This is a genomic window from Ktedonobacter sp. SOSP1-52, assembly GCF_016587395.1.
Map to the genome: position 1 here is coordinate 1,153,430 of NZ_BNJH01000003.1, position 196,571 is coordinate 1,350,000.

The 196,571-nt window shown below is 53.9% G+C and carries 158 protein-coding genes, 2 tRNA genes, 1 pseudogene and 1 riboswitch; of the genes and pseudogenes, 89 read left to right on the forward strand and 72 right to left on the reverse strand.

All coding sequences use genetic code 11. The annotated features are described in order from the left end of the window. Positions 1-419 precede the first annotated feature (419 nt). The 3 genes from JMJ16_RS30390 to JMJ16_RS30400 form a co-directional block, all read right to left on the reverse strand. The gene (locus JMJ16_RS30390) at positions 420-776 is read right to left on the reverse strand and encodes a YtxH domain-containing protein (protein WP_201387688.1); all 357 of its coding nucleotides are present in this window, start codon (positions 774-776) and stop codon (positions 420-422) included. 184 nt (positions 777-960) lie between these two features. After that, on the reverse strand, positions 961-2,109 hold the full coding sequence (locus JMJ16_RS30395; RefSeq protein ID WP_201387690.1) for a competence protein CoiA: 1,149 nt from the start codon (positions 2,107-2,109) through the stop codon (positions 961-963). 282 nt (positions 2,110-2,391) lie between these two features. Further along, complete coding sequence (locus tag JMJ16_RS30400) at positions 2,392-3,198, reverse strand: retropepsin-like aspartic protease (RefSeq protein ID WP_201387691.1); 807 nt, start codon at positions 3,196-3,198, stop codon at positions 2,392-2,394. A gap of 259 nt (positions 3,199-3,457) precedes the next feature. Here JMJ16_RS30400 and JMJ16_RS30405 point away from each other — a divergent pair, with 259 nt between their 5' ends. The 4 genes from JMJ16_RS30405 to JMJ16_RS30420 all read left to right on the forward strand — a co-directional run bounded on the left by JMJ16_RS30405 (position 3,458) and on the right by JMJ16_RS30420 (position 7,744). Then, a complete protein-coding gene (locus JMJ16_RS30405; protein WP_201387693.1) occupies positions 3,458-3,904 on the forward strand; it encodes a hypothetical protein in 447 nt (148 codons plus the stop codon). 391 nt (positions 3,905-4,295) lie between these two features. Next, positions 4,296-5,543, forward strand: a complete 1,248-nt coding sequence (locus JMJ16_RS30410) for an AAA family ATPase (protein ID WP_236601745.1) — start codon at positions 4,296-4,298, stop codon at positions 5,541-5,543. Between the two features lie 303 nt (positions 5,544-5,846). After that, positions 5,847-6,983 carry an amidohydrolase family protein gene (locus JMJ16_RS30415; RefSeq protein WP_201387695.1) on the forward strand — a complete coding sequence of 379 codons (1,137 nt, stop codon included), beginning with the start codon at positions 5,847-5,849 and terminating at the stop codon, positions 6,981-6,983. A gap of 293 nt (positions 6,984-7,276) precedes the next feature. Then, positions 7,277-7,744 (forward strand): NUDIX hydrolase, encoded by a 468-nt coding sequence (locus JMJ16_RS30420; RefSeq protein WP_201387697.1) that lies wholly within the window; start codon positions 7,277-7,279, stop codon positions 7,742-7,744. A 96-nt stretch (positions 7,745-7,840) separates the two neighbouring features. Here JMJ16_RS30420 and JMJ16_RS30425 read toward each other — a convergent pair whose 3' ends face one another. Beyond that, on the reverse strand, positions 7,841-9,853 hold the full coding sequence (locus JMJ16_RS30425) for a beta-galactosidase (RefSeq protein WP_201387699.1): 2,013 nt from the start codon (positions 9,851-9,853) through the stop codon (positions 7,841-7,843). Between the two features lie 511 nt (positions 9,854-10,364). On the opposite strand from JMJ16_RS30425, the gene JMJ16_RS30430 reads away from it, so the two are divergent. The 6 genes from JMJ16_RS30430 (at position 10,365) to ndk (ending at position 19,575) form a co-directional block, all read left to right on the forward strand. Continuing rightward, positions 10,365-12,461 carry a thiamine pyrophosphate-dependent enzyme gene (locus tag JMJ16_RS30430; protein WP_201387701.1) on the forward strand — a complete coding sequence of 699 codons (2,097 nt, stop codon included), beginning with the start codon at positions 10,365-10,367 and terminating at the stop codon, positions 12,459-12,461. Between the two features lie 170 nt (positions 12,462-12,631). Further along, the gene (locus JMJ16_RS30435; protein ID WP_201387703.1) at positions 12,632-13,459 is read left to right on the forward strand and encodes a zinc ribbon domain-containing protein; all 828 of its coding nucleotides are present in this window, start codon (positions 12,632-12,634) and stop codon (positions 13,457-13,459) included. 320 nt (positions 13,460-13,779) lie between these two features. Then, positions 13,780-15,057 carry a pitrilysin family protein gene (locus JMJ16_RS30440; RefSeq protein ID WP_201387705.1) on the forward strand — a complete coding sequence of 426 codons (1,278 nt, stop codon included), beginning with the start codon at positions 13,780-13,782 and terminating at the stop codon, positions 15,055-15,057. A 27-nt stretch (positions 15,058-15,084) separates the two neighbouring features. Continuing rightward, positions 15,085-18,348, forward strand: a complete 3,264-nt coding sequence (locus JMJ16_RS30445; RefSeq protein ID WP_201387707.1) for a tetratricopeptide repeat protein — start codon at positions 15,085-15,087, stop codon at positions 18,346-18,348. Between the two features lie 21 nt (positions 18,349-18,369). Beyond that, positions 18,370-18,720, forward strand: coding sequence for a roadblock/LC7 domain-containing protein (locus JMJ16_RS30450; protein WP_201387709.1), 351 nt, complete (start codon positions 18,370-18,372; stop codon positions 18,718-18,720). 390 nt (positions 18,721-19,110) lie between these two features. Beyond that, a complete protein-coding gene (ndk, locus tag JMJ16_RS30455) occupies positions 19,111-19,575 on the forward strand; it encodes a nucleoside-diphosphate kinase (RefSeq protein WP_201387711.1) in 465 nt (154 codons plus the stop codon). 125 nt (positions 19,576-19,700) lie between these two features. On the opposite strand, the gene JMJ16_RS30460 is transcribed toward ndk, so the two are convergent. Continuing rightward, complete coding sequence (locus JMJ16_RS30460; RefSeq protein WP_201371777.1) at positions 19,701-19,895, reverse strand: hypothetical protein; 195 nt, start codon at positions 19,893-19,895, stop codon at positions 19,701-19,703. Between the two features lie 499 nt (positions 19,896-20,394). Further along, positions 20,395-20,931 (reverse strand): cysteine hydrolase family protein, encoded by a 537-nt coding sequence (locus JMJ16_RS30465; RefSeq protein WP_201387713.1) that lies wholly within the window; start codon positions 20,929-20,931, stop codon positions 20,395-20,397. A gap of 309 nt (positions 20,932-21,240) precedes the next feature. On the opposite strand from JMJ16_RS30465, the gene JMJ16_RS30470 reads away from it, so the two are divergent. Next, positions 21,241-22,062: a type II CAAX endopeptidase family protein gene (locus JMJ16_RS30470; protein ID WP_201387715.1), complete on the forward strand. Its 822-nt coding sequence runs from the start codon at positions 21,241-21,243 to the stop codon at positions 22,060-22,062. A 384-nt stretch (positions 22,063-22,446) separates the two neighbouring features. On the opposite strand, the gene JMJ16_RS30475 is transcribed toward JMJ16_RS30470, so the two are convergent. The 3 genes from JMJ16_RS30475 to JMJ16_RS30485 all read right to left on the reverse strand — a co-directional run bounded on the left by JMJ16_RS30475 (position 22,447) and on the right by JMJ16_RS30485 (position 25,282). Next, positions 22,447-22,650, reverse strand: coding sequence for a hypothetical protein (locus tag JMJ16_RS30475; protein ID WP_201387716.1), 204 nt, complete (start codon positions 22,648-22,650; stop codon positions 22,447-22,449). Between the two features lie 173 nt (positions 22,651-22,823). Beyond that, positions 22,824-23,708 (reverse strand): hypothetical protein, encoded by an 885-nt coding sequence (locus JMJ16_RS30480; protein ID WP_201387718.1) that lies wholly within the window; start codon positions 23,706-23,708, stop codon positions 22,824-22,826. A gap of 179 nt (positions 23,709-23,887) precedes the next feature. Next, entirely contained in the window at positions 23,888-25,282 is a 1,395-nt protein-coding gene (locus JMJ16_RS30485) for a nicotinate phosphoribosyltransferase (RefSeq protein ID WP_201387721.1), read from the reverse strand. Between the two features lie 520 nt (positions 25,283-25,802). Here JMJ16_RS30485 and JMJ16_RS30490 point away from each other — a divergent pair. Then, positions 25,803-26,246, forward strand: coding sequence for a transglycosylase SLT domain-containing protein (locus JMJ16_RS30490; RefSeq protein ID WP_201387723.1), 444 nt, complete (start codon positions 25,803-25,805; stop codon positions 26,244-26,246). A 236-nt stretch (positions 26,247-26,482) separates the two neighbouring features. Here the strand turns inward: JMJ16_RS30490 and JMJ16_RS30495 are convergent, their stop codons facing one another. Next, positions 26,483-26,656: a hypothetical protein gene (locus JMJ16_RS30495; RefSeq protein WP_201387725.1), complete on the reverse strand. Its 174-nt coding sequence runs from the start codon at positions 26,654-26,656 to the stop codon at positions 26,483-26,485. 346 nt (positions 26,657-27,002) lie between these two features. Here JMJ16_RS30495 and JMJ16_RS30500 point away from each other — a divergent pair, with 346 nt between their 5' ends. The 4 genes from JMJ16_RS30500 (at position 27,003) to zwf (ending at position 32,893) form a co-directional block, all read left to right on the forward strand. Beyond that, positions 27,003-28,571, forward strand: coding sequence for a phytoene desaturase (locus JMJ16_RS30500; RefSeq protein ID WP_201387727.1), 1,569 nt, complete (start codon positions 27,003-27,005; stop codon positions 28,569-28,571). 189 nt (positions 28,572-28,760) lie between these two features. Further along, complete coding sequence (locus JMJ16_RS30505) at positions 28,761-29,840, forward strand: alpha/beta hydrolase (protein WP_201387729.1); 1,080 nt, start codon at positions 28,761-28,763, stop codon at positions 29,838-29,840. A 185-nt stretch (positions 29,841-30,025) separates the two neighbouring features. Beyond that, complete coding sequence (locus tag JMJ16_RS30510; RefSeq protein WP_201387731.1) at positions 30,026-31,003, forward strand: CidA/LrgA family protein; 978 nt, start codon at positions 30,026-30,028, stop codon at positions 31,001-31,003. 288 nt (positions 31,004-31,291) lie between these two features. Beyond that, entirely contained in the window at positions 31,292-32,893 is a 1,602-nt protein-coding gene (zwf, locus tag JMJ16_RS30515) for a glucose-6-phosphate dehydrogenase (RefSeq protein WP_201387732.1), read from the forward strand. Positions 32,894-33,108: 215 nt separating this feature from the next. Here zwf and JMJ16_RS30520 read toward each other — a convergent pair whose 3' ends face one another. The 5 genes from JMJ16_RS30520 to JMJ16_RS30540 all read right to left on the reverse strand — a co-directional run bounded on the left by JMJ16_RS30520 (position 33,109) and on the right by JMJ16_RS30540 (position 39,935). Continuing rightward, positions 33,109-33,312: a hypothetical protein gene (locus tag JMJ16_RS30520; protein WP_201387734.1), complete on the reverse strand. Its 204-nt coding sequence runs from the start codon at positions 33,310-33,312 to the stop codon at positions 33,109-33,111. Positions 33,313-33,570: 258 nt separating this feature from the next. Beyond that, positions 33,571-35,403, reverse strand: coding sequence for an oligoendopeptidase F (gene pepF / locus JMJ16_RS30525; RefSeq protein WP_374229107.1), 1,833 nt, complete (start codon positions 35,401-35,403; stop codon positions 33,571-33,573). Positions 35,404-35,903: 500 nt separating this feature from the next. Then, entirely contained in the window at positions 35,904-36,893 is a 990-nt protein-coding gene (locus JMJ16_RS30530; protein ID WP_201387738.1) for a glycosyltransferase family 2 protein, read from the reverse strand. 859 nt (positions 36,894-37,752) lie between these two features. Next, a complete protein-coding gene (locus JMJ16_RS30535; RefSeq protein ID WP_201387740.1) occupies positions 37,753-38,829 on the reverse strand; it encodes a mannose-1-phosphate guanylyltransferase in 1,077 nt (358 codons plus the stop codon). A 236-nt stretch (positions 38,830-39,065) separates the two neighbouring features. Next, a complete protein-coding gene (locus tag JMJ16_RS30540; protein ID WP_236601746.1) occupies positions 39,066-39,935 on the reverse strand; it encodes an acyl-CoA desaturase in 870 nt (289 codons plus the stop codon). 526 nt (positions 39,936-40,461) lie between these two features. On the opposite strand from JMJ16_RS30540, the gene JMJ16_RS30545 reads away from it, so the two are divergent. The 4 genes from JMJ16_RS30545 (at position 40,462) to JMJ16_RS30560 (ending at position 44,508) form a co-directional block, all read left to right on the forward strand. Then, positions 40,462-40,806 carry a hypothetical protein gene (locus JMJ16_RS30545; protein WP_201387742.1) on the forward strand — a complete coding sequence of 115 codons (345 nt, stop codon included), beginning with the start codon at positions 40,462-40,464 and terminating at the stop codon, positions 40,804-40,806. A gap of 126 nt (positions 40,807-40,932) precedes the next feature. Continuing rightward, positions 40,933-41,610, forward strand: coding sequence for a hypothetical protein (locus JMJ16_RS30550; RefSeq protein ID WP_201387744.1), 678 nt, complete (start codon positions 40,933-40,935; stop codon positions 41,608-41,610). Then, positions 41,589-43,370 carry a murein biosynthesis integral membrane protein MurJ gene (gene murJ, locus JMJ16_RS30555; protein WP_201387746.1) on the forward strand — a complete coding sequence of 594 codons (1,782 nt, stop codon included), beginning with the start codon at positions 41,589-41,591 and terminating at the stop codon, positions 43,368-43,370. Before JMJ16_RS30550 ends, murJ begins: the two co-directional genes overlap by 22 nt. 106 nt (positions 43,371-43,476) lie before the next feature. Next, positions 43,477-44,508, forward strand: a complete 1,032-nt coding sequence (locus JMJ16_RS30560) for a homoserine dehydrogenase (protein ID WP_201387748.1) — start codon at positions 43,477-43,479, stop codon at positions 44,506-44,508. Positions 44,509-44,565: 57 nt separating this feature from the next. On the opposite strand, the gene JMJ16_RS30565 is transcribed toward JMJ16_RS30560, so the two are convergent. The 3 genes from JMJ16_RS30565 to JMJ16_RS30575 all read right to left on the reverse strand — a co-directional run bounded on the left by JMJ16_RS30565 (position 44,566) and on the right by JMJ16_RS30575 (position 47,419). Beyond that, entirely contained in the window at positions 44,566-44,901 is a 336-nt protein-coding gene (locus JMJ16_RS30565; RefSeq protein WP_201371796.1) for a hypothetical protein, read from the reverse strand. Between the two features lie 73 nt (positions 44,902-44,974). Next, entirely contained in the window at positions 44,975-46,381 is a 1,407-nt protein-coding gene (locus JMJ16_RS30570; RefSeq protein WP_201387750.1) for a protein kinase, read from the reverse strand. Between the two features lie 93 nt (positions 46,382-46,474). Then, positions 46,475-47,419 (reverse strand): class I SAM-dependent methyltransferase, encoded by a 945-nt coding sequence (locus JMJ16_RS30575; protein WP_307813239.1) that lies wholly within the window; start codon positions 47,417-47,419, stop codon positions 46,475-46,477. On the opposite strand from JMJ16_RS30575, the gene JMJ16_RS30580 reads away from it, so the two are divergent. Further along, complete coding sequence (locus JMJ16_RS30580) at positions 47,327-47,836, forward strand: winged helix-turn-helix domain-containing protein (RefSeq protein ID WP_201387752.1); 510 nt, start codon at positions 47,327-47,329, stop codon at positions 47,834-47,836. The two genes, JMJ16_RS30575 and JMJ16_RS30580, sit on opposite strands and share 93 nt — an antisense overlap. On the opposite strand, the gene JMJ16_RS30585 is transcribed toward JMJ16_RS30580, so the two are convergent. After that, positions 47,814-49,324, reverse strand: a protein-coding gene (locus JMJ16_RS30585; protein ID WP_201386145.1) for an ISNCY family transposase whose coding sequence is annotated in 2 segments (ribosomal slippage) — positions 47,814-48,424 and positions 48,424-49,324 — 1,512 coding nt in all. Because the reading frame shifts where the segments join, the coding sequence is not laid out codon by codon here. The two genes, JMJ16_RS30580 and JMJ16_RS30585, sit on opposite strands and share 23 nt — an antisense overlap. Positions 49,325-49,384: 60 nt before the next feature. On the opposite strand from JMJ16_RS30585, the gene JMJ16_RS30590 reads away from it, so the two are divergent. Further along, positions 49,385-50,068 carry an IS630 family transposase gene (locus tag JMJ16_RS30590; RefSeq protein ID WP_201387753.1) on the forward strand — a complete coding sequence of 228 codons (684 nt, stop codon included), beginning with the start codon at positions 49,385-49,387 and terminating at the stop codon, positions 50,066-50,068. Positions 50,069-50,119: 51 nt separating this feature from the next. Here JMJ16_RS30590 and JMJ16_RS30595 read toward each other — a convergent pair whose 3' ends face one another. Both JMJ16_RS30595 and JMJ16_RS30600 read right to left on the reverse strand, forming a co-directional pair. Further along, the gene (locus JMJ16_RS30595; RefSeq protein ID WP_201387754.1) at positions 50,120-50,845 is read right to left on the reverse strand and encodes a bifunctional 2-polyprenyl-6-hydroxyphenol methylase/3-demethylubiquinol 3-O-methyltransferase UbiG; all 726 of its coding nucleotides are present in this window, start codon (positions 50,843-50,845) and stop codon (positions 50,120-50,122) included. Between the two features lie 35 nt (positions 50,846-50,880). Then, entirely contained in the window at positions 50,881-51,561 is a 681-nt protein-coding gene (locus JMJ16_RS30600) for an IclR family transcriptional regulator (protein WP_201387755.1), read from the reverse strand. A 335-nt stretch (positions 51,562-51,896) separates the two neighbouring features. Between JMJ16_RS30600 and JMJ16_RS30605 the strand changes: the two genes are divergently transcribed. Next, positions 51,897-52,985 carry a Glu/Leu/Phe/Val dehydrogenase gene (locus JMJ16_RS30605; protein ID WP_201387756.1) on the forward strand — a complete coding sequence of 363 codons (1,089 nt, stop codon included), beginning with the start codon at positions 51,897-51,899 and terminating at the stop codon, positions 52,983-52,985. Between the two features lie 115 nt (positions 52,986-53,100). On the opposite strand, the gene JMJ16_RS30610 is transcribed toward JMJ16_RS30605, so the two are convergent. Then, positions 53,101-53,481, reverse strand: a complete 381-nt coding sequence (locus JMJ16_RS30610; RefSeq protein ID WP_201387757.1) for a helix-turn-helix domain-containing protein — start codon at positions 53,479-53,481, stop codon at positions 53,101-53,103. Between the two features lie 242 nt (positions 53,482-53,723). Between JMJ16_RS30610 and JMJ16_RS30615 the strand changes: the two genes are divergently transcribed. The 3 genes from JMJ16_RS30615 to JMJ16_RS30625 all read left to right on the forward strand — a co-directional run bounded on the left by JMJ16_RS30615 (position 53,724) and on the right by JMJ16_RS30625 (position 55,101). Then, a complete protein-coding gene (locus JMJ16_RS30615) occupies positions 53,724-54,173 on the forward strand; it encodes a hypothetical protein (protein WP_201387759.1) in 450 nt (149 codons plus the stop codon). Positions 54,174-54,256: 83 nt separating this feature from the next. Next, the gene (locus tag JMJ16_RS30620) at positions 54,257-54,943 is read left to right on the forward strand and encodes a peroxiredoxin-like family protein (RefSeq protein WP_201387761.1); all 687 of its coding nucleotides are present in this window, start codon (positions 54,257-54,259) and stop codon (positions 54,941-54,943) included. A 14-nt stretch (positions 54,944-54,957) separates the two neighbouring features. Beyond that, positions 54,958-55,101 carry a hypothetical protein gene (locus JMJ16_RS30625; protein WP_201387763.1) on the forward strand — a complete coding sequence of 48 codons (144 nt, stop codon included), beginning with the start codon at positions 54,958-54,960 and terminating at the stop codon, positions 55,099-55,101. Positions 55,102-55,191: 90 nt separating this feature from the next. Here JMJ16_RS30625 and JMJ16_RS30630 read toward each other — a convergent pair whose 3' ends face one another. From JMJ16_RS30630 to JMJ16_RS30670, 9 genes are all read right to left on the reverse strand, one after another. Beyond that, positions 55,192-56,151 (reverse strand): LCP family protein, encoded by a 960-nt coding sequence (locus tag JMJ16_RS30630; protein ID WP_201387765.1) that lies wholly within the window; start codon positions 56,149-56,151, stop codon positions 55,192-55,194. 2 nt (positions 56,152-56,153) lie between these two features. Continuing rightward, positions 56,154-56,525 carry a hypothetical protein gene (locus tag JMJ16_RS30635; protein WP_201387767.1) on the reverse strand — a complete coding sequence of 124 codons (372 nt, stop codon included), beginning with the start codon at positions 56,523-56,525 and terminating at the stop codon, positions 56,154-56,156. A gap of 264 nt (positions 56,526-56,789) precedes the next feature. Beyond that, positions 56,790-57,551 carry an XdhC family protein gene (locus tag JMJ16_RS30640; RefSeq protein WP_201387769.1) on the reverse strand — a complete coding sequence of 254 codons (762 nt, stop codon included), beginning with the start codon at positions 57,549-57,551 and terminating at the stop codon, positions 56,790-56,792. Positions 57,552-57,594: 43 nt separating this feature from the next. Then, positions 57,595-57,912 (reverse strand): XdhC family protein, encoded by a 318-nt coding sequence (locus tag JMJ16_RS30645; RefSeq protein ID WP_201387771.1) that lies wholly within the window; start codon positions 57,910-57,912, stop codon positions 57,595-57,597. 43 nt (positions 57,913-57,955) lie between these two features. Then, complete coding sequence (locus tag JMJ16_RS30650; RefSeq protein ID WP_201387773.1) at positions 57,956-59,317, reverse strand: VWA domain-containing protein; 1,362 nt, start codon at positions 59,315-59,317, stop codon at positions 57,956-57,958. Between the two features lie 4 nt (positions 59,318-59,321). Next, on the reverse strand, positions 59,322-60,179 hold the full coding sequence (locus tag JMJ16_RS30655) for an AAA family ATPase (RefSeq protein ID WP_374226798.1): 858 nt from the start codon (positions 60,177-60,179) through the stop codon (positions 59,322-59,324). A 277-nt stretch (positions 60,180-60,456) separates the two neighbouring features. Continuing rightward, complete coding sequence (locus tag JMJ16_RS30660; protein ID WP_201387776.1) at positions 60,457-61,041, reverse strand: class I SAM-dependent methyltransferase; 585 nt, start codon at positions 61,039-61,041, stop codon at positions 60,457-60,459. Positions 61,042-61,254: 213 nt separating this feature from the next. After that, positions 61,255-62,361 (reverse strand): aminopeptidase, encoded by a 1,107-nt coding sequence (locus tag JMJ16_RS30665; protein ID WP_201387778.1) that lies wholly within the window; start codon positions 62,359-62,361, stop codon positions 61,255-61,257. Between the two features lie 132 nt (positions 62,362-62,493). After that, positions 62,494-62,985 (reverse strand): DoxX family protein, encoded by a 492-nt coding sequence (locus tag JMJ16_RS30670; RefSeq protein ID WP_201387780.1) that lies wholly within the window; start codon positions 62,983-62,985, stop codon positions 62,494-62,496. A gap of 152 nt (positions 62,986-63,137) precedes the next feature. Between JMJ16_RS30670 and JMJ16_RS30675 the strand changes: the two genes are divergently transcribed. After that, the gene (locus JMJ16_RS30675; RefSeq protein WP_201387782.1) at positions 63,138-63,557 is read left to right on the forward strand and encodes an ester cyclase; all 420 of its coding nucleotides are present in this window, start codon (positions 63,138-63,140) and stop codon (positions 63,555-63,557) included. A gap of 50 nt (positions 63,558-63,607) precedes the next feature. On the opposite strand, the gene JMJ16_RS30680 is transcribed toward JMJ16_RS30675, so the two are convergent. The 9 genes from JMJ16_RS30680 to pgmB form a co-directional block, all read right to left on the reverse strand. Then, positions 63,608-64,474: a xanthine dehydrogenase family protein subunit M gene (locus JMJ16_RS30680; RefSeq protein ID WP_201387784.1), complete on the reverse strand. Its 867-nt coding sequence runs from the start codon at positions 64,472-64,474 to the stop codon at positions 63,608-63,610. Positions 64,475-64,560: 86 nt separating this feature from the next. Next, complete coding sequence (locus JMJ16_RS30685) at positions 64,561-66,900, reverse strand: xanthine dehydrogenase family protein molybdopterin-binding subunit (protein WP_201387786.1); 2,340 nt, start codon at positions 66,898-66,900, stop codon at positions 64,561-64,563. Between the two features lie 71 nt (positions 66,901-66,971). After that, entirely contained in the window at positions 66,972-67,481 is a 510-nt protein-coding gene (locus tag JMJ16_RS30690) for a (2Fe-2S)-binding protein (protein WP_007905358.1), read from the reverse strand. Positions 67,482-68,087: 606 nt separating this feature from the next. Further along, entirely contained in the window at positions 68,088-68,795 is a 708-nt protein-coding gene (locus JMJ16_RS30695; RefSeq protein WP_201387788.1) for a hypothetical protein, read from the reverse strand. A 303-nt stretch (positions 68,796-69,098) separates the two neighbouring features. Further along, complete coding sequence (locus JMJ16_RS30700) at positions 69,099-69,479, reverse strand: plastocyanin/azurin family copper-binding protein (RefSeq protein ID WP_201379009.1); 381 nt, start codon at positions 69,477-69,479, stop codon at positions 69,099-69,101. Positions 69,480-69,645: 166 nt separating this feature from the next. Then, positions 69,646-69,722: transfer RNA gene (locus tag JMJ16_RS30705), tRNA-Glu, on the reverse strand. Between the two features lie 77 nt (positions 69,723-69,799). Further along, positions 69,800-69,876 (reverse strand) — tRNA-Glu (locus JMJ16_RS30710). Between the two features lie 284 nt (positions 69,877-70,160). After that, complete coding sequence (locus JMJ16_RS30715) at positions 70,161-72,347, reverse strand: glycoside hydrolase family 65 protein (protein WP_201387790.1); 2,187 nt, start codon at positions 72,345-72,347, stop codon at positions 70,161-70,163. A gap of 98 nt (positions 72,348-72,445) precedes the next feature. Next, positions 72,446-73,093 (reverse strand): beta-phosphoglucomutase, encoded by a 648-nt coding sequence (gene pgmB, locus JMJ16_RS30720; RefSeq protein ID WP_201387793.1) that lies wholly within the window; start codon positions 73,091-73,093, stop codon positions 72,446-72,448. Positions 73,094-73,591: 498 nt separating this feature from the next. Here pgmB and JMJ16_RS30725 point away from each other — a divergent pair, with 498 nt between their 5' ends. Continuing rightward, entirely contained in the window at positions 73,592-74,299 is a 708-nt protein-coding gene (locus JMJ16_RS30725) for a hypothetical protein (protein ID WP_201387795.1), read from the forward strand. 37 nt (positions 74,300-74,336) lie between these two features. Here JMJ16_RS30725 and JMJ16_RS30730 read toward each other — a convergent pair whose 3' ends face one another. From JMJ16_RS30730 to JMJ16_RS30755, 6 genes are all read right to left on the reverse strand, one after another. Next, positions 74,337-75,128 (reverse strand): S9 family peptidase, encoded by a 792-nt coding sequence (locus JMJ16_RS30730; RefSeq protein WP_201387797.1) that lies wholly within the window; start codon positions 75,126-75,128, stop codon positions 74,337-74,339. Positions 75,129-75,166: 38 nt separating this feature from the next. Next, the gene (locus JMJ16_RS30735) at positions 75,167-75,937 is read right to left on the reverse strand and encodes a Sir2 family NAD-dependent protein deacetylase (protein ID WP_201387799.1); all 771 of its coding nucleotides are present in this window, start codon (positions 75,935-75,937) and stop codon (positions 75,167-75,169) included. Between the two features lie 181 nt (positions 75,938-76,118). After that, positions 76,119-78,107 carry a serine/threonine-protein kinase gene (locus tag JMJ16_RS30740; protein ID WP_201387801.1) on the reverse strand — a complete coding sequence of 663 codons (1,989 nt, stop codon included), beginning with the start codon at positions 78,105-78,107 and terminating at the stop codon, positions 76,119-76,121. 81 nt (positions 78,108-78,188) lie between these two features. After that, positions 78,189-79,988 carry a zinc ribbon domain-containing protein gene (locus JMJ16_RS30745; protein ID WP_201387803.1) on the reverse strand — a complete coding sequence of 600 codons (1,800 nt, stop codon included), beginning with the start codon at positions 79,986-79,988 and terminating at the stop codon, positions 78,189-78,191. Between the two features lie 266 nt (positions 79,989-80,254). Continuing rightward, positions 80,255-82,714: an Eco57I restriction-modification methylase domain-containing protein gene (locus tag JMJ16_RS30750; RefSeq protein WP_201387805.1), complete on the reverse strand. Its 2,460-nt coding sequence runs from the start codon at positions 82,712-82,714 to the stop codon at positions 80,255-80,257. 100 nt (positions 82,715-82,814) lie between these two features. Beyond that, positions 82,815-85,232 carry an Eco57I restriction-modification methylase domain-containing protein gene (locus JMJ16_RS30755; protein ID WP_201387807.1) on the reverse strand — a complete coding sequence of 806 codons (2,418 nt, stop codon included), beginning with the start codon at positions 85,230-85,232 and terminating at the stop codon, positions 82,815-82,817. 208 nt (positions 85,233-85,440) lie between these two features. Between JMJ16_RS30755 and JMJ16_RS30760 the strand changes: the two genes are divergently transcribed. The 7 genes from JMJ16_RS30760 to JMJ16_RS30790 all read left to right on the forward strand — a co-directional run bounded on the left by JMJ16_RS30760 (position 85,441) and on the right by JMJ16_RS30790 (position 95,692). Further along, the gene (locus JMJ16_RS30760; RefSeq protein ID WP_201387809.1) at positions 85,441-86,868 is read left to right on the forward strand and encodes a 3' terminal RNA ribose 2'-O-methyltransferase Hen1; all 1,428 of its coding nucleotides are present in this window, start codon (positions 85,441-85,443) and stop codon (positions 86,866-86,868) included. A 15-nt stretch (positions 86,869-86,883) separates the two neighbouring features. Then, positions 86,884-89,445, forward strand: coding sequence for a polynucleotide kinase-phosphatase (locus tag JMJ16_RS30765; RefSeq protein WP_201387811.1), 2,562 nt, complete (start codon positions 86,884-86,886; stop codon positions 89,443-89,445). A gap of 301 nt (positions 89,446-89,746) precedes the next feature. Continuing rightward, complete coding sequence (gene pyrH, locus JMJ16_RS30770) at positions 89,747-90,451, forward strand: UMP kinase (protein WP_201371831.1); 705 nt, start codon at positions 89,747-89,749, stop codon at positions 90,449-90,451. A gap of 301 nt (positions 90,452-90,752) precedes the next feature. Then, positions 90,753-92,615, forward strand: coding sequence for a transketolase (locus JMJ16_RS30775; RefSeq protein ID WP_201387812.1), 1,863 nt, complete (start codon positions 90,753-90,755; stop codon positions 92,613-92,615). A gap of 330 nt (positions 92,616-92,945) precedes the next feature. Then, positions 92,946-93,746: a ribonuclease H gene (locus JMJ16_RS30780; RefSeq protein WP_236601841.1), complete on the forward strand. Its 801-nt coding sequence runs from the start codon at positions 92,946-92,948 to the stop codon at positions 93,744-93,746. Positions 93,747-93,947: 201 nt separating this feature from the next. Beyond that, positions 93,948-94,652, forward strand: coding sequence for a DUF169 domain-containing protein (locus JMJ16_RS30785; protein ID WP_201387816.1), 705 nt, complete (start codon positions 93,948-93,950; stop codon positions 94,650-94,652). A 32-nt stretch (positions 94,653-94,684) separates the two neighbouring features. Further along, positions 94,685-95,692, forward strand: a complete 1,008-nt coding sequence (locus JMJ16_RS30790; RefSeq protein ID WP_201387818.1) for a phosphotransferase — start codon at positions 94,685-94,687, stop codon at positions 95,690-95,692. Positions 95,693-95,794: 102 nt separating this feature from the next. On the opposite strand, the gene JMJ16_RS30795 is transcribed toward JMJ16_RS30790, so the two are convergent. Both JMJ16_RS30795 and iscB read right to left on the reverse strand, forming a co-directional pair. Further along, positions 95,795-96,904: a hypothetical protein gene (locus tag JMJ16_RS30795; RefSeq protein WP_201387820.1), complete on the reverse strand. Its 1,110-nt coding sequence runs from the start codon at positions 96,902-96,904 to the stop codon at positions 95,795-95,797. Positions 96,905-96,956: 52 nt separating this feature from the next. Continuing rightward, complete coding sequence (iscB, locus tag JMJ16_RS30800; protein WP_201387822.1) at positions 96,957-98,246, reverse strand: RNA-guided endonuclease IscB; 1,290 nt, start codon at positions 98,244-98,246, stop codon at positions 96,957-96,959. A gap of 414 nt (positions 98,247-98,660) precedes the next feature. Here iscB and deoC point away from each other — a divergent pair, with 414 nt between their 5' ends. Further along, positions 98,661-99,665, forward strand: coding sequence for a deoxyribose-phosphate aldolase (deoC, locus tag JMJ16_RS30805; protein WP_201387824.1), 1,005 nt, complete (start codon positions 98,661-98,663; stop codon positions 99,663-99,665). A gap of 19 nt (positions 99,666-99,684) precedes the next feature. Beyond that, positions 99,685-102,099: an aldehyde dehydrogenase family protein gene (locus tag JMJ16_RS30810; protein ID WP_201387826.1), complete on the forward strand. Its 2,415-nt coding sequence runs from the start codon at positions 99,685-99,687 to the stop codon at positions 102,097-102,099. An 89-nt stretch (positions 102,100-102,188) separates the two neighbouring features. Here the strand turns inward: JMJ16_RS30810 and JMJ16_RS30815 are convergent, their stop codons facing one another. The 3 genes from JMJ16_RS30815 to JMJ16_RS30825 all read right to left on the reverse strand — a co-directional run bounded on the left by JMJ16_RS30815 (position 102,189) and on the right by JMJ16_RS30825 (position 104,411). After that, entirely contained in the window at positions 102,189-103,709 is a 1,521-nt protein-coding gene (locus JMJ16_RS30815; protein WP_201387827.1) for a methyl-accepting chemotaxis protein, read from the reverse strand. Between the two features lie 85 nt (positions 103,710-103,794). Beyond that, positions 103,795-103,971, reverse strand: coding sequence for a hypothetical protein (locus JMJ16_RS30820; protein WP_201387829.1), 177 nt, complete (start codon positions 103,969-103,971; stop codon positions 103,795-103,797). Further along, the gene (locus JMJ16_RS30825) at positions 103,968-104,411 is read right to left on the reverse strand and encodes a DUF4388 domain-containing protein (protein WP_201387831.1); all 444 of its coding nucleotides are present in this window, start codon (positions 104,409-104,411) and stop codon (positions 103,968-103,970) included. Before JMJ16_RS30825 ends, JMJ16_RS30820 begins: the two co-directional genes overlap by 4 nt. A gap of 642 nt (positions 104,412-105,053) precedes the next feature. On the opposite strand from JMJ16_RS30825, the gene JMJ16_RS30830 reads away from it, so the two are divergent. From JMJ16_RS30830 to JMJ16_RS30845, 4 genes are all read left to right on the forward strand, one after another. Beyond that, a complete protein-coding gene (locus JMJ16_RS30830; protein WP_201371841.1) occupies positions 105,054-105,809 on the forward strand; it encodes an RNA polymerase sigma factor in 756 nt (251 codons plus the stop codon). 387 nt (positions 105,810-106,196) lie between these two features. Further along, positions 106,197-107,006, forward strand: coding sequence for a hypothetical protein (locus tag JMJ16_RS30835; RefSeq protein ID WP_201387833.1), 810 nt, complete (start codon positions 106,197-106,199; stop codon positions 107,004-107,006). A gap of 224 nt (positions 107,007-107,230) precedes the next feature. Then, entirely contained in the window at positions 107,231-110,236 is a 3,006-nt protein-coding gene (locus JMJ16_RS30840) for a CHAT domain-containing protein (RefSeq protein WP_201387834.1), read from the forward strand. Between the two features lie 75 nt (positions 110,237-110,311). Beyond that, on the forward strand, positions 110,312-111,616 hold the full coding sequence (locus JMJ16_RS30845; protein ID WP_201387836.1) for a formimidoylglutamate deiminase: 1,305 nt from the start codon (positions 110,312-110,314) through the stop codon (positions 111,614-111,616). Positions 111,617-111,689: 73 nt separating this feature from the next. Here JMJ16_RS30845 and JMJ16_RS30850 read toward each other — a convergent pair whose 3' ends face one another. Then, positions 111,690-115,046 carry a S41 family peptidase gene (locus JMJ16_RS30850; RefSeq protein ID WP_201387838.1) on the reverse strand — a complete coding sequence of 1,119 codons (3,357 nt, stop codon included), beginning with the start codon at positions 115,044-115,046 and terminating at the stop codon, positions 111,690-111,692. A 282-nt stretch (positions 115,047-115,328) separates the two neighbouring features. Here JMJ16_RS30850 and JMJ16_RS30855 point away from each other — a divergent pair, with 282 nt between their 5' ends. The 6 genes from JMJ16_RS30855 (at position 115,329) to pyrF (ending at position 123,816) form a co-directional block, all read left to right on the forward strand. After that, positions 115,329-116,030, forward strand: coding sequence for an FKBP-type peptidyl-prolyl cis-trans isomerase (locus JMJ16_RS30855; RefSeq protein WP_201387840.1), 702 nt, complete (start codon positions 115,329-115,331; stop codon positions 116,028-116,030). A 689-nt stretch (positions 116,031-116,719) separates the two neighbouring features. Next, positions 116,720-117,715 carry an aspartate carbamoyltransferase gene (pyrB, locus tag JMJ16_RS30860; RefSeq protein ID WP_201387842.1) on the forward strand — a complete coding sequence of 332 codons (996 nt, stop codon included), beginning with the start codon at positions 116,720-116,722 and terminating at the stop codon, positions 117,713-117,715. A 45-nt stretch (positions 117,716-117,760) separates the two neighbouring features. Then, positions 117,761-118,900 (forward strand): glutamine-hydrolyzing carbamoyl-phosphate synthase small subunit, encoded by a 1,140-nt coding sequence (carA, locus tag JMJ16_RS30865; RefSeq protein ID WP_201387844.1) that lies wholly within the window; start codon positions 117,761-117,763, stop codon positions 118,898-118,900. Continuing rightward, positions 118,901-122,116 carry a carbamoyl-phosphate synthase (glutamine-hydrolyzing) large subunit gene (gene carB / locus JMJ16_RS30870; RefSeq protein WP_201387846.1) on the forward strand — a complete coding sequence of 1,072 codons (3,216 nt, stop codon included), beginning with the start codon at positions 118,901-118,903 and terminating at the stop codon, positions 122,114-122,116. Between the two features lie 176 nt (positions 122,117-122,292). Next, entirely contained in the window at positions 122,293-122,952 is a 660-nt protein-coding gene (locus tag JMJ16_RS30875; RefSeq protein ID WP_201387848.1) for a phosphoribosyltransferase family protein, read from the forward strand. A gap of 24 nt (positions 122,953-122,976) precedes the next feature. Continuing rightward, complete coding sequence (gene pyrF / locus JMJ16_RS30880) at positions 122,977-123,816, forward strand: orotidine-5'-phosphate decarboxylase (RefSeq protein ID WP_201387851.1); 840 nt, start codon at positions 122,977-122,979, stop codon at positions 123,814-123,816. A gap of 103 nt (positions 123,817-123,919) precedes the next feature. Here pyrF and JMJ16_RS30885 read toward each other — a convergent pair whose 3' ends face one another. The 6 genes from JMJ16_RS30885 to JMJ16_RS30910 form a co-directional block, all read right to left on the reverse strand. Further along, positions 123,920-124,309 carry a MazG nucleotide pyrophosphohydrolase domain-containing protein gene (locus JMJ16_RS30885; RefSeq protein WP_201387852.1) on the reverse strand — a complete coding sequence of 130 codons (390 nt, stop codon included), beginning with the start codon at positions 124,307-124,309 and terminating at the stop codon, positions 123,920-123,922. 159 nt (positions 124,310-124,468) lie between these two features. Continuing rightward, complete coding sequence (locus JMJ16_RS30890; protein WP_201387854.1) at positions 124,469-125,038, reverse strand: putative glycolipid-binding domain-containing protein; 570 nt, start codon at positions 125,036-125,038, stop codon at positions 124,469-124,471. A 21-nt stretch (positions 125,039-125,059) separates the two neighbouring features. After that, positions 125,060-127,108, reverse strand: a complete 2,049-nt coding sequence (locus JMJ16_RS30895) for an arginine--tRNA ligase (RefSeq protein ID WP_201387856.1) — start codon at positions 127,106-127,108, stop codon at positions 125,060-125,062. A 299-nt stretch (positions 127,109-127,407) separates the two neighbouring features. Then, positions 127,408-128,640: an ISAs1 family transposase gene (locus tag JMJ16_RS30900; RefSeq protein ID WP_201381902.1), complete on the reverse strand. Its 1,233-nt coding sequence runs from the start codon at positions 128,638-128,640 to the stop codon at positions 127,408-127,410. Between the two features lie 231 nt (positions 128,641-128,871). Continuing rightward, a complete protein-coding gene (gene acs / locus JMJ16_RS30905) occupies positions 128,872-130,815 on the reverse strand; it encodes an acetate--CoA ligase (protein ID WP_201387858.1) in 1,944 nt (647 codons plus the stop codon). 341 nt (positions 130,816-131,156) lie between these two features. Beyond that, positions 131,157-132,341: an acetyl-CoA C-acetyltransferase gene (locus JMJ16_RS30910; protein ID WP_201387860.1), complete on the reverse strand. Its 1,185-nt coding sequence runs from the start codon at positions 132,339-132,341 to the stop codon at positions 131,157-131,159. Positions 132,342-132,512: 171 nt separating this feature from the next. Here JMJ16_RS30910 and JMJ16_RS30915 point away from each other — a divergent pair, with 171 nt between their 5' ends. From JMJ16_RS30915 to JMJ16_RS30950, 8 genes are all read left to right on the forward strand, one after another. After that, positions 132,513-133,112, forward strand: a complete 600-nt coding sequence (locus tag JMJ16_RS30915) for a DUF3267 domain-containing protein (protein WP_201387862.1) — start codon at positions 132,513-132,515, stop codon at positions 133,110-133,112. A 116-nt stretch (positions 133,113-133,228) separates the two neighbouring features. Further along, positions 133,229-133,849 carry a Chromate resistance protein ChrB gene (locus JMJ16_RS30920; RefSeq protein ID WP_201387864.1) on the forward strand — a complete coding sequence of 207 codons (621 nt, stop codon included), beginning with the start codon at positions 133,229-133,231 and terminating at the stop codon, positions 133,847-133,849. Positions 133,850-133,989: 140 nt separating this feature from the next. After that, the gene (locus JMJ16_RS30925) at positions 133,990-134,142 is read left to right on the forward strand and encodes a hypothetical protein (RefSeq protein ID WP_201387866.1); all 153 of its coding nucleotides are present in this window, start codon (positions 133,990-133,992) and stop codon (positions 134,140-134,142) included. A 204-nt stretch (positions 134,143-134,346) separates the two neighbouring features. Then, positions 134,347-135,246 carry a hypothetical protein gene (locus JMJ16_RS30930; protein WP_201387868.1) on the forward strand — a complete coding sequence of 300 codons (900 nt, stop codon included), beginning with the start codon at positions 134,347-134,349 and terminating at the stop codon, positions 135,244-135,246. Then, on the forward strand, positions 135,234-135,797 hold the full coding sequence (locus JMJ16_RS30935; RefSeq protein ID WP_201387870.1) for a cob(I)yrinic acid a,c-diamide adenosyltransferase: 564 nt from the start codon (positions 135,234-135,236) through the stop codon (positions 135,795-135,797). Before JMJ16_RS30930 ends, JMJ16_RS30935 begins: the two co-directional genes overlap by 13 nt. A gap of 51 nt (positions 135,798-135,848) precedes the next feature. Then, positions 135,849-139,055 carry a DEAD/DEAH box helicase gene (locus tag JMJ16_RS30940; protein WP_201387872.1) on the forward strand — a complete coding sequence of 1,069 codons (3,207 nt, stop codon included), beginning with the start codon at positions 135,849-135,851 and terminating at the stop codon, positions 139,053-139,055. Between the two features lie 423 nt (positions 139,056-139,478). Next, the gene (locus tag JMJ16_RS30945; RefSeq protein ID WP_201387874.1) at positions 139,479-141,869 is read left to right on the forward strand and encodes a PAS domain S-box protein; all 2,391 of its coding nucleotides are present in this window, start codon (positions 139,479-139,481) and stop codon (positions 141,867-141,869) included. 10 nt (positions 141,870-141,879) lie between these two features. Beyond that, the gene (locus JMJ16_RS30950; protein ID WP_201387876.1) at positions 141,880-142,254 is read left to right on the forward strand and encodes a PleD family two-component system response regulator; all 375 of its coding nucleotides are present in this window, start codon (positions 141,880-141,882) and stop codon (positions 142,252-142,254) included. 120 nt (positions 142,255-142,374) lie between these two features. Here JMJ16_RS30950 and JMJ16_RS30955 read toward each other — a convergent pair whose 3' ends face one another. The 4 genes from JMJ16_RS30955 to JMJ16_RS30970 all read right to left on the reverse strand — a co-directional run bounded on the left by JMJ16_RS30955 (position 142,375) and on the right by JMJ16_RS30970 (position 146,536). After that, positions 142,375-143,139, reverse strand: coding sequence for a DUF3995 domain-containing protein (locus JMJ16_RS30955; protein ID WP_201387878.1), 765 nt, complete (start codon positions 143,137-143,139; stop codon positions 142,375-142,377). Positions 143,140-143,372: 233 nt separating this feature from the next. After that, entirely contained in the window at positions 143,373-144,032 is a 660-nt protein-coding gene (locus JMJ16_RS30960; protein WP_305068298.1) for a response regulator transcription factor, read from the reverse strand. Positions 144,033-144,064: 32 nt separating this feature from the next. Further along, positions 144,065-145,516 (reverse strand): sensor histidine kinase, encoded by a 1,452-nt coding sequence (locus tag JMJ16_RS30965; RefSeq protein WP_236601747.1) that lies wholly within the window; start codon positions 145,514-145,516, stop codon positions 144,065-144,067. A gap of 195 nt (positions 145,517-145,711) precedes the next feature. Next, positions 145,712-146,536, reverse strand: coding sequence for a DUF3995 domain-containing protein (locus JMJ16_RS30970; protein WP_201387880.1), 825 nt, complete (start codon positions 146,534-146,536; stop codon positions 145,712-145,714). Positions 146,537-146,586: 50 nt separating this feature from the next. Here JMJ16_RS30970 and JMJ16_RS30975 point away from each other — a divergent pair, with 50 nt between their 5' ends. The 3 genes from JMJ16_RS30975 (at position 146,587) to JMJ16_RS30985 (ending at position 150,217) form a co-directional block, all read left to right on the forward strand. Then, entirely contained in the window at positions 146,587-147,909 is a 1,323-nt protein-coding gene (locus JMJ16_RS30975; protein WP_201387882.1) for an RNA-guided endonuclease TnpB family protein, read from the forward strand. 511 nt (positions 147,910-148,420) lie between these two features. Continuing rightward, positions 148,421-149,347: an SWIM zinc finger family protein gene (locus JMJ16_RS30980; protein ID WP_201387884.1), complete on the forward strand. Its 927-nt coding sequence runs from the start codon at positions 148,421-148,423 to the stop codon at positions 149,345-149,347. A 210-nt stretch (positions 149,348-149,557) separates the two neighbouring features. Then, complete coding sequence (locus JMJ16_RS30985; RefSeq protein ID WP_201387886.1) at positions 149,558-150,217, forward strand: RNA polymerase sigma factor; 660 nt, start codon at positions 149,558-149,560, stop codon at positions 150,215-150,217. Positions 150,218-151,588: 1,371 nt separating this feature from the next. Here JMJ16_RS30985 and JMJ16_RS30990 read toward each other — a convergent pair. Then, positions 151,589-151,792 (reverse strand): helix-turn-helix domain-containing protein, encoded by a 204-nt coding sequence (locus JMJ16_RS30990; RefSeq protein ID WP_201387888.1) that lies wholly within the window; start codon positions 151,790-151,792, stop codon positions 151,589-151,591. A gap of 347 nt (positions 151,793-152,139) precedes the next feature. Between JMJ16_RS30990 and JMJ16_RS30995 the strand changes: the two genes are divergently transcribed. The 5 genes from JMJ16_RS30995 (at position 152,140) to JMJ16_RS31015 (ending at position 156,915) form a co-directional block, all read left to right on the forward strand. Beyond that, on the forward strand, positions 152,140-152,577 hold the full coding sequence (locus JMJ16_RS30995) for a hypothetical protein (RefSeq protein ID WP_201387890.1): 438 nt from the start codon (positions 152,140-152,142) through the stop codon (positions 152,575-152,577). 21 nt (positions 152,578-152,598) lie between these two features. Beyond that, a complete protein-coding gene (locus JMJ16_RS31000; RefSeq protein ID WP_201387892.1) occupies positions 152,599-153,297 on the forward strand; it encodes a hypothetical protein in 699 nt (232 codons plus the stop codon). A gap of 2 nt (positions 153,298-153,299) precedes the next feature. Then, a complete protein-coding gene (locus JMJ16_RS31005) occupies positions 153,300-153,545 on the forward strand; it encodes a hypothetical protein (RefSeq protein WP_201387894.1) in 246 nt (81 codons plus the stop codon). Between the two features lie 143 nt (positions 153,546-153,688). Further along, complete coding sequence (locus JMJ16_RS31010) at positions 153,689-155,344, forward strand: recombinase family protein (protein ID WP_201387896.1); 1,656 nt, start codon at positions 153,689-153,691, stop codon at positions 155,342-155,344. After that, on the forward strand, positions 155,341-156,915 hold the full coding sequence (locus tag JMJ16_RS31015) for a hypothetical protein (protein ID WP_201387898.1): 1,575 nt from the start codon (positions 155,341-155,343) through the stop codon (positions 156,913-156,915). Before JMJ16_RS31010 ends, JMJ16_RS31015 begins: the two co-directional genes overlap by 4 nt. 16 nt (positions 156,916-156,931) lie before the next feature. Here JMJ16_RS31015 and JMJ16_RS31020 read toward each other — a convergent pair whose 3' ends face one another. Together JMJ16_RS31020 and JMJ16_RS31025 are read right to left on the reverse strand one after the other, a co-directional pair. After that, complete coding sequence (locus JMJ16_RS31020) at positions 156,932-157,708, reverse strand: PHP domain-containing protein (protein WP_201387900.1); 777 nt, start codon at positions 157,706-157,708, stop codon at positions 156,932-156,934. A gap of 12 nt (positions 157,709-157,720) precedes the next feature. Then, positions 157,721-158,413 (reverse strand): O-methyltransferase, encoded by a 693-nt coding sequence (locus JMJ16_RS31025; protein ID WP_201387901.1) that lies wholly within the window; start codon positions 158,411-158,413, stop codon positions 157,721-157,723. A gap of 433 nt (positions 158,414-158,846) precedes the next feature. On the opposite strand from JMJ16_RS31025, the gene JMJ16_RS31030 reads away from it, so the two are divergent. From JMJ16_RS31030 to JMJ16_RS31040, 3 genes are all read left to right on the forward strand, one after another. Beyond that, entirely contained in the window at positions 158,847-159,197 is a 351-nt protein-coding gene (locus JMJ16_RS31030) for a hypothetical protein (RefSeq protein ID WP_236601748.1), read from the forward strand. 388 nt (positions 159,198-159,585) lie between these two features. Next, positions 159,586-160,278 (forward strand): hypothetical protein, encoded by a 693-nt coding sequence (locus tag JMJ16_RS31035; protein WP_201387903.1) that lies wholly within the window; start codon positions 159,586-159,588, stop codon positions 160,276-160,278. A 20-nt stretch (positions 160,279-160,298) separates the two neighbouring features. Next, positions 160,299-160,754 carry a ClbS/DfsB family four-helix bundle protein gene (locus tag JMJ16_RS31040; RefSeq protein ID WP_201387905.1) on the forward strand — a complete coding sequence of 152 codons (456 nt, stop codon included), beginning with the start codon at positions 160,299-160,301 and terminating at the stop codon, positions 160,752-160,754. 245 nt (positions 160,755-160,999) lie between these two features. On the opposite strand, the gene JMJ16_RS31045 is transcribed toward JMJ16_RS31040, so the two are convergent. Continuing rightward, positions 161,000-161,218: a helix-turn-helix domain-containing protein gene (locus JMJ16_RS31045; RefSeq protein WP_201387907.1), complete on the reverse strand. Its 219-nt coding sequence runs from the start codon at positions 161,216-161,218 to the stop codon at positions 161,000-161,002. 337 nt (positions 161,219-161,555) lie between these two features. Between JMJ16_RS31045 and JMJ16_RS31050 the strand changes: the two genes are divergently transcribed. The 8 genes from JMJ16_RS31050 to JMJ16_RS31085 all read left to right on the forward strand — a co-directional run bounded on the left by JMJ16_RS31050 (position 161,556) and on the right by JMJ16_RS31085 (position 168,851). Further along, entirely contained in the window at positions 161,556-162,050 is a 495-nt protein-coding gene (locus JMJ16_RS31050) for a hypothetical protein (protein ID WP_236601749.1), read from the forward strand. Between the two features lie 60 nt (positions 162,051-162,110). Beyond that, on the forward strand, positions 162,111-162,533 hold the full coding sequence (locus tag JMJ16_RS31055; RefSeq protein ID WP_201387909.1) for a hypothetical protein: 423 nt from the start codon (positions 162,111-162,113) through the stop codon (positions 162,531-162,533). Continuing rightward, the gene (locus JMJ16_RS31060) at positions 162,533-163,261 is read left to right on the forward strand and encodes a VCBS repeat-containing protein (protein WP_201387911.1); all 729 of its coding nucleotides are present in this window, start codon (positions 162,533-162,535) and stop codon (positions 163,259-163,261) included. The genes JMJ16_RS31055 and JMJ16_RS31060 overlap by 1 nt, the downstream gene beginning before the upstream one ends. Then, a complete protein-coding gene (locus JMJ16_RS31065; RefSeq protein WP_201387913.1) occupies positions 163,261-163,689 on the forward strand; it encodes a hypothetical protein in 429 nt (142 codons plus the stop codon). The genes JMJ16_RS31060 and JMJ16_RS31065 overlap by 1 nt, the downstream gene beginning before the upstream one ends. Before the next feature lie 59 nt (positions 163,690-163,748). After that, complete coding sequence (locus tag JMJ16_RS31070) at positions 163,749-165,122, forward strand: hypothetical protein (RefSeq protein ID WP_201387914.1); 1,374 nt, start codon at positions 163,749-163,751, stop codon at positions 165,120-165,122. A gap of 49 nt (positions 165,123-165,171) precedes the next feature. Beyond that, a complete protein-coding gene (locus tag JMJ16_RS31075; RefSeq protein WP_201387916.1) occupies positions 165,172-165,543 on the forward strand; it encodes a hypothetical protein in 372 nt (123 codons plus the stop codon). A gap of 537 nt (positions 165,544-166,080) precedes the next feature. Then, on the forward strand, positions 166,081-167,802 hold the full coding sequence (gene ltrA, locus JMJ16_RS31080) for a group II intron reverse transcriptase/maturase (RefSeq protein WP_201387918.1): 1,722 nt from the start codon (positions 166,081-166,083) through the stop codon (positions 167,800-167,802). A 5-nt stretch (positions 167,803-167,807) separates the two neighbouring features. Next, the gene (locus tag JMJ16_RS31085; protein WP_201387920.1) at positions 167,808-168,851 is read left to right on the forward strand and encodes an RNA-guided endonuclease TnpB family protein; all 1,044 of its coding nucleotides are present in this window, start codon (positions 167,808-167,810) and stop codon (positions 168,849-168,851) included. A gap of 5 nt (positions 168,852-168,856) precedes the next feature. On the opposite strand, the gene JMJ16_RS31090 is transcribed toward JMJ16_RS31085, so the two are convergent. Then, positions 168,857-173,338 (reverse strand): DUF6788 family protein, encoded by a 4,482-nt coding sequence (locus tag JMJ16_RS31090; RefSeq protein ID WP_201387922.1) that lies wholly within the window; start codon positions 173,336-173,338, stop codon positions 168,857-168,859. A gap of 293 nt (positions 173,339-173,631) precedes the next feature. Here JMJ16_RS31090 and JMJ16_RS31095 point away from each other — a divergent pair, with 293 nt between their 5' ends. The 3 genes and pseudogenes from JMJ16_RS31095 (at position 173,632) to JMJ16_RS31105 (ending at position 177,628) form a co-directional block, all read left to right on the forward strand. Then, positions 173,632-175,947 (forward strand): ATP-dependent RecD-like DNA helicase, encoded by a 2,316-nt coding sequence (locus JMJ16_RS31095; RefSeq protein WP_201387924.1) that lies wholly within the window; start codon positions 173,632-173,634, stop codon positions 175,945-175,947. A 220-nt stretch (positions 175,948-176,167) separates the two neighbouring features. After that, positions 176,168-177,048 (forward strand): annotated as a pseudogene (locus JMJ16_RS31100) (sulfurtransferase). Positions 177,049-177,232: 184 nt separating this feature from the next. After that, positions 177,233-177,628 (forward strand): iron-sulfur cluster assembly scaffold protein, encoded by a 396-nt coding sequence (locus JMJ16_RS31105; RefSeq protein ID WP_201371875.1) that lies wholly within the window; start codon positions 177,233-177,235, stop codon positions 177,626-177,628. Between the two features lie 112 nt (positions 177,629-177,740). Here JMJ16_RS31105 and JMJ16_RS31110 read toward each other — a convergent pair whose 3' ends face one another. Both JMJ16_RS31110 and JMJ16_RS31115 read right to left on the reverse strand, forming a co-directional pair. Further along, positions 177,741-178,373, reverse strand: a complete 633-nt coding sequence (locus JMJ16_RS31110; RefSeq protein WP_201387927.1) for a uracil-DNA glycosylase family protein — start codon at positions 178,371-178,373, stop codon at positions 177,741-177,743. Then, complete coding sequence (locus JMJ16_RS31115) at positions 178,354-178,980, reverse strand: flavin reductase family protein (protein ID WP_201387929.1); 627 nt, start codon at positions 178,978-178,980, stop codon at positions 178,354-178,356. The genes JMJ16_RS31110 and JMJ16_RS31115 overlap by 20 nt, the downstream gene beginning before the upstream one ends. A gap of 441 nt (positions 178,981-179,421) precedes the next feature. Next, a riboswitch (cobalamin riboswitch) is annotated at positions 179,422-179,560 on the forward strand. A 47-nt stretch (positions 179,561-179,607) separates the two neighbouring features. Here JMJ16_RS31115 and JMJ16_RS31120 point away from each other — a divergent pair. The 7 genes from JMJ16_RS31120 (at position 179,608) to JMJ16_RS31150 (ending at position 187,755) form a co-directional block, all read left to right on the forward strand. Next, a complete protein-coding gene (locus tag JMJ16_RS31120) occupies positions 179,608-180,711 on the forward strand; it encodes an iron ABC transporter permease (RefSeq protein WP_201387930.1) in 1,104 nt (367 codons plus the stop codon). Next, complete coding sequence (locus tag JMJ16_RS31125) at positions 180,705-182,087, forward strand: ABC transporter ATP-binding protein (protein WP_201387931.1); 1,383 nt, start codon at positions 180,705-180,707, stop codon at positions 182,085-182,087. Before JMJ16_RS31120 ends, JMJ16_RS31125 begins: the two co-directional genes overlap by 7 nt. Positions 182,088-182,147: 60 nt before the next feature. Further along, positions 182,148-182,729: an IS607 family transposase gene (locus JMJ16_RS31130; protein ID WP_236601752.1), complete on the forward strand. Its 582-nt coding sequence runs from the start codon at positions 182,148-182,150 to the stop codon at positions 182,727-182,729. A gap of 1 nt (position 182,730) precedes the next feature. Then, positions 182,731-183,864, forward strand: coding sequence for an RNA-guided endonuclease TnpB family protein (locus JMJ16_RS31135; protein ID WP_201387932.1), 1,134 nt, complete (start codon positions 182,731-182,733; stop codon positions 183,862-183,864). Between the two features lie 440 nt (positions 183,865-184,304). After that, positions 184,305-184,592, forward strand: coding sequence for a MoaD/ThiS family protein (locus tag JMJ16_RS31140; protein WP_201371880.1), 288 nt, complete (start codon positions 184,305-184,307; stop codon positions 184,590-184,592). Between the two features lie 105 nt (positions 184,593-184,697). After that, positions 184,698-186,002: an MFS transporter gene (locus JMJ16_RS31145; protein ID WP_201387933.1), complete on the forward strand. Its 1,305-nt coding sequence runs from the start codon at positions 184,698-184,700 to the stop codon at positions 186,000-186,002. A 214-nt stretch (positions 186,003-186,216) separates the two neighbouring features. Next, a complete protein-coding gene (locus JMJ16_RS31150; protein ID WP_201387934.1) occupies positions 186,217-187,755 on the forward strand; it encodes a YifB family Mg chelatase-like AAA ATPase in 1,539 nt (512 codons plus the stop codon). A 105-nt stretch (positions 187,756-187,860) separates the two neighbouring features. Here JMJ16_RS31150 and JMJ16_RS31155 read toward each other — a convergent pair whose 3' ends face one another. Then, positions 187,861-188,817, reverse strand: coding sequence for an LLM class F420-dependent oxidoreductase (locus JMJ16_RS31155; protein ID WP_201387935.1), 957 nt, complete (start codon positions 188,815-188,817; stop codon positions 187,861-187,863). 794 nt (positions 188,818-189,611) lie between these two features. On the opposite strand from JMJ16_RS31155, the gene JMJ16_RS31160 reads away from it, so the two are divergent. After that, a complete protein-coding gene (locus JMJ16_RS31160; RefSeq protein WP_201387936.1) occupies positions 189,612-190,580 on the forward strand; it encodes an RIO1 family regulatory kinase/ATPase in 969 nt (322 codons plus the stop codon). 138 nt (positions 190,581-190,718) lie between these two features. Continuing rightward, complete coding sequence (locus JMJ16_RS31165; RefSeq protein ID WP_201387938.1) at positions 190,719-191,630, forward strand: diacylglycerol kinase family protein; 912 nt, start codon at positions 190,719-190,721, stop codon at positions 191,628-191,630. Positions 191,631-191,633: 3 nt separating this feature from the next. On the opposite strand, the gene nth is transcribed toward JMJ16_RS31165, so the two are convergent. Next, positions 191,634-192,350: an endonuclease III gene (gene nth, locus JMJ16_RS31170; RefSeq protein ID WP_201387940.1), complete on the reverse strand. Its 717-nt coding sequence runs from the start codon at positions 192,348-192,350 to the stop codon at positions 191,634-191,636. A gap of 322 nt (positions 192,351-192,672) precedes the next feature. Further along, positions 192,673-192,960: a hypothetical protein gene (locus JMJ16_RS31175; RefSeq protein WP_007904990.1), complete on the reverse strand. Its 288-nt coding sequence runs from the start codon at positions 192,958-192,960 to the stop codon at positions 192,673-192,675. A 545-nt stretch (positions 192,961-193,505) separates the two neighbouring features. Between JMJ16_RS31175 and JMJ16_RS31180 the strand changes: the two genes are divergently transcribed. The 3 genes from JMJ16_RS31180 (at position 193,506) to JMJ16_RS31190 (ending at position 196,520) form a co-directional block, all read left to right on the forward strand. Further along, positions 193,506-194,729 carry a GTP-binding protein gene (locus JMJ16_RS31180; RefSeq protein ID WP_201387942.1) on the forward strand — a complete coding sequence of 408 codons (1,224 nt, stop codon included), beginning with the start codon at positions 193,506-193,508 and terminating at the stop codon, positions 194,727-194,729. Between the two features lie 28 nt (positions 194,730-194,757). Beyond that, positions 194,758-195,552, forward strand: coding sequence for a hypothetical protein (locus JMJ16_RS31185; RefSeq protein ID WP_201387943.1), 795 nt, complete (start codon positions 194,758-194,760; stop codon positions 195,550-195,552). A gap of 104 nt (positions 195,553-195,656) precedes the next feature. Then, positions 195,657-196,520, forward strand: coding sequence for a prephenate dehydrogenase (locus JMJ16_RS31190; RefSeq protein ID WP_201387945.1), 864 nt, complete (start codon positions 195,657-195,659; stop codon positions 196,518-196,520). The last annotated feature ends 51 nt before the right edge of the window (positions 196,521-196,571 follow it).

Consider the following 196,571-nt stretch of genomic DNA (forward strand, 5'->3'; position numbering starts at 1 on the left):
GCCCAGCACCACACGCAAAATGAGCACCCACACCTGCACCATTGCAAGCATAAATGCTCATCTTCAGAACGTCATCCAGCACCAGAACGGGCCAGAAGCCGTGATACATGTGCCATGTCCAACACCAGGCAGACATGGTAAAGCATGTTTTAAAACATGTCGTAAGACATGTCTTTTTTAAGTCACGCGGCGCGGGACCTGGTGAAGCGCCAGGCGTGCAACATCGCAGAGAGAACGAACTGGAACCCTCAGCCCCGTTATCACGCGAACGCCTCCCCTCTCAATCCCAACCATACCGCCTTTTCAACGCCCAACTTACAAAAGTCGAACATTTGTATTATATCACAATTCGTTCTAATAAAAAAATGCGAAAGAGGGTTGGCAGCTTACGGCTGCCAACCCTCTTTCGCATTTTTTTATTAGAACGAACTACTATTCTTCGCTGAGCGCACCGCATCTTTTGAAGTATCGGCAACATCCTGGCCCGTGCTCTTCACATCCGAAGCCGCATTCTGGCCAATGTTCTTCAGATTGCCAGCTGTATGCTGTAGAGTGCTTGAAGCCTGCTGAGCATAGCCCTTCAGGTTGTCCGCCGTGTGCGAAACGCGGTCGGTAATCTGCTGCTTGTACACCGTCAGTTGCTCGTTTTCGGGGAGATAGCCGCGCAGCTCATTTGTGCGCTCACTCACCAGGCGCCGCATCTCCTCGCCCTTCATAGGGGCGACCAGCAGACCAATGCCAACACCAACCAGCATTCCCTTGAAGAAGTTATTCATCTCCGCTCTATCCTTCCTTATGAATGAACGTCTGTCTTTTCACTCACTTAAAGCTACAGAATAAGTCCTGAAGCATACTACTAAGATAACGCACCATCTAAGCAATGAGTTTCAATCCCGCGCCTTTGCGAAATAACTTATATATGCCTTTATCTCAATAATTTTGTGGGTGAAACCCACAAAATTATTGAGATAACCCTCCACTCAGCGTCACCAGCAGCTCCATATAGCTCGCAAAAGCCGCATACGGCCCCACAAAAGGCAGCTCACGTGCTATTTCCTGTAGTCGTGCACCCGTATATCCCTTCTGCCCCAGGCTTCTCAACCAGGCCTTAGCCTTCTCCACCCGTGCGCGATCCTCCACGTTCAATGGCCGCTGTGGCAGCCCCCGCCCATAGTTATAGCGCTGCAATAGCTCTGGATCGAGCAGATAAGACTTCAGTAGGGGCACAATAATGCCATGCACAATGGCCTCGTCCATATAGGTGCGCAAATAGGCCGCCATAAGCCCTGGCTCAGGTGCCTGTGCCTGGCTCATCTGCTGGAGAAGCCTGCCTCTTTCCTCCATCCTGATCCGCACAGGATGGAGAAGCCGCCCCTCTCTATTTATACGGATCTCATGCAGCGGCCCAATAAGCGTTGCCCCATAACCCTGCCGCCCCACCCACCCTTCCAGCGTCGGCATACGCCGTGCCTGGGGCGTCACCTGACTCTGCCACTCCTGGGCCACCTGGCGCGTAATCGGCCAGCGCAGCCAGGTGCGCGGCGGCGTCACCTGCGAATCCAAAAATAACGCCTCATGTGCTATCTGTATCACCGCGTCAATAAAGGCCTCCTGCTTCTCGCGCCGATTGCTGCCAATAATCCAGGTATCTATAATGCCCGCCTTGCGGTAGGCCTCGTGACGCATCTGCCACTCCTCGATCTCCAGGGGCGCGCACTGATACTCCACCGCCTGGCACTGCCCATCCGTATGCCGCACAAAAACGTCCGCGATCCGGTTCGGCTCCGGCAACCTCTCCTCCAGCGTCACCTGCGCCTCGGGAAATTGCCCCTTCAACCACCTGGCCAGCACCGCCTTCCCCCGCATATGCTGTACCGACTCCCCCTCTGTGCTCCACGCACACTCTCCCCGCTGGTGCGCGAAATGCGGCTGCATCCGCTTCGCCCCACCACCGCGCAGATGCACCACCCCCCGACAATTGGGGCACTGTAACAGCCTGTCTCGCGACCACTCCTGCAATTGTTCCAGTGGCGTCTCGCTCGCCACCACCGTCTGACCCTCCGGTCCATACGCAACCAGCATAGCGCCTACCTCATTCAGCTTGTCCACAAGCGCAATAACACCTTGCCCACAAAACGCGACAAAATTCTGGTAGGGACCCGCTTTAGCGCGTCCAAAGGCGATTAATCGCCTGTAGGCGCAGCCCAAACCGTTCCTATTCGACATCTCGCAGGGTGTATTATTTACTGCCCAGCAAAAAAACGCTTACTCCCCACTGCTATCAATGGTATTTACACGCAGGCAGCCCACTTCCTACCGACCAGGCAACAGAGCGTAGCCGCGTACGCAAGTAGCGAGCCCACTGGCAATGCAATGCCAGAGACGCGGACATTATTGGCCACTGACTCGTTTTGAAATCGCCCATCTCTTGCGCGGAAAATCGAACAGCCAATTCGCTTGACGCAGCGTAGTATAGCCCAGGATCAAATCCATAGGTATGTCGATATGGGAATTCACGTGTGGCAGGTCAACTCCAGCCACTTTATGAGGCGAAAACGCATAATTCCCAATTATAGGAGACGTCATGATGAAGAGAGGCGTTTCCACCTGGGCTCCTGTCGAGTCTGTTCCTTGAGATTGCCCTACTTCCTGAAAAAAAGCGGGATACTTTTTGATAAAGCTCATGTCTGCCAGGGTTATTCCAGCCCCAGTATCCCATACTGCTGCCGCCTCGATCTCTCCGAACCGAAGAGTCACGTAAGGATGAAACTTCTTGTCCAGAATCAGCTCTTGAAAAGGCGAGCTGGACTCCGGTTCATCTTGAATGACAACCCTCTGTTCATCAAATAAAAAGTAGCAGCAAGAGTCTTTGAGAAGATCCATCCCGATCAAATTTGCTCTCACAGAGTGATTTGCTTCCACACGACTGAGCAAAACGTTGTGTTTGCAGATCGGACCAAGCTCAATCATTGGAACCCGAATCAACTCCAGGTGCCCTGCTGCAAAAACTCCTGATGAGTCCCTCTTCTCGATGCAATCGAATGTGGATGTATAATCGTCGGAAGTAATACTGCTTGTCGCTGCACCAGTATCAAGAAGAAAACGGTAAGGGGAGCCGCCAATGGTTCCGTCAACAAGGACTTCGGCAGCGTCGCTATCTTCTTCATCCGGCTTGATAATCAAATCGAATCCGTTCATGTTATCTCCTTTTGGTAAACGCTCGCCCAGCATTTGTTAACTTCCTGCTTCACCATCTCCACCAGCATAGCCGCGTCCCCTGTGCCCTTTAGGGTAGTAAGTAGCGCCCTGCTCTCATGAGTTTGTATCAGTCTATATAATAATATATCGCAAGCAATGACCCTATAGTGCTCTCCTGGAAGTCACACTTCGTAGTAGCGTTCTTAAATAGCGTAGACGACAACTGTGGATGAACACAGGTGCAGTACAAGGAAAAGACATGAAACACTCCGTTCTACGGAAAACTCTCTGTCTGGCCCTCCTTAGCACTGTCTTTGCTATCGCCTTAGTCATAACCACAGCAACAAGCACATCCGCAGCCACCCTCGCATCCACGAAGGTGCAGACCCCCATAACCGTAAATATAGGTAGCCACGCTATACAGTGGGGGCCTGGCTGGGGAGGCGGCTGGGGTTGGCGCGGTGGAGGCTGGGGTTGGCGTGGCGGCGGCTGGGGCTGGCGTGGAGGCTGGGGACCTGGTTGGGGAGGCGGCTGGGGCTGGCGCGGTGGAGGCTGGGGACCCGGTTGGGGAGGCGGTTGGGGCTGGCGAAGTAGCTGGGGTTGGGGACCCCGTTGGGGCTGGCGCGGTGGTTGGGGAGGCGGCTGGGGCTGGCGCGGCGGTGGTTGGGGCCCCGGTTGGGGAGGAGGCTGGGGAGGCGGCTGGTAGAGAGAAAACAACGCAACCTATCACCTGGCGCGACACCCTTAAGTCGCGCCAGGTGATAATAATGTACCCTTCACTCCCCGCCCCTCACGCGTAGCCACACACCAATAGCAGCACGCCCATGCGCCCTGTCGATGTTGCCTTGTCCCATCTGTACGTCTGCGTCGCCCCCCCGTACCGCCCCTAACGCGTAGCCGCGTACGCAAGTAGCGGGCTCCCTCTCTGTCTACTCAATTTCTTCAATATTTCCTCTTTTACTTGACAAGCCATCTCCTGTCGGGCATACTATAAATGTATATCGCATAATATTATAAAATTGCATTGCATTGTATTCTGCATCTTCCATCTCTCTACCTCGTGAAAACGTCCCTCTACTTCCCACATGGAGGCTTACATGACGAAACACGACCAGCAGGCCTACACCAACCTCTTCGCTCGCCCCTTTATGCCCTTCACCGGACTGAATGACCTCATTCAGCCCTCGTCCATAACAAGCATTTGGCCCATCCACAATCTGCTTCCCATAGGCTTGACGCTCCTCAGCGGCGAATCGCGTTCCGGAAAGACCTCTCTCGCCCTCCAGCTCATGCTTAATGTCACGCAGGGTCAGTCTTCCTTCGCTGGCGAGGCTCGTGATGACTCCCAACCCTTCAAATCCACTCGCGGCCATGCCTTCTATCTCGGCCTCGATCATTCTCTGCTCCGCCTTCACGAACTCCGCTCGCGCCTGTTGTCGGCCCAACTCGGCACTCCCCCACCCAACAATCTCTTCTTTACCAATACCTGGACCCCTCTTACGCCCACCGAGGGTTTGTACGAGCTTCAAAGCTGGCTTACTAACTCTCCCGATACACACCTGCTCGTGATCGATAACCTGGCCTCTCTGCGCCCCCTCTTCAAAGGCAATGACCGCGAACTACTCGCCCTCCTGCGTCGCCTTGCCGAGCAACAAGATATCAGCATTCTCGTTCTCCATACCTGTAAGCGTTCCTCCTCCCTGACGGCCTCCGTCGATCATCACCTCCATCTCAAACGCCTCCCCGTCTCCAACTACTATCATCTCGATGTCCTCGGCTCCTCGCTTGCTCCCTTCTCCCTTACCCTCCATTGCCCAACCTCTCACATTCATTTCCGTCACGCCTCCCTCGAAGAGAATCTCGCCCTCACAACACTCAGCGCCCATAAAACTCTCACCCCCGAACGCGTCACCATCCTCCACCTGATCCACACCTGCGAACACCCCCTTTCACCCGCCCAGGTCACAGCCGCGCTTGGCCTCGACTACACCTGCGTGCGCCAACTCCTCAGCAAAATGGCCCGCGCCAACCTGCTATACACCACCTCTCGCGGCCACTATACCCTTCACCCCTTCATCAAGCCTCTCGTCCCCGAACTCCTGGCCCAGTATCCCCACCAGCTCAAATTCGAGATCGCTCACATTCTCCCCACCCCCGATTCCGAAGACACCCACTCCTCAAACCCCTCCGACACTCCCGAATCCTCTACCCCCAACACCCCCCATTCGACCCAACCTCCTGACACCACCTCCAATCTCGCATCCCAAATTCGGATCGCTCACAACCTCACTCCCCCTTCCCCCACCCTCCTCACCAACCCAAATACAAATACCTATCCTGACTAATGTGATGTGCAAGTTGGTGCAAACGGGGTCCAGGGGCGGCACCCCTGGCGGGGTTCGGGGCTTCCTTTCCGCTCGCCTGAGCCAACAGGCTAGGTGCGAAAGTGCCGCGGCGCCCCCGAATGGGGGTTGGCGAGCGGAATAAGAAACCAGTCCCCGAAAAAAACTTTTTACTTTTTTGTTTGCCGCCGCAGGCGGCAAACAAAAAAGTAAAACTTAATCTTGCCCTCAGCAAACATACATGCTATCCTGTATGCCTATATGGCCGTGCTCGTCGTTTGTCACGCCTGGGCTAAGAGGTGTGTTATGCTCGATCTAAATACTATTCCTATTATAGATAATCATTGCCATCCCTTCCTGCTTCAGCAGCGGATGGATGCTCAGACTTTTCGTGGCTACTTCAGCGAGGCGACACATCCCAGCTTTGCCCAGAAGCATGTCTCGCATTCCATCTACTACCTCTGGTTTTTGCGCCAGGCCGCAGCCTTCTATGGCTGCAAACCGCTTGAAGATGAGATAATCGCGGCTCGCTCACGCTTCGATGCCGCCGACCAGGTGCACCGCCTTTTCGCGGACGCCCATATTGAGGCCCTGGTGCTCGACTCTGCCTACCCACCGCCCACAACCTGTTATGCTCCCGAGCAAATTGCCAGTCAGGGCGGCCTCCGGGTAGCGACCCTCCTGCGCCTGGAGATCCTGATGCAAGATCTTATTCAGGCCTATACCGATTTCGGTGAGGTAGTTGCGCGCTATCGCGAGACGGTGCGCCAGGCGCGCGAGCTTGGCTATAGCGGGCTGAAGAGTATCGTGGCCTACCGCACTGGCCTGGAGATCGCAGAGTGGTCAAAAGATGAGGCGGTCGCGGCCTTTACCGAGGCCCGCGCCCAGGCTACCCAACATGGCGAGCTACGCTTAATGCACAAGCCCCTGCTCGACTATCTCTTACATCAAGCCTTTGAGCAGGCAGCTGAGCAAGAGCTTCCAGTGCAGTTTCATACCGGCTATGGCGATGGCGATACCGATATGCGCCTGGGCAATCCGCTACACCTGCGCGCCATCTTCGAGCGGGGCGACTATCAGCGTATGCCCATCGTCCTTCTACACGAAAGCTATCCCTATGTGCAGCTTGGGGCCTACCTGGCCGCGATCTATCCCAATGTCTACTTTGATCTCTCGTATACCATTCCCTTTGTCGAAAAACTTGAAATGCTCACATTCACCCGCCAGGCCCTGAGCATCGCGCCCGCTAGCAAGCTGACCTATAGCTCTGACGGTATCAATGTCCCTGAAATGCTCTGGGTGGGCGCCAAACGCGTCCGCACCATCCTGGCCCAGGTCCTGCAAGAGATGATCGACGCCGACGAACTAGACACATCTCAGGCCCAGCACCTGGCCCGCCTGATCCTGCACGACAACGCCGCCCAACTCTATTTTAAAATATGATCCGGCCACGCAACCAACTATCAAATCCCATAGCGCTCCATCAAACTTCGATTGACGGATTTTGGCGCGAGGCGAAAAGCCAAAGAGAGCCAGAGTTTTGCATCAAATGAAGCTTGATAGATCAATAGGCGCCCGATTTATCGCGCGCGAGGCGATTTATCGCAGTGATATGGGTGCGTGGTCACGCCTGATCCATGCCATAGGCAAAATAGATCTGTATAGGCTATCAGGGGAATGCAGCCGCCCTCCTGCATGGGCGGGAGCCGGCAACCCAACATCATGGAGAAATATCAATGTCTGAATCACTTAATTCTGTGACGAATCTCGCCCAATTTCGCATTGGGATCTCTGCCCTGATCTTTCGCCAGGGCCAGATCCTCCTGGCCCACCGCAGCGATATCGACTGGTGGAACCTGCCCGGTGGCGGCATGGAACTTGGAGAGACGCTTGAGCAGACCGTCAGTCGCGAGGTCCTGGAAGAAACAGGCCTCCAGGTCGCCATCGAGCGCCTCGTAGGCGTCTATTCCAAGCCCCAGAAGCAAGAGGTTGTCCTCTCCTTCCTCTGTCGCATCACTGGCGGCGAACTGACTACCACGCTCGAATCCCGCGAATGCCGCTTCTTCTCCCCAGATGCCATCCCCGCTAACACCCTCCCCAAGCATCGCCAGCGCATCGAAGACGTCCTCCTCAACCAGGAACGCGCCCTCATCCGCAACCAGCTCTCCAGCACCTCCCACGACCAGAACCTCCCCAATGCTTAATACAACGTCTTTTTTATATTATTCGGGTTGGAGGCGTAGAGTGTTGTGCCAGCCTGCGGCTGGCACAACACTCTACGCCTCCAACCCGAATAATATTTATTTCTTCAACACTAGCACGTCCAACGGTCCCATCTCAACCGCTCCCTCAACCTTTCTCTCGTCCAGGAGGGAGGTATAGCTTCCTTCTGGCAGAGTGATCTGCCGTCGCTCCTTGCTCTGATTGAGCACAAAGTAAACCTTCTCGCCGTGCTCGTCCTCGCGCAACGTGACCTCGACGCCCTCTGGCGTGGACAGCACTGGCTCTACGTCTGCTTGCGCGCAAATCTGCTTGATAAGCGTGTCTACCAGTCGTTGCTCAGGGTGCGTCGCGACATAGTAGGCCTTGCCTTGCCCATAGCTATGCTCAGTGATTGCTGGCTGTTGCGCGTAGTAATCCTGCCCAAACCTTGCCAGAGCCTGCGCGCCCTTCAGGTGTACCAGCTCGCCCCACTTGGTCGCTGCATAGTGCCCGCGCAACTCTCCCTCTTCGATAACGATCTCGTTGGACATCTGCGGCGTCAGGGGATCAAACTCCTCAACATAGATGCCGAGCAGTTCGCGGAGCGCTCCGGGATAGCCGCCCGGGATGACATGCTCATTCTGGTCGACGATGCCGCTGAAGAAGGTCGTGAGGAAGGTTCCGCCCTGCTCCACAAAGCCTTTGAGCTTCTGCTCCACGCCTGGCATGATCATGTGCAGTAGGGGCGCGATGACCAGTTTGTACTCGCCCAGCTCCGCCTCGGGGGACACGATATCCACGGCGATATTCTGCGTATAGAGCGCCTTATAATAGGTAAGGATCTGTTCATAGTAACGCAACTGATTGCTTGGTCCCGGCTGATATTCGGAGGACCACCAGCTCTGCCAGTCCATGAGGAGCGCGACCTTAGCGTGAATGCGGGTGTTGGCGACCTGTGGGGCCAGCTTCGCCAGTTCGGCACCCGCCTGGGCTACCTGCTTAAAGATGCGGTTCTGCTCGCTTCCCTGGTGCGAGACGACGGCGCTATGATACTTCTCCGCCCCCGCCATGGATTGGCGCCACTGGAAGAAGAGCGCGCCATTGGCTCCACGCGCGATGGACTGCATGATGTGCATGCGCAGTTGTCCCGGTCGTTTATGGGGGTTCTGTGGCTGCCAGTTGACCTGGCTCGGACTCATCTCCATGACGATGTGGGGCTGCCCGCCCTTCGCTCCACGCATGATGTCATGCGGCATAGCGACCTGGGCCGCGCCATCATGAGGCGCTGGGTACATATCAAAGGAAACGATGTCCATATGTTTGGCCCAATCGAAGACATCGACGGGTTTGAAGGCTACCATCAGGTTGGTCGTCAAGGGGATAGACGGCGTGGCGCGGCGGAGAATCTCCTCCTCCAACTCGTAGCATCCGCGCAGCGAATCGTTCATAAAGCGCCAGTAATCCAGCGTTTGCGTGGGATTGGTCTGCGCCGGCGTGGCACGCGGCGGCAGCACGTCTTCCCACTCATAGTAGCGCTGGCTCCAGAAGGTGGTTCCCCAGGCCTGGTTCACCTTGTCTAGCGTCTGATAGCGTTCTTGTAGCCATTTGCGGAACGCGGCGGCACAATTCTCACAATAGCAGGCGCCTGTATGGCAGCCATATTCGTTGTTGAGATGCCACATCTTCAAGGCAGGATGTTTGGCGTAGCGCGTCGCAATCTGTTCAACGAGCGTGCCGGCCTTGCGCCGGTAATCGGGGCTGTTTGGGCAGTAGTGCTGGCGCGAGCCATGGCTCATGCGCACGCCCTGCTGGGTCACTGGAAGTATTGAGGGGTAAAGGCGACTCATCCAGGTTGGAGGCGAGGCAGTCGCGGTCGCCAGGTCCGCGTAGATACCATGCTCTGCCAGCATATCCATAATGCGGTCCAGTTGCTCAAAGTGATATTTATGCGGTTCTGGCTCTAGCAAAGTCCAGGAGAAGATATTAATTGAAACCATGTTTACATGGGCCAGTTTCATCAGGCGCATATCCTCGCGCCAGGTCTCCTCTGACCACTGTTCTGGATTATAGTCCCCACCATAGAGGATCTTATCAGGAAAATATTGCTGCATAGCTCTTAAATGCTACCTTTCCTTTCAGCATTGATGTCATATGCAATATATCACGCGTGGGTAAGAGGGTGCGGATGTGCCAGCTCCCCAAATCATGTAGGGTCCATGCTTGCATGGACTCCAAGCGCAGCGACTTGCGGGCCAGCCACGCCCATGCCAAGCATTGATCCTCCAACTTACTCTATGCAGAATGGTTACCTTTCTTCGCCCCATGATATGTAGACGCGTGCGTTTAGCAGCGTCGTCTCTGGTATGGTATTATACGAGTGCAGTTCTGAGAATTGCTGTTTCCAGCAAGAGAGAGGTGGTTGTGCCGCAACGATGCAGCACTCTCCATACATGTGCTCTCTCTGCTGTTTGTTTCTCAGGGACCCCACCCTTATAATGGGGAGTGGGAATAGGTTTTAAAATACAAAAGAATTTTAGAAATTTCGAAATTTCGAAATTTGGAATTTGTAGGAGTTTGAACGATGCCCAGAACGTCGGTGCAGACTTACGGAGGCTACTGCATATGACAGTGAATATCGAAGCTACGGAAGCTGATACTCTAGCACAGCCGCTAGATGTCATTGCACTTTTCCGCACCATGGTTACCGCACGAGCCATCAACGACCTGTTGAAGACTCGCAAGACTCAGGGTCGTTTCCCTTTCTATATTGGTTGTGCTGGGCATGAGGGTATGGCAGCGGTCGTGGCTGCCTTGCAGGAAAGTGACTGGCTCGCGCTTTACTATCGTGACCTGGCCGCCTGGCTTCAGCGCACAGGCGATGTCTATGGACCCCTGCGCGAGGCCTATTCTCGCTCGACTGGCTCCATGTGCTCCGGGCGCAATATGCCATCGCACTATAGCAGCCGGAGCCATCGCATCCTCCCAGGTGTAAGCGAGGTTGGAGGTCTGGCTCCCTTTGCGGGTGGCATTGGCTTCTCGCTTAAGCAGCATGCAAGCAAAGATCTGATTATGTGCTCTACAGGTGATGGTGGCTCAGCCACCAACGACTTCAGCGTGCTTCTGCGCCAGTCGGCTGTGCATCAGCTCCCTGTGCTCATGGTCATTGAAGATAATAATTGGGCGATTACGACCCCCTCAGTGGTCCAGTACGCCGGCTCACTCGTGGAGTGGGCAAAGGGCGCTGGCGTCTACGCGGAAGAGGTCGATGGTACAGATATCATGGCGACCTATGAGGCGAGCAAACGCTTCGTGGCCCGTATTCGTTCCGGCCAGGGTCCAGTCCTGATGCATCTGCGCCTGGGCCTGCTTGATCCGCATTCTAGCAGCACTGATATCAAGTCCTACCGCAAGAAAGAAGAGATCGCGCTCACGACCGAGACCAAGGACCCGGTCAAGAACTTTGGCCGCTGGCTGGTGGCAAACGGTCACTTGCAGGAAGGCGATCCCGAGCGTATGCGCAAAGAGATTCGCTCAGAACTGGATCGCGTTGAGCGCGAGGTCTTGCAGGAGCCGGAGCCAGATGGTAGCCGCGTGATGCAGCATGTCGTGGCTGTCCCCGAGTGGCATGAGAATATTCCTCGTGGTGCCAAGCGCCCTCTGACCATGTTGGGTGCGATCAACGAGGCCCTGGTCGAACTGGCCGACCGCGATCCCAACTTCTTTGTCTATGGACAGGATGTCGGCAGCCCCAAGGGCGGCGTTTTTGGCGCGACTGCCAATCTCGTGCAGAAATATCCTGAGCGCGCCATCAGTAGCCCGCTGAACGAGCAGCTTATTGTGGGCCTGGTCGCGGGCGCTGGCATGGTCGATGGTAAGGCGCGTTGCGCCGAGATCCAATTCGTCGACTACCACCAGTCGTCGACCCAGACTGTGCGCCTGGCGGCTCGTACCTCCTATCAGAGCTTTGGCGACTGGTATGTGCCCATGATCATTCGCACCAAGTCGGGCAGCGGCGGCGGTGGCCCCATTTCCAGTAGTACCGCAGGCGGCGGCGCCTTTGGTCACTCCAATGCCGGAGAGCAGTGGTTTACCAATATTCCTGGCATGATTACCATCTGTCCCGCGACCCCCTTTGATGCCAAGGGCCTGTTGTTACAGGCTGCGCGTTCGCAGTCGCCTGTGACCTTCCTGGAGCGCGGTCGCCTCTATCGCTCGGAGCCGCCCAAGGATGCTGAGGGCAATATTATCCACCAGATGGCCGAGTACTGGAGCGTCCCCGAGGGTTACTATACCCTCCCCATTGGTAAGGCGCGCCGTATTCGCATCGGCGAAGGCCCGGTGAGCGTGGCGATTGTCGCCTGGGGTTCGATGACTCTTGAGGCCTGTACCGCCGCAGCCAATATCGTCAAGCAAGAGGGAGGCGCGATTGAGGTAGTTGACCTGCGCACGCTGATGCCCTTCGATGAAGCGACCGTCGCTGCCGCAGTCAAAGAGGCTAATCGCGTCGTTGTCGTGACCGAGGAGTCCGATCTGACCAGCTATGGTCGCCATGTGCATTCCTGGATCGTCCAGAACTGCTTCTACGACCTGGACGGCTCGCCAACCTTCATCAGCGCGGTCGCGGCGCCAGCCGCTCCCTACAACGCGCCCGAAGAGGTTGCCTTCTATCCCACGGCCAAAACCATCGAGGAGCGCATCGCCGACCTGCTCGTCGAATAAGATCCTCAGAAAGAAAAGAGTGTGCGTAAAAGCCAGGGCATGGCCCCGGCTTTTACGCACACTCTTTTCTTTCCCCTTTTCTGTGCTCGACGTGTGCTAAAAACTATGCTACACTGCGTCTTAGATGCAAGAAGAACTACGATGCGCTTTTCAAGGAGAACTCTAAAACCATGACCTGTACATCTTGTGGTGCTGACGTCACCGGAAAGAAGTTTTGTCCTGAGTGCGGTACATCTGTGCAGGCTGCTCAGCCCATGCGGACATGTCCTCACTGTCAGGGGTCTGTACGCGCAGATGCAGCTTTCTGTGCACATTGCGGCGGCTCACTTAAAGGGGCTGTACCTGTCGCTTCGGCGCCCACGACGCGGGCCTGCCCCTCGTGTCATGCTGAGTTGCCCTTGTCCAGCGCCTTCTGCACAAATTGTGGCTCTCAGCTCCAGGCGACCCCTCCCTATACCTCGTCGGGGCAGTATCCACAGTATCCCTCTCAGCCAGCGCAGTCTCAGTATCCGCAAGCGCCGCAGTATCCGAACCAGGCGCCCTATCCACAGCAGCAACCATACCCACAACAGCCATATCCGCCGCAGTATCCGCAACAGCAGCAGTATGGGCAACAGTATCCCCAGCCAGCGCAGCAGCCTTATGGCGCGTATCAGCCCGATCCCATGATGGGCCAGGGGCAGATGGTGCTGCGTTGTCCCACCTGTATGGCGATGGCTCCTATCGGGACCGCCTACTGTCGTGGCTGCCGCACCAATCTGGCAGGTGTCGTGCCCGTGCCCATGAACGCGATGGCTCCTGGTCAGCAGCCCGGCGGCTTTATGCAGGGTAATGGAGGCAAGTATGCCATGGGGGCGCTGGGAGGTGCCGCCGCGGTGATTGGCGGCGAGATGCTCCTCGAGAACCTGGTCGAGGGCCAGCATCATCACCATCATCGACGCGAGGATGACGACGATAATGGCGGCCTGCTCGGCTTTATGGATAATATCGGCCTCTAATCTGACTGGTGCATCTGTGCCCGCTACTGGCGTACGCGCCCCCCTTACATGATGGCGTAGCTGCGTAGCATGTGCCCTTTAGTATAGCCAGTAGCAGGCCCTCTCATACCTTCAATATACCAAAATTGGCTATCTCCCTTTTCTGTTTAGTTGCGACAACGTCTGAAACCGTCTATAATACGGCGAGATACTCTCGTCTCCGTATGCAGAAAAATAAGCTGTCCGGGTTGTTGGTATTGTATTAGTCCTATTTTGATCAGGAAATATAAGGAGAACTGGTGCCTTCTTGCCTCCTACGAGGCTAAGCGCCAGAACTGCGCATGAACTACGAGCGAACGACTCTGCCTAATGGTTTACGTCTACTTACTACCTCAATGCCTGGTATGCGTTCCGCCAGTATTGCCTTCTTCTTTATGGTAGGTTCGCGTCATGAGGATAACCACGTCGCGGGTGTGTCCCATTTTATTGAGCATATGCTTTTTAAGGGATCGCAGCACTATCCTTCTGCCAGGGCTATCTCCGAGGCGATTGAGGGAGTCGGGGGTGTCTTTAATGGGAGCACGGGGAAGGAACTGACGAATTATACGGCTCGCGTACCCGCGGAACAACTCTTTGCGGTCATGCGGGTCTTTGCTGATATGTTCCGTCGTCCACTTTTTGATCCAACCGAGGTCGAAAAAGAGCGCAATGTGATTATTGAGGAGATCAGCTCAACACAGGATGATCCCCAGGAATGGGTGAATCTCCTGGCTGACGAGGTGATGTGGCCTTCTCTTCCCCTGGGACGCGATGATGCTGGAACCGTCGATTCTGTCTCAGAGTTGGGGCTTGAGCAAATGCTGGATTATTTCCACACATTTTATCGCCCTAACTCACTGGTGATCAGTATCGCTGGCAATATTGATCCTGAGCAGGTGCGCCAGGTGACTGAAGAGCTATTCGGGGACTGGGAGCCGAGCGAGTTCCCAGGCTGGAGTGCCTCGCTGCCCCCCGTCGATGTAGCACCTGTCCGTATGATTGAGAAGGACACTGAGCAGACAAATGTTTGCCTGACCACCCTGGGGACCTCGTATCGGTCTGCCGACTACTTTACATTTTTGCTTATCAATGCTCTACTGGGCGATGGAATGAGTTCACGCCTCTTTCAGTCGATTCGCGAGGAGCAGAGTCTGGCTTATGATATTGGTAGCTATCTGAACTGTTACCATGAGACTGGGAGCCTGGTGGTGAGCGCGGGCGTTGACCCTTCGAGTATTGATGCCACCGTTCGGGCCATCCTGGTGGAACTAGAGCACCTCTGCACAGAGCCAGTACCGGAAGAAGAGTTAGCGCGCACCAAAGCCTATGTGCGTGGTGGCTTCTTGTTGGGGCTTGAGGGAACCCAGCAGGTAGCATCCTGGTTGGGTAGCCAGGAGTGTGCGCAGCACCAGGTGCGGGAGATCGACGATATCATTGCCCATATTGACGCCGTGACTGTACAGGATGTACAGCGTGTAGCACAGTCGTGTTTCGCGCCCCAGTGGCGTCGCCTGGCGATTATTGGACCAGATGGAACACAGCGAGCAGGTGAGTTTGAGAAGTTGCTTACAGGTGTGTAATGCTGTGGGAAGAGGAGACCTTGTTTTATGGCACAAACCAAGCTGCAAACGAATCCGCCAACTACGCTTCGTGATTATTTACAACAGACCGAGGATCTGATCAGCAGAGGCGAGCATGAAGAGGCCCTGGCTCGTTGTCAGCAAATTCTGGCTCAGCATCCTGAGTCTCTGGAAGCGCAACGCCTGCTCGGTGAGGTCTACTTCGCTCAGGGGAAACTAGAAGAGGCTCAACAGGCCTTCGACTGGGTGTTGATGAATGATCCCGAGAATGTAGTTGTGTATTGTGACCGGGCCTTAATTAGCGAGAGTCTCTCGGATTTTGATACGGCCCTCGATTGTTACCAGCAGGCTTATGAGTTGAGCCGCGGCAATAGCCACATTCGCGAGGAGTTTAATAAGCTCAGTACTAGGGCAGGTCAGCAGGGCTTTATGTTCTCGCGCGCAGGTCTGGCCCGGCTCTATACGCGTGGTGACCTGGTAACGCAGGCTATTCAGGAGTGGGAGGCGGTCCTCGCCGTGACCCCTGAACGACTGGACGCGCGTCTGGGTCTGCTTGAGGCGCTTTGGCGTGAGGGCTTGTATGATCGGACCGAGCAGCTTGCACGCCAGATTTTGCAGGATGTGCCTGGCTGCCTGAAGGCGCAACTTCTCCTCGCCCACATCATCTCGCCGCGTGATCTGCACCAGGCTGAAGATCTCATCAAGCGCGCCGAGGCTCTCGACCCTGATTTGCTGATGGCACAAGAACTCTTTGCCGATTTGTTGGCGAAGCAGACGCCTGCCCACGAGCCATTTCTGGCCCTTATCCAGCGAGACCCGGTGGCATTGGACAAATTCGTTCAGGAAGTATCTGCTCCTCAGCCATCCACTTCGTCGAGCCGTCCCAGCTGGCCAGGCCTCGATGCAGTCCCCCAGGAGGTTCAGCAGTCAAGCACTTCATCAAGCCGGCCGAGTTGGCCTGGCTTCGATGCTATTCCCGAACAACAGCAGTCAAGCACCTCGTCGAGCCGGCCAAGTTGGCCTGGTTTTGGTGCCGAATCTCAGGAGGCGCAACAGGCGCCTGCCAGTGAAGCCTCTATGCCTGGAGCCGAAGCCCCAACTGGCTCCTCTTCTACCTGGGATTGGCCCGGTGTCGACCAACCCGCCGCTGCCACTACCAATCAGTCGAATCAAACTGACCTCAGTGCCTTGCTGGCCGAGGCCCGTAAATATCTCTCCTCCTCGTTTGAGGACGAAGCATCCTCGCCAGCCGCCGAGCCTGAGCAGCCCTCGAAACAGCCTTCCAGCGCCTCCTGGTCCGGTATAAGCAGTGAGCTTTCCGCCAGTGAACCAGCCACCACAGCGCCAAACAAACCATCTAGTGGCGTTTGGGAGGCGTCGACCTCTCTGAATAAGGGTGAAGCAACACCCACAGAATGGCTGGATATGTTGACCCAGGGCGAGCGCCAGCGTATGGCAGAGCCTGCTGGTGAGCCTCAGGAGGTCTCTGCTCCGGTTGAATCTCAGCAGCCACCAACGCCAGTCCAGCCATCTCAACCAGCCGTGGCTTCCCAGCCTCTGGTAACTCCTGAAGTGAAAGCCGAGGCTAAGGCTAATGAAGACGTCTTTACCTCGCCCTTTGCCATGGATGATGACGAGGAAGAGTCTTCCTTCGGCCCCTCCTGGCTGAAGTCGATAGGAGCCGAGAGCAGGGAGAATAGCATGGAAATGCCTGCTATCTCGCTCTCCAAAGCCAGGCCAGAAGCCTCCAAAATTGTCGCGAAGTCAGAGGCGCCTGTGAGCCCTCAGCCCGCAGAGCAGCCCAAACCCAGCGTCGAACTGGCCACGGCCTCTGAACCCATTCAGCCTGCGCCAGAGCCGGGATCGGCAGACCCCTTTGCCTCCTGGTCGGAATACGCAGCCACGCCCAGCGCACACCTTGAGCAGCCAGAAGTACATCATGAGGCTTCACAGGAAGAGGCGGCGTCACTGCCTACGTTTGATTCCTGGAACTTCTCCAGCGATATGGCTGGCGAGCCAGGTGCGTCTGCCGCCATGCCTGAGTGGGCAAGCCAGTTACTTGGTTCCTCGGGGGCAGCGCCCGCCGAGCCTTTGCCCGCCCCCTCGTGGATGTCTCAACTCTCACGCTCCGCCGAGCCTGCGCCCCTCAACGAGGCGCCTGAGCCAGCGCAAGCGGAGGCACCAGGCGCGAACGAGAATGAGCAGAGCGTTGTCAGCTCACTAGAGGATCTGGAGAAAAACCTCTACTCGCAGGGCTTTATTCCCATGGAACCACACAGCCTCTCCTCCCTGGCGGAAACAGAGCCAGCCACGCCAGAGCAGCCTGATCAGCCTGAGTTTTCGGAGATTCCAGACTACCTGGGGGCCCTGAAGCAGGAACCTCAGGGAGCGACACCCGATTTCTTGCGCGAACTGCAAGGGTGGCAGCAACAGCCGAGTCAATCAGAAGCACAGGACTGGCAGCAGCAATTGCAGCCGAGTCAACCGGAAGCACAGGACTGGCAGCAGCAGTTACAGCCAAGTCTACCAGAAGCGCAGGATTGGCAGCAGCAGTTACAGCCGAGCCAGTCCGAGTCTCAGGAGAGTACTTCACTCTCTTCCGCCCTGGCCCAGCTAGGCCTGGTGAGCCAGCGCGCTCAGGAAGAGCCGCAAGCCCCTGTCCAGCCAGCCGCGAGTGTCGCGCCCGAGCCACAACCATCAGCAGAACAGCCTTCATGGGTGGCCGCACTAGGTGCCGTTCCTCCCATGCCGGTACAGCCAGTCACACGCGAGCCAGAGCCTCAGTCGGCCCCTGTCCAGCCAACTACACCATTTGCGGCCTCGCCCAAACCTGAGGTGGAGAAGCCCTCGCCGCAGTCGAAGGCGCGCCCGAATCCCTTCCTGGAAGATGGCCTGGAGACAACCATGAAGCGGCCCGCGATACGTCTTCAGCCGATGCAGCGTAACGCGAAAGAATCGCAAGCCCCTGTGGTACGCAGCCGACCCGTGGAGCGCCAGTCAGCGGCAAGCGAAGGGAGCGGCAAGCCCCAGGAGCGCTTACTCAAGGGCTATCAGTATCAACTGGTGGGCGACTATGACGAGGCGATGCAAGAGTATCGCGTCTTGGTTCGTACCTCGCCAGAGGTGCTGGGAGAAGTGGTAAGTAATCTCCGGGCATTGCTCAAGCTGGCGCCCAATTATGCAGCCGGCTATCGTGTGTTGGGGGATGCATACATGCGCCAGGGGGAATACCTCCAGGCAATGGAGGCGTATAATAAGGCGCTGACCATGGCGAAGAAGGCTAAGTCCTAATCATCAATAAGGAGTTCTGACGTGGAAACTATTCTGCAACGGCTGACTGACCTTGACGAGGTGTACGATGCCATCCTGGTGGGGAAAGATGGTTTGATCGTCTCGGGTATACTGCATAGCGAAGACGAAGAGGTCGTCGGCGCTATGTCCGCAGCCGCATTTGGTTCCATTACCAGTTTTACTGAGCAGATTAGCAATGGGGAAACCAGCCACGTTGTCATCGAGACGAAGAAGGGGACGATTCAAATGGAGGCGGCGGGCGATTTGATCCTGATCGTGACAACAACAGGTAAAGGTAATATGGGCCGCGTACGCCTGGAGATGAAGAAAGCCTGCGTGCAACTGAACGAACTGGTCACCACCGGCTACTAGGCGCGGGATGCAGAAAGGTTGATCCTTGACGGTTGCCCGACGCTGCTAAAGCACATGTCTACATATGGTTGTTATATGTAGATGTGTGCTTTAGCAGCGTCGGGCCCACACTCAATGTCACTGTACACCGCCCTGGATATATGGCATCCATTGATCTTCCAGCCTCGAGTTGCTATACTGCGCGTGCGCATGGCAGTTAGCCATGCATATGTGGAGCATATTTCGCCCGAAACGCTTGCTTTTTCGGGCACAGAGGGCAATGCAGCGGGTAGGAGGGTGAGGGTGTTGGTCGTCGTGGCCAATAGCCTCACCCTCCTATCTGCGGCGCAATGCCACAGAGACTAGCATTGCAATTACACATCCATTATATTAAGGAGATTTATTGTAACCATGGAGCGAACTCTTGTTCTGCTGAAACCCGACGCGGTCCAGCGCGACCTGATCGGTGAAATAATTACTCGTCTTGAGCGCAAAGGCTTGAAGATTGCTGGCCTCAAAATGATGCGCCTCTCGGATGAGCTGCTCAACGAGCACTATAGCCATCTGGTGGGTCGTAGCTTCTTCCCCGAGGTCAAATCCTTCATGCAGCTTACCCCCGTGGTCGCGCTCTGCCTTGAGGGCGTCGAGGCCGTCGACACGGTCCGTGCACTCTGTGGCATCACCAAAGCGCGCGAGGCGGCTCCTGGCACCATTCGTGGCGAATTTGCCATGAGCGTGCAGGCGAACCTCATCCACTGCTCCGATTCCCTGGAGACGGCCAAAGCCGAGGTTCCTCGCTTCTTCAAAGCCGAGGAGCTCTTCGAGTACAAGGATATCCTCGAGACCTACGTGTACAATTCAAGCGAGCGCGAGTAGTCGCACGGTCGCAAGATCAGTAAACAAACAAGGGAGACTTGTCCATAAGAACAAGTCTCCCTTGTTTGTTTATCCTGACCCAGGTCTATGGCCTGGTGAAGAGACATGGGAAGTGTAGGTAGGGCTCAGCTGGCTTTGCTGGCTCGTTTCTCGCTCCGGCTTACTTTGACGGGTTCTTCTTGTGTGCCTGCCGCAGCCTGGCTCGATGAGGCTTTTTTCTGTTCGCTAAGCCGCCAGCAGCGCGTTTTGCTGCGGAAACATTTATCCTGCTCTTCTAAGGTCTCGGGCGGGGTCCCTTGCAGGCAAAAGACCTGGTACATGGGCTCTCCTGAGACATCGTTGCAGGGAAACCAGCGTTCCCGGTAACAAGGGCAGGCATTCTTGTGTTTCCGCCAATTTGAATTTTCAGATGGATGAGTGTAGATTTCGCCTGCCAAATTGTCTCCTTATCCTTCCTAAATTGTTTCGTATATCGAAGTTACTATGGGTACCCGTAGTATATCACATTGTTTTTAGAATAATAGAGCAAAGACTACAGACAAAACGGGTCAGTTTATGGTATAATAGCTGTAAGATGACATTACTCCCGCTATAACTCCACCATTGCCCACTCTACTTGTGATTTCCCCCTTGCGGCTTCTCGCCACTGTGTGGCTCGCCGGGTAAGTGTGTGGGGGCGCACTGGCGGAGCCAGTGCGCCCCCACACACTTACCCTTTATGGAAGAGCTGGTGTGCGCCCCCACGCATACCTTTTGTGGAAGAGCCGATACTCGCCCACACTTACCCTTTATGGAAGAGCCAGGAGATTGTATAGGGCGCTAGAATGTAATGTCTGTTGTAGGGAGCACTCTGATAGGATGGGTGGGATGGGCAAGCTGTGTGAGAAGATGATTGTGGTGGGCGACAATCTGAGCGGTTGTCAACTTACCATTGTCGCTAGTGGTATGACCATCGGCTACCAGGTACACATCGTAGTTGAGGGAGGCGGCACGGCGGCAGGTGGTATCGACACAATATTCTGTTTGGGCGCCAGTCACCACCAGACGCGTGACTCCAAGTGATTGAAGTGTGTCGTGCAGTGAACTCTCATAAAAGGCATCGGAGGCGCTCTTGTGGACGATAATGTCCTCAGAATGAGGAGCAACCAGGGGATGAATCTGCCAGCCTGGAGTACCGGGTTCTAGTGGATGCCCAGATCTACCACCATGCTGGATATAGAGGATCGGGACCTGCTGATCGCGTGCCCGTTCAAGCAACTCGACGAGAATATGTAAGACCGCAGCCTCTTCTTCATATGCCTCATCAAACAGGCCATTTTGGACATCAATCAACAGGAGAGCAGTCTGTGCAGCCATAGCAGTTTCCTTGTGGTATAAACTATTTGAGACGACCATTATAAAGTACTCTTTAGAGCATACACTCTCTTCAGGATAAAATATGTCCTTATTCACCAATTTCTTGTGAAATGGGAAATGTGGGAAGCTGAACAGTTTCGTCCTGAAAAGCATATCCTCTCTCAAGGCTTAATCGTACTATCTATAGAATGACATAGCGCGCTCAGCTGGCTGTCTGAAGTCACTTGAGTCAACCGTCCCTTGGTGCAGGATTGCAGTGTATTACAAGGCAAGCGGCGTTTCTAGACGCTGTTAGAACCGGAGCTACCGTTGTTTGAACCGAAGTCTGATCCAAATATTTCTGCTATGCCTCCGCAAAAGGAGGCTTCAGCTATAAGGCAAGAGGAGCGCGACATTGCGCCCTGGACGCTTAATGATGTCATGTTGGGTGTGGTGCTTACCGCCATCCTCTGGCTTGTCTCCGCCATCATCTATTCCAGTTATACCGCAAGTACGGTCTCCATCACCAATAACCCTCTCAAAGCCTTCCTGACCCTTGTCCTGGCTACCCTGGTTGAGGGCGTCTTCATAGCGGGACCATTGCTTATAGCCTGGCGCACAACCCGGCCTGCTGAAGGGAAATCGCATTGGCGGGCTGCACTGGAAGGGCTGGGGTTCAGGCGTTTCCATGTCTGGCATGCTTGTGTCGTCATCATTGGTTTCTTCTTTCTGATCTACCTGGCAAACTTTGTATACCAGGCCGTGATTACGACCTTCCACTTGCCGATCCAGACCAATGACCAGTACATTTTTGAGAAAGGGAGGATCGATCCGCTTACTACTTATGCCACGCTGGCGGCTGGTGTGCTTGTTGCGCCCATTTGCGAGGAGATCTTCTTCCGTGGCTTCTTACTCGGCGGCTTGCGCCGGAGTATGTCCAATGGTTGGGCGATTATTATCAGCGCGGTTGTCTTTGCCCTTGCGCACTTTGATCCCGGTTCGTTTGTGGTCCTGCTGGTGATTGGCTTGATTCTTGGCTATTTGCGCTGTCGCATGCGTTCCATCTGGCCAGGAATTCTTTTGCATACGCTCAATAATGCCTACAGTTCGCTGTTGATTGTGTTGGCGCTGACCCACGTTATCAATGTTTAGTAGGCTGTCTGGGTTACTGTTTGGATATTGAGTGACTTCTCGCTACTACGTGGCTCGCAGAGTAAGAGGATGTGGTGGCGGGCTGGCTCTGCCAGCCCGCCACCACATCCTCTTATTGTCTTAAGGAGTGTCGCGTATGTGAGAGAAGTCTGGAAGAAGGCACGATGGCTTCTTACTCTGTAAGGAGTGTTGCGGATGGGGATTTGTTGCACTCTGGTGCAATCTGGGCGTCTATAGAATGTATTTAGGCGACCGAGCAGAGTTTTCGCTATAATTGGTAGTAATCTGGATAATATTAGTGATTATAGAGAAAAGGCTTGTATGGATAATCAATCGTCTTCGATCGCAAATTCACAATTTTTTAGCCACTATCCATTGCCTATACTAGATATAAATTTTCGACGCAATACAGCTCTTACGGGCTTTATCCTGGGAATGATCAGCCTGGCTGGTTTGTGTTCTTACGTTGTGGCGTTTTTCTTTTTTCTTGCCAATCCCATACTGGCAATACTTTGGTGCTTTTGCCATATGGGGGGCTATCATCATTACGTTGATTACCCCTGTATTTGGGATTGTTTTCTCTGCCATCGGTCTCGGATCTACTACTAGAAAAGGCATAGCTATCAGTGTTTTAATTCTCTCAATTGCCCCTCTTGCTATATTTTTTCGCAATCTGTTGTTTATTCTTTATGATAGCGTGGTCGAATCTGCAATCCTGATAGGTTTCTTTGAGACGCTCTACCTTTGGCATGAGGAACGCGCTATTGCATTAGCTGGAGTGGCTGTGCTCTGTTCTCCTCAGTGTGCTTTTGGTGGCGGAGTTCGCCTTGGATGAGGCGGCAGAGGGCCAGGAAGAAGCAGAGCATTGCTACCTGGGGGAGGAAGACGCTGTCAGCACCTGTAATGAGCTTGGGGATGCTGAAGAGGAGTGAGAGGAGCGAGGCAAGCCCAAACAGGATGGTGGGGCTGGTTTGCGTTTTCCAGCAAGAGGGGCGTAGCCACCAGATGGCGATACCCAGGCAGCGTGCCGTGATGCCCATCCAGCTCTCGATGTTCTCCAGAGAGCGCGCATCGAGAGGGCTGAAAAAATAGAGGCCCAGCACGACCAGGGCGCCGACGAGAGGAAGCAGGGCGACAAAATAGCTGTCCCAGCGTTTGATGGGGGTACGATGGATGGAGAGGCAGGCATAGGTGCCCAGCAGCACAATAGAGGGCGCGGTTGTAAAGTAGGCGATGAGGGCATCATCCAGGTGGGGGGTGAAGGTCCGCAGCGCAAAGTTAAGGAGCGAGAGTACTCCCCAGGCGCCTCCACAGATGCTTCCCAGGCGTAGCCAGGTGTTGCGCGAGGTAAAGAGAAGGGTAATCCAGCCCCCAAAGACGAATACGGTCTCGATAAGGAGGATCTTGCTGTTGGGAGATAGGAAAGGCAGGTGATTTTGCAGGCCCTGAGCTATCAGGCTGCCAGCACTCAGCCAGATGACCGCCAGTAGCGCGAAAGTCACCATAAAGCGCGGCGTCCAGATAATAACCTCTTTCTCTGGAAGCGCTTTAATGGGTGTTTCAGGCTGCTTGAGCGTTTCAAGCTCGGGAGCAAGCATGGGCGTATGGATAGCTTGTTCAATGGGGGTGGCGATACGTTCTGGCATCCTAAATGTTTAACCTTACCTCTCAGTTTTTGTAGCTCTGTTGTTTCTAACGATTGGGCAGCATATTCGGGTACATTTTTTCTTCCCACAAAAGAGTGATCTTGCGCGCGACGCGAGAGATGCGGCGCTATGCACAAGATCACAGGTATTTATTTTCGCGGCAATGGCGGACAATAGTCCTAATCGAGGTCGACGCCAATCAAACGTGCAGCCTGTTTGCGGAGTGATTGCAGACCATTGCTGAAGCGTACAGGATAGGACTGCTCTGGTGCGAGGGTGCGATATCTGGCAGGAAGCGCCTCCAGATTTTGCTGGGCCAGCTCGCGGATCTCTGAGAGTGGGGGGAGGCTACCGGGAATAATTTCGCCGTTGCGCACCACGGGGCGCAGCAGGCGTTGGTAGCCCTCTGGATGTGGTTCATGGGAAAGCTGAATAACATCCTCTTCCCAGTTGGGGTGGCGATAAATCTCTTTCTTGCCCGGCCAGGTACTTTTGGCGCCTGCGATCTTCATTTTGGGATATTCGCTCCCTGACTCGTCGACGTACCAGACCTCTTTATAGACGGTCCCAAGCGAGCCACCGGCGATGCCACGCTCAACGGAGCCCGCGCCATAGCCCAGAGTGGTCCCGATGCCGAAGGAATCTATTGTCGCTCCGGCCTCGAGTAGTTCACTGATCTTCCACTCGTCCAGGTCACCACTGGCAAGGATGCGTACGCTGTGTAGTCCAGTCTTGTCGAGCTGTTCGCGGATATAGATACTATCAGAGGCGAGATCGCCACTATCCAGGCGGACTGCGGCCAGGGTATGCCCCATCGTCTCTTGCGTGCGTAGCGCGACCTCAATGGCTTTATGGATCGCCGCACGTGCATCGTAGGTATCCAGGAGCAGCGTATAGCGATTATAGGCCTCAGCAATGGCGTAGAAGGATTCTTCCTCGGTCGGGAACATCTCAATCAAGGCGTGAGGCACGGTTCCTGTCGCAGGTAGGCGATACTCATAGGCGGCATTGAGCAGTGATGTACTGGCACAGCCACCAATGTAGGAGGCACGCGCCACCGTCATTGGCTCCTGAGCGCGGCGGAAGGCGAACTCGGCCACGCGGCGTGTACGACCTTTTTCAGCGGCATAGACGATGCGCGAAGCCTTAGTGGCGATCAGAGTTGAAAGCCCTATGGCCTGTAGCAGTCCGGCCTCCAGCAATATAGCCTCGCGGAAGGGAGCCGTCACGCGCATAATAGGTTCGTTAGGAAAGGCGATTGAGCCCTCTGGTAAGGCCAGGATTTCACCTGTAAAGCGTGTCTGCGCCAGTTCATCGAGGAATGAGGCATCGTAGTCGCGGATGCGCGCGAGAAACTCCAGTTCTTTGTCGCTGTAGCGGAAGGCCTGCACAAACTCAAGCGCGGCCTCCAGACCTGCAACCAGCATATAGGTACCACCGAAGGGTGCTGTACGGGTATAGAGATCGAAGGTTGTGAGTCCATTATAGCCGGTGCGCCACGAAACATATGCTGAATCTGGATGATACATATCACTCATTAATCCTGGATGGTAGTTGGGTGCGCGACGATTCATAAACAAACCTCTTCAGGCAATGCCCTCTGCAAAATTATGCTTCTGCCAAGTTAGTGTACATCTTACCATATTTAAGCAAGCCAATGTGTGTTAAAGGGTCATGCGGGTGTCTATGTCGGGCATGTGCCCGACATAGACACCCGCATGACCCTACTCTTATGAGGGGAGTTGAGGCTTGCATGCCTCCACTGGTACTACCCTGGTACTATCCTTCTCTGCTTTATAAGAAGTCGTTATTGCTTTTTATATGTCTTCAAGTCTTATAGGGTCCTGGTTTTAGTGCTTCTAAAGTATTGCTAAATAATATTTAGATGCTTTTGTCAATTGCTTGTTATAGCCTGGGGGTACTATGTTTTCTCAAGTCTGGGAAATGATAGCCGTATATCTTTAGTGTCAAGACGCGGTGACATGAGATATATAAAGTCACCCACAAACGTTTGTGCCTGGACACAAGCGATGTACCACTAATGAGATACAATCACTGATTTTGGCTGATTTTGAAAAAATAAAAGGAGCATACGTGAAAGAGCATACTATCCAGACATCCAAACAGGCGAAGAACGTAAAGAGCTTGCTGCTGAAGCTTGGAATGGCAACACTGTTTGGTGTTATGATGATAACCGCCATGCTTGGTTTGGGTGCGCGGACAGCCTCTGCTAAAGTTCACACGGCTAATGCCAATGCGGACGTCGTTTCGATGATTCGCCAGGTCTTTGGTCCTCACGCCAACCAGGCGATCAACATCGCCCGTTGTGAGTCGCACTTTAATCCGAACGCGACCAACTCGCAGGCGATTGGCAATAGCCACGCGGCAGGTGTCTTCCAGATCCTCTACCCAAGCACCTGGAATGGGACGCCCATGGCTGGTAGCTCACCTTATGATGCCTACGCCAACATCAAGGCCGCTTACCACATCTTCCAGCGCGACGGCTACAGCTGGTACGAGTGGCAGTGCCAGCCCTAATCAATAAAGAATAGCGTATACGCAACATCCCACCTGATATTTCATCAGGTGGGATGTTTGCTTTTGTAGAAGTGACTTCTCGCCACTGCGTGGCTCGCAGAGTAAGGGAGTATAGTGGCGGCGTGACAGAGCCACGCCGCCACTATACTCCCTTACTCTATTGGGTATGAGGAGAAGGATGGGGCAAGTCTATCCCAAGTTGAAGCATCTCATGCGCTGATGGTGTCTATATGTTCTCAGGCGAGGAGTAGGATGATGCCGGTGGCGATCATGCCGAGGGCTGCCAGGATTTGCATATAGCCAAGAGACGGCAGGATGCGTGCTACCAGGAGAAATAGTAAGAGCGCGCCAATACTCCAGAGGATAAGCCAGCCCAGGCGCAGAATCATGTTGGTGTGATGCTCTTGCATAAGCGTATCCTTCTACTGTGCTGTGTTGCCACATTGATAAATGATGATAAGCCCTTTTCTTTAGCATAGTCAGTGGGCGAAATATTTTGTGTCTCTGTTGATCTGGCAGGGCGAGCGTTAAGTTTAATACGTGATGCTAGAGGATATGGCTTCACCCGGTTTTATTTGTCTGTTACCCTTTTTCTTAACTTTTCCCGTCTATGTCAATATGTGGATGAGCCTGGCTGGCTTGATAAACGCATTGCTGGCAGGTTGTTGTGTGAGGGGCATACTGGAGATAGCTGTAGCTTTTTGGCGCTCACAATATTGTTGCGTTCCATAGAGGAAAAAGGTAAGGGGCAGGCCCATGAAGATTGTTGTTATTGGTAGTGGCTTTGGCGGTTTGACCGCCGCGATTCGGTTGCAGGCTCAGGGACATGAAGTGACCATTCTTGAGAAGCGCGATAAGCCAGGTGGGCGCGCCTATGTATATGAGCAGGATGGCTTTACTTTTGATGGGGGACCAACCATTATTACGGCTCCCTGGCTGATTCACGATCTCTTCACGCTCTGTGGCAAAGAGACGGCGGACTACGTCAATTTGATGTTGATCAATCCTTTTTATAATATTCGCTTTGAAGATGGTTCTGTCTTTCATTATGCTGGTGATCGTGAGCATATCTTAAATGAGATTCGGCGCTTTAATCCCGATGATGTGGATGGCTATCTGCGTTTCGCCCAGGATACAGAGCAGATTTATGAGAGGGGCTTTGAATTAATTGACCAGCCCTTTACAACAGTGTCTTCGATGGTGAAGGTGGTACCGGACCTGGTGAGCTTGCAGGCTTATAAGTCGGTTGCGGGCCTGGTGAACCAGTACATGAAGGATGAGCGCTTGCGCCAGGTTTTTAGCTTTCATCCTCTCTTGATTGGGGGCAATCCATTTGAGAGCACCTCTATCTATGCGCTGATCCATACGTTGGAGCGCAAGTTTGGCATCTGGTACGCTCAGGGTGGTACCGGGGCACTGGTCAAGGGCCTGGTCAAGCTGTTTGAGGATATGGGAGGCACGTTGCATCTCAACCAGGAGGTCGGACAGATCCGGGTGGACGAGCGCACTGGCCTGACGAATGGCGTTGTGCTCAAGTCGGGAGAGTATATTGCTGGGGATAGCGTGGTCTGTAATGCCGATGTGGCTTATTCATATCTGAATCTCGTGCCAGCGAAGGCCCGGCACAAGTATACCGATAGCCGGGTCAAGAAGATGCAATACTCGATGTCGCTCTTTGTGATCTACTTTGGTACGGATCGCAAGTATGAGGATGTTGCGCACCACGAAATCCTGATGGGACCGCGTTATAAAGGTTTGCTGGATGACATCTTTAAGCGTAAGGTTTTGGCTAAAGATTTCTCGCTCTATCTGCATCGTCCAACGGCGACGGATTCCTCGATGGCCCCCAAGGGCTGTGATTGCTGGTATGTGCTCTCCCCGGTACCACACCTGGGTAGTGGCATCGATTGGACACAGATGGCGAAGCCCTATCGGGACTCGATCATTCGCTACCTGGAGGAGCGCTACCTGCCGGATCTCTCGAAGCATATTGTGAGCGAGCACTATATCGATCCGTTGCATTTTCAAAATACATTGAACAGCCACCTGGGTAGCGCCTTCTCGGTTGAGCCAATTCTGACACAGTCGGCCTGGTTCCGTCCGCATAATGTGAGTGAGGATATTGCCAATCTTTACTTTGTGGGTGCAGGAACTCACCCCGGTGCGGGTTTACCTGGAGTCATGAGTTCAGGTAAAATAGTAGCAGATATGATTGGTCAGGATGGCCAAAAGGGGAAAGTTAATTTAGGGGAAGTAAGTGGAGGAAGGGAAAACGTGTTACAGGCACGTATATGGGAGAGGCAGGCGGTTCGCTCACATAATTGAGTGGCTAAGCTATTTACCTGTATGTGGCAAGGGTGTGCCTCACGATGAGGCAGGCCTTGGCTGCCGAGGAGCCACCAGCTTAGGGTGGAAAAGCGTGTATGCAGGTAAATAAGCGTCATTGGCGTGCATGTTGTGCGTGCTTAAGGACACGTGCCATGCATTCCGTGGTCACCTAGAAGGAGGGCAGCCATGTCTGAGCAGCGTCGCTGGGCATTGGGTGTCGCGACCGGTACCGGCATCCTGGGCCTGACAGTTACTAGTGGTCTGGCGTTTATTGCGCATCATATCGTAGAGGAGTTCTCTCGACCGCACCTGGTTCTGGATGAGTCTGGTTTCACCTGGACCATGCCTCAACCTGCCTCTGATCCTGATCCCTCGTTGCAACGATCTCTACTCTTCAAAACAGCCGATGGCAAACTGCTTAGCGGTGACTTCTGGGCACAGCCGTGTCCAGCTCCCACAGTCGTCCTCTGTCATGGATATCGTATATCGCGGGCGCACCTGCGCTCCGTAGCTACCTTAGAGTATGCGCGTGGCTATAATGTGATGGCCTTTGATTTTCGCGGGCATGGAGGCAGTGAAGGGGCTTCCACGAGTGGGGGAAATGTTGAGGTGCGTGATCTCGAAGCCGCTTTGATTGTGGCATGTAGTCAGCCAGAGACGTTGCCAGGGCGTATCATCATCCATGGCTTCTCGATGGGAGCCTCCGTGGCTCTGCTGACTCCTCCACATCCCGATGTCTGTGCCATCATCGCCGATAGCCCCTATGCGCGCTCCGACGAGGTTATGCACAGGCTGGTGCAGTACCGTCTGCTGGAGGCCAGTAACCGCTGGAAGCGTTGGCCGCGCCTGGTAGGGCAGTTGCGCTCCCTCCTGCCTCCACTGGCCTGGGCGACCGTGGGCATGAGCGTGCTTGTCTTCCGCCTGCGTTTCGGCTTCACTTTTGTGGCGCGTCCGGATGCTAGCTTTAAACGCTGGCAGGGCTGGAAAACCTATGCCCAGACCTCGGATCGTCGGCGCCCCGTGCCTATCCTCTTGATTCATGCTGAAGGCGATCAGCTTATTCCCATTGCGCACGCGCGTCAGATCGCCAGCCAGGCCAAGATTTACGAGGTTCCCCTGGAGACCTACTTTGTCGAGGGGGGATCGCACTGTGATGCTTATGGATATAATCCGCGTCAGTACAATAGTGTCCTAAAGAACTTTCTAGAGCGCCAACTGGGACCAGATTTTCCCGAGCAGCACCGTAATGATGAAGGCGAGAACTAAATAGTTGCTAACCAAGCGAAAATATCAGGCCTGAGTACCTGGACAGGAACACTTGAACACTTGCAAAAAAGGCGTTTTTATGTGCATAATCTTTTTAGGGATAAAAGTATGTTTTATGGTGAAACGCGCATAAGTTGTCTAATAGCTGATGCACTACCCGGTAAGTGTGCTTCTAGAGGAGAGACATGCTGATACCTGATGAGATAACACCCACCACGGGCGAATTGGAGAGCATTGTACGTGTTCCCGATCGCCGGAGTGCGCTGCGCTTGAAGCGACAGCAGTTACGTCATCAACCAACGACCGATGCCCTACCCAATCTTCATGTAATGACGCCCCCGCCACGTAGTGCTCCCCGCCAACTTACAAAGACGCGCGAAGAAAATCGACATCTGCGTATGATGCTGGAGACGGTGCGTGAGGAATTGTACCAGGTGCGCCAGGAGTATACTCTGCTTCATGCGCGCTATGAACACGATGTCGCCGTCATTCATAGCGCGTACCAGCAGGAGATGGACGCGTATGGGCAGCAGTTGCAGGAGGTATTGGAGGCGCATACTGGCCTGCAACGCGAACACCAATCCCTTGCGACGCGTTTTCAGGAGTTACAGCAAGCGCTTGATACCTCGGCCTCACAACTCGCGCAGGAGAAGATTGCGCAAGTGACGCAAGAGCTGGAAGTTGCTCCAGAGACGGCTCCGCCCTTGCTGGAAGGCGTGCTTGAGACGCTCCAGCGCCACGCGAAAGAGCGGGAAGACAAAAACCTGGTAGAAATTCTCTTCTTAAAGCGTGAGATCCAACGTATGAACGAGTGTCTTGAGCACGAACGCCAGCAAGTAGACGCCGAGCGGCAGAAGTTGCTGACGTTGCAGAACTCGGCGCGCGAGCAGGCCGAGCTACGTGAGCAGATGGTAGAGGCGCGTTTCCAGGCGCGCTGGCGTATGCGCGCCATTGTATCGTCGATTGGTATGCTCTTGCTGCTGGTCGCGCTCCAGTTTGGTGGTTTGCATCTTCTCCATGCCGATACCAGTCCTCTGCTCTCGCTGGCGTTGATTGCGCCCATTGTCATCTGTGTCGTCTGTGCGATTGTGTTTGCGACCCCGGTCTCGATGGTAAAAATCATCTATCATGGAGCACCACATAAACGGAGAGTGAAAGCCTGAACTAAATGACAGTCACAATCGAATAGTTGTTCTGGCGAGAGGTTGGTGCATTTGATTACGATGTAGCCCTCTCAAGATAAGCCCGGTTGCCTGGATGAGTCTGAAGATCTTTTTATAGGTAGGTCGCAGTTCGACGCGACTTCCTATGCGTTCCCTCCAACTTCATCAAGCGACCGGGTTTTTGCGCGGTATTCAGGCGCGACTGGCGGGGGGAGCGAGCGTTTTATCCTTTAGAGGAACCTTTATCGTGTAAGAGAGAGAAGGTTTTTGTTATAAAGGAGATATGTTATGACTCAGCAGGCTGAAGCCTCGCAGAAGTTGAAGCCACATAAGATCTGGCAGGATGGGCATATGCCCCAGCCCTGCGCAATCGTGATATTTGGGGCGACTGGCGACCTGGCGCAGCGCAAGTTGCTGCCCACGCTGGCACATTTGATGCATGATCATCCCCTCCCCCAGAGCTTCTGTATTGTGGCCTTTGCGCGCCGCTCCCTGGATGATGAACAGTGGCGCGCGATGGCGCTGAAGTCCATTAATACCTATATGCCTGAGGATGATCGCCTGGACGAGGAGGGGCAGAAGCAGTTTGCCTCGCATCTCTTCTACTGCCAGTCGACGTTTGAAGATCCGCAGGGATATCAGAAGCTGAAGAGGCTTCTAGAGAAGCTGGATCGCGAGCAGGGAACGGCTGGCAATCGTCTCTTCTATCTGGCGACGCCTCCTGAAACGGATAGCCAGATTATCGAGCAACTGGGCGCGGCGGGCCTGTCGCATGCGGGTCAGGGAGCGGGGAACGGACATGACGAGCATGGGAACCATAACGATCACGGCAAGTCCTGGGCCCGGATCATTATTGAGAAGCCCTTTGGGCATGACCTGGCAACGGCACAGAAGCTGAACCGGGACCTGGGCCGCGTCTTCCGTGAAAACCAGATCTACCGTATCGATCACTATATGGGCAAGGAGACGGTGCAGAACATCATGGCATTCCGCTTCTCCAACGGCATTTTTGAGCCACTCTGGAACCAGCGCTATATCGACCATGTGCAGATCACGGTTGCCGAGTCGCTAGGTATTGGCACGCGCGCCGAGTTCTACGAGAGCGAGGGTGCGATCAGGGATATCGTGCAGAACCATATTATGCAGGTGCTATGCCTGACGGGTATGGAGCCGCCAGTGGCCTTTGATGCGGAGGCAATTCGCGATGAAAAGGTCAAGTTGCTACGCGCGATCAATCCTCTGACACCGGACGAGGCCAAACAAGACGTGGTACGCGCGCAGTATGTGGCAGGCGAGGTTGATGGCAAGCACGTTGTGGGCTACAAGGAAGAACAGGGCGTGAAGCCTGACTCGACGACGGAGACCTTTGTGGCGCTCAAGTTCTTTATTGAGAACTGGCGCTGGGAGGATGTACCATTCTATATTCGTACGGGCAAGCGTCTGCCCAAGCGTAGCACTGAGGTGACCATCCAGTTCAAACGTGTGCCGCATCAACTATATAAGCCATCTGAGACGAAGGGATTGGTGCCTAATCGTTTGACGATCCGTATTCAACCGGATGAAGGCATCGCGCTTAAGATTGGGGCCAAGGTGCCTGGCGCGGCCAACCAGCTAAGTTCGGTTGATATGAGCTTCTCTTATAACCAGGCTTTCGGTATTGAGTCACCTGAAGCCTACGAGCGGCTGATCGCGGACTGTATTCTGGGTGACTCGACGCTCTTTATTCGTCGCGACGAGATCGAGGCGTCCTGGCGTATTATCGATAGCATTACTAAGGTTTGGAAACATCTGCCCCCCTCGACGGTGCATACTTATACCGCTGGAACCTGGGGGCCTGTTGAGGCGAATGAGTTGCTTGAGCGCGATGGACGTTCCTGGGATAATCCTTAGTTGCCTGTGGCACGACGCTGCTGAAGCACGCGTCTACATATCATAGTACCTGCGGTGCTTCGCATAGGGTAAGGGGAATGTGCTGGTGGGCTGGCGGAGCCAGCCCACCAGCACATTCCCCTTACCCTAAATAAATGCAAGGAGAGAGGCCATGCCTGGCATGACCTCTCTCCTTTATGAGGAAATTTAATCGGTGCTACCCGAAATAGGTTATGTTAGCGCTCGCGGTCGCGGTTGCGGCCGAACTCGCCCTTTTCCTGCTGCTGCTTCTCCATCTCGAGCGCGCTACCCTGGCGATTCTTCAGCTCTTGCTGGCCCTCGGAACGGTTGCCGTTCTGCTGTTGCTGCTGCTGTTGCTGCTGCTTTTTCTCCTGTTTGCGCTGCTCTTCTTTGCTATTGAAGTTCTCATGTTTAGCCATGATGAAAGTTTCCTTTCTTAACACACTCGTGTGTGTACTCTAACACTCGTATTCGAGAAATACGTAGTAGTATACTGGTGATGTTGTATATGTACCGCCATCAACAGTGGTTTCTACATAGCTCTCTATAGTTGATACTAACAACGCTTTAAAATGAGCGATTTGAATAGCAAAGGTGAGTGTATATATAGTAATATTCTACTGAAAAAGAGGGCGTAATGGTGGCCCCACCATTACGCCCTCTTTTTCAGTAGAATATTAACCCAGGAGGTCTTCCATTTGTGAGAGGTAGGATTCGAAGAGCTGGAAGGCCTGGTGAACTGGCTCGGGCTGGGTCATGTCGACGCCCGCGTTTTTGAGCAGGTCGATGCTGTACTGAGAGGAGCCAGAACTGAGGAAGTTCAGGTAGCGGTCTACCGCTGGCTGACCCTCATGCAGGATCTTCTGGACCAGGGCAGACGAGGCCGAGATGCCCGTCGCGTACTGGTAGACGTAGAAGCTGGAATAGAAGTGGGGGATGCGTCCCCATTCGATGCTGATCAGGTCGTCGACGAAGGTCTCGCCGCCATAGTACTTCTCATTGAGCTTCTTGTAGAGCGCGCTGAGGGTATCGGCGGTAAGTGGTTCGCCCTCGCCGGCGCGTTTATGGATTTCCTTCTCGAACTCGGCGAACATAGTCTGGCGATAGAGGGTACCGCGCAGGTCCTCCAGGGCATGGTTGAGGATGGCTAAGCGCTTGCCTTTATCGCTGGTATGCTTGAGCAGGTAGTTCGTCAGCAGGCCCTCGTTGAGGGTCGAGGCGACCTCGGCGACGAAGATGGTATAGTCGCCATACTGATAGGGCTGATTGGTACGCGTGAAGTAGGAGTGCAGCGAGTGGCCCAGCTCGTGCGCCAGGGTGAACATACTGTCGCGGTTCTCCTGGAAATTGAGCAGGATAAAGGGGTTGGTGCTATAGGAGCCGCCGCTATAGGCGCCGCTGCGTTTGCCGGGGGTCTCGTAGACGTCAATCCAGCGTTCGGAGAGGCCCTTCTTAAGCGCGCTGATATAGCGTTCGCCCAGGGGGGAGAGAGCCTCGACGATGATGTCACTGGCCTCCTGATAGGTTAGCTTATCCTCCTGCTCCTCCACGATGGGGACGTACAGGTCATACATGTGCATCTCATCGAGTTTGAGGACGCGCTTGCGCAACTGTAAATAGCGGTTGATCAGGGGGATATGGTCATGGACCGTCTGGATCAGGTTGTCGTAGACGCTTTCAGGAATATTGTGGGCTGAGAGTGCGCGCTGGCGGGTGCTCTCAAAGTTGCGCTGGCGTGTGTAGAAGGCGTCGGACTTGACCTGGCCCGAGAGGGTAGCGGCAATGGTATTACGCTGCTTTAGGAATGAGTTGTGCAGGCCTTCAAAGGCCTCCTTGCGCACGCGGCGATCTTTGCTACGCACGAAGACCAGGTAGTTGCCCTGGGTCAGCTCAACCTCTTCGCCCTGCTCATTGCGGATCTTGGGCAGCTTCATATCGGCGTTTTCGAGCATGGAGAAGATGGTATCGGGCGAGGTGGCCATCTCTTCGCTGGCGGCGAGCACGGCCTCGACCTCGGCGGAGCGGATATGCGGGCGCTTGCGGTTGAGATCATCCAACTGATGACGGTAGAGGGCCAGGCCGGAGACCTCTTTAATATAGCGCTCCAGGGTATCCTGGGGCAGGGCCAGGAGTTCAGGCTCGATGTAGGAGATAGCGGTCACGACCTGTACATAGAGTTGCATGGCGCGGTCGGCCATCCCCTGGTAGAGGCTATTAGTGGTATCTTCGTCGCGGCGCATCGAGGTATAGACGTAGAGGCGCTCCAGGACCTCACCCACCTCATCGCGTTTTCTGAGCACATGAAGGAGAGCCTCGCCACTCTGGCCTAAGGTGCCTTGCAGGGCCGCCAACTCTGAAACGTTGCCCTGGATGCGCTTAAAATCTTGCTCCCACTCCTCATTTGTGGCGTAAATGCTCTCAAGACTCCACTTAAAATCGGATGGAATCTCGTTGCGGTTCTTGAACGTTTGCACTGCTATACTACCTTTCACTACTACATAATGGTACATGGGCAAATGCGGTCGAAATGCTGTGGTTGTGCGTGCTTGTATCGTACCATAAATTGGGTGTGATAAACATTTCTAAAAACTCATGCCAAAGGACGACAGTGAATGTCATGTATCCCCTTGACAGCGACACATCTTCTCTTATATTATGCATTCTTGGATGGAAATCGTCTCTTTGCAGAGAAGCATTCCATCATTGCATCTTCTACTCATGGCTGCTCGCAAGCCACTTCTCTTGAAATGAAACCTCTTTTAGCGAGCTGATCCGAGAAGAAGTAGCTCCGACCCTTTGCAATTGGGGCGAGGAGTAGTGGGAGCCGCAGTTCTCCCTGGACGGCTGGCCGTCCGAACGGGTGGCAAATAGGCATATTTGTCATCATCTTAAGATACTGTTTATGGTTAGCCGGAGAGGGAAGGATGTGATGGGTTTTGATACCGTGAATAGAGAAAACATGGGATCAGGCAGCAAGAAGCGCTGTCTGGTCCCTCTGTTTACTGCAAGGCTACTCTTCACCTTCCTCCTCGTCGTCGTCGTCGTCGTCCTCTTCATCGTAGAGGAGCAGGTCGTCGCGCTCGCCCCATTTGTTGAGGAAGCGGTAGAAATTACGCTTGCTCAGGCGTGAGCGCTCGTCATCTGAGTAGTAGGTCTCTTCTATCTCATCGTGGCGCGTGAGGGGCAGATCAGGCGTGACGCACGTCTCCAGGCCCAGGTCGCGCATGGCGAAGTTGAAGTCGATATCCATGTAGTGTGGATAGCGATAATGCTCATCGAAGAGGCCGGTCTCCTTGAGTCGGCTGCGCCTGAAGGCCAGGCATTGTAGGTCAATGACTTCGACCTCTTGTTCCTCGCTCTCTTCAAAGTGGCGTAGGTCCGCGGTCACCCAGCCCTGGGCGCCGGTGATACCGACGTCGGGGTCCGAGAGGGTACGCGCGAGCGGGGTAAAGATATCGCCAGTCAGCTCAATGTGGCTGGAGAGCAGGACGATATCGCGCCCCAGGCTCTGTTTGAGGGCGAGATTGTATGCCTCTGCCGTCCCCAGGCGGCGCGAGGGACGCACGAGGCGCAGGCGTGGCTCGTTATAGCGGCTGGCATCTGCCCAGAGGTCGAGGCCGTCCTGGGAGGCGTTGTCGACCAGCAGGATCTCGAGGTCTGCATCGCCAGCATGGCGTAGAACGCTCTCGATGCAGCGGCGCGTTTGGTCTTGCGTGTTGGTGGCCAGAATGATGATCGAGAAGTCGCAGGTCGCCTTCTCGTCGAGGCGTGAGGGAACCAGGCGTGTGAGCCGGTAGGTCCTGTCATCGACATCGACACTAGGAAGTATGACCAGGTGCGCTCCACGCGGGTTATCTTTTACGGCGTAGCCAGCTTCCTCAAGCTGCTGTTTCAGTTCGTCTGCACGTGCATATTGACCACGTCGCCGTAGTTGGTCGCGTTCGTGTGAGAGGGCTAAAATCTCGGGTGGTATGCTATGTCTAATAGGACGAGTAGTCATATCTCAAATTCCTTCCTTAGCTACGTAAAAACTCTATCCACATCTTCCCGCTCCTGGTTGAGTGCGAGACTGTTGTCGCGAGGATCGACTCTCTGCTCATGCTAGTGTTATTTGTGTTGAGTGGAGCCGTTTGGGTGTCTCTCAGGTGCTTTACCTGTCCAGCCTCAGTGGATGAAGAGACGATAGGTGAGCATGTGAAGCGCTAGTGGCACGTTTGTGGGGAAGCGCTGCTCCAGGACAACAATCTCGCTGATGGTAGCATCCAGATATTCAGCAACACCACTCTGTCCTCCTGTATCTTGTTCTTGTCCTGCTATAAGGGGAGCGTCCGCTATGCCAGTGTGGAGCCTGGATAGTTTGTGGGACGTTCACCTCAAGTCTAACATAGTGGAGTGTAATTGTACATAAAATTTGTGCATGCGTACCTCCACTTACACACAGTAGGACGATGAGAAAAAGGTGGCTCGCTTAATGTTATCGTCTGGATCTGTGTCGCCATAGTAAACGGGACAGGTTGGAGGAATATAGGATGTGGAGAGCATAGTGAGGACTCCATTTCTGGTATGTAAGCCTGGATTGGGTGGCTTATGGCTTGCCAGATGTACAAATGTTAGTTTACCTTCTTAGATTTTAGCATATTGTGATGGCGTTTTTAAAGATGCTTTTTTGCCACTTTCGCGCCTGCGACGCTCACGGGGTAAAATAATTCACGGCCAGGAATGCGGCATTCGCCGCATTCCTGGCCGTGAATTATTTTACCCCAGTGGTGAGAGAGATGAAAATGCGCTCCTGGTATTGGGAGACAAAAATGTGCCAATGCCGGGAGCGCGCGAGCAGAAAATGAAGTAAAGTTATTCCTTTAGGATTGCAGAGGGCCTGTCTGGTTGCGGTGGTGTTCCGCAAGTTCTTTTACGCGTTGGACATGGCTCTTGTGACAGATGACGGTCAGGTCGTCCATTTCTACAACGATTACATCTTCCAGGCCTATGGTGTAGATGCGACGCTCAGTGTTATTGAAGATGACTACGTTCTGGCTGCCAAAGCCAGTGTGGTTGCCAACGGCGTGGACTCCCTGGGCGTCGGCGGGGAAGAGGTCGCCATACTGCTCCCAGTTGCCCACATCGCCCCAGCCCAGGTCGGCGGGTATCACTACCAGGTTAGTGGTTTTCTCGAGGACCGCGTAATCGACGGTAATGTTTTCGAGCGTAGGCCAGAGTTCCTCGAGGAGCTGGGACTGATGATCGGTGGGGGCATTGACGATGGTATCGATTTTCTGGGCGCTGTCGGGGAGGTGTTCCTGCATCTCGTCCAGGAAGGCCGAGGCTTTCCAGATGAAGATGCCTGCGTTCCAGACATAATGGCCGTCGCGCAGATAGCTCTCAGCCGTCTCACGATTGGGTTTCTCCACAAATTTCTCGGCGCGGCAGGCCTGGTGTCCATGGCCTTCGCAGACGGCATCCGCGAAGCGGATATAGCCGAAGCCAGTCTCCGGGCTTGTGGGCTTGATGCCAATGGTCACAAGGCGATCCTGTTCCGCCAGTTCACAGGCCAGTTGCAGGGTCTGACGGAAGGTTGGTACATTGGCGATGACATGGTCGGCACTGAAGATGCCAAGGATGGCCTCGGGATCTTCATGCGCGATAGCGGCTGCTGCCCAGGCGATGGCGGCGGCAGATCCGCGTCCCATGGGCTCCTTCAAGATCTGGTTCGAGGGAACTGTGGGTAGATGTTCCTCTACGAGTGGGGCCATATGCTTCCCTGTGACGACCCAGGTCTGGTCCGCAGGGGCTAGAGGGGCAACACGCAGGAGCGTCTCCTGGATCATGCTATTGCCAGTTGGTAGTGGCAAAAACTGCTTAGGGAAACTTGGTGTGCTGAGTGGCCAGAGACGTGTGCCACTGCCGCCAGCCAGGATAATGGCATAAAAGTGTTTCATGGAAAGGGGTCGCCTCCTCGCATGCTTCATTTTCTCTATAGGTGGCTTTAATATAAAGCGATCAAACTCATATGTAAATACGAATTGATTGTAGCGATGTTGATAGGTTTCTGTCAAATAGCTAGGCTTTTTTCCCTGTATTATGTGCGTGGAGGAAAATTGTCGGAAAAAAACTACCAGGTTTCAGCTTAAAGGGGCTGATTGCCTGGTAGGAAAGGATGAGTTGGTACCCTGTTTTAGCGCTGTGCGCCAACGGGCGTGCGCTTGACTGTTACGGTCTGGGTAGGCACGGCAATGGTGGCATTGGCGGCAGCAGCGCGATCCTGGCGTTTCTGCATCTGCTCGGGGCTGATGCGATAGACGTCTTTTGCCAGGCCAAGCTTCTCCAGAGACCAGATCAGGTAGCCGGAGCAGTCAAACTGCCACCAGCGCAGGCCGTGGAAGGCTGAGCGAGGGAAGGCATGATGGTTATTGTGCCAGCCCTCACCGAAGCTGAGCAGGCCCACGACCCACTCGTTGCGGCTCTGGTCGTTGGTCTCATAGTCGCGGCGGCCGAAGATGTGGCAGACCGAGTTGACGCTCCAGGTAACGTGGTGGGTCAGAAAGATGCGGACCAGGCCAGCCCAGAGCAGAGCAGACCAGCCACCAATGGCGAAGGGGATAATCAGGCTTAACACAACCCAGAGCAGGAAAGTCTTGCTAACAAAAACCACAATTGGATCTTTTTGCAGGTGTTTGGCGTACTGATTGGGATCGGCCATGCGGTCCTTAAAGAGCCAGCCGATATGAGCGTGGAAGAAGCCTTCTACAGGGCTATGGGGATCGCCCTCTTTATCTGAATATGAGTGGTGCTTAATATGGGTTGCGGCCCACTCCAGCGCGGGGCCTTCCAGGGCCATGGAGCCGAGTACCAGGAAAATGAATTTGACAACCGGATGAGCGGCGAAGCTGCGATGTGTAAGCATACGATGGAAGCCGACGGTGACGCCAAGGGCAACAAGGGAGTACATAACGAGGAGAAGGGTAAGATCCGTCGCGTTAATGGCCTTTTGCCAGAGCGTGGCAATCGCGTATACGGTGGCGACGAGAGGTCCAACAACCGCCAAGAGAACTATGCTTTTGTACGCAAGACTTGTCTTCAAAAAAACCTCCAGGTAAAACTCATCCGATCAGGAGAGCGATTTATAATTTCTTCCACGAGCTTCTTATGCGGAAACCAACGCCACTGCCGTGGCTAGCGCTTCGCGCTCAGGTTTCCTAATAGGAAGTATCTAAAATGCTACTGATTCTTTGGAGTGGGGAGGTTTCATTTTTGTTTCACGAGTTTGAGTATTTTTGGCCATTTCGCTAAATTTGCTTTAAACTTGTTTTGTATATATGTGCATAGTTAATTGGTTTTATTTAGTAAAAGGTTTAATTTCTTATTCTGTTAAGTGTGTAATATTTGATAATTCTGTATCATCTGTGCATATTTTGCTTTTTGGCATCATTCTGCTGGAATGGCGATATGAGATAAGCGTGGGGGAGTGATACTTCTCTATGGGAAAATGCGTTTGTATATTTGAGGTGGGAGAGAGGCGGATATGATTACAGAGATGTAAAGAGCGTAAAAAATATAGGATGAATTAATGTATGGAGAAGGATCAGAGATACCAGGAAGAGGAGCCACAGGAACCCTATAACGATGGGGGGACGCTGGGATATGGACAGAGTTTTGATCAGCAGCACCTCCAGATGACCCAGCCTTTACGCCTTCCGCGCTCGGCGCGAGAGGAGCGCCTGCGCTTCCTAAGCGAACGACGCCTGGCACGGCAGATGGGATTTCCCAAGCCGGGACGTTCTGGCCTGGTTGGGCGTTTGTTTTCTGCGTATTCTGGGTGGAGAACGCCTGCAACCCATCCAGCGAATGCTCATCCGTTTGCGCCTGGCATGGTTATAATGGACCAGGCGTATAAGTATCTTGTCTCATCAGAGTAGTCAGAAAGTGGTGAGTGTGGTATGCTGAACCAACAATACTGTACAATAATACATAGTAGAGACTCTGTAGAGATACAGTGCCAAGCTCGGAGATAGAGCCATTAATAATTGTAGAGTTTAATGACTGTGGAAAATCAAGGACAGCAACCATCACAACCAGTGCAGGGATCGTCTGGGCAGCAGGGGAATGGGTTTTATGGGTGGCAGTACGACCAGGACAACACTGAGATTGCGGGACCCAGGCCACCGGCGGCACCCTTGCCTCCGCGCCAGTTCACCCCGCCATCGCAGGGTGGTCTGCCACCGTCCCAGGGAGGGATACCAGCTTATCCCGAGCCCCAACCGTCGCCACAGGCATATATCCCGCATAGCTTACAGCAGCCACCAGGTGCCTATCCACCTCCCGGGCCATACCAGGAGCCGTACGCGGATATGGGCTCCACTTTGAGCTATGGTCAGGGTATGGAGTATCAGTATTTTGATGCCCCACAGCCCTCGCAGCCTATTGCTCAGTTGCGCCAGGAGCGTTTGCAGCAGTTGCGTGAAGAGCGCATGCGGCGTCAGCAGAGGCGTATGAAGGCTGATGTCACAACCATTATTCCCTGGCGTAGAAACCCACCCAGGCCTACACCTCCACCGATACCGGGCAGTAGGCCTCGTTCCCTGATGCGCCGCTTCCTTCGGGGAATAACTATTCGTCCGTTCAGGCTGGACCTATCGCGCCTCCCCATTCCCCGCTCTCGCTTCCTGGACGTGAGGAGACCGGGCGGAAGAGTGGGCTATTGGGAATTTCACAGAAGCTGAAGACAGCGGGCACTTCGGCACAAGATACGGGAATGATCCAGAAGGCGGCCATTGGGCGTGCGACGATGATCCTGACCGTCGCTTTTGTGGGCAGTCGTGTACTGGGTCTCCTGCGTACTTCTATGTTCGCGTTTGTGTTTGGTGCGAGCAACGTCTCAGACGCTTACCTACAGGCCTTTCTTATCCCGGACTTAATCTTTAATGTTGTCGCGGGTGGCGCTCTGAGCTCGGCCTTTATCCCCGTGTTTACCAAGCATATGGTCGCGGAGAATGATGAGAAGACGGCATGGCATATTGCTAGCTCGGCTCTGAATCTGGCCATTCTGGGCATGGTGATTCTGGCTGGTCTCGCTATCCTTTTTGCTCCGGGCCTGGTGCCACTGTACAACCAGGGGGATGCCGCGCATCTCGCCCTGATTACCTCGTTGACGCGCATCATGCTCCTGCAATCGATTGCGCTTGGGGCGGGTGTGATTACGACCTCGGTCTTGAATGCACGCCAGAACTTCCGTATCCCCGCGATTGGTACAGTATTGTATAACGTGGGACTGATCGCCGGTCTGCTGCCTGGTTTACTCCTGGCCTTCCTGGGGAAGCGCAATGATACCTTCGCCATTTATTGTGCGACCTGGGGCGTTGTCATTGGTGCGGTCTTGCAGGTAGGTATTCAGGTGCCAGCCATCTTTAAGGTGGGTATGCAGTACTCTCCTAAAGCGCTGGACTGGCGAAATCCGAGCATTATTCAGATCGCGCGCCAGATGGTGCCACGTATCGTCAACGCCTCGATGTTGAGCTTTACCACCTTTGTAGACCGTAGCTTGATTGGTCTGCTCGCGGTAGGTATTGTCGCGGCCAATGCCAGGGGTGGCACGGATGGCCTGATCTCGCTATACTATCAATCGATGCAGTTGATGCTGTTGCCATTGGGTGTCTTTGGTATGTCGGTGGCGACCGCGGCTTTTCCGACGCTGGCTGAGAACTTCGTAAAGGGTCGTCTGGACCGTGTGCGTAACACGATTATGGAGACGCTACGAGGCATTCTCTATATGTCGATTCCCTCGAGCGTGGGCCTGATCGTGATTGGTTTTCCCATCATCCAGGTGCTCTTGCAGCATGGACGCTTCGACCTGCAAGCGGCACAGACCATGACAATCCCGCTGGCCTTCTTTGCCTTTGGCCTGGCAGGCCTGGCGGCTGTAGAGATCCTGACGCGCTCGTTCTACGCCTTACGTGACAGTAAGACGCCAGTCATTGTGAGTATTGGCCAGTTTATCTTCAAGATCGCCCTGGCGCTGTTGCTCATCAACATCGCGGTAGCCGCGAATGGTGGGTCATCCGGTGCCACTGCCTGGGGATTGGGTGTGCTGGCCTTCTCGACGTCGTTCGCAGGCTTGCTTGAGGCTATTATCCTGTTCTGGCTGTTGCATCAGCGTCTTGGTGGCTTTAACCTGCGTGACTTTGGTCTCTTTGTAGGCAAGGTGTTGGGGGCTTCAGTCGTCATGGGAGCTGCCCTGCTCATCGTCAATTTTGTGTTGGGTTTCCTGCTAGGCGCGATGGGTCATATCCATTTCTTGAGCTGGCTGGATACGACAGCGACGCCCTCGTTAGGCCTCCTGGGAACAATTGTCGCGCTAGTGAAACTGGCCGTGTTTGGCTTCGTGGCGCTCTTTGTCTACGTGCGTGTGGGACGCAGGATAGGTATTGAAGAGCTTGGCCCAGTGCGGCGTGTGCTTGATCGCTTGAAGCTTTCCTGGATCTAGTCTGGCGCCTGCCAGGGTAATAGTAAGATACAGTAGCCGCGTACGCAAATAGCGGGCTACTGTATCTTACTATTACCCAGAAATAAATTATGTGAAGGAATTAGCTATGAGAAGAGTGGATGTATCTCTAGTGGGCTTTGGCGTGGTGGGGAAGGGATTGGCCCGGTTACTGTTGACGAGGCGTGAGTGGCTCCAGGAACAACGGGGACTCGATATGCGCCTGGTGAGTGTCGCCAGTGCGCGTTCTGGTTGTATCTATGCTGAAGATGGCCTGGATATCGCTGGCTTGCTGGCATTGGCGGAGCAGCGGTGTCCACTGACCGAGCTTGCCCATACTCGATATTTTTCCAGTACCCTGGCGGGAATCGAGGCGTTGAAGAGCGATATCCTGGTAGAGGCAACGGGCACGAATTTGCGAGACGGCGAGCCAGGGCTGAGCCATATTCGCGCGGCTCTCTCGCGTGGACAGCATGTGGTGACGGCCAATAAGGGGCCAGTTGCGCTGGCCGGACTTGAGCTACTGCAACTGGCGCGCCAGAATGGAGTCCAGCTGCGTATGGAATCAACAGTTATGGCAGGTACTCCAGTCTTGAGCACGGCCCTGGAGGGGATGGCGGGCGCACAGATCAGCGCGGCGCGTGGCATCGTCAATGGTACGACCAATTATATTTTGAGCGCGATGGCCGAGGGGCGTGACTATACCGAGGTGCTGGCGGATGCCCAGGCACGCGGCTATGCTGAGGCCGATCCCACCGCCGATGTCGAGGGCTATGATGCCGTTGCCAAGGCTATGATTCTCTCCACACTGCTCTTCCAGCAGCCTTTAGGAGCCGAGCAGGTGGCGCAAACGGGGATTACAGGAGTCACCCGCGAGCAGGTCCAGCATGCGAGTGAGGCGGGGAAGCGTATTAAGCTAATCGCCTCTGTGCGGCGTATGAGCGGTGGCGAGGTCGAGGCGCGCGTGGAACCGGTTGCATTGCCTCTCAGTGACCCCCTGGCACACGTTGCGGGCGCGATGAATGCCCTTACCCTGGAGTCGGAGACGCTCTCTTCCGTGACGGTGATTGGTCCCGGCGCGGGAAGTATTGAGACGGGCCAGGGATTGCTCGCAGATATTCTTGCTATCGCAGGTGTCTAGATCTGGTAGAGTTGTGTTAAAAAGAACTGAGCTGGCAACATGCCAGCTCAGTTCTTTTTACTTTTCTTCTTTGTCTAGTTCTTCAACCGCATTCTCGCCCTTTTCCGCGTTCTCGATGATGTCACCTTCCTTAAAGAGGATGCGTTGGGCAGCGACGCGCCATTTGGGGGTGCGGCGGAGGAGAAACTCCAGATCCATGCTGAAGTGCAAGAATTCCTCTTCCTGGGCGTGTTGCATGATCTTGCGTGCCTCGGGGTCTTGCTCGACAGAGATGCGCTGTTGATACCAGTTGATGGCCTCACATTCTTCCTGAAGGGAGGCAATGAGGCGCGCAAAGGTACGTGTTTCCGCGGAGAGTTCTTGTGCTGGCTCGTGATACTGCTCAAAGCCCATGAAATCAGTCCTTTCCAGTCAGAAGATAGTGCTCTGTCTCATTATATCTTCTTCGGACTGCTTAAGCTCAAGTTTATTTTGGCTCTTTTGAGGGGGTAAGCGCGCGCATACCAGGAATTTCGAAGCGAAGGCGCACGCTCCCGAAGGCGATCCAGTCGCCATGTTGCAGGAGTTCTGCCTTGAGCGGAGTGAGCACAAGTTCGCCCAGGCGTGTCTTATTATGGCTCTTAATATCCTCGATATAGAAGAAGGTCTCCTCGAAGCGAATGCGCGCGTGCTGGCGCGAGACGGTCTTGGTGGGATCAAGAGAACTGAGATCGATATCCGGAGTATAGCCCCGTTTAGGATCAACACGTCCAATAATGACATTTTTTCCAGTAATGGGGAGGCGTTCTTGCAACTTGCCAGCCTTCTCGTAGCGCAGGTAGGCATAGATGCTTTGTTCCTCGGCCAGGGCGCGGATGGCAGGTAGCGGCAACGACTGCGCGAGGTCGGAGCTTTGGCGCTGAGTCTGCTGAGGTGTGTGTGGTGTAGAGAGCGCCATTTCGCTGGTGAGAGAGCTGCTGGGACGGCCCTGGTTGGCATCGCGTAGTGTCTCCTCGAATTCAATGGGCCTGGTGGCTGGCGGGAGGGCAACGCTTTGCAGCGCCTTGAGGAAGGCATTGACATTGGTGAAGCGGCGACCAGGTTCCTTGGACAGGGCGCAGTCGACGACGGCCTGCAATTCATCTGGCACATTATACATATACTGTTTCATGCGTGGTACCGCGGTCGCACCCTGCATGACACCTGTCTCGGCAGGTGTATGGCCTACGAAGGGGGCACGCCCTGTGACCAGTTCAAAGAGCAGAATGCCTAATAGATAGATATCGCTCCAGGGGCCAATGGGCTGGCTACTGAGGTGCTCAGGAGAGGCATAGCGTGGATCGATTGCGGCAAGGCTATCGCTGGCTGTGCTATTGGAGGCTCCCAGCGCTCTGAGGAGTTCACGCAGACCAATGTCATCGAGGCGAACACGATCTGTGAGACTGTTGTTGTCCATGAAGGTCTCGACAGTAACAAACTGGGGGCGTAGATCCAGGGCCGCGATATGTGCCTCGTGCAGGACCTTGACACCCAGCGCAAGCTGGCGAATAAGATCAAGCGAGCGCGGAAGATCGATGTTCTCATTGTCCATAGCGTGCCGCAGGGTCACGCCACGTGGTGGATCGGTAGCGATAAAGATGCGATTATTATCGACGCCCCAATCGGAGACATGAAGTAGATGCGGTGAGGCGTGCGCCCGGCGTTGTGCCAGGGGCTGGAGCACCTGTTGGATCACATGTGGAGGGACGTTTGGCGGACAATGCAGCACATAGAGGCCAACAACATCATTTGTATTGCGATTATAGGCCGTGTAGGTTGTCAGTAGGCCATCGCTACTGAGAATTTGCCCTGTCCGATAGATGCCGCCAATAAGACGCGTATCACGCTGAGACATGCCAGTCCCTCCCATGGAAAAGAAGTTTTTCTGCTAGCACAGTATATACCGATGGGTGCGTCTTGTACAGCTACAAGCAGAAATGGACCCTCCTCAAGCGAGTTTCTCGCTTTCGAGATAGAGCATAGGAACAGTCATGCTTAACCCCCCAGATGCACTCGCCACCTGGTTTAGTTTGTGTTCTAGTATGGCAAAAATCTGCTCTTCATCCTCTGGATCGACAACCCGTCTCCAGCCATCTAAGAACCCAAATTTTGTAAGTGGATGATTGAAGAGTGCGCTCCCATTCTGATACCGGAGCTGGAATTGATCTTCTTTGAAGGTAAGAGGACGAAATCCATTTCTTTGTAAGAGATCAAGCAGGGCTTCTTTTGTTCCTCTAGGGGCTTCATTTCTTTCTAAGCTCTCCAGGTAGGCAGGCTTGTTTAGCTCTTTTAATGTGGCGCGAAACACTTCATAAAATTCGTGCATATGCCCGGCGAGATTGGTTGTAAGAACAAGATGCCCTTCGGGTTTGGTGATACGGAAGCATTCGGCTAAAACCGCGTTCGGATCACTAAAATTGTTGATCCCGAGATTTGAAACAATCATATCAAAGGATTCAGCCCGAAACGGAAGATGTTCGGCATCGGCCTCCAGAATCTGAACATTGGGTAATTGATAAACCTTTAACTTTAATCTGGCTCGCTCTACGGCCCCTTTCCAGCTATCAACTCCCGTTACCTGACAGGAGGCGCCATACATGTGGGCCAGTTCAAAAAGTGGGAAGCCTGTTCCACATGCCAGATCCAGGACGTTCAAGTTGGGATGCAGCTCCAGATTATTCAGGAGCATTAAACCGAAGCGAGCCGCCCATAGCGAGCACTCATCAAATACTGAGGTCGTACCTGGCTCGTTGGGATCATAAATAATATCAAAACCGTTTAAAGAGTGTAGAATGTGAGCATGGCAAAAAGAGTCACCGTGACCACCGAATTGACAACCGAAGAGCTTCATGAGCGATACCGAAGCGCAACCAACCCAACTGAGCGAACGCATTGGCACATCCTGTGGCTGATGAAGGAGGGCCACACGCCAGATCAGGTGGCGCTCATGCTTGGCTATACCGCCAGATGGATTCGGACCATTGTCCACCGTTGGAATCAAGCTGGCGAGCAAGCGATCCGTGACCAGCGTCAAAGCTTGAAAGGAGCGCCCACGCTGCTCAGCCTGGAGCAGCAGAAGGAACTCGACCAGGCTCTCGATCAGCCTCCTGCTGACGGAGGGCTGTGGAACGGTCCCAAAGTCGCGGCCTGGATGGCGCAATGCCTGGGGCGCGATGTGGATCCGCGTCGTGGCTGGGATTACTTGCGGCGGCTTGGCAGGAGCACGCGCGTGCCTCGCCCGCAGCATGAGCAGAGCGACGAAGCCACGCAACAGGCTTTTAAAAAAACTAGGATCGTAAACTTGCCTTAGAAAGTTGTTTTTCCAGAGCAGCCAAGTAGGCGAGAGGATCTTTGCGAAAGCGAAGCTGTTTGCAGCGAGCTTCTTGACGAGAGGAAACTTCGGAGCGCAGTTGTCGCCAGCGGGCCAGATCAGAGGGAACAAGCTCCTCCTCGCTGAAAAGATGCAAGCGGGTGGCAAGTGCTGCTGTCAAGCGAACGGCTCCCCGCACTACCAGAGCCGGAATGGCTCCTTTGCGTCCAGTCGCTCGGCGCTCCCCTCGACGAACGGCCCCAAAGGCTTGTTCCAGGTCATTGTTGGTTTTGGGAACATCGGCCACCTGGTAGCAGCAAAAGAGATGAGGCCCATAGCTCTGAGTGACCTTCAAGAAGTGCGAGAGGGCCTCTCGACTTGCCTGATGCTGCTCCGCGTCCTCTCGCATGCGCATCAGTTCCCTCTCAAAGCGCTCTTGGACCTCTTGTGCTGCTTGCTGCTCGTGATTGCTGAGCACCTGGGCCACGGCCCAGACATGGGCAAAGAGCGGATGAACAACGGCAAACAGCGCCTCCGTGGCCTGTAATCCCTTGTCGAGCAGGTGCTTCAATCGTCCAAGCTCTCGTGGAAGCCCCCTTTTTGAGCCACGCGATCCAACGACTCGCTGATGGCTTGCAATCGTTGCTGCAAACGCAAGCCCGATGCCGAGAGCGGAGGCATTCCATCATCAGTCAGGCTGGCACGAACCCCCAGGCAGTAATCATGAATCACCTGAGCCTCCTCATCGGTTCTCCCCTCGACGGCTCGCTCGATGGGCCGCACCCCACGAACCTGCTTTTTTAGCTCCTTCTTGGCATGGCGATCTGCCTCGTAAATGGGCTTGGCGGCTTCACGCAGATAGTGAAAATGGCAGAGTTGATGAGGTATCTCGGGAAAGGCCGAAGCGACGGCACGACGAATGGAAAGCTGCCCATCAGAAACCACAGCCAGGAGAGGAACAGCCAGCAGGTCTTTGACCTCGGTGAGCAAACCCGCCAGATCCTCTTGACTTGAGCTGAGAAGCGCTCGGGCCAGCACGATCTCTCCGGAGAGGACCTCGCGGATGACCCAGAGCACCTCATGACCCACATCCGGCTGTAACCCATCGATGGCGAGAATCACACGTCCTTGGGAAGCGAAGCGGGCTTGCAGCCGGTGTCGGCTAGAGAGATGCAGGCTCACCAATTCCTCATACCGGTGCATCAGATGCTCGACGGTCCGCTCACAGACTGGCACTCCTTGCTCCTGCAACAGGCGTTGGATATGGGGAGCTGAACGATGATCGCGGTAGCGCAGATGCCCCACATACGCAATCAGATCCAGACCGCATTCCCCATGAGGAAGTGCCCACCGACCTTCTTCTTCGGCTCGATACGGCTGTTTGTACGCCTGACAGGTTGCATTGGGGCAGCGGCGAACGACGATGCGTAGCTGAACGAACCCCTGCATCGTGAGCACCTTGCGTGTTCCATGATAGGCGACCGGCATCCAGTGGCCGCATGAGCGACAGTGCTGCTCCTGTGGCTCCAAACGAATGTGCTGCTCTGCTTGGGGACGAGGCACTCTTCTTCCTCTCATCTGCGCTTTCTCCTCATTCACCTCTTTCTCTCTAGTTTACTCCTTCCTCCAAGCTCAATTTACGATCCTAGAAAAAAACTCCCGGAGGAGGTTGAAAAGCTGCAACAGGCGTATCCCGAAGCCAAAGTGGAACTCTGGAGCCAGGACGAGCATCGCATCGGTCTCAAACCCGTTCTGCGTCGGGTTTGGGCGCGCAAAGGGAGTCGTGTTCGGGCGGTGGTCCGCCATCGCTATCAATGGATGCACCTGTACGGCTTTGTTGAGCCACAGAGCGGCAAGACGAGCTGGTTACTCATGCCGACGGTTAATACGGCGGCCTTTTCTCTCGCTCTGGCAGCCTTCGCTCAGGAACAAGGTGCCGGGCCAGACAAGCGGATTCTCCTGGTTCTCGATCAAGCGGGCTGGCACAAGAGTGGCGATCTCGTGATCCCCGAGGGGCTTCATCTGCTCTTTTTGCCCTCCCATTCGCCCGAGTTGCAGCCCGCTGAACGCTTGTGGCCTCTCTCCAATGAGCCGCTGGCCAACCGGGTCTTCAGCTCGCTTGACGAACTGGAAGACGTTCAAGTTGCCCGTTGCCGCTGGCTCCAAGCTCATCCTGAAATGATCCGTGGGCGTACCTCCTTTCACTGGTGGCCTTCTTTATGCACTACTTAAACGGATTTGATATAAAGCGTAGATAATCTAACATACTATCCTTTATCTTTCTTATTTGCTAACAGCCAGAAACCACATGCCGCGATGTGACTCCTGAGCATCGATTGTAAAGCCTGTAAGCTGGAGTTGGCTTATAAGCCAGGAAAGTGCTAAGCGAAGCTTGCGATAACTGCTCTTCTGGCGCGCCCACTGTTCACCCTGGCGTGTGTAGATCAGATCGTGTACTACCACACTCTCGGGTTCATATTCAAGGAAACAGGTCAAAATGGTGTTGGCATCGCTGCGAACCGGGATAAAGCGATCTAGTGCGTGTTGCTCAACTGAAAGGTCTCGAAAACTGAGAATACATTTGCCGCCTGGTACGAGCAGTTGATGGATAGCTTGAAGCAAGTGAATGACATCATCTTTGCTCTCTAAATGTGGAAGCGTATCTCCCATGCACACAACGACATCATATGGAGCTTCAACCAACTGCAAAACGTTACGGATATCTCCTTGCAGAGCGACAATTGCATGCTTCTCTTTGCGTTCGGCCAGCTCTGCCAGGAGGCGCTGGCTCAGATCGATAGCCGTCACATGAAAGCCAAGGTTGGCCAGGGCGATAGATTGGAAACCAGATCCACACCCCAGGTCGAGCGCGGTCTTTGTACCATCTCCAAGAATATCCCAACGCTTGAAAAGCTCCTGTTGTTCAGAGACCTTCTCTTCAAAGGGGCCAAACATCCAGGTATAGTGTTCAGCGAGTAATTGATCGTAATGGTGGGCGACGTCCGTCATCTTAACTCTCTTTCTTTGTGTATACTCACCAGTAATTAATGCCTGGTTTCTTCACTGGCCTGGTTGTCCAGGTAGCCAAGGTGCGCAGAAATGTTTTGCGCTGCCTGGACAATGATTTTTGTGTAGTGATCTTGTTGCGGATAAAAGCGATAGGCTGGAATACAGAAACTAATAGCGGCAGGAACGCGACCATCCAGGTCATGAATCGGGGCTGCCACGCAACATAGTCCTGGCGCGGTTTCTTCATGATCATAGGCATAGCCCTGCGTGCGCACCTGATCTAGCTCGTGAAGTAGCTGCTCACGAGAGGTGATGGTCTGAGCCGTACGAGCAGTCAGCGGCAATGTATCCAATAAAGCAGGAAGGCGATAGGGTGCTTGAAAAGCCAGCAAGACTTTACCTACCCCTACCTCGTGGGCCGAGAGACGCGCGCCAACGCGCGAGAGGAGGATTTCAACGGCTGGTGTGGCCTGCAACTTTTCGACAAAGAGAACCTGGGTCCCATCGAGGACTGCTAGATGTGTAGTCTCCCCCCAACGTTCAACGAGTTCGCGCGTGGCACGCCTGGCTTCAATGCAGAAAGCCGTATGCTCGACAAGCACCTGACTTAGCTCAAACAGCCGCCAGCCAAGTTGATAGCGCCCGGTTGGTGTGCGATTGAGAATCCCTTGTTCTGTGAGGCTGAGTAGAAGGTCACCCATAGTGGACTTGGGCAACTGTAATGCCTCGGCAGCTTCACGCACCCCCACTCAGGTTGCGCGAAGGAAAAGAGATTGAGGAGGCTGCCAACTTTCTCCATCAGATGTGGTTTCATAGCGACTCCTTTCGTGTCCACAATCCACCTGGCCTGTGGCCTGCCTGGGCTGCACAGGTCTGTTTTCTCTGTCTGGCTTGCATTTAGTATAGATGTTTGAGTACACCTGGGACAAGAGCAATGTCCGGTATGACCGGACGCTCGCGTTGACGAGTTGGAGGAGTCACGAGCATACTTAAGAACATGTTCCGGCAAGGATAAGCAGAGATGAGGCGAATTGTAGAGAAAGGAAGCGAGATGAAATCATCCATTTTCGAGCGCATGGAAGCACACGATTATGAACAAATTTACTTTTGCCAGGATCGGACATTTGGCTTAAAAGCGATTATTGTGATTCACGATACGACGCTGGGCCCTGCGATGGGAGGTATACGCTTGTGGCCTTATGAAACTGAAGAAGAGGCGCTCACCGATGCTCTGCGTCTGGCGCGGGGGATGACCTATAAGAATGCTGCGGCAGGGATACCGTATGGTGGTGGGAAAGGGGTGATTATTAGTGATCCCAAACGGGGAAAAAATGAAGGCATGTTCCGCGTTCTGGGCCGTTTTATCGAGCGGCTAGGTGGATTGTACTTGACAGGCGTGGACGTTGGAACGACTGTTGAAGATATGGATATCATCCGTGCAGAGACGCGGCATGTTGTGACGGTTTCGGAGGCATGGGGCGGTCCAGGTGATACATCCTCTGTTACCGCCCATGGAGTGTTCCAGGGAATACGTGCTTGTCTAGAAGAGGTGTATGGTAACCCCCAGCCTGAAGGACGTACGATTGCTGTGCAGGGTGTAGGGGGCGTTGGAAGCGCGTTGGTGCATGCCTTAGTGGAAGCAGGAGCTAACGTCACGGTGGCGGATGTCAATCAGCAACATGTTGAGGCTGTGACAACGCTTTATCCGCAGGTACAGGTTGTGTCACCGGAAGATATCCATCGGCTTGCTGTTGATGTCTATAGCCCCTGTGCATTAGGTGCGGGACTCAATGATCAGACGCTTCCTGCGTTGCGCTGCAAGATCATCTGTGGGGGAGCTAACAATCAACTTGCGGAGGAATATCATGGAGAGATGTTAGCCGAGCGGGGTATTGTATATGCGCCGGATTTTATTGTGAACGCGGGCGGGATTATAGTAGGAGCAGAAAGCCTCTCCCGTAGTGGTTTTCATCCGCAACGAGCGTTGAAGCAGGTGGAACGCATCTATCAGACCATGCGGAACGTTCTCTCCTATGCCCAAGAGCAACAGATCCCAACACACCAGGCAGCCACTAGCCTGGCTGAGCAGCGCCTTGCGATGATACAGCAGGTGCAACATCTCTCGGTGAATAATAACTAGAGTGGTGTGCATCTCGATGCTGCAAAATACCCTGAAGGACACAGGGTATTTTGCAGCGTGGGTTAAGCGCCAAGAACTAACTTTCCTGCATAACGCTTTAAGAGTGGGTTAATCGCTATTTTTTAGCAGGAGCGAGCTCTTCTATTTCATTATGCATATGCCAATGTTCCTGCCCATTTTGATCGCAGTACCATTCGCCCCATTCCGCCATCTGGAGCAGGATTGACTCTAAGCTCCGCCCAAGTTCTGTTAGTGAATATTCGACCTTGGGAGGTACCTGGGCATAGACCTCTCGGTGGAGCACTCTTGCCTGCTCTAGCTCTCGTAATTGCATCGTGAGCATTTGCTGAGTAGCTCCAGGAATGAGCCGCCGTAATTCGCCAAAGCGCCTGGTTCCGCTAAGCAAATGCCAGACAATCATCGGCTTCCATTTTCCACCGACGATTGAGAGCGTCACTTCGACCGGGCACGCTGTTGCTTTCTGCATCTGCTTCATTGCTTATCCCTCCCAATAGTATGGTTTTGCATACTACGTCAGATAAAATTGCGTACTTGTTTCTTTCACGTTTATCATCTATTTTAATTCTATCAAGAAGAGTGATAGATGACAAGCGTCTTCTACATTTCACCTGGCTATTTTCGGTTACTCACTATTGCCTGGATGGACCTGGGAAGAGGTAGTAGCGAAGTTATGACTAGAATGCTTCTCGTTTGACAAGAGTTGAAAAGGAGATCTTTATGAAAACGGTACGCATCGTCTCATTGATTGCACGAAGCGCCTTCATGCTTGCTATGCTGCTGGGACTTTTACTCTGGATCGCTCAGATATTAGATCTTTATATGCTTCTGAAGGTACTGCTACAGATAGGTATGACTTACATTCACGAGACACTCGGCATTACAGGCGCTCTGGCCTTTATCATCCTTGCGTTTGTGGCTGTCCGGAAGCGCGAACTTCGGCTGCTGGGTATATTTAGCATGGTCTATGCGATCCTAGTCGCGGCCTTTGGAGTGACGCAGTCACGGATTCTCGTGGGCAATCTACACTGGTTGATCCAGGTTGCTCACCTGCTGATTGGCATCGGCGCGATGTACCTGGCACGAGGAGTAGAGCAGCGCTATCGTCGCCTCACGCAGTCAGGGTCAGGGCGCCAGAACTCAGAGGCACCTGTGTTGCAGGTTATGTGATTTTACCATGATCAGGGCAGCCGAGCGATGATTCATCACTGCTCAGCCTGCACCAAACTAGATATAAAGAAAGAGAGATAATAATGGCAACATATGACCCAATGAATACTCCGCTACAGCAACAGATCGATGCGTTTATAGCTCAGACGCGGGACCAGATATCCGCATCCATGCGTGACCAATTACTATGCCCTATCCAACAAATTATCGCATCTAGTGGGGCTGAGAAGGCTCTCAAAGAGGGTGAACTGGCACCGGATTTTACGCTGCCCGATGCTCTTGATCGTCCCGTGTCACTCTCAGACCTGCTTAAGCAAGGGCCAGTTGTTGTGACCTTCTATCGAGGCGCCTGGTGTCCATACTGCAATCTGGAATTGCGTGCTTATCAGCAGGCTTTACCGCAGTTGCAGGCGCTGGGTGCTTCTCTGGTCGCGATTTCTCCACAGACGCCAGATCAGAGCCTTTCGCTGGCGGAGAAGAACGCTCTGACCTTTGAGGTTTTAAGCGATGTTGGCAACCAGGTTGCGCGAGAGTATGGCCTCGTTTTTCGTATTGATGAGGCTGTGCACGCGGCATATCAGCAGATTGGTGCCGATCTGCCCGCCTACAACGGCGACGCATCGTGGGAACTGCCGATACCAGGAACCTTCCTGATTGATCAATCGGGAACGGTAAGCCTGGCTTTCGTCGATCCAAACTTTATTCATCGCCTTGATCCAGCCATCATCATTGCACAGCTCAAACAGCGCAAGGGTGAGCTGTGCCTGTAAGGTTGGAAGACCGCATGCTCAACTTTGAGCGGGCGCAGGTCGAGCTTCGCGAGCGGAATATCCCCTTTCGCTTTGCGGATCACACGATTGCGCGCTCGATTTATCTCTCTGATCCTGATGGTCATAGAGTCGAGCTGACCACCTACGAGCTTGCCTGAGGTATCCGTTGGTCAAGGCGTTGTGACGGCCAAAACGCAGGAGCAGCCCTGGCGCATACCAATGCGCCAGGGCTGCTCCTGGTTGGCTGCTTATTTATAGAGCTTGGAGTCGACGTATTGTTTGATGAGATCCCAGTTGTTATCCTTGGGGATCAGGATACTTTGTCCATCGTTCGAGGTGCTGGAGGTCAGAACGTTATCGAAGCTGAGACCGATACGCGCGGTCTGCGGGCTGTTGAGATCCATCTTCATGGTAAAGAGGCCCAGGTCGGCGAGCGACATGTTGGTATAGATGGCCTTTTGCAGGGCATCCATCGCGTTGAAGAGGCTGGGCCAGCTAGAGAGCTGCTTCATCTTTGACAGGGCCGTCTTGATGATAAGCTGCTGGCGGATGGAGCGAGCGAAGTCGGTGCCCTCGGCGGGATTATCGGTCACATAGCGGGCGCGGGCGTAGCGGATCGCGGTCTCCCCATCCATGTGTTGCATGCCTTTATTGAAATGGACGGTAATCCAGCTGGCATCGACGTTGGCATCATCGTTTTTGGGATAGTTCGCGGTAAACGCGTCAGGCACATATACATCAATGCCGCCAAGAGCGTTGATCAGTTCGCGAAAGCCATTGAAGTCGATCAGCATCCAATTTTTAACATCGAGACCAGTAATGGAGGAGAGCTTGGTTGCAGCCGCGTCTCCTCCTGCTCCGCGATCGGCGCCATTGTTGGAGCCTACCTGATAGACAGTGTTGAGTTTGGCATAGTTGCCGGAATTGGAGGGAACCTGCACCCAGAGGTCGCGTGGCACCGAGACCAGCGAGGTATGCTGATTGCTGGGGGTCATGCTAATGACCACCATGGAGTCGGTCAGGTTTGTCCCATCGTGAGCGCCACCACCATAGCCCATAATGAGCAGGTTGACGCGGTCGCTGGTATTCATATAGCCTGTCTGGGTGGAGAGTGCATTCTTGTCCGTCGAAATGGCCGAGCCAAAGGCCAGGACACGTTGACCTGTGTAGGCCCCAGTGCAGAGCAGGATAACGAGGAGCAATCCCACTATCAGGCAGCCAGGCGCACAACCAGAGCGTCTGCGCCTCGCTGGCCGGCGCGCGGAACCGGGCAGTTTTTCTCCGTTTTGCGCCTGCGAATAGGGAGGCGCGCCAGGAGGATAGGTTCCCGGGCCAGGAGTATAGGTTGGGGGAACTGGTCCGCCCTGTTGAGGGTAGCGTGGCCCCGCATTGTGTGAGGGGGTATATGGTCGCCCCTGTGGCGGTTGGTTGGGCTGTTGGCGGGGGGCACATTAGCGTTATTGAAATTGCCTAGCACAAGCTTCCCCTGGGGGTTCTCAGGCTGTGGTCGATTCTGAGATCCTCCAGGTGGATAGGGGCGTGCGGGCATTGTATGATCGTCGTAGTAGTTGTTATCTGACATATATGAGCAACTCTTTTCTGATCAAAATGAATGAGAAGGATAAAAGCGCTTTGAAAGTAAGTTATACCAAAATTTAATGACTCTATCTTCGAGGTAATAAGATCCTTATTCCGAAACCCAACGTCACTTGCGTGACTAGCGCTTCCCCCATTCGGGGACAAGCGCGCTCAGGGTTTTCGGATCAGAAGTAGCTAGATTTTTGTAAAGAAAGAACATCCTCTACAAAGATAAACGCATTGGCGCGTAAGAAGTTGCAAACCACTACTATTTTTGTTGCCAATTAAGGATGCTTTTGCTGTCCTTCCCGTTGCGTGTCGCGACGATTTCCGCCATGATGGCCAGGGCGATCTCTTCAGGTGTTTTAGCTCCAATATTCAGGCCAATAGGGCCATGGATGCGTTGTAACTGCTCCTCGGTAGTGCCTTCATTCTTGAGGCGTTCAGCGCGTTCCTCGCCTGTTTTGCGGCTGCCTATCGCGCCAATGTAGCCGACTTCGTGGGCGAGCAGGACCTTCAATGTTGGCTCATCGAATTTGGGATCGTGGGTCAGGACGGCGACGGTGGTTGAGGGATTGAGATCGAGTTTCTGTAGCGCCTCATCTGGCCATTCTACAATGATCTCGTCGGCGTGGGGGAAGCGCTCTGACGTAGCGAAGGCCGCGCGTGCATCCACAATGATAACACGGTAGTTGAGTGTTTTAGCGAAGGTGGTGAGGGGAATGGCGATATGACCGGCCCCAACAATGATGAGGGTTGGCGGGGGTGCGAAGCCTTCAACAAAGACCTCATAGGTTCCTGTGGGCAGTGCGATAGTATGACTCGCGCCCGTTCCAGACCAGGTGGCGCGCTCCGCAATGGGGAGAACCTGTTGATCAAGCTCCACGGAACCAAGCGTGCCCTGGGGGGCCTGACCGGGAAGGAATAAGAGCTTGGCGCCGATATGCTCAGGACCCTGAATGAGCGTGGACAGGGCCGCCCCTCTCTGATTGTCAAGCGCACTCTTTAATGTGGTATAGATCTCACTCATGGTGCTTGTATCCCTCAAGTCCTGACGTAATAACGATGTGGTCTTACCAGTCGAGGCGTTCGACGAAGACGCGAATCGTGCCTCCACAAGAGAGGCCTATCTTTTCTAGATTATCGGCTTCACTGATGCCAAACTCAAGCAATTGTGGCTGCCCACTTTTGATGACCTGGTGGGCGGCGTGAATGACGGCGGGCTCGACGCAACCACCACTGACGGAGCCTGCGATCTCGCCTTTCTCACTGACAGCAAGCTTGGCGCCTGGCAGACGTGGGGCGGAGCCGATCATACTGATGACGGTCGCGATGGCGACCTGTTCGCCTTGAGCGCGCCATTTTTCAATATCCAGTAAGACGTCGCGCATAGTGTGTGCTCCTTTCAAAGAGGGTGGCGTGATTATGTTACTGTTAGATCTTACGCCTGGTCCAGGCTTCCACGGCCTTACGTCTGCTGTAGGCGTCGCGGAGTGGACGGCTATCATCAATGCTGGAGAGCGTATTACCCAGCGAGATCAGGCTGTCCAGGTTATGCGAGGGCAGGAAGTTATCGATATAGGGCAAGGCGGTCTTCATGCCGATGGTAAGAGGGCGATAATCGGGTGAGCCCAGCAGGGGATTGAGCCAGATCAGGCGGTGGCAACTATGTTGTAAGCGATCCATCTCCGCACGCAGGGTATCGGCCTCGCCACGGTCCCAGCCATCGCTGATAACGAGCACGACCGCGCCTCGTCCCAGCACGCGCCTGGACCAGTGATGATTGAAGTAGTGCAAAGCGTCGCCAATGCGCGTGCCACCCGACCAGTCCTGCACCTGCTTGGAGACATCGTGTACCGCCTCATCGACATCGCGGCGCTTGAGCTGGCGTGTGACCCGCGTCAAGCGTGTGCCAAAGACAAAGGCCTCTACATTCTGCAGTCCATTGGAGATCGTATGGATAAAGTGTAGCAGGAGGCGTGAATAGAGGCTCATGGAGCCGCTAATATCACAGATGATCACCAGGGGACGAGGCTTGCGCTTCGTCTCGCGCCAGGTCAGTTCGATTAGCTCCGCGCCATATTTCAGGTTGCGGCGCACGATACGGCGCATATCGGGATAGGAGCCGCGGCGCCGGGGGGCCTTGCGGCGTGTTGGACGCATGCCCAGATTCCAGCGCATCTCGGCCATCAAGCGTTTGGCTTCCTGCACCTCTTCCCAGGAGTAGTTCTCGAAGTCTTTCTGGCGCAGGCGTTCAATGGCACTATAGGCCCCGCTCTCAGGATCTCCCAGGTCGTTGTCGTCCTTGTTGCGGTCGCGCACGCTTGTAGAAGGCTTACGCTCAGATTGACGCGGATCGCGCGTCATATCCTTGTGTTGCTCTTTGGCATTCATGTGCTCAGCCAGGCGCTTGCGCTCAGAAGGCGGTAGGCGCAACTGGCGCTGTTCGCGCTTGACCTGCTGGCCCTTGTCAGATTTTTTCTGATTGGGATTGTCGCGCACAAACCAGAAGTATTGATACATCTGCTCGAAGAGTGGCTCCTGCTCGTGGCGCGTGAGCAGGCTACACTTAAGCGTGTTGTAGAAGTCATCCGGGCGGGTAATATCCACCAGATTCAGAGTCTCGGCCAGATCAATCATCTGGCGTGGCCCGACCTGGATACCCACTTCCCAGAGCAAGCGGCCAAACTCGGTCAGGCGATATAGTAGTTTCTCGCCGCGCTCAAGATCAATCGGGCGCAGAGGCGCGGCGATGGCTGCCTGCTGAGTACCATTGTTCTGGGGTTCGATCTGCATGCCTCTACACTCCTACAATTTTGCGAATGACCTTGCTGAGCTCGCCGCCGCCCCCGACTTTGAGCACATCGTCCTGATACTTGAGAAGCGCGCCCAGCGTATCACGTACCGTACCTTCAACGAGTTCGAGCTGATGTAGTGCGAGGAGTGAGCTTAACCAATCAAGGGTCTCGGCGATGCCGGGAGCTTTATACAGGTCCATGCTACGAATCTCACCCACGAAGGCGCAGACCTGGCGAGCCAGTTGCTCAGGGGCCTCGGGCATGCGCGCCCGCACGATGGAGTACTCTTTCTCCAGTGTGGGGTAATCGATCCAGTAGTAGAGACAGCGGCGGCGGAGCGCGTCATGGATCTCGCGTGTGCGGTTGGAAGTAATGATGACGAAGGGTGGCTCCTGGGCGCGAATGGTGCCGATCTCTGGAATCGTAATCTGGAAATCGGAGAGCAACTCAAGCAAGTAGGCCTCAAACTCTTCATCGCTGCGGTCCAGTTCGTCGATCAAGAGCACTGGCGGTTTGGCATTGGTAGGGCTGATAGCCTGGAGCAGCGGGCGCTGAAGAAGGAAGTCTGGTCCAAAGATCTCTTTGAGTTCATCCTGGCGACCCTGTGCGCCGCCCTCCATCAGGCGAATATGCAGCATCTGGCGCGTGTAGTTCCACTCATAGACGGCGGTACTGACATCGATGCCTTCATAGCATTGCAGGCGAATCAAGTGGGTATCGAGAAGGGAGGCCAGGACCTTCGCTATCTCGGTTTTGCCCACGCCGGGTTCGCCTTCCAGCAGAAGCGGCTTGCGACGCTTGAGCGCGAGGAAGACGGTCGTGGCGAGGCTACGGTCGGCTATATAGTTCTGGGCAAACATGGCCCGTTGGACGTCTTCAATTGAGGCAAGCGACGAGGCGTTTGCCGTGGTGTTCTGAGTGGTCTCGATAAGATGTTCCTGCTCCAAGAAAGGCCTCCAGCTACTACCTTGCGGAAACCTGAGCGCGCTTGTCCTCGAATGGGGGAAGCGCTAGTCACGAGAGTGACGTTGGTTTCCGCGTAAGTTCCTAGGGAAACTACAGCGAAGCACATATGTGTTCGAGGTGATAGTTGTATTCTAAGCTATGCGAACGCCTGTCTGCAAGGGAAGCGAACTCTCACTTGCGCCCTAGAGCGCAGAGAATGTTGGTGGGTGTATGCTCCTTGATCTGGAGTTCGGTATTGAAGAAGCCAATTTGAGTCAGGTCGAAGAGGAGTTGTTCGCCAATGGCCTTGAAGTCCTGATCTGTTTTAGCGTTGTGTGGCTGGAGGGTGAGCGCAAGCATTCCATCGGGGCGTAGTACGCGGTATAACTCGCGAATAGCGGCCTTGCGGTCGCTCCAGAGCTGAACGGAGTTAATGGCAAAGGCCTTGTGGAAGGTATCGTCCGCGAAAGGGAGTTGCTCGGCGCTTCCCTGCTCCAATTGCACGCGCCCGGAGAGAAGGGCGGCATTGCGCTTTTTCGCCATACTGAGCATGGCTGGGGAGGCATCGACGCCCGCAATGAGAGCGGCCTGCGTCTGCTTGGTTAGCAAGTGGATGGCCTCCCCCGTGCCAAAACCTACCTCCAGCACATGATCGCCTGCCTGAATGGGGAGAAGCGAGAGTGTCCAGGCGTAGAGGGGCTGGTTCTGGCGTGCCATGATCCTTCCACCCAGGCGCCCCAGGAGCCCGGCCGGGTGACCAAATAAGATGTCCCGCATATATCTGCAATCCTCCCTTGGCTGCTAAGACGAAGTACTTCCAGGTTATTATTCTTGCTATATATGCCGTAACTGGCAAAAAATGTTGTTATGTACAATATTGTAGCAGAAATATAGACAGCAAGAGGGAGCAGAGCATGCAGTTAGTAAGAGGAGTGAGACGCCCTGGCAGCCGCAGGCTGCCAGGGCGTCTCACTCCTCTTACTAATAAATTTAGCTGATGAGCAACTTGCCATCTTTGAGGAAGAGGGTATCATCGACCCAGACCTCGCCTTGCTGGCGCAGATCGCAGATCATATCCCAGTGCAGTGCCGACTTGTTGAGGCCACCAGTCTCGGGATAGCACGCACCCAGGGCCAGATGGACGGTGCCGCCCATCTTCTCATCGAAGAGGATGTTGCGCGTGCCGCGGGTGACGCGAGGATTATTGCCAAAGGCAAACTCGCCCAGGTAGCGCGCGCCCTCGTCCATATTCAGCATGTTCTCCAGGATATCCTGCCCTTCGCGCGCCGTGGCCTCGACGACCTTGCCATCCTTGAATACGAGGCGAATACCATTGACGGGGCGACCAGCATATGTAGAGGGGATGTCGTACTGAATAACGCCGTTGGCGCTGTTCTCAACCGGACTAGTGAAGAACTCGCCGCTGGGGAAATTGCGTTTGCCATCGCTATTGATAAAGATGCGGTCTTCAATGGAGAGCGTTAGATCTGTCCCCTCACCTACGACATGCACCTTCTTATGCCCCTTCAGCCAATCAACCTGGCTTTGCTGCTGCTTAGAAAGTTCTTTCCAGCGTGCGGCTGGATCTTCATCATTGAGGAAGCATACGTCGAAGACAAACTCCTCAAACTCGCGCAGGGACATATTGGTATCCTGAGCGTAGGCCGTGGTTGGGTAAAGGGTCAGGCTCCAGCGGAAGCTCCCCTCCTGCTCGCGTTGGCGGTAGGTGCTCATAAGTTGACGACCAACCTGGTGGCGTTTGGAGAGGCGCGCGGGATCGATATTGCTCATGGCCTTGGTATTGCCACTGGCCATAATACTCAGGCGGGCAGTGATTTTATCGGCCAGGGCGGGCATGACAGGCGAGAGCCAGGAGAGTTGCTCATCGTTGGCCTCGCGTAGGTGGATCTCGTCCAGTTCTTCAAGCTGGATCAGCGGAACGGGGTAGGCTCCTGCGCGTAGAATCTCTTCATAGACTGCTGAAATAAGAGGGGCAGCCAGGGGCGTCGATTGAATAGCGACCACGTCGCCGGGTTTGATATAGAGGGAGTACTGAACCAGGGTTTTGGCCCAGCGTTCAATGCGAATATCGCGCATAAGGATGTTACTCTTCTTTCCGTTTGAAATGATTTTTTCCATTATACAATGAAGTGTGCTACTGACGTATGCGCCTACGCTCCTGGGCAGCGTGCTTGCACCCACGTACGTCAGTAGCGCACTAGTAAGCCATTAGGCTGCGCTGGACGACGCAATACCGATGCCTATGACCAGGATCATGGCTGCTAGCCCAGCCCAAAAGCTTAGTGGACGTGGAAGCCTGAGTGAGAGGCGATTGTCGAGGGCATACGAGCCCGGATCTGCCAGCCCGAGAATGCCTGCGAGTAGGAAGAGCAAGAGTGCATATTCGAGGCCACCACTGGCAATCCAGAAGCCATGTGTCAGATGAACTTTGAGAATGGCCACTAACATTGCACCCATCACCGCCAGGGCCCCAAGAGGATGAAGAAGTCCTAGCAGGAGCAGGAGGCCGCCGCCAAACTGGCCCAGTGCAGCCAGTAGCCCCCAAAAAGGCGCAGGGCGTAGCCCGAGTGTCTCAGTCAGCTTAATGGTTCCAGCCAGGCCAGCTCCGCCAAACCAGCCGAAGAGCAGTTGTGTTCCATGCGCGACAAAAAGCAGTCCCACGAGGACACGAATAAGTGAGAGCGCCGATTTATAGGACATCTCAGCTCTCCTTTCCCTTGTGTTTTTCTTTTGCTTATAGTCACATATATAGTATATGGATATACGTTACATGCCGCGTGCTGTTTGTTCCAATGCTCAGAATGACGGTAAAATAAGATTGAGCAAAATAGTAAGATACAGGGAGTAAAAATATGACTACAGAGTTAGCACGAGGAGATAAAGATATCGCGCGTCAATTCTATGAGCGTGCCTGGAATGACGCAGATGAAAGTGCCGTTGATGAACTGCTGGCCGAAGATTTTTATAACCATGAACTGCCGGATGATAATGGGCAGCCACATAGAGAGCGTTACAAGCAAGCTATTCGCGATACGTTTACCGCCTTCCCAGACTGGAAGATAGACGTTTATGAGATTGGTGACGAGGGTGAGAACGTGCTCATGCGATATCGCTGCTGGGGAACGCATACTGGACCAGGTATGGGAGAGCCAACGGGAAAGCGCATAGAAATGGAGGGTGCCACGACTGTGCGTGTTGTGAATGGCAAGATCCATGAATTTTGGAAGAGGGATAATTCGTCAGAGGCCTGGAAGAAATTGAGATCTGAGTAAAGAAGAAGGCGCTAGCCTCGCGAGGCTAGCGCCTTCTTCTTTACTCAGGTTTATGCGCGTTCCAGGGCTTGCTCGATGGCGCGGCGGGTCATGACGGAGACCATCTGGCGGCGGTACTCGGGGGAGCCGTGGATGTCGCCGACTAGTTCCAGGCCCTCGGCGGCATGGCTGGCGGCTTCCGCGATGGTTTCGCTGGTAAGCTGTTTGCCAACCAGGGCCGACTCGGTGGCGCTGGCGCGGGCAGTCTGCATGGCGGCACCCGTGACAACGACGCTGGCGGCTGAGCAGGTGTTATCGCTGTCGAGCGAGAGCACAGCGGCGCAGCCCGCGATCGCGTAATGTGAGGCGCGGTTGGAGAGCTTAGTATAAGCGCTGCCCGTTTTGGCAGCAGGTTTTGGGAAGCGCAGCTCGACGAGGAGTTCATTGGGCTCCAGGACGGTCTCGAATGTACCCAGGATAAACTCATCGGCCGAGACGGTGCGTTTCCCATTTGGTCCCTGAATGACCAGTTCGGCTTTCAGGGCCAGAATCACGCCGGGCATGTCCGCGGAGGGATCGGCGTGGGCGATGCTTCCACCGATGGTGCCGCGATTGCGTACCTGCTGGTCCGCGATATGCGAGGCGCATTCGGGCATAAGCGGGAAGACGCGGCGCAGGAGGTCAGAGTACTCGACCTGGGTATAGGTGGTGAGCGCGCCGATTGCAATCACGTCGTTCTCTTCACGAATATAGGCCAGCTCTTGAATCTTGCTGATATCGATCAGATGCTCGGGCTGGGACAGGCGCAGTTTCATCGCTGGAATCAGGCTATGGCCGCCCGCGAGCACCTTGGCCTCGTCGCCATATTGTTGCAGGAGGGCAAGGGCCTCATCCACCGTTTTCGCGGGATGATAATCAAAGACTGCTGGTATAGACATACTGCTCGTATCTCCTCTTGAGTGTGTATAGTGTGCTGACCGAGGAACGCTGTCATTTCTGACCAGGGTTCTTCAGCTAGCGTGCTTTATCCTTGTTGGTAGTGGATGATCTTCCATAACTTTTCAGGTTTATAGGGCATATCAATGTGGTCGACATTGAGCGCGTCCGCGACTGCGGCAGCGACTGCGGGCGTCGAGCCAATGGTGCCAGCCTCGCCGACCCCTTTGACGCCCAGGGGATTGACCGGGCTGGGTGTGACGGTATGATCGAGTTCAAAGGGTGGGAAGCCCTCGGCGGCAGGCATCGCGTAATCCATAAAGGTCGCGGTGAGGAGCTGTCCATCCTCACTGTATTCTACACTCTCCCACAGCGCTTGCCCAATACCCTGGGCGAGTCCGCCGTGAATCTGGCCCTGAACGATCATCGGATTGAGCTGGCGTCCACAGTCATCCACGGCCACGAAGCGCGTAATCTGCGGCTCACCGGTCTCCTGATCGATCTCGACGACGCAGATATGCGTGCCGAAGGGGAAGACACAGGCATCAGGCTCGAAGAAGACGGTTGTCTCCAGACCAGGCTCGATGCCAGGGGCGAGCGTATTTGAGGTATGCGCCACCGCGGCCACCTCGGCGAAGGAGACAGCCTTCTGTGGGGAGCCAGCGACGCTAAACTTCCCATCTTCAAGCGAGATGTCTCCAGGGCTAGCCTCAAGCATATGTGAGGCGATGAGCTTCATCTTCTCTTTAAGCTTCTGTACAGCGTTGAAGACGGCTGAACCACCGACGGCGGTGGTGCGGCTGCCATAGGTGCCGCGCCCCTCGGGTGTAGAGTCGGTATCGCCATGCAGGATCATGACGTTTTCAACGGGAATGCTAAACTCGTCAGCCACAATCTGTGCGAAGGTTGTCTCCTCGCCCTGTCCATGCGGAGAGGCCCCGGTATACACCATAGCGGTCCCGTTTTGCTCAACGCGTACGCGCGCGCTCTCATAGAGGCCCACGGGCGCGGTACCTTTGGGACCGAAGCCGCAGATCTCAATGTAGGATGAGATGCCGATGCCCATGAATTTGCCAGCGGCTCGCTTGCGCTTCTGCTCCTCACGTAGCTCTTTATAGCCAATGATATCCATGGCCTTCTCAAGCGCGCCCTGGTAGTTGCCAGAGTCGTAGACGGCACCTGTCGCAGACTTGTAGGGGAACTGTTCCGGCTTGACGAAGTTGAGCAGGCGGACCTCGGCTGGGTCTTTATGCAGGGCGTACGCTACCATATCCATGGCACGCTCGGCCACGTAGGTCGCCTCGGGTCGACCGGCGCCACGGTAGGCATCAGTCGGTACCTTGTTGGTAAAGACGACATCGCTACTGAGATAGATGTGGGGAATATCATAGGAGCCGCCGGAGACGGGGAAGCCGAAGGCGGTCATGATCACATCTGTAAAGAGCTGGCTGTAGGCTCCCAGGTCAGAGATGCCATGAACCTTAAGGCCAGTGACCTTGCCCTCACGCGTCGCGGCGACTTCTACATAATCGACCTGGTCGCGTCCATGGACGGTAGTGGCCAGGTTCTCGCTGCGATCCTCGATCCACTTGATGGGGCGTCCGAGCTGCATGCTGATATAGGCCGCCAGCGTCTCCTCGGGATAGACATTGAGTTTGGAGCCAAAGCCGCCTCCCACCTCTGGCACGATCACACGCAACTGGTGTTGCGGGAGATTTAACTGAGAGGCCAGAATGTTGCGCAACAGGTGGGGAATCTGCGAAGAACTCCAGACAGTCAGCGTCTTATTCGCCTTACGGTATTCCGCGAGTACACCACGAGTCTCCATTGAGGCGGGGGCGAGGCGTTGATTGATCAGGCGGAATTTCAGCGTGATGCCACCATTGGCCTTAGTCTCGGCGAAGACTTTGTCGATCTCATCGGTGGGCGGCTTCACATTCTGAGCCACATTCGTCCCAAACTCTTCGTAGAGCAAGGGGGCGCCAGGTTGCATGGCCTTCTCGATATCAATGGCTGCGGGGAGGGGATCATAGTCCACCTCGACCAGGTCGGCGGCATCGCGGGCAATATAGGTGTTCTCCGCGACAACGACCGCCACCGGGTCGCCGTAGAAGCGTACCTTGCCTTCTGCGAGTGGTCCGCGTACACCCATGCCATTGACGATATGGCCCACGGGAACCGCGATTGGAACATTGCCCACTTTGCCTTTAATATCTTCAGCGGTATAAACGGCGACGACGCCAGGATGTTTCAGGGCTGCTGATGTATCAATGCTAAGAATGCGGGCGTGACCATACGGACTGCGCACGACGGCCATATGGAGCGTCCCTGGGAGTTTAATGTCATCCACATAGGTAGCCTGGCCGGTGATCAGCCTGGGGTCTTCACGTCGTTTAATTGACGTACCAAGCATAGAAGCAATACCCATAAATAGTTACATCCTTTCTCCACTATGAGAAACGCAACGCGATGGGCCTGAGAGCGGTGCGAAAAGGGGGCCTAGTCGCCGGTGCTCACCGGCTGCGAGGCCCGAGTATCCAGGGCTTCAGCGGCGGCCTGGACGGCGCGTACAATGTTCTGGTAGCCGGTGCAGCGACAGATGTTGCCTTCCAGACCCTTGCGAATCTCTTCCTCGGAAGGATGAGGGTTTCGCTTGAGGAGCTGGGCGGTAGCCATGATCATGCCTGGTGTGCAGAAGCCGCATTGTAGGCCATGTTTCTCCCAGAAGGCTTCCTGAATGGGATGGAGATTGTCCTCGCTGGGGGCCAGGCCCTCAATTGTTGTGACCTCGCATTCATCGGCCTGGACTGCCAGGACGGTACATGATTTAACCGCTTCTCCATTGACATGTACGATGCAAGCGCCACATTGAGAAGTGTTACAGCCGACATGGGTGCCGGTAAGGTCGAGGGCATCACGCAGGTAGTGAACCAGGAGTGTGCGAGGCTCGACCTCAGAGTGATACTGTTTCCCGTTTACCGTGACTGTGATTGCGCGTTTCATCGCCATCGATGGTCCTCCATCTGAGTCTAGTTGTGTGTGCGCCAGGTATCTGGAGCGCATAGACACAAGTGTACAAAGTCTGCGAACATTATAGAACGATATCGAGAGTGAGCAGCCCGGAGGCTACTCAGGAGTAAGGCATGTTTTCCGTCTAGAAACAGGGATGACTATGTCGTGTAGGACCTGCTATTAGTGTACAGGATTGGCCTAGAACGAACCCTTCAAGCTACAGTGTGCAGCACAATTGCTACTGGTAGATGTAACATAGTGTTGAGCCATGACGGGTTAAACGTCAACTGTCCTTTTATCCCACTTATAGATGTGGGGCCGGGTTTCCATACGAAAAATGCACAAGGAGAAGCCAGAGGAGCCTGAGTGTAGTGAAAGAAATACATTGAAACACAGAGAAATAGGGATCGAGCGATTGACAAACTGGCCTCTCGTTAGGAGGTTGCGCCCTACTTTTTGAGCGTTCTTACTCGCTGACGAGCGAGAGAAAAAGCCTTAAAAAGGAGGTTCGTGCAGCCTGAAAAAAGGGTAGCATACAAAAGCAAGCATTGTCAATGCGACAATGCTTGCTTTTGTATGCTACCCTTTAACATCTCATATTGCTTATGGGCAGGCAGGGGGGGTCACATTTGGGATTGTGAAGGTTGGGCAGAACTTAGGGGTGCCGGTTGGTTGACCGCCGGGACCACCTGGATTGCTGGGTCGGGTGGGCGAGGGAGAAGGTGTCACAGTTGGTTTGGTCAGGCTAAAGAAGGCCGCGCGATCCTGCCCGACCGAGCAGTGTGAGCCGTCGGGTCCTGCAAAGTCAATCGTGACGATAGAGGTATGATTGACGGCGCCCTCATGCCCGGCGGTGGAGATAGGGATAACGACGAGGCCGTCGCTAGAGGTTGTGCCGCTTGCAGTACCAGATAGACCATCGCCCCAGTGGATGATGGCAGTGGCCGTAGCGCCTGCGATGCCCTGGGGGTTGCCACCGGAGTTCTTGGTAAACTTGGCATTGATGCCCAGGGTCATTTGCTGGGGATCGGCGTTATAGGCAGGCGAGGTCTGGGTGGCCCAGGCGCCGCACCAGTAGCCGGGTGTGGGTGAGGCGGTAACTTGTTTCTGGATATGGTTAGGATCGATGGTGACTGTTACCTGGGGCTTTTCGTTCGCGCTCATGCTATTGTCAGGTGCGCCACAGGCGGCAATGATGGTGGTAAATATCACGAGGAAGAGGACGACCGCGCCTTTGAAACAGAGTGAGGCCCTCGCTGAAAGTTTTGGCTGCTTGTTTGGTTCTGGTGCTGGTATATATGGTGCATCCATAAAACATTAACCTTTATCTTTAAATTTACTTATATGCACGTTGCGGTCAAGAGCTTAAGAGCGCTATGCGCTCAACTGAGACGCAGGAGATTTTTCCCGTGATTATAACATACTAAACGATGTGTATGGTGAGAATGGTGTAGCGCGTACCATAAAAGTACTAGATAGAACATGGTTTATCTGGAAGAGATGCATAAGAGGAGAGTGCATGCTCTGTGGAAAAGAAAAGTGGAATATCTTGCATTCCAAAGAGGAGAGAAGATATTCCACCTATGCTTTTTGTGTTGTGATGGAGTGCCTGACTTAGACTACTTTTACCGTTAAATTCATTCCTGGGTGGATAGTACAGTAGAATTCAAAGGTGCCAGCGGTTGTGAAGGGCCCAATATTTTTCGAATCATTGCCCGCGAAGTTAATAGTGCCAATATTAGGTGCTCCGGGCTCTGCTCCAGCTTTGGCTTTATTGCCCTGCCAGGTACCATTAGTGATAACATGGGGACCACTGACAGTATCGACCAGGGCGATGCTATCACCCTTTTTGACGGTCACTGTTGTGTCAATGAAGTTGGCGGAGCCCATCTTTACCTTGGTGCTAGCTTCGACCTGCTCTTTGATGGAACAAGCGGCGATAATGACGGTGAAGAGTGAGAGGCAAACCATCACAAATAAGAGTTTTTTATACATAAGAGATCCTTTCAGTCCTCCAAGGGCCTGGGTTTTGGTTATGGGGAGACCGGGTGAGTAAAACCGAAGATGCCTCCCCAGGAAAGCTCATAGTAAATATAGCAAAATCTGCCATACATAGCAAAGAGACAAGGGACTAATGCCCTTGTCTCTTTGTTTATTGAAGTGGTAGCGCATACGGGATTCGAACCCGTGATCTCCGCCTTGAGAGGGCGGCGTCCTAGTCCACTAGACGAATGCGCCAGAGCGTATCACCACTGGGTGATTAGTGTAAGCAAAAAAAGAAGACAAGGGGTTCTCCCTTGCCTCAGGGAAACGTATGGTAGCGCATACGGGATTCGAACCCGTGATCTCCGCCTTGAGAGGGCGGCGTCCTAGTCCACTAGACGAATGCGCCGGACTTTTAATGCTTGCGGGGCAGGTACGCTGCCATCGACTTAGCACGGTGTGAATAATACATGATAGCGGGGCCGTTGTCAAGAGTTTTCCAGGCTATTTCTTCCAGTATTCGAAAAGTCATGAGGCGGCCAGATAGGCTCATGCATAGAAGCTTGCTTCACGATCTGTGCTGGCTTTTCATTTCTCACGCCTGCGGGGTTCGCAGAGAGGGAAGTGTGGGTGTGCTACGGCGCGGGCTTAGCCCGCGCCGCAGCACACCCACACTTCCCGAGAACGTTTGCTTCAGGAGTGGATATCAAAGGGCGTGGTCTGACCTCTGAATTGAACAGTGAAGGCCAGGCGCGTCCAACGTTCGGGGAGATGGGGATTGATGTGTATCTGGTCATCTTTGATGCGTAGGCCCGCGAAGCCAAAGATGATGGCTTGCCAGACCGCGCCCGCGCAGGCCGCGTGGATCCCCTCTGGCGTGTTGCCACGCAGGTTCTCGATATCCACCAGCACGCCCTTCATCAGCAATTGGTAGGCCGCTTGCGTCTCATCGAGCTCGCTGGCCAGGATGGCGTGGAGCGCGGGTGTGAGTGAGGAGCCATAGTCATGATCAGTGATGGGATAGTAGTAGTCCCAGTTGACGCGCTTGGTTTGCTCATCAAACTCTTCGGTGAGAATGGTCAGCAGCATAAGCACATCGGCCTGTTTGATGATACGGTACTTCTGGATCGCGTGGACGCCCAGAATGCCCTGGTAGGAATCCTTGCGACCGTGATACTTGCTTTGATCGAGAGGCTCCAGATTAAAGAAGCCATCAAACTGCTCAAAGAGGTTGGTCTGAGGATCTCGTGGGAGGCGAATTTTATTGCTCACCTCGTGCCAGTGTGCCAGGTCTTGCTCTGTCAGTTCGAGCTGGTGTGCAAGCTGCTCCGCCTTCTCCGGGTGATGTTGTTGTAGCCACTCCAACGCTGCCAGGCCATATTTGATGTTTTGCCGGGCCATGAAGTTGGTGAAGGTGTTGTTGTTGACGTGCTCGTGCCACTCATCGGGACCGATCACATCCGTAATCACATAATCGCCTTTTTCAGGGTCTTCTTCCACGCGACTGACCCAGAAGAGAGCGCTGCTGAGCAAGATCTCTGCGCCAAACTTCTCCATAAAAGTATCATCGCCGGTCACGCGCCAGTAGCGCCAGGTGGCATAGGCAATGCTGGCGGTGATATGGATTTCGATAAAGCCGTTGAGGACGGGAATGACCTCGCCCGTTTCAGGATGAATGATGGAGCTAGGAGTTGTCTCCTCGCCACTCAAGGTGCTTTCCCAGGGGAATTGGGCGCCCTGGAAACCATTACTGGCCGCCTTCTGGCGCGCGGCATCGAGCAGGCGATAGCGATAGATCAGCAGGTTGCGTGCCACCTCTGGCATGACAAAGGTATAGAAAGGCAGCATAAAGATTTCAGTATCGTGGAAGACATGTCCACGATAGCCAAAGCCAGTCATGCCCTTGGCTGCCACGCTATAGCGACTATCATGGGAGGAGACGTTGATGCGCAGTTGATACAGGTTATAGCGTGTTCCAACCTGGGCCTTTTCGTCGCCCTCAATGACAATGTCAGCGCGATTCCAGAAAGCACTCCAGGCCTCGCGGTTATTGGCGAGAAGCTGATCATACGGGAACTCTGTATCATACTCGAGCTTCTGGAGATGCTGAATGGCTGCTGTGCGGGGATCATCGGTGGCATCCCGCGAGGTATAGATCACGACCAGTTTATCGGCCGAGAAGGTCTGCCCAGGTTCGAGCGTACCGATGTAGCGGATGGCGGGTGCGATATCTGAGTTGAGCAACTCCTTGCTAAAGTTGGGTGTCTCGCTCTGGAAGGTCGTGGCCATAACAATCTGTACGAGCGTCTTCTTGGTCTCGCAATGTAGCCACTGGAGGTCATCGGTGTTGCCCTGGTCGACGGTCTCCAGGTGCATGACGTCGTAGTTGCCCTCGGCGGTATTGAGTGTCGCGATGATGGCGACTTCACAGGGCTGGCCCTGTGGCGTTTGTTCCAGGGTAGCGCTATAGTGAATGGCGCCTACATGTTCATCGTCAAGGCTGGCGAAACGCTCGCTGGTAACGCGCACTTCGATGCCAGCGGGACTGCGCCAGAGGATGTTGCTCTTGAGCAATCCCTGGCGAAGATCAAGCGAGCGATGATAATCTAAGATGGTGCCGCGATCAAGGCGAAAGCGTTCGCCGTTGAGAAAGAGCTGGATCAAGGTCCAATCGGGGGCGTTGGCGAGTTCCTCCTTGGCGATGGGAATATGATCAAAGACGCCATAGAGGAGGGTCGCGGGATTATTGCGAGGATACCCTTCCTCGAACGTGCCGCGTGTGCAGAAATAGCCATTACCAATCGTAAAGACGGTTTCCTGGCTCAGCACCTTTTTGAGTGTTGGATCGAACGCGTCCTCGTTGATGTGCCAGTGATTCACGAAAGTCCTCTTCCTTTTCCCTAACAATTTCCTACCATGTGGGTTGCAGACATGCCCTTGTGTTGCTTTTTGGGTTCCTCTTATAGACGTCACGATGGTTACTCAACGAGTAAGTCTTTTAAGTGTTTATTCTCCATGTTGGGGAGGACCTTATCAGGGCCATGAAAACGTGAGGCTGGTCCAATAGCAACCGCCTTCATGCCCGCGGCCTTGATAGCTTGAATGCCAGCATCGGCATCCTCAACACCAATACAGTTGGGGGTAAACACATTGACGAGTCCCGCGGCATAGACGAAGATGTCGGGCGCGGGCTTGCCGTTTACCACGCAGTTGCCATCGGCGATACCGTCGAAGTAGCTGGTCAATTGCAGGCGGTCAAGCACCAGGCGACAGTTCTTACTGGCGGAGGCAATCGCAACTTTGATGCCCGCGCTTTTGATTTCTTCGAGGAGCGCCACGCCGCCAGGCACGACCTCTTTGGGGGTCATGCGCTCAATGAGGGCGTGATAGTAGCGATTCTTGCGCTCCATCATCTCCTGGATCTGGTTCTCGGAATACTGGTGACCGCGGATGATATACATCAACGATTCACGGCGCCCCACACCGCGCAGATGCTCGTCATTCTCTTCATGCGTGAGGGTAATGCCCTCGTCATCAGCCAGGTGTTTCCAGGCTTGGTAGTGATATTCAGAGGTATCGGTTAACACACCATCAAGGTCAAAGATAATAGCTTGTGGTTGTGACATGTTTTGCTCCATCTCGAATGCTGTAATCGCGAGCGATAAAGAGGGGAGGGCCTTGTTATGAACTGCGGCATTTCTTCCCCTACTCCATAAACGAATGAGAGACTAAAACAGGCTACAAAAATACTTATGTCTTTGGATGAGTATGGAGTTCGTAGAGAATTTTAATACGTGTTAATGATGTTTATAAGCCAGGCAATAACACAGGCGTACTATATAATAGTTCAACTTCTATGTTAAGTCCGTTTCATGGCCGCTGCATGAATCTTCGTGCCTGTGGCGCTCAGGAGTAAGGGGTATGGGTGAAAACGGCAAAGCTGTTTTTCATCCATACCCCTTACTCCGAGGCAAGAGCAGGAAGAGAAATGAAAATTTCTGTGGGGCAAGGCGCTGAATTGAAAGCGACCATATAATCGTATAGTATGTAAGCGATGTAGTAATTACACGAAAATACGCAGGTCGTAAGATACAAGGTCAAATTTATGGGAGGCAGGCAGGCTAATGGAATATCCTGTACAAATTGGATTGCCGCAGATTCTACTCTTCATTTTGTTTGTGGGTGGGCTGGTGCTCTTAATCTCCTCGCTGATGGGATTGGCGGGAGGTCGGCGTGTCGTTGAATATGTGGATGAGGAGGGAATTCGTCGCTATAAGCGTAGACGTCGGCATATGAGGCCGGGGCGAGGCATTGGCGGTGTGCTGCTGCTGTTGCTGGCTGTAGGCATCCTGTGGATCACTTCGTTGACGCAGAGCTATCTTGGCTTAACGGGCGAGATCCAGGTTGCGCGTGTGCATGCGCAACCTGTTGAAGGTAGGCCGCATTTAATGAGCCTTGAGTTGACGCAGTACGATCAGCATGGCAATACCACCTCAGATAAGGCGTACTTCGTAAATGGCGACCAGTGGCTGCTTGAGGGCAATATGCTCAAGTTTCCGGGCTGGTTGAACCTCTTTGGGCTGCACTCGGGCTATAAGCTGACGCGCCTAGAGGGCCGCTATGAGGACGTGAACCTGGAGGCGAAGGGCGAGCGCTCCGTTTATGAATTGAACGGGGGCGATGGACAATTCTTCAAGACCGTATACAAGCAGGCGTGGAGTTCACCTTTTGTGGAGGCCGCCTATGGCACGGCTGTGTTTCTACCAGCGGATGGGATGACCTATAACATCTATGCCTCACAGGCGGGATTAGAGGCCAAGCCCGCGAAATAAGGGGGAGCAGAGGCGAGTGCTTCTGCTCCTCTAACTTTTATTTGGTTTTGCCAGGGGACTTGAGCAAGGCAAGTATCTCCTCGCGTGTACGTGTCCAGGCCTGCGATTTAGCATCAATTAGCTCGAAATGATCGGTATCTGGCAGGGAGATCAGGCGGACGGCATCGCCTGCCTGCTGGGCCTGTTGGGTGTAGGCCTGGCTGACGGAGAGGGGGACACGGTCGTCCGCGTCGCCATGAATCAGTACCTGGGGAATCTGGAATGGGAGGAGGGCCGTAGGTGAGGCGCTGGCGTAGTGCTCCCCTACCTCGGCGGGACCGCCTCCCAATAATTCAGCGGCGGCGCCTTTTCCCAGATTGAGTTTCCAGACAAGCTCGAGATCGCTGGCGCCTGCCAGGCTGATAACACCAGTAAGCTGGAGTGGTGAGGGACTGAAGAGCTGACTGGTTTTGGCTATGTGTGAGCGGCCCGCCAGCCAGAGGGCTAGGTGCCCGCCAGCCGAGTGCCCCACCGATATGACGCGGTCCAGGTCGAGGGCGTAGGTTGGAGCAATGGGCCGTAAATAATCCGTTGCAACGGCCACATCCTGCAAGGTCCCCGGCCAGGCTCCTCCTGGATCGCCAACGCGCCGGTACTCAATATTCCACACCGCGATACCGTGACCGACGAGGTCCTGGGCCAGCCCTTCCATTAGTGTGAGGTCATAAGGGGCGCGCCAGAATCCTCCGTGAATAAGCACCACAACCGGGTGTGAACCCGTCCCTAGTGGTACGTAAAGCTCCCCGAACTGCTGAGATTCTGAGCCATAGGCCAATGAGATTGCTTGCATGGTCAAATCCTCTCCCTGTATGAAGTGTCCTCGCCTGATTATGCATCAGGAGCGAGGCTCTTTACAAGGGGAGGGAGTATCTTGCCAGCTTTCCTGTGAATGACGACATCAGCATAAGTATCGAGCGTGGTAGGCTCGAGATTAATGATGATGAGCGGCACGTTGCGGCGTAGCGCGATGCGTGGAAGCGTGGAGGCAGGCGTTACTTTCAGCGATGAGCCGATAACCATAAAGAGATCACACTGTGCGGCATATTCCTTGGCGCGGCTAAGCTCGCTTTCGGGTACGCGCTGGCCAAAGAGGATAGTTGCCGTCTTCAGATAGCCGCCACAGAGAGGGCATTGGGGATCGCGCTCGCCATCGTCGATGCGTTGCTGCAAGGTTTCTATAGACGAACGTGTTCCACATAGGGTGCAGCTAGCCACACGCGAGGTCCCATGCATCTCCACAATGCGTTCAGGGGTATTGCCCGCGTCCTGGTGTAGCCCATCGAAGTTCTGTGTAATCAATCCTAGTAGCAGCCCCAAACGCTCTAAGTCGGCCAGGGCGAGATGCGCTGCGTTGGGGTGTGCGGCGCCCACCTGCTGGCGCAACTGACGCCGGGTCGCCCAATATTTCTGGCGCGCCTCGGCGCTGTTAATAAAGTCCCGATAGCTTACGGGCGGGTTGGCGCGCCAGATGGAGCCAGGCCCGCGAAAGTCGGGGATGCCAGACTCGGTACTGATGCCCGCACCCGTTAAGACCGCGACGCGGCGTGAGACCTGTAGCAGTTCGGTGGCATCTTGCAGTTGTTCTTGTAGTGTGAGCATAAGCGATATGGCTGTGTTTTCTGTAAACGAGGAAGAGCTACAAAAACGGCAGAGTTATCATATATATGCTTGTTTGCGTACGACCCTCAGCATTATAGCGAAAGTGCGCGGCCTGTGCAAACAAGCCGCGCGCAGAGGACGGAGCCAGAGTGTAGGGCCCATGCTGGCATGGACTCTACAACTAAGGCAATGTGAGTTGGGCGTAGGTCGCAACGTAGCCTGGTTCCTGGTCCTGGTTATTGGCTTTGCCTGTGATCAGGAGGCCTACCTGGCCTGCCGTATAGTGGCTATCGCTGATACTGGTTGTATGGTTGGCAAGAGTGATGGGGGTGTTATTGACTTTAAAGCTATAGGTGCTGCCATGAGCGATGACCTGGAGTGTATTATCAGCGTGGAGGCCAGTGTGGATGGCTTTTTCGGCTGTATTGCTCCAAAGGGTGTTAGGCGTAGGGATACCGTTATTGCTGTCATAGCGTAGGACCATGAGACCACCTTCTCCGTCGATGATGAGGGCGTAGCAGGACAGGACATTTGATCCGGAGTAGGAGAGATGGAAGGCAATGCCATAAAAGCGCTCCTGGGTTCCGGCTTCCTGGTGGAGGGTGACGGTCCAGGTGAAGTTATCTGGCAGCGTGCCGCTGGCCTGAGGGGCAGGAAAGTGAGTCTTGTTATCATGCACGGCAAGGTTATAGCCAGTGCTTGAGAGCGAGTCTGTGGTCGCATTGAGGTCCCCCACAGGCCAGTGATGGGGATTGTCGCTGGATTTGAAGGTGTCGGTAAAGGCCTGGGCTCCTTGGGTGGAAGGTGCGGTTGGCCAGTTCAGGCTAACCCCCAGGCGAGGAAGAACATTGGTCGCCACAAGCACGATGGCAAGCAGGATGAAAATAACCGTCATAATCGTAGAGAGCCTGAAGATGGGGGTGCGACGCGGCTGGCTTATCTGCGAGGGGACCGGGTAGGGATTGGTCTGTGGCATGACCCCCTGATCGGTTACGGGCGTGCGATGCGATTGATACTGAGGCGTGGTGAGCGCACCTGCCTGAGTATAGGCTCCGGGCGAGGACGGAAGCGCCTGAGCCGTGGAATAGCTGGGCTGGGTTGGCCTGGCGGATGGATGTGAGGGAAGGGTAAGTGCTGAGGCATTAGAGGAGAGCTGCGGCATCGCCGATGAGGGCTGCGAGAGCGTTGTCAGAGCCTGCTCCAGGGTATCGGCCATCTCTTCCGCGGTCTGAAAGCGCTGCTCGGGGCGTTTGGCGAGTGCGCGGAAGGTAATCTGCTCCAGGATTTCGGGAACCTGGGGGTTGGTAGCACGAATGGGGGCAGGCGGCTGGAAGGTGTGCTGATATTGAAAACCGGTAAAGTTTTCGGCCTGGAAGGGGCGCTGGCCCGCAAGCATCTGGTAAAGCACCACACCCAACGCGTAAATGTCGCTACGTGCATCCACAGGCTGTTCGTTAAATTGCTCTGGCGCCATATATGCCGCTGTTCCGACGATCTGACCTATCTGTGTCAGGGCCGGATTGGCGTGTGCCTGAGCCAGGGTCGCGCGTGGCGCCTCATCATGAGTAGAGAAAAGTTTGGCGATGCCAAAGTCTGAGAGCAGCAGGTGATTCTGGTCGCTGGAGGAGACAAGCATGTTCTGGGGTTTGATATCGCGGTGGACGATGCCCCGGAGATGGGCGTGATGGAGGGCGCGCGCCATCTGGAGAATATAGCGTGTCGTGCGTCGTGGATCAACGGGCTGCCCATCGTGCATATAGCTGCGTAGGGTTCCCCCACCGACATACTGCATGACCAGGTAGGTCAGCGTCTCGCCCTGGATACGAGCCTCGCCGAAGTCATAGACCGACACAATATTGGGATGCTCCAGTTTGGCGATAAGCAGGGCCTCGCGTTTGAAGCGCTCGATAAACTCCGCCTTATCCTGGTGCTGTCCCTGGTCGAGCAGGTGTGGCAGAATCACTTTGAGCGCGACATCGCGTTGCAGGCGATCGTGATACGCACGGTAGACGCGTGCCATGCCGCCCTCGCCAATGGCTGCCTTTATCTGATAGGCTTCGATCTGTGTGCCAATGAGTGCATCTTGTGGCATTATAACTCCCGAAACAGCAGTCTCGCGCCTGCGGCGCTCACTCTGATTGGTGGTATGGGTGTGCTGGGTAGCAGCCAAGGGCTGCCCCCTGCACATCCACATCACCAAACTCTCTCTTCTATTCTATCATTGTCGAGCTTTTAGTGCTCAAGCGTCCTGTCAGGTAATGATTGTTGAAACGGTGAGCGTAACGGTTACCGTGACCTGTTTGGAGCCGCTGGTAAAGGTAAGGTAGCCGGTATAGGTTCCGTCTTTCAATTGGACCCTATTGGGAGCAGTTGCAAGTGTTGTTGTCTGCTGCCCCGCGCTCAGTGTACCAGAGGATAGTGAGAGATTCAGCCAGGTGGCAGAACTGGTTGCGCTCCAATCGGAGCTTACGTTACCACAATTGGTTAGCGTAATCTGCGCGCGGTCCATGCCGCCATTGACGCTCTTCATGACAATGGAGGTAGGAGAGGCATTGATGCAAACGACAGTTGCCGCTTTGACGGTAAGCGTGACGGTAAGCGTGCTGTAGCTGGAACTGGCCTGGCTAGAGAAGACGACCGAGGTCGTATAGGTCCCGGCTTTTAACTGGCTGGCATTGGCACTTACTTGAATTGTCTGTGTGCCTGGAGCTTCAATCTGGCCCTGCGAGGGATACACATTGAGCCAGGAGGCGTTCCAACTGGATTGCCAGGTAAGCGTTCCACTACCGCGGGTAGTGAGTGTGGTCGTAGCGGTTGTCGATTGGTTGCTACCAGCGGTTGCGCTTAGTGAGACACTGGCAGGGTTGACGATGTCCAGCGCGGGTGGGTTTGACGCAGGAGTATCCGTGGTCGCGGGTGTATCTGTAGGAACAGGAGTATCCGTGGCAGTGGGTGTGCTGGTCACAGTGGTGGTTGGAGTTGGGAGGTGGACACCATTCTGGGTCACCGTCACTTCAAGTGAGGCTGTGTGCTGGACTGAGTTGCCACTGGCCTGAATAGTATGCTTACCTGGATGCCAGGTATTGTCAACATGGAGTGAGACCTTAAAGGTTCCCAGGGCGCTGACGTTCAGTGTATTGCTTCCACGTGTTGGATGTTGTGTGGAAAGAACGTTTCCAGCCAGCATATTTGTCTGTTGTACGCTGCCAGGGGTTGAACCAGCGGCAAACAGAATGGGTGTGCTGCCATCAAGTGTAAGTGTAACCGAGGTTCCGGGGAGGAAGCCCTGCCCTGAGAGTTGATATGTATTGCCGACCTGCACGACCGAAGCTCCATCCAGGCTGAGAGCGGGGGTAAAGAGTACTAGCCCGAGGGTTCCGATGCTGGCCAGAATCACGAGCACGGTAAGCGCGATTAGCAGCCAGGAGAGGCAACCGGGGTGGTTTGGGGGTGTGGTTGGCTGGGGCGAGCCAGGAGGGCCTGGTTGAGGCGATGATGTCGGTGGCGTATAGACGGGTGGTGGTAGTGAAATGGGTGGCTGGGCCACTGTTGGGAGCCCTCCAGGGGTGAAATTGCCACCAGGACCTGGCAGCAGTCCTGCCTGCATGTTGCCCATGGGTGAGGGCATATTTGGCGTCCCGTTGGCGCCTGGTATGCCTGGCTGGCTGGGCGTACCCTGGACAGTAGGAACATTGTTAGGTGCTTGCTCAAATGCCGCGCCCATCAAGGGGAGACCGAGGAGGGCTGCGCGTTTACGGCGCTCCTCTTCCTCCTCCTCCTCGGGCGTTGACGCTGGAAAGGAGGTCGGGCGATGAATGGGTGTAATAGGCGTAGTGGGAGGCGCGGTGTAGACCGGGGGGGGAGTCGCCGGATTAGACGAGGAAATTGGTATGTGCGGACCCGAAATCTGGGTCAGGGCATCAGCTTGCAGGACAGGATTATGCTGCCTGGTAAAGTCGTCGCTGGCGAGCTGATTCAGGCTTTTTCCACAATTCCCGCAGAAACCCGCTTCGGCGGGATTGAGTGTACCACAATGTTTGCAATGCATCATCGTGTAGTCTCTACTTTTCTCTGCTTGATTGCTAGCAGGGTATGTATAGAAATGAAAAGTCCTTCTCTGTGTATATAAAATGCAGTTTGCGATGTCAAAAGTGTAATTGGATAAGAGCTCCACTTCATATGGTACCATGTATTGTTGGGTTCTGAAGTAAAAAATATGACAGTTTCCCTGTGATGTGTACCACAAAATAGTTTCAGAGCTTTACACTGCAAAGACGTGAGCTCAAGGCATTTCTTGTGCATGAAGTGGCGCGCTTGTTATCGGGAGGGAAGAAGCTCCTGCTCTTCGGAGCCAAGGCGATATTTAAGGTCATAGGAGCGAATAAAGGTCAACTCCTCTTCTGTCATGCCATAGTGTTGGGCCAGGAGCGCATCTATGTCATCAATGATCGGCTTAGCTTTTTTGGCATAGACGGTATAGCTGCCGGTTTGTCCCCGGCGGCGATGGAGAGCGTTGTGGCGATAGTCCTGCATTAAATCCGCACAGAGCTGGCACAAGGCCTCAACCGCCTGGGAATCCTGGGGATAGGTAAAGCGAAAACCAAAGAGCATATAGTCTTTGAGGTTGAAGGTATCAAACGTGACGGTATAGTACCACCAGAAGAGCGAGCTGTTGAGAAGTGCCACGAAGACATCGCGGTGGTAAGGCGCCTGAAAAGAACAATACTTATTGGATGTGGTGTGATAGGGCCAGGGAAAGTTGATGAAGACCTTCCAGTATAGGCCGCCAGCCGAGCGATAGTACATACAATTCTGGTTGGGCTGGGGCGAGAGGTAGCGCTCAATTGTCTCCTGTCGTAGGAGCTTGGCCAGAATCGCGTTCTCACTGGCGTGGCCGAATTTTGGATAGTAATGAGGGTTTGCAGCATCAGTGTTCACGGTGACAGGACTGTAAACGAGCGTAGGGAAGAGGGCCGGGCGCTGTTCCGTGCTCCATTTACGTATATGCGTGCTGAAGCGTCGCTCTGGTCCACTGGCGCGCGCCAGGTAGATGGCGGTGGGGATGCTGGCAATTTTATGACCACCAAAGAGCATGGCGGGCCGGAAGTGATAAAACGAGAGCCAGCTTGTGGGAAACCAGCGTTTAAAGCCCCGCAAGAAGGGAAGCATATTGCGCGTGGCGAAGGCCGCCAGGGGCAGGATCATGCTCTGCCTGCCATCTGGAGCGAGAAGCTGGACGCTGCGCTCGATAATACAGGGATAAAGGTTGGCGCAGGCGGCTGTTTCGTAGCGTGGTAAGCGATAGGCGAACTTACGTGCCTCGTACTCTACGTAGGGGGGATTTCCCAGAATGATGCTGAAGCCGCCCTGTTGTTGGATCTCGGGGAAGGTGGCCCACCAGTGGAGAGGCTGGTGACTGGCACGCCAGCGGGCAAAGGCTTCGTCATCAGCAGGATTAACGCCATATGTCGCAGCCAGGGCATAGTCGAGTTCGCGCGGTGCCTGCGGATTCGGATAAGTTGCTGGAGCATGAACATAGCCTACCAGCGCATTACCCACATGTAGGTTCTGCTGGAGTGCGGGCAGAGGCTCAATACCTTCCACGCCTTGGAGCTGCGCCAGCAGTTTGAGAAAGAAGCGGAGCGTGCAAATCTCAATGGCCTCCTCCATGAGATCGACACCATACAGGTTGCGCGTGATAATGCTCTTGAGCAGGTCATATTTCTGCTGTACGGCAACAGGTCCACTGAGACGGCAGAGACACGCCTCGTAGAGCGGTTCTAGCACATTGAGGGCCGCGAAGAGAAAGGCCCCTGAGCCGCAGGTGGGGTCGAGAATCGAGACCTGGCAGAGTTCTGCATAAAAAGTGCGTACCAGTTGCAGCGGAAACGACACTGTGAGCAGATCAAGTACAAAGAGCTGTATGTCCAGGTTGTGAGTGATACAAGCATCAAACGTGTGAATCTCGCCCACTTTGAGCGCGTGCAAGAGATGTGTATAGCGTGCCTGACGTTGTGTGTATTCCTGTGCTGTTTCGCCGGGAAGCTCTGTTTGGCACCCCAGCTCGGCATAGATATAGCGCTCTGGCTGTGTGCGCAGGAGTTGCCAGTGAGGCGACGATGGCGAGAAGGATTCGGGTGCTTGTTGCGCGACTTTTTGTAGTAGATAGGGGAGCAGGGTATAGCGTGCGATATAGGAGGTCACATCGTCGTGTGTATAGTAGGCCCCCATCTGCTGTTGATTGACATATTGTTCCAGGATATGCCCAAGTATGTCAGGATTGATGACATCTTTCGTGCCAGAAGCAGAGGTTGATGGGTCAAGCTGCCACTCGTAGGTATCGAAGAAGGCGAAGAGTCGCTGAAAACTCTGGTCGGGAAGGTGGAGCGTGGGATAGCGCTGCTCGATGGCGTGCGGAGCGAAGAAGTTGCCCCCCAGGAAGGGAACAGAACCCAGGCGTACGAGTAGCTCAGGTGTGTGCTGGGCTTTGCTCAGGCCTTCGTGAAAGAGCGGTAGCAGGAAGTGGCGGTAGAACGTATCGGGTCCATAGTGTTCTTGTGTCTGCTGGAATTGCTCGAAGAGATAGCGTGGATTGCCCGCCAGGAAGCCCCGCTGTTGCAGGAAGGCGAGGAAGAGCAGGCGATAGAGCAGCAACGAGGCATAGTGCTCGCGCTCACGGCTCTCTTCAATACCCGAGAGCGCAGCGAGAAAGTGGTAGCGCTCCTGCTCAAATTGCTTATAAAAGCGGCGAATAACCTGTTCTTGTGTTTTCTTCACCCAGACAACCCCTGATCTCTACTGAAACAAAAAGCCTTCTAGTATAGCAACGTATAGTTGTACTGTTTGTATGATATTTTATCCAATCGGGTAGGACCAGCTATACTTCGTCGTGGGCGGCGCGATATTTCTGATCGTAATGCAAGAGGAATGATAGCTCTTCTGCCGTAAAGCCATAAAACTCAGCCAGAAGCGTATCAATCTGGTCAAGTAAGGGGCGTGAGCGGGAGAGCATGTATTCCATCAGCTCAATACGCAGGCCCACGTGCGTATGTTGTACATTCTCGCGCGTATGGCGCGTACTGTAGTGGGCATGGCGGAGAATATCGTGTTCCAGCGCAAGGGCGAGTTCCTGGAGCTGAGCGCTATCGAGGAGCTCGCGGGGCAAAGGGAAGGCCTTGACGAGGGTATGTGTCAGGTGAAAGCCATCCGAGTGGGTCGCGAACCAGGTATAGAAGAGCGAACTATTCATCACAGCCATAACCACATGTGCCAGTGGCTCAGAGGAGAAGTAGAGGAAGCGGCCATGCGGAGGTGTCATAAGCACCCCATTCTTTTTGTAGAAGGGAATATGGCAGACGGCCTTTGTCCAGTAGTTGGTTGCCTCCTGGTAATACACAAAGTAGGGTGTACAGCCAGGCGCCAGCAGTGAGCCAAGTGCCACCTGGTCGGGGAGACGCGCCAATGTATGCAAAATCTGGGCATGAGGAGGCGCGGCCAACTTCAGAAAGGTCGTGGTGGCTGGCGCGCTATCCAGGGGTGTATAGTGAATCAGCTCAATGAGTTGGGGGCGTTCAGAGGCATACCAGCGCTGGATGCGGGTGCTATAAGTTTGCTGCGCGGCGGATGTTGATGTGTCGCGTCGCGCGAGGAGCAGGGTAAGGCGCTGAAAGGCGCCCTCAAAGAGGCGGCAGGGAAAGATCTCAAAATGCGCGAGCCAGAGTGTAGCGGAGGATTGGCGTAACAGGGCGCGGAGCGAGGCGAAGCGTGGACTGCCACAGAGACTCAAGGGGACAAGCAAACCAAGATAGCTCTGATCGGCGTGGCTGATCTGTGAGGCGCGTAGGAGTACCTCCGCATAGAGATTTCCATATGTCGGCGTCCTGGAGCGTGGAGGTTGATCAAGCAGGCTGGCCGGAGCACGTTGTAGCTCCAGGTAAGGCGGGTTGCCGAGAACGATATCAAAGCCCCCACGTGCCATAACCTGAGGAAAGAACGAGGGCCAGGAGAAGGCGGGCATGGTATCAGAGAGGATATCGCCAGAACAAATATGCTCTTCTAAGTTGGGCGGGAGTGGCTGGCGAGCGGAGGGAGGCGCGCACGCTAGCAGTGCCAGTAAAAGCTGGTGCTGACAGATAGTCGTTGCCTCCTCTAAAAGATCAATGCCATACAGGTTATGGGTAAGGATGGCGTGTAGCACGAAATAGTCCCTGCCGGGCGAACTGGCCACAGAGGCGCGGAGTTCCTGGCAGCGTGGGTGGGTTGTGAAGGAGCATAGGCGTTGCAGGCAGGCGCTATAGAGTACCTGGAGGAGATCAAGGGTGGTGCAGAGAAAGGCTCCACAGCCACAGGTAGGATCGAGGACGCTTACATGCTCAAGGATATCGTAGAAGGCCAGAAGGGTCTCAACATCCTCACACAGCGTAAGGGCATCCAGCAGAAATTGGCGCGCATCCAGGTTACTGGTGACAAGTTCCATGGGCGTTGCGATACCTTCGTGTTCCAGATGTGCTTCCAGCTGTATCAGGCGTGCATGGCGCATAATATGTTCAAAAGCTGTTTCCAGGGGAAGCAAGTTTGGCTCCTGGAGTGCCGCTGGCAGGTAACGCGAAGGAGTGAAGTGGCTCAGGGGGAGTGCCAGCATAGCGTGAAGAGCGGAAGGTGAGATACGTTTTGCGAGAGTGTCTAAGAGATAAGGGATAAGCGTATTGCAGGCCATATAGTATGTAATATCCTCGCTGGTATAGTAGGCCCCCATCTTCTTCTGGTTGAGGTGCTGCTCGTACAGGCAGGACAGCGCAACAGGCGTGAGGCTTTGTGTGTCAAATGGCTGCCTGGCGAGCTGCCAGGTATAGGTATCAAAAAGGTCGTAGACCGCCTGAAAGGCGCTATCAGCCAGCCCCATTAGCTGTTCCAGGGGAGAAAGGCGAAAGAGTGGGAGAGGAAGATGGGGAAGGGTATGAAACCGCGCGTCTTGTGATGATCCGCCGAGAAGTGTCACCAGTAGCGGGAGGAAATACTGCGAGTAATAGGTATCTGGCTCATCATGGTGCTCCTGATGCTGCTCCAGGCTGTGGCGCATATAATCGGGATCTGCCTCCAGGAAGTCCGCCTTTTGCAGAAAATAGAGTGTTGCCAGGCGCAGCAGAAGGCGTAGCGCCAGGGCGGAGCGCTCCTCATATGCCAGGTAGCCGGTTATCGCGCCTGCTATCTGGGCGTGCAAGCATTGACACTGGCGACAGAAGCGTTTGACGATTGAGTGTGGGTGTTTCGGCCCACGCCTGGATAGAGAGTCCATGAAACGTGTTCCCTCTGCTCTAGCCTGTCTTCTTTTATTGTGTGGTTAGATGCATGTCTTTGTCAAGGCGGTTGTACCATGTTTCAGCCCCTGGTATAATAATCAAAATTTGTCGATATATGCCTCCGTGCGGATATGCTCGTTTGTAGCTTGAATCGTGACGGTGCGCATAGAAAGGCCTGAACAGGCTGGAACATGTAGACGTGCTATGCTACTCACACTTACAACGACCCATCAACCCGCTACAGATTTAGGATATCTGCTTCACAAAAATCCCGCGCACGCGCAGACTTTCTCTCTCAACTTTGGGAAGGCGCATGTCTTTTATCCTGAAGCAAGCGAAGAGCAATGTACCGCTGCGCTGCTGCTGGATATCGACGCCGTGCAACTGGTACGTGGACGCGATAAGGGGCAATCGCTGGATCAGTATGTAAATGATCGCCCATATGTGGCCTCCTCATTTCTGAGCGTTGCGCTCTCCGAAGTCTTTGGCACCGCCCTTAATGGGCGCTGTAAGCAGCGACCAGAACTGGTAGAGACGGCTATTCCGCTGAAAGCAACGCTCTCAGTGATTCCCTGCCGCGCGGGCGAGGGTTGGCTCAGGCGTTTATTTGAGCCGCTGGGCTATAGCCTGACCATTGAGCCATATACGCTTGATGAGCAGTTTAGCGAGTGGGGCCAGAGCCATTACTATACCGTGACCCTGGAGGGGCAGCAGCGCCTGAGCGATCTCCTGTCACACCTCTATGTGCTGATGCCGGTCCTCGATCATAGCAAGCATTACTGGATTGGGGATGACGAGGTCGAGAAACTCCTGACACGAGGCAAAGGCTGGTTAGAGACGCATCCTGAGCGCGAGCAGATCGCCTATCGCTATCTTAAGCATCGCCGTGATCTTACACGCGATGCACTCTCGCGCCTGGTTGCCGAGGACAGCGTCTCTGAGGAAGAGGAAGAGGTTCTCGACGAGGAAGAGGCCGCTGGGACCACGGAGGAGCAAGAGGGAAGCGACGAGAAGAAAGTCTCAGTCCATGACCAGCGCTTGCAGGCGGCCTTTGAAACCATACGCCAGAGTGGCGCCAAACGTGTGCTCGACCTGGGTTGTGGTGAGGGCAAGCTGTTGCGTCTGCTGCTCAAAGAGAAGTCCTTTGAGCATATCCTGGGCCTTGATGTCTCGTATCGTTCGCTTGCCATTGCGCGGCGTCGTCTGCACTTTGATCATATGGCACCCCGCCAGCGCGAGCGTATCAGCCTGGTGCATGGCGCGCTCACCTATAGCGACAAGCGCCTGCAGGGCTACGATGCCGCAGCGGTCGTCGAGGTCATTGAGCACCTGGATATGTCGCGCCTGAGCGCCTTCGAGCGCGTGCTTTTTGAATATGCTCAACCAGGCCTGGTCGTGATCACCACGCCCAACGCCGAATATAACGTCAAGTTCGAGACCTGGCAGGCCGGTACCTTCCGCCATAAAGATCACCGTTTTGAATGGACGCGCCAGGAGTTCGAGGCCTGGGGTAAGGGTGTAGCCGAGCGCTTTGGCTATAGCGTCCGCTTCCAGCCTGTTGGCTCCGAGGAGACCGAGGTCGGCGCGATCTCGCAGATGGGCATCTTTGAAAAACGATCTTTTACCGCCTGAGGTTGCAATATATAGATGAAAATTACTATTCCAGAGTTCTGCCTCGTGGTGTTGATTGGGCCGTCGGGCTCGGGAAAATCAACCTTCGCGCGCACTCACTTTAAGCCGACTGAGTCCATCTCGTCCGACTTCTGTCGCGGCCTGGTCTCCGATGACGAGAATGATCAGACTATATCGAGCGACGCCTTTGATGTGCTCTACTATATTGCCGGCAAACGCCTGGCCCTCGGTAAATTGACTGTGATCGATGCAACAAATGTCAGAGCAGAGGATCGTAAGCGCCTCTTTGAGTTGGCGCGCACGTACCATGCCCTGGCGGTTGGCATCGTCTTTAACCTGCCCGAGAAACTCTGTCATGAGCGTAACAGCCAGCGTCCAGACAGGCAGTTTGGGCCACACGTGGTGCATCGCCAGCTCAACGAGATGCGTCGCTCGTTTGGCTCGCTGCGTCGCGAGGGTTTTCATCACCTCTACTTTCTGGATTCCGCTGAGAAGGTGGCGTCCGTCGAGATCGAGCGTGAGCGCGTCTGGAACAATCGCAAGGATGAGCATGGTCCTTTGGACATCATTGGCGATGTGCATGGCTGCTTTGAGGAGCTACAGACGCTCCTGGAGCGGCTAGGCTACCAGGTGACCAGCGAGGTTGGTGAGCAGGGAAAGACCTATCACGTCACGCATCCCGAGGGGCGCAAGGTCGTCTTTCTTGGCGATCTGGTGGATCGTGGTCCGGCCACGCCCGAGGTCTTACGCCTGGTCATGGATATGGTTGAGCAGGGGAGCGCGCTGTGTGTGCCGGGCAACCATGATGCCAAGTTGTGGCGCAAACTGGATGGGCGTAACGTCCAGGTGCGACATGGCCTGGCGGAGACGCTAGAGCAGATGGAAAAGGAAGCGCCGGAGTTTTACGCGCGAGTCAAAAAGTTCCTGGATAGCCTGATCAGTCACTATGTGCTCGACGATGGCAAGCTTGTTGTGGCGCACGCAGGTCTGAAGGCCGAGATGCATGGGCGTACCTCGCGGGCCGTGCGTGAGTTTGCCCTGTATGGCGAGACGACTGGTGAAACCGACGAATTTGGTCTCCCTGTTCGCTACAACTGGGCGGCGGAGTATCGCGGCCAGGCCCTCGTTGTCTATGGACATACTCCCGTTCCCGAGGCCGAGTGGCTGAACAACACCATTAATATCGATGGTGGCTGTGTCTTTGGCGGCAAACTCATTGCGTTGCGCTACCCTGAGCGTGAACTGGTGGAGGTATCCGCCCTCCAGGCCTATAGTGACCCGGTGCGCCCGCTTCAGGTGCCGGAGTCCAAGCTCTCGGCTCAGCAGCAACATGACGACTTGCTGGATATCGAAGATGTCTCAGGGAAGCGCTATATCCCTACCCGGCTCAAGCAGACCGTGGCTATTCGTGAAGAGAATGCCGTCGCGGCCCTGGAGATCATGAGCCGTTTCGCTGCCAATCCCAAGTGGCTGTTATATCTGCCGCCAACCATGTCACCCGCGGAGACGAGCCGCGAGCCGGGCTTCCTTGAGCATCCTAGAGAGGCCTTTGCCTACTATCGTGAGGAAGGCATTGAGCGTGTGATCTGCGAAGAGAAGCACATGGGATCGCGCGCCGTAGTGATTATTTGTCGAGATGAAGAGGTCGCGCGCCAACGTTTTGGCGTCATTGGTGAGGGGAGCGGCATCTGCTACACGCGTACGGGACGACGCTTCTTTGAAGATGCATCCCTGGAGGCAGAACTATTGCAGCGCCTACGCGCGGCACTGGAGCGTGCCAACTTCTGGACGCGTTTTGAGACCGACTGGGTCTGCCTGGATTGTGAGTTGATGCCCTGGTCCGTCAAGGCGCAGTCGCTGCTGCTGAAGCAATACGCGGCGGTTGGTGCGGCCTCGCGTGCTTCGCTGGGCAATGCTGTTTCCTCGCTCCGCCAGGCGGCTGAGCATGGCTTCGAGGTTGAGGATCTGCTCAAGCGCTATGAGCAGCGCGAGCACCTGGCCCGGCGCTATGTCGAGGCTTATCGTCGCTATTGCTGGCCCGTTACCTCGCTTGATGACCTGAAACTGGCCCCTTTCCATCTCCTGGCAACGGAGGGGAGAACCTACTTTGAGCGAGAGCATACCTGGCATATGCAGACGCTGGCCGAGATCTGCGCGCAGGATGAGCAGGTCCTGCTGGCAACGGCGCACCAGGTCGTGGACCTCACGAACGAGGCTAGCATCCAGACAGGCATTGACTGGTGGTTAGAGTTGACGGGACGTGGTGGTGAGGGTATGGTCGTCAAACCAATCAACTTTATTGCCCAGGGGAAACACGGCCTGGTGCAGCCCGCGATCAAGAGCCGCGGCCCGGAGTACCTGCGTATCATTTACGGGCCAGAGTATAGCGAACCAGAGTACCTGGAGCGTTTGCGGAAACGTGGCCTGTCAGCTAAGCGTTCAATGGCTTTGCGCGAGTTTGCTCTTGGCGTGGAGGCGCTGGAGCGCTTTGTCAAATTACAGCCGCTGCGGGGCGTGCATGAATGCGTCTTTGGGGTCCTGGCCCTGGAGAGCGAGCCAGTCGATCCACGCTTATAGGAATTAATGGCCGGGGTAGAAAGGTTTGATTTTGTGCTGCTTGGCCCTCCCAAACTTGGCTGCCTCACCTATACTCAAAATGGAATATCCTATGCCCACGTGCTATGCCAGTGGGCATAGTTTTTGTGATATAATCACCGCGGCGTATGACCCAGTGAATACGCACAAAGAAGTATGATCTTATTCCGAATTCCAACCCCCATTCGGGGCGCAGCGCCACTTGCGTGACTAGCGCTTCCCCCATTCGGGGACAAGCGCGCTCAGGGTTTTCGGAGAAGAAGTATGCAGAGGAAAATTACACATGGCACCTGAATATAAAGAAGCACACGTTATCAAGTTGGGTGGTTCAATGATTGTTCCCAATGGCGGCGTCAACGTCGAGTTCTTAAAAGAGTTTAACTTGTTTATTCGCAAGCAGGTGCAGGAATATCAGCGACGCTTTTTTATCTTTGTGGGTGGGGGAAAGCTAGCGCGCAACTATCGCGACGCTGGTGCGGTGATTACTGGTCACGCGCTTGATAATGAGGACCTGGATTGGCTGGGTGTACATGCCACGCGCCTGAACGCGCAACTCTTTCGCACGGTCTTTAAAGACCTGGCGCATCCCGCCATCATCAAGGACTATAGCCTCATTCTTAAGCCAGACAAGCCTATCGTCATCGCCGCCGGGTGGAAGCCTGGCTGGTCGACAGATTATGTCGCGACTGTGTTAGCTCAGGACTACAACATCGCCTCCATCCTTAAGCTGAGCAATACAGATTATATTTACGATAGTGATCCACGCCAGAATTCCGAAGCCAAACCCATTGAAGAGATCTCCTGGAGAGATTATCGCTCCATGATAGGTGATACCTGGGTTCCTGGCGCGAGCGCTCCTTTTGATCCCATTGCCTCCAAGCTGGCCTCAGAACTGAGTTTGCGTGTAATGTATATGAAAGCTAACAATCTGTCGAATGTTGAGAAGGCGCTCAATGGCGAGTCCTTTGCGGGGACTGTGATCTCATAGCCGTTTCTCTTGAGCGAGTTCAGGTCTGCTGCCTGCTGTCTCTCTATCCTGGTTTCAAGCGTGATAAAGACGGAACCCCTTACGCGATATCTGGATTAATCCAGCGTTTATTGATGTGGTAAGGGGTTGACTCCCGTCTCGTAGAACGTTCGTCCAGTCGGTATGCTAGATGTAGATGGCAAATGCTGTCTGTGCAAGCATCAGCTTGCCCTTCTGGAACTTCATCTCCTACAATACACAGGGGAGCCGAGCGCGTCAACGTATTGAAAGTAGTTTCCCATAGATATGACGAGGAGCTTGTATGACAACGACGCAAACGCAACCGCAGATTCAGCAGTGGACAAACCTCGCTCAGCAATTACGTGTGGACAGTATCCGTTGCACGACGACTGCTGGTTCGGGGCATCCCACCTCTTCCATGTCAGCGGCTGATCTGATGGCCGTGTTGATGATCAGCTATTTGCGGTATGACTTTGACAATCCAAAACATCCCAACAATGATCACCTGATCTTCTCCAAGGGGCATGCCGCGCCCTTGCTCTACTCGATGTATAAGGCGGCAGGCGCGATTGATGACGCAGAATTGATGACGCTGCGTAAGTTTGGTAGTCGCCTGGAGGGGCATCCCACCCCCGCTCTGCCGTATGTCGACGTCGCGACTGGCTCGCTTGGGCAGGGTTTGCCGATTGGCGTTGGCGTGGCGATGGCGGGTAAGTACCTGGATAAGTTACCCTACCATGTCTGGGTAGTGCTTGGTGATAGTGAAATGGCCGAAGGCTCTATCTGGGAAGCCTGCGACAAGGCTGGTTTCTATAAGACGGATCACCTGATTGCTATTCTGGACTGCAATCGTCTGGGCCAGCGTGGTGAGACCGAACTGGGCTGGAACACAGCGGCCTACGCGGCCCGTGCGCAGGCCTTTGGCTGGCATACCATCGAAATTGATGGTCACGACTACGAGCAGATCAACCAGGCCTACGCCGAGGCGCTTCAGACCGAAGGCAAGCCTACCATGATCATTGCCAAAACCAAGAAGGGCAAGGGTGTCTCCTTCCTTGAAAACAAGGAGGGCTGGCATGGCAAGCCGGTTCCCAAGGATAAAGAAGATGAGGCCTTGCAAGAACTACATCGTCCAGCGCGGAGCATGACATTCTCAGTACAGAAGCCCGAGAACCTCCAGCCCGCCTCCATTCCCCCGGCCAAAGCTGTCGACCTGCCGCGCTACGAAGTAGGATCCTCCGAGGCGACGCGTAAGGCCTATGGCGACGCCCTGAAGGCCCTTGGTGACGCCGATGGACGTGTAGTTGCTATGGATGGTGAAGTCAGCAACTCTACCTATGCGCAAGAGTTTGCCAAGGCCTTCCCAGAGCGCTTCTTTGAGCAGTTCATTGCGGAGCAGCAACTGGTGGCGACCGCAGTTGGCATGCAGGTTCGGCACTATATCCCCTTCGCCTCAACCTTCGCGGCCTTCTTCTCGCGGGCCTATGACTTTATCCGCATGGGGGCTATCTCGCGGGCGAATATCCGCCTGTGTGGCTCGCACGCTGGTGTCTCTATTGGTGAAGATGGACCTTCGCAGATGGCCCTTGAGGACCTGGCGATGATGCGCGCCGTCTTTGGTAGCACGGTCTTGTATCCATCTGACCCCAACCAGGCGGCACAACTGGTCGCAGAGATGGCGAAGCACGATGGCATTGTTTACCTGCGTAGTACGCGTGAGAAGACCCCAGTTCTCTATGCCCCAGACGAGAAATTCATCGTTGGTGGCAGCAAAGTCGTCAAGCAGTCGGCTCAGGATAAAGTGACCGTGGTCGCGGCAGGTATCACCCTGCACGAAGCCCTGAAGGCCTATGAGCAACTGAAGGGCGAGAATATTCATGCTCGCATCATCGACGCCTACTCCGTCAAGCCAATTGACGAAGAGACCATCCTGGCGGCGGCGGAAGAGGCGGGCAACAAAATCGTAACAGTTGAAGATCACTGGCCCGAGGGTGGCCTGGGTGATGCCGTGACTGAGGTCTTTACCCAGCGTGATGGCCCCATGCCCCAGGTCGTGAAGCTGGCGGTCCAGAGTATGCCTGGCTCCGGCACCCCCGCGGAACTGCTGGAAGAGGCTGGCATCAGCGCGCACCACATTGTGCAAGCGGTAAAAGCTCTCATCTAGCCCTGGCAACTGAATGGTATAGTGTAGAATAAAAGCGGCGAGGTCTAACTAAGGGCCTCGCCGCTTGCTGTCCTTGCGAACAGGAACATTTGCATGTGAAATACTACCCATCCCTTTCCGCTTTTGGATTTTGCCAGTGTATAGAGAGAGTAGAGCGTGCCAAGAGCGGTTTAAAGAACCACTCTATGGGCTATGGTGGAAAAATGCCGCAGGCATTTTTCCACCATAGCCCATACCTCTGCGAAGCGTCGCAGACGCTGAGAAATCTGCGCGAACAGTGTAAAATAGGCTCAGGTTCTTTCTCGAGGAAAGGGGAAAAAGTTGACCATAATGAATGTTGGAAATCAATCACATGAATGGGATTCAGTTCTCAAGGCCAGCATCGATATGGATGCGCGTAAGGCCTTGCCGAAGCTAGATGCGCGTGGAATCGTAGCTTTTACTGATGGGGCATGTATCAAGAATCCGGGCGGTCCCGCGGGCTGGAGCGCTCTGTTGTGGGCCGCGGTTGACAGTAACAATGGCATTATGGCCCAGGGGGCTGCGTGTCTGGAGTGTTATGGGCATATTCCCAAGGCGCCGACTACCACGAATAATCGTGCCGAGATCTCGGCTGTGCTGGCGGTGCTCTCCATTGCGCCTCCTACGTTGCCGCTGAAGATCTACAGTGATAGCGAATATACGATCAAGGTCGCGCAGGGCATTTTTCAGATGAAGGCCAACCCGGATCTCTGGCAGATCTATCGTCAGCTCCTCAGCTATCGCAAGCAGCCACCCATCTTTGAATGGGTGCGTGGACATGCCGGGCATGCACAGAACGAGCGAGCCGATGAACTGGCAGGATTGGGAGTCTTTAATGGCGATACCGCGGCCTTTAAGCGCTGGGAAGCCACACAGACCGCCGAGGCCAAATCGGGAATGTCTACAGGTGAACTGGTACAGTTGCGACGCCAGGTTCAGACGGTGAAGGCTTTTTTTGAGACGCAGGCGCGTGGCGGTGGGCGTATTAGCGAGCAGGAACGTCGCTTTATCGAGGATATGGCGAAGCGGATGCAGAAAAACACATTCGCGCCAAGTGAGAAGCAGCGCAACTGGGTCAAAGTGCTGGCTTCAAAATATAGAGTTCAATAGAGCTCTGTGGAAATAGGCGTTGCCGATAAATGGTCACGCCGTTTAAGCTGTTATATACCTTTTTTGGATGCTGAAATATGTGATACACTAAGCAGGGGTTGTGGGGAGTATGCCTCTACCTCTCCGGCAACGTGAACCCTGCATTTCGCTCTCGCGTATGCTTGATGGTGTGTTTCTTGATTGAAGTGAAAGGATTGCATCTTGAAAGACCAAGTAGTGCAGCAGTTGAAAGAGAATCTGCATTTACTGCACGAGCCTATCGGATTGGCGTTTGTCGAACAAATCCCTACGGATGTCGCCCATGTCGCGAAACGCGTCCCCTCTGCCTGTACCTTCTGGCGTCTGGCGGAACAGGGTGTCTTCTACGCGGGAGCGGAGGATCACCAGGAGTGCCCCATTGGGATGATGACCATGGGTTTTCAGATGCCAGCCTCCGACCAGGAACGGGCGCAGGCGCTTGTAGAGACGATGGCCAGCGTAAAGTATTTCTCGCCGGCCGAAGTAAGTGCGCTGCCCACAGTGCAGAAGCCGCACCAGTATATTGTGTATGGTCGCCTGGACCAGTTGCCTCTGGACCCGGATGTGGTCCTCTGTCGCATAAATACGCAACAGGCCATGCTGGTGGCTGAGGCCATGGGACAGGTCAACTGGCTCCAGGGGGGACAGAGTGCCTTTGGCCGCCCAACCTGTGGAGTTATTCCGCGTACCTTGCAGACTGGGGAGGTTTCATTGAGCTTTGGATGTGTGGGGGCGCGTACATATATCGAACTGACGCCAGAGGAAGTAATCCTGACGATCCCTGGCGAACTGTTAGCTGAACTGGCTGAGCGCTTGCAGACCATTGTGGAGGCCAATGCTGCGCTCGCGCCCTATCACCAGCAGCAGAAAGCACTATTTCCCGCTTAAGTCGCGCGGAATGTGCCTTTAAGAAGGATTGTATGAAGAGAAATCATGCTCAAATGCTCTGTGTAGCTTATGAGCTAGGCGAGTTGTCCACCCGGCCACAAGCGGTGCAGGGTGGACTATTGCACCAGATGTGGCGCCTGGATACAACGCGTGGGAGATACGCGGTAAAGCAACTCAATCCTGCCATTATGCGCAAGCCAGGGATTGGGGAGGCTTATCGTGCCTCAGAACGTATTGCCCTGGATATGTATGGGCATGGGGTGCCTGCCATCGTTGCACTCCAACGGGAGGGCGATCCCCTCTACGAGGTAGAGGGGGCCTCGTATCTCGTCTATGACTGGTGCGAGGGCAAGGCACTTGCTTCAGAAGCAAGCGAGCCGGGGCAGGCGTGCCAGATGGGGCACTTGCTTGGGCAGATGCATAGCGTGAAGATGAGCATGCTGGGCGTGGAGGATGAGGAGTGGCGGAGCTTTGACGAGGAGGTGTGGGATATGCTAACCTTCCACGCGGCCTCGCAGAATCTGGATTGGGCCTATATCGCGCGCTCAATGCTACCTCGCTTGCTGACCTGGAGTCGTTTGTATGAGGTGGCGGGCCAGCAATTGGGGCGGCACCAGGTCGTGAGTCATCGCGACCTGGATCAGAAAAACGTGCTGTGGCGGGATGACCAGACGCCTTGTGCCATCGACTGGGAGGCGGCTGGCCTGATAAATCCGACGCTTGAACTGGTTGGAGCGGCTCTCTCCTGGAGTGGGCTTGTGGTTGGTGATGTGCGTAAAGAGAGCTTTGACGCGGTTATAGAAGCTTACCGTCAGGCGGGTGGTGAAATTCATGATAAAAGCGAGGTCGCGTTGCATGGCTTGATGGGAACCTGGCTGGGCTGGTTGCTTTTCAATATGCGGCGCTCACTGGGAGAATCTGTTGAGCGCGAAGAGGAGCGGGACCTGGGTATGCGCGAGACGAGCATGACGCTAAAGCTCCTACGCACGTTTGATGGCCATCTCCCCATCTGGGCAGGCTGGCTCGATGCGTGGCGATAACATGAACAGGGTGTGTGGAATGCGCCGTGACAGCCACAGGCTGTCACGGCGCATTCCACACACCCTGTTCATTCTATGAGAGTGGAGTGAGGAGCAGCTTGGTTAATGGAGAATAAACTGGCGTTCATTGTCCCAATAGTTATGGGCTTGTAGTCCGCCCGGTGAACTAAAGCGCAGATTATCAACCTGGATATCACAGATATCCATAGCGCGGTCATGACCAGTGTAGGGATCTATATGGACAAAGAGGTGATCCTCATGCTTAGGAATAGGGGCCTCTCTCCGCCAGGAAAGAGGAGGTGCCAGGGGATCGGCGACAGGATCATGATCATCCCAGAAGTTGAGCCAATGTTCTATGGGGAAATCGCACTCCATGTCACGGCCCCAGCGGAAAAAGGTAACATATTTGCGGAGGGGACTACCCGCTGTGATCAAGCCAGCGACCTTTTCCCTCGTGTACTGTGGCAGGAGGCGAAGCACATCGAAGGCAATTACTGTGCCATTGCTATGGGCGTTGAGAATGATGCGCCCAACATCGTCGCGGCTGGCCAGGCGTAAGAGGGCGTCAAGAACGAAGCTGCGAATGCGTTCGCGCTGCTCGTTCGTACTGACATAAGCTGCCACATCGGTTTGCAATTGTTGCAGAATTGCGAATCGGTCTGTTTGCTCCTTATTGGTTCTGAGTGAAGGATAGGTCCCGAGTAACGAGGTGTGAGGAGGCGCCTTAGGTGCGAAGAAGAGGGGAGGAACAACTCTTTTGAGAAAGCGTGCGATTCCCAGAGGCGAGATGTAGCTAAAGAGCGAGGAGAGTAGCATCGTGCTGGCATTGAGCGTGGGAACCAGGTGTCCTCTATTCTCTTCAATATCCGAGTACACAAGCGCGATATGTACAATTGATCCTCTATCATTGCTCAAAGGAGCCTGGGAGGTATCAATCTGGTGCGGGCTATCGCGTACCCAGACTCCTAAACGTGCTAATCCAGCCTCCCGGCGATGGCTGCCAGCCGGCCAGCAACTCTGGACATAGATGGGACCATGAGAACTTGAGGGCGTGTCTGGACGATAAAGGGGGTCTGCGCTGAGCTGGGTTGAGTCAAGGTATCTACGTAAGTTAGCATGTAGTCTGTCTGCATAGCCAGGCGTTTGGCCTTGAGGGGGGTGTTGAAAGCCAATACCATGTAACGTGACCAGGCAGGTAAGCGGTTGATTCATCACAACATATCCTCCACCACCAGAAAAAAGCGCCATGCGAGTACCCCTGTCTTTAGACATGGGTAGGAGCATGGTGCACCCCTTTCTGTTTATACTCATAGCCATCAGCTCGTTGCACACATCGTATATATTTGGGGTGAATGTCGACGTTCCCGAGCCGGAACGAAGGACGATGGCGAATGGCAATTCGTCCTTCAAACCTTCCTTTGGGGCTGATGGCTTTGATCAGATCACCCGTTTGATAGCCAAGAAACTTCTTTTTGCGCTCTTTGTGTTGCTTCGGGAATCCATATTTATCAGTCGTGCACAATTGTCTTTTCCCTTGGCCTGTCGCAAGAATATGCAATGGCACGATTCCTTTCAGGGAAAGTCCAGCAGGGGTACTCTTGCCCACGCAGGTGGCATCGAGCCAATGCGTCTTGGCTAGCCCTCTTGTGGTTCGGTTGTACTTGGTCAACCCACCACTGCCGCACTCGACAGGCAAGCCAAATGCTTTGAGCCGTTCAAGCAAGGCAAAGCGTGTAGCATTCACTGCACTGGCATCCTTGAGAGGCTTTTTGACCTGAGCCAGAATGCGCTTGAGCACATCAGGCTTCTTCGCAAGAAACACCGCAATATCCTGCGTCCCTTTGGCACTATTGCATGGCTCGCAGGCCAGGTTAAGATTGCTTATTCTCTTTGTGCCACCGTTGGCACGAGGATGAATATGCTCAACCTGCAAAGGAACGTTTTGCGCACCACAATACGCGCAAGCCCGTCCCCATTTTTCGAGCAAGTATTCCCTGATTTCATGGCCTTGCAGCGTGCCTTGTTGGTATTCCACGCCTACGATATTGGGATTCTCTATCAATTGCATATCAAACTTCACAAGCTCCTGACTGAGAGCTGCAATAGGAGCATAGCGACACAAGCGAGCTACCCACGTGAGGATATTGGCAAGGCGACTTTCCAATGAGGGTGGTAACCATCCTTTCTTCCTCCGTCGATTCTGAAATCGTGGTTTACGATAGCGTGTGTTGCGGTTGCGTCGACTACGACGAACCGTACGACGACGCTCTAAGCCATCTTTGACAGCGTGCCCTCGATGCTCAAGTTCAGCAGCGAAGATCACTTTGCTGTTGGCATCATTGACCAGGGCAATCCCTGTGGTTTTGCTTCCAGGATCGAGCTTGAGCCGCAAAGGTTGGACTTCTGGCTGCTCAATCACGCGTTTAAGCACAATCGTAAAGGGGTATCTGCGATACACGGCAGCTTTGCCTTGCGTGAGTAAGCGCCGCGCCTGCGCTGGATGTACCGGATTAAGTGGTTTGTAATCACTATCAATAACAAACACGTTGCTCAAGTTGAGCCTCCTATTGCTAGGGTAATGGTTGCCTCGACAAGGATAGAGGGCGGTACTTTTCCCTACCAGATGCAACTAACTATTCAATTGCTATGTGTGATTATAGAATGTGCCTTATCATCATTGTACCAAGAAAAGCTTGTTTTCACCACTATCGAGCGTATATATGTAGAGCTTGCCCATTCCTCTTTAGCTCATAAGCTCGTATCATGGGTAGGAGATGTTGGCGGGAGGCTCTTGCGCCGCCGAGTGGTGAAAGGCCTTGTGTACTAATGTTGCCAAATGGAGTAGAATAGTGGACTGTTATGCTCAGTACAGTTGGCGTTATAATTAGTTAGAAATATGGAGAGGCACAAAGAAACATCTCCTCTATATGTGCCTAAAATTGCTGATATTAGTGCAAGGACATTCTGCATGACTACGACAAAGTCAAAAATACAATCAGAGAAGACTAGTGCACCGGTGCCGCATGAGGTCCTGGAGCGTAATCCAGGCATGCCCCTGGACCTGGATTGGATACATCGTGTACACGTGAACCGTAGCGCCGTTGAGCGCCGTGCCGTCACCATTCCCACACGGCGTTCAGTCAAGAAAGAGTGGCAGGCAGCCTGGCTTCTGCGGGCGATTACCTGTATTGATTTAACTACTTTAGCGGGCGATGATACGCCAGGGAATGTCAAGCGGCTCTGTGCTAAGGCCAGGCAGCCTGTGCGCCAGGAACTACTTGATGCGCTGGGTGTGCCATGCCTGCAAACGGGGGCGGTATGTGTCTATCATAACCTGGTACCCGTGGCGGTCGAGGCGCTAGCCGGGACGAATATTCCCGTCGCCGCCGTGTCAACGGGCTTTCCCGCAGGCCAGAATCCCTTTGACCTGAAACTGCGTGAGATCCAGGCTTCGGTGCAGGCTGGAGCAAAAGAGATCGATATCGTCATCTCGCGCGCCCACGTGCTCACGGGCAACTGGCAGGCCCTTTATGACGAGATCAAGGCCTTCCGCGAGGCGTGTGGAGAGGCGCATATGAAGACCATCCTGGCGACCCATGAGCTAGCGACGCTGCGTAACGTCGCGATGGCAAGCCTGGTCTGTATGATGGCAGGGGCTGATTTTATCAAGACCTCGACCGGAAAAGAGCCGGTGAACGCCATCCTACCCGTGGGTCTGGTCATGACACGTGCCATTCGCGACTATCATGAAGAGACAGGCTATAAGGTTGGTTTTAAGCCGGCGGGCGGTATTCGCAGCGCGAAATCTTCGCTGGATTGGCTGATCTTGATGAAAGAGGAGCTGGGCAATGAGTGGTTAAACAATTCACTCTTCCGTATTGGAGCCAGTGGCCTGCTTTCAGATATCGAGAGACAGATTGAACATTTTGTGAGCGGACGCTACGCGGCGGCGCACCATAATCCAATGGTTTAGATCCGGGGGAGTTGCAGGCATGAATGTAATGGAATTATTTGAGACAATGGAGTACGGTCCCGCGCCAGAGGCTGCCAACACTGTCCAGGCCTGGCTTAAGGAGCATGAGCGCTTCGGGCTGTTTATTGAGAACCAGTGGGTCGAGCCGGCCAGTGGGCAATATATGGAGAGCACGAACCCTGCCAATGGCAAGGCCCTGGTGCAGGTTGCCTCCGCCAGTAGCGCCGACGTGGATGTCGCGGTAGCTGCAGCGCGCAAGGCCTTCAAAGCATGGAGCAAGACTCCAGATCATGTACGTGCGCGTTACATGTATGCCCTGGCGCGCCAGATTCAGAAGCACGCGCGCTTCCTGTCGGTCCTGGAGTCGTTGGACAACGGGAAATCTATTCGCGAGACGCGCGATATCGACATTCCCCTGGTGGCACGTCACTTCTACTATCACGCTGGCTGGGCGCAGTTGATGGGGCGAGAGTTGCCGGGTTATGAGCCTGTAGGAGTTGTGGGACAGATCATTCCCTGGAACTTTCCTCTCTTAATGCTGGCCTGGAAGATTGCTCCAGCCATTGCTATGGGCAATACGGTGGTCTTAAAGCCAGCGCGCTATACTCCCCTGACGGCCCTCAAGTTCGCTGAGATCGTGCAGGAGGCTGGTCTGCCGGCGGGCGTGATTAATATTGTCACTGGCGAGGCGTCGCAGGTAGGCGATGCACTGGTGAAGCATCCTGACGTCAACAAAATTGCTTTTACGGGTTCAACCGAGGTAGGACGCAGCATCCGCCGCTCGACGGCTGGCTCGGGCAAGAAGCTATCGCTTGAACTGGGTGGGAAATCCCCTTTCATTGTCTTTGATGACGCCGACCTGGATAGCGTCGTTGAGGGTGTGGTAGACGCCATCTGGTTTAACCAGGGCCAGGTCTGTTGCGCGGGATCGCGCCTGCTGGTGCAGGAGAACGTCGCGGAGCGCCTGCTCAACAAGCTGCGCGCGCGTATGGAGAAGCTGCGCGTGGGTGATCCGCTGGACAAGGGCATCGATATTGGCGCGATTGTCTCGCCCTCGCAGTTGCAGGAGATCGAGTGCCTGGTCGCGCAGGGCGAGGCCGAGGGAGCCGAGAAGTGGCAGCCCTCCTGGGCTTGCCCAAGTGAAGGCTCATTCTTCCCGCCCACGCTCTTCACCAATGTCTCTCCAGCTTCCAGCATTGTCCAGGTCGAGATCTTCGGCCCGGTCCTGGTTGCCATGACCTTCCGTACGCCTGCTGAGGCGGTCCAACTGGCCAATAACACACGCTATGGACTGGCGGCAAGCATCTGGAGCGATAATATCAACCTAGCCCTGGATATCGCGCCAAAGATTCAGGCTGGAAGCATCTGGATCAACTGCACCAACGTCTTTGATGCCTCCAGTGGCTTTGGCGGCTATCGGGAGAGCGGCTATGGGCGTGAGGGCGGTAAAGAGGGCCTGTACGAGTATGTGCATCCCAGTTGGGAGACAAGCCAGATTCCCGAGAAATCTCAGCGCACCAGGCCACAAGGTGTCGGCGAAAACGAGGAAGTTGCGAATACGTCAGAAGAGGCGGAGTTCGCTCTTCCCGCCATTGATCGCACGCCCAAGCTGTTTATTGGTGGCAAGCAGGTGCGTCCAGACTCGGGGTATAGTCTGGGCGTCAAGGGCGCTGATGGCAAGCCGCTTGGGGAAGTTGGTGAGGGAAATCGCAAGGATGTTCGTAACGCTGTAGAGGCGGCGCATGCCGCGAGTAAATGGGCGAGCGCTACTCCTCACAACCGAGCGCAGATCCTGTACTATATCGCAGAGAACCTGGCTGTACGCGAAGGAGAGTTCGCGCGGCGCATTATGCAGCAAACGGGTCGAGGGCGAAAAGAGGCGCTGCAAGAGGTGCATGCCACGCTCTCGCGCCTGTTTAGCTACGCAGCCTGGACGGATAAGTTTGAAGGAGTGATTCACCGCCCGCCCATGCGTGGCGTGACGCTGGCGATGCACGAACCTATCGGGGTTATGGGCGTCGTGGCACCCGACGAATACCCTTTACTGGGCTTTATCTCGCTGGTGGCGCCAACTATTGCCATGGGGAACACAGTAGTTGCCATTCCCTCGCCAACGGCGCCCCTTAGCGCTACGGACTGCTATCAGATCTTTGAGACATCGGATCTGCCCGCCGGGGTCGTCAATATCGTGACAGGCGAACGTGAGGGATTAGCCAAAGTTCTGGCCGAGCATGAGGATGTCGATGCGCTCTGGTACTTTGGTTCTGCCAGAGGGGCGAAGATGGTAGAGGAGAGTTCCGCGAGCAACATGAAGCGCACCTGGGTGAACTATGGGCGGCAGCGTGACTGGCTGGATCCCATCCAGGGCGAGGGCGAAGAGTTCTTGCGAGCCTCGGTCCAGGTGAAGAACATCTGGGTACCCTACGGCGAATAAAGCCGTTCAATAGATACCACTTAGATACCACTTAGATAGTGTGGTGCATCATGGCAACCTCAGGTTGCCATGATGCACCACACTATCTCTTACCCCACTACTGCGCGAAGCTGATCGACAACCTCTTCCAGCTGGGCCGCCGCATCGGTTGCCGAGGTGGCGCCAGAAGCAAGCTGCTCGGTCACCTGGTTGGTAACTTTGAGCGCGGTTGCCAGCTTTTTATTGCTCTCGTTCTGATACTGCGCGGCATTCTCGATATATTTGGCCCCATTTTGCACATGCTCGACAGCTTGCAGGAGCTTCTGCCTATCAAGCTGGTTTATATTCTGGCCAAGGTTTTTGCCCACTGCTGCGAGCTGGGCCGCGGCTGAATTAATGGCCTCAGTGTAGTACTGAACGGATTGCAGACCGATCTGTGAAGACTCAACCACCCACATTTGCTCAGTCGAGGCATCACGCTGACGCGATGCCAGGCTGTTCAGGGCATCGCTACTATCACGCAGGGCATTGACCGCTTGCAGGATCGGCCGGGTCAGGCTGCGGCCAGCCACAAGACCAATGATAGCGACAAGACCGGACATGATAAGGGCCACAAGTAGCGTCACTTCAAGTTGCTGTTGTGCGACTGCATTGACCGTGCTGAGTGGGCTGAGCACATAGTATTTCCAGGGGACATTGCCAACGTTGGCTTGTACGATCTGATAGCTCTCATTTTGCTCGGCAGGTTGCGCTTGATAAGAAACTGGCGATTTCGTATCTTTCAGGTGTTGGGCGAGCGTTGCATCTTTTTTCACTGGAATACCGTTAGGACCGTAGCGCTGCTCATTACTGACTTGTTGTTGTACGTCTGACGGTAGGTCCTGTACAGCTTTAAAGATACGATTTTGCTCGGTATCTGCGATGCGCACGCCATCTTCATTCAGGATAAAGGCGTAGCTATTTTTTCCATTTTGCGTATCACCCTTTACAATACCCCAGATATAATCTAGGCCCAGGGTGACGCGAATGAAGCCAATGAGTGTATTGGTTGGTTTGCCTTCTGGAGTGAGAGCCGCGACTGGTGAGTAAATATCTACTGTAGCTTTTTGCTGATCTGGATTATAGTAAACCGTTGAAATGATGGTTTGATTAGTAAATACCGTATCCTGGTAGCGTTGTGGAACGAGGATGTTTCCGTGAAGGGCTGGTTTTTGTGTTGTAGGATAGGCCAGGCGAAGTTTGCCCTGACGATCATACAACTGCCAGGTAGTGTAGTTTGGATCGCGATACATACCAGCAGCCAACGCGAAGATGGTGTGCTTGGTTTGATCCGCATAGGTTGGATCGGTGGGTGGTGTGAGGAGATATTGTTGGACGGTGGGAACCTGGGTAATGGTTTTTGCGTCGAGCACACGCTCCTTGAAATAGGTATCGATCAGTTGGACACGTGTTTGGGCATCGCTCTGCATGGCTTTATTAGCCTGATCTGATAGAATCGGTTGGGTACGCCATTCGATTACAAATAAGGTGATGACAAGCGGAAGAATCGTGGCGAGCACTAATCCTAGCGAGATACGTAGAGGCAATGAGATGAGGCGACGTTGCCTATTGTTGTAATTTGATCCAGGCATAGCGCATTCTAATCCTTAAGAATAAAAGTCCCTTACTATTGGAACCAATGCTGCGAGAGTGGCGTTGGCTCCAATAGTTAAGAATCTAACGAACGATCCCAATATATTCAAGATCGCGAATGAGTTGTTGTGCTTCTTCTTGTGAACGACCCATCAAACGTGCAAGTTCGGCGCTATTTCGATTTCCATCGATGAGAAGGAGAAGACGTCGATGATTGCGCGATAGGCCAGACTGTTCGATGAGCCGAAGACTATCGTTCATCTCATGAATGCGTTGAGGCGCAAGTTGCCCGCTTGTGGGGGGGCGTACCTGGGTAGCGGCCCGCTACCACCAGTATAAGACGGTAGTGGGCCACTACCACTAGCATAAGAAGGCGGTGCTTGATTTGGTGAAAGCTGCCTCAGCGCTGGCAGAGATGGATTGGTAACGGTTGTTTGAGGCCCAGTTGCGCGATCGGTGTCGAAAGGGACAAACGTAAAAAAACAGGATTTCCAGGTAGCAAATAGGCTGATGGCCTGTTGATCGCGTAGATGGCCTAGACGGGCCTGCGAGATCTGCCCTCGGAAAAAGGTTATTTCGCCTTCCTCCGAGGCGGGGCCAGACTCTTTTTGTACGGTGAGAAGTCCTGTCTTGCGGCCTAATTGAATGACTTGAATAACGTTATTTAGGTTGTCGGTATGTGTTCCGCGTCGTGGGGTCATATTCAAACATCCATTGGTTGATCAGGTTGCACAAGAGATGCAAGAGAGCTTTAATCCTGCAAAAAGAGCAAGAGAGGCTCTAAGTCTTCGTTCTCTTATGTGGGCATACCAAGCATATCACAAAATGTGCACAAATTGAAAACCCCCCCGCGGGAGTAGCCGAAACTCCTATTCATTCTGCCTGAAGAGTCGCTTCCTCTGGTTACACATCATGTCTTACCTGATATGAACGAATTCGACTAACGATTTTTACACATATCTATAGGCACTTTTGTGAAGTTATCTATTCTTAGCATCCTGGCTCCAGAGTTATTTATTCTCTTCTGCTTCTTGACTCGACTCGCTACGCGAGCCTCGGGTAAGGGTATGTGTGTGGAAAACAGCTTTGCCGTTTTCCACACATATACCCTTACCCTTGAGCGCCGTAGGCGCGAAAGACCCCATATTTTCGAGGATTAAATAGCCTTGTCCTGGCTCGAAGGAACTAGCACTTTGTCAGTGAAACATGCGATAATAAACAAAACCAGTGCTGTGAGTTAGTGCTGCAAGAGTAGAGCACGAGGCACGACCTTAAAGCCCAGGATTGCTGTCTTAACGTGTTGGGGAAATTGTTTCATAGATTGGAAGTAGGGGGCATTGTTGATGGAGTCTCTAAACCTCTCCCAATTTTCTCGTCAGGACCCGGAGAAGAGAGGAGTGGGTGACAGCGCCCAACCACCGGAGCAACTAGCAGTTGGAGACCTTGCGCGCTGTTGCGCCGAGGAAACAACAAAATTTCTTAAACAGAGCACCTCGAATGACCGCTTTTGTCTTGAATTGTTTCGGCGTGCGATTATCAGGCGCGATGAGGCCGCCTGGCAGCACATATATCAGCAATATGCGCCGCTGGTACTGACATGGGTGACACAGCATCAGAGCGCGGTGCAACTGCTTGGGCAAGAAGGAGGAGCGTCCCTGGTGAACGCGGCTTTTGCCAAATTCTCTCAGGCGCTGACGCCAGCCAAAATTGGCAATTTTGATTCTTTGGCGTCTGTATTAAAATATCTAAAAATGTGTGTGCATAGCGTAGTTGCCGACGAGGTACGCGCGCGCCAGGCTCGACAGTACGAGGAGACGCTTGAGGCGGTGGAGCATGAGCCATCAGGTAGTGATCCAGCCGATGATGTGGTTGCTCAGTTGTCGGCGCAGCGTCTCTGGGCGATTATCCAGGAAGAGCTGAACGGCGAGGACGAACGTGTCTTATTGTACCTGGCGTATGTGCAGGGGATGAAGCCGGGCGAAATTTGCGTGCAGTATCGTCACCTCTTTCCCACCGTCGATGATGTGTACCGCATAAAGCGCAATGTGCTGGAGCGCTTACGGCGTAATCGGCGTTTGCGCAATCTCTTCCGGCAATAACGCCTGGAAAGGTGAATCTGGTGATGGAGGCAAGGGAGCAGGGAAATAAAGAGGAAAAGTGCTAAAAAGGCGGCGTGCCTCGTTTACTTATAAAGAACAAGGGAGAGTTTATGGCCGTCGAGCCCATCCTGCTTTGGAAGTGGCGGTCCAAAATGTGGCATTTCTTAATCTGCCGAGAAGATCTTATTCCGAAACCCAACGCCACTGGCGTGTCTAGCGCTTCGAGCTCAGGGTTTTCGGAGAAGAAGAATAGATAAAGAAGCGTTACTCGTAGCCTGGTCGCTCTGAGCGTTCACGAATGTCGTATTGGTTGCAGCATGAGCATAGCGCCATTCGCCAGCTAGGAGTGGCGCCTGGAAAAATCTTAGAGGGATCGAGGGGGCACTCATGGAGTGTTATGAACCGGGTGCGATTCGTGATGAGGAGATAATCGCATACCTTGCGGGCGAGAAGGTAAGACCAGCGGTGAAAGACCATATGGAGCGCTGCGCAAGTTGCACGCAGCGCTTTGGGGCCTATCAACGCCTGGAGCATGTCTTAATGCAGAAGCTCTATCGCTGGGATTGCCCTTCTAACCAGATGTTAGGTGAATATCAACTGGGGCTATGTAGTGCTGAGGACGAGGCGCTGATCAAGACCCATCTGAGCGCATGTGTGTTGTGTTCCGCGGAAGTAGAGACGCTCTCAACCTTCATGGCGCGCGAGGATCTATTTACCAACCCGGTGGTGGTCCCAGCCATTGTGGGCAATCATCGCACCTCAGCAGAGGAGGAGCACTCAGTACTTGAGCGCCTGCTCGAGCCTGTACAGGCGGGTGTGCGTCGCCTGGTAGCTACGCTGGTTCCCATGCAGCCCGCGCTCTACAGTGTTCGGGGCGCTGCCTCTGCCTGGCCGCGCCGCTATACCGCTGAAGATATCAGCATCTCGCTTCAGCTTGAGCGAGGGAGTCAGGAGAGCGGTGGCGCGCAACTGGTGGGGTTTGTGACGCGTAAGGGAGCAACACTGCCAACCTTGCAGGGAACGCCAGTTGTATTACTTGCACGCGATGAGAAGAGTTCGTATACGCAACATATTGACGACCTGGGCAACTTTATCTTTACCGCACTTGTCCCCACTTCCTATACACTAGAGCTGCGTTTCCCGGAAACCTGTGTGGTCATTGAAGAGGTCGCCTTTGCCCTGGACGAGGATGGTTAGGGCGCCTGGTAGATGGGTGTGAGCCGTTTTGTGGTTTTGAGAGATCTGGAGAGGCGCCATAAAAGCAGGAGTCGAAGATGGCTCCTGGGATTGTGGTTTTTGGGGTCTCTAGAACGTTTGTAGGTATAAGCATCAGGAGGAGGCTGGGAGGGCCAGGAGGTATGTATATGTAGCTGGTGGCAAAAGAGCGACTTCTACCAAAGGATTGTGTAAAAATACAAGCTATGACTGCTCAGGAACTTGCTGCGACACTGCTGAAGGCGAGCGAGGAGCAAGGGCCGAAATTACTACATCTCTACGTTCCTCATCTCACAGCCGCGGAACTCAATACGCTGGTCCATCGCCTGAAACGTGAAGCGGATCGTTATTGGAACAGTAACGTTAAGCTCTCGTTTCGGCTCTCTGGCTACCTCCTGCTCATAGGTGACCTTACCAAAGATAGCTATTACCACGCGCTAGGTCTTTGGGCGCGTGGCGATGCACTGCGCCGTATGGAGCGCGATCAAGAAGCATTGCCTTTTCTCGACGCGGCGGGAGAGGACTTTCTCGCGCTGGGCGACGAGGTAAGTTGGGCGCGGACGCGCATCGGGCGTATTAATGCCTGCCTGCATCTCAACCGCATGACGGAGGCGCTTCGTGATGTAGCCGCGGCGCGTGATATCTTTGTGCGGTATGGCAAGCTGGTGCGGGCGGGTCAGATAGATGTGAATGCCGCCATTATCAACTTTGAGCTGGGCCAGTATGAAGCAGCCCTGCGCTCATTTGACCGCGCGATTGAAACCTATCAAATGTGTAACGAGGATGTTGAGCTGTATATCGCCCGCGCGCGCGGTAATAAAGCCCTGGCCCTGGCCGCGCAGGGTCGCTTTCGCGAGGCCGTCGAGATGCATAAGCAGGCACGGGAGACCTTTGAGCGCTACGGTCCGAGCGAGGAGATCTCGCTTGCGCGTGAGGATCTCAACATCGCCGAGATTTACGCGGCCCAGGGTCACTATAGCCAGGCATTGCTGCTCTACAACCAGTGCCGGGAGACCTTTGAGCGCCACCAGATGCTCGAATCGCGGGCCGAAGCCACACACCAGATGTGCGTCTGCTTGTTGCGCTTAAACCGTTCTCGCGAAGCCTACGAACTGGCGGCCGAGGTCGTGGCCTTTTTTCGCGCCACTTCGGCGCAACGTGATAACTTGGCGCGAGCCTTGATGCGCCAGGCCAGTGCCGCGATCCTGATGCGGCGCCACCATGAGGCCGACGAGTTGCTGCGCGAAGCAAGTGATTTGCTGGCTGAGGGTGGCTTTGTGCGCCTGTCGGCCATGGCGCGTTTGCGCCGGGCTGACCTCTATTACGCCAATGGAGAGCTGGAAAAGAGCCTGCGCGAGGTGGAGTATGTCGCGGACGTCTTCGCGGATCAAGAGGATTTGCCTAACCTGGCGTGGTCGATGTTATTGCAGGCCTATATCGCCGAGGCCGAGCGCCAACTCGACACGGCCGAACGTTTAAGCCATTATGCCCTGGATATCGCTATGGCTCAGGAGATGCTGGAACTCCAGTATCTCTGCTATGATCTCCTGGGACACCTCGCTGAGCTACATGGTGCTATTGACCAGGCCATGCAATACTATGATCGCGCCATTCAGGGGATTGACGAGGTGCAGAGTCGCCTGGTGCTGGAGGAGCGCGTAAGCTTTTTGGAGGGGAAGGGCGAGCTCTACAGGCGTGCGATGCTGCTGGCCTTGCAGGGGCGAGATGTCCCCAGAGCACTGACGTATGTTGAGAAGGCCAAGTCGCGCGCCCTGGGTGATTACTTGCGCAACAACATTGATATCAAGTTTACAGCAAGGGACCGCCTGAGTGGGGGGCAACTCGAAGACCTGGAGCGCTTACGCGAAGAGCAGGCCTGGTATAGCTCGATTGTCTATGGTACCGAGGGCGATGTTAATCTTAGTGATACCGCAATACGTCGCATACAGAGCATCGATCCCGCCCAGGCTCGTAAAGAAATGTTGCAACGCGAGCGCCGCATTGAGCACCTGCTCGAACAGGTGCAGTTGCGCTCGATGAGCGATGTCATCGCGCAGCCGCAAAAGCAGTGGACGAACTCGCTCGTCACGCAGTTGGGACCAAAAATACATTCGCAAACGCTGATCCTGGAATACTACCTGGCAGGGCAGGACCTCTACATTTTTTGTCTCACGCGCGAAGGGATTGTCGTCAGGTGCCTTCCGGATGCTGTCACGCGCCTGGAGCGCCTCCTGGCATTGTTACGCACCAACTTTGACCTCGTGGCTCGCACTGTGGGCACACCAGAGCAGGCGAGTGTGTGCGAGGAGTTGCAAGAGAATTGCCTGGGCTTGTTGCAGCGGCTCTATGATATCCTCTTACGCCCCGTAGAGGGGGCGCTCAGTGCCTGTCGTCACCTCGTGGTGGTGCCCTACGGTATGTTGCATTATCTCCCCTTTCACGCCCTCCTGGACGGCGAGCGTTTTGTTGTGGAGCGCGTTGAGGTATCATACCTCCCCTCGGTCTCGCTCTGGGATGTTTGTCGACAGCGGGGGCTGAACACACAAATGCGCCCCGAGGTCCTTACCAGGGCCCTGGTATTGGGCTTCTCAGAGAATGGCTGGCTCCCCCAGGCTGTGCATGAGGCTGAGGTTGTTGCGCAATTGTTGGGGACGCAGCCAGCGGTACATGAGCAGGCGACCACAACGCTCTTGCAGCAGCGTGGGGCTAAGAGTCCCCTGGTGCATATCGCCGCGCACGGCCTCTTCCGCCTAGACGCACCCAATTTCTCCTCTATTCGCCTGGCTGATCGCCAGTTGAGCACGATTGAGGCCTTCAACCTCGATCTCTCCTCCTGCTCGCTTGTGGTTCTTAGCGCCTGTGAGACTGGCCGCGCCGTGATTGGGGGTGTTGACGAAGTCATCGGGTTGGGGCGTGGCTTTCTGTATGCGGGCGCCGCCTCGCTCCTGCCCACCTTCTGGAAGGTTGAGGATGCCAGCAGCGCCGAACTGATGGAACTCTTTTATCGGGTGCTCTTGCGTGGTGAGCGCAAGGTAAGTGCCCTGGCGCAGGCTCAGCGCGATTTTATCACGCAAATGCGCGCCTCAGAGCGTTCCTACCGGGCGCATCCCTACTTCTGGGCGGCATTTCATTTGATTGGGGATGCCGGTCCCCTGGTCTCGCCAGGCATGGTAGAATGGGACAGGCGGGAATCGTCGTTCAGTGAGCGCTAGCAGCTAGCGTCTCCTGTCATGAGTACTGCTAGAACATTGCACCAAGACCTATGCGAATTGAGGAATGCCAACGTGATGAAATACCTGGCGCCAGCCTATGTCTATACCCATGAGGGGTTGCAGAAAAATAAGCTCATCGCCATTGATGATGCTGGTTTGATCACGGGAATTATTGATAGTTCACAGGCGGTCACACATGAGCAGATCGAGCCGCTACCCCAGATGCTTCTCCTGCCCGGTTTTGTGAATGTGCATAGCCATGTATTTCAGCGCCAGTTGCGTGGTCATACGCATCGCCCGCTCTCACGGCAGGATACGTTCTGGACCTGGAGGCGTGCCATGTATGCCGAGGCCCAGCGCCTGACGCCAGAACTCCTCTATGAGGAGGCGTGCCAGACATACAGCGAGATGCTAGCGGCGGGCTATACCAGTGTCGGCGAGTTCCACTATGTGCATCACCAGGTTGATGGCAGGCCCTATGATCGCCCGAATGCCATGTCTGAAGCAATCCTACAAGCGGGGAAAGACACAGGGCTACGCGTGGTACTCTTAATGACCGCCTATGCACGTGGCGGCTTTCAGCAGGCATTGGAGGCGGGGCAACAGCGCTTCTGTGACGCCACGATAGAGCAATACCTGGCGCGCGTTGAAGCGCTACGCCAGCAGGGATACCAGGTTGGAGTCGCGCCCCACTCGGTCCGGGCCGTGCCGGGGGAATGGTTTCGCGCCATTGCTGCGTATAGTCGTGAGCATAACTTGCCGTTACATGTACATGCTGACGAACAGGTGGCTGAGATCGAGCAATGTCGCACCGCTCATGGCTGTCGCCCAATCGAGCTTTTAGAGCGCTACGAAGCCCTCTCGCCTCGAACGACGATCGTTCATGCCACCCATGCCACCGAGCACGAGCTCGATATCCTGGCCCAGTATGGCAGCACGGTCTGTGTCTGCCCAACGACCGAGGGCGACCTGGGGGATGGAATCGCCCCCTATGAAGACCTGCGTGCGCGCGAGATTCCCCTGACCATTGGTTCGGATAGCAACACGCGCCTGGACCCTCTGGAGGAGCTGCGCTGGGCCGAGTATAGCGCGCGCATGCGTTATCAGCGCCGACGCGTGCTCGTCGCGGATGAGCTAGCGGCTCCCGGACCGCTCTTGCTGGACTATGGCACGCGACGTGGGACCGCCGCCCTGGCAATACAGGCTGGCGAGATCGCTCCCGACCAGGCGGCTGACTTTGTGGCTATCGACCTGGAACATCGGCAGATGCGAGGCTGGAGCGAGGAGGACCTGCTGGATACGCTCTTCTTTGGCGCATCCTCTGAGGTCATTGCGCAGACATGGGTACAGGGAGCGTGTGTATATCGGCGTAACGCATGACATTAAGCAAGAATATTAAGCAAGAAAGAGCGAGAGGCGCGGCAGACATGCCGCGCCTCTCGCTCTTTCTTGCTTATTGGGAGGCGCTTTCGATATCGGTACCGCTATCATCGGGCTTGTTGACCCAGCCACGATAGGGGCGTTTCCCCGGCGTGGGTTCCAGCGTCTTGGCCTCGTGTGCCAGGCGCACGGCCTCGGTAATGGCCCTCTCCAGTTGGGGATCGGTGTCATTCATATAGTCTTGAGGTGCGATATCCACCTCGATATCGGGTTCGGTGCCATAGTTCTCAATATCCCAGCCGACATCGGCGAACCAGTTGGCAAACTCGGGCTGTGTTGTTGTGGTGCCGTCGACGAGTTGGTGATTGAGCGTATAGCCTACAACTCCGCCCCAGGTACGCGTCCCGATCAGGGGACCCAGTTGTAGGAGCTTGAAGCTATGGCTAAAAATGTCGCCATCGGAGCCGGCGTGCTCATTGGTCAAAGAGACCATGGGGCCGCGTGGTGACTCCTTCGGGTAGGGCATCGGCTTGCCCCAGCGCGAGAACTTATAGCCAATACGGCGGCGTGAGAGCTTTTCCAGGAGCAGGCTGGAGACGTTGCCGCCGCCATTCCAGCGCACATCGATAATCAGGGCAGGATAGTCATATTCGGCCAGAAAGCCGCGGTGGAACTCAGCGAAGCCCTGTGGCCCCATATTGGGTACATGGATATAGCCTACCAGCCCGCGTGACTTCTCGTGGACCACCCGCCGATTTCTGTCCACCCAGTCGCGATAGCGGGCCGCGCTCTCAGTCGCAAGTGAGATGGCATTCACCGTCACAACACGCCTGGTATTGCCTTCGACGGGTTCAATAATCAGGTTGACCGCGTTGCCGGACTGATTGACGAGTAGTTCCTGGGGACTTAGGCGTGGGCCGACGCGTTGTCCATTGACCGCGATGATCGCGTCACCAGCGGCGATACCAAGCCCCGGCTCACTGAGTGGCGAGGTCGCTTCTTCATCGGAAGGATCGCCCTCGATGATGCGCCCGATGCGATAGCGCTCAGTCGTGGGATCATAACTCCAATCGACGCCGAGCGATCCCTGACGGTAGTATTGGCCGCGCCGGTATTCGCCACCATATTCAAAGGCGTGAGAGGTCCCCAGCTCGCCCTGTAGCTCATGAATGAGGTCAGAAAGCTCCGAGCGTGACCCCACGCGTTCGATCAGCGGAGCATAGCGATGGTAGATGCTCTCCCAGTCCACGCCCGACATATCTTCGGTCCAGAACTGCTCGCGTTGGAGGCGCCAGGCTTCGGCAAACATCTGTCTCCACTCAGCGGCAGGGAGCACTGAGACCTTGATGCGCCCCAGATCGATCCAGCCAGTTTCACGTCCGGGAAAATCGCTATCCGAGCGGGGTTTCTCCGCATTGCGTAGCACGCGCAGGCGAGCGCGCGAGCGATAGATGAGCGTATTGTGATCGCGGGAAAGCATGGCTTCATTGACATTATCGAAGATGCGTTCCAGGCGCTGGGTCTCGATATCAAAGCTCTCAATCCAGCCGCGACTCTGCCCCTCGGAGAGCGCGCCAGTAAGCGGATTGACCTGGAAGAGCACGCGTCCCCGCATCGCGAGAATACTTGAATAGCGTGCCTCGCCCGTGGGGAAGGCCACGGCGCGACGGGTGATGCCATCCAGGTCGATATACACGCGATTGGACGTGTTAGGAGGCTGTGTAGTCGGAGCTGGTTGTGGTTCGGTGCCGTTGTTGTCGTCGCTGGCGGCGGGGGCAACTTCAGGCACAAAGCCTGGGCGACGGCGCAGGTCTTGTGTGAGTCGGGTCTCGGTCACAAAGGGGGAGCGAATATCTTTGCGCAAAGGAACGGCGTAGGGCTGGACCCCACGTGGAAAGCTCCACTCAAACTGTAAGTTATCCGAGATGGGATTAAAGACGCGATAGCCCAGGAAGTAGAGGTAGCGTCCTTCGGGATCAAAGGCCGGGCTAACATCTGCCAGGATAGGTTCGGTAGCGAAATGTGTCTCGCCTGTTTCCAGGTTACCCAGCTTAATGGCGCGTTTCTGGGCACTGCAGGCAAAGCTATAGGCCAGCCAGCGCCCATCTGGCGACCAGGCCAGGTCATAGATGCGGCCATATTCGCTATGGTCGAGAACTCCATGCTGCCCTGATGCCAGGTCAACTACAATCAATTCTTGCCGATGATTAGTGATAGCCACAATATTCTCGACCGGGCAGACTGTAAGCTCAATCACGCGCCCAAACTCGATATCGGGCAGGAGCTTGTATTCATTATCGCTTGCCGGGTCGATAATCACGAGGGTTTCGCGTCCAGGGGAATCGCAGATGGCGACGAGCCGCCAGCCGTCATTGAGCCACTCAAGAAAGCGATAGCGCACGCCATCCTGGATACCATACTGGATGGAGGCCCCCTCCCAATTGCTGAGGCAGAAGGCCTTCCCACGCGTGGTAAGTGCGAGCGCATGTCCCTGGGGGTGGAGCGCGAAGGTATCGATATACTGGTCGGCAGACACAAATTTGCGGCTAAGCTGTGTGCGCTGACTTGGTAGGGTCACGGTGAGCTGGCGTACCTGATTGGTCGCTGGATTAAAGACGTAGAGATCGGCGGCCGATTGCAAAACCAGGCGCTCGCCATCGGTGGAGAGGTGACGGGCGTAGAAGGTGTCGAAAAAGGTGTGGCGCGTAAGCTCCTCGCCCAGGGGCGTGCATGAGTAGATGTTGCCTACCCCTTCATGATCGGAGATGAAGTAGATGCGCTTTCCGACCCAGCAGGGATCGGCGACGTTGCCATGAATATTGAGCAGGCGTTGAAAGGTGCCGCTACCTGTAGTATCGCACCATAGGTGGCCTACGGTCCCGCCTCGATAGCGTTTCCAGTAGGCAGGTTCCTCGATATTGCGCCCAATAACGACTCCCCCCTCCGGGCCGTAGGAAATGGCGTTAGCCATGCCAACCGGCAGTTGCTGGGGCGGGCCGCCAGCCGGGCTGATCGCGTAGATGACGGTATATTTTGCCGTGAACTGGCCGGTGCTGCTTGCGTAGAGAATCGCCCCCCCATCGGGCGTCCAGCCAAGGACGGTGCAGGTGCCTCCATCGAAGGTAAGGCGACGCGCGGGACCACCGAGCGCAGGCATGACGTAGACCTCGCCCGGCCCCTCTTCGCGTCCAACGAAGGCTAACCAGTTGCCGTCTGGCGAGAAATGGGGATGGCTCACGCGCCCCTGTCCCGCGGTGAGGCGCTCGGCCCGGCCTCCTTCACTGGAGACGAGCCAGAGATCATCCTCAGTCACAAAGACGATATAGTCTTTGTAGATGGTGGGATAGCGGATATATCCCTGCGCTGGAACGTTGGGAATGTATTCAGTTGTGGTGAGCTGTGCTAGCTCTTCTTGTTCGTTTGTTGTCATGATGAAAATGAGTGTGCCTGTATCGCTAGGTTAAAAAAGGTGTTCGCAGTACTTATGATATCAAAGCCTGACAACTTGATGGGTGTGGTTTTTAATTATAGCATACTTCGGAAAAGGAGGCTATGAATTGTAGAGTTAGTAGAGGTAAAAATATGGTAGAGCCAGAGGGAGTGAAATTTCATATCAATAAGTACTTTCTTGTGTTTCCCTCTTGTCAGATAGATGAAATAATGGTAACCTCAACCTGCAATTATTCTACACAATACGAGGAGAGAATGTGTTATGTCGCAGACTATACGTCGTGAAAACAATCCAACGTCGGGCCGCCCAGGCCAGCGCCAGCAAGAGCGTTTGTATCGCAAGGAGCGCCGTCGGCGCCGCATTCGGATCTGGACCTCCGCGATTGTAGCGGTTGCGTTGATTGTCATTGGTATTTTTGGTGTCTTGCAATATCAGCAATACAATAACCAGTTGGTCGCAACCGCCAATAAGAACGCGACGGCAACCGCGAATGCCAAAAGCACCGCCAGTGTGCATGCGACCGCAACAGGTGTTGCAAACGCCGTTATGACTGCGACAGGTGGCTCTCCTACGCCAAGCGCGGGTCCAAGCACACCTCCTCCCGTGGATGACAGCAAAATTGTGAAGCTTTCTGATGGATTGCAATATATCGATGTAAAGACGGGCGAAGGGAAAGAAGTGACCAAGGGAAGCACCGTCAATGTAGAGTATACGGGCTGGCTGCAAAAGGATGGTAAAAAGTTTGACAGCTCCTATGATCGCAAGGGCGAACTCTTCAACCTGCAAAACGTTGGACAGGCTCAGGTCATTCAGGGCTGGAACGAGGGTCTGATTGGGATGAAGGCTGGTGGTACGCGCCGCCTGATTATTCCCCCGGCCCTGGCATATGGCGCACAAGGGAGTGACCCTATCCCCGCGAATGCCACCATCATCTTTGATGTGACTGTGGTGACTGTTGCCTAACTTTCTCCTCACTTGACTTTTCGCGCCTATGGCGCTCGCTTTGAAAGAAGTATTATGGCCCGGTGGTCGCCATCGGCAGACGACCACCGGGCCGCACTATTTTTAGGAGGAGGAGGTGGTGTGCCTGAGTAGCGCTACTCAGGCACACCACCTCCTCCTACTTATTGAAGAAGAGAGAGGAGGTGTCGATTAGAACATAGTGAGGAGAAGAGCATTGCATTGGCGTGGGGGCGCCAGACCTATTCCCTGGTCTCAGGAGGCAGGCAAAAAAAGCCTTTATTTCCCTTGACTTTTGCGAAATCAGAAGGTATACTTCTAGCAATTTGAGACCAGTTCCCAAAAACATTTACACTGAAAAGGTGCGGTATCGTCATGGCTTCAAACATACTGGGGAGAGCAATGCAGACGGCGACAGTAGCCGGGTATTGGTATTTCCATTGGGAAGTCGATTCCGCCATTGGAAAATTTTCTATTATCTCCTCTCTCCTTTCATTTGGAGGTGAGGAATTTTTTTTGCCCAGAAATACAACTTGACGAGATAAGCTACGGGAAGAGAAGGGGAGGAGCCAGGCGAAGACCATCTTACCGGGCTGGCGATCGGAGAAGGTTTCAATGATGACCTATCAACCGGTTGTGTTTTAACACGCGAAGCGTACAACGTCTGCATACATTAGCTATTAGGGGGATCTATGAGCCAGATTGCTGTTGAGAAGACATCTGACACGTTAGCGATGATCAATGGAGATTTCAAGGGCAAGGACATTGTCTCGTTCGACCAGTTCAGTGCCGATGATGTGCGCCGGATCTTTGCCCTGGCGGGTCATATGAAGCAGCTTGTGCTTGGCAAAGAGCCATGCCAGTTGCTCGCGGGTCAGCTTGTATCGCTGCTCTTCTTCGAGCCTTCGAGTCGTACCTTCGGGTCGTTCGCGGCTGCGGTGAAGCGCCTGGGTGGGCAGACGCTAGAGATCCAGAATCCTGAGACGGTCTCCTCGGTCAACAAGGGTGAGACCTTTGAGGATACGATCCGCGTGTTTGAAGCCTACTCAGATGCGATTGTGCTGCGTCATCCCCGCCCGGGGGCCGCGTTGCGGGCCGCGGAAAGCGCTGAGTTTGTCCCGGTCCTTAATGCTGGCGATGGCAACAACGAGCATCCTACGCAGACGATGCTGGACCTCTATACACTCTATGAGCACTTCGGCCGCCTGGATAATTTGACAGGCGTTATGGCAGGTGATGCGCTGAACAGTCGGACGATACACTCCCTGATGCGTGGTCTTTCGCTCTTCGAGAATAATACAGTCTATTTGCTCTCTCCCGAGAAGCTGCGTCTCAATCGCGAAGATCTAAACATGTTCCGCTCCCGTAATATTACTATCCATGAAATCACGAGCGAGAGAGATATCCCTAGGGATTGCCAGTACTGGTACTGGACGCGTATTCAAAAAGAGCGCTTTGACTCGCTGACGGAATATAATGAAATGGTCGCACAACGTTTTACGGTTACCCCTGCCTTGCTCGCAGAATATGCCAGCCAGGAGATGATCCTGATGGACCCCCTGCCGCGCATTGGTACAATCGACACAGAGGTCGATAAAGATCACAGGGCTGTGTATCTACGTTCGCAGGTTCGTAATGGCTTGTATACCCGCATGGCGCTGCTGGCCCTCGTTCTGGGCCGGGCCTAAGCGTGGGAACTCTTACTAGTTACACAGATTCTGGAAGGATACCCAATGATGCTGCAAATTGACACTGCTAATAAGCTACTAAAAGATGTTGTGGAGGAGAGTTTGGCGTTTTCGGCAACGACTCGTAAAGGCGTCTTGTTGTTAGAAGATGGAACGCGTTTCGAGGGCCTCTCCTTTGGTTACGAGCAGGCGACCGCCGGTGAGGTGGTTTTCTGCACCGGGATGGTGGGCTATCCAGAAGCCCTGACCGATCCCTCGTACACAGGCGAGATCCTCACAATGACATATCCAATTATTGGCAATTATGGCGTGCCCGATGCCGAGCGCTGGGAGGGTGATCGTATCCACGCGGCCGGGCTGATTGTCTCAAACTATATCCCGACGCCCTCTCACTTCGAGAGCACCATGGATTTGAGCACATGGCTGAAGCGCGAGAAGATTCCCGCGCTGGAGATAAAGGATACTCGCCTGCTGACCCAACATATTCGTAAGCATGGCACGATGCTGGCAACGATTATCTTTGATGAAGATATTCCTTTTCATAATCCCTATATCGATAACCTGGTCGCGCGTGTCTCTACCAGCGAGGTGCGTGAGTATGGCTCAGGCGAAACCACTATCGCCCTTATTGATTGTGGCGCCAAGCACAATATCATTCGCAGCCTGGTGGCGCGAGGCGTACGCGTAGTAGAGGTGCCCTGGGATTACGCTCTCTTCGCGGACGACAGGCCCTTCGAATTTGATGGCATCCTGGTCTCCAATGGTCCAGGCAACCCCAAAATGGCTGAGAAAACCATTCAGACGCTGCGCGCCGCGATGGAGCACGAAATTCCAATTATGGGTATCTGTCTGGGACACCAGTTGCTGGCCCTGGCCGCGGGCGGCGATACCTACAAGCTGAAGTTTGGCCATCGCAGTCAGAATCAGCCTTGCCTGCTTGCTGGTGAGAAGCGCTGTTACATCACCACGCAGAATCATGGTTTCGCCGTAGGCACGGTTCCAGAAGGGTTTGAACCCTGGTTTATCAACGCGAATGATAATACCAATGAAGGCATGCGCCATCGCTCACTTCCGTTCTTCTCGGTCCAGTTCCATCCCGAGTCTACACCGGGACCCATGGATACCGAGTGGCTGTTTGATCTCTTCCTGGAGAAGGTATACGAGGCAAAGGGGGCATTGATCTAAGTGAAGTCGCTAAAGAAAGTGTTGGTGTTGGGAGCGGGTGCGCTCAAGATTGGGCAGGCCGGAGAGTTTGACTACTCCGGCTCTCAGGCCCTCAAAGCTCTTCAAGAGGAAGGCATTTCAACGGTCCTCATCAACCCAAATATCGCAACCATTCAGACCTCGAAGCAAATGGCTGACCAGGTGTATTTCCTGCCCGTGACGCCATTCTTTGTCGAAAAAATCATTGAAAAAGAACGCCCCGATGGCATTCTGCTCTCCTTTGGCGGCCAGACCGCGCTCAATTGTGGTATCGTGCTCCACCAGAGCGGTGTGCTGGAGAAATACGGAGTGCAGATCCTGGGCACACCGGTCTCGGCGATTATCCTGACCGAGGATCGCGAGGAGTTCGCGCAACATCTCCGCTCGATCAATATTTCCACGCCCCGGAGCCACGTCGCTGAGACGCTGGACGAGGCCTTGCGCATCGGGCATGAACTTGGCTTCCCGCTGATGGTCCGTGCCGGGTATGCTCTGGGTGGACAGGGATCTGGTATCGCGCATAGCGAAGATGAACTGCGCCAGATTGTGGATGGCGCGCTGGCGTTTGCGCCCCAGGTCCTGGTTGAGCAGTATCTGCATCACTTTAAAGAGGTCGAGTACGAAGTCGTGCGCGACGCCTTTGATAACTGCATCACCGTCTGTAATATGGAGAACATGGACCCGTTGGGCATTCATACCGGCGAGTCGGTGGTTATCGCTCCCAGTCAGACGCTGACGAACAGCGAATATCATACGCTGCGTGCGGCGGCGATCAAGATTGTGCGTAGCCTGGGCATCGTGGGTGAGTGCAATGTACAGTACGCGTTAGATCCCAAAACTTCGCAGTACTACGTGATCGAGGTCAATGCGCGCCTCTCGCGCAGTTCCGCCCTGGCGAGTAAGGCGACCGGGTATCCCCTGGCTTATGTCGCGGCGAAGCTGGCGTTGGGTTACTCCCTCACCGAGCTGACGAACAAAGTCACAGGCGTCACCCAGGCCTGTTTTGAGCCAAGCCTGGACTATGTCGTGGTCAAAATTCCACGCTGGGACCTGGAGAAGTTCAAGGGTGTTAGTTGGACCATTGGTACCGGCATGAAGTCGGTAGGCGAGGTCATGGGTATTGGGCGCACCTTTGAAGAGGCCTATCAGAAGGCCATTCGTATGCTGGACCTGGAACTGGAGGGCGCGACCTCCGAGCAACCTTTCGCCGGCTATACCTCGACGGAAGAGGTGCTCCAGCAGTTCCTGCACCAGCCCACGCATAAACGCATGTTTGCCTTGCCGTTTGCCATGCGCCATGGCTACTCCATTGAGCAGATCCACGATATCACAGGTATCGACCACTGGTTCCTGACGCGCATCTGGAACATTCTCTCGCATGAGGAGACCCTGCGCCAGACACATGATCTCTCCGCGGAGATGCTGCGCCGCCTGAAGCAACTGGGTATCTCAGATAAGCGCATTGGGCAGATGGTTGGCAAGGCAGGGCTGGAGATTCGTGAGCTGCGTAAGCAGCACGGTATTGTGCCTGCAATCCTCCAGATTGATACTCTGGCGGGCGAGTTCCCTTCGGAGACAAACTATCTCTACATGACCTACAATGCGCAACACAACGACATCCAGGCCCTGGGCCAGAGCGGTGTCGTGGTACTGGGATCTGGTCCCTATCGCATTGGCTCCTCGGTCGAGTTTGACTGGACCTCGGTCAGCGCCGTCGACGCGCTGAAGAAGTACCAGAAGCAGTCCATCGTGATTAACTGTAATCCTGAGACTGTCTCGACCGACTACGATACCTCGGATCGCCTCTACTTTGAAGAACTGACCTTCGAGCGTATCGCTGACATCTGCGAGTTCGAGTCGCCCCATGGCATCATTGTCTCAGTAGGCGGACAGACGCCAAACAACCGCGTACAGGCGCTACATCGCTACGGCTTCTCGATTCTGGGCACCAGCGCCGAGAATATCGATGGGGCTGAGAACCGCAACCGCTTCTCGCACCTATTAGATACCCTGGGGATTCGCCAGCCGGAGTGGGCATCATTCAGCAGCCTCGAAGAGCTCCGCTCCTTTGTGGAGGGTGTTGGCTATCCCGTCCTGGTTCGCCCCTCCTACGTGCTCTCGGGCAGCGCCATGAACGTCTGCTATAATCAGGAGCAGTTGGAGCGCTATGTAGGCGAGGCCGTGGCTGTCTCGCGTGAGTATCCTGTGACCGTGAGCAGGTTCTTCCAGAAGGTCAAGGAGATTGAGCTGGACGCCGTCGCGCAGCGGGGCGAGGTCAAAGCCTTCGTGATCTCTGAGCATGTTGAGAACGCGGGCGTACACTCTGGCGATGCAACCATCGTGCTGCCCCCGCAAACGATCAATGAGGAGACCAAAGCGCGTATCGAGAAGGTTGGGCGCGCCATTGCCAAAGCCTTACAGATCACGGGTCCCTTTAACATCCAGTTTCTGGCCAAGGATAACGAGGTCTACGTCATCGAGGCCAATCTGCGCGCCTCGCGTACCTTCCCCTTCATCTCGAAGGTGACCGGCGTCAACATGATTGAGCTATTCGTTGACGCTCTCTTCCAGGAATCTATTCCTGACGTCAGCATGCCGCGCCCGTCCTTCGTCGCGGTGAAGGCGCCACAGTTCTCCTTCTCGCGCCTGACCGGGGCAGACCCCATTCTGCGCGTCGAGATGGCTTCCACTGGCGAGGTGGCCTGCTTTGGTGACGACCTGGAGGAGGCCTACCTGAAGGCGATCATCGCCACCGGCGGGCATGTACCGCAGAAGGGCATCTTTATCAGCCTGGGTGGTGACGACAAGAAGGCAAAGTTCCTCGAAAGTGCGCGCCTGTTCGCGACCCTGGGAATTCCCCTGTACGCGACAGAGAAGACCACAGCCTTCTTGCATACCAACGGCATCGAGGCAACCAGGCTCTACAAGTTACATGAGCAGCAAGAGCCCAGTGTTCTGACCTACTTCCGGGAGAACAAGATCGACCTGGCCATCAACATCGTGGATCGCCATATCATGAAGGATATCGACGATGACTACGCGATGCGTCGCCACGCGATCGATCATAATATCCCACTCTTTACAAAGGTCAAGCAGGCGCGTCTCTTCGCGCGAGCTATCACGCAGAAGCAGCTGGAGACGATTCCGATCAAGTCCTGGAATGAGTACACGGTTGATGAGGCTGTGACTCAGAGCTAGTATTCTAGCCTGAGAGAGTCTCATAGCTGTAGATGATGGGGAGTAGCGATTGTGTGTGTTATCACACAGTCTCTACTCCCTTTCCCTGAGTACAGAAGCGTGCCGTGAATGCAATATTTATTGTGGGCGTAGAGTAGTAAGAGCAAGAACTAGCAAGAACTAGAAGGTGGAATCCCATGAGTAGTGATGCAACATTGATGGAACTCTTTGAGCAGGCAGGCGCGATCATCACAAATAGTCATTTTGTCTATAGTTCGGGGCGCCATAGTTCGGTGTATCTGAATAAAGATGCGCTCTATTTAAGACCAGAGCTGATTTCGTCGCTCTGCGAGCGTATGGGACAGCCCTATGATCCCGAGCAGATCGACGTGGTGGTGGGTCCCGTCATTGGCGCAGTAATTCTCTCGCAGTGGACAGCCTATCATTTAACGCGGCGCAAGCCCTCGGGCGAGATCCTGGCGGTCTTCGCGGAGAAGGGTTCCGATGGCGTAGATAAACAATTTTTCTTTGGCCGTGGCTACGACAAGTTTGTCAAAGGCAGCAATGTCCTGGTGGTAGAGGATATTTTGACCACAGGTGGCTCGGCGCGCCAGACGATTGAGGCGGTGCGCCGCTATGGCGGTAACGTGATCGGCTTGAGCGTGCTCTGGAATCGTGGCAATGTGGGACCTGAACAGGTTGGAGGCGTGCCTATTCACTCACTGGTCGAGCTCTCGTTGCAGACCTATACCGCTGAGGAGTGTCCCTTCTGCCGCGAGGGGGTACCGGTCAACACCGAACTGGGGAAAGGGCGTGCCTTCCTGGCCAAACAGCAAGCTGCCAATGCACAGCAATAGTGTCTAGTAGAAGAGGATATGAAGATGAACTTTGTCGAGAAGCTTCTCGCTGCCTCGCGCCAGCAGGAAAGCCTGCTCTGTGTTGGGTTGGACCCCGAGCCTGGACGCCTGCCTGCTTCGCTACGCCAGGAGCCGGTGATGAGTGCGATTGTGCGTTTCTGTCAGGATATTATCGCAGCGACGGCCCCATATGCGTGCGCCTTTAAGCCGAACCTGGCCTTCTTCGAGGTCCTGGGGCCGGCGGGCCTTCAGGCGTTCCAGGAAGTAGTCCAGGCTGTACCTGCGCATATTCCTGTGATCGCGGATGCCAAGCGCGGCGATATCGGCAATACCGCGCGTGCATATGCGAAAACCTTTTTTGAGACCTATGGTTGCGATGCCGTGACGGTCAATCCCTATATGGGCTATGATAGCGTGGCTCCTTTCCTGGAGTATCGCGACAAGGGTACTCTCCTGCTGTGCCGCACCTCCAATCCAGGGGCGCGCGACATTCAGGATCTGCGCGTGCAGAATGAGAACGGGACACTGCGCCCCCTCTATGAAGTCATTGCCCAGCGCGTGCAGTCCTGGAATACTGCGGGCAACTGCGGGCTGGTGGTTGGGGCGACCTATCCCGAGGAACTGCGCCAGATTCGCACTATCTGTCCCCAGACGCCAATCCTGATTCCTGGCATTGGTGCCCAGGGAGGCGACCTAGAGGCGGCGGTCCAGGCGGGTGCGGATGCGCAGGGTGAGCTTGCGATTATCTCTTCTTCGCGTGCCATCCTCTACGCCAGCGAGGGTGAGGACTTCGCCCAGGCTGCGGCGGCAGAGGCCCGGCGCACGCGCGATCAGATCAACGCCGCACGCCAGAAGCAGGGTTAGTTGTTTCGGTTCTGACGCCTGACCGGGAGCGCCTGCGGCGCTTCCAAGAATGAGGGAATGGGCATGATTTGTGGGCATTCGTCCACAAATCATGCCCATTCCCTCATTCTTCTTTTTCTGCTTTATACTTCCAGGTACGATGCAGATTCTTGGCCATTTTCTCCAGGTAGGCCTGTTGTAGATCGACACCGGTATAGTTGGCTAGCTTAAAGATGTAGGCCAGGCAATCGGCTAGCTCCTGACCCAGGTTTTCACGATGGATAGTCAGGGCCTCCTCAAGTGTTTTTACTTCTTGATCCGTGTGGGCAGGATCGATCATGAAATAGACCTGCTTCAGTACCTGCGCGACTTCACCAATCTCTCCACTTAACATCGTCATGTTTAAGAAGATGTCAGTCGCGAAGCCTTTCTGGGCGTCCAGCCAACGGTGAAAGGCCTGGAAGTCTTCGATGGTATGCATCTCATTGGGAAAGTTCGTTGTCTCGCCTTGCATTTTTTGATCCCTCAAAGGCAACGTGGAGGTTGCCACACTTGCCACAAAAATTTTGTAGAGAATGCCACGTGAGCGTAGTGAGTGTCGCATGATGTTCTGAATGGTCCATGCGATACTTGCTACGCTCATGAATAAAAGACGTCTGATTGGTGATCTCGATTAGCAGACGGTGAGTTGCTCAAAGAGATGTGGGTAGTTAATGACGAGGCCGTCGTCATCGACCGTGATCTCGGTGCTGAACTCGCTATCCAGCGACTCATAGCGGTAGACGCGCTCGCCTGGAAGATCGCTCAAACAAGTGTAGCGCTGGCGGATAGGTGTGACCTGCATGTCAGGCAGGGCGACATACGCTACCAGAATTTCCTTTGACTCATCGACTGCCAGTTGCAGGCGACGAATGGGCAGCGTATTGGTAAAAGGGGAGATGGAGATGTCGATATCGATGCAGCCTGCCAGGTCTGGGATGGGTTCTCCTTCTGCAAAGAACCAGTTTCCTTTCCCATCAGCGCGCAAGTGGAGGTCAGCCTGCAGGCGTCCAAGAATATCGATATCAAACTGGGTGACTTGCCAGTCGGAGTTACAACGGACAACATAGTGGGCGCGTAGGGGCATCCCTTGTTCCATGGTAATGGCCTGCCCATCGGCGAGCACCTCCTCTTCACGGGCATGGAGGAAGAGGTGCTCAAGACCGGGCTGACCGAGATGGGACCATAAAACAGAACGTTTCACGGTAACTCTCCACAGTGGTGTCTAGATGCGCTCCAGGGGTTCAAAACCTAGAATGCGCAGGACATTATTCATTGTTTGAACCGTGGCTTGAACGAGCAGGGCGCGGAAGGCCTTCATCTGTTCGTTCTCTTCTTTCACGATTGGAGGCGTATGTTCGTAGAAATCGCTGATATGAGCTGCCAGGTCGTAGGCATATGTGGCTAATGCCGAGGCCGACATCTGCTCAGCTGCCTCCGCCAGGCGGCGTGGGTAGGCATCAATGTGCCGCAACAGTTCCCACTCGCTCTGCTCAAGCTGTTCTGGTAGACCATTCAGCCTGGTAGGAATAGTATAGCCAGAGGCCTGCAAACGGCGCAAGATGCTGTTTGAGCGTGCGTAGGAGTACTGAAGGTAGACGCCGGTATCGCCATTGGGGCGGAGCACTTCGTCTATATCCAGGGCGATGATCTGTTGCAGATTGAAGCGAATCATAAAGTAGCGAATCGCTGACGCTGCCAGCACAGAGGCCGTCTTCTCATCGATCTCGGGGCGTTCATCCTGGCGGCGAACCTCGCGCATGCGCTGTTCCGCCGTGTTGATCAGGTCATCGGCCTTGATCTCGATGCCTTTGCGTCCCGACATGGCGTAGAAATCGCGGCCATCGGAGGTATCGATGCCCAGGCTGGCGGCGGTCGCGGCCGAAAGCGTGACGACCTCGTAGCCCAGGTGTTTTGAGTTCTCGGCCTGCTCGGTGTAACCTAAGCGGCGCAGGCTTTCGTATACAACCTGCTGCGGGTAGGACTGGCGCACATCGATGACGTTGACCACGCGCTGGGCATGGCCAAAGCGTTTGGGATCACCCTCTTGCTCAGGTTTGAAGGCATCCTTGGGGGTGCGCATGGTCCAGAGCTGACGTCCATCATGCTGGGTGCCCCAGGGCACGAAGTGAAACTGAACGTTGAACTCGGGATCGTCGGTAATGCCAAACTTCCAGAGCTGGTTGGCGATATCCTTGGCGGTGTAGGTCGCGGTCCCATCGCTACGCACCAGAATCTTATCGCTCATGCGCTCGCCATCGCTCTCCCCATCGCCAAAGGGGAGAATCCAGCAGCCAGCGGCGGGGCCAGCCTCAGGCTTTTCGAGCAAGTTATGCTTGCGCAAGAAGTCGAAGGTATGCTGCCAGAGTCCGGCCTGCAAAATCGCTGACTCCCAGGTCAGGAGATCATAGGAGATGTTGAGGCGTCCCATGGTCTTAAGATGGGCTTGCACGATCTGGTGTGAGAGATCAGCGGCCATCGCAGGGTAGTCGGGGCCAGCCTCTGGCTCATCGCCATGTTCAATGGAGTGTAGCACCTGGCGGCGTAACTGAATCGCGGCGATACCCTGCTCCGACTCCTTCTGCTCATAGAGCCTGTTCACGGCCACATAGATGCGTGAGCAATAGTAGTCAAACGACTCGTCGGGAAGCTGCTCATTGCCTTCGGCCAGTTGTAACTCGCTCTTTTGCAGGAGCAGCATGCCAACTACCACATCCGCGACCTGGACGCCCGAGTCGTCGATATAGTTCTCAGCCTCGACATGGTAGCCCTGTGAGCGGAGCATACGCACAACGGTATCGCCCAGGCAGGAGTTACGCAGGTGGCCGACGTGCGCGGCCTTATTGGTGTTGATCGCGGTATGTTCAACGATGATGCGTTGATTAAGCCCGACCTGGCTCTGACCAAAGTCGGGACCCTCTTCGAGCACACGCTCGATAATGCTGCGGCCCACACCCGCGCGGTTCAAGCGAAAATTCACAAAGCCGGGCTTGGTCGCGTTGACATTCTCAAGCTCAGGAACGTGCAGCTCATTGATATAAGTCGCCAACGCCTCTGCGATTTGCAGAGGGGGGCGACCGAGCTTATTCTTGACCCAGGGCATGACGGGAATAGAGTAGTCGCCAAAGCTGGATTGAGCTGAGAAGCGCAGGTCGATAGGAAGCTGTTCGGCGTCGTAAGCGATTCCCTCACGTTCAATGTATGCAGCCGCCGCACGCTTAATTAGCGTGGTCAGATAGGCATGAAGATCTTGTTTTTGCTGTACTTCGGGCATATGGCTCTGCCTCACTCACCTGGCGGGCGACATGCGAGCCTCCTGGATAGATGGAAAAGGCTCTGTCGCCGCGCTTTCCTTTCGTGTGTTCACCCTTAACAGGGAGGCGTTTTTACAGAGGAACGTGCCAAACCTCGCGAACCCCCTCCAACCATCCCAGAAAAGAAGATGTGTGTGGGGGCCTAAAAGGAATATCTTCTCTTCTTAGCATATAGACTGAGTTGTGTTCTACTATAACCTAGCTTTGATGTACGGTCAAGATTAGAAGGCGAAATACAGGGCTTTTTGGTTTACCCGTATTACCGTGATAACTTGCCACACAGCAGTTGCAAGGCCTCGCGAGGCTGAGCACAAAAATGCCGCATAGCAGAGGCGACATTGTTGACCTGCAACCAATCCATCATGGCGAGTACCCCTCCATTAAGGGCTGCTAACGCCGCTGGAGCCCCTGCCAAACGGACTTGAGAGGCATCTTCACCCATCGTCACATCACGCCGATAGTGGAGGCGGTTTTCAATACACCAATGGGCTTGCTGCAACTGGAGTAAGCGTGCTGCGTTGGCCAGACGAGGCGGCAGATTGGTGAGACCATAGACGATCTCCTCACGCACCTTCCCATCCTTTCGATGCGTCGTGTGCCTGCGCAACCGGAAGACCTGTGCCACACCTGCCCATTGCGGCTCAAACCAGTCATTCATCAGCGTGCTGCTCCACAGTTCTCTGATTTCCAGACGTCCATGCCCCTTTTGAACGCTCTTGACATACTGCCACTGCTGGCGGGGAGCGTCTTCTTCCTCAAAAAAGTCGCGGAGATCTTCATAGAGTTGTGGCTGATTAAGCTTGGCAATCAGCAGATAGTAGCCTCCATAGCGCTCAACCGCCGCACACCACTTTGTTTGCGTATGCATGGCATCGGCACTAATGATACGCCCTTTGACCAAGGCGGGATGCAACAAGGCAGCCGCCGCACTGATCTCATTTTCTTTGCTGCGAACCTCACGTTGGGCGAGGACAATGCCGCTTTGGCACTCATAGAGGCAGAGCAGATGGACAGGAGGCTGCTCACTGCTCTGGTGTCCTAAGGTTCCTCGCATCTGTTTGCCATCCATGGCTGCCTGAATGAGCGGCTTCTCTTGACCTGGCTTGGAAAGCCGACCAGATTCCTCACCGCAGTGCTCAACCGCTCTGGCTTTCAGTACAACACCAGCCAAGACGGTGGCAATCTCCTGGTCATTACACTGACTGAGTGCAAAGGTGTAGGTCGAATTCGTTGGAAAGCGCCTCGGCCAGCCCAAATAGCCCTGAAGCTGCTCCTTTCTCTCGTCAATCCACTCCACAATCCCGTGGATACTGCTCTCTCCTGCCAGCTTTCCTAACAGCAGCAGCGTCAATATCAACGGAAGGGGATAACGTCTCCCTCGTTTGCCACGTCGATCTTTCACCTGAGCAAAGGCGGCGTAGAAGGAGGTGGGATCCACGTGAAGCGCTTCGGGAAAGGCTTTTTTCATTTCGTCAGATATGGTAAGGTACATCCAAGGTCATTTCTCGCTTTCTTAGGGGTGTTTTGAGTTTTCCTAAGTGTAGCAAGAAATGACTTCTTTTTCACTCTTTTCGGGTAAACCAAAAAGCCCTGGGCGAAATAGCAGGGGTTTTCGCGCCTAGACAGCATGAGAGACGACATAAAAATAAGTTGATAGTGAAGTGCCCTATGCAGCCTTAGGCTGCATAGGGCACTTCACTATCAACTTATTTTTCATAAATCATTATGCGTCGAGGGTGCTGGTATCGCCGACCGGCTCGCCGAGCTCGCGGGCGCGAATGACGCGGCGCATAATCTTACCCGAGCGGGTTTTGGGCAGGCTCGGCACAAATTCGAGCTCGTCAGGTACGGCCAGGGGACCAACGTTGGTGCGCACATGGAGCTTCAGTGCCTTCTCCATCTCGTCGGAGGCCTCATGGCCGTCCTTGAGGATGACAAAGACCTTAACGTGCTCACCCTTGACCTCGTCTGGCTTGCCAATAGCGGCGGCCTCGGCTACCGCGGGATGGCTGACCAGGCTGGACTCGATCTCCATAGAGCCCAGGCGGTGCCCACTGACCTTAATGACGTCATCAACTCGGCCCTGGACGCGGAAGTAACCATCCTGGTCTTTTGTCGCGGCATCGCCAGCGAAGTAGACCTCGGGAATGGTATCCCAGTAGGTCTGGTAGCGTGCGGGATCGCGATAGATAGTACGCATCTGCGAGGGCCAGGGATGGCGCACGATCAGGAAGCCGCCTTTGTTCTCTCCGACCGCCTTGCCGTTTTTGTCCACGATATCGGCCTCGATGGTGGGGAATGGACGCGAAGCGCTACCGGGCTTGAGCGGCAGGATGACGGTTGGACTGATCAGGATCGCGCCGGTCTCGGTCTGCCACCATGTATCCATGATGGGGAGTTCGTCGCGACCAATATTGCGGCGGTACCACATCCAGGCCTCGGGATTGATGGGTTCACCCACAGAGCCGAGAACGCGCAGACTGGAGAGATCATGCTTCGCGGGCCACTCTTCGCCAAAGCGCATCAGGCCACGGATACCGGTGGGCGAGGAGTAGAAGATGCTGACCTTGAACTTCTCGATGATACTCCACCAGCGATCGGGGGCGGGATAGGAGGGAGTGCCCTCGAAGAGCACGCTGGTCGCGCCATTCATCAATGGGCCATACACGATATAGCTATGTCCCGTGACCCAGCCGATGTCGGCCGAGCACCAGTAGACATCCTCGGGCTTCATATCGAAGACAAACTTGGTTGTGGCGTAGGTGCCCACGGCATAGCCGGCCTGGACATGCACAACGCCCTTGGGTTTGCCGGTGCTGCCGCTGGTATAGAGGATATAGAGCAGGTCTTCGCTATCCATGGGTTCGCAAGGTATAACTGTGTCTTCGGGAATCTCTTTAAAGAGCTCATCGAGGTAGAAGTCGCGCCCCTCCTGCATGTTGACCTCGCTGTCCAGGCGACGTACAACAAGCACCTTCTCCACGGTTGGCGTCTCTTCCAGGGCCTCATCAGTGATCTTCTTGAGCTGGATATGCTTGCCGCCGCGATAGTTGCCGTCCGCCGTAATCACGACCTTGGCTCCCGCGTCATTGATACGCTCACGCAGGGCGTTGGCGGCGAAGCCACCGAAAATGACGGTATGCACCGCGCCCAGGCGTGCGACCGCCAGGAGGGCGGCAACCTGTTCGGGGATAGCAGGCATGTAGATGGCGACGCGGTCGCCTTTCTGGATGCCCAGGTTTTGCAAGGCCTTAGCCATGCGGTTGGTCAGGACGTAGAGCTGCTCGTAGGTCAGCGTGCGGTTGGAGCCATCGTCGCCCTCCCAGTAGAAGGCAACCTTGTGGCGCGTCTCGCTCTCCAGGTGGCGATCCAGGCAGTTGTAGACGATATTGAATTTGCCGCCGGTGAACCACTTGAAGAAGGGCTTCTCCGTCCATTCAAAGGTCTTCGTCCATGGCTCGAACCAGTGCAGTTCTTTAGCCATGTCTTCCCAGAACTCGAAACGGTTCTCCAGTGACCACTGATAGAAAGATTCGTAGTCATTGAAGCCCTTGGAGCGCATATAAGCAGTAATATTGGCGTTTTCTACGACATCGCTGGGTGGGGGAAATAGGCGATCCTCAGTTAAAATAGTGTCTGTATCCTCGAAGTTGAGGTTATTACCCATTGCGATTCCTCCTGGTTAGTTCCTAGTCGGAAACCCGAGCGCGAAGCGCTAGAGCGACGTTGGTTTCCGAATAAGAATTTAGTAAGATACTTCGTTGTCTTTCAATAGATACCCTTGAATGCAACGTGAGGCACGTGTGATGAAAGGCGCTGAAGTCCACTGTTCACCATTGAAAAGCGGTCCTTATCGCATCCCTAGTAGTAGCCCATTATAGCATAAACCGTGTGCCTGCGATTGGCGGAACTTCTCGCGCCTGTGGCGCTTGCTAAGGTAAGAGGTGTAGTGCTCTGGAGCTTGCCGCAGGCAAGCTCCAGAGCACTACACCTCTTACCCTGAATTTGTTAGCCAACGTTCTCGAAAACGGCTGCGATGCCCTGCCCACCACCGATGCAGAGGGAGGCCGCGCCATATTTTAAGTGATTGCGACATAGCTCATTGAGTAGCGCGAGGGTGATGCGTGCGCCGCTGGCGGCTAGGGGATGGCCAATAGAGATGCCGCCGCCGTTGACGTTGGTTTTGTCGCGGTCCAGGCCCAGTTCTTTCTCCACGGCCAGGTACTGCGAAGCAAAGGCCTCGTTGACCTCGACGCGATCCAGTTGGTCGAGGCCGAGATCGGCGCGCTTGAGCGCCTGGCGAATGGCATTAGCGGGACCGATGCCCATGATCTCAGGGGATACGCCGACAACGCCCCAGGAGATCATGCGTGCCAAGGGCTTGAGGTTATGCTTTTTGACGGCGTCCTCGGTGGCCAGGATCACGCAGGCACCGGCATCGTTGATGCCGCTAGCATTGCCGGGAGTGACGACGCCGCCCTTGCGGAAGCGTGCTGGGAGCTTAGCCAGGGCTTCAAGCGAGGTATCACGAATGCCCTCATCCTGAGCAAAGGTGATTTCGTTACCCTTGCGATCCTTAAGCGTGACGGGGACGATCTCTTCGGCCAGGTAGCCCGCTTGCTGAGCCTTGCGTGCCGCGACCTGGCTGCGCAGGGCATAAGCATCTACATCTTCGCGTGAGAGTTGATACTTCTCGGCCAGGTTCTCGGCTGTGATCGCCATGCCGCAGCCAATATAGCTGTCAACCAGGGCCTCCCACAAGCTATCTTCGAGTTGGGGCGCGGCGCCTAGCTTGAAGCCGTTGCGGGCGCCACGGATGACGTGGGGGGCCTGGGTCATATTCTCGCCACCGCCCGCCAGCGCGATCTCTCCCTCGCCCAGGCGCAGCATTTGGGCGGCATTGACAATGGCTTGCAGGCCAGAGCCACAGAGGCGATTTACGGTGAGCGCCGGGGTCTCTATAGGCAGTCCTGCTTTAAGAGCCACATGCCGCGCGAAGTAGATCGCGTCTTTGCTCGTTTGAATGACATTCCCCATCACTACCTGGTCCACCTGCTGGGGATCGACACCACTACGCTGGAGTGCCTCCCTGGCTGCAATGACACCCAGGCCGATAGCTGACACATCGGAGAGCGAACCCTGGAGGACACCCACAGGGGTTCTCGCGCCCGCGATGACATAAATATCTTGCATGTATCACCTCTCTGTGTTTACAAAGCACCATGCTTATCTTTCCTCCAGTCTAGCACCTGAGACGAATTCTATGCAAGAATGGACTGCTCGGGAAGGGTAATAGAACATAAAAATTGTGTATACTTGATATATGAAGCGTACCTAGCATCTAGGTATACAAGGAGGAATACGATGAAGGCTGTGACAAGTCTACCGCAGGGATATACCCCGTGTGGTGAGGTGAATTTCGCGAAAGATAAAAAGCTCGCCTGGATACTCAATGGCGTTGGTTTGCTGCTCTTTATCTTGTTCGCCCTGGCTTTTGCCTATATTGCTTTCTTGTTTCATCGGGAGAGCCTGGGCCGGAGTGCATCGGTGACGATTGGCGGCTGGCAGCTGCTGGAGGGCATTCTGGCGATGGCATTTACCGTGTTTGGTTGTATGCTTGTGCATGAGTTAATACATGGAGTCTTCTTCTGGGTGTTTACGCAGGCCTGGCCACACTTTGGCTTTAAGTGGATTTATGCCTATGCCTCGGCGCCGGAATGGTACATTCCGCGTACGCCGTTTCTCATTATCGGACTGGCGCCTTTTCTCCTCGTCACGCTCATTGGCGTTGCTGTACTGCCTTTTGCCTCACTGGGTCTCAGTCTATTTCTCTGGCTTCTATTGACACTAAACGCGGCGGGATCTGTCGGTGACTTCTATGTGATTATACGCTTGCTCTTCGCGCCCTCTCCCCTGCTGGTGCATGATTATGGAGATGGCATGACCTGGTATCGTGCTATCTAAGCACCTCTAGTGCTCTACGCTTGACTTTATTCACCTATTTCGAGTACCATTGCTATAAGCTATTATGCGTAACATGTGTTACGTGTGCCACTCAATGGATGAGGTGTAGCGAGAAAATGCCCGAGTATGATGCGATGCGCTGGTTACAATTGACGTACAAAGTGCCAAGCGAGCCGTCCCAGAAGCGTGTTTGGGTATGGCGACGCTTGCAAAACCTGGGTGCATATGCCTTGCAGAACTCGGTGTATCTCTTGCCGCATTCGGAAGAGGTGGAGAAGCATTTTACGCAGCTTGCCCACGACATTCAAGAATTGGGGGGCGAGGCCAGCCTCTTCTCCGTGGTCGCGCTGGATGAAGCCGACGAGCGACGTATCTTGCAGGCCCTCTTAGATGCACGTAACAGTGAATATTCTGCTGTGGTACAGACCTGTAGTCAGTTTTTCTCACATGTAGCGTCTGCGCTACAGGAGCCACAAGAAGAAACTCCCCCTTCACACGAGACCCTGAGCGATCTCCTGGAGAAGGTTCACTCCCTCTTTCGCTCTGCTCGGAGGCATGATCTGCTAGGAAATATGACTGCCACCAGGCGCGCCATGGCGGCCGAAGCCTTGATGCTTTGCGAACAACTCTTCCGCGTCTCCCTTGAGCGCGATCATGTCAAAGCTCGGCGTGTGCTGGAGCGCTATCAGGATACTATCTCTCCCTTGCCAGATCCAACTCTGACAAAATTGCCATAACGTAAGTCATCCCGGCATTGCTTTTCCGCCGTCGTTTGGGTACAATTGCTGTAATGTTACAACCGATTACGAGCCTCAATCGTATCATTTGTACAGAGGTTACTTATCACCCTGAATAGATGTTCACTAAGGGGAAAAAGATGCAAAAACAAATATCATCGCGCAAAGCTGGCGCTAAAGCGGTTGCTCTTGATCGCAGCAAAGAACTCAAACGTTACTATACCTATGTGCTTATTGCGACTCTCCTATGCGCGGCATTCGCCCTTAGTCTCTACGCGATCTTTGGTCTTTAAACCGTCTTAAGACTGGTTGCATACAACGCTGGCACTCTGACTGCAAAGAGGGGTGCCTTTTTCTATGCCCAAAAGTGGGAAGCGTTGTTGGGGGCGTAGATGCTTCTGTATGCAAGACATCCGCCTATGAGATACAATAAGGCTATGCATGTATGCACATCTTCTCTAATTAAGTGGAAATGCCTTTAGTCTGGCGAGGAAGCGATGCGTTCACCCAATTCCAGGCCCGGCAACTCAATCAAGGCACGCCCCTCGCGTGAGGCTGTCCCTCGACGGCTGATTGTAACTGCTGGGGTAGCGGCCTTTGCGGTCTGTGATTGGTCGCTATGGGTCCTCTTGCGCGATGGCCCGTGGGGACCTCCTATGCGCCTGGTGCTGGGGAATGAACTGGTTTCTGATGCTGTAGAGCGAACCCTAGAGGCAGTGTTACTCTGGCCGCAGGACGCTTCGTTAGTACAATTGAAGGCGGATTGGCAGGAGCAGAAGGTGCAGGTGTGGGGAAGCGATGAACAGGGGGCTGGTATTACGCTGATCCATAGTATTTTGCTGCGCGCCAATCGGGATCAGCTACGCCCAAATCTACACCAGCAGCCAGTTCCAAGCTTGCATGTGGGCTGGGTGCCTGTGGTGGAGATTGAGACGGGAGAGCGCGAGCTAGATCCAGAGGTGCGCCCGGGTTTGCTCAGTGCCCTCTATACATTGCGCTCCTATGTGCAACGCGAGCCAGAGGTGATCCTGCGTTACCTGGCTGATATGGATAAAATGAGTATAGGGGTATCGCCAGAGGAGTGGTGGCAACAGGAGGGGCGCAAAGTAACTGGTGGTCGCGAGACACTACAACTCAACGTCATTCGCGAGCCGGAGAGTGGGGATGGAATGTTGACCCTTGCCGAGGCCGCTCTGCTCTATCGCGCCTTCTTCCCACCCGACGAGCCTATTGATCTCTCAAATCTGCGGCGTCGCTTCCTGGCAACTAACCGTTTGCTCCCTGGGGAGGAAGATCGTCCCGTGCGTGGACGAGAGCTGGATTGGCGGCGGGTAAGCCGGGCATACCGTTATCTTGCGCAAGAAGTTGAAGGAGAGGATAAGATATGGCGAAAGTAACCACCGGGACAGGCGATGCCGGGTATACCGGCTTATTGGGGGAGCAACGTGTGCCGAAATATGATCCACGTCCTGATACCTTTGGGACCGTCGATGAGGCAACGTCAGCTCTTGGCCTGGCCCGCGCCGTCGCGCAAGATCCACATGTGAAAGCCATTATTTTTCAGGTGCAGCAGGAACTGTATCTCCTGATGGGAGAACTGGCGACGCCTCCAGAGAACTATGAGACCATGGGGCTGAAGATGACAATTGAGCATGTCCAGCGTCTCGAACTGGTTGAAGAGGAGTTGAAGCGCGAGGTCGAGATCCCCAACAAGTTCATCATTCCAGGGGACACGGTGGATGGGGCCGTGCTGGACCTGGCGCGCACGATTATTCGCCGCGCCGAGCGCATGGCGGTCAAACTCCTGCACGATAATGTTATTCAGAATGGCGAGGTGGTGCGCTATCTCAATCGCCTGTCAGATATGATCTTTATCCTGGCGCGCTATATTGAGGTGAAGTCCTCGCTCGCGCAGAAACCTAAAGAGATGAATGATCCCATCGCATAGCCTCCTGTGAGGTTAATGAGAATATAAGTTGAAGCTGGAGAGGGGCTAGACGTGTCTGTTTTACATGCGACGTGGCAAATGGTCGAAGAAGGGAAACTCTTCCTCTGGGGAGAGCGCTCGCAACTCCGGTCAGAGGTGGAGGCGACAAACTCTGATGCCGCACCTCTCCATCCATTTTGCTCATCGGCACAGGAACTGCGTGCCCAATTTGAGATGATTTTATCGCAACGGGGAAGCCTGGGAGCCTTAGATGATGTGATGACTGTGCGCTTGCCTTCGACGAGCAAATACCCTCTTCCTTCGCCCAGGCTTGTGCTAGAAACACCTATTACAAGTAAAAGCAAGCCGCAGTTACGCGACTGGTTGGTAGAGGCGCTCTCTCTTGATGACACCCATGCCTGTGATATGTTGCTTGCCCTGCCCGAGCAGCCTCCCGCCTCTGGCGAGTATCACAGCTATGGCAGCGATTTACGCTTCTGGATGAAAGCGGCCCAACTGGCCCTGGAGTTGGTACAACGCCAGAGCTTTTTGCCCTCCCTAAAGGTTCCCGAACCCGCCAGGGTGTCGAGCCGGGGTGGTAGTAAGCAAGCTGTAAAGATGAAAGCCGCAGCCTCCTGGTCGCTGGCGCTCATGCCAGAGGATCAGGAGCGCGTGGCGCGCCTGGCACGCGCTATGCCACCTGCCTGCCGCGCCTTTCGCGTGACTGGTACGATGCAGCCAGTAGAGATTGATCCGCAGGAGCTTTTGCTCAACTTCTTACAGCGCAGCGTCGACGCGCTGGTACGAACCTCAATGGAAAAGATGGAGGACCAGGGGCGTCTCCCACGAGGAATGTCTCTCTCGGCCCAGTGGGTACAGGCGCTTGCCTCGTCACATGGAGGGGAACTGGCCGCCTCCGAAGAAGACTTGCAGGCTTTTACGGACGCTGTCGTAACCTGGTTGCGGCCCGTGGTGACTCGCGCCGAGTTTCGCCCCTTTCGTACCTGTTTCCGCCTGGAGCAGCCAGGGGAAGAGGGTATGGACGACCAGGAGACGCAGGAAGGGGAGTCAGACCAGGCGGCAGACTCCTGGAAGCTGAGCTTTCATTTACAGGCCAACGATGATCCGAGCCTCTTAGTCTCCGCCGAGCAGGTCTGGCAGGCGCGCGCTGGCTCCTCTACCTTTCTCAACCGTGCCTTTCAGCATCCTCAAGAATCTTTGCTGACGGATCTCGGGGTTGCCATTCGTCTCTTCCCGCCTTTGGAGCGAGGTCTGCGTTCCGCTCGCCCCACTGAGGTAGCGTTAAGCACAGAAGAAGCCTACCATTTTCTCAGTGATGCGGCCCCTCTCCTGAAACAGAGCGGCTTCGGGGTGCTGGTGCCATCCTGGTGGGGAAGCCGTGGCGCTCGCCTGGCAGCTAAACTGCATGTGAAGGGCAAAGAGTCAACCGCAAAAGAGAGTAGTGGCTTCCTGACACTGGATAGCTTGTTGCAATATAACTGGCAGATGTCATTAGGGGGAGCAATACTCAGCGAGCAAGAGTTTCTTGAACTGGTAAGCTTAAAGCAGCCCCTGGTCAAGGTGCGAGGTCAATGGATCGAGCTACGGCCAGAGGAACTGGAGGCAGCGAGCGAATTCTTCGCGAAGAAGCTCATGCGTAAAGAGGAGCTGAGCCTGCGCGACCTGTTGCGCTTAGAGGCCGGGGCTGAAGAGCAGCAGTCCTTTGGCGTATCGCATGTTGAGGTTGAGGTTGAGGGCTGGTTGGAGGAGACGCTCAAACGCCTACAGGGGAAGGAGCAGTTGGAGGTGGTGGAGATTCCCACCACATTCCAGGGACAACTGCGTCCCTACCAGGCTCGTGGTGTCTCATGGATGGCCTTCCTCAAGCGCCTGAGCCTGGGCGCCTGCTTGGCGGACGACATGGGCCTGGGAAAAACCGCTTCGCTAATTGGTCTCTTGCTCTACGAGCGGGCGCATCTGCCCCAGGGCGCGCGGGCCTTGCCGACGCTGGTCATCTGTCCTATGTCTATTGTGGGCAACTGGCAGCGTGAGATCCAGCGCTTTGCTCCTTCGCTCTCCGTGCATGTCCATCATGGAGCTGAGCGGCTCTCTGGCGAGGAATTTGTGCAGGAAGTGCGCCAACACGATGTCGTGTTAACAACCTACGCCCTGGCGTTACGCGACCAGGAATTACTCAACCAGGTAGCGTGGGAGAATATTGTCCTTGACGAGGCGCAGAACATCAAGAACGACGAGGCGAAGCAGACGCAGGCCATCAAGAAGCTGAAGTCGCGCTATCGGCTGGCTTTGACGGGCACGCCCGTAGAGAATCGCCTCTCTGAACTGCGCTCCATCGTTGAATTCCTCAATCCTGGCTACCTTGGCTCGGCGCAGGACTTTCGCCAGCGCTTTGTCCTGCCGATTGAGCGCTATCACGACACGGAGCGCTCGCAAGTGCTCAAGCAACTTGTGCAGCCCTTTATCTTGCGCAGGGTCAAGACCGATAAAAGTATTATCCAGGACCTGCCAGAGAAAATGGAGATGAAGGTGCTCTGTAACCTGACGCAGGAGCAAGCCTCGCTCTACGACGCGGTCGTCAAGGAGATGCTAGAGAAAATCGACGATGCTAAAGGCATTGAGCGTAAGGGCATGATTCTTTCGGCCCTGTTACGTTTGAAGCAGGTTTGCAATCATCCAGCGCATTTTATGGGAGACGAGAGTGCTCTGGGCAAGCGCTCGGGCAAAGTATTGCGCCTGGAAGAGATGCTGGAGGAGGTGCTGGCGGAAGGCGATAAGGCCCTGATCTTTACTCAATTCGCTGAGATGGGTCAACTGTTGCGTCGGCACTTGCAAGAGCAACTGGGGCGTGAAGTCCTCTTCCTTCATGGCGGCACGCCGAAGAAGGTGCGTGATCAATTGGTAACGCGTTTCCAGGATGAGCGCGACGACGCCCCACTCTTTCTCTTGTCTTTGAAGGCGGGTGGTGTTGGGCTGAACCTGACGGCGGCCAATCACGTCTTCCACTTTGACCGCTGGTGGAATCCCGCAGTGGAGAACCAGGCGACGGACCGCGCGTTTCGTATCGGGCAGCAGCGCAATGTCCAGGTACACAAGTTTGTCTGTGTGGGGACGCTGGAGGAGCGTATTGATGCCATGATTGAGAGCAAGAAGGCGTTGGCGGAGAACATTATTGGCAGTGGTGAGAACTGGTTAACGGAGATGTCGACCTCGCAATTGCGTGAATTGTTTGTGCTGGGCCGCGAGGCCGTAGGAGAGTGAGAACTCTTTTCAAAAAACTCAAATGCATTAAATTCAATCTGCGTTCTAAAAAAATAGAGTGGGATTTTCCTTTTCGCCAACAATATCTATGGGCCTACCTCTGAAACGAATAATCTGTTCCATTCGTGAAAGAAGTACGCCCCTTCACGGCGATCGCGATAGAAAGGACCACGAGTCAATGCAAGCACCCGATACCCCATCTTCCCAGGAGGACACAGGACCTGTTAAAACAATTCTCATTATCGAGGCGGTAAATAACCTAAAGGGTTAGCGGCTTACGTAGCACAGGGCCTACTATATGTGATGCAAACACATCCTCAGACGCCCATCTTGCCTCATCATTCCAAAGATCGTCCGTCTTCCATACACCATCTACTACTCGCCAGAGACCGTAGGAGTAGCTAGCTCAGGAGAGCCATACTTATGCATTTGCATCAACCCCTGGAAGAACTGGGTATCTACGAGGCCATCATTGCTTCTTCCGATGATGCCATCGTTAGTAAAACACTTGAAGGTATCATTACCAGCTGGAACCCAGCAGCCGTATCACTCTTTGGCTACACGGCCCAGGAAGCGATTGGACAATCGGTTCTGCTCATCATTCCCGAGGAATTGCACGCTGAAGAAAAGGAAATCCTTGCGACATTGCGTCAGGGCAAGCGCATTGAGCATTTTGAAACCGTTCGGCAGCGCAAAGATGGCACCAGGATCGAAGTTTCCTTGAGTATTTCCCCCGTCAAAGATCGGAACGGTACCATTGTTGGGGCGACAAAAATTGCCCGTGATATTAGCGAACGCCGCCAGGCAGAACGTGCTCGTCTCCATCTTGCTGCTCTGGTGGAATCAGCAGATACGCCCATCATTGGGAAAACGAGTGAGGGCATCATCACCAGTTGGAATCGAGCGGCGCAGCACCTCTATGGCTACAGCGCTCAGGAGGTGGTAGGCCAACCAATCACCCTTATTTTTCCGGTTGATCGTCAGGATGAATTTATTACGATCATGGAGCGTATTCGCCAGGGAGAACGGGTCGAGCTCTATGAAACGGTCAGGCAATGCAAAGATGGCACGCGTGTGTCGGTCTCCGTCGTTGTTTCTCCTATTTATGACCATGGGGGTCTGCTCATCGGAGCCTCTGACATTGCCCATGACATCACTGAACGCAAGCGCGTCGAGGCCCAGGAGCAGATACTTGCCCAACTCAGTCAGGTATTGGCCTCCACTCTTGACTACCAGGAAACGCTGACCGCGGTGGCACACCTGGCGGTCCCGCGCCTGGCAGATTGGTGTACCATTGAGCTGGTGAATGCGGCGGGACACCTAGAACTGGCCGAGTTCGCGTCTATCGATCCCGAGCAGGTGCGCAGGGTACGCACCCTACGCGAGCGCTTCCCCGTCGATCCTGATGCGCCACGAGGGGGAGCCCAGGTGCTGCGCAGCGGACACGCAGAACTCTACCCAGAGATCACTGATGAGCTGCTGGTAGAGGCGAGGAGGAACGAGGAGGAGTTGGCGCTGGCACGGCAGATTGGTCCTACCTCCGCGATGCTGGTTCCCCTGGTCGCACGAGGGAAGGTCACGGGGGTGTTCTCTTTGATAACCACCACATCGGGTAGACACTACAACGCGTTTGATCTCACTCTGGCGGAAGAAGTGGGACGGCGCATCGGTTTAGCCCTGGAGAATGCACGGCTCTATCGAGAAGTCCAACAGAGCCGCGACCAATTCGACATTATTCTGCAGGGCGTAGCGGACGGCATTATTGTCTACACACCCGATAATCGCGTCCTCTATGCCAACGAGGTCGCGGCCCAGATGAGCGGGGTGCCCTCGGCCCACGAGCTGCTAGACCAGCCAGACGAAATCCTGCTCACCACCTCCCCACTCATTGACGAGCAGGGGCAGACGTTGTCTCCCGAGGCGCTTCCTCACTGCCGAGTTCTGGCCGGAGCACAGGAAGCGCAGGCCACACTCAGTGTTCAAGGAACTGAACGTTGGGTGCAGATCATCTCCCGTCCAGTACGTACACAGAGTGGTGCTGTGGCCATGGTCATTTCCATTTTGCATGATATTACCGAGCGAATGCGGGTTGAGCATCGCAAAGACGAGTTTATCAGTATGACAAGCCATGAACTCAAAACGCCGGTCACCAGCTTGAAAGGATTTACCCACGTCCTGCAGCGCCGCCTGACAAAACAGGGAGACGAGCAAGGCCTCTCCTACCTGGCACGCATGGATGCCCAGCTCGATAAGCTTACCAGGCTTATCAGTGACTTGCTCGATATCTCGAGGATGCAGGCTGGCAAGCTTGCATTGCGTATCGAAGCTTTTGAGCTGGATGAGCTGCTCAATGAGATCGTGGACAATGTGCAGGCGACCACCACGAGCCATCAGCTACGTATCGAGGGACACACAGGAGCACAGGTGATAGGTGATCCAGATCGTCTGGGGCAAGTGTTCATCAATCTGCTGACCAACGCCATCAAGTATTCTCCAGAGGCTGGGCACATCATCATCCATCGTTTCCACGAGGGGAAGCAGGTCATCGTAAGCGTCCAGGATTTTGGCATTGGTATTGACCAGAGCCATCATGATCGCATCTTTGAGCGCTTCTATCAGGTAGGCCCTGAAGAGAAAACGTACCCAGGGCTGGGTATTGGCCTCTACCTGGCTCGGGAGATCGTCTCGCGTCATCAGGGTCGCATATGGGTAGAGAGCCGCAAAGGGGCTGGAAGCGCCTTTTTTGTCGCGTTGCCACAGATGGAGCCAAAAGAGCATACGGGGCCAGCAGACCCAACAAAGAGAGAAGGGTAGGAAGAGAACGATGCCGCATACAACGCAACGTATTCTCATCGTGGATGATGACCCGGATATTCTCGAGTTCCTCCACATCATCCTGGAAGAGGAGGGCTATGAGGTGATGACGACAGACAAAGGGGACTTCCTCATGCAACTGCACAACGGCGAACTTCCCCACCTTATTGTCCTGGATGTCTTGCTTTCAGGCAAAGATGGGCGCGATATTGTGCGATGGCTGAAGAGCCAACAGGAGACTCGAATGATTCCCGTCCTGATGTTCTCGGCGCATCCTAGTGCTGAGCAAACAGTACGGCAAGCGGGAGCGGATGATTTCCTGGCCAAGCCCTTCAACATTGAGGCATTCCTGGCAAAAGTCGCTCACCTCACCTGCTGCGCTTAGAGGCCGGGGCCGAAGAACAACAGTCCTTCGCTGGTCATCTGTCCGATGTATATTGTAGGTAACTGGCAGAAGCTAATGGGTGGCCAGCGTGCTAGCCAGGAATGTAAAGTGGGTGGGTGTTTATCGACTACTTTTACCATCGTTTATCTTACTTTCACCCAGATTGTCTCTTTCTTCGCGTCTCTGAACCACTATGCTAGCTGGCTCGCCGTCTCGTGTCTGGGCATCGTGCCCGCTACAGCTCGCCAGCCAGGCCACCATTATGAATAGAATGCCCTCGATCGTCCAATTTAATCCGCCAGCAGTAATATATGTCCAGAAGTGGCCTGCATGGATATTGAGAAAAGCAGCAATAAAGTAGCTAAACCCGTAGAGGATCATCCCAATACCGAAGGTCCAGGTTGCAAAGGTCACCAACCAGCTTGGAATATTCTGGTTGCGAGGTCGCATAAAAGCAATGGGAACACTGAGAGCGCTGACAGCAAGGCTGAATACTATCAACATACTATCGTGCCTGATCACACCGGTCAGCGCAAAGAAGAACAGACTTGTATATGCGTATATAAGGGTTATAATCTGCATTCGGCTCTGGCTGATACGCTTTCCTCCCCATATCAGGGCGAGAGGGAACAGAGCCAGGACAGCAAACACCATAACATCTACGGTCCAACTGAGAATATACGAGGCAGGATTTTCGGCAAACTGACGTTGGAGTTCCTGTGCTGACCCAGAAGCCAGAAGCCAGGTGCCTCCAAAGGCCCAGTAGGCGTGTTCTAAGGCAAACAGCAGTGCCCAGGCACACGCAGCGTAGCCTGTCCACACGATCCGCCGTGATGGCAAAGAAGAATGATTTGATAACGACATGTTGTTATGTCCGGTTTTCATAATGCACCCTTTCGTCTCTGCCCGCTATCGACAGAAGGGGTAAATTGAAATCTCATGCCATCCTGGTGAGCCCTTTTCCACAAAAACACTGTCCGCGTGAGCAGAAGAATGCCGGAGCGCCGGACCAGGATCACATGTGTTTGTTCTAGAGAGAGCATACAGCAGGAGTGGTATTTTGTGATGCATCAGATGGCCTGTTTAGAGCAAGACATTTGGCGTAGTGCTCGTCACAGTCAATCGCGATGGATGAGCCCTTGTTGCCAGGCAAAGACAGCGGCCTGCGTGCGATCCATCAGATGGAGCTTCGAGAGAATATTACTCAGGTGCCCTTTGACAGTCTTCTCGCTGATGATGAGGCGCGCGGCAATCTCAGTATTGGAGAGACCGCCAGCGATCAGACGCAGAACTTCAAGCTCGCGCTCGCTCAGTTCGACAAAAGGATTGGGAGCCTCGCTTCTGGTGCCACGCAGTTCGCGCACCACGCGCGCGGCCACACGGGGATGCAGCACAGATTCACCGCGTACTGCCTTGCGCGCGACCTCCACTAGCTCGTCGGGAGGGATACTTTTGAGGATATAGGAGAGCGCGCCGGCTCGCAGCGCTGGGAAGATATGCTCATCGTCGTGGAAAGAGGTGAGCACGATGATCTGAGAATGCGGACTTACCTGTTTGAGGCGGCGCGTAGCTTCCACACCACCCATGCCAGGCATCATCAGGTCCATAAGGATAACATCGGGGACCAGTTCTGCAGCCAAACGCACCGCGTCCTCTCCCGATTCGGCCTCACCGACTACGTTGCAGTCAGGCTGAATAGCGAAAAACGCGCGGATGCCTTCGCGTACAATGGCGTGATCATCGGCGATAAGGATAGTAATCAGTTCTGTTTCCGGCATGTTGTCTTTCTCCTGAAAAGAGTCACCTGCTCTTAGGAAGCATCTTTCTCTGTTTGTGGACACCAGACGATAATAGTTGTGCCCTGCCCTTTGTTACTCTGGATGTCGAGATGCCCACCAAGGGCCTGGACCCGCTCGCGTATGGAGGAGAGGCCAACGCCTCGTTGTTCTCTGTTGTGTACGTTAAAACCGCAGCCATTATCATTGATCGCGAGTGTCACAACCGTAGCGCAGGTCAGATGGAGCTTCACGAGCGATGCCTGGCTATGGCGTGCGACGTTTGCCAGTCCTTCCTGCGCGATCCGAAAGAAGGCGTTCTCAACCTCCAGCGATGTTGCTATGTCTCCATCCACCTTTAGCTCAACAAGGATGCCCGTCTGTTCCTGCCAGGAATGGGTATATTCCTGTAGGGCTTGCGCCAGGCTTCTATCCTCCAGATCAACGGGGCGCAATTCGCGAATGAGCGTCATCAGTTCGCGCTGGGTCTGGCGGACCAAAACTTCTGCTTTGAGCAAATGTGCCTGCGCGGCCTGTTCATCATGTCTCATTAGAGCCTTTGTGGTGCTTACATGCAAAGAAACCGCGAAAATCTGTTGCTTGACACTATCGTGCAGGTCGCGAGCCAGGCGATTGCGCTCTTCTACAGTTGCCAGATCCTGACGCATCCTGAGCAACTGCTGCAATTGCTGAGCCATATGATTGAGGCGGTGTGCCAACTGTCCCACTTCGTCGCGAGAGGGATCGCTGACAAAAGTGGAGAAATCGCCCAGGCTCCAGCCTTCGACGGCTGCCGCGATTTGCTGAAGTCGGCGGACCAGGCCGCGGGCTGTGACGGCACCGAACGCCAGGCCAATCACTCCCGCGCCAAGAAAGAAGATGGCGGCACTCACCCCGAAGAACAGGAGGAAAGTAAGCACATTCTCCCAGGAAAAGCGCACATAGTGCCCACTGACGACCAATATACCCTGAGTGGTTGTTCCTTCCAGTAGCGGAGCGACGACATACTCCCCACCCTGCTCAAAAGAGGTGCGGAGCAACGCGCTCTGAGGAGAGGATGGAGAAGCATGGGAGGAGAGCAATCCTCGGGCGTCTTGCTGAACGCTGGCTGGTAACGCTGAACGCAGATCATATCCAGGAACAGGGGCGTGATCCCCGGCGGCTACAATCACGCGTCCTTGTGTGTCAACGGCAGCTATATAGCCCTGAAAGGCAGGATTACTTTCCTGGAGCAGTTCCCAAGCCGCTTGTAACTGCTGTTGGTAGGCAACTCTCGTCGTGGGAAATGTTGGACCCGCGATGCGTGCGAGGAGTTGTGCGTGGTGTTCAAGAGTCTCTCTGTCTTGAGAGAGAGTCACCCCAACGCCTATCAGAGTGACGAGCAGTTCAAGCAAACACAAGACGATGACACAAGTTATCAAATACGAGATCGTTAATTTCCATTGCAAGCGATGGAACCGCTTCAGCACAAAGGTTGGGAACTTCACTGTTATCTTCTCTCTCCAGGCAGGTCATTCAGATGGCTACGCTCGTCAGGATATGCATCCATGCTTATTGGAATGGATATGCTGCACTCCACACGAATAATGGTACCTCAGAACTACCGATCTGTCATGCGGTGGCGTTCTGGCAAGAATATGAAATGGCATCTTCTTTTTTTCGGTCTCCCCACTCACCAGACTTTAGCGCTCGTCGAGCGAGTGGCGTGCCAGCCAGGCGAGGGCACAGAATAGGATGCCTCCGAGCAGAAACCACGAGCCCCAGATGAGGTTTTGATTGATAAACTGCTGTACTGTGAGCGGAGCTTGTGTGGCAGGAGCACCTATCATAAGGTGTTCCTGTTGCCAGCTAATCATGCCTGACACTGCCAATCCCTGTAGGATCCCGCCGTAGAGTTCATGAACTATCAGAATCACACCACCGAGCCAAGCAAGCAGAAGCAACAGCCAGCGCGGAATGAAGCGCCCCCAGGGCTGGATCAGTGATAGCGAGATTGCCGCCCCGAACGCACAGAGGGCACCGGGAGCTATGATCCATGCAAAGCCATTTATGGTAAAGCAGTAGACTACATAGGCCGTCATAGCCACTACTCCTACTGTGGTTGCACTGCGTTGCATACTGTGGGACATCCTCTCGCCTTGCATGCGAAACAACGCGATGAGCCCACCCAGGATGCACAGCATGCCAACAGTCACGACCCAGGCGAAGATGACTCCACTACCAGTAGCAGGGCCGTTCTCCAGATGTATATTGCCATTAGGGACGGTGAGTACTCCCGTAGTGGCGGCCTCGATCCCCCAATAGAAGTGAGCGAGGGAGAAGAGCAACGACCAGGCACATGCGGCGTACCCAAACCATGTAGCAGAGCGTCTCGGCTTGCTAATCTCCGAAGCGCCTGAGATAGTATTCACCTCATCCGTGCCAGGATGCCCCCGTCTTTCAAGCGGGGGAGGAATGGCACGTTCCTTTTGGGGAGAAAGCGAGGGGAAAGCACATGCATCTTTCATTTCATTCATCTCCTTTGACATGCTGTTGAATAGTTTGTTATACTTCATCTATGAAAACGGTATTTACAGCGAAAATCAAACTCCAGACGACACCGGCGCAGTTCAACGCCTTGCGCACGACTCAGCTTGCCTATCGCGATGCTCTCAATTACGTGAGTCGCTATGCCTACGCCCATGGCAAGATGAGCAATGCCGTTCGTTTGCAAGAGGGAACCTATGATGAGATCCGTCTCCGTTTTCATCTCCCTTCGCAAATGGCCTGTTCCGTCCCTCGTCAAGTTGGGGCCACCTACAAGTCCTTGTGGACGAAAGTCAAGCAGAACGCTCAGGCTCGACAGGCAGGATGGACCAGGAAACGCTACAAAGGGTTGGATCAGGCTCCCACCTATGTCTCTCCCACTCTGACTTACCAGTACCGTAAAGATTACAGCTTCAAGAAAGAGCAGCAGGTGAGCGTGTTGACCCTTGCCGGACGAATCGTCGTTGCCTATACCGGCTATGACCAGCATGTCTCCCTGATCCACCATGACGCCCAGATCGGGGCTGCCAAGCTCTGGTATGACAAGCCCAAGAAACAGTTTTACTTGCTCGTCTCGTTCGAGATCGAAACCGCCGATCCCACTCCAGAAATCCATAAGCAGGTGGTGGGCGTCGACGTGGGAATGCGCTACCTTGCCGTCACTTCCGATACCACAGGACGCCCTCGCTTCTATTCGGGGAAACGTCTGGTTCCCAGGTCTCATCATTACGCGCGACTGAGAAAGCGTCTTCAGCACAAAGGCACTCGTTCCGCTACCCGCAGGCTCCTGCAGGTGAGCGGGCGAGAGAGACGGTTGAAGCAAGATGCCAATCATGTCGTCTCCAAGAGGATTGTTGAGGCTCATCCTTCCAGTCTGATTGGATTGGAACAGCTGGCAGATATCCGAGAGCGGACGAAGCGCAAGCGAGGCAAGAAGGCCAGTCACAAGCAGCGCAAAGCCAATGCTGCCTACTCCAAGTGGTCCTTTGCCGAGCTTCACGCGCTGATTGCCTACAAAGCCCGCCTCAACAAGAGCATGGCCATCAAAGTAGACGCCAACTATACCAGTCAGGCGTGTCCCCGCTGTGGACATACCAGTCCCAAGAACCGGCTAGGCAAGGGTCTGGTGTTTGTCTGTCAGAACTGTGAGCACACCCTGCATGCCGATCTGGTGGGTGCGAGAAACCTTGCCATGCGAACGTTGCTCATCCGACAAGATTGGATGAGCACGGGGCAGTTGTCAGTTGCCCTTGATGTGTCGGATAGTGAAGCCAAAGCAGCACGCCTCAAAAGGTATGCTGAGTTGCGGTGGAATCCAGACACAAGCCCCCGTACTTCAGTCGGGGGTGTCTGACTATTGTATTCATCCTTTCTGAATAACATAAAGACAACATCCCGTCGTTACGTCGATAACACGCTTACGCGCTCGTCTGGTCTCATCTTTGCCAGGTAGTATGTCCAGCTTTCTTGTTCATCAGGCTGTTCTTCTGAACACGTTGCCTCTGCATTCGTTCACATGCCAAGCATACTCCAAGAGGGGAGTTTAGTGATGCGTCAAATGCCCTGTTGAGAGCAAGACATTTGATCTGCTATCATGAAGCGTTACTCTTGGAGAATCTGAACTTGTCCCTCTTTCATGGAGATATGGAATGCGTGTATACTTGCCATGAAAGAGGGACAAGATGAAAAAAGCCAAAAGAGCCTTTACGCCTAAGTACAAACGAGAAGTGTTCGTTAGTAGGGTGGGCGATGGCCTCAATGCAAGCTGAAGCTCTGGTTGAGAACGCCTTGCGGTGTGCGGATGTTTTCACCGCAATCGAAGATGTGGAGACTTCTCAGAACATTTAGGAAGGTAGAGTAAGAAGATGCCCAGGCGCAGATCAATTTATGGCAGCAGGCCATACCGCTATGATGACGACGATGAAGGATACTCTGGCTACGGATGGCGCTCTACCACTCCTATACGCAGTGAGCAGGGCATTAAGGCGAGGAGCAAGCGTGGGCAGATCGGGACCCACTGGTGGTCAAAACGCTGGCTTGAGACGCTAGAGGCCCTGGGAATAGGGTCACGCCTGGCCCGTGGGCGCAGCTATGCCCGCTCGGGCCAGGTGCTCGCGCTCGAAGTAAAGGCGGGCTGTGTGATGGCAAGCGTGCAGGGAAGTTCTCCCCGTCCCTATAAAGTGGCGATTTATCTCTCTCCCCTCAGTGACCAGGATTGGGAGCATATTCTTGACATCATGGCGCAAGACGCCTTGCTGGCGGCGCGCCTGCTCTCAGGAGAGATGCCCCAGGAGATCGAGGCGCTTTTTGTACGTGAGCGGATCTCGCTCTTCCCCGAAGTAAGCGATGATCTGAGCACAAGTTGTTCCTGTCCAGACCCGGCCAATCCCTGCAAGCATATCGCGGCGGTCTACTATTTACTGGCAGAGCGGTTTGATAGCGATCCCTTCATGTTATTTACCCTGCGCGGGCGTAGCAAGAAAGCGGTCGGGGAGGCGTTACAGCAGCGCCGCAGCCAGGTGGAAGAACTCTCTCAGGCTGAGGATTTTCTCCTGGCTGCGCAAGCCACACCACTTCAGCCGCTAGAAGAACGCCTTGATACATTCTGGCAAGAGGGCGAGGAGCTTGAAGATTTCGCGCCCCGTCCAGCTCAATTGCCAGGTCCCAGCCCCATGTTGCGCGAGCTGGGAGATGCTCCCTATACCGTCGTGGGCGAGAATCTCACCAACTGGTTTGAACGCATCTATGTGAAGGTTGCTCAGTATGCGCGCGACCGATTGGAGAACGAATAAGCAGGAAAAGAGGGGGAGGTGTGACAGGTTGAACGAATGAGCCGATTGGCACGAAATTGTGAAGTAGTTCACTGTAAAAATGTGAAAAGTCAGGAATAATAACTCACAGGGTGCTTGACCCTGGACGAAATGATGTGGGGAAGGGGCAATTTGGTATTGGTCTCAATATATGAATAAGCGTCAATATAATTCTTGATTCGAAACAAACATATGGCAACTTGCATTGTAGAAGGTAGAGGCCTAGAGCACAGCATCATCGCTGATGCGCGAGGGACGATGAACGCGGTATTCAATGAGCCTCAACTTGTCGAGGAGGCGTGTCAGGGGTCTATTCCAGCCTTTGAGACTCTGGTAATGTACTATGAGCCTAAGATTCGGCGGATGCTCTATGGCATGACTCACGATGAGCAATTAACCCAGGATCTCTGTCAGGAGACGTTTTTAGCGGTTTACCGTGCTTTACCACGTATGAGTGGGGCCGATTTACGCTTTGCTCCCTGGTTGTATCGCATTGCGCTCAATCAATTGCGGAGTGAATGGCGGCGTAAGAAGCATGTAACGGTAGTCTCGCTTGCTTCGTCTGTAGATTATGATGAAGAATCTGGTGAGGGGAATCTTGAAGATGCGGCTCTCATGGCTCCTCGTTTTGAGGACAATGTTGTGGAAATGGATATGGTCAGGCGCGTCCTGGCGCGTTTGCCATCCAATTCCGCGCTCTACCTGCTGCTTGATGCTGAGGGCTTCTCCTACAGTGAGATAGCGGATATGATGCAAGATACGTTGGCAGCGGTGCGCAGTCGCCTTTCGCGTGCACGCCATGCCTTCCAACGCCTGTATGCTGGTCTCGATCAGGATTCTACAATCACATGATTCCCCTCTTGATTTTTACACAGCTAGCCAAGAAAGACATACGCAAAGCACAGCTAGCATTAGGCCATAAGTCGATAGAGGTTACAGCTAAGCATTATGTGTTAGACGAGCTAGAGGTAGGACAGACAGACAGCCTCTACTAGCCCCTGCTCTCATTAGCATAGCCTCCTCTCTCACATCATGAGCAGGGGGCTTTATCATGCCCATAACACAGCCTGTAATGCGTGATGAGGTCGTGAGGCCGCATTTTCCCTCTTACACACCTTTGGTGAAACGATGCTTGTCTGCTTCGATCCAGTTTTGGAGACGTCTCATCATGCCAATCATGCGACATACTGGCCTGGGACTGCGTTAAATAGAGAAAGAGTCCCTTGCTCCCACTTGGAAAGGAAACATCATGCACAACCTCTCCTCCTGTCAGCGGCCCTTCGCCATCAGAAATATGGGGTCAGCGAATATGGTCTCTTTAGCTTTTCTCGGTTTGTATATCTGCAGTATATTCTTTAATATGCTAGGTTACTCCTATTGGGGAGATAACCTGGATAACATGATGAACAATATTCAAGATGCATATCGTACTGGAAATTTGTACCTTGATGACATTGGCACCTGGTTCATCACCATATTCTTCTATGCTCCTGTGATGATATTCAATATCATATCTCTCATAAACTCTCTTTTGAACATTTCTCAGAACAGACCCAGAGCCGTCTGGGCATGTATCCTCCTGGGAGCCAATATTCTGACAGTAGGGGGGGTGTTCCTGTTGATAGGGCGGCCATTCTGCCAAGCAGTACCCCAAGAAGGCAGTGCCGACGTGGGATGTATCGTCTCCGTTTCTCCTGCAGATCGTTGGCTCATCATTCCTACCGTTCTCGCTGCCTATGTGGTAGGAGTAGGTTGCTTGATAGCTGTAGGGGTAGTGATGGTGGTGTCCCAGCGGGCCTCTCGGCGTTGGATCCGGAGAACAACTGATGAAAGGTAGAAGTCGAGCTGCCCATTCCCTTTTTCTCGACAAAACAAGCGCACACCTTTTCACCAAAGGTATGTAAGAATCTTAAGCCGTGTCTTCTGCACTTGGCTCCAGCAGTTTCATAAGCCCCTGGCTAAAGATACCAGTATGTATTTTTATGCCTCATCACATAGCATCTCATTATGCATATATACCATTATTAGATACCCCCTCTACGCAAGAAAGGCCCTTTTTATCATCAGGAGGGTGATTATACCACTCCTATAATTTAAGGCCCCTAAAATCGTGTTATAGAGACAAATAGCAATCTCTATGTGATATGTAAGGCTGTAGAGGGCAAAAAATAGAGGTGCCTAGAGCAGACACCCCTTGATAAGACCAGGAAATAAAAATATGGGCTAGTTGCCTCTATCCCTTTGACGTTTCTCGATAAAGTCTAATAATGCTACCTTAGCTATTCTGTACTCCCTCTTGCCTATGGGGATGCTTGCCAGTTCTCCAGAATTTACCCAATTACGTACAGTCTTAATATCTACCCTCATAATATCTGCTACCTCTTTAGCGGTTAGCATATCGGGATAGTTTTGCAAATAGTTTTCCATCGGCGTCTTTCCTCAACACACGGCTATTTATCCCATTATAGCCTTACGAGCATCCCTAGTCAACACACACCCTCTCTACGTATCTCTAGCCCTATTTTACCACTTCAAACCCTTGTAAAGTATCTCTCTAGCCTGTTATACTTTTCTCTGGAGGATACTATAGCTGCAAACAGGCAGCAAGAGAGAGGAGGTGATAAAAAAAGAAAGCTCCCTCGTGTCTAGACCACACGAGAGAGCCAGTGTGAGACACCTTTTAAACCGTCGTTAGTAGGCTTTAGGGCTATCTCTATATGCATTTTCGCATGGATAGCCCTATAGGTCAAGACAAAAGAAAGATAGGGCTTTTCATGGATGCACACAACAAAGTACGCTATCTTGCAGAGATAGCACGTCAATACCCTACCCTGTTTTCTCTCCTGCATAGTGCTCCTACTGACTTTTTTTGCATCATTGATGAGGAGGAGCTAGAGTTTCTGGAGAGAGAGCTAGCGTCTTTTGTCGCCCTGGCAGAGGAGAAAGAAAAGCGTTCCTCTCTCAAGCTGGCTGATATGTTCCCCCCTCCTCTCCCATCTCCTGATGATCAGGCTATACCTCCCTATGGGGATAATTTTATCCCTGCTATCCCTGTAGCTCCTGAGAGCATGACACATATTGTAGAGCGCCCCCACCCTACCTGCCCATGTCACGAGGATAAAGAGCTTATCTCCCAGATAGAGAAAGCCTACCTTGCTGGCGAAGTGACACCACAGGAAGCAACCAACATTATAGCTGGAAAGACTTTCTAGAAAGGGAGGGAGAGCAGCAATATGTATAGATCAGTAAGGGACCTCAAAGGGCAAGAGGTAAAGACGAGTAAGGGCAAGGACAAGCTAGAGGCCCGTTCCCTCTCTCGCAATGGCTGTGTAGCCCGTGATGAATGGTATGACGATGATGGGGACCCCCGTGTCGTGCTTGTCCCCCGTGTGAAAGGGCATAGTAGCCAGGGCGGTAGACAGATCAGGCAGAATAGCCAGGATAAGCGCAAACCCACATCTAGAGAGCGTGCATACCCTGTCTATGATACTGGAGAAACAGAGGGGCAGGAGGCCCGCCCCCATCATAATAACGCCCTCCTCATCATAGGGGCTGGTATGGCTGGTACATTGCTCCTCCTCTGGCTACTGGTTATGGTCGTAATTCCCTGGTGGAATGGCCTACAAACACAGTGGCATTATGGGGACAGTCACGTATCACACTACGATTTAGGGGAGCATCATTTTCTAGGGGAGGTGTATAGGGGCTTTGTCACGGTCTACGATATCCCACAGGGCCACCCGGAAAAGTCCCGTGTGTTTATGCTTCAGAGTGCGACTGATAATGCTGTCGTCCAGTTTGAAATCAGGGATGCCAATAGCGACGGTATACCAGATATCACGGTAGGCACTGAGGGGAGTAGCATAGGTGTCACGCTCTATAGCTATAAAGATGGGAGCTTTAGCCAACAGCCACCACAGGAGGGCAAATAATAATGATCATCTTACATCTCCCCTTTGACCTAGAGCACCCCGCCCTACAAGCTGGCTATGCCAGTGCTAGGCATCCACAGTTTCAGGAAGATAAACCAAAGAATGATATAGACCTTGTAAGGCTGGTAAGGGATATATGCGAAGACGACCCCGCTACCCTTGCCTATCATGTTGGCTTTATTATCGGCCTCTTTGCTGTCCCTTATGTAGAGCAGGGAGAGCAGGGGGGCGATAAGCCCACTAGTTAGACCATAAAGCCCTGCTAGACACATCAGAAAATGCCTAGCAGGGCATTTCTAGCCTCACTGCCACGCATATGCACACGAGAAATAGAGTGATTACTAGTAGAGCCTCTGAGAGATTAAGAGAGAGCTAGGAAAAGGAAAAAGAAATGAGCATAGCAGATTTCGACAAAGCAAAAAGCATGGAAGAGAGAATTAGAAAAGGCCTCCCCATTAGGGCGGCTATCTATTGTCGTGTATCGACTGAGGCACAAGAGGAGGATGGGGCTAGCCTAGATGTACAGGAAGAACAATGTAGAGAGTATGCAGTAGAGCATGGTTTTCTAGTGGTAGAGGTGTTTAGGGAACAATTTACAGGTGCTAAATATAGAGAAAGAAAAAAGCTTTCTAAAATGAGAGAGATGTATAGAGAAGGGGAGATAGATGCTGTTATCTTTAGGACATTTGATAGACTTTCAAGAAAACAGTCTCAATTCTCATGGCTCATTGAAGAGATGGAGGAACATAATGTAGAGATTCACTGTGTTAAGGAGCAGCTTGATAAAAGCCCGAGGGGTGAATTTATGAGGAGTGCTTACGCATTCGTTGCAGAGGTAGAACGCGAAAAGACACGGGATAGGACTGATACAGGCAAAAGACAAAAGGCAAAAACTAGCATCATTCCGTCTTACAAGCCCATGTTTGGGTATAGCTTCAATGAAGACAGGACAGCATATTACACAAATGAAAAAGAGGCAGAAGTAATATGCGAAATGTTCAGGCGTTTTGTCGCAGGTCAAAGCGTGCGCTCTATCACTGTGGATTTAAACGAAAAAAAGATTCCTACCCCCTTAGGAAAGGGGATATGGCATACAATGCAAGTAACAAAAATTTTACGTAATACTTGGTACATAGGAAAGGCGTATCAATTTAGGTATGATACAACTAATGGTACTAAAGTTTTACGTCCTATTGAGGAACAAATTTTGCTGCCAGAGGGTGTCGTGCCTGTTATCATCGATGATGAAACCTTTCAAGCGGCACAGCAACAGCTTGAAATAAATAAACAAGAGGCAGCCAGGAAAAATCCGCATCCAGAAGCATATCTATTGAGGTCAGGATTTCTTATCTGTGGTTATTGTGGAGGACATCTCTTTGGTCGGGGCTTTGATCCGTATATTAGCAAAAAAGACATGTTAGATCCTGAAGCTGCAAGGCTAAGGAAAGCTCGGTATGGATGCGGAAAACGCATACGAAACAAAGAGGCTTGCCCGGGCGTTACTATTAATGCGAGCATTATAGATGTGGCTGTATGGGAGGTTGTAGGAGAAATTATCAAGGATTTCTCATTAGTGCAAGAAGCAATGGAGGCTGTTAAGAAACAATATAACGGCCAGGCAGATCTAAAGGCGATAAAAAACAGCCTTGCCACAGCACAGGAGACACAAAAAAATCTTGTCGAGGATCTAACAAATCCCCTTATCAGAGGGACGGCTAGAACCCTTGTAATTGAGGAGCTGGGCAAGCTAGAGAAGCACATAGAGAAATTGCATGCAGACTTACATGAGGTCGAAAAGGATCAAAAAGACTGGCTAGCTATGGAAGCTGAAAGAGAGGCTTTTATCAAATGGTGTCTGGAATACAAAGATACCTATCCTAAAGCTGACTATAAAGAAAAGCGTAGAGCATTACGCCAATTAGGGATAGTAGCAGTAGCGTATAGAGAGAGTGATCCTAATCACGAGAGATACGAAATCAGGGTGCAAGTCCCACGGATAGCTAGCGTGATTGGGAAATGCTGGTCTCGATCAGGAAGGAAATCATGAAGGACGGTAGGCCCAGTGTTGTGGATGGGAGTCAGGTGCCTTGCCCCTGGAGTAAGGACTGCGAGCGCCTGGCAGATGTTTTGGATGGAGAATGGATCTCTGAATTTGAATTGGTACATGATGGCGATGTAGATGCGCAGCTTCTGCAGCATCTTCGTGCGCATCTTCCTCATTGTGCCTCCTGTCGCGAAACCCTGAAGCAGGCCCGGCGTACGCGTGAGCTTGGGCGAGGTATGTTGCGCGAATATTTAGCGCGCGCAGAGCAAGAAGTTCCCTCAACGGTTGATAACATTCTCCAGGTCGTGCGTGCCGAGTCACGCCAGCAGGCGAAGGGCGCTCCCATAGCTCAGCCTCCTCATTTATTGCCAGCGAAGTCTGCGCAGCCGACTGTCCCTGATCTTCCCTTTCCTGCTCCTTCCAGGCGTCGATCTTTCAACAAGGCATTAGCCCTGGTTGCGGTTGCCGCGGTGATCATTCTTTCCTTTGGGCTCTTTAGCCGCCTGGCCTGGCTGCGTACGGGAGCACTCCAGAGCACATCCAATACCTCATCCGCTACTCAAACCGTAGACAATGGTGTGGTATTGCCACCCGCTCCCGCACCCAACTTGAGCTTCTCCAGCGACTGGTCTTCGGCTGTCGCACTTGTAGCACAGAGTGGGAAGCAGCAGATTGCGGTCTTCGACCCGCTCAGTGGCAAACAGCGTGTAATAACAAGCACAAGTTGTGATAATGCCCAGGCAGACGCAATCGCGCATAGCGGCAAGAATATGCTTTATCATTGTTACGATGGGCAATACACTGTCTATCGCCTCTTGACGGGCCAGGCCTATCGGCTTGAAGGAGGGCGGCGCAGTAGCGATGGTGAATATAACGCGGTCTGGTCGACGGATGATCGCTACCTTTTCGCTATGACGCCTCGCGCTCTGATGCGTATCGATGTTGTTCACAACAAAGTCGAGCACCTGCCTTACGGTATTAGCGCTACACGTTTGCTTTTTTATTATCAAGATAATTTGTACTTCTCTCTGGTGCAAGGAGGGAGTACGCAACTCAAGCGCATTGACCTGGTGAGCGGCGCGCAACAGGTGGTAGTGCAATCCACTGCGGAGCGGCCACAATTCTGGCTCCGACCAGATGGTCAGGCTATTTACTACACATCGGCTACTGCTGGCCAGGTTGGCATATATGCCGTAGGAATTGATGGTGGAAGCAGCTATCTCTTCTCACAGGACCAGGGGCTGGTGGGCTTCGACCAGGATAATACTCCTATGACCATACGCAATATTCAGGGGCAATGGCAACTGGTCAAAATTGACGTTGTCACCCAGCAGGTGAAGGCGCGCATCCAGGATGTTGCTCCAGGGGCCAGTGCTATTCCATTCGAAAATGTGCTTCTCTCCCCCTATGCGCATTATCTTCTCACCGGCGGCCAGTATGCCAGTAACACACAGCGTTACTGGCTAAGTGATCTTACCACTGGTGGGGCGCAGGAAGTGTTCCCGTGGTCGCAACAGGCCAACCCCTCCACAGTGTCTTCCACCTGGCTGGGCTGGAGTAAAATGCAGCCATGAGGTTGCATTCTGCCTCTTAGAATGCCATCTCTTCTGGAACGCGCTGGCGCCAGGTACGGATGGAGGTGATCCCGGCTTCGCGTAAGAGCGGTTCTATATAGTGATGGGCCTGCGTGACCTGCGTGGGATTGTGCGCGTCAGAGCCAACGCTGATGGCGGTATGATGTTTCGCGCAGGCCCGCGCCAGGCGGCGGACAAGATTAATGTAGGTCAAGGTGTCATAGCCATTGATCTCAAGCGCGACATCATACTCTGCTGCGTCAGCGGCCAGCTGCTCCAGCTCTTCGTCCAGGTTAGCGGGCAAATAGGGATTGGTGGAGCGCATACGCACGGGATGGCTGACGACACTGAAATAGCCACTTCTGACAGCGGCACGCAGCAAGGTATAGTACCTGGACCAGAGGCGCTCTCCCTTGGCACGTTCGAGGTCGTGAAGGCTCTCAAAGAGGACTCCATCGACTTCATGAACTGAACCGATGAGAAAATCCCAGGGCAGGCCCTGAAGGGTGCTCTGGATAACCTCGTTCTGCTCGGGTATAAAGTCGACCTCCAGGCCCAGGCGCACCTCGACATCCCTGTTTTTCCCGGCAGCCTGGACCTCCTCTACATAGTCTGCATAGGTGAGCATCCGCCCTTCCAGAGGCATATGCAGCAGATGGGGATGGGCTTCGCGCATCTGGAAGACGTGCTCTGAGAGCCCCAGAACGCGTATGTCTTTGTTTCTGGCAGCTTCAACCATTTGTTGAGCTGAGCTACGCACAATATGATTATGAAAATCGCTGGCGATACTCATGCAAACCTCCTCTTATGCCTCAGGCAGCACAACGGCGATATTGAGCCCATCCGTGTAGTCCTCATCCATGGCAAGCGCGATAGCGCGCAGGCGTGGATGCTTGAGCGTTTGAAGATTATACTGGTAAAGACCAGCCACCCCCTGATCGTCAAGCGCACTTTCGCTGAGGGCTTGTCCCGCGCGTATGCAGTTATCGGCAACGATGATGCTTCCAGGGCGACTGAGGCGAATAGCCCAGTCCAGATAGTGTGGATAGGAGGGCTTGTCTGCATCGATGAAGACCAGGTCAAAAGGGGCTTCATCTACCAGCTGGGGCAGCAATTCATGGGCACTGCCAATGCGTACCTCGGCTCGGTCGGAGACCCCTGCCTGTTCAAACGAATGCTGGACCACCTCAGCATGCGCGGGACTGACTTCCAATGTAATCAGACGACCAGTTGGAGGAAGTGCCCGCGCCAGCCAGATGCCGCTGTAGCCAGCCAGGGAACCTATTTCTAGAATTTTCTGAGCGTTGCAGGCTGCTGCTAAAACCTGGAGGAGCTTGCCTTGGAGCGGATTGATGTGAATGGCCGGTAGTCCTGCCTCCTTGGCTGCGGTGATGGTTGTGCGCAGCGCCTCGTCCTCGGGTGCGAAGAGTTGAACAAGATTTTCTTCGACTTCATGTCGTATACGAGCCTGCTGCTGGAGTTCAGTTTCTTGTTGCATTGGGTATAAAAATCCTTTTCATGAAATAGTCACTGGGCGAGAGGTGCATATGTTAATGCACGCCCTCGTTATATCACATCACTGAGAACTCCTCGCGCTAAAGCACTTACACTTACACACAACTATTGGATCTGGAGAAAAAACGTGGAGGCGATGCGTTGCACAGGCCTCGTTTTTCCCACACGAGAAGTGGACCGCTTATCTCAGAAGAAGCCGCGTGTCTCGCCAGGCTTGAAGCACATCATTGCGCATCATTACGCGTTTTTCTTGGCGTCTTTCTCTCGCATGGTCATGCGGATCTTCTACAAACTTTCAAACTTGTGTGTAAGTGTAAAGCATCCATGACTGGAGCTTTCCCACCACGACTTTTGTAAGAAAGCATCTTGTACGACGGCTGTGCTTGCAACATGTCTCCCCCCTCAAAGGACGTCCCTTGGGGCTTGCCCCTTTGTATGTGCAACGCGATGACCATCGCGTCGGGTTGGTGCGCTTGCTCACCTTGGCCTTGCGCGTCCTCACACTGGTAGAAGGCGTGGTCCGACAGCGCCTCTCGGAACAGAAAGAGGAGCTTGCCGGGGTATTTGCTGGCAATCCGAAACGTCGGACGAGCCAATCAACCACCGAACGCCTGCTGGAAGCCTTCAGCGAAGTGACCTTGACGGTTGTTTGTGCTTCTGGCTCCACTCAACGTCATGTGACGCCTCTTTCACCTCTTCAACAGCGGATTTTGGCTCTGTTTGGCCTCTCTCCTGCTGTCTATTTACGGCTGGCTGATGATTCGTAACATCTGCCACAAATTGAAGCGAACCGTGAATTTAAGAACGTTTCAGCTACGTACTTCGTGGCTGGCCTGATGTATACTTACATGGTATCTATCACTAATTTACTAGGGAGCGTATATGCCAAACCATAGCTAATCTATGCCAGAAAAAGCGATGCACATGTAACACTGTCGCCGTAATGCGACAGGCGATTTATTTTGCCCATAACAACAAGATGGCATACGGTTAGCAACTTCTCCTCCAGGTTGGCAGCTCTCTCAACACTCAGAGACCTCCTTTCCGGCCCTGCAATGAAGTTGCCTCCAGTCGCAGAAAAAGCACTGGTGTTCTTTTTTGCATGCATTTCTGGCACGTTCTCCTCATGTTCATCTTCAAGAAGAGGGAACACAAATGTCACAACCTCAAACGACGAGAGAAACATTATTCACAGCGCAAATAGGTGCAGGGAGAGGAAAATCAACGATGAAAATATACATTCTTGGGGGATCTGGCAGCGGAAAAACGACCCTGGCAGAGGACATTTCTGTCAGGTTTCATGTTCCTCATTACGAACTCGATCAGATTGGCTTGAAAAATGGGAAGGTAACCGAAGACGATGCCTTTGCTATTGCTGGGCAGCCTGGATGGATCACGGATGGCTCCTATCTCATCTGGACAGACCCGTTGCTCTATCAAGCCGATTACATCGTGTTGCTTGAGGTCTCCTGGCCCGTGGCTGCATGGCGCATTATTCGCCGCCACATCACGAAGAGTCTCCACGGCACCAACCCTTATCCGGGTCTCAACGGAGTAAAATTGCTTTTCAAATTACTCAAAGATAACCGCAAGCATTATCTCAACCAGATAAATGCTGGTACACCTCTCGAAGAGTGCATGCGTGAGTATCTTGCAGAACAGAGAGAGTATGCTGGTCCTCCTACTCCAGAATATATACGTAAGGAAGTTGAAAAGTATTTCATGCTTTCGATCCCTCCTACCGCAGAATTTTTACGCAATTACCTTGAAAAGTATCAGGAGAAAGTATTTGTTGTAAAAAACAAGGCTGATCGTGAGCGCCTGCTTGAGCAACTCGCAAAAAGATAACGCATACGAGAGAAGAAGAGATGTCATCAGAGAATCAGCAATTCAGTCGTCAAGATCTCTTAGCAGATCTTGAGAAGGGCTGGAAGCATTACCTTTCACGGTTGCAAGAGCTATCAGAGGAAGAACAAGCTCGCTATGCACAGGAACAAGGCTTTTCTCGCATCCCGGATGTGCTGGTGCATATCTTTGTATGGTGGGAGCGCTCCATGCAAAGATCACTTATGATCCTGGATGGTCACTCCCTTCCACATACAGACGTGGACGCATTCAATGCCGAAATGGTTGAACAGTATCAGCAATGGACTCGCCAGGCCGTTGAGGAAAAGTTTGCCATAACGTTGACCACCCTTGAACGTTTTCTCATAGATCTACCAGAGACCGCACTTGAGCACGAGCGAATTCAACTCTGGTTGCGTATCGACGCACACGACCACTATGAGGATCACCGTCTACCCAACGAACTGGCATTAGATTAGCCTGTTTTTCTCACGGCTCGCCTCGAATTTCAGGTGGTTTTGAAGAATTGTGCTCTCAAACACCCGGCTTTTGTGCGATTGGACATCAGTCGGTACTCGCTTTGGCCAAAATGCTCGATTTTAATCTCAAGTATTTTGGCCGAGTGGGGAATACAATCCATTTTACGCCCTAAAATTTGAGCGAACCGTGAGGGAACCTCTTAATAAATTTGAATAAGACCAGTTTGGCTTCAGGTTCTTAAACTTTAAGAACCGATATCAGAAGCATCATCGTCTGATGCTGGATAAATACCTTTATATCTGTCCAAATCGGTTTGACGAAAATAATCACGCTTTAATGCTCCATGTTTGTAGGGTCGTAGGTTATCTTTGACATTCCGATAGAAGGTATCTCTGGAAATACTAAGGTAGCGTGCTGCTTCTGCTGCTGTATAGTATTTCTCCCCGTCAATTTCTAAGGGCAATCTGCTCACCTCCTAAACAATTATAGGGAAACTATAATACTCTCTTACACTTTCTGTCAATCCTTAACAAATACGGCATATTCGGACACTTTGCGGTAATATTGGACATAAGTATTGACTTTGCGGATATTTAAGGCTATTATCTACATATTAGTACACATTCTGCACTTTGAAACATTTAATTTTTAGGGGGTGATTGCAGACAAGAAAAAACTGGCTCTCGTCTGCCAACGAGAGCCAGTGAGTGAGAACACACAAAAACCTTTGCTAAGTCCCGGAGTTCTCTGCGCGTAGCATAGCGCATAGAGGCTCCCTGGTCAAGAAAGAGATGATACATATGTCTCAACAAGCCTCAATGGCGTTACATGCTTTCCATTTGGCTGATGGGCCAGTCACTGTTTCCAATGTTGCCTTCTTTCACGGCGTGCAAGCGGGATATCAAGCCTATCAGAACGAGCAAACCCCGCTGAACGAACATGACCTTTACGAACATCTTGTTCATCGCCTACTCGCCTTTCCTGGCTCAACCTGTGAGAATACTGGCTGGGTCATTGGATGGGTGAAGGGCTTGCTGGAAGCTTCTTCCCCTCAACAACCTTCCTCCGCCTCACCTGGCAGGCGTTGTGAGGAGCCTGCCCCTTATGGTGATAACTTTCTTCCTGTCATCCCCAATGACAACCAACTTCATAGCATAGCTAACCCGTTTTGTTTTGCTTCACCTTGTCCCTGTCACGAAGACCGGAGTAACATTGCTGAGGTTGCTCGCTACATAAGCGACGGTCTTCTGACCCCCCAAGAAGCAACCGATCATGTAGCAGGGAAGCATATCTAGCTGGGAATAGCCACCCTCTTGTTGCTTACAGGTAACAAGAGGGTGGAGAGGAGGAAAAGCATGAAGCAGAACAGAGCGGGAACCACCTCTTACTTCTATGGAGAAGCGCAGCAGCAAGACGCCTCACGTCAGCGTGTCGGCATCTCATTTGGTCTTCACTTAGAAGATACTCTCAGGCTGACAGATGAGACAGTGTCCACAGGTATTGATAGCATTCTGATCTGTGCAGATCCAGCCTTTCATAATGGCGTGCAATCGGGACGGTGCGAGTTTCTCGCCCTGGCATTTGCTAAGCGCGAGATAGTCGTCCAGGATGTAGAGAATGCCTTGCAATGGGCAATGTACGACACCTGGCGTCCGGCCCTGTGGCGCTATGGCTATGTATGCGGCTGGAACCAGGAGTTCTACCAATACGCGATGCGCAAGCGAGAGGAACAAGCCAGCACCTCAAAGCCCGTACGCGATGAGAGGAGGGAACGCTAATGCGTCCTTCTCGCTATCGTCCAACGTTGGAAACCGAGCAGCCGCCCATATGCACCAGGCGCGTCACCAGAGCACCGAGAGAGGAAAGAGACACACAAGAGCAGATCGACGAAGAGCCCTTGTATGAGACACGCACCCATACCAGTGTCGTACGCCAAGGCACTTATCAGCCAGGAAGGATAGACGCGCAGGCAACGCGTCGGGTCAAGGTGTATGTCCATGACCAACCAAGGCCGCAGAGGCAACACCAGCCACCCTTGCCGGTTGGCACTTCCATGCCGTTTCATGTTCCCCGTTGGCCTGCCTATGTAGGACTGGCAGGCGTGTTGATGGTTGGAGGATGGCTTGGCATTGGCATAGGACAACAGGCGTGGCAGATGTGGCAAGACGACCTCCATTATGGACGCCCCCGTACCTACCAGATCGACGCTGTTGTCGGCCACAACCACGATACAAGCGTGACTCCATCCCACTTCATTGTGCTCAATCTGCATAGGCAGATTACCGTCATTGAAATGCCAGCAGGCGACCCAAGCAAAACACATGTTTACAAAACAGGCATTGCGTTGTTAGGAAGTGGGCAAGACTTGACGCCTGCGCAGGTGACATTCAAAGACCTGGATGGAGATGGTAAGCCTGACATGATTGTCACGGTTGGAGAGCAGAGCATCGCCTACAAGAACGAGAACGACGTGTTTAGCAATACTCCTATGAAGGAGGTCAAATAGTGATTGTCACACCAGCGTATCCCATACAGGTCACGCAACCACCGCGACCGCAGGAGAGTGACCCCAGGGGACCACGCCGAACCATACACATGTTGACAGAACGCGTCAACGACCTTTTGAGCATCATGTTTAGCGGAGATGATGAATACGTGGTTGTCTCGTGTGCTGAGCCCATCACAGCCACCCTTGCCCTGAACTTTCAAACCACGTTCCAAGAAGAACGCCCCGTACAAGCCGTATTAGTCTCCTATGGCAAAACCAACACGTCAGGCGATGGTTATATCGTCATTCGTTGGCGTGGAACTGTTCCAGAAAGCTTCTTTGACCAGCTCGACCAGCTCAACAAAGGGGTCCTTTTCTACATCGCCTTTAGTGCTGGACCTCTCGACACCTGCAAAGCACCGTGGGATGGTATCCCAAACGCCTAATGTCTCAGGGAAGAGTCTCATCAACCTGGGCTCTTCCCCTTCCTGTTGGAGGGAACCCCATGCAAGACAAGCAGATGCAGAACGACTTAGACCAGCTTTTACGCGAGCTTGACCAGCAGAGCCAGCAGACGCGCACGACGGACGACATCCCACCTATGTATGCCAACCACGAGTACGACCGTGAACGCCGCATGTATAACATCGAGATCCACATTTACCCCAGAGAGGAAGCAGAGCCAGAGGAGCCAGCCAGCGCCATTGAAAGTATCCCGCCTATTGACCAGAAGCCAGAGCCACGAGGGAGAAAGCCTCTAGCGTGGGCAGGGGTGCACACGCGCCCCCTTGTGTTTCTCGGCCTCATGGTATGCGCCTGTGCGCTTTTTGTTGGTTATCTGCTGTATTTGTTCCCTCTCTGGACAGCGACCACGACGGTTACTCTTGTTCCAGTCACACGCACGATAGAAACCCGCTTTACTGTCACAATCGGGAGTGCCGACCCGAATCACCGCCAGGTGCCAGGAAGACTACTTCCCACTGTTACGATGAGCCAGGCACGTACCGTTGCCACCACCGGGAAAGCGCACCAGGACGCCCAAGCATCGCACGGATACATCACGTTTTACAACGCAGCGACCTATGCGCAGACGATACCAGCAGGAACCCTTGTCATCGCAGCCAACGGAACCCAGGTTACAACCGATCAAGACGCGAATATAGGCGCGGCAAGCTATCCCACTTTTGGGCAGGCGAGCGTCAGCGCCCACGCGATCCAGGCAGGACCAGCAGGCAACCTCAAGGCAGGCGCAATCTATGGCCCCTGCTGTCGCGTCAATATCTCGGCTGTGAACGGAGCTTTTAGCGGCGGGCAAGACGCACGCGACTATCAGACCGTCACCCAACACGACATCGACACCGCAGACGCGAGCTTGAAAGCCAGCCTTGACCAGAGCACCGCCGCGGCGTTACAAACCCAGGTCCAGAGCACAGAAACCCTTGTCACGTCGCTACACTGCCAGCAGAAGACGAGCGCCAACCACCAGCCAGGAGAAGACGCAGCAAGTGTGCATGTGATCCTGGATGAGACGTGTACAGGCATCGTCTATCAGACACAAGCCCTTCAAACATTACTCACCCAGGCACTCACTACCCAGGCAAAGCAACAATTAGGAGCCGGGTACACACCAAGCGGAGAGGTTCACATCACCACCACAGCACAAGGGACAACGACCATACAGGCGACAGGGGCAAGCGCATGGGTATATCAGTTCTCCCAGGCTGAGCAGGAGCGTATGAAGACCAGCATTGCAGGCAAGAGCCAAGCTCAGGCCAAGAGCCTGTTATTAGCACACACAGGCGTACAATCTGTTTCTTTCTCCAATAATGCGACCCTTCCAGATGCTCAACATATCCGCTTAGTGTTCATTGCTTATTAATGGAAGAATGGACCAGTAGAGAAACAAAGGCAGAAGGGAGGTGAAAACGATGCAGCATGTTGAGCAACACGTGATTGACAGGTGTGATCCACGGTATACCGTCATCGATGAGGCAGCCTTCAAGTCAAAGAATCTGTACAATGCGGCCCTGTATGAGATCCGTCAATCCTTCATCCACGAAGGAGTATATCTCAACTACAATGAGGTGCAACGGCGGATGCAGTCACACGAGGCATACAAGGCCTTACCAGCAAAGGTCAGTCAACAAATCCTGATGGTCCTTGATCACAACTGGGAAAGCTTCTTTGAGGCGCTTGAAGCCTACAAGGAAGACCCATCTAAGTTTCAGGGGCGCCCCAAAATACCCAAGTACGTGCGATGTAGCAAGCTAAGTGTCTATCGAGTGGAAGGAAAGAAGTGACCTTCCCAACGGATTCTATCCCGTTGTCCCTACGTAAAAGGGTGTCCCACCCCGGTCACATCAGTAGTAAGTAATGAATCTGATGGAGTGCAGACCACGAATGTCTTAGCTCCTGGTAGCCTAAATCGGGAGCGGGCTAGGGGAAGTTCAAAAGGGTTAACGCAAGTGAACTGCTTCTAACGTTTCGTTAGCAGTAAAGAGTGAAATAAGGCTGCAAACACTCTGACCAAAAGGTACGTGGGCGGTCTGAGAGAGGTATTTATTGTCAGACGATAGAACAAGTCCCACCGGAACATAGGCAGGACCCGACCTGAACGCATCTCAACACTTGGAACTACAGTAAGCCCCATGAGTTCTCTCGTAAGAGAGTAAGCCGACCGCAAGGAAAGCAGAATACTCAGGGGGTAAAGGATGCTGGAAAAAGCGAATGCCTCTGGTAACGCGGAGGATAGAGGTTCAAGCTTTGCCTCACATTGAAAGATGGCAGACTTCCAGCGGGTTCTCAACGATAAATCATGACAAAGGAACTGAACGACCGTGCAAGATAGCGTCATTCAAGACATCGGAGCGGAAGAACCGGATCAAGACTGGGATTCTATTGACTGGTCCCAGGTCGAAAAGAAGGTCAAGAACCTGAGACAACGCATTTATCGTGCAACTCAACAGGGTCAGTGGAACCAGGTGAGAAGCCTGAAGAAACTGATGATGCGAAGCCATGCAAACCTGCTGTTATCAACACGAAGAGTGACACAGGAAAACAAGGGAAGGAAAACCGCAGGCATTGATGGGCAGAAGGTAACGATGCCATCAGCCCGCATGAAGCTCACCCAAGAGATGAAAACGTACACCCCAGAGCAGGTCAAAGCCACGCGACGGGTGTACATACCCAAAGCGAATGGGAAGCAAAGGCCGTTGGGGATTCCGACCATAAAGGACCGAGTGGCACAAGCGGTCGTCAAAAACGCCCTGGAACCGGAATGGGAAGCACGTTTTGAAGAAAACAGCTATGGGTTCCGACCAGGACGAGGATGCCAGGATGCCATAGATCAATGCTGGACACGACTGAATGCGAACAGCAAGGACGAATGGATACTGGACGCCGATATCAAGGGCGCGTTCGATAATATCAGTCACGGATTTATCCTTTCCGCCATCGGAGAGAGTCCAGGACGCAGATGGATAGAACAATGGCTGAAGGCAGGATATATGGAGGCGGAAATATTCAACGCAACAGAAAGCGGAACCCCACAAGGCGGGGTCATCAGCCCTCTTCTCGCAAATACCACCTTAGACGGTATGGAACGATGGATCAACCAAGAAAAGAAGGTTCGTCGAGTCAAGGAAGGGGAACGGATGAGAAACAGAAGCGTCACCAAATACGGATTCATACGGTATGCGGACGATTTTGTGGTCACCGCTGAAACAAAAGAGGATATCGAAGCCATTCTCCCCAAAATCAAAGACTGGCTGGCCGAGCGAGGACTCAAGCTCAACGAAGAAAAAACCCACATCCGGCATTTATCGGAAGGGTTCAATTTTCTAGGCTTCAATGTCCGAAGCTACAATGGGAAATGCCTGATCAAGCCCCAAAAGGGAAAAGTACAAGTCAAACTGAGAGAAATCAAGGAATGGCTGGAGAACCATCCGAATGTGGAACCCGGAGAAGTTATCCAGGTACTCAACCCCATCCTAAGAGGCTGGGCAAATTACTACAGGTATGTGGTCAGCAAAAAGACCTTTGCCACCTTCGATCACCATATGGTGAAATTGCTCATCAAATGGGCGAAAAGAAGACACCCAAGCAAAGGCATCCGCTGGGTCATCCCTCGCTACTTCGGAAGAATTGGGGGAAATCACTGGGTATTCAAAGGACGAGCCCTCGATAGGCGGGGCGAGTTAAGAGACTACTACCTTTACAGAACAGCAGATATGACCATTACTCGCCATATCAAGGTGAAAGGGAACGCCTCACCCGATGACCCAACGCTGCAAGCATATTGGACACAACGGAGAACAAAATATGGAAAAGCATATTTTGCGCAAGGCTCAAAGCTCTACCGAGTGGCCGAAAGCCAGCACTGGAAATGTACGATATGCCAACAGCATCTATTCAACGAGGAGAATATCAACATCCACATCCACCATGAAAAGGAGATGGCGAAAGGCGGGAGCGAAGAAGAGGAAAATCTCAGGCTCGTTCACGCCCCATGCCACAGACAAATACATGGGAGACGTGCCAAAGAGATGCAGAGAGCTTGAGCCGCATGATGGGTAACTGTCACGTGCGGTTCTTAGGGGAGGGAGATGGGGCGACCCAGGCTCCCTTACCCGACAAACACAAGACAGAGGGGCGTAACATCCTGGTCTACACCATTCAGGCTCTGAGCCAAGGCAAGAAGGGCTTAAAGCGCGGCATAATCAAACCTTCTATGCTTCCTATCGAAGTGCAAACAAAGCAGAAGGCCATCAATCAAGTCCGTATCGTTCCACGCAAGGGCTTTTACGTGGTCGAGGTAATCTACAAGAAAGAAGTCAAGCAGGCTGATGTGAACCCTGCCTACTACGCTGGCATAGACATTGGCATGAATAATCTGGTAGCGCTAACTTCAAACAAACCTGGCTTTCGGTCAGTCCTTGTTAACGGGCGTCCAGTAAAAAGCGTGAACCAATTCTACAACAAGCGGAAAGCAGAACTTCAGAGCAAGCTCGGTCACACAGGCACAACCAGGCGTATGGAGCGCATGACGAACAAGCGGACCAGGCGCATCGACCACTACATGCACACTGTCAGCAAGCGAATTATTGACCTGTTGGTGAAAGAACAGATCGGAGTGTTGTGCATCGGCAAGAATGATGGCTGGAAGCAAGAGGCGAACCTGGGGAAGCGGAACAATCAACACTTTGTCCAGATTCCGCACGCTCGCTTTATTGCCATGTTGACCTACAAGGCGCACCTGGTTGGTATTCGTGTAGAGATCACCGAAGAATCCTACACGTCAAAAGCCAGCCTGCTCGACCTGGACCCATTGCCGGTTCATGACCCGAATAATGACAAGGAGAAGCACACGTTCAGCGGGAAGCGCGTCAAGCGCGGACTCTACCGCGCATCCAATGCATGCGCGCTCAACGCTGATATCAACGGCGCTGGTAACATCATACGGAAAGTAGCCCCTGATGCCTTCGGGCCAAAGGGGGTAGAGGATGGTAAAGGGGTGCTTGCATCCCTGGTAGTCCATCCAGTGAGGATTGTCGTTCCCCTCACGAAGCCAAAGGACAAGCCTTGTCTCGTGAAATCAAGCGGTCAATAGAACGCTTAATCTCGTGAGACAGCGCTTTGTGGTTTGGAACTATACTCTAGAGACGTTAGTAGTTGCTCGATTGCAAAAAGATCACGCGTGGCGTGGCTGCTGGCAAAGAGGTCTCGGGCCTGATGAAGAGCGACCAATGCCTGCTCTGTTGTGCTCTGGGTCAGGCCTGGCTGAGGGGAGCGTTGGAGCAGTGAGAAGCCGTGGCTGGCCAGGGTTCGGGCATAGTCCAGGCGTAGCTGATGCTCCTGACAGAGCTGTAGTGCCTGTGCAAAGTAGTGATCACTCTGGGCATAGTTCTGGCGTGTACTCTCGATCTGCCCAAGCAGGCAGTAGGCACGCTCAAGAGCGGTCTGTATCTGATTATCCTGGGCCTGTTCTAGTATTGAGTGTGCTAGCCGGGTGGCTGTGGCCCAATCGCCACGCACGAAGTGCAGCTTTGCCAGGAGAAAGTTGCCCTCCAGAAGCATTTCACGTTCGATCTCCTCTTGATTCTGGGGGGTGACCGCGCGCTGGAGTGTCTGGGACACCTGGCGTAGCAGGCGTTGTTCTTGTGGCGTAGAGGGTGATTGTGGCTGCCCTGGGTGAAAGGCGTTGGCCTGATGTAGGCGCAGTTCGCCTAGCTTGAGGAGCGCATAGCGAGCGTTACGTGTACTTTTGATGCCACGACTGATACGCAGCGCTTGCAGCAGATAGGTACGTGCCCTATCCAGGTCCCCTTTATCGATTTGGATGCCTGCCATTTCAAGCGTAAACCAGTTGAGGTTATCGTCGTTCTTGACTTGCTCGCATGTGGCGATACAGCGGAGCAGCAACTGCTCGGCCTCCAGCAGGTCTCCATTCTGATGTGAAAGCTCGCCAAGATTGCCCAGGCCCAGGGCCACGATGGGCAGCTCTTCAATGCGTTCGGCCAGCTCAACCGCGCGTCGCAAGTACTTACGCGCTTCATTATGCTCACGCCTGAGCATATAGACGGCGCCAATATTGTTGCAGGTGACAGTCTGGTGGGAGACCAGTCCAGCCTGTTCAAAAATCTCAAGCGATTGAAACAGGTGGCACAGGCTTTCCTGAGTATCTCCCATGCATATTTCGACGGTACCCAGCCGCTCATAGGCGTAACCCAGCTCGACTGGATCACCACTTAGCGCGCGCTCAATGCGGGTCTGTGGTTGCACTATCTGTGGCGCTTCGGAGGATGTAGATAGTGAATAGGGATATATACCGGGCAGCCAGTAGCCATCGTGCTGCCTCTGCCCCGCCAGCGGAATTGCCGCTGAGAGAATCTCCAGAGCTTCTTGTAGTAAGCGCTGAGCTTCCTCAAAATGTCCGAGTAAGCGTAGCAGGGCCGCGTACTGCGATTGAAGACTTGCCCAGGTTATTCCGCTAATAATGCCTGCTTCTTGCATCACAACGCGTCCTCGAATAAAGCACTCCTGGGCCAGGCGATAATTTCCGGAGGATGACCAGGTATAGCCGATCATGCGCCAGAGGAGGGCGCGAATCTGAGCTTCCTGATAGGCCTGGTCTGCTTGTGGCATATGGGAGGGATAGGCACGTTGCATAAAACTATAGTCGGTGCGGATCGAGAGTATGCTATGATAGCATGCACGTGCGACCTCATAATTCCCTAAAACCAGATTGCACTCGGCGATACGCTCAAGGACGCGGCACACACGGAGCGGGTCTTCAACCGCTTTCTCCAGAGTGCGCGAGGCGATATGGCCTATCTGGTGCACAATGTCTTCGGTCTCGGCCTCATGAATAGGCATATAGGCAATGGCATAGAGAACCTGGCGATAAAAGTTTTGCGCCTCGGGATAAGCTGCCAGGGCATAGGCGTGATGGCCAGCTAATTCAGCATAATGGCCAATCTGCCTGATCTCGCCGCCACCACGTATAAGATGGTAGAGAATATCGGCCGCCAACTTCTCCTGGGGGGCCATACTATTGGCGCTCTTAATCGCTTCAACCGCACGCCGATGAAACTGCGCTCGCCGTGCCGCTGAGAGGCGCTCATAGAGATGACTGATGATAAGCGGATGCCAGAAGTGATAGGTAATATGCGCCCCATTCCCCTCTTCCGTCAACAGTCCCGCCTGCAATGCCTCGTCGAGGAGATCTAGAATCATGTCCTCACTGTGCTCGCTTGCCATTGGTAGCAGCAGATTCAGCTCAAAGGAGCCACCAAGCACAGCGGCCCTGTTAAGCAGTGAACGGCAGTTGGTGCTTAGCCTATGGAGGCGGCGTTCAAGGACGGCAAAGATGCCCTCTGGTAGGGCTGAGCTAGCGAGCTCTCCTCTGATGTCCTGTTGCAGCGTAGGCTGTAAGGAGGCCCCTTTGAGGAGGGCGTCTGGTGATCCTGAGAGGGCGTGTTTGCTTATGGGAATAGTTACGAAGCGAGCAAGCTCCTCGGCGAAAAAAGGATTGCCGGCTGCCTGCTGTTGAATCGTATGCACCAGGTCTCGAGGCAGGTAGGAGACAAGCGTTCCGATCTGGTCGCTAGAGAGCGGGGCGATCGGGAGATTGACCAGGGCCTGTTCCCGGCAGAGGTCCGCATTCATCGTCCGAATTTTATGCTGGGCGGTGAGCTCTTTGTCGCGACAGGTAGCGATGACGAGGATATGCTGTTGGCGGAAGTGATGAATAAGATACGTGAGCAGGTCCAGGCTGCTATCGTCCGCCCAGTGAAGATCATCCAGGACCAGGAGGAGCGGTGCCACCTGGCTTAAGCTCTCAAGGAGGTGTAAGGTGGATTCCCACAGGTGCAGGCGATCCTGTTCAAGTGAAATCGCCGAGGGTGGCGGACTGGGATTGGTGAGAGGCGTAATCTGTGAAAGCTCAGGCAGGAGTGTACTGAGCTGTTCCAGGTGTAATGAGAGTTTGAGAGGCTCTGAGGTTGCTGGTTCAAGTGTATGATAGGGGGAATCTGCATAGATGGGAGCAAGCTCTGGAATGCTTTGCAGGAGTGTGCGGAGCAACTCGATCCAGGGGCGATAGGGAATCGTAATTTCTTGTTCAAAGGAGCGGCTCCAGGCGACGGTCCAGCCCTGGGTGTAGGCTTCCAGGCTTAGCTCCTCTGCCAGGCGTGTCTTCCCAATACCAGCCTCGCCTTGAAGCATGAGGAAATGTGGGACACGCCGTAGTGGTTGAGTCTGTGCGAGAGGAAGGGAGGATGCCTCTACGAAGACTAACTGCGGTTCTGCGCTTGTAATGGCGTGCATAACGTTGCGCAGTATCTCCTGTTCGTGTCCGCGGCCAATTAAGGGACTTCGATTGTGGCGGCTCAGCTGGAAGGATGGGCGCGCGAAATGTAAGGTCGAGGTAGCTGTGAGCGTATGGAGTACATGGGCCATGGTGGCTGGCTCTTGCTGGGGAGCTGCCTCTGGCCTGGGTATGCCCGATGTAGGGGAAGCAGGTACCGCAGGCATAGGGGGAGAGGTGTTCCCAGCAAGGAGAGGAACTTGCCCCTTGAGAAGGGCCTCATAGAGCTCTGTAGTCTCAGGGAGTGGCTCGCCCTCATATTCATTTTCTAATAACTTAACATGCTGAATATAGGCTTGTAGCGCCTCCCCACGGCGATCCATATGTGTAAGCAAGATCATCAGGCGTTGGAGCGCGATCTCATTGGTCGGTTCGACGGTGCGTAAACGGTCCAGCGCCTCAATGGCATTGATGGGCTTTTCTTCTGCGATATAGAGTTGGGCCAGGCGTAGCAACATACCTACCCAGGTCCGCTGTAAAGCATCCCGCCGTGGCGTGGCCCACTCGGAATAGAGTTCTTCCAGTAAATAGCTCCCTGCATAGAGGTTTGCGGCCTCTTCTAGCCGTTGCAGAGCTATCTCCTGGTCTGTGGCTGCGCTGGCCTCCTTGACGCGCTGCTCAAAGGCCTCGGCATCAACCCAGATGCGTGAGCTATCGGCAAGCTCTAAAATGTCGCGCTCGAGGCGGAGCATACGCGAAGTGGCGGGGCGCTCCAGGTCAGGCTCCAATATCTGGCGTAGCTCATGAACGGCACCATTGAGGCGATTTGCGGCAATCTCAGCCTCCAGGTCAGGCCAGAGATGATATCTGATCTGTTCGCGATGCATTCTACGACCTGGGCTGCTCAGCAGATAGCCTAGCAGGGAGCGTGCGCGTTTACGATGCCAGGTACGGCTCTCTACTGGTTCCCAGGCGTCACCTTGTTTACGCATGATGCGATACTGCCCAAGCAGATATACCCGAAGAACTGGTTCTGCCTGGGATAGATCTGAGGAAGATGGAAGAGCAGGGGTCTCTAGTGGAGTGTCCTTTGCGTGTGCGAGCTCTAGTGCGATCTCTGGTGGCAGTTTCGCGCCGATATAGCGGCTGACTGTACGCCCTTTTTCACTCCAGTAGGCATACCAGTAGGGGCCGTGACCTGCACCTTCTCGGCATTTCCGGCAGCGTTCTTTTCCACACCGCGTGTACTGTTGACGATATGTCACTTTTCCGCTGGGTTTTCCACTCATAACAAACTGTTCACTTGCGATCTGCCGTAATGGCAAGTAGAGTGATGCAATACAAGGACAGGGTGTCGCTGTGGGTAAGGGATGCATTAGCTATTATATCCTAAGTCATCCTTTCTCACAACAACGTAGCTAAATATAGCAACAATGCGTATAGGCATAAATGACGCTTTTGTTAGCAGTGTATAAATGCTCCTTCCCCTGTGCTAAGATAGGGGTGTAGAAAGAGAAGGATGTTTGCACTGATTGCTTACTCTAGATACCGCAAACCAGCGGGCAATGTGGAATAGGTTTGTATGGCAACGCTTGAAGGGTCTGTAGAAAATATCGTCTTTCGTAACGAAGATAACCACTATATGGTCGCGCGTTTTCGTCTCAACAGCAACAAATTATTTCGGGACGATTTGACAACCATTGTGGGCGTCTTGCCTGGTGTACATGTCGGCGAGTTGTTATCGCTTGAGGGGGAGTGGGAGCACGATCCGCGCTATGGGCGCCAGCTGCGTGTGACGAACTTTACCCAGCGTCTCCCCTCATCGCCTGAGGGTATTCTCCGCTACCTGAGTTCGGGCCTGGTCAAGGGCATTGGACCAAAGAAGGCGGGCTTGATTGTTGATCACTTTGGCGAGCAGACACTGGCCATCCTTGAGCAGCAGCCAGAGCGTCTCGGCGAGGTGAAGGGTTTGAGCCTGCGTGACCGCAATCAGATTATCCATACCTGGCTGGAGCAGAGCGAGATCAAGGAGCTGCACCTCTTTTTGCAGTCGCACGAGGTCTCCATCAATCTAGCAACACGTGTGTATAAGCAATATGGCCGCGAAGCGATTCAAGTAATTCGCGCGAATCCTTATCAATTATCTGAGGATGTGTATGGCATCGGGTTCCGCACGGCGGACGAGATCGCCCTGAAACTAGGGCTACCTGCTGATAGTGTCGCGCGCCTAGCCTCGGGCTTGAAATATGTGCTGGCCCAGGCCGCCAATGAGGATGGGCACTGTTTCCTGACCGAGCGTGATTTGCTGTTGCGGGCCTCCGATGAGTTGCGTATTGCGCCAGAAACGCTTGACCATGCTCTACAAGCCTCGCGCGACGACAAGGATCTCTTTCTTGAACCCGCTCACCAGGATCTTCAAGCCGCGAAGCACTCAATAAACCATGAGAGCCTGCTTGAGGAATCATCAGCTTCCCAGGCTCACGTCTATTACGCTCCCTTCTGGTATGCTGAAAATGGCTCTGCGCGCCTGTTGAAGTCTCAGATGCAGGCGCCCAGTCACCTGCCACCGGTCTCCCAGCAACTCTGGGAGAACGTCTTCCAGTTGCTCAAACAGCGGCGCAATATGCTTCTAACGGACACGCAACGCCAGGCGGTACAGCAGGCCTATACACAGAAGGTTTCCATTCTGACTGGTGGCCCTGGTACTGGCAAATCAACCTCTATTCGGGCGCTGCTGATGCTGCTCCGCAATCGAAAAGTTGATGTGGCCCTGGCAGCGCCCACGGGCCGGGCTGCCAAGCGCCTGAGCGAGGCGACTGGCACCCAGGGCACAAGTCTTGAGGCCAAGACGCTGCATCGCCTGCTGGAATATACCCCGCATGATAATAGCTATCAGCGCAACGAAGACCATCCCCTGCCACATCAATTTGTGATCGTCGATGAGTTCTCCATGGTCGATATCTTGCTGTTCTACCATCTCCTCAAAGCCCTGCCGCGCAATGCCCATCTCCTGCTTGTTGGTGACGCGGACCAACTACCATCCGTGGGACCAGGCAACGTGTTGCGCGATCTGCTCAGAAGCGAGGTTATTCCCGTGGTACGCCTGACGGAACTCTTTCGCCAGGCCCAGCAAAGCAAGATCATCGTGAGCGCTCACCAGATCAACAATGGGCAGATTCCCTCGCTCAAGGTCGAGCCACACAGTGACTTCTTTTTTATGCACGAGGAGGACCCGGCACGTGGTCAACACCTGCTGATTGACCTGGTAAAGCGCCGTTTGCCTGCGCGCTATAACTTTCACTCCCTGACAGACATCCAGGTGCTCTCTCCCATGTACAAGGGAGCCATGGGTGTCACCTTGCTCAACGAGAAGCTACAGGAGAGCCTGAATCTCAATACGCATGTCCAGGTTGAATGGGGAGACCGTGTCTTTCGTATTGGTGACAAGGTCATGCAGACGCGCAATGACTATGATAAGGGCGTTTTCAATGGCGACGTGGGCTGGATACGCGCCATTGATAAGGAGAACTCCACGGTCAAAGTTGAGTTTGTAGAGGAGGCAGGACCGCTTTTTGTCAGCTATGCCTTTCATGAGTTGGACGAAGTGGTGTTGGCCTACGCGGTGACCGTGCATAAGAGTCAGGGGAGTGAGTATCCCGTGGTGATTTTGCCGCTTTATCGTGAGCATCGTATGCTGCTCCAGCGAAATTTGTTATATACAGCAATTACGCGTGCCAAGCGATTTTGTGTCATCATAGGGCAGCCGCAGGCGCTGGAGATGGCAGTCCGTAACGACCGGGTGGCACTACGGAACACCGCTCTGGCCGAACGTCTTGAGCATCTCTTTCGGGGTACACATAACGACTTGTTTAATTCCGAGTTGGATAGTAGAATATAACGAGTGTCCATTTTGTTATCCCTGGTAATGTATGGACGTTATCGGGCATGCTTTGAGACGTTTCATCCTATGGCAACCATTGTATTCTCATACAGAAACTAACCCCCATTTGGGGGCACGCGCCACTCTCGTGGCTAGCGCTCCGCGCTCAGGGTTTCTGAGAGGAAGCTTGAAGCGTTTGCTATAGATTTTATAGGTATTTTGAGGAAGGGTTTGACATATGTCAGGAACAGAACAGACTAGTGCGGCTGTAAATGCGGCCTCCGGGTACGCGCATCCAGAGGTATTGGTTGAGACAAGTTGGGTTGCTGAGCATCTAGAGGATGACTCAATTCGCATTATCGAGGCTGATGAAGATGTCTTGCTGTACGAGATTGGTCACATTCCAGGGCGGTGAAGCTTGACTGGCATGTGGATGTGCAGGATAGACTCTCGCGCGATTTTGTTGATCAGCAGGAATTTGAGCGCTTGATGAGCCGCTGGGGCATTACCAATGATACCACGATTGTGCTGTACGGTGACAAGAACAACTGGTATGCCTGCTATTCATTCTGGCTCTTCTCGATGTATGGGCATACGAAGATGAAGATTATGAACGGTGGCCGCACAAAGTGGGAGGCCGAGAAGCGTCCTCAGACCAAAGCGGTGCCGCAGATAACTCCTTCTACCTATCATGCGCAGCCTGCCGATGAGACACTTCGTGCCTATCGCGAAGATGTGCTGGCTGGCCTCAAAAATCCTGGACGTCGCCTGGTGGATGTACGTTCACCACAGGAGTACACGGGCGAACTTATTCACATGGTCAACTATCCCCAGGAGGGCGCGCAGCGTGGTGGACATATCCCTGGTGCGAAGAGCATTCCCTGGGGCACAGCAGCCAACGCCGATGGCACCTTTAAGTCAGCTGAGGAGCTACGCCAGATTTATGGCAGCAAGGATGTCACACCCGATGCCGAGGTCGTGACCTACTGCCGCATCGGCGAGCGCTCCGCCTATACCTGGTTCGTGCTGACCAGGCTGCTGGGCTATCCTCGTGTACGCAACTATGATGGTTCCTGGACCGAGTGGGGAAACCTGGTGCGCTCTCCTATCGAGAAATAGAGCAGTAAGCCGATAACAAGAAGGTATAAGCCATAAATTATTGCAGGGAGTAGCGATAGCCAGCAAAGTGGAGAGGGCCGCGTCTCTCCCCCAGAGGCGGGTATCGCTGCTCTTTGCGTTGCAAGATAGATGCAAGGAGCAGGCAACCCAAAGAGCCTGTTTCAGTCCCAAGGAGGCTTCCTACATGGATCGTCAAGAGGCGATTGAGTTTCTGCTTGATCACTACGAAAATCCGCGCCACAATCATGCTGTAGAGCAACCAGATGTTAGCCTGAGCGGCGGTAATCCTGGTTGTGCCGACGTGATCACTATGCAAGCTCGTTTTGGGCAGGATGGCAAGCTGGAGGATATTGGCTGGGAGGGCGAGGGTTGCACCATCAGTCGGGCCGCAGCCTCGTATGTCACTGAGCTGGTTGAGGGGTTGACCCCTGAAGAGATTGAGGCCCTTAGCTTTGAGGACCTGATGGATCAGCTTGGGCGCGAACTGGTCATGACGCGCCCGACCTGTGCTACTCTGGCGCTAGGAACACTTAAGAAGGGCGTGCATGAGTATCATATGCGCGAGCGGGCGAAAGAGTAGCCTGTTTGCAGCGCACTGCTACAAGCAAGAAGCATAATCAAAAAAGGCACGATTCACTGAGGAGGAGAGGGCGGATGACGAATGTGGATGAGTCGTGCCTTTTGGCGTTAGCTTATAGTTCATACTCTATGCGCCATTGTGCAAGCAACTGCAATGCCTGTTGAAGGAGTTGCTGGTGCTGGAGATCATTGAGCCAGCGACTCACGCCTGAGGGATGAGGAAGGGGCAAGAAGAGAGTGCCATGATGTTCGCTATAGGTGCCAATGAGATCTTCGAGCCTCGTTTTTCCAAAAAAAGTTTCAATCGCCATGGTTCCCACCAGGAGCACGACGCGTGGCTGAACGAGGCGCAGTTCGGCGTCGAGAAAGGGGCGACAAAGCTCAGTTTCCTGGCGCGAGGGCTTGCGGTCGCCATTGCCACGGGGATTTTTCCCTGGATCACAGTGTGTGAGTGAGCTCAAATACGCATGCTCATAGAGATAGCCCGCGGGGAAGCCTGCTTGCTCTAGCCAGCGTTGGAGAAGAAGACCTGCCGGACCACTCCAGGGTTTATTATTGGCGACTGAGCGGTGTCCAGGAGCCTGTCCAATGACGAAGACCTGGTCGGCTACCCGACCGCTGACGATAGGTTGGGCGCAGGGAATATAGCCTGCCTCCTGGCAGCGTCGACAGGCCTTGATCTGTGTTTGCAGGACCTGGAGTTCCTCTTGCCTGGAATGTAATGTATTAGTTGGATCCATCTTCATGGGCGGTCCCGGTCGTAGTTAGCGTTGGCTTGCGTTGTAGATTTCCAAGATGCCGATATTGCCCTTGATAATAGAGCAGTGGAGATGGATCTGCATGCTGGCTAGAGCCATTCTGCCCATTAGCTATGGCTGCATCATAGTGCTGGTCAAAGCCATCCTCCACGAAGAGTGTGCGCTCGGCCGTTCCCATTGCCGCGACCTGTCCCAGAAAAATGCTGTGATCACCACCAGGATATTCCGCGACGACGCGTGCATCAATGAATGCCAGCGTTTTGTCGAGAATAGGCGCACCTGTTACCGCGGTATGATGCGTCGCGTTACAGAAAAAGTCGAAGCGCTCAGGGCTTGAGGTGGCAAAGCAGTTGGAAAGCTCTTCTTGCTGTTGCGTCAGCATGTTGACAGCAAAGACTTTGCTATCGCGAATCAGGGGGAGTGTTTGACTTTTGAGATCCACACAAATCAGAATCAGGGGCGGCTCAAGCGAGACGGAGCAGAATGCGTTCACGGTTAAGCCGCCCAGAACCTCTTGATGACGCGTCGTGACGACGGTAACGCCAGTGGCAAAGCGACCCATTACCTGTCTAAAAAAAATTTTTTCTAATGCCATTAACTTATCCTCATAAAGCATATATATGTGCTAAGCATGCCTGCTGGCTCTTCATTGAACGCGGGTAGTGGCTCTTCTTCCCTGTCATGAAAGCGATGACGCTGCTCCCAGCTGCCAGGATGGCTACTTCTGACTAGTTGTAGTATCCTGCCTGCCCTGATTCTTGTCAACTGTACCTAAGTTCAGGCACCCACGTTACTTCCGGGCATGAGACCTCATGCATTGACACAGGTAAAAATGATTGCCTATACTTAATTATTCGTATCAAACCTGGTACTTTCGTAGTTCTCGTCGATATGATCTTATTCCGAAACCCATCCCCATTCAGGGACAAGCCTTCACTTGCGTGTCTAGCGCTTCGCGCTCAGGGTTTTCGGATCAGAAGTATGTGTTGTTGTGCTGTGAAAGGGCGTGTGCCTATGGAAGCAGGCAGCAATGCGCAGGGAAGATGGTGTGAAACCGTCGCAGTCGCGCTACTGTAACTGGTGAGTTGCTCTCCCTCTTCGTAAGAGGTTATGCCACTGTCTAGCAGATGGGAAGGCAGGTAGAGCCGCGCTATAAGCCAGGAGCCAGGATACCTGTATTCGACCAGGACAGAGAGGTTCCTTCGCGTGTAAAAAGGATCTCATGAAAACGCTTTTTCCTGTCTCTCCTAAAGAGAGCCTGCCTATGCCGCCTCCTGTAGGGCATCGAAGGTCATCGGCAGTCGTCTATGGCCTGCTTATCGTCCTTTTGCTAGCTGCAATGTTGCTAGCGGTCAGCCTTGGCTCGACACCTATTCCCCTCGTTACAATTGCACAGGTGATCGTGAATGGAACGGGTCTATTTCATTTTCAGCCCACCTGGGATCCCAGCGTCGAAATTATTATCTGGCAGTTGCGTATGCCCGTGGTGGTGGGAGCGGCCCTGGTGGGAGCCGCGCTCGCGGTCGCAGGCGTCCTTTTTCAGGGGCTTTTGCGTAATCCCCTGGCGGACCCCTTTCTTATCGGTACCTCGTCAGGCGCGGCCCTGGGGGCGACCATCTCCTTTGTCTTGCCGGTCGCGGCGCTCTATGATACCTTCTTTCCCCTCACGGCTATCCTGGCGTTTATAGGGGCGCTTGCGACGGTGCTATTTGTCTATAGTATCGCACGCGTGGGCGGTCGGACTCCTGTAGTGACGTTGCTGCTGGCGGGTGTCGTCGTTAATTCGGTGATGGTGGCGTTGCAGACCTTGCTTTTGACGCTCTTCCCACGTAATGACTTCTCCTTGCAATCGCTGTTTAACTGGCTCTCCGGTGGGATCGCGGTCACTGGCTGGTGGCAAGTTCTGCTGGTGGGGTTGCTGGTCCTCATCGGGTTACTTGTGGCCTCGCGCCTGACGCGTGTGCTGGATGTTTTTGCGCTTGGGGAGGAGAGCGCGGCCTTCCTGGGTTTGCATGTCGAGGGCTACAAATTTCTCCTGGTTATGCTGGCCTCACTGATTACCGCTGCCGCGGTCTCTATTAGTGGCCTGATTGGCTTTGTGGGGCTGGTTACTCCGCATGTCATGCGCTTATTACTTGGTCCACGGCATCGCGTTTTGCTGCCCGCCTCAGCGCTGGGGGGCGCGATCTTTCTTGTAATCGCGGATTTGCTGGCGCGGACTCTGATTGCCCCGACCGTGCTCCCTGTGGGCGTCTTTACCGCCCTGGTTGGTGCTCCGTTTTTCCTGTTTCTGTTGCGTAGGCGAAGGAGGGAGTATCAATGGTAGCGTTCGAGAATGGACATCAGCAGCAGCTCCTTGAGGCACGCCATGTCTCCTTTGGCTATAGCGAGCAGGCGTTGTTATATGATGTCTCCCTTGCGGCTTCTTCGGGAGAGATGATTGCTCTTTTAGGTCCTAACGGCGCCGGCAAAACTACTTTGTTGCGCTTACTCAGTGGCGTCCTGCGTCCACAGCGTGGAGATGTTCTCCTCCAGGGGCGAGCTGTGCATGCCTGGGGACGGCGAGAGGTTGCGCGCCGCGTGGCAGTGGTACCCCAGGACTTGCAGATGCCCTTTGCCTTTACCGTTGGGCATATGGTAAGCATGGGACGCACCCCCTTTCAATCCACGTTCTTTGCCTCCTCCACCAAAGAGGATGATGCAATCGTGCAGGAGGCAATGGAGACCGCTGGCGTGGGAGATCTGGCCCAGCGCGTCTTTAATGAGCTTAGCGGAGGCGAGCGACAACGGGTGATGATCGCCATGGCCCTGGCTCAGCAGCCATCTGTCTTATTGCTCGATGAGCCAACGGCTCACCTGGATATCAGGTACCAGATCGAGACCTTAGAGCTGGTGCAGCGGTTGCACCAGCAGCGTGGAGTGACAGTGATTGCAGCCATCCATGACCTGAACCTGGCGGCGCGTTATTTCCCACGCTTGCTGCTCTTTCAGCGTGGAATCGTTGCCGATGGCTCTCCAGCGGAGGTGCTGGCACCTGCCCTGCTCAAGAAGGTCTATGGTGTTGCCGTGCAGGTTGGAATTATGCGTGGCTCCGTCCACCTGAGCGTTCTGCCGCCGGGCGAGGAACCCAGAAATCCGCAGAAGGAGGTCAACTCCCGGATCCATGTCATCGCCGGAGGTGGATCAGGCGAGGTGCTGATGCGTGCCCTCGCTGACGAAGACTACGCCTTCAGCGCGGGCGCATTAAATGTTGGCGATAGTGATCATACCCTTGCGCTGCGCCTGGCTGACGAAGTCGTGACCGAGCAACCTTACGCACCGATATCTGAAGCGTCGCTTCAACGGGTCCGTCGCGCCTTGCAGCGCGTCGCGTTGCTGATCCTCTGTCCCGTGCCGATTGGTCCAGGAAACCTGGCTTTAGTGCAAGAGGCTGTGGCGGCAGCCCAGAGCGGTATTCCGGTGCTGTTGCTAGAGGCGCCAGAGTCTCAGGAGAGCGTTTGCGTGTCTCCTACTCCTGGAGATGAACACTCACCATCATGGGCGGCGCGTGACTATACAGGGGGCCAGGGAGCTATGCTGCTTGAAGAACTCAAGCGCCTGGGTGCGGTTACACTTCCTACCGTACAGGATGTGTTGGAGTGGTTACGCCAGCACCTGGCCGGTGAGGCGTTTACAGACGCGGCCGACTCGGCTGCGCTGTAGGGTGATTTAATAGCTAAACAAAATATTGACATTTAGGGATATTTATGGCATTATATCCCTATGAGATTAAGTGCCTATGCGAAACAAATGGGTGTCACCTATAAGACGGCGTTCCGTTGGTGGAAGGCTGGCAAGCTTGACGCCTATCAACTGGATACCGGAACCATTATTGTTCGTGATTCCGCCACCGTGCAAGATACGAAGCAAGTGGCGCTCTACGCTCGTGTGTCCTCTGCCGATCAGAAAGAGGATTTAGAGCGACAAATGCAACGGCTCAAAGACTATGCTGCCGCACATGGCTATCAGGTGACGAAGACCGTTAGTGAGCTGGCATCGGGACTCAATGAGAAGCGCCCCAAGTTGATGAGGCTGCTTACCGATCCAAGTGTTGGTATTGTGGTCATTGAACATCGGGATCGACTTACCCGCTTTGGTTTCAACTATATTGAGCAGTTGATGCAGATGCAAGGTCGGCGCATCGAGGTGATCTTCCCAAGTGATACCGATAACGACTTGGTCGATGATTTCATTGCCGTTATCACCAGTATGGCAAGCCGTATCTATGGACGACGTCCTTCCAAACGGCGAGCGGAGAAGATGAAGCACTGCGTTGAGCAGGCCATGCAAGAAGAGGATGCGTAACATGCAGGTGAGTCGAGGCTACCGGGTGGAACTAGATCTCAACAATGCGCAAGTAACGGCATGCCGCAAACATGCCGGTGCTGCTCGCTGGGCTTACAACTATGGCTTGCGCCGCAAACAGGAAGCCTACAAGGCGGGCGAGAAAACGCCCACCGCCATTGACTTGCATCGAGAGATCAACGCCCTTAAAACCTCCACACCCTGGATGTATGAGGTCTCAAAATGCGCCTTTCAAGAGGGATTGCGCGACCTGGACGAAGCCTTTAAACACTTCTTTCGCAAGTGTCGTCTGAAGAAAGAGGGCAAATGGAACGGCAAGTGTGGGTATCCCAAGCTCAAAAACAAGAAAAAAGCCATCGGCTCAGCACGCTTTACCGGAACGATGAAGGTCTATCCTGATGCGATCCAGTTACCGCGCCTGGGACTGCTCCGGCTCAAAGAGCGTGATTCCCTTCCCATGAATGAGAAGGTCAAGAGTGCCACAATCAGCGAAAAGGCTGGACGCTGGTATGTTTCCATTGTGGTCCAGACCGAGCAAGCCGAACCAGCAGAGGCAACTGGTCCAGTCATTGGCGTGGACCTGGGACTCAAGATGCTGGCAGTGGTCTCGGATGGACGCACTTTTGCCAATCCCAAGGCCCTCCGCAAGAAGCTCAAGGCCTTAAAACGGGCTTCTCGTCGGCATTCGCGTACAAAGAAAGGCTCGAAGAACCGCGAAAAAGCCAAACACCGCTTAGCGCGATTGTACGCACGGATTGCCAATGTTCGTCAAGACGCCCTGCACAACGTCACCTCAGCATTGGTAGCGAAAACCAAGCCCGATGCTGAACGCCCGTCGATGATCGTGCTAGAGGACCTCAACATCTCAGGGATGCTCAAGAATCGCAAACTCGCCAGAGCGATAGCGGATGTCGGCATGCATGAGTTCAAGCGTCAAGTGCTCTACAAGGCGGCGTTTGCAGGTGTACAGGTCAAACTCGCCTCACGTTGGGAACCCTCATCGAAGACATGTCATGCGTGCGGATGGGTGAAAGAAGACCTGACGCTTGCGACCCGCGTGTTTGTGTGCGAGGACTGTGGCATGGTCATGGATCGGGACTTGAACGCCGCGTATAACCTTGCCGCATTAGCATAGCAGAATTTTCGCATGTACCGTGAGTTACACGGGAACAATGACGCCTGTGGACATCATGTCAGACTGAGGACCCTCAGCAGTGGTGGCGGAAGCAGGAACCAGACATCAGTTATGGCTTGTCCATAATTGTCTAAGTTCTGGATAACGGAGAACCTTATTCTGTGGTCGTAGAACAGATTGTTGGAGGGTGTCTCTACTTTTGTAGAGAGACACCCTCTAGCATGTTATATGTGCCCCCCCTTGCATTTCATGCCTTCTCCCCATATACTTGCTGTAAGTTTTTCCAAAAGTGAGCCTGTGTCAAAGGACAATCGGCTTTATTGAGGTACTTCGCCTTGTTGAATGGGGCGGCTACTCTTTGTGCAAGTACTTCATAAGCGCTATGGGTTGTCTCGCTACCTCGTCGCCAGAAATAAGGTCAAAAACAAGGATACATATGTATGGCTGAAGAACAAAGAACGGTCACGTTGCGCCTACCATCTACCTTGAGCGCCTATAGTGGTGGGAAGAGTCAGATTGCCTTGCAAGCGAGCACTGTCGAAGAGCTATTAGCGCAGCTTAAGCAGCACCATCCAAGTATTTGGGAGTGTTTGTGTACAGAGCAGGGACAGGTAAAGCAGCACGTTACTATTTTTGTCAACAACGAAGTGATCCGCGATACTGGTAACCAGCAAATCTCCTTGAAACCGGGCCAGGAAGTTATTGTCCTACCCACGTTTGGCGCCTAAAAAAGCTCTGGGACGCCTTTGGGTCCATTCTCTTCCAGATGAGCATGATATACTCTGTATAAAGTATTTGTTCTATGCAGATTTTTGTTCATTTGGGATTGATGCATGAAAAAGGATGGATATCAGGAACCGCTGGCGCGGGTCGCTGTAGAAGCTGAGATAACGACCCGCGGTGTTGCTTTACCCCCTTCAAAGCCCCCCAGTCATTGGAGTGTGCTACGCAATCGTAACTATGCCTTACTGTTTTGGGGACAACTTATCTCCGCTGCGGGCACACAGATGCAGATTGTGGCTGTTTCCTGGCAGGTGTATCTGTTGACGCACTCCGCGATTGCACTTGGTATTATTGGCTTACTACAAGCGATTCCTCGCTTACTCTTTTCGCTGGTGGGAGGTGTGCTGGCTGACATCATTGATCGTCGGAAGATGCTGCTGGTAATTGAAATAAGTATGGCCAGTATGTCAACACTCCTGGCGCTGTTTACGCTCTCGGGGGCCATCAATGTCTACCTGGTCTATGTGATTGTCCTCATCTCGGCCTCGGTCTCAGCCTTCGAATTTCCTGCTCGTCAGGCGGTGGTACCAACGCTTGTGCCTCGTGAACAGATCGCCAGCGCAGTCTCGCTCAACTCGGTCATGATGCAGCTTACCTTTGTCATTGGTTCCGCCTTTGGCGGCTATGTCATAGGCTGGCTGGGCGTTGTGGCTACGTATTGGCTAGATGTTGCCACGTACTTTGTGGTGATTGGCACTTTGCTTCTCATGCATATTCCACGCGTGGCCGTGGAGAAGCGCCCTCAATCTGGCTGGAAGGCTCTTGGCGATGGGATACAATTCCTGCGCGCCCATCCCATTATCTTAAGCGTGCTCTCGATTGATTTCTTTGCCACGTTCTTTGGCTCTCCCAAGGCCCTGCTTCCCGTCTATGCCAACGATATTTTGCATGTGGGCGCGCAGGGGCTTGGCGTACTGGTAGCAGCGACCTCGCTTGGCGCGGTGGCCCTGACGCCGCTGACGGGGATCATCAACCGTATTCTACGGCAGGGGTTAGGCGTCGTGGTCGCGGTGTTGGGCTGGGGACTCTGCATTGTAGGGTTTGGTTTCGCTCCCGGACCACTCTGGCTCTCGACGCTTTTGCTGGCTGGCGCTGGCGCGGCCGACATGGTCAGTATGATTCTGCGTGGCTTAATTGTGCAGCTTATAACGCCGGATGAGTTTCGGGGGCGTATCAGCGCGGTCAACGCCATGTTTGTCATTGGCGGACCCATGTTGGGGCAGTTTGAGTCGGGTGTCGTCGCGGGCATCGCCTCGCCGCAACTCTCCGTTATCAGTGGTGGTGTGGCCTGTATTGTGGCAACGCTGGCAATTGCCTGGCTGGTGCCCTCCCTTTTACGTGTCAAAGTCGAGTGATATAGTTGCACCTATTTTGGCTTGTGGGGGCTTGGGGAAGGAGGACTGCTCTGGGCATACACCTGTTTAGCAGTATACTCTCCTTCCCTATTTTTATGGCATGTGAAAAACGACGTCGCACTTTTTATAGCCTATTTTGCTGGCATGCTTGTGTTTTGTGTGTGCTTCGTAGATAATTGGATGTAGATGTGTATGTTGAGGAAGGATGTGTTTTATGCTGGCGATGGCTCGAAGTTGTTCGGTTGTTGGTCTGGATGGTGCATTGATTGAAGTCGAAGTGGATGTCTCCAATGGGCTGACGGCTTTCTTGATTGTGGGTCTGCCGGATGCGGCGGTAAATGAGGCCAGGGAGAGGGTGCGTTCCGCGATCAAAAATAGCGGGTATATGTTTCCTATGAAGCGTCTGGTGGTCAACCTCGCCCCGGCGGATCTCCGCAAAGAAGGCCCCTCGTTTGATCTCCCCATCGCGATCTCGATCCTGTATGCGAACGGGCAAATTGATCCTGTGAGTGGGAATGGCGATTTATCCCCCTATTTGTTCCTGGGAGAACTCTCGCTTGATGGAACGGTTCGCCACACGAATGGGATTCTGCCCATGGTTGCCCTGGCGCGCGAAAAGAATATTCAAGCGGTCTTTGTGCCCGCTGTAGACGCAAAAGAGGCCGCATTAGTCGAGAATATCACCGTCTATCCGGTTGAGAAACTAGCGCAAGTGATTGCTCATCTCAATGGGCAGAAGCTTATCGAACCCTATGCCTATGATATCTCTTTGCTCAGACAGGCAAACGATGTCGAGTATGCACAGGACATGGCCGCCGTACGTGGGCAGGAGCATGTCAAGCGCGCGCTGGAGGTCGCAGCCAGTGGCGGACACAATATCCTGCTAAGTGGCCCTCCAGGATCGGGAAAGACGCTCCTTGCGCGTTCTGTCCCTTCTATCCTGCCCCGAATGACGACTGAAGAGGCCCTCGATGTCACGCGCATCTATAGCGTGAGTGGTATGCTGCCCTCAGATATGCCCCTGGTGCTACAACGTCCCTTTCGTTCTCCCCATCATACCGTGAGCCACGCAGGTCTTGTAGGTGGTGGTCGTCTTCCACGCCCGGGCGAGATCAGCCTGGCACATCGTGGTGTGCTCTTCCTTGATGAACTGCCCGAATTTGGCCAGAATGTTCTGGAGGTGCTTCGCCAGCCCCTGGAAGATAAAGTGGTAACCATCTCGCGCGCCCAAGGTACCATCACCTATCCCGCCAACTTTATGTTGATTGCAGCTATGAACCCGTGTCCCTGCGGATTCTTCAGTGACCCTATCAAAGAGTGCGTCTGTTCGCCGACGGCAATTGCGCGCTATCAGAAGCGCATGAGCGGTCCCCTATTGGATCGCATTGATATTCATGTTGAGGTGCCACGCGTCGACTACGAGAAGCTCTCTGAGAAGCGCAGTGTGGAATCCTCTGCTGTCATTCGTGCACGTGTCCAGGAAGCACGCGAGCGTCAATTGAGGCGCTTCGCAGGTTCAAGTTTTACCTGTAACGCGGAGATGGGACCAGCCGAGGTGCGTGCCTTTTGCGAACATGATGAGGCGGCTGAGCGCTTGATTAAAGCAGCGATGCAGCAGTTGCATCTCTCGGCTCGCGCCTATCACCGCGTTTTAAAACTGGCGCGCAGTATCGCTGACCTGGCTGGCAGTGACATCATTAGCGCGACCCATATCGCTGAGGCCATTCAGTACCGCCCCAAGATAGGGCGCTAGCCATCGCTTTTTATGATAGATTGAACATACTTATGGCTGGTTCTCGACGCGTGCAGTGAACCAGCCATAAGCTACAGTATATTTTCTCTTCTGCTTGTCCTACAATTACTTTGGTAGGCATTCCTGGGCGAAGAGGCGGAGCGAAGTGAGTTGAGCGGCGTCTTGCAGGAAGATGATCAATTCCTGGGCCCCAGCCTGCTCAATCTCGGCCAGGCGCTTACTGATGGCATCAGGAGTGCCTACAAGAGCCTGCTCACGTAAACGTCCCGAGGGAATGTTGCGTTTGTAGTACTCAGATTTGGCGAGCGCTTCCTCGTCAGTTTCAGCAATGGCACAGTTGAAGAGAACAGTGCGGCGAATTTCATTGTAGTCGCGCCCCACCTCTTCACAGTGATCTTTGATGATCGCGAACTTTCGGGCCAACCCTTCATTATCCAGGTGTCCAATGTTGCAGGCGTCGGCGTATTGCGCGACGAGCTTGAGCGTGACTTTTTCGCCACCGCCGCCGATCAACAAAGGAATATGAGGCTTTTGAGCTCCCTTGGGCTGATTGATGGCTCCGCGAACCTGGTGAAATTTTCCCTCAAATACGGCTTCTTCATCTGTCCACATGCTTTTGATAATGCGCACCGCGTCACGAAGCTGGCGTAGGCGCGTTGGTCCATCAGGGAAGGGATAGCCATAGGCATTGTACTCATGCTCATACCAGCCCGCGCCAATGCCAAAGTCCAGGCGTCCATGGCTCAGGACATCGACGGTGCTCGCCATCTTCGCCAGGAGGGCGGGATTGCGATAGCTATTGCAGGAGACCATCTGTCCGATACGAACGCGCTTCGTATCACGCGCCAGGGCCGCTGTGCTGGTCCAGCATTCAAAGGTTGGCTCTTGCGTGGGAGTTGGAACGGTGTGAAAATGGTCAAAGAGCCAGATGGAATCAAAGCCTAGCGCCTCAGCCTCCTGGGCAACGCGCGTCATGGTTTCATATGCCTCAACGGGATCCGCGATGCCGACTAGATCCATGCGCCACCCCTGTGGAACGATTACACCTACCTTGAGAGCCATACGTCTCCTCCTTTGGAACGAACTATTTGCTGAACGCTTGTATATTCTCCTTCCCCTATCTTATGCTTTTCTCTTGCCCAGCGGCAAATGGAATTGGTCAGGTTTTTTTATTTTTCTTTGCCGTATCTGCTTTCGCGCCTGCGGCACTCAAGGGTAGTATGTATGGGCGTGTGGCATGTGCTTTTGCACATGCCACACGCCCATACTACAAGAGGCGAGCTTGCGAGCAGAGACAGAAGAGGATAGAGGACTTTCGAGAGGCCCTGATAAAATGGCAAATTTTGCTTGCGTCTATAATGGTCTTATGGTAAAATGATCTCATACTTCATTTTCTCGGAGGTGTACATATGGCGCAAGTAATTCTCTTCTCAGTTTCCAGCAGCAAGGTGGCAATCGTTTAACTAATACCTGTTGCGCGCTGAAAAAAGCATAGGATCACTTTTGGTCGTGTGTGCATGGCTTCTTCATGAATAGCCTCCGCACCCCTTCTTTTATACAGTTATGTTGGTATGCATGGCTGTCTCTCCTATGGCTCTCAAACCACAGCGTAGATGTTCTATGGTTCCCACCTCGTTATGCTATAGAGCAGGTTGAATTTGTGGTTTAAGAGGGCGAATTTCACCCTTCCCTGAAGCCAATACTCGTATTCCTTGCAGACAAACACTTGGGGCGAACTATGCCCTCTCCACGGTGTTTTCATACCTGCATCCTGCTGCTGGATACTCCCACCCCTTTTCTTCCTGCCGTTCATTATATTGCAGGACTTCTTATAGACATATCCACAAGGAGTATGTGTGTACGAGAACAACGATGAGTTCGATTTTGAAGAGGGTAGCTCTTCATTCGTCAAGATGAAAAATAAGTATCGCACCAGGCACCAGCCCAAGCCCACGCGTAAGACGAGCTATGAAAGCAATAAAGATGTCCAACTCTGGCTGAAGGAGCAGGCTGCAGATGCCAGCGCATCCAAGGAATTTAACCCGACGATGCTCTCTTCACAGCGCGATGGCCCCTGGATTCAATCCTCGCTCTCGCAGTTCTATGAAGAGGACTTGATCTCTGATGTGCTCTATATCGCCAAAAGCGGGAAGGAGGCATCTGTCTTCTGCTGCGTTGCTCACCCTTCTAGTGGATATGATGTGCTGGCGGCGAAGGTGTATCGCCCGCGTATGTTTAGAAGCCTGCGCAATGATGCTGTCTATCGCCAGAGTCGTGTGGTGGTTGATGAGCATAAAAAGGCGATGAGCAATTCCCGGGCTAAGCGAGTCATGTCGCGTAAGAATACCAAGGCGCGTGCCTTACAGGTCTCTTCATGGATTAGCTATGAGTATGAGACGCAGATGCGGCTCTATGAAGCAGGCGTCCATACACCAAAGCCTCTCTCGCACATTGGTAATGCCGTCCTGATGGAGTACCTGGGTGATCGTGAGCGCCAGGCTCCGCTCTTGCGTGAAGTGACACTGGAACCTGAAGAGGCCAGGCCACTCTTCACACAGATTCTTACCGATATAGAGTTGATGTTTTCATGCAACCGGGTACATGGCGACCTCTCGGAGTACAACGTTCTCTACTGGGAAGGGAAGGTGATCATTATCGATTTTGCCCAGGCCGTTGATCCACGCCATAGCCCGGCGGTTCTGGAACTGCTGCAACGCGACATTGAGCGCGTATGCACCTTTTTCGCGCCATATGGAGTTGAGGCGAACGCGCGAGAACTTGCGTATGAGATCTGGCTACGCTATATGGGGCCATTGCCTGAATAGCTATTGTGCAGTTTTGCAGGGCATAGAGAGCACTTGCTCTCTATGCCCTGATGATTTGTGGAGCTATAGAGAATATGCTACAATCGAGCGAAAATATAGCAGCGTGTATGCCTGACCGACACAAGGACGATAATATACTTGGAGAAACCGGATACCTCTCAGCCACCTCTCATCATTCTTAACCCAGCCGCTAACCGTGGAAATATGGCGCTGCATCGCTCCTTGATCGCGAGCTATGGTCAACGGCATGATCTGGAGTATATCGAAACACGTCTACCTGGAGAGGCGCAAGAGCTGGCGAAGCAGGCGGCGCAATCTGGGCAAGTGATTGTGATGGTTGGAGGGGACGGTACGCTCAACGAAGTCGTCAATGGTATTTTATCTTCGGGGAGTCGCGTCCCCCTCGGGATCGTTCCCGCTGGATCAGGAAACGATTATGCCTACAATACACTTCAACTGCCCCGTGAGCCAGAGGCCGCTCTGGAGCGTGCCTTGCATGGAAGCCCGGTTGAGGTTGATGCGGGCATCGTCAACGGCCATTATTTTATCAACGCCTTTAGTGTTGGCCTGGACGCGGACATCGCCGTGGCTGTGGGGCAGCTCAAGAAATATCCTCTGATGAGCGGTGCCCGCCTCTACTATACTGCTGCCTTGAAGCAGCTCCTCCTTGGCTACCGGCACTGTCCCTGGTTGACCTTTAGTATTGATGGGGTTGAGATTGTTCCCGAGAAACAACAATTTGTCCTGCTGGCGGTCTCCAATGGTCCAGCCTATGGCGCAGGCTTTCGTGTGAACCCGCAAGCCGACTACCGCGATGGTTATTTTGATGTCTGCGCCTTCTCATATACTCCGTTGCTGCGTGCACTCAAGCTGTTACCAGTGCTTCAAAGAGGTGAACATAGTAGTGAGCCAGAAGTCAAATTCTATCGGGCCAAATCGGTGCGAGTGAGTAGTGCGTTGCCAGCCAATATGCAGTGTGATGGCGAGACCCTGCGTGCCTCTACGTTTGAGGCCCAGGTGCTGCCAGGTGCACTCATTGTGCGTATATAGCTTTTATATCCTATCCTCTAGGCCTGACTGGCTGTCTGTGCTTTTTGTGGGTAGGGATGCTGAAGGGCAGAGCATGGCCAGGGTACATTGTGTGCAAAGTGGCTTGCGGGCATCACAAATAGCGCGTCCATGAAAGATCAGCAGGTGCGAGAGGTCCAGCCAGTCCTGCTGAGGAATGATGCGCATGAGCTCTTGTTCTACTTTTACCGGATTGGTCTGCCGGGTCCAGCCCAGGCGGCGCGAGAGGCGACCTACATGCGTATCAACCACAAAGCCCTCTACGATCCCAAAGGCATTCCCCAGTACCACATTGGCCGTTTTACGTGCCACCCCCGCTAAGCTCAATAATCCCTCCATAGTGCGAGGTACCTCGCCATGGTACTCGCTTAGAATTCGTTGGCAGGCCGAGCGAAGATTGCGTGCTTTATTGCGATAGAAGCCTGTTGAGCGAATATCCTGTTCAAGCTCCTCCTGGTTGGCGCTGGCGTAATCCTCAATGCTGCGATATTTCTTGAAGAGCCTAGCGGTAACAATGTTGACGCGTTCATCTGTGCATTGGGCGGAGAGCTGCGTTGCTACCATCAGCTCAAGCGGATTAGAAAAATTGAGCGAGCACATCGCCTCTGGATAGAGCCGGCGCAATTCAGCGATAATCGCGTGTACCTGCGTCGGCGAGCCAGGCTCTGGCCCTGCATATGTTGGGATAACTGTCTGTTCCATAAAACGCATCGTACCTTTTTCTGGCTAACTCATGTGAGTGTATAGCTTGCTACCCTTTTAATCTTATTGTACCGTGTGGTGCAGTTTGACAGCTATTGGCTGTCAAACTGCACCACACGGTACAATAAAGCGAGCGCCGCAGGCGCGAGAAGTCAAGCCAACAGCTTAACCAGATTGCTGTAGAGACACTTGTATCTTGTCGATAATAAAGAGTGGTTTCCCACAAAAAAACGGCTTCGATATTGAAGCCGATTATTACAAACATGTTGATGAATTGTCAAGTCCTTACAAGTGCTTTAAGAATGAAGAAAAAAGGATCTAACTAAAGACCTTTTCCATAGTGTTCTCGTTGTGAGCGAAGCAACACCCGCAATGCATCCGCCTGTCCACGGTTCCAGGCGGCAGAGTGGACCTCGCGCCCTACGATAGGTAGAGAGCTTTTTTCACGGATCTGTGCAGCGCGCTCACGTTGCATGATTTCATGCACAATCTGGCGGTCGCTGAGCTTCCAACCCTGAAGTTTGGCCTGTTCTGCGAACCACATGACACGCGAGAAGCCAGCATGATATTCCTGCTCTGTTTGTTCATTGCACAAGGGGGTATCTCGCATTATGGTGCCTCTCATTTACAAAAAATATGCAAGATGAATGTAAGAGTTTATGTTTCGATTATGTCAGAAAAAGGAGCTAGACGTCAAGCATTACCTTCCGATTCACTACGCTCATAGGCGTAAAAACTTGTAGTGTTTGTTGAACTCTTGATTTTGCGAATGCGTCTTCTCTGGATTTGTTTCATGTTAACCAACTAAGATTTAACCTGCTCAAACGGCTATACGTATATATTTGTGTCCTGGCTTTTGCCTAGCTATACTGATTAGAAGAGGTAAATACCTACTTTTGATCATTGCTTAATAAAGTCCATTGAAGTTCTGTAAATTTTTATTTGATATTCTCTCGTAGTAGGTAAGCAAGTGCGATAGGCTCGTCTCCAACAAGCGTGAGCTATCCGTGTAATAGATACCGTTTGCTCTTGACGGATTGGACGAATTGTAATTGCTAATCGTTATAATCACAAGCATGTGTTGGCACATGCCTGAACTTATACTGATGGGCGAAGCGTTTTTTGCGCGACCATATCAGGGAAGGAAGAATGAGCGTGGCAAAGCCGAAATATTCAGCAGGCGATGAGAAACAGCGTAAAGATCTGGGGAAGAAGCTGACCGACAGTGTCTGGCGTCAGAGTAATCGTCCGGGATCCATTAAGGACCTGGGCATTAGCGCACTCAAGAATCTTCCCGCGAATATCGGCATGGTCCAGGGCTTAATGAAGGCCATCAACTGGAATCAGGCCCAGCAGGATGTAATACAGGGATTAAGCAATACGGTTGCGATTGTGGGTATGCCGAACACAGGCAAGAGCACACTCTTCAATCAGATGAAGGGACAGACGCTCTCGCCCGTTTCCGCCCAGGTAGGGACCACGCGTACTCTCGTGCGTACAGACTTTGGTCCCTTTACGCTGATTGACACTCCTGGACACTTACCAGATGTCATGGAGAGTGGCATGGAGCAGGCAAGTGTGGTAGTATTCTTGCTTGATGCAGCCAGGGGATTGCAGGCTGAGGATCGTGAGCTGTACAACAGTATCCGCAAGCTCGAAAAGCCAACTATCATTGCCGTCAACAAAGTTGATACCTTGCGTGGCGGTGAGAAGGGTGATCAGATTGCAACAGAGATGGCAGTCTTGCTAGGTTCCCCAGGCATTATTCCCATTTCTGCCAAGAATGGTAGAAATGTGGCTGAAGAGCTTATTCCAGCTATTATTGATGCCAGCCCAGAGGCCGCGCTCGCCATTGGTCGCGAGTTGCCAGCCTATCGACGCCAGGCCGCGCAACGCATTATCCGTAACGCTACCCTGGTGAGCCTGGCGGCAGGCATTGAGCCAATTCCTTTTGTGGATATTCCAATCCTCCTTGGCACGCAGGCGCGCCTGGTGCTTCGCCTGGCGGCATTATATGGTGAGCCAATGGATAATACCGAGGCCATCAAGCACGCTCGTGAACTTATCACAACCATGGTAGGCGGCCTGGCGTTCCGTTACCTAGCTGAGCAGGCGGCCAAGCTCGTACCCTTTGGGGGTGATTTTGTGGCTGGCGCGATTGCTGGCGCGGCTACATGGTCAATTGGCGAGGTTGCGCTGGAGTACTATGAAAATGGGAAGCGTCTGAGCCCGAGCCGGTTGCAGCAGATCTACAAAACTGCCTACCTCCGTTTTCGTAAGGAGAAGACCTCGGATGAGTTGCTTGCGGAGGCCAGGAGTGAGAGCACCCAGGGGGAAAAAGATCCGCTGACAGCCTTAGATGAGGCAAAAGAAGCGTAAGCAAAAATACAAGAGAAGAAGGGACAGTATGAGCGAGTCAATGCTCTTTCCCTATGAAAAATATATGACCCTGTCCGAGTCTGTACCGGTATATTATCCTGCCGGTGACGAGACTCGGGCTAAGCAGGTATTTCAAATTCTGACCAGGGCAACTGAGCAATTAGAACAATTGTTTGGTCAGAAGCGCCCGGAGCTTGAGATTCTCCTCCTGGCGCCCGAGGATTTTCAGATAGCTCCGCATGATGAGATGGAAGAGGTGGGTATGCCACATCCTTATTGGACGGATGTGACATCTCCTCCTACAATTGTCGTACCAGCTGAAGTGGACTTGATCTTTGGCGAGGTAACGCCTGCAAAGTTTTCTTTCATGCTCTATCACGCCCTTGTCCTGGCCTTTCTCGAGAACGATCCACGCCCCTGGCCGGAAGATAATCCCCTCTGGGCCGATGAATGGCAAATCAAGTTTGGTGCCCTCTGGCTCTCGCAGACGCTGGATGGTGAAAAAGGGGTTATCAATACAGATCTGTTCGCAGAATATGATGATATTTTTGAGGTAGAGCCTGACGGCAAAACCCCCAATACGGTGCGCGGCTTTGATTGGTATGAGGATACCTCGCCTGAGGACTATCTATGCTATCAACTCCTGTTAGAGCAGATGGCCATTGACCTGTTGCAAAAATACCCGGCAGCCATTCTTCCGCGTTTTCTGGCTTTATATCGCGTGGAGCGTGATGTGTGGCTTAGTGATGAAGTAACTTCTCTCCTGGCTTCGGTACTTGGTCCGGGTGGTGAGGAGTGGCTGGAGGACCTTGTCTACTTCTAGCGCTTTCTAATAACATCATGAGCTAGCAATCTGTACATGTCGGTATGCTTTCAGGCATACCGGCTTGTGCTTTTTCATATCTTAATTTGGGAAGAGGCGATGCTATGTTTAGTCGTGTGGCAATTGTGGGTCTGGGCCTGATAGGAGGGTCTATTGGCCTGGCTTTGCGTCGATCTAAAGCCGCGCAAGAGGTGGCTGGTTATGACCTGGGAAAGGGTGTCTGCCAGCAGGCTCGCAGAGTAGGAGCCATAGATGCGGCTTATGAATCGCTAGAGGATACCGTGCGAGGGGCAGATCTTGTCATTTTAGCGACCCCTGTTGGCGCGATTCGGGCGTTACTGCAAGCCCTTGGTCCTGTATTAACGCCTGGGACTGTGATCACCGATGTGGCAAGCACCAAGGCACAGGTAATTAGCTGGGCGGAGGAGTTTCTACCCGAAACTGTGGCGTTTGTGGGAGGCCACCCCATGGCTGGTAAAGAAGTAACTGGCGTTGAAGCCGCAGATGCAGACCTCTTTCGTAATCGTGTCTACTGCCTAACACCCACGGTTCGCACGCGCTCAGGTGCCATCAATAAAGTAGTGGCGCTGGCGGAAGTGTTAGGTGCCCGCATACGTTTTCTGGAGCCGGCTGAACATGATGGCCAGGTGGCGACTGTCAGCCATCTACCCTTTCTAGCCTCGGTAGCGCTCATGGAGATGGCTGGAGAGAGCTCTTCCTGGCGAGATGCGTCGCTACTGGCAGCCAGTGGCTTTCGCGATGCTACCCGTCTGGCCGCTGGAAGTCCCGAGATGTATCGTGATATTTGTTTAACCAATCGAGATGCCTTAAGTCGTGGTCTGGATAAGTATATAGCGGCTTTACAAGAGCTACGCAGGTTGATCGTAGATCATGATACGAGTATAGTCGAACACTTCTCAGAGGCTCAACAGATGCGCCTAAAATGGCAAGCTACTTACGAAGAATAAGGACCAGGTTTTTTAAAGCACTAAATTTGGTGTGTTGCAAAAAAAGTGCCA

What these genes read in the sequence shown, in the direction of transcription:
- JMJ16_RS30390 (WP_201387688.1), bottom strand. Translation starts at nt 776, where the DNA reads ATGAATAACTTCTTCAAGGGAATGCTGGTTGGTGTTGGCATTGGTCTG.
- JMJ16_RS30400 (WP_201387691.1), bottom strand. Translation starts at nt 3,198, where the DNA reads ATGAACGGATTCGATTTGATTATCAAGCCGGATGAAGAAGATAGCGAC.
- JMJ16_RS30405 (WP_201387693.1), top strand. Translation starts at nt 3,458, where the DNA reads ATGAAACACTCCGTTCTACGGAAAACTCTCTGTCTGGCCCTCCTTAGC.
- JMJ16_RS30410 (WP_236601745.1), top strand. Translation starts at nt 4,296, where the DNA reads ATGACGAAACACGACCAGCAGGCCTACACCAACCTCTTCGCTCGCCCC.
- JMJ16_RS30415 (WP_201387695.1), top strand. Translation starts at nt 5,847, where the DNA reads ATGCTCGATCTAAATACTATTCCTATTATAGATAATCATTGCCATCCC.
- JMJ16_RS30420 (WP_201387697.1), top strand. Translation starts at nt 7,277, where the DNA reads ATGTCTGAATCACTTAATTCTGTGACGAATCTCGCCCAATTTCGCATT.
- JMJ16_RS30425 (WP_201387699.1), bottom strand. Translation starts at nt 9,853, where the DNA reads ATGCAGCAATATTTTCCTGATAAGATCCTCTATGGTGGGGACTATAAT.
- JMJ16_RS30430 (WP_201387701.1), top strand. Translation starts at nt 10,365, where the DNA reads ATGACAGTGAATATCGAAGCTACGGAAGCTGATACTCTAGCACAGCCG.
- JMJ16_RS30435 (WP_201387703.1), top strand. Translation starts at nt 12,632, where the DNA reads ATGACCTGTACATCTTGTGGTGCTGACGTCACCGGAAAGAAGTTTTGT.
- JMJ16_RS30440 (WP_201387705.1), top strand. Translation starts at nt 13,780, where the DNA reads ATGAACTACGAGCGAACGACTCTGCCTAATGGTTTACGTCTACTTACT.
- JMJ16_RS30445 (WP_201387707.1), top strand. Translation starts at nt 15,085, where the DNA reads ATGGCACAAACCAAGCTGCAAACGAATCCGCCAACTACGCTTCGTGAT.
- ndk (WP_201387711.1), top strand. Translation starts at nt 19,111, where the DNA reads ATGGAGCGAACTCTTGTTCTGCTGAAACCCGACGCGGTCCAGCGCGAC.
- JMJ16_RS30460 (WP_201371777.1), bottom strand. Translation starts at nt 19,895, where the DNA reads ATGTACCAGGTCTTTTGCCTGCAAGGGACCCCGCCCGAGACCTTAGAA.
- JMJ16_RS30465 (WP_201387713.1), bottom strand. Translation starts at nt 20,931, where the DNA reads ATGGCTGCACAGACTGCTCTCCTGTTGATTGATGTCCAAAATGGCCTG.
- JMJ16_RS30475 (WP_201387716.1), bottom strand. Translation starts at nt 22,650, where the DNA reads ATGGCAGAGAAAACAATCCCAAATACAGGGGTAATCAACGTAATGATG.
- JMJ16_RS30480 (WP_201387718.1), bottom strand. Translation starts at nt 23,708, where the DNA reads ATGCCAGAACGTATCGCCACCCCCATTGAACAAGCTATCCATACGCCC.
- JMJ16_RS30485 (WP_201387721.1), bottom strand. Translation starts at nt 25,282, where the DNA reads ATGAATCGTCGCGCACCCAACTACCATCCAGGATTAATGAGTGATATG.
- JMJ16_RS30495 (WP_201387725.1), bottom strand. Translation starts at nt 26,656, where the DNA reads ATGCAAGAGCATCACACCAACATGATTCTGCGCCTGGGCTGGCTTATC.
- JMJ16_RS30500 (WP_201387727.1), top strand. Translation starts at nt 27,003, where the DNA reads ATGAAGATTGTTGTTATTGGTAGTGGCTTTGGCGGTTTGACCGCCGCG.
- JMJ16_RS30505 (WP_201387729.1), top strand. Translation starts at nt 28,761, where the DNA reads ATGTCTGAGCAGCGTCGCTGGGCATTGGGTGTCGCGACCGGTACCGGC.
- JMJ16_RS30510 (WP_201387731.1), top strand. Translation starts at nt 30,026, where the DNA reads ATGCTGATACCTGATGAGATAACACCCACCACGGGCGAATTGGAGAGC.
- zwf (WP_201387732.1), top strand. Translation starts at nt 31,292, where the DNA reads ATGACTCAGCAGGCTGAAGCCTCGCAGAAGTTGAAGCCACATAAGATC.
- JMJ16_RS30520 (WP_201387734.1), bottom strand. Translation starts at nt 33,312, where the DNA reads ATGGCTAAACATGAGAACTTCAATAGCAAAGAAGAGCAGCGCAAACAG.
- pepF (WP_374229107.1), bottom strand. Translation starts at nt 35,403, where the DNA reads ATGTACCATTATGTAGTAGTGAAAGGTAGTATAGCAGTGCAAACGTTC.
- JMJ16_RS30530 (WP_201387738.1), bottom strand. Translation starts at nt 36,893, where the DNA reads ATGACTACTCGTCCTATTAGACATAGCATACCACCCGAGATTTTAGCC.
- JMJ16_RS30535 (WP_201387740.1), bottom strand. Translation starts at nt 38,829, where the DNA reads ATGAAACACTTTTATGCCATTATCCTGGCTGGCGGCAGTGGCACACGT.
- JMJ16_RS30545 (WP_201387742.1), top strand. Translation starts at nt 40,462, where the DNA reads ATGGAGAAGGATCAGAGATACCAGGAAGAGGAGCCACAGGAACCCTAT.
- JMJ16_RS30560 (WP_201387748.1), top strand. Translation starts at nt 43,477, where the DNA reads ATGAGAAGAGTGGATGTATCTCTAGTGGGCTTTGGCGTGGTGGGGAAG.
- JMJ16_RS30565 (WP_201371796.1), bottom strand. Translation starts at nt 44,901, where the DNA reads ATGGGCTTTGAGCAGTATCACGAGCCAGCACAAGAACTCTCCGCGGAA.
- JMJ16_RS30570 (WP_201387750.1), bottom strand. Translation starts at nt 46,381, where the DNA reads ATGTCTCAGCGTGATACGCGTCTTATTGGCGGCATCTATCGGACAGGG.
- JMJ16_RS30580 (WP_201387752.1), top strand. Translation starts at nt 47,327, where the DNA reads ATGGCAAAAAGAGTCACCGTGACCACCGAATTGACAACCGAAGAGCTT.
- JMJ16_RS30575 (WP_307813239.1), bottom strand. Translation starts at nt 47,419, where the DNA reads ATGCGTTCGCTCAGTTGGGTTGGTTGCGCTTCGGTATCGCTCATGAAG.
- JMJ16_RS30595 (WP_201387754.1), bottom strand. Translation starts at nt 50,845, where the DNA reads ATGACGGACGTCGCCCACCATTACGATCAATTACTCGCTGAACACTAT.
- JMJ16_RS30605 (WP_201387756.1), top strand. Translation starts at nt 51,897, where the DNA reads ATGAAATCATCCATTTTCGAGCGCATGGAAGCACACGATTATGAACAA.
- JMJ16_RS30610 (WP_201387757.1), bottom strand. Translation starts at nt 53,481, where the DNA reads ATGAAGCAGATGCAGAAAGCAACAGCGTGCCCGGTCGAAGTGACGCTC.
- JMJ16_RS30615 (WP_201387759.1), top strand. Translation starts at nt 53,724, where the DNA reads ATGAAAACGGTACGCATCGTCTCATTGATTGCACGAAGCGCCTTCATG.
- JMJ16_RS30620 (WP_201387761.1), top strand. Translation starts at nt 54,257, where the DNA reads ATGGCAACATATGACCCAATGAATACTCCGCTACAGCAACAGATCGAT.
- JMJ16_RS30625 (WP_201387763.1), top strand. Translation starts at nt 54,958, where the DNA reads ATGCTCAACTTTGAGCGGGCGCAGGTCGAGCTTCGCGAGCGGAATATC.
- JMJ16_RS30635 (WP_201387767.1), bottom strand. Translation starts at nt 56,525, where the DNA reads ATGTCAGATAACAACTACTACGACGATCATACAATGCCCGCACGCCCC.
- JMJ16_RS30640 (WP_201387769.1), bottom strand. Translation starts at nt 57,551, where the DNA reads ATGAGTGAGATCTATACCACATTAAAGAGTGCGCTTGACAATCAGAGA.
- JMJ16_RS30645 (WP_201387771.1), bottom strand. Translation starts at nt 57,912, where the DNA reads ATGCGCGACGTCTTACTGGATATTGAAAAATGGCGCGCTCAAGGCGAA.
- JMJ16_RS30650 (WP_201387773.1), bottom strand. Translation starts at nt 59,317, where the DNA reads ATGCAGATCGAACCCCAGAACAATGGTACTCAGCAGGCAGCCATCGCC.
- JMJ16_RS30655 (WP_374226798.1), bottom strand. Translation starts at nt 60,179, where the DNA reads ATGTTTGCCCAGAACTATATAGCCGACCGTAGCCTCGCCACGACCGTC.
- JMJ16_RS30660 (WP_201387776.1), bottom strand. Translation starts at nt 61,041, where the DNA reads ATGCGGGACATCTTATTTGGTCACCCGGCCGGGCTCCTGGGGCGCCTG.
- JMJ16_RS30665 (WP_201387778.1), bottom strand. Translation starts at nt 62,361, where the DNA reads ATGCGCGATATTCGCATTGAACGCTGGGCCAAAACCCTGGTTCAGTAC.
- JMJ16_RS30670 (WP_201387780.1), bottom strand. Translation starts at nt 62,985, where the DNA reads ATGTCCTATAAATCGGCGCTCTCACTTATTCGTGTCCTCGTGGGACTG.
- JMJ16_RS30675 (WP_201387782.1), top strand. Translation starts at nt 63,138, where the DNA reads ATGACTACAGAGTTAGCACGAGGAGATAAAGATATCGCGCGTCAATTC.
- JMJ16_RS30680 (WP_201387784.1), bottom strand. Translation starts at nt 64,474, where the DNA reads ATGTCTATACCAGCAGTCTTTGATTATCATCCCGCGAAAACGGTGGAT.
- JMJ16_RS30685 (WP_201387786.1), bottom strand. Translation starts at nt 66,900, where the DNA reads ATGGGTATTGCTTCTATGCTTGGTACGTCAATTAAACGACGTGAAGAC.
- JMJ16_RS30690 (WP_007905358.1), bottom strand. Translation starts at nt 67,481, where the DNA reads ATGGCGATGAAACGCGCAATCACAGTCACGGTAAACGGGAAACAGTAT.
- JMJ16_RS30695 (WP_201387788.1), bottom strand. Translation starts at nt 68,795, where the DNA reads ATGGATGCACCATATATACCAGCACCAGAACCAAACAAGCAGCCAAAA.
- JMJ16_RS30700 (WP_201379009.1), bottom strand. Translation starts at nt 69,479, where the DNA reads ATGTATAAAAAACTCTTATTTGTGATGGTTTGCCTCTCACTCTTCACC.
- pgmB (WP_201387793.1), bottom strand. Translation starts at nt 73,093, where the DNA reads ATGTCACAACCACAAGCTATTATCTTTGACCTTGATGGTGTGTTAACC.
- JMJ16_RS30725 (WP_201387795.1), top strand. Translation starts at nt 73,592, where the DNA reads ATGGAATATCCTGTACAAATTGGATTGCCGCAGATTCTACTCTTCATT.
- JMJ16_RS30730 (WP_201387797.1), bottom strand. Translation starts at nt 75,128, where the DNA reads ATGCAAGCAATCTCATTGGCCTATGGCTCAGAATCTCAGCAGTTCGGG.
- JMJ16_RS30735 (WP_201387799.1), bottom strand. Translation starts at nt 75,937, where the DNA reads ATGCTCACACTACAAGAACAACTGCAAGATGCCACCGAACTGCTACAG.
- JMJ16_RS30745 (WP_201387803.1), bottom strand. Translation starts at nt 79,988, where the DNA reads ATGATGCATTGCAAACATTGTGGTACACTCAATCCCGCCGAAGCGGGT.
- JMJ16_RS30755 (WP_201387807.1), bottom strand. Translation starts at nt 85,232, where the DNA reads ATGGACTCTCTATCCAGGCGTGGGCCGAAACACCCACACTCAATCGTC.
- JMJ16_RS30760 (WP_201387809.1), top strand. Translation starts at nt 85,441, where the DNA reads ATGCTACTCACACTTACAACGACCCATCAACCCGCTACAGATTTAGGA.
- JMJ16_RS30765 (WP_201387811.1), top strand. Translation starts at nt 86,884, where the DNA reads ATGAAAATTACTATTCCAGAGTTCTGCCTCGTGGTGTTGATTGGGCCG.
- pyrH (WP_201371831.1), top strand. Translation starts at nt 89,747, where the DNA reads ATGGCACCTGAATATAAAGAAGCACACGTTATCAAGTTGGGTGGTTCA.
- JMJ16_RS30775 (WP_201387812.1), top strand. Translation starts at nt 90,753, where the DNA reads ATGACAACGACGCAAACGCAACCGCAGATTCAGCAGTGGACAAACCTC.
- JMJ16_RS30780 (WP_236601841.1), top strand. Translation starts at nt 92,946, where the DNA reads ATGAATGTTGGAAATCAATCACATGAATGGGATTCAGTTCTCAAGGCC.
- JMJ16_RS30790 (WP_201387818.1), top strand. Translation starts at nt 94,685, where the DNA reads ATGAAGAGAAATCATGCTCAAATGCTCTGTGTAGCTTATGAGCTAGGC.
- JMJ16_RS30795 (WP_201387820.1), bottom strand. Translation starts at nt 96,904, where the DNA reads ATGAATCAACCGCTTACCTGCCTGGTCACGTTACATGGTATTGGCTTT.
- deoC (WP_201387824.1), top strand. Translation starts at nt 98,661, where the DNA reads ATGACTACGACAAAGTCAAAAATACAATCAGAGAAGACTAGTGCACCG.
- JMJ16_RS30810 (WP_201387826.1), top strand. Translation starts at nt 99,685, where the DNA reads ATGAATGTAATGGAATTATTTGAGACAATGGAGTACGGTCCCGCGCCA.
- JMJ16_RS30815 (WP_201387827.1), bottom strand. Translation starts at nt 103,709, where the DNA reads ATGCCTGGATCAAATTACAACAATAGGCAACGTCGCCTCATCTCATTG.
- JMJ16_RS30820 (WP_201387829.1), bottom strand. Translation starts at nt 103,971, where the DNA reads ATGAACGATAGTCTTCGGCTCATCGAACAGTCTGGCCTATCGCGCAAT.
- JMJ16_RS30825 (WP_201387831.1), bottom strand. Translation starts at nt 104,411, where the DNA reads ATGACCCCACGACGCGGAACACATACCGACAACCTAAATAACGTTATT.
- JMJ16_RS30830 (WP_201371841.1), top strand. Translation starts at nt 105,054, where the DNA reads ATGGAGTCTCTAAACCTCTCCCAATTTTCTCGTCAGGACCCGGAGAAG.
- JMJ16_RS30835 (WP_201387833.1), top strand. Translation starts at nt 106,197, where the DNA reads ATGGAGTGTTATGAACCGGGTGCGATTCGTGATGAGGAGATAATCGCA.
- JMJ16_RS30840 (WP_201387834.1), top strand. Translation starts at nt 107,231, where the DNA reads ATGACTGCTCAGGAACTTGCTGCGACACTGCTGAAGGCGAGCGAGGAG.
- JMJ16_RS30845 (WP_201387836.1), top strand. Translation starts at nt 110,312, where the DNA reads ATGAAATACCTGGCGCCAGCCTATGTCTATACCCATGAGGGGTTGCAG.
- JMJ16_RS30850 (WP_201387838.1), bottom strand. Translation starts at nt 115,046, where the DNA reads ATGACAACAAACGAACAAGAAGAGCTAGCACAGCTCACCACAACTGAA.
- JMJ16_RS30855 (WP_201387840.1), top strand. Translation starts at nt 115,329, where the DNA reads ATGTCGCAGACTATACGTCGTGAAAACAATCCAACGTCGGGCCGCCCA.
- pyrB (WP_201387842.1), top strand. Translation starts at nt 116,720, where the DNA reads ATGAGCCAGATTGCTGTTGAGAAGACATCTGACACGTTAGCGATGATC.
- carA (WP_201387844.1), top strand. Translation starts at nt 117,761, where the DNA reads ATGATGCTGCAAATTGACACTGCTAATAAGCTACTAAAAGATGTTGTG.
- JMJ16_RS30875 (WP_201387848.1), top strand. Translation starts at nt 122,293, where the DNA reads ATGAGTAGTGATGCAACATTGATGGAACTCTTTGAGCAGGCAGGCGCG.
- pyrF (WP_201387851.1), top strand. Translation starts at nt 122,977, where the DNA reads ATGAACTTTGTCGAGAAGCTTCTCGCTGCCTCGCGCCAGCAGGAAAGC.
- JMJ16_RS30885 (WP_201387852.1), bottom strand. Translation starts at nt 124,309, where the DNA reads ATGCAAGGCGAGACAACGAACTTTCCCAATGAGATGCATACCATCGAA.
- JMJ16_RS30895 (WP_201387856.1), bottom strand. Translation starts at nt 127,108, where the DNA reads ATGCCCGAAGTACAGCAAAAACAAGATCTTCATGCCTATCTGACCACG.
- JMJ16_RS30900 (WP_201381902.1), bottom strand. Translation starts at nt 128,640, where the DNA reads ATGTACCTTACCATATCTGACGAAATGAAAAAAGCCTTTCCCGAAGCG.
- acs (WP_201387858.1), bottom strand. Translation starts at nt 130,815, where the DNA reads ATGGGTAATAACCTCAACTTCGAGGATACAGACACTATTTTAACTGAG.
- JMJ16_RS30910 (WP_201387860.1), bottom strand. Translation starts at nt 132,341, where the DNA reads ATGCAAGATATTTATGTCATCGCGGGCGCGAGAACCCCTGTGGGTGTC.
- JMJ16_RS30915 (WP_201387862.1), top strand. Translation starts at nt 132,513, where the DNA reads ATGAAGGCTGTGACAAGTCTACCGCAGGGATATACCCCGTGTGGTGAG.
- JMJ16_RS30920 (WP_201387864.1), top strand. Translation starts at nt 133,229, where the DNA reads ATGCCCGAGTATGATGCGATGCGCTGGTTACAATTGACGTACAAAGTG.
- JMJ16_RS30925 (WP_201387866.1), top strand. Translation starts at nt 133,990, where the DNA reads ATGCAAAAACAAATATCATCGCGCAAAGCTGGCGCTAAAGCGGTTGCT.
- JMJ16_RS30930 (WP_201387868.1), top strand. Translation starts at nt 134,347, where the DNA reads ATGCGTTCACCCAATTCCAGGCCCGGCAACTCAATCAAGGCACGCCCC.
- JMJ16_RS30935 (WP_201387870.1), top strand. Translation starts at nt 135,234, where the DNA reads ATGGCGAAAGTAACCACCGGGACAGGCGATGCCGGGTATACCGGCTTA.
- JMJ16_RS30945 (WP_201387874.1), top strand. Translation starts at nt 139,479, where the DNA reads ATGCATTTGCATCAACCCCTGGAAGAACTGGGTATCTACGAGGCCATC.
- JMJ16_RS30950 (WP_201387876.1), top strand. Translation starts at nt 141,880, where the DNA reads ATGCCGCATACAACGCAACGTATTCTCATCGTGGATGATGACCCGGAT.
- JMJ16_RS30955 (WP_201387878.1), bottom strand. Translation starts at nt 143,139, where the DNA reads ATGAAAACCGGACATAACAACATGTCGTTATCAAATCATTCTTCTTTG.
- JMJ16_RS30960 (WP_305068298.1), bottom strand. Translation starts at nt 144,032, where the DNA reads ATGCCGGAAACAGAACTGATTACTATCCTTATCGCCGATGATCACGCC.
- JMJ16_RS30970 (WP_201387880.1), bottom strand. Translation starts at nt 146,536, where the DNA reads ATGAAAGATGCATGTGCTTTCCCCTCGCTTTCTCCCCAAAAGGAACGT.
- JMJ16_RS30975 (WP_201387882.1), top strand. Translation starts at nt 146,587, where the DNA reads ATGAAAACGGTATTTACAGCGAAAATCAAACTCCAGACGACACCGGCG.
- JMJ16_RS30980 (WP_201387884.1), top strand. Translation starts at nt 148,421, where the DNA reads ATGCCCAGGCGCAGATCAATTTATGGCAGCAGGCCATACCGCTATGAT.
- JMJ16_RS30985 (WP_201387886.1), top strand. Translation starts at nt 149,558, where the DNA reads ATGGCAACTTGCATTGTAGAAGGTAGAGGCCTAGAGCACAGCATCATC.
- JMJ16_RS30990 (WP_201387888.1), bottom strand. Translation starts at nt 151,792, where the DNA reads ATGGAAAACTATTTGCAAAACTATCCCGATATGCTAACCGCTAAAGAG.
- JMJ16_RS30995 (WP_201387890.1), top strand. Translation starts at nt 152,140, where the DNA reads ATGGATGCACACAACAAAGTACGCTATCTTGCAGAGATAGCACGTCAA.
- JMJ16_RS31000 (WP_201387892.1), top strand. Translation starts at nt 152,599, where the DNA reads ATGTATAGATCAGTAAGGGACCTCAAAGGGCAAGAGGTAAAGACGAGT.
- JMJ16_RS31005 (WP_201387894.1), top strand. Translation starts at nt 153,300, where the DNA reads ATGATCATCTTACATCTCCCCTTTGACCTAGAGCACCCCGCCCTACAA.
- JMJ16_RS31010 (WP_201387896.1), top strand. Translation starts at nt 153,689, where the DNA reads ATGAGCATAGCAGATTTCGACAAAGCAAAAAGCATGGAAGAGAGAATT.
- JMJ16_RS31015 (WP_201387898.1), top strand. Translation starts at nt 155,341, where the DNA reads ATGAAGGACGGTAGGCCCAGTGTTGTGGATGGGAGTCAGGTGCCTTGC.
- JMJ16_RS31020 (WP_201387900.1), bottom strand. Translation starts at nt 157,708, where the DNA reads ATGAGTATCGCCAGCGATTTTCATAATCATATTGTGCGTAGCTCAGCT.
- JMJ16_RS31025 (WP_201387901.1), bottom strand. Translation starts at nt 158,413, where the DNA reads ATGCAACAAGAAACTGAACTCCAGCAGCAGGCTCGTATACGACATGAA.
- JMJ16_RS31035 (WP_201387903.1), top strand. Translation starts at nt 159,586, where the DNA reads ATGTCACAACCTCAAACGACGAGAGAAACATTATTCACAGCGCAAATA.
- JMJ16_RS31040 (WP_201387905.1), top strand. Translation starts at nt 160,299, where the DNA reads ATGTCATCAGAGAATCAGCAATTCAGTCGTCAAGATCTCTTAGCAGAT.
- JMJ16_RS31050 (WP_236601749.1), top strand. Translation starts at nt 161,556, where the DNA reads ATGTCTCAACAAGCCTCAATGGCGTTACATGCTTTCCATTTGGCTGAT.
- JMJ16_RS31055 (WP_201387909.1), top strand. Translation starts at nt 162,111, where the DNA reads ATGAAGCAGAACAGAGCGGGAACCACCTCTTACTTCTATGGAGAAGCG.
- JMJ16_RS31060 (WP_201387911.1), top strand. Translation starts at nt 162,533, where the DNA reads ATGCGTCCTTCTCGCTATCGTCCAACGTTGGAAACCGAGCAGCCGCCC.
- JMJ16_RS31070 (WP_201387914.1), top strand. Translation starts at nt 163,749, where the DNA reads ATGCAAGACAAGCAGATGCAGAACGACTTAGACCAGCTTTTACGCGAG.
- JMJ16_RS31075 (WP_201387916.1), top strand. Translation starts at nt 165,172, where the DNA reads ATGCAGCATGTTGAGCAACACGTGATTGACAGGTGTGATCCACGGTAT.
- JMJ16_RS31085 (WP_201387920.1), top strand. Translation starts at nt 167,808, where the DNA reads ATGATGGGTAACTGTCACGTGCGGTTCTTAGGGGAGGGAGATGGGGCG.
- JMJ16_RS31090 (WP_201387922.1), bottom strand. Translation starts at nt 173,338, where the DNA reads ATGAGTGGAAAACCCAGCGGAAAAGTGACATATCGTCAACAGTACACG.
- JMJ16_RS31095 (WP_201387924.1), top strand. Translation starts at nt 173,632, where the DNA reads ATGGCAACGCTTGAAGGGTCTGTAGAAAATATCGTCTTTCGTAACGAA.
- JMJ16_RS31105 (WP_201371875.1), top strand. Translation starts at nt 177,233, where the DNA reads ATGGATCGTCAAGAGGCGATTGAGTTTCTGCTTGATCACTACGAAAAT.
- JMJ16_RS31110 (WP_201387927.1), bottom strand. Translation starts at nt 178,373, where the DNA reads ATGAAGATGGATCCAACTAATACATTACATTCCAGGCAAGAGGAACTC.
- JMJ16_RS31115 (WP_201387929.1), bottom strand. Translation starts at nt 178,980, where the DNA reads ATGGCATTAGAAAAAATTTTTTTTAGACAGGTAATGGGTCGCTTTGCC.
- JMJ16_RS31120 (WP_201387930.1), top strand. Translation starts at nt 179,608, where the DNA reads ATGAAAACGCTTTTTCCTGTCTCTCCTAAAGAGAGCCTGCCTATGCCG.
- JMJ16_RS31125 (WP_201387931.1), top strand. Translation starts at nt 180,705, where the DNA reads ATGGTAGCGTTCGAGAATGGACATCAGCAGCAGCTCCTTGAGGCACGC.
- JMJ16_RS31130 (WP_236601752.1), top strand. Translation starts at nt 182,148, where the DNA reads ATGAGATTAAGTGCCTATGCGAAACAAATGGGTGTCACCTATAAGACG.
- JMJ16_RS31135 (WP_201387932.1), top strand. Translation starts at nt 182,731, where the DNA reads ATGCAGGTGAGTCGAGGCTACCGGGTGGAACTAGATCTCAACAATGCG.
- JMJ16_RS31140 (WP_201371880.1), top strand. Translation starts at nt 184,305, where the DNA reads ATGGCTGAAGAACAAAGAACGGTCACGTTGCGCCTACCATCTACCTTG.
- JMJ16_RS31145 (WP_201387933.1), top strand. Translation starts at nt 184,698, where the DNA reads ATGAAAAAGGATGGATATCAGGAACCGCTGGCGCGGGTCGCTGTAGAA.
- JMJ16_RS31150 (WP_201387934.1), top strand. Translation starts at nt 186,217, where the DNA reads ATGCTGGCGATGGCTCGAAGTTGTTCGGTTGTTGGTCTGGATGGTGCA.
- JMJ16_RS31155 (WP_201387935.1), bottom strand. Translation starts at nt 188,817, where the DNA reads ATGGCTCTCAAGGTAGGTGTAATCGTTCCACAGGGGTGGCGCATGGAT.
- nth (WP_201387940.1), bottom strand. Translation starts at nt 192,350, where the DNA reads ATGGAACAGACAGTTATCCCAACATATGCAGGGCCAGAGCCTGGCTCG.
- JMJ16_RS31175 (WP_007904990.1), bottom strand. Translation starts at nt 192,960, where the DNA reads ATGCGAGATACCCCCTTGTGCAATGAACAAACAGAGCAGGAATATCAT.
- JMJ16_RS31185 (WP_201387943.1), top strand. Translation starts at nt 194,758, where the DNA reads ATGAGCGAGTCAATGCTCTTTCCCTATGAAAAATATATGACCCTGTCC.
- JMJ16_RS31190 (WP_201387945.1), top strand. Translation starts at nt 195,657, where the DNA reads ATGTTTAGTCGTGTGGCAATTGTGGGTCTGGGCCTGATAGGAGGGTCT.